This window comes from Pantoea sp. JZ29 (assembly GCF_035190385.1).
Lineage (GTDB): Bacteria > Pseudomonadota > Gammaproteobacteria > Enterobacterales > Enterobacteriaceae > Pantoea > Pantoea stewartii.
The window spans coordinates 2,939,793-3,170,478 of record NZ_CP045241.1 but is presented as its reverse complement, the minus strand read 5'-3'; the positions used below and the strand labels follow the sequence as shown (position 1 = coordinate 3,170,478).

The window sequence follows — 230,686 nt, the reverse complement described above, 5'->3', positions numbered from 1 at the left end:
CAGCATTATGAGTGCTGTGCTCTAACCAGCTGAGCTACGTAGCCAAATTGTATTGCCTTTCGATGATGGCTGGGATACCTGGATTCGAACCAGGGAATGCCGGTATCAAAAACCGGTGCCTTACCGCTTGGCGATATCCCATTCGTCCACTCGCAGCCGCGAGATACATCGAAATTGGCTGGGGTACCTGGATTCGAACCAGGGAATGCCGGTATCAAAAACCGGTGCCTTACCGCTTGGCGATACCCCATCCATGCTGCCGACTCGTGAAATGGTGCGGGAGGCGAGACTTGAACTCGCACACCTTGCGGCGCCAGAACCTAAATCTGGTGCGTCTACCAATTTCGCCACTCCCGCAAAAAAAAGATGGTGGCTACGACGGGAATCGAACCTGTGACCCCAGCATTATGAGTGCTGTGCTCTAACCAGCTGAGCTACGTAGCCATCTTTTTTCGCGCAACCTTCATCGGCGTTGCGGGGCGCATTATGCGGAGTTGACTACACAGCGTCAACAAGTTTTTTGCCGTTTTTTGCCTTCAAACGCCTGTTTGTCTGGCTTATAACCAGGGTGGTGCTTTATTCGGCAATTTTTCAGTGAATACAACGGCAACTCCACAAAAAATGGGCCATTACTGGCCCATCTGTTCACTCAGTATAGCACTTATTTGTAAGCGGACTGGTGCACGCCCACGGCACGTCCTGAAGGATCGTCCATGTTTTTGAAGGCTTCATCCCACTCAATCGCTTTTGCCGACGAACAGGCAACAGACGGCCCACCTGGCACGCACTCGGCAGCACTTGGCAGTGGGAACAGTTCTTCGAAAATTTCGCGATAGAGATACGCTTCTTTCGAACCCGGCGTGTTATACGGGAAGCGGAAATGCGCCGTCGCCAGTTGCTGATCGCTAATCTGCTTAGCCGCCACTTCTTTCAGCGTGTCAATCCAGCTGTAACCTACGCCGTCAGAGAACTGCTCTTTCTGACGCCAGGCAACGCTTTCAGGCAGATAGGAAGAGAAACATTCGCGCAGAATGTGTTTTTCCATTTTACCGTTGCTGCCGCACATCTTGTCCTGTGGGTTGATACGCATGGCGACATCCAGGAATTTCTTATCCAGGAACGGCACGCGCGCTTCTACGCCCCAGGCGGACATCGCTTTGTTGGCGCGAGCACAGTCAAACATGTGCAGAGCCAGCAGCTTACGCACGTTCTCTTCATGGAATTCTTTGGCATCAGGCGCTTTATGGAAATAGAGGTAGCCACCGAAGACTTCATCTGCGCCTTCGCCTGACAGCACCATTTTAATGCCCATCGCTTTGATCTTACGCGACATCAGGTACATCGGCGTGGAGGCACGAATGGTGGTCACATCGTAGGTTTCAATGTGGTAGATCACGTCACGAATAGCATCCAGACCTTCCTGCACCGTGAAGTGGATTTCATGGTGAACCGTACCCAGGTGCTCGGCAACCAGTTTGGCTGCTTTCAGATCCGGTGAGCCTTCCAGACCGACGGCAAAAGAGTGCAGCTGTGGCCACCAGGCATCGCTTTTGTCCTGATCTTCAACGCGCTTAGCGGCAAAACGCTTGGTCACGGCTGAAATAATAGAAGAATCCAGACCGCCAGACAGCAGCACGCCATAAGGAACGTCTGACATCAGATGACTTTTTACCGACTCTTCCAGCGCATGTTTCAGGCCAGCCGCGTCAGTCACGTTGTTTTCAACGTTTTTGTATTCCATCCAGTCACGCTGCCAGTAACGACGAATTTCACCGTCAGTACTGGAAAGGTAGCTTCCCGGTGGGAATTCTTTAATGGTGCGGCAAACCGGCACCAGTGCCTTCATTTCAGACGCCACAAACAGGTTGCCGTGCTCATCGTTGCCCATATACAGCGGAATGATACCGATATGGTCGCGACCAATCAGATACGTTTGCTTCACGGTGTCGTACAGGATAAAGGCAAACATGCCCTGCAACTCGTCCAGGAAATCGACGCCTTTTTCCTGATACAGCGCCAGAATGACTTCGCAGTCCGAACCGGTCTGGAAACTATAACGATCGCTTAACTCTGCGCGCAGGGCTTGATGGTTGTAGATTTCACCGTTGACGGCCAGAACGTGAGTGTGATCGGCGTTATACAGTGGCTGTGCACCGTTGTTGACGTCGACAATTGAGAGACGTTCGTGAGCAAGGATCGCGTGGTCGTCAGCATACACACCTGACCAGTCCGGCCCACGGTGACGCATTAAGCGTGAGCTTTCCAATGCTTTTTTACGTAACTCAACGGGATCGCTTTTCAGATCCAGCACACCAAAAATAGAACACATATCTGACTCCTGAACTCACCTGCGGCGATGTAATTTTACGTTTGTCCGGCAGCCGTTCGCTGCGTGATGTATAAGAAAATGCGTTATTTCAGGTGCACAATGCAAGAGGAATCGTGTTTCACTGATAAAAAGGTTGTTGAATAACCCTGGATATTGAATTTTATCTAATGAAATTGTCTTTTTATTGATGAATCGGCAATGAAAAGTGATTTTGGGGTGTTTTTTGAACGATCTCAAGCCAGCAGAGAGGGGCAAGGAAGGGGAATGCACTGCCTGAGGCGGCAGTGCGTCATAAGCTGAACGTTTAGAAGAGATCGATATCGGCCACGGAAGGGAAAATCCAGTCAGGACGGAAAGGCATCGCGTCAATATCGCTCAGGGTTGACACCCCAGACAGGACAAGAATGGTTTCCAGTCCGGCCTGAAAACCGGCCAGAATATCGGTGCGAAGGTTGTCACCCACGATCACCGTGTCCTCTGAGTGCGCCTGCATTTTATTCAGCGCGGCACGCATGATATACGGGCTGGGTTTGCCGACATAAAACGGCCTGCGACCGGAGATCTTTTCAATACCGGCACACAAGGCACCGCAGGCGGGCACGAATCCCCTGGCGTGCGTGTCGGGGTTGGTGGCAATGAAACGCGCCCCGTTTGCCACAAAGAAAGCCGCCTTATGCATCATGTCCCAGTTAAACGACCGGGTTTCGCCCACGATGACAAAGTCCGGGTTAACGTCAGTGATGGTAAAGCCCGCTTTGTAGAGTTCGTGCACCAGCGCACCCTCACCAATGACATAGGCTTTTTTGCCTTCCTGACGACGCAGAAAGTCAGCGGTCGCCATGGCTGAGGTGTAAAACACCGAATCCGGTATGTCGATGCCCGCGGAGGAGAAGCGATTGGCTAAGTCCCGCGCCGTCTGGGAAGGGTAGTTGGTCAGCACCACTAATGGCATATCTTTAGCCAGAATGCGCTGCAAAAACTCTTTTGCACCGGGCACCGCGGTATTGTCGTGCATCAGCACGCCATCAATGTCACAAATTACATTTTTAATCGTCATAAATGTGTTCCGATGCGCGCTGTCAGAAAACAGGCTGCGCTTAGTCTTCCAAAAGATGTTGCAGCAGGATGCCGTTTAACATCGCTCGTTTCGCCAGCGCAAAGGCGCCGATCGCCGAGCGATGATCGAGTTGTGAACGCACCACAGGCAGATTTTTACGAAAGGCCGCCAGTGTCTGCGTATTAATGCAACTTTCAATCGCGGGTAGCAAGACACGTTCTGCTTCGGTGATCTCGCCTGCCAGCACGATTTTTTGCGGGTTAAACAGGTTGATCGCAATCGCAATCGCCTTACCCAGATAACGCCCCACATGCTCGACAACTTCGCAGGCTAACGCATCGCCCTGATTGGCGGCCTGGCAGATATGCTGCATCTGGCACGCCGCCTGAGTCAGGATGCTCGGGTAGCCTTTATTCAGTAGCTCGCTTACACGATGTTCAATGGCGCTGTTTGCCGCAATGGTTTCAAGACAGCCAAAGTTGCCACAGTGGCAGCGTTCCCCCAGGGGATCGACCTGAATATGACCGATTTCACCGACATTGCCATTACTGCCCAAAAAAATCTGCCCGTTGGCGATAATGCCTGCGCCGGTTCCCCGATGCAGGCGCACTAATATCGAGTCGGCACAATCGCGCGTTGCGCCAAAATAGTGCTCAGCCAGCGCCAGGCTGCGAATATCATGGCCCACAAAACTGGTGACGTTAAACCGGTGCTTTAGATTAGCAACCAGCGGCCACTGATTCACATGAATATGCGGCATGTAGCGGATTACGCCATTAAGCGGATCAACGAGGCCGGGCAAAATCACGGAAATCGCGATTAGCTCGCGAATTTTCGCTTCACTCTGCTGGATAAAATGCGCAATGGCATCGAACAACGCCTGTTCGAGTGCTTCCTGCGTGCGCTGGGGCAGGGGATAATCCTGCTGAGCCAGGGATTTACCGCTTAAATCGAACAGGGTTAGCGTGGCATCATTGCGGCCAAGGCGCACACCGATGGTGTGAAAGTGGCGGGTTTCCGTCACGATAGAAATGGCGCGGCGACCGCCAGTGGACGCCTGCTGGTCCACTTCTTTAATCAAACCGCGCTCAATAAGCTGACGTGTAATTTTGGTGACACTGGCGGGAGCAAGTTGGCTTAAATCCGCAATCTGAATACGTGAAATCGGCCCTTGCTGGTCGATTAACCGGTAGACGGCCGCGCTATTCAGTTGTTTGACAAGATCGACATTTCCAATTTGAGTCTGGCCGCCAGTGGTCATTCAGTGCTTACTCGCTCAGGACGTTATCTCCATTGACTAACGTCTTAATAATTTTAAAGTCGCGTGTAAAAACCGTCAGGTTGGCGAGTTTCCCTGCCTGAATCGTACCTGACTGTTTTTCAACGCCCATTGCCTGTGCGGGATAAAGTGATGCCATGCGCAGGGCTTCATCCAACGCAATGCCCGCATGCTCAACGCAGTTTTGTACGGCTTCAATCATTGTCAGTGCTGAACCGCTTAGCGTGCCCTGCTCATCCACGCACAACCCGTTACGATAATAGATTGTTTTACCAGCAAAAATAAACTTATCGATAGCAGCGCCCGCCGGTGCTGTCGCGTCGGTGACCAACACCAGTTTGTCACCTTTGATGCGTTTAGCATTGCGGACGTTAGCGTAATGGACATGTAAACCATCTGCAATAATGCCGCAGTATACATCAGGCGCATCAAACAGCGCACCGATGAGGCCGGGCTCACGTCCGGCAAAGGCAGGCATCGCATTATAGAGGTGCGTGGCGAACGTAATGCCCGCCGCAAACCCCGCTTTTGCCTCTTCATAAGTGGCACTGGAATGTCCGGCTGAGACCACGATACCCGCTTCGCTCAGTTGGCGAATCACCGCGCTGCCCACCACTTCGGGTGCCAGCGTAACTTTGCTGATCACGTCTGCGTTGTCGCAAAGGAATTGCACCATCTGCGCATCGGGCTCACGGATCAGGGCAGGGTTATGTGTGCCCTTTTTCGCCACACTCAGCCAGGGGCCTTCCAGATGTAAGCCCAGCATAACGTGAGGATACTTCTGCAAAAAGGCGCGCATTGTTTCCACCGCGCGCACCATCAGTGCGTCACTGCTGGTAATCAGCGTAGGCAGAAAGCTGGTACAGCCCGATTTCACATTGGCGCGATGCATGGTTTCCAGCGTTTCCACGCTGATGGCGTCTATATCGTCATTAAACTGGACGCCGCCACAGCCGTTAAGCTGCAGGTCGATAAAGCCGGGCGCGATAATGGCGCCGCTTACGTCCTGCTGTTCAATGCCTGACGGCAAGGCAGTAACAGGGCAAACCCGTTCAATGCGTCCGTCAGCGATCACCACGGCATGGTGATCCAGAATTTCGTAGCCGCTGTAGATTCGGCCATTGACTAATGCGTACATCTTCTTCTCCCGGCTTACCTGCCGCTCGTGCATCTGACAGCAGGTGACGTAATAACGGTATTAAACGCCCTGCATATTTTCCGCTTCCATTTCACGGAAGTACTTCACCGTTTTAACTTTCAACTCCATGGTCGCGGGCTCGTCGCAGACCACCACGGATTTAGGATGGAGTTGCAGGCAACTGATTGTCCACATGTGGTTCACGTTTCCTTCCACGGCAGCCTGCAACGCCTGTGCTTTAACGTGACCAGTAACCAGAATCATCACTTCTTCAGCGTCCAGCAGCGTGCCCACGCCAACGGTCAGGGCATATTTCGGCACCTGATCAACATCACCGTTAAAAAAGCGTGAATTTGCCACACGTGTGTCGTGAGTCAGCGTTTTGATACGAGTGCGTGAAGATAATGACGACGCGGGTTCGTTAAAGGCGATATGGCCATCATTACCGACGCCGCCCATGAACAGGTGGATTTTGCCCAGAGACCGAATTTTATCTTCATAACGGCGACATTCTGCGTCAATATCGGGCGCATTACCATTCAGCAAATTGATGTTTTCGGGTTGAATATCAACGTGGTCAAAGAAATTACGATGCATAAAGCTGTGGTAGCTTTCCGGATGCTCTTTCGGCAGCCCGACATATTCATCCATGTTGAAGGTAATGACATGTCTGAAGCTAACCTGGCCCGCTTTGTGCATATCGATCAGGTGCTTGTACGCTTCCAGAGGCGTACCGCCCGTAGGCAGTCCCAGAATAAAGGGCTTGTCAGCGCTGGGATTAAACGCATTAATACGGTTCACAATATGGCGCGCTGCCCATTTGCCGACCTGAGTGGGAGTAGATAAAGGAATCAGTCTCATGTTGCACCTCAAATGTGAGTGAAGGATTCGACGCGCAGCAAAGCCATGCTGCCGGTGAGGACAGGCGAATGGGAAGGAAACGCGCGTCTTGATATTTCGCATCATAAAATAAGTGGGCGTTCATAGCCAGTCATGTCGACGTTAAAAATCAATTTTTGGTGATTTTTGTCACAAATGGCTGCTATTAATTTGTAGAGCGAATTAATTTGTTATTACACTCCTCAGCACTGAGTGTAATGCCGTCAGAAGCGGGCTGCTGACATAACAACATTAAGCGGCAGCCATGCAATAAGTCAGTTTCAATGGGGGAAAAGGTCAATGTTAAGTTACTTACAACGTGTGGGGCGGGCCCTGATGGTGCCGGTCGCTACGCTGCCCGCAGCAGCAATTTTAATGGGAATAGGGTACTGGATCGATCCTGACAGCTGGGGTGCAGGCAATGCCTTTGCCGCGTTGTTAATTAAATCCGGTGGCGCGATCATCGAAAATATGTCGGTGCTGTTCGCCATTGGCGTTGCATACGGCATGTCAAAAGATAAAGACGGTGCGGCTGCACTGACCGGCTTTGTGGGCTTCCTGGTCGTCACTACGCTGTGTTCACCGGCTGCTGTAGCCATGATCCAGAAAATCCCGGTGGCGGACGTGCCGGCAGCGTTTGGAAAAATCAGCAACCAGTTTGTCGGTATTCTGGTAGGCGTGCTGTCCGCAGAAGTCTATAACCGTTTTAGCCATGTAGAACTGCCCAAAGCGTTCTCATTCTTTAGCGGGCGTCGGCTGGTGCCTATTCTGGTGTCCTTCCTGATGATTCTGGTGGCATTTATCCTGATGTACATCTGGCCTGTCATCTTTAATGGTCTGGTGAGCTTCGGTGAGCATATTCAGAAACTGGGATCGGTTGGTGCGGGTGTTTACGCCTTCTTTAACCGTTTGCTTATTCCGGTTGGCTTACATCATGCGCTGAACTCCGTTTTCTGGTTCGACGTAGCAGGCATTAACGATATCCCTAAATTCCTCGGCGGTGCGCAGTCGCTGGCAAATGGCACTGCTATCCCGGGCATCACTGGCCGCTATCAGGCGGGTTTCTTCCCAATTATGATGTTCGGTTTGCCGGGTGCGGCGCTGGCAATTTACCATTGCGCTCGCCCTGAAAACCGGGCAAAAGTGGGCGGTATCATGCTGGCGGCCGCTTTCGCAGCATTCTTTACCGGTATCACCGAACCGCTGGAATTCTCCTTTATGTTCGTGGCACCGGTACTGTATGTCATCCATGCTGTACTGACCGGCATCTCGGTCTTTATCGCTGCCAGCATGCACTGGATTGCCGGCTTTGGCTTCAGTGCGGGATTAGTGGATATGGTGCTCTCTACCCGTAATCCCCTGGCGACGCACTGGTACATGCTGATTCCGCAGGGCCTGGTGTTCTTCGTGATTTATTATCTGGTCTTCCGCTTTACCATCAAAAAATTCAACCTGATGACCCCAGGTCGTGAACTGGCGGTAGCGGGGGATGAAGCGGACGGTTATGACGTGAACGTTGATACCACTGATAATGGTGAAAGCGCCACGGAGTCACTGGCACGCCGCTACATCGGCGCGGTGGGCGGTTCAGACAACCTTACCGCCATTGATGCCTGTATTACCCGTTTACGTCTGAACGTGAAAGATGCGGGCCAGGTTAACGAAGGTGTGGCAAAACGGCTGGGCGCGTCGGGTGTGATTCGCCTCAACAAGCAAAGTGTCCAGATTATCGTGGGTACCCAGGCGGAAAGTATCGCCACGGCCATGAAAAAAGTGCTGGTGAAAGGCCCGGTTGCTGGCGCAGCCAGCAGTGGCAGTGCGCCAGCCCCCGCTAACGAGGCCAAACCCCAGGCCGTCCTGAACAGTGAAAAACGCGTTATCGCAACGCTGGTGGCCCCAGTGAGCGGTGAGGTTATCGCACTGGATGCGGTGCCGGATGAGGCTTTCGCCAGTAAAGCCGTGGGTGATGGCGTGGCGATTAAGCCGAGCGACAAGCGCGTCGTTGCGCCTGTTGCCGGTACGGTGGTGAAAATTTTCAACACGAACCATGCTTTCTGTCTGGAAAGTGAAAACGGGATAGAGATCGTCGTGCACATGGGGCTGGATACCGTGGCGCTGGACGGTCAGGGCTTTACCCGTTTAGTGGAAGAGGGTGCACAGGTCACAGCAGGCCAGCCGGTGCTGGAGATGGATCTGGACTATCTTAACGCCCATGCCCGCTCAATGATCAGTCCGGTGGTGGTGAGCAATATTGAAGACTTCGCCGGTTTAACGCTGCTGACGCAGGGCCAGGTCATCGCCGGTGAAACCCCGCTGTATGAAGTAAAAGGCTAATTCCCTGTATCCTCAACAAAAGGCAGGAAGCGATTCCTGCCTTTTTTATTTTAATCGCCCAACAAACGGTTGTTTCTCTGCAACGCTTTGTGGATCATACCCGGATATTACGTGGTATAAACCACCCATTCTATGCGTTGAGGATTTTGAGATGAGTGAGGCTGAAGCCCGCCCAACGAACTTTATTCGTCAGATTATTGACGAGGATTTGGCGAGCGGTAAGCACAGCAGTGTGCATACCCGTTTTCCGCCAGAGCCAAATGGTTATCTGCATATCGGCCATGCTAAATCAATCTGCCTGAATTTCGGTATTGCACAAGATTATCAGGGCGAGTGCAATCTGCGTTTTGACGATACCAATCCGGTCAAAGAAGATATGGAGTTCGTCGAATCCATTAAGCGTGACGTGCAGTGGCTGGGTTTTACCTGGAGCGGCGAGGTTCGTTATTCATCTGACTATTTCGACCAGCTTTATCACTATGCCGTTGAACTGATCAACAAAGGCCTGGCCTACGTTGATGAACTGACGCCAGACGAAATTCGTGAATACCGCGGTACCTTAACGGCACCGGGTAAAAACAGCCCTTACCGCGACCGCAGTGTGGAAGAGAACCTCGCGCTGTTTGAAAAAATGCGCAATGGCGAGTTCGCAGAGGGCAAAGCCTGTCTGCGCGCGAAAATCGACATGGCTTCCAGCTTTATCGTCATGCGCGATCCGGTGCTGTACCGCATCAAGTTTGCCGAGCATCATCAAACCGGCAATAAGTGGTGCATCTACCCGATGTACGATTTCACCCACTGCATTTCGGATGCGCTGGAAGGCATTACGCACTCCCTTTGCACGCTGGAATTCCAGGACAACCGCCGCCTGTATGACTGGGTGCTGGATAACATTACTATTCCTGTTCATCCGCGTCAGTATGAGTTTTCGCGCCTGAATCTGGAGTATGCGGTGATGTCAAAACGCAAACTGACGCAGCTGGTCAGCGAGAAGCATGTTGAAGGCTGGGACGATCCGCGCATGTTAACCGTGTCGGGTTTGCGTCGTCGTGGTTACACCGCGGCCTCCATTCGTGAGTTCTGCCGCCGCATTGGTATCACGAAGCAGGACAACATCGTTGAAATGGCTTCGCTGGAATCCTGTATCCGCGACGATCTCAACGAAAATGCGCCGCGGGCGATGGCGGTGCTGGATCCGGTGAAAATTGTGCTGGAAAACCTGCCTGCCGGGCACAATGAAGTGCTCAGCATGCCAAATCATCCTAACAAACCGGAAATGGGCACACGCGATGTTCCCTTTAGCCGCGAGATCTGGATCGATCGTGCCGACTTCCGCGAAGAGGCGAATAAGCAATATAAGCGCCTGGTGCTGGGTAAAGAAGTGCGTCTGCGTAATGCCTATGTCATCCGTGCGGAACGGACCGCGAAAGATGAAGAAGGCAATATCACCTGCATCTACTGCACCTGTGACGTCGATACGCTGAGTAAAGATCCCGCTGATGGCCGTAAAGTCAAAGGGGTTATCCACTGGGTCTCAGCTGAACATGCACTACCGGCAGAATTCCGTCTGTATGACCGTCTGTTCAGCGTCCCGAATCCGGGTGCGGCGGATGATTTTCTGACGACAATCAATCCGGATTCGCTGGCGATTAAACACGGCTTCGTTGAACCCGGTCTGCGTGACGCAGAAGCCAGTGCGCCTTATCAGTTCGAACGTGAAGGCTATTTCTGCGCTGACAGTGTGTATTCAACACCGTCGCAGTTAGTGTTTAACCGTACTGTTGGTCTGCGCGATACCTGGGCGAAAAACGGCGAATAATTTACGCCGCATGGTCATCAGATGATCGGTAAAGGGCGAGCAATCGCCCTTTTTTATTGGGTGGATTTTTTTTAGCGCCGACATTTGTCCTGAACCCGTTTAATTCGATTAATTTTCCTTCTGTGGAATCGCTCTCAGTTTAATTTTTTTAATAACTTTCCCGGTGTGAATTATTTTTTTTCAGGTACGCTAACCCTCTGTAGTCTTTGTTTGCGGGTTAAAAAGGAAAAAAATGACAGTTTTCGCACAGGAAGCCAAACACAGCGTTGTCGTCCTACATCAACTCATTGAACATATTTTTAACCACAGCCGTGACAGTGGTGACAGCTTTCATCTGCTGCTTTCTCATTTTCATCCTGACTTCCAGATGGTCACGCCACAGGGCAAGATGCTGAACCTCAATGAGGTTGAAGAACTCTTTCGCCGCTTACAGGGCGCACGGGAAGGGATGCGCATCGCGACCAGCGAACATGTGATCCTGTCAGAGCACGCTAACGAGGTCACCATTCAGTATCGGGAAGTGCAGATGATGAATGGGGAAAATAAAAGCCGCATTTCCGTTGCGATTCTGGACTGCTCCACCTCGGTGCCCCGCTGGCGCTACCTGCAGGAAACGCTGGTGGCGTGACTGACAGGCACAAAAAAGCCGATGCAGGCATCGGCTTTTTCTTTACCGTCTGACAAACGTTACTTGTCGTGCAGTGTTTCGTCTTCGCGGCAATCGCCCAGGGCACAGTGACCATACAGGTACAGGCTGTGGTTGGTGAGCTTAATACCGTGACGGGTCGCGATATCACGCTGACGCGTTTCAATAGACTCATCACTAAATTCAATGACTTTACCGCAATCCAGACAGATCAGGTGATCGTGATGGTGCTGCTGCGTCAGCTCAAACACCGATTTACCGCCTTCAAAGTTGTGGCGGGTCACAATGCCGGCATCGTCGAACTGGTTCAGTACACGGTAAACCGTGGCCAGTCCAATCTCTTCGCCCATATCAATCAGGCGTTTATACAGATCTTCCGCGCTGACGTGATGGCATGCAGGTTCCTGAAGCACTTCCAGAATTTTGAGTCTGGGCAGGGTGACTTTCAGGCCAGCCTTCTTTAATGCGGTGTTGTTGTCAGTCATGCGGATATTGTCCTGTTACTTTGGTCACTCTTGTGGCATGTAGCCTGTATGTCGATCGACCGCCATTCTCATTTGCGTCTCATTATAGAACTGATGCGCTGAAATGAAAACCGATGCTGCCTGCGATGAAACCGTGGCGATGTTCGCGGTACAAAGCATGGAGGGCGGGCTGGCTACCATTTCGCGTTGTGTCATCTCAATTCCAGGGAAATAAGCAGATGATCGATGCGGGTATTCTACAGACTAAATGCGGAAAGTTACAAAAATGTAGCTATTATTTTTATAGGAAAAGCCATTGATGCAGTGTGGACCAGCGCCCACACTGCGCTCACGGCTATCAGGCTTCGATAATTTCTTTGAGTTGCAGTTCATCGAAGATCTGCTTAACCCACTTGTCGACGCGTTCGTTCGTCAGTTCTGGCTGGCGATCTTCATCAATCGCCAGGCCCAGGAAGTGGTTATCGTCTGCCAGACCTTTTGAGGCCTCGAAGTGGTAACCCTCGGTTGGCCAGTGGCCCACGATAATGGCACCGTTAGGTTCGATGATGTCACGAATGGTGCCCATCGCGTCACAGAAGTACTCGGCGTAGTCTTCCTGATCGCCACAACCGAACAGCGCCACCAGCTTACCGTTGAAGTCGATCTCTTCCAGCGTCGGGAAAAAGTCATCCCAGTCGCACTGTGCTTCACCATAGTACCAGGTCGGAATACCCAGCAGCAGGATGTCAAAGGCTTCCAGATCTTCTTTAGTGCTTTTCGCGATGTCGTGAACCTCTGCAACGTCTTTGCCCAGTTGTTTCTGGATCATTTTTGCAATGTTTTCGGTGTTACCGGTATCGCTGCCAAAGAAGATGCCTACGATTGCCATGGGTAAAATAACCTCTTAAATCCTGATGATAGAATGAATGCCTGAGCATATTCAGCAAATGATAGCAGACCACGCAAAAGGGCGGAACTTGTAAAGCCGCGACATTTGTTTCTGTGTGCGGTTTGCGTGCGTTAGTCCAGTTTGAGTTGCGCCAGCAGCATTTGTTCAATTAATTCACTGCGGCTGAGATTACGCTGTTCAGCCAGCGTATTAAGCGCTTCTACCGCCTGGCTGTTCATTTTGAGTTCGACACGGCGAAGCCCGCGCCCTTTGTCACGTTTCAGTTGATTGCGTTTATTGATACGCAGTTGTTCATCACGCGTAAGCGGACTGGTTTTAGGGCGACCAGGGCGACGCTCGTTAGCGAACAGATCGAGCGTCGTGCGGTCAGTGTTTTCTTTTGCCATGGCTTAGTACAACTGAATGGGCGCAAACGGATCGTGCCGCTGCGCAGATTAAATTACTGGCTTTTACCGTGGATACGCGCCCACGGCAAAAATTTAGCGCGCCATCATACTCCAGGCTAACCATGGACGCCAATCCTAAACTTTTACAGCCAGTTAAGCGGGTTTATTGTGCAAAAAACCGGCGAATGCTGCGTAAAACAGCATCAGGTTTTTCGGCGTGGACCCAGTGACCTGCACCGCCAATCACGTGCGCCTGCGCGGCGGGAAACTGTTGCAGTATCGCGTCACGGTACTGATTGTCCAGATAAGGGGAGTCACCACCGCGAATGAACAACGCCGGGTGCGGCCACGCGGGCACCGTTTCCCAGCCGGTGATATGCGCATAGTTGTCCCAGAGCGCTGGAACGTTAAAGCGCCATTCACCGCTACTGAACGATTTCAGGATGAACTGAATCACACCTTCTTCATTAAGATGCTGACGCATAATTTCGGCCGCCTCACTGCGCAGCGTCACGCCCGCGTCGGTGACAGCTCGGATCGCGGCAAAAATTTCGTCGTGGCGGCGCGTCTGATAGTCGACGGGCGCAATGTCGATCATCACCATCTGTTCTATCCGCTCAGGGGCCAGGGCGCTCATCGTCATGGCAATTTTACCGCCCATGGAGTGACCAATGACGGAAAGGCGCGCAATGCCCTGCGCATCAAGCGTGTCCAGCATATCCTGGGCCATAACCTGATAGGTCATCTCGTCAGCGCGCGGAGATAAGCCATGATTACGCACATCAACCTGGATAAGCGGATGGTCATCTTTCAGACCGCGCGCCAGAACGCCGAGGTTATCAAGACTGCCAAACAAACCGTGAATGAGCAGAACGGGTGTGGAATCAGCAGAAGATTGTTCAGTTTGCAGACGGGCATTCAAAATCATAGCAAAGTTCTTAAGTGTGAGACCTGCGCTTAGGTTATCATGGTTTCACCTTTTCAGGTGCGCTGCTTCCGGTGGCATTAGGACATATTCTGACTTTTGCCCCTAAACCGTTTGAATGCTATCAGCCTGTCTGAATTTAACTTTATAATCTTCATGTTAGAACCTGCACACGGCCTGAAACCCCGGTGTTTACCTCTGGATTTTCAGAAAATCGCGGGTTCTGTCGTGAGTCAAAACCGTACGGAATAAGATGAAAACGATCGAAGTTGACGAAGAGCTCTACCGTTATATTGCCAGCCACACGCAACATATTGGCGAAAGCGCATCCGATATTCTGCGCCGTATGCTGAAGTTTACTGCGGGTCAGACAGCCACCGCGACCGAAACACAGCCTGTTGCCGCCTCGCAGCCGTCTAAAACGGCACAGTCGGCAGGGAATGAGTCACGCCCTCAGGATCGTGTTCGTGCGGTGCGCGAGTTGCTGCTTTCTGATGAATATGCAGAGCAGAAGCGGGCGGTAAATCGCTTTATGCTAATCTTGTCAACGCTCTATCGTCTGGATACGGCCGCGTTTGCTGAGGCGACCACCTCCATGCAGGGCCGTACGCGCATCTATTTTGCAGGCGATGAGCACACGCTGCTGCAAAGCGGCACCCATACCAAGCCGAAGCATGTGCCCGGCACGCCGTACTGGGTCATTACGAATACCAATACCGGTCGTAAACGCAGCATGATCGAACACATTATGCTGTCGATGCAGTTCCCATCGGAACTGGCTGAGAAAGTTTGCGGCACCATTTAAACTGAAGCGTCAGGGAGAAGCGCCAATGGCCAATCACCCCCGTGCCGGGCAGCCTGCCCAGCAGAGCGATTTGATTAACGTTGCACAATTAACTTCACAATATTATGTCCTGCAGCCCGATGTGGCGAATCCAGAACATGCGGTGAAATTTGGCACATCAGGCCATCGCGGTAGCGCAGGACGTCACAGCTTTAACGAAAAGCACATTCTGGCGATTGCGCAGGCGATTGCGGAAGAGCGTAAAAAGAACGGTATTACCGGCCCGTGCTATGTGGGTAAAGATACGCACGCGCTGTCTGAGCCCGCGCTGCTGTCCGTGCTGTCCGTGCTGACCGCAAACGGGGTTGATGTGATCGTTCAGCAGGATAACGGTTATACGCCAACGCCTGCGATTTCGAACGCTATCCTTGAACACAACAAATCCGGCGGCCCACTGGCGGATGGCATTGTGATTACGCCGTCGCACAATCCCCCGGAAGATGGCGGCATTAAATACAATCCGCCAAACGGTGGGCCGGCAGATACCAACGTCACCAAAGTGGTGGAAGACCGCGCGAATCAGCTGTTGAAAGACGGCCTTAAAGACGTTAAACGTCTGTCACTGGATCAGGCCTGGGCCAGCGGCCACATCCATGAAAAAGATCTGATTCAGCCTTACGTGGAAGGTCTGTCACAGATCATCGACATTCCTGCGATTCAGAAAGCGGGCCTGAAGATTGGTGTCGATCCGCTTGGCGGTTCCGGGATCGCTTACTGGCAGCGTATCGCTGAGCACTACAAGCTGGATCTGACGCTGGTGAATGACGCTGTCGACCAGACTTTCCGCTTTATGCACCTGGATAAAGATGGTGTGGTGCGCATGGACTGTTCGTCCGAATGCGCCATGGCGGGGCTGCTGGCCTACAAAGATAAATTCGATCTGGCCTTCGGAAACGATCCAGATTATGACCGTCACGGCATTGTTACCCCTGCCGGGCTCATGAATCCAAACCATTATCTGGCCGTTGCGATCAACTATTTGTTCCAGCACCGTCCGCAGTGGGGTCAGGACGTTGCCGTGGGTAAAACCCTCGTGTCCAGTGCGATGATCGACCGGGTCGTAGACGATATTGGTCGCAAGCTGGTAGAAGTCCCGGTGGGCTTTAAATGGTTCGTGGATGGCCTGTTTGATGGCAGCTTTGGTTTTGGCGGCGAAGAAAGTGCGGGCGCGTCATTCCTGCGCTTCGACGGCACACCCTGGTCAACCGATAAAGACGGGATCATCCTGTGTCTGCTGGCGGCAGAAATTACGGCCGTAACGGGCAAGAACCCGCAGCAGCACTATGACGAACTGGCTGCACGCTTCGGTGCGCCAAGCTACAACCGTCTGCAGGCACCGGCAACATCGGCGCAGAAAGCCGCATTGTCGAAGCTGTCACCTGAAATGGTCAGTGCAGATACGCTGGCGGGCGATCCGATTACCGCGCGCTTAACGGCCGCTCCCGGTAACGGCGCGTCTATCGGTGGACTGAAAGTCATGACGGAAAACGGCTGGTTCGCCGCGCGTCCATCGGGCACCGAAGACGCGTATAAGATCTACTGTGAAAGCTTCCTGGGCGCAGAGCACCGTGCGCAGATCGAGAAAGAAGCCGTCGAGATTGTCAGTGAAGTGCTGAAAAACGCCTGATAAATCTGTTAAATAAAAAAAGCGCCGCTGGCGCTTTTTTTATGGCATGAACCGGTAGCCGATACCGGTTTCCGTCAGCAGGTGAACGGGTTGGGTCGGATTGGCTTCAAGCTTTTGACGCAGATGGCCCATATAAATGCGTAGATAATGGCTGTGTTCGACAGCGTTGGGTCCCCAGACCTGATTCAGCAGCTGACGCTGCGTCAGAACTTTCCCCGCGTTATTCAGTAATGTGGTCAGCAAACGAAACTCGATGGGCGTAAGGTGAACTTCTTCGCCCGCGCGCAGCACACGCCGTGCGGCAATATCGACGACCACGTCGGCGAAGCTGACCTTCGGATCGGGGTGCTTCCCGGCATGACGCCGCAGGGCGACCCGAACACGCGCCAGCAGTTCACCAATCCCAAAAGGTTTAGTCAGGTAATCATCGGCACCAGCATCCAGTGCGTCAATTTTGTCCTGCTCGTCAGTACGGGCAGAGAGAACAATAACCGGCAGCGTGCTCCACTGGCGGAGTTCACCAATAAACGTCTTGCCGTCGCCATCAGGTAAACCCAGATCAAGGATGACTAAATCGGGCTTTCGCGTGGCGGCTTCGATCAGTCCACGTTGCAGCGTCTCAGCATCGAAAACCTTCAGGCCTTCACTTTCCAGCGCGAGGCGCACGAAGCGGCGAATTTCTTTCTCATCTTCAATGATTAAAACCGTGGTCACACCAATCCTGCCATTGCCTGAAAAGGGAAAACACACTGTATCAACTTTTCTGGCGTTCGTCCGTGTTGCCATGAAATCCGTTGAAGGATCACCTCTGTAACTCATAATTAACCTGGGTATAACGGCCAGGTAAACTTACCCGTGCATAACAAAAAAGACGCAAATTTAGTGGTCAGATGAGTAGTAAAATCATCCAACCCGGCGTAATATTAGACACAGATCACATTTATGACGTTTTTTTACTCAGGAGGCTGCTATGTACCGCACCTATTCACTTCCCAAAATTATTTTGCGCCGTACACTGGTCATCCTGTCAGGTCTGCTCGCTCTGCCGGTTATGCTGTTTCGTCAGGATCGGGCGCGCTTCTACAGCTACCTGCATCGGATGTGGTGCAAAACCAGCGCCAAACCGGTCTGGCTGGCGCAGTCTGAAGCAGCGGCGGGTATTTTCTGGTAAGTCCCTGCTGTGCGGTTGATTTTACGCCGCGTAGGCCTGGGGACACATCCCTACAGCGGGGATTGCCAGCGTTTTCTCAGACGTGCTTATCTGTTTCCACCTGCAGTGTGCTGTGGCACGGTGTTAAGGGCGACACAGCGCCTCTTTTTTCCCTGTTCGTTCCGTCACGCAGCTTAGTTGCGCCTTAGCTTTGCGCCAGTGAAGCAGGAAACCTTCTCAGTGTCCGGGCAAGCCGCCCCGTCCGCCAGTGCCCGTTCACGGGCAACCCTTCCTTATTATCTGACCGGCGGCCCCGACGGGCAGCGCACTTTACGCGCTTCAGAACCCGCTGCAATATCGCCCACAGGCAGAAGCACTGACGGCAGACCGCTAGCGTTTAGGCACCGGTGGGGCAAACTGCAGCGCGCCTGCGATACGGTTCCAGGCATTGATCGCGGCAACAGCCGAGGTAAGAAACGCGATTTCCTGTTTATCGAAGACGCGGCTGACCTCAGCATACACCGCATCAGAAACCGGCTGCTGAGCCATTAAGGTCAGGGCCTCTGTCCAGGCCAGCGCAGCACATTCCCGCTCCGAATAGATACCGGTTTCGCGCCATACGGCGACCAGATCCATTTTTACCGGGCTCAAATCGGTCTTACGCGCCAGATTGAGATGGTACTGGAGGCAAAAAGCGCACGCATTCAGCTGTGAAGCGCGCAGTTTGATCAGCTCAGTGAGCGATTTTTCCAGCCCGGAATCGTCAACGGCTTTGCCCAGCATCGCTAAGGCTGCCACCACATCGGGTGCGGTATGTTCGAACGAAGACCAGTCGCTGCGACGGTGATTAAGCGATGTCACGATATACCTCATCTGCTAATATAAGAGTTCGAATAACAATATACGAACTCTTATATTATGCGCAAGTCAGATCTGCAGAGCACCACCATCCCTGAACCCGGTGAAGGAAAACGCGGTGAGTCAGGCCATATTGGTTATCTGCTGCGGCAGGCCCATGCGGCTCATAAAATCAGAATGGAAAATGCGCTGAAGGATAAAGGCGTCACGTTGCCGCAATTTTCGGTGCTGACCATGCTTGCGGCCTATCCCGGCGCATCGGGTGCCGACCTTGCGCGTCTGTCGCTGCTGACGCCACAGACGATGAGCGTCATTGTGGCGAATCTGGAGCGGGCCGGAATGATTCGTCGTCGTCCGCACGCGGTGCACGGCAGAATTCAGGTGATTGAGATTGCTGACGCCGGGCGTGACGTTCTCGCGCAGTGCAAAGTAGCGGTTCAGTCGGTTGAGGCCAGCCTGCTTTCGGGGGTCACGCCTGAGGATGAAAAGGTGATTCGGCGCTGGCTGGTCAGCGTGGCAGTGGGAGAATAAACCGTTAAAAAAGACCACGGGCTGGTCATCTGAAAGGCTTCGCGGCGTTCACTTTTGCTACACAGAATCTGTACCATCCCGGTCGTTTTACGCTACACTTAAACCTCTACAAGTTTTCGGAGGTTGTACAAGTATGAGCGAAAAAATTCCCGTTGGGATCAGCGCTTGCCTGCTTGGTGAGAGCGTCAGATTTGATGGCGGCCACAAGCGGCTCGCGTTCGCCACTGAGCAACTGACGCCTTTTGTTCGCTTCGAACCCGTTTGCCCTGAAATGGCGATTGGGCTGCCCACGCCGCGCCCGGCGCTGCGCTTAGTTAAGCAGAGCGACGACGATGAACTGCACCTTTGCTTCAGCAAAGAGGGCGGCGATGACATCACCGATAAGATGCGCGACTGGTCCGAAAAACGCGTGAAATCGCTGCATCACCTGTGCGGCTACATACTGTGTGCAAAATCACCCAGTTGCGGGATGGAGCGCGTGCGTATCTACGAGCCCGCCACCAATAATAACCGTAAAGCGGGAACCGGTATATTTACCCGTTTTCTGCAACGTGAAATGCCCTGGTTACCGCTCGAAGAAGACGGGCGTCTGAACGATCCGACATTACGTGAAAACTTTATCGGCCGGATTTGCGCGCTGCACGAGTTTCATGAAATGTGGAAAAAGGGGCTGACCCGTCATGGCCTGATTGCCTTCCACAGCCAGTATAAATTGTTACTGCTGGCGCATTCGCAAAAAAAATACCGTGAACTGGGCCCCTTTGTTGCCTCGATGAACCAGTGGGAGTCACTGGAGGCGTTTGCCTTCGAGTACCGCAACCGCCTTATGGATCTGATGTCACAACCGGCCTCGCGCACTAACCACACCAATGTGTTGATGCATGTTCAGGGTTATTTCCGCAGTCAACTGAGTTCGCCGCAACGTAGAGAACTGACGTCACTGATTGATTGTTACCGTCAGGGCACGCAACCGTTACTGGCGCCGATTACGATTCTTAAGCACTACATGGCTGAATATCCTCATCCGTGGCTGACGCAGCAGCGCTACTTCGATCCTTACCCGGAAGCGCTGCGCCTGCGCTACGGACAATGAGTCGGGAGCATGATGACGACCCATCTTGTCTGGTTCCGTAATGACCTGCGCATCAATGATAACCTTGCGCTGCATGCCGCCTGCAGCAAGTCAGATGCCCGTGTCATAGCACTGTTTATTGCCACGCCGGGACAGTGGCAGCAACACGATATGGCCCCCCGGCAGGCCGCGTTTATTCACCAGAATCTCTGCAGCCTGCAGGCATCACTGGCCGAAAAAGGCATCCCGCTGCATGTTCATCAGTGTGATGATTTCGCTGCCAGCGTGGATTTTCTCGTCACGTTTTGTGAACAGCAAAACGTTGATCAACTGTTTTATAACTACCAGTATGAATTTAACGAACGTCAGCGCGATGCGCAGGCGGAAAAGCGGTTAGATGAAGCGGACGTGATCTGTCAGGGGTTTGATGACAGCGTACTTTTCTCGCCCGGCAGTATCCAGACCGGCGATGGTGAGATGTACAAAGTGTTTACCCCGTTCAGCAAAGCCTTTATTCGTCGCCTGCAGCAGGGGTTGCCTGAGTGTGTCCCGGCGCCTAAAGCCCGGGATGGCGCGCCCCTGAACACACCAAAAGCGATTTCGCCGTTTGATTACGACCATGCTGAGGTTGATGATGCGCTGTTTCCGGCCGGTGAACAGGCGGCGATTAAGCGGCTACGTGCGTTTGCGCAGCATGCCGTGCTGGATTATCCAAAGCAGCGTGACCTGCCTGCGCGCGACAGCACCAGCCGGTTATCGGCTTACCTAACCATCGGCGTGCTTTCACCGCGCCAGTGTCTGCATCGGGTGTTGCATGAACATCCCGGGGCGCTGGAAGGCAGCCCGGCGGCCGTCTGGATCAATGAACTCATCTGGCGTGAGTTCTATCGCCATCTCATCGTTGCGTTTCCCCGACTGTGTAAGCATCAGCCTTTTGTCCACTGGACGCGTCATGTCGCGTGGCAACGAAACGAGGCGCATTTTGACGCCTGGAAAGCCGGGAAAACCGGTTATCCCATCGTCGATGCGGCCATGCGACAGATGTTGCAGACCGGCTGGATGCATAACCGGCTTCGCATGATCACGGCCAGTTTTCTGGTAAAGGATCTGTTAATCGACTGGCGCCAAGGCGAGCGCTATTTCATGCAGCAGCTTATCGATGGCGACCTGGCCGCCAATAACGGCGGCTGGCAGTGGGCGGCGTCCACGGGGACCGATGCCGCACCTTATTTCCGCATTTTTAACCCTACGACGCAAAGTGAGCGTTTCGATGAACAGGGTGATTTTATTCGTCACTACCTGCCCGAACTGAAAGACGTGCCGGACAGTGCGATTCATCAGCCGCACGAATGGGCGCGGAAAAACAACAAGACACTCGATTATCCAACACCGATCGTGGAACATAAGGACGCACGTAAAAAGACACTCGACGCCTTCGAGCGCGCAAAAAATGCGGCCTGAGGTGGCAAGGAGCAGAAATGAATCACTATGCGTTAGAAAAAATCGTTAACGATCAGCTGGCAACCCATACCTTCAGCGATTATGCGCCAAACGGGCTACAGGTCGAAGGCCGACCTGAAGTGAAAACGATCGTTACCGGCGTGACCGCCTGCCAGGCGCTGCTGGATGAAGCGGTGGCGCGCAAAGCCGATGCGGTGCTGGTACATCACGGTTATTTCTGGAAAAGTGAACCGGCGGTGATTAAAGGCATGAAACGCCAGCGTCTGCGCACGCTACTGGCAAACGATATTAACCTCTACGGCTGGCACCTGCCGCTGGATGCGCACCCTGAGCTGGGCAATAACGCGCAGTTGGCTAAGCTGCTGGGTATTAACGTGATGGGCGAGATTATGCCGCTGGTACCCTGGGGCGAACTGACTCAGCCTGTGAGCGGCCATGCGTTGGCACAGCGTATTACTGAGGTGCTGGGACGGGAGCCGCTTCACTGTGGTGATAATGCGCCAGCAGCGATCCGTCGTGTTGCCTGGTGCAGTGGCGGCGGTCAGGGATTTATTGATAATGCGGCCGCCTTTGGCGTAGATGCCTTTATTACGGGCGAGGTCTCTGAGCAAACCATTCACAGCGCCCGTGAACAAGGCCTGCACTTTTTCGCCGCAGGCCACCATGCCACCGAACGCGAGGGTATTCGGGCGTTGGGTGAATGGCTGGCGGAGCATCATGGCCTGGATGTCACGTTTATTGATATTCCCAATCCCGCCTGATCCCCCTGGGTTCTGCCATCTGCGCAGAACCCAAACCTGTTGACACATTACCGTCACTTTCGCATAACTACCTTCCTGGGTTGTAAAACACATTTGGCTTTTGCGCGCCAGAATCCTGTCTGAGTGCCGCAAAGCTGTTTACCAGGAGGTACGTGTTGCAAAAAACACGATGCTATATGCTCGGCGAGCGCGCGGTGGTACTGGAGTTGTCTCCGCCCGTTTCGCTGGCCAGTCAGCAGCGAATCTGGCATCTGTGCCAGCGTTTGCAGTCACACGACGCGACCCGGGAAGTGATTCCCGGCATGAACAACCTGACGCTGCTGTTACGGGAGCCGCCCAGAGATGCCCGACAGGCGACAGCGCAACTTGAACAGTGGTGGCAGGAAAGTGAGGCGCAGGACACAGAGTCGCGCCTTGTGACTATACCGGTCATCTATGGGGGCGAGGCGGGGCCGGACTTGCGTCAGGTGGCCGACCACGCCGGCATGACGGAAAAGCAGGTCGTCGCGTTACACAGCAGCACGGATTACGCGGTTTTCTTTATTGGTTTTCAGCCCGGCTTTCCTTACCTGGCCGGCCTGGATGCGCGCCTGCATATGCCGCGCCGCGCCGAACCGCGCGTTGCGGTTCCGGCTGGATCGGTGGGCATCGGCGGCAGCCAGACCGGTGTTTATCCGCTGGTCTCACCAGGCGGCTGGCAGTTGATTGGCAGGACGCAGGTCGCGCTTTTCACACCCAGCCAGCAGTCGCCAACCTTACTTCGTCCGGGTGACAATGTCCGGTTTGTGCCGCAAAAGGAAGGGATATGTTAAACATTCTTCGCGCGGGTCTGGCAACCAGCATTCAGGATTTCGGACGCTATCACTGGCGACAGTATGGCATCGGCGTCAGTGGTGTTCTGGATCAACCCGCCATGATCACAGCCAATCTGCTGGCAGGCAATCCGCCGGGCAGCGCCGTGCTGGAGATTGTCCTCGGACAGTTTAAAGCGGAATTCCGTCGGGATGGGTGGTTTGCACTAACGGGAGCGGGTTGTCAGGCCGAACTGGATGGCAAGCCTGTCTGGACAGGCTGGCGTTTACCGGTAAAAAAAGGGCAGCTCCTGGTGTTGAAGAAACCGATTCACGGCATGCGCAGCTACCTGGCTGTGCACGGTGGATTCGCTATTCCGCCAGTGCTGGGCTCATGCAGCACCGACATTAAGGCCGGTTTTGGCGGCTTTGAGGGGCGGACGCTGCAGGACGGCGACGTCATTCCGCTTGGCAAACCGCAACAGCACTTCACGAGCAAAAAAGGCGTGCGCCAGTTGCTCTGGGGTAACCGTATTCGGGCGTTACCCGGACCGGAATACCATGAATTCAGCGAAGCGTCACAACAGGCGTTCTGGCGAGCAGCCTGGAAGCTGAACCCTCAAAGTAATCGCATGGGCTACCGTTTGCAGGGCCCTGCTTTGCAACGCGACGTGCCGCGCGAGTTGTTATCGCATGGTCTGGTGCCCGGCGTCATTCAGGTGCCTGGAAACGGTCAGCCGATCGTCCTGCTGGCGGATGCACAGACCACCGGCGGCTATCCACGTATCGCCTGCGTCATTGAATGCGATCTTTATCATCTGGCGCAGATTCGTCTGGGCGAGCCGATTCATTTTATGCCCTGTACGCCCGAAGAGGCGCTGGCGGCAACGCGACAGCAGCAGCACGTATTGGGGCAAATGGCCTGGGGACTGGCAAATGAAAATTGATTTAAACGCCGATCTGGGCGAGGGGAGCAGCAGTGATCGTGCGCTGTTGCAGCTGGTGAGTTCCGCCAACATCGCCTGCGGCTTTCACGCAGGCGACGCGCAGATGATGTTGCAGGCCATTCGCTGGGCCAGCGAATTTGGCGTGGCGATTGGCGCGCATCCCAGCTTTCCCGATCGTGAAAACTTTGGCCGCAGTGCGATGCAACTGCCGCCGGAAACTGTCTATGCGCAAATCATCTATCAGGTTGGTGCGCTCAAAAGTCTGGCGGAGAGTGAAGGGCAGTCGCTTGTTCATGTTAAGCCTCACGGTATGTTGTATAACCAGGCGGCGGAGGATGCCACGCTGGCCGAGGCGATTGCGCGAGCCGTCAAAGCCGTCGATGCCCGGCTGATCATGGTGGGGCTGGCTAACAGTGAGTTGATTCGCGCGGCGGCCCATCACGGCCTGAAAACCCGGGAGGAGGTGTTTGCCGATCGCGGCTATCTCAGCAGCGGCGCGCTGGTGCCCCGTGGCCAGCCCGGCGCATTGATTGAAGAGGAAGACCAGGCGATTCAGCAAACCCTGATGATGGTGCGACAGGGGCAGGTCATCAGTGTGACCGGTGAGGCGGTTCAGGTGAACGCAGAAACCGTCTGCCTGCATGGTGACGGGGCGCATGCACTGACGTTTGCGCAACGTCTGCGTGCCAGCTTTGCCAGCCATGCTATCACCGTCACCAGTCAATAAAAAAACGGCATAACCAGCCTGAACGTCTCGGGCTTACTATTTCACGAGGGGAAAAGTATGGACAGCGTAGTAAATCTCTGGCCGCTGCTGGGCATTGCTGCCATCGTCGTTGGCTTCGTTTTGCGTTTTAACCCGGTGCTGGTGGTCATTGTTTCAGGCTTCGTCACCGGGATCGCTGCCCTGATGCCGCTGGGCGATATTTTACAAAAGCTGGGTGAGGGATTTCTGAATACCCGCAACCTGCCGTTGATCCTGCTGCTGCCGCTGGCGGTTATTGGCTTACTGGAACGCCATGGTCTGAAACAGCGCGCGCAGGCGTGGATTGCCCAGATCAAAACGGCGACGGCGGGACGGTTGCTCATTGTCTATCTGTTTGTGCGTGAGGTGACTGCGGCCCTCGGGCTGACCAGTCTCGGCGGTCATCCGCAAATGGTGCGCCCGCTACTTGCGCCGATGGCCGAGGGGGCCAGCGAAAACCGCTACGGGGCCCTACCGCCCGAGGTCCGTCATCGCCTGCGTGCCATGTCCGCTGCCACCGACAACGTCGGGCTGTTCTTTGGTGAGGATATCTTTGTCGCCTTTGGCGCCATTATTTTTATGCATAATTTTATGCAGGAGTCCGCCGGTATCCAGACTGAGCCACTGCATATTGCCCTGTGGGGCATTCCCACGGCGCTCTCAGCCTTTCTGATTCATTCCGCCCGCCTGATCAGGCTGGACCGCCAGCTGGCACGAGAACTGCGCGTCATCAACAGCGAGGCCATGAAAGCCAAAGGAGAGCCGTCATGATTCAGCAACAGTATCTGATGTGGCTGGCTGGCCTGATTCTGCTGGTTGTCGCGGTTTTATCCTGGCGCGACAGCGCAAATCCGCGCCGTTTCACCACTGGCTTATTTTGGGGACTCTATGGCCTGATTTTTCTGGTGGGTGACTGGACAACCGCTCTGATGACCCAAATGATGGGCTCTGCCGAAAGCGGCACACGTACGTTGCAAATTAGCGTGGGCGTAGCGGTGGTTATCATGGGGATCCTTGCCGGTTGTGGTGGGGTAAAAATGGGCCGCTATCACCAGCGCAGTGAGGCGGAAAAACAGGCCAGTGCCCAGCGTCTGGGCAACAAACTTTTCCTGCCAGCCCTGGCGATCCCCGTCGTGACAGTGATCGGTGTGTTAGCGTTTAATAACCTTCCCGGTCTGCAAACGTGGGTGTTCGGCGCGGGCAACCATTCCACCCTGATTACGCTGTTCTCCATGGCCACAGGCTGTCTGCTGGGCTGGCTGATCGCCATGAAAATGACGCGTGAAACCCCAGTGCAGTCGATGCAGGAAACCCGACGTTTGCTGGACTGCATCGGCTGGGCGTTTCTCCTGCCGCAAATCCTGGCAACCCTGGGGCTACTGTTTACGGCCGCGGGCGTCGGTGGTGCGATCTCCCATCTCACCGAACATTATCTTGCCGTGGATAACCGTTTCATTGCGGTCACGGTTTACGCGGCAGGGATGGCACTGCTCACCATGGTGATGGGGAATGCGTTCGCGGCGTTCCCGATTATTACCGCGGGCATCGGCATTCCCATTCTGGTGTTACAGCATGGCGGCAACCCGGCGGTCATGGCGGCAATCGGGATGTTTTCCGGCTACTGCGGTACGTTAATGACGCCGATGGCAGCAAACTTCAACATTGTGCCTGCTGCCTTGCTGGAGTTACCGGATCGCAACGCGGTCATCAAAGCTCAGGTGCCAACCGGTGTGCTACTGTTAATTGTTAACATTTTCTTACTCTACTTCCTGATGTTTTTGTGAGGCAGCATGAAAACGGTATTAATGACGGCATTTGAGCCCTTTGGCGGCGAATCCATTAATCCCTCCTGGCAGGCGGTCAGTGCCCTTGAAGGCCAGACTATTGCCGGCGCACGCATCGTGACGCGCCAGTTGCCCGTCGTATTCAGCGAGGTGCTGGACGTGCTGTATCAGGCGCTGGAAACGATCAGGCCCGATGCCGTTATCGCTGTCGGGCAGGCAGGCGGTCGCAGCGATATCACGGTAGAGCGAATTGGTATTAATGTGGATGATGCGCGCATCCCGGATAATGCGGGCAGGCAACCCGTGGACGAACCCATCGTTCAGGATGGCCCGGCCGGATATTTTTCACGCCTGCCGATCAAAGCCATTGTGGCCGCGGTGCGGGAAGCGGGCATTCCGGCATCGGTGTCGCAAACCGCAGGAACCTTTACCTGTAACCGGGTGATGTATGGTCTGTTGCACTGGCTTGAAAGCAACGGCAGCCCGGCATGGGGCGGTTTCATTCATATTCCCTACCTGCCTGAACAGGCGGTGCATCACCCGGGTGCACCCAGTATGCCCGCCGCAACCGTTATTGAGGCGCTGAAAATTGCCGTACAAACGACCCTGACCACCGCTCAGGATGTGAAGGAAGTGGGTGGCGCAACGCATTAAGAGGACGAGTGATGCCTGAAGGACCGGAGATTCGCCGCGTGGCGGATCAGCTTGAAGTGGCCATCGTCGGCCAGCCCCTGACCGACGTCTGGTTTGCGTTTCCCGAATTAAAAACCTATGAGCCCGCATTGCTGGGAGAACAGGTGGCGTCGATAGAGACGCGCGGTAAAGCGTTGCTGACCCATTTCAGTAACGGCCTGACGCTGTATTCGCACAATCAGCTGTACGGCGTCTGGCGCATCGTCCCGCCAGACATGCAGCCCGAGACAAAACGGCAGTTACGTGTGCGTCTCGCGACGGCTAATCAGGCGATATTGCTTTACAGCGCGTCGGATATTGAACTCCTGAATGCGGAAACGCTTGCCCGTCATCCGTTTCTCAATCGCATCGGGCCGGATGTACTGAATGCGGAGTTGACCGTAGAGGCGGTCAGGGAACGGCTGTGCTCGCCGCGTTTCTGTCGTCGCCGGTTCAGCGGACTGTTACTGGATCAGGCTTTTCTGGCCGGACTGGGCAACTATTTACGTGCTGAGATCCTCTGGCTGGCCCAGTTGCTTCCCCGGCATAACGCACAGTCGCTGAGTGAGGCGCAACTGACGGCTTTCTGCGAAGCGCTGTTGTCCGTGCCGCGTCATGCCTATCGCATGCGCGGCACCATGAAAAAATACCACAGCGAAGCGGCATTTCGGTTTGAAGTGTTCCACCGCCAGGGCAAGACATGTCGCCGCTGCGGCGAAGTGATCGAAAAGGGCGTCCTGTCCGCCCGACCGTTTTACTGGTGCCCTGGCTGTCAGAGATAAAAACGCTGGCCTGTCCCGCCGTTGCACGCGGGCAATGTCACTCGTCAGCGAAGGATATCGTCACCCGGTTTTCTTCACAGCATAAGGAATCATCATGACACCTGAGATTGTGACGGAAAGGCTGCGCTTAAAACCCCTGTCGCTGGAGGATGCCGATGCCATGCAGATCGCGTTTCCGCGCTGGGAAATTGTACGCTACCTGATCGATTCGGTGCCCTGGCCTTATCCCGAGGGCGGGGCACGAGACTATATTGCCAATGTCGCCTTACCGGCGGTCGCGGCCGGGACGGGCTGGTACTGGACATTGCGGCCTAAAACGGCGGAACAGCAACTGATTGGCGTTATTTGCCTGATGGAGACGCCGGATAATAACCGGGGCTTCTGGTTGGTACCGGAGTGGCAGGGGCAGGGCTATATGACAGAAGCCTGCCTGGCCGTGACGGATTACTGGTTTACCGATCTGAAAAAACCGCTGCTGAGAACGCCAAAAGCGGCACTGAATCAGCGATCTGTGAACATTTCTGTCAACAGTGGTATGCGCTGTATCCGCACAGAGAAAAAACAGTACGTTTCAGGCACACATGACTCGCAATTATGGGAAGTGACGCGAGAAGAATGGCAGGCCTTTCGGGCATCTCAAACGTCCGCCGTTCATCCTCTCACTAAGATTCGCTCACGCTGACCGGCGGCGTCAGTAAAAAAAAGCGGCGGTGCCCGTAAGGACACCACCGCTTTTCGCCTTACCGCCCGTTGCCGGACAGCTTATTTATCCAGCTTCGAGCTGAACTCGCGTTCGGTGTAACCGGTATACAGCTGACGCGGACGGGCAATTTTCATGCCTTCGTCGTGCATTTCTTTCCAGTGCGCGATCCAGCCAACGGTACGCGCCATGGCGAAAATCACGGTAAACATGGACGAAGGGATGCCCATGGCTTTCAGGATGATACCGGAGTAGAAATCCACGTTTGGATAGAGTTTGCGCTCGATGAAGTACGGGTCGTTCAGCGCAATGTGTTCCAGTTCCAGCGCCACTTCCAGCAGATCGTCTTTCATGCCCAGTTCGTTCAGCACTTCATGGCAGGTTTCACGCATAACGGTCGCGCGCGGGTCATAGTTTTTATAAACACGGTGACCAAAGCCCATCAGGCGGAAAGAGTCATTTTTGTCTTTGGCACGGCGCACAAACTCAGGAATGTGCTCGACGGTGCTGATCTCTTCAAGCATACGCAGACAGGCTTCGTTCGCGCCGCCGTGTGCGGGTCCCCACAGGGAGGCAATACCGGCCGCGATACAGGCAAACGGGTTAGCGCCTGACGAGCCAGCGGTACGTACGGTAGAGGTCGAGGCGTTCTGTTCATGATCGGCGTGCAGAATCAGAATGCGATCCATGGCGCGTTCAAGCACAGGGTTAACCTTGTATTCTTCACACGGTGTTGCAAACATCATGTGCAGGAAGTTACCGGCATAGGAGAGGTCGTTACGGGGATAGACGAACGGCTGACCGATTGAATACTTGTAACACATCGCTGCCATGGTAGGCATTTTCGACAGCAGACGGAAAGCGGCGATTTCACGGTGGCGCTCGATGTTTACATCCAGCGAATCGTGATAAAACGCAGCCAGTGCGCCGGTCACGCCGCACATCACCGCCATCGGGTGTGAATCACGACGGAAACCGTGGAACAGACGGGTAATCTGCTCATGAATCATCGTGTGGCGCGTAACCGTTTGTTTAAACTCTTCAAACTGGGCTTTCGTGGGGGCTTCACCATTTAACAGGATGTAGCACACTTCCAGGTAGTTAGAGTGGGTAGCCAGTTGGTCAATAGGGAAGCCGCGGTGAAGCAGAATGCCTTCATCACCATCGATAAAGGTGATTTTTGATTCGCAGGACGCTGTAGACGTGAAACCAGGATCGAAGGTAAACAGGCCGTTGGAACCCAGTTGACGGACATCGACGACATCCTGGCCCAGCGTGCCTTGCAGTACACCCAGTTCAATGGACGTTTCATCTGATAGGGTTAGCGTCACTTTTTTATCTGTCATTTTCGTCTCCATAGCGCCTTAGGCAGGTAAGGATCTTTCGACACCTGAAACGCGTGCATGTTGCAATTTGGCAGTACTTCACGGTGTCACTCTGCATTATAAGCAGTGAAGGGTACAGAGTGAGAGGCGCGTTCCACTGGAAATGTAAAGCCGTGACATGTGCATATCGCGGTTGTTAAAGATCCGGTCAGGACATAACTTCTTTGTAACCAATAACCTGATGGTATTTAAAGCGGTTACCGACAATGTTACATAACTTCAGCTTAGGAGAAAGTGTATCCCCATAACTTTTGTGCATCATAGGATTTTATCGGACTAGTTTGTAACTGAATTGTTGAACTATTGTCAAATCAGATAATTAAATTTGTATGAATTGTGAAAAACGTGAGTGGGATCACTGTTCCATCGAAAATTCTCCAAAGAGTTTGTAGGGGAATTGTAATCAGAATGTGATCGTCCTATACTTCCGGCCAGGTCTCCGGAACACCCTGACACCAGGAGCCACCCAGCGTTTGTACCACGTCATTTAACACTGGATGTTGCTATTTTGGTGACGGATTAAGACTGAACCTTTTTTTCGGGTTTGGGCCTGTCTTCCGGAGGAAGCAAAATAAAAAAGAGCTGTGTGGGCAAAACCGTGAAAAAACAAAGACCTGTCAACTTGGATCTCTCGACGATCCGGTTTCCCGTTACTGCAATATCGTCCATTCTCCACCGTGTCTCCGGCGTCATCACTCTGGTTGCTCTCGGCATCCTGTTGTGGCTTCTCGGTCTTTCTCTCTCCTCTCCTGAAGGTTTTCAGCACGCGGCATCTATCATGAGCGGCTTCTTTGTGAAGTTTATCATGTGGGGCATTCTGACCGCGTTGGCCTATCATACGGTGGGCGGGATACGTCATATGTTAATGGATTTTGGTTATCTGGCGGAAACGCTCGAAGCAGGTAAGCGTTCTGCGCAGGTGACATTTGGTATTACTGTCGTGCTTTCAATCTTAGCAGGAGTCCTCGTATGGTAAGCAATGCATCCGCGTTGGGTCGCAATGGCATTCAGGACTGGCTGTTGCTGCGCGCGTCGGCAATCCTTATTACGCTTTACATCATCTACATGCTCGGTTTCGTGGTGATGACAGACACGCTGACGTATGACATCTGGCGTGGCTTCTTTGCCTCAGCATTTACAAAAGTGTTCACGCTCCTGACGCTGTTTTCCATCCTGATCCACGGCTGGATTGGTATGTGGCAGGTCTTAACGGACTACGTGAAATCGCTGGCGGCGCGTTTGCTGTTACAGCTGGTTATCGTGGTGGCACTGTTGTCATATGCAATTTATGGGTTTGTTGTGGTGTGGGGTGTGTAAATGAAGTTACCAGTCAGAGAATTTGATGCCGTGGTGATCGGCGCAGGTGGCGCGGGTATGCGCGCGGCACTGCAAATCTCCCAGTCGGGCCAGACGTGCGCCCTGCTGTCCAAAGTGTTCCCAACCCGTTCTCATACGGTATCCGCGCAGGGCGGTATTACCGTTGCGCTAGGCAATACCCATGACGATAACTGGGAATGGCATATGTATGACACCGTCAAAGGCTCCGACTATATCGGCGACCAGGACGCGATTGAATACATGTGCCACGTCGGTCCGGAAGCGATTCTGGAACTGGAACACATGGGCTTACCTTTCTCCCGTCTTGATGACGGCCGCGTTTATCAGCGTCCGTTTGGTGGTCAGTCAAAAAACTTCGGTGGTGAGCAGGCGGCGCGTACTGCCGCGGCAGCTGACCGTACTGGCCACGCCCTGCTGCATACGCTGTATCAGCAGAACCTGAAAAACAAAACCACCATCTTCTCCGAATGGTATGCACTGGATCTGGTCAAGAATGACGACGATGCGATTGTGGGTTGTACTGCTATCTGCATGGAAACCGGTGAAACCGTCTACTTCAAAGCCAAGGCGACCATTCTGGCGACCGGTGGTGCAGGACGTATCTATCAGTCGACGACCAATGCCCACATTAACACTGGCGACGGTGTTGGCATGGCGCTGCGCGCAGGTGTACCGGTGCAGGACATGGAAATGTGGCAGTTCCACCCAACCGGTATCGCAGGTGCGGGTGTGCTGGTCACCGAGGGCTGTCGCGGTGAAGGCGGCTATCTGCTGAACAAACACGGTGAGCGCTTCATGGAGCGCTATGCGCCAAACGCCAAAGACCTGGCAGGTCGTGACGTGGTGGCCCGTTCTATGATGGTGGAAATTCGTGAAGGCCGGGGCTGTGATGGTCCATGGGGCCCGCACATCAAGTTGAAACTTGACCATCTGGGTGCCGAAGTGCTGGAGTCACGTCTGCCGGGAATCCTGGAACTGTCCCGTACCTTTGCGCACGTTGACCCGATTAAAGAGCCGATTCCTGTTATCCCAACCTGTCACTACATGATGGGCGGCGTACCGACCAAAGTGACCGGCCAGGCGCTGCGCGTCAATGCGCAGGGCGAAGATGAAGTGATTCCGGGCCTGTTCGCTGTGGGTGAAATCGCCTGCGTATCTGTTCACGGCGCGAACCGTCTGGGCGGAAACTCACTGCTGGACCTGGTGGTCTTTGGTCGCGCGGCGGGTGTTCATCTGCTTGAATGTCTGGAAGAGCAGGGCGAACTGCGCGAAGCCAGTCAGGAAAACATCGATGCTGCCATGGCGCGCTTCAATCGCTGGGAGAACAACACCACGGGTGAAGATCCGGTTGAAATCCGTAAAGCGTTGCAACGCTGCATGCAGAACAACTTCTCGGTTTTCCGCGAAGGTGATGCCATGCGTGAAGGTCTTGAAGAGCTGAAAGTGATTCGTGAGCGCCTGAAGTCTGCGCGTCTGGATGACCGTTCACCCGACTTCAATACACAGCGTATCGAGTGCCTTGAGCTGGATAACCTGATGGAAACCGCCTATGCCACAGCGGTTGCGGCTAACTTCCGTACAGAAAGCCGTGGTGCACACAGCCGCTTCGACTATCCGGAACGTGATGATGCGAACTGGCTGTGCCATAGCCTCTATGTTCCGCAAACGGAAAGCATGACGCGCCGTGAGGTGAACATGCAACCGAAACTGCGTGCGGCCTTCCCGCCAAAAGCGCGTACCTACTAATTGCGGAGATCATCATGAGACTAGAATTTTCGATCTATCGTTATAACCCGGACGTCGATGATAAACCGCGCATGCAGGATTACAGCCTGGAAGCGGAAGATGGCCGTGACATGATGCTGCTGGACGCGTTGATCCGTTTAAAAGAAAAGGATCCTACGCTGGCTTTCCGTCGCTCGTGCCGTGAAGGCGTGTGCGGATCAGATGGCCTGAACATGAACGGTAAAAACGGCCTGGCCTGCATTACGCCGGTTTCCGCCTTAGGCAACGGTAAGCAGAAGATTGTGATTCGTCCTCTGCCTGGCCTGCCTGTGGTGCGCGACCTCGTGGTAGACATGAGTCAGTTTTATACTCAGTATGAGAAAATTAAGCCTTTCTTGTTGAACAACGGTGAAAACCCACCTGCGCGTGAGCATCTGCAGACGCCGGGCGAGCGTGAGCATCTGGACGGCCTGTATGAGTGTATTCTCTGCGCCTGTTGCTCAACCTCATGCCCGTCGTTCTGGTGGAATCCCGATAAATTCATCGGGCCTGCGGGTCTGCTGGCGGCATACCGCTTCATTATTGACAGTCGCGACACCGAAACCGATGCGCGTCTGGATAATCTGAGCGATGCATTCAGCGTGTTCCGCTGCCACAGCATCATGAACTGTGTCAGCGTGTGTCCTAAAGGTCTTAACCCCACGCGCGCCATCGGCCATATCAAGTCGATGCTGCTGCAACGCGGGGCATAGTGATACAGCCGGGAACCTCAGGTTCCCGGTGTTTTACGGAAGCCTCTTTAAACGCGGTTTCGACCACGTTTACAAAGGTTCCCTTACGGGCCGGGCGCGCGCTGCGCACAGTGCTCGTATCGCTGAACTCACTACGGCAAACCGCGAAAGCGGCAACAAATGAAACCTCAATAAAGCATAACATTGCTTAAGGGATCACAATGCAGAACAGCGCGATGAAGCCCTGGCTGGACTCCTCCTGGCTGGCCGGCGCGAATCAGTCTTACATAGAGCAACTCTATGAGGATTTCCTGACCGATCCTGACTCTGTGGATGCAGTGTGGCGCTCGATGTTCCAACAGTTACCAGGCACGGGAGTGAAACCTGAGCAGTTCCACTCCGCGACCCGCGAATATTTCCGTCGCCTGGCGAAAGACGCATCTCGTTACACCTCCTCAGTCACCGATCCGGCAACCAACTCCAAGCAAGTGAAAGTGCTGCAACTGATCAACGCGTTTCGTTTTCGCGGCCATCAGGAAGCAAACCTGGATCCGCTTGGCCTGTGGAAACAGGACCGTGTTGCCGATCTCGACCCTGCTTTTCACGATCTGACCGACGCCGATTTTCAGGAAAGCTTTAACGTAGGTTCTTTTGCTATTGGCAAAGAAACCATGAAGCTGGCCGATCTGTTCGAGGCGCTGAAGCAGACTTACTGTGGTTCGATTGGTGCAGAGTACATGCACATCAACAACACCGAAGAGAAACGCTGGATTCAGCAGCGTCTCGAATCCGGTGCTGGCCACTGTTCGTTCAGCGGTGAAGAGAAAAAAGGTTTCCTGAAAGAGCTGACTGCGGCAGAAGGCCTTGAAAAATATCTGGGCGCAAAATTCCCGGGTGCCAAACGCTTCTCGCTGGAAGGCGGTGATGCACTGGTGCCTATGCTGCGTGAGATGATTCGTCATGCAGGTAAAAGCGGCACCCGCGAAGTGGTGCTGGGGATGGCGCACCGTGGCCGTCTCAACGTCCTGATTAACGTGCTGGGTAAAAAGCCACAGGATCTGTTCGACGAGTTCTCAGGCAAACATAAAGAACACCTGGGCACCGGTGATGTGAAATATCACATGGGCTTCTCATCGGATATCGAAACCGAAGGCGGTCTGGTACACCTGGCGCTGGCCTTTAACCCGTCTCACCTGGAAATTGTCAGCCCGGTGGTCATGGGGTCGGTGCGTGCCCGTCTGGATCGTCTGGCTGAGCCGGTCAGCAACAAAGTGCTGCCCATCACTATTCACGGTGATGCGGCGGTCATTGGTCAGGGCGTGGTGCAGGAAACCCTGAACATGTCTCAGGCCCGCGGCTATGAAGTCGGTGGCACCGTGCGTATCGTGATCAACAACCAGGTGGGTTTCACCACCTCGAATCCGAAAGACGCGCGTTCTACACCGTACTGTACTGACATTGGTAAAATGGTGCTGGCACCGATTTTCCACGTCAATGCGGACGATCCGGAAGCGGTGGCCTTTGTGACCCGACTGGCGCTGGACTATCGCAATACCTTTAAACGCGATGTGTTTATCGATTTGGTGTGCTATCGCCGCCATGGTCACAACGAAGCGGATGAGCCAAGCGCCACGCAGCCGTTGATGTACCAGAAAATCAAAAAGCATCCCACCCCGCGTAAAATCTACGCCGATCGTCTGGAAAGCGAAGGTGTCGCGTCACAGGAAGATGCCACCGAGATGGTCAATCTGTACCGTGATGCGCTGGATGCCGGCGAATGCGTGGTGCCAGAATGGCGTCCGATGAGCCTGCACTCCTTCACGTGGTCACCGTATCTGAATCACGAGTGGGATGAACCCTATCCGGCTCAGGTGGACATGAAGCGTCTGAAGGAGCTGGCGCTGCGTATCAGCCAGATCCCTGAAGAGATTGAAGTCCAGTCTCGCGTCGCCAAGATCTATAACGATCGTAAGCTGATGGCCGAAGGCGAGAAAGCGTTTGACTGGGGCGGCGCTGAAAACCTGGCGTACGCCACGCTGGTCGATGAAGGCATTCCGGTACGTTTGTCGGGTGAAGACTCCGGCCGTGGCACCTTCTTCCACCGTCATGCCGTGATCCACAATCAGACCAACGGTTCAACCTACACGCCACTACACCATATTCATAACAGTCAGGGTGAATTCAAAGTCTGGGACTCCGTCCTGTCTGAAGAAGCCGTGCTGGCCTTTGAATACGGTTATGCCACCGCAGAGCCGCGCGTGCTGACCATTTGGGAAGCGCAGTTCGGCGATTTTGCTAACGGTGCGCAGGTGGTGATTGACCAGTTCATCAGCTCCGGCGAGCAAAAATGGGGCCGTATGTGTGGCCTGGTGATGCTGCTGCCACACGGCTATGAAGGTCAGGGCCCTGAGCACTCCTCCGCCCGTCTGGAACGTTATCTGCAGCTCTGCGCTGAGCAGAACATGCAGGTCTGCGTACCCTCAACACCGGCTCAGGTTTACCACATGCTGCGTCGTCAGGCGCTGCGCGGTATGCGCCGTCCGCTGGTGGTGATGTCACCGAAGTCGCTGTTGCGTCATCCTCTGGCGATTTCCTCGCTGGATGAACTGGCAAACGGCAGCTTCCAGCCAGCGATCGGCGAAATTGACGATCTGGATCCGCAAGGCATCAAGCGCGTCGTGCTGTGCTCCGGTAAGGTCTACTACGATCTGCTGGAACAGCGTCGTAAAGACGAAAAAACCGATGTCGCTATCGTGCGTATCGAACAACTTTACCCGTTCCCGCATCAGGCGGTACAGGAAGCGTTAAAAGCGTATTCCCACGTACAGGATTTTGTCTGGTGTCAGGAAGAGCCACTGAACCAGGGTGCCTGGTACTGTAGCCAGCACCATTTCCGTGATGTGGTACCGTTTGGTGCAACGCTGCGTTATGCAGGTCGCCCGGCATCGGCTTCACCGGCCGTGGGTTATATGTCCGTACATCAACAACAGCAGCAAGACCTGGTTAATGACGCACTGAACGTCAATTAATTAAAAGGAAAGATAATGAGTAGCGTAGATATTCTCGTTCCCGACCTGCCTGAATCGGTTGCAGATGCCACAGTAGCAACCTGGCACAAGAAACCAGGCGATGCAGTCAGTCGCGATGAAGTCATCGTCGAAATTGAAACCGACAAAGTGGTTCTGGAAGTGCCGGCGTCTGCGGACGGCGTGCTGGAAGCCGTACTGGAAGAGGAAGGGGCAACCGTTACCTCTCGTCAGATTCTCGGCCGCCTGAAAGAAGGCAACAGCGCTGGCAAAGAAAGCAGTGCGAAAGTCGACAGCAACGAATCCACACCAGCCCAGCGTCAGACCGCTTCTCTGGAAGAAGAGAGCAACGATGCGCTGAGCCCGGCGATTCGTCGTCTGATTGCCGAACACAACCTTGATGCCTCACAGATCAAAGGCACCGGCGTGGGTGGACGTTTAACGCGCGAAGATGTTGAAAAACATCTGGCGAACAAACCGCAGGCAGACAAAGCCGCGGCACCGGCATCTGACGCGCAGCCTGCCCAGCAGCCTGTGGCTAACCGCAGCGAAAAACGTGTGCCAATGACGCGCCTGCGCAAGCGCGTCGCGGAACGTCTGCTGGAAGCCAAGAACAGCACCGCCATGTTGACAACCTTCAACGAAATCAACATGAAGCCGATTATGGATCTGCGTAAGCAGTACGGCGAAGCGTTCGAGAAGCGTCACGGTGTGCGTCTGGGCTTTATGTCGTTCTACATTAAAGCCGTGGTGGAAGCGCTGAAGCGTTACCCTGAAGTCAACGCCTCAATTGATGGCGAAGACGTGGTTTACCACAACTACTTTGATGTCAGCATCGCCGTTTCTACCCCACGCGGCCTGGTGACCCCTGTTCTGCGTGATGTGGATGCGCTGAGCATGGCTGACATCGAGAAGAAAATTAAAGAACTGGCAGTAAAAGGCCGTGACGGCAAGCTGACGGTTGACGATCTGACGGGCGGTAACTTCACCATCACCAACGGTGGTGTGTTTGGTTCACTGATGTCAACGCCAATCATCAACCCGCCACAGAGCGCAATCCTGGGCATGCACGCCATTAAAGATCGTCCTATGGCGGTGAATGGTCAGGTTGTGATCCTGCCAATGATGTACCTGGCGCTCTCTTATGATCACCGTTTGATCGATGGTCGTGAATCTGTCGGCTATCTGGTCGCAGTGAAAGAGATGCTGGAAGATCCGGCGCGTCTGCTGCTGGATGTCTGATTCATCACTGGGCACGCGTTGCGTGCCCAACCTCAATACTCTTTTCAGATCTGAATGGATAGAACATCATGAACTTACACGAATACCAGGCTAAACAGCTGTTTGCACGGTATGGCATGCCAGCACCGACCGGCTACGCCTGTACTACACCACGTGAAGCAGAAGAAGCGGCATCGAAAATCGGTGCAGGCCCGTGGGTAGTTAAATGTCAGGTTCATGCCGGTGGCCGCGGTAAAGCGGGCGGTGTGAAGGTAGTTAACAGTAAAGAAGACATCCGTGCTTTCGCTGAAAACTGGCTGGGTAAACGTCTGGTGACCTACCAAACTGACGCCAATGGCCAGCCGGTAAACCAGATTCTGGTTGAAGCGGCGACCGACATCGATCAGGAGCTGTATCTGGGTGCCGTGGTCGACCGTGCAACGCGTCGCGTGATCTTCATGGCGTCAACCGAAGGTGGCGTGGAAATCGAGAAAGTGGCGGAAGAAACTCCGCACCTGATCCACAAAATGGCGCTCGATCCGCTGACCGGTCCTCAGCCTTATCAGGGCCGTGAGTTGGCGTTCAAACTGGGCCTGACCGGCAAGCAAGTCAGCCAGTTCACCAAAATTTTCATGGGTCTGGCGACCATGTTCCTGGAACGTGACCTGGCGATGGTTGAGATCAACCCGCTGGTCATCACCAAACAGGGCGACCTGATCTGTCTGGATGGCAAACTGGGTGCCGATGGCAATGCCCTGTTCCGTCAGCCAGAGCTGCGTGAAATGCGCGATCCAAGCCAGGAAGACCCACGTGAAGCACACGCAACGCAGTGGGAACTGAACTATGTTGCGCTGGAAGGCAACATCGGTTGTATGGTTAACGGCGCAGGCCTGGCGATGGGCACCATGGACATCGTTAAGCACCACGGCGGTCAGCCAGCAAACTTCCTGGATGTCGGCGGTGGCGCGACCAAAGAGCGCGTAACGGAAGCCTTCAAAATCATCCTGTCTGACGACGCCGTGAAAGCGGTTTTCGTTAACATCTTCGGCGGCATCGTGCGTTGCGACCTGATCGCAGACGGCATCATCGGTGCAGTGGCAGAAGTGGGTGTGAACGTACCGGTTGTGGTACGTCTGGAAGGTAACAACGCTGAGCTGGGCGCTAAGAAACTGGCGGACAGTGGTCTGAACATCATTGCAGCAACCAGTCTGACAGACGCGGCACAGCGTGTTGTTGCTGCTGCGGAGGGTAAATAATGTCCATTTTGATCGACAAAAACACCAAAGTCATTTGCCAGGGTTTCACCGGCGGACAAGGGACGTTCCACTCTGAGCAGGCGCTGGCTTACGGCACGCAGCTGGTCGGCGGTGTGACGCCAGGCAAAGGCGGCACCACTCATCTGGGCCTGCCGGTGTTTAACACCGTGCGTGAAGCGGTTGAAGCCACTGGCGCAACGGCTACCGTCATCTACGTTCCGGCTCCGTTCTGTAAAGACGGTATCCTGGAAGCGATCGATGCCGGCATCAAGCTGATCATCACCATCACCGAAGGCATCCCGACGCTGGATATGCTGACCGTGAAAATGAAGCTGGATGAAGCGGGCGTTCGCATGATCGGGCCAAACTGCCCGGGTGTGATCACCCCAGGCGAATGTAAGATCGGTATCATGCCGGGCCACATTCATCAGCCAGGCCGCGTCGGTATCGTATCGCGTTCAGGTACGCTGACGTATGAAGCCGTTAAGCAGACTACCGATATCGGTTACGGCCAGTCTACCTGTGTTGGTATTGGTGGTGACCCGATCCCGGGTTCTAACTTCATCGACATCCTGAAAATGTTCCAGGACGATCCACAGACTGAAGCGATCGTCATGATCGGTGAAATCGGGGGCAGCGCGGAAGAAGAAGCGGCTGCCTTTATCAAAGATCACGTGACCAAGCCGGTTGTGGGCTACATCGCAGGCGTGACCGCGCCGAAAGGCAAACGTATGGGCCATGCAGGCGCCATCATCGCCGGCGGTAAAGGTACGGCAGACGAGAAGTTTGCTGCACTGGAAGCGGCGGGCGTGAAAACCGTACGCAGCCTGGCTGACATCGGTGATGCTGTTAAAGCCGTTCTGCCAGCGAAGTAATCGCATCCACTGAAAAAGCCACCTTCGGGTGGCTTTTTTTATGGCTGGCAAAACATTGCCGCACAGCCACAAGGCCGGTCACGAACGTGGGTAGTGAAAAAAGGGCGCTGGCCGGACGGGCAGGGCGAATTGCAGGCAGGATGATTGCCTGTCACTCACTTAAAAAATACGCTGCCCTCAGGCCCGTTTTTAGATATTGAATAAGAACGTGAAATAACCATTAAATTAATTTAAGTATTGCCCCGTTTATTTGCTATGATGAATTCAGCCCACCGCATCGTCGTCGCGGATCGTTAAGTTATTAAACAGGGATCAAAGTTAAATTTCTTTATAATTAAAAATTAATAAGAGACAATTTTTTAACAAAGAACGCTTAAGAACATATTTTTATCTTTGCTTCATTATTCCAGATCAACTTCCCCTTATATATAACAAACTTTACCGCTAGCAAAGCCTACCGTTAAGCGCTTAAATTGCGCTGCATCAATCCAGCCTTTTAAAAAAATAAACAAACGTTTGTTCAAATACGGGAAAGCATCAATTTTTATTTATCCCCCGTTAAGCGTTTGAACTACGCCGCTGCGTTGATGTTTAACCAGGTTAGATTAACCGCTACTCCCTCATCTCAGGCCGCACAGCGTTATGACCTGCCGATGATAAAACTGGAATCAATAATCAGTCGTTCCTGACGCTTATTCGGCCCACACGGCTCAGGCGTTCATGCGAGGAGCAAGGAGTTTTTATGCTAGATATCGTCGAACTGTCGCGTTTACAGTTTGCCTTAACGGCGATGTACCATTTTCTGTTTGTGCCATTAACGCTCGGTATGGCGTTTTTACTGGCCATCATGGAAACGGTATACGTCCTGAGTGGTAAACAAATCTATAAAGATATGACCAAGTTCTGGGGCAAGTTGTTTGGTATTAACTTTGCCCTGGGCGTGGCCACCGGACTGACAATGGAATTTCAGTTCGGCACCAACTGGTCTTATTATTCTCATTATGTTGGCGATATTTTTGGTGCGCCGCTCGCGATTGAAGGCTTAATGGCTTTCTTCCTGGAATCCACCTTTGTGGGCCTGTTCTTTTTCGGCTGGGATCGCCTGGGTAAAGTACAGCATCTGGCGGTGACCTGGCTGGTCGCAATCGGTTCGAATATGTCGGCACTGTGGATTCTGGTAGCGAATGGCTGGATGCAAAACCCCATCGCCTCTGAGTTTAACTTTGAAACCATGCGCATGGAGATGGTGAGCTTCTCTGAGCTGGTATTAAACCCGGTTGCGCAGGTGAAATTCGTGCATACCGTGGCGGCAGGCTATACCACAGGAGCCATGTTTATTTTAGGCATCAGCGCCTGGTATTTACTGAAAGGCCGTGACATGGCGTTTGCAAAACGCTCTTTTGCTATCGCGGCCAGTTTCGGCATGGCGGCGGTGCTGTCGGTGATTGTGCTGGGTGACGAATCCGGTTACGAGATGGGCGACGTACAGAAAACCAAGCTGGCCGCTATTGAAGCGGAATGGGAAACCCAACCGGCACCGGCCGCCTTTACGCTCTTTGGCGTGCCCGATCAGTCAGCACAGCACAACAAGTATGCGATCCAGATCCCTTATCTCTTAGGGCTCATTGCCACGCGGTCGACCGATACGCCGGTGACCGGACTAAAAGAACTGCTGGCGCAACACGAAGTGCGAATTCGTAACGGTATGAAGGCTTACGCGCTGCTGGATGAACTGCGACAGGGCAATACCGATCCGGCCGTCCGCGATGCCTTTAACCACAGCAAAAAAGACCTGGGTTATGGTCTGCTGTTAAAACGCTATACCGCGAACGTGTCGGATGCCAGTGAAGCGCAGATTAAACAGGCCACGCAGGATTCGATTCCTCGCGTCGCACCGCTCTACTTTGCGTTCCGTATCATGGTGCTTTGCGGCGTGCTGCTGCTCGGCGTCATTGCACTGTCATTCTGGAGTGTGATTCGAAATCGCATTGGTCAACAGCGCTGGTTACTCAAAGCCGCACTGTACGGCATTCCGCTGCCGTGGATTGCGGTAGAAGCGGGCTGGTTTGTGGCGGAGTACGGTCGTCAGCCCTGGGCGATTGGGGAAGTCCTGCCCACCGCGATTGCGAACTCCACGCTGACCGTGGGCGATGTCCTGTTCTCAATGATACTGATTTGCGGACTGTATACCCTGTTTCTGGTGGCCGAGATGTACCTGATGTTTAAGTTCGCGCGTCTGGGGCCCAGCAGCCTGAAAACAGGGCGCTATCACCATGAACAGATCGTTAAAAACGCTCAGCCGGTGCGTGGATAAGGAGAAGCCCCATGTTTGATTATGAAGTTCTGCGCTTTGTCTGGTGGCTGCTAATCGGCATTCTGCTGGTGGGCTTTGCCGTCACCGATGGTTTCGATATGGGCGTCGGGATGCTGACGCGCGTATTAGGCCGGACCGATACCGAGCGTCGTGTGATGATCAATTCTATCGCGCCGCACTGGGACGGCAATCAGGTCTGGTTGATCACCGCCGGTGGCGCACTGTTTGCCGCCTGGCCGATGGTGTACGCCGCCGCGTTTTCCGGCTTCTACGTGGCGATGATTCTGGTGCTGGCCTCGTTGTACTTCCGTCCGGTAGGCTTTGACTATCGCTCAAAAATCGAAGATGCACACTGGCGCGGTGCCTGGGACTGGGGCATTTTTATCGGCAGCTTTGTCCCGCCGCTGGTGATCGGCGTCGCCTTTGGCAATCTGCTGCAGGGCGTGCCTTTTCATGCCGACGAGTACATGCGGCTGTATTACACCGGAAACTTTTTCCAGCTGCTGAACCCCTTTGCACTGCTGGCCGGTGTGGTGAGCGTTGCCATGATACTGACGCAGGGTGCGACCTATCTGCAAATGCGCACCACGGGCGAACTGCACCTGCGTTCACGCATCACGGCGCAGATTGCCGCGCTGGTGATGATGGCGTGTTTCGCGCTGGCTGGCGTCTGGGTAAGGTACGGTATTGACGGCTATGTGGTGACCAGCACGCTTGATCACTTCGCTGCTTCTAATCCCCTGGGGAAAACCGTGGTGCGCGAAGCGGGGGCCTGGATGGTGAATTTCCAGCAGCATCCTGTGTTGTGTTTATTCCCGCTTCTGGGCGTGGTGTTGCCCTTACTGACCGTAATGTGTTCGCGCGGAGAGAAGGGCGGCTGGGCGTTTCTCTGCTCATCGCTGACGCTGGCCTGCGTCATCATGACCGCCGGCATCGCGATGTTTCCGTTCATTATGCCGTCCAGTACCGTTCCCGGCACCAGCCTGACCATGTGGGACGCCACCTCCAGTTTGCTGACGCTGGAAATAATGACCTTCGCGGCGATAATTTTTGTGCCGGTTATTCTGCTCTATACCAGTTGGTGTTACTGGAAAATGTTTGGTCGTATCACTAAAGAACATGTTGAGCGCAACAGTAACGCACTCTATTAATAAAGGAGACGACATATGTGGTATTTTGCCTGGATTCTCGGCACCCTGCTGGCCTGTGCCTTTGGCATCATCACCGCGCTGGCGATAGAACATATCGAAGACAGCGCCGACGCGGAACGCCAGTCGTAATGCGCACAGGCATTCAGACAGGTTATCGCCTGATGGATAAGGGCCCGCTCCGGGCCCTTTCTCTGATACTCGCCTTATGGCTGGCCGGCTGCCTGTTATGGGACCCCGCGCGCTATGCAACCCGCCCGGAAGGCATCCTGCTATGGCAGGGCATCGTACTGATTTGGGCGGTCTGCACGGGGGTTATTCACGGCAGCGGATTCCGTCCGCGCCGTTTACGCTGGCGTGCGTTCTTTGCGCCATTGCCCGCCTTACTGGTACTCTTCTGGGCGCTGAGTCACTTTTATCGCTGACGACCTGTCACCCTTCACCCCAGGCGCGTGAGTTTACTTCAGCGTCTGGTCAAGAAACCTCCATTAATGACGTCCGGTTGTAACCAACTGATAATTATTTTCTCCTGGCTCTGACAGCCCATTCCCAACCCTAATTGTCTTGCGTATAGTAGCAACGTTTAAAACGAGGCCGGGATGTAGAGTGAGTACAACGCTGTTTCGCTGGCCGGTTCGGGTCTACTATGAAGATACCGATGCCGGTGGTGTGGTTTATCACGCCAGCTATATCGCTTTTTATGAACGAGCACGTACCGAAATGCTGCGTCAGCACCATTTCAATCAGCAGGCGCTGTTAGAACAGCAGGTTGCTTTTGTGGTACGGCGCATGACGGTGGACTATCTTTCGGCGGCACGTCTTGATGACCTTCTGGAGATCCAGAGCGAAGTGACATCAATGACGCGGGCGACGATGACATTCTCCCAGCGTATCGTGAACGCAGAAGGCAAAGTGCTCAATGAGGCAGAGGTCCTGATTGCCTGCATCAACCCACACCTAATGAAGCCGATTGCGCTTCCCAAGTCTATTGTCGCGGAGTTCAAGCAGTGACTGACATGAACGTTCTTGATTTGTTCCTGAAGGCGAGCCTTCTGGTCAAACTTATCATGTTGATTTTGATCGGCTTTTCGATTGCTTCCTGGGCAATCATCATCCAGCGCACGCGAATTCTGAATGCGGCGGGAAGGGAAGCTGAAGCCTTTGAAGACAAATTCTGGTCCGGCGTTGAACTGTCTCGCCTCTATCAGGAAAGTCAGGGACGTCGTGAAGAGCTGGCGGGTGCCGAGCAAATCTTCTACGCCGGCTTCAAAGAGTTTGCCCGTTTACATCGCGCGAATAATCATGCGCCTGAAGCGGCTGTTGAAGGCGCGAGCAGGGCCATGCGCATTTCCATGAATCGCGAACTCGAAGCGCTGGAAACCCACATTCCTTTCCTGGGCACGGTTGGCTCAATCAGTCCTTATATCGGTCTGTTTGGTACGGTCTGGGGGATTATGCATGCGTTTATTGCCCTGGGGGCGGTCAAACAGGCCACCCTGCAGATGGTGGCACCGGGGATTGCAGAAGCATTGATCGCCACCGCGATCGGTCTGTTTGCTGCGATTCCTGCCGTAATGGCGTACAACCGACTGAACCAGCGCGTCAATAAACTGGAGCAGGGCTACGACAACTTTATGGAAGAGTTTACGGCTATCCTGCATCGTCAGGCTTTCTCCAGCGACAGCGCTAAGTAAACAGAGGTAAATGATGGCCCGAGTGCGTGGTCGCGGTCGCCGCGAGCTAAAGTCGGAAATTAACATCGTTCCACTGCTGGACGTTTTGCTGGTGCTGCTGCTGATCTTTATGGCAACGGCCCCCATCATCACGCAAAGCGTGGAAGTGGATTTGCCCGATGCAACAGATTCTAAGACGGTTTCCAGTGATGATAACCCACCCGTGATTGTTGAAGTTTCCGGCGTGGGACAATACAGCATGGTCGTCGATCACGATCGTTTGCCGCAGTTGCCGCCAGAACAGGTGATTAGCGAAGCGCAACGTCGTCTGGAAGCCAATCCGAAAACCGTCTTTTTGATCGGTGGTGCCAAAGAGGTACCTTATGATGAAATCATCAAGGCGCTGAACCTGCTGCATCAGGCAGGGGTTAAATCTGTCGGTTTGATGACGCAGCCGATTTAAAGTCGAACCGTTTTTGGGAACCGAGTGTGTCGAAGGCAACCGAGCAAAACGAAAAGTTAAAGCGCGCGATAATCATTTCGGTGATTCTGCATATCGTGCTGATCGCCCTGCTGATATGGAGCTCGTTTAATGAGCACATTGAGGCCAGCGGCGGCGGTGGCGGTAGCGATATAGAAGCGGTCATGGTCGATCCCGGTGCGGTGGTTGAACAGTATAACCGTCAGCAGAATCAGCAAAGCGACAGTCAGCGTGCGGAGCAGCAGCGCCAGAAACAGGCCCAGCAGCAGGCCGAAGAGCTTCAGCAGAAACAAGCGGCTGAACAGCAGCGGCTGAAAGAGCTGGAAAAAGAGCGACTGCAGGCACAGGAAGACGCGAAACAGCAGGCGAAAGCGCAGGCTGAACAGCAGAAGGCCGCCGAAGCCGCAGCGAAACAGGCCGAGGCGCAACAGAAAGCCGCCGAAGCGGCCGCGGCGAAAGCGAAAGCCGATGCGAAAGCGGAAGCGGATGCACAGGCGAAAGCCGCGGCAGACGCAAAGATGAAGGCGCAGGAAGAGGCGAAGAAGGCCGCAGCAGAGGCGAAGAAGCAGGCTGAGCAAGAGGCGAAAGCCGCAGCCGCAGAAGCGAAGAAGCAGGCCGAGCAGCAGGCGAAAGCTGAGGCTGCCGAAGCCGCAAAACAAGCTAAGGCCGAAGCGGCGAAACAGGCTAAAGCGGAAGCCGCGAAAGAAGCGAAAGCGGCTGAAGCCAAAGCCGCAGCGGAAGCGAAAGCCGCAGCCGCCCAGGAAGCGAAAGAGAAAGCGGCCGCCGCAGCGAAAGAAAAGGCCGCCAAAGAAAAAGCGGACGCCGCCGCCAAAGCGAAAGCGGAGGCTGCTGCCAAAGCAAAAGCGGATGCGAAGGCAAAAGCCGAGGCGAAAGCGAAAGCGGCCGCTGATGCCGCCAATGACAGCGACGTCGATGACCTGCTGGGCGGCTTAGCGTCCGGTAAGAATGCACCGAAAAGCGGCGCGTCGGGTGGAGCAGCAGGGCAGGGTAATCAGAAGAAGGCGGGTGCTTCTGGCGCAGATGTGAATGCGTATCTTGGGCAGATCACCAGCGCAATTCAGAGCCGTTTCTACGATGCGGACCTGTATAGCGGCAAAAGCTGTGACTTACGTATTAAACTTGCTCCTGATGGCATGCTGATTGATGTTAAATCAGAAGGCGGCGATCCGGCGCTGTGCCAGGCCGCTATCGCGGCGGCGAAGCAGGCACATATTCCGAAACCGCCTTCACAAGCGGTGTACGAAGTGTTTAAAAACGCCCCGATGCGTTTCAGACCGCAATAATGCAGTAACCTGCGGCAGGTTGATCTATGGTTAGCTTGCCGTACTCTAGTTGTACTCGTGGTTTTCAGGAACAGTGCCAATTATCGCGGACTCAGGTTCAGATAAGGGAGATAAAATGAAGCAAGCTCTTCGCGTAACGTTAGGCTTTTTTATCCTGCTGTGGGCAGCGGTGCTGCATGCAGAGGTTCGCATTGAAATCACCCAGGGCGTCAACAGCGCGCGCCCTATCGGTGTGGTTCCGTTTAAATGGTCTGGCCCAGGCGCGGCACCGGAAGATATCGGTGGTATCGTCGCAGCTGACCTGCGTAACAGCGGTAAATTTAACCCGCTTGATCGTTCACGTCTGCCGCAGCAGCCGACCAGTGCTCAGGAAGTGCAGCCAGCTGCATGGAGCGCACTGGGTATTGATGCCGTGGTTGTTGGACAGATTCAGCCGAATGCTGATGGCAGCTATCAGGTGTCCTACCAGCTGGTGGATACCGCAGGTGCGCCAGGTACCGTGCTGGCGCAAAACTCCTATAAAATTACGAAACAGTGGCTGCGCTATGCGGCGCACACCGTCAGTGATGAGGCGTTCCAGAAACTGACCGGCATTAAAGGGGCGTTCCGCACCCGTATCGCCTATGTGGTACAGACCAACGGCGGTCAGTTCCCGTATGAACTGCGCGTTGCCGATTACGACGGTTACAACCAGTTTGTCGTGCACCGTTCACCGCAACCGCTGATGTCGCCTGCCTGGTCGCCCGATGGCAGCAAACTGGCATATGTAACCTTTGAAAGCGGCAAGTCAGCGCTGGTGATTCAGACCTTGTCTAACGGCTCTGTCCGTCAGGTCGCTTCATTCCCGCGTCACAATGGTGCGCCAGCCTTCTCACCGGACGGCACCAAGCTGGCCTTCGCCCTGTCTAAAACCGGTAGTCTGAATCTCTATGTTATGGACCTGGCCTCCGGGCAGATTCGTCAGATTACAGATGGTCGCTATAACAGCACTGAACCAACCTGGTTCCCGGACAGCCAGACGCTGGCGTATACCTCTGACCAGGCCGGTGCGCCGCAGATCTACAAAATCAGCATCAATGGTGGTGCATCACAGCGCATTACCTGGGAAGGCGCTCAGAACCAGGATGCGGATGTAGCCAGTGATGGAAAATCAATGGTGATGATTAGCACCAGTGGCGGTGCTCAACACGTCGCCAAACAGGATCTGGTAACGGGAGCCGTTCAAACGTTAACGGACACGTTCCTGGATGAAACGCCGAGCCTGGCTCCAAACGGCACCATGGTAATCTACAGCTCGACTCAGGGCATGGGTTCTGTGTTGCAGTTGGTTTCAACCGACGGTCGTTTCAAAGCGCGTCTTCCGGCAACTGATGGACAGGTCAAATTTCCTGCCTGGTCGCCGTACCTGTAATGTCTGAGCTTTCTGACATTACAAAAAAATAAACAATAATGGGAATTTTCAAATGCAACTGAACAAAGTACTGAAGGGTTTAATGCTGGCTCTGCCAATCATGGCAGTTGCGGCGTGTAGCTCACACAAAAATAACAACAACGACCAGTCTGGCGCAGGTGCTGACGGCGCTTACGGTGCTAACTCTGGTATGAACAACGGCAACATGTCTTCTGATGAGCAGGCGCGTCTGCAGATGCAACAGCTGCAACAGAACAACATCGTTTACTTCGGTCTGGACAAATACGATGTTCAGCCTGACTACGCTCAGATGCTGGATCAGCACGCTAACTTCCTGCGTAGCAACCCGTCTTACAAAGTGACCATTGAAGGTCATGCGGATGAGCGCGGTACGCCAGAGTACAACATCGCCCTGGGCGAGCGTCGTGCTAACGCCGTTAAGATGTACCTGCAAGGTAAAGGCGTGTCTGCGGATCAGATGTCTATCGTATCTTACGGTAAAGAGAAACCAGCTGTTCTGGGCCACGACGAAGCGGCTTACGCTAAAAACCGTCGTGCCGTACTGGTCTACTAAGAGAATCACATGGTTAGTAACTTCAGACATCACCTGTTGAGTCTGTCGTTACTGATTGGCGTAGCGGCCCCCTGGGCCGCTCATGCCCAAGCGTCAATCAGTAGCGTTGGCTCCGGCTCGGTCGAAGACCGTGTCACCAGTCTCGAAAGAATCTCCAATGCCCAGGCACAGCTGATGCAGCAACTGCAGCAGCAGATGAGTGATAACCAGCGGGATATCGACTCATTGCGTGGGGAAATCCAGCAAAATACCTATCAGCTGAATCAGGTTATTGAGCGCCAGAAGCAGATCTATCAACAGATCGACAGTCTGAGCAGCAATAACAGCAGCAATGCCAGTCAGCCTGCCGCGGGTGCCGGTGACAATGCGGCTGCGGGCGCTGCGACAGCGGGCAACGATGCAGGTGCGGCCGCAGCCGGCAGCAGTGCGCCTGTTCAGAGTGGCGATGCTAACAGCGATTACAATGCTGCTGTTGCGCTCATTCTGGAGAAAAAACAGTACGATCAGGCCATCACTGCGCTGCAGGCGTGGGTGAAGCGTTACCCGGACTCGACGTATCAGCCGAATGCCAATTACTGGCTGGGGCAGCTGTTTTATAACAAAGGTAAAAAAGACGACGCAGCGTATTATTACGCCACGGTGGTGAAGCAGTATCCAAAATCCCCCAAGGCGGCTGAAGCGTTGTTTAAGGTTGGCGTGATCATGCAAGAGAAAAACGACACGGCAAAAGCCAAAGCCGTTTATCAGCAGGTGATCAAACTTTACCCGAACACCGAATCTGCTAAGCAGGCACAAAAACGCTTGTCTGGTATGTAATTTGTGCAGGTTTGACCGGATATCGATGGATTTCTGGTCTTGCCGCATGAAAGGTAGGCAATTGAACCCCTTAACAGAAAATAAGGGTTGCGCTACCTCGGTAAATCAGTAATATATGCCGCCGTTGCCGGGACACATTGCAAATGTGTCTGGCAAGCCTGAAGATGGGTCGTTAGCTCAGTTGGTAGAGCAGTTGACTTTTAATCAATTGGTCGCAGGTTCGAATCCTGCACGACCCACCATCTCCCGCAGGACGCTGTTCCCCAAGAGAACCTTCAGTATTGCTTCACAACCATTAAGATGGGTCGTTAGCTCAGTTGGTAGAGCAGTTGACTTTTAATCAATTGGTCGCAGGTTCGAATCCTGCACGACCCACCATCTTATTCTCAGGCAGCATGCAGACATGTGTTTGAGCGGTTGTAAGCCCCGAGCGGGTCGTTAGCTCAGTTGGTAGAGCAGTTGACTTTTAATCAATTGGTCGCAGGTTCGAATCCTGCACGACCCACCAATACAGAAAAGCGCGCCCACGGGCGCGCTTTTCGTTTATGGGGCATTACAGTCAAACGTGCATGATGAGAACCTGCAGCAGGTTCGACTGAATCGCGGTGCGATTAAGGCTGATGCGTCAGCATCACCCGCAGGGCGAGGCCCACGGGGCCGAAGGCCATCCTGCACGACCCACCAATACAGAAAAGCGCGCCCACGGGCGCGCTTTTCGTTTATGGAGCAGTACAGTCAAACGTGCATGATGAGAACCTGCAGCAGGTTCGACTGAATCGCGGTGCGATTCAGGCTGATGCGTCAGCATCCACCCGCAGGGCGAGGCCCACGGGGCCGAAGGCCATCCTGCACTACCCACCAATACAGAAAAGCGCGCCCACGGGCGCGCTTTTCGTTTATGGGGCATTACAGTCAAACGTGCATGATGAGAACCTGCAGCAGGTTCGACTGAATCGCGTTGCGATTCAGGCTGATGCGTCAGCATCACCCGCAGGGCGAGGCCCACGGGGCCGCAAAATCTGTCGTACTCCCGTCAGGGCACAACACCCCGCGTCCGCACTGTTCCTGTCCGGCAGCGTGCCGTCGAGCGGGCGTCACGCAGGCGGATCTAATCATCTGCCATAAAAAAAGCGCCCGACAGGCGCTTATAGGGCGTAATACGTCAGCCGGATTAGCGTGCGGCTGTCTGACCGGGTTCCAGGCTAAACTGTTTGACCAGCGTTTCAAGTCGGCGCGCCTGATCTTCCAGCGCGGTGGCTGAAAGGGCAGAGGCAGAGACCAGCGAGGCGTTTTGCTGGGTGGTGCTGTCCAGTTCTGAGACCGCACGCGCAATCTGCTCAATGCCACGGCTTTGCTCATCCGAGGCGGAAGAGATCTCACCCACGATGTCATTCACACGGGAAATCGCCTGAACTACCTGTCCCATTCTCTCGCCCGCGCGCGCAACGCGGTTATTGCCTTCCGCGATTTGACTGACCGATGCGCTGATCAGCTGATCGATATCCTTCGCCGCCTGCGCACTGCGCTGCGAAAGGTTACGTACTTCGCTGGCGACGACCGCAAACCCCCGGCCATGCTCGCCAGCGCGTGCCGCTTCCACGGCGGCATTCAGAGCCAGGATATTGGTCTGGAAAGCAATACTGTCGATAACGGCCGTGATCTCGGCGATTTTCTTCGAGCTGGCAGAAATATCGCCCATGGTTTGCACGACTTCCGTGACGGCGGCACCGCCTTGCTCCGCCGTTTTAGACGCTTCAGCAGCAATCTGGCTGGCGTGGCGCGCGTTATCTGCGTTGTGCTTCACCGTAACGGTTAACTGTTCCATGCTGGCAGCCGTCTGCACCACGGCGGCGGACTGCTGTTCTGTGCGGGACGAGAGCGTGTGGTTGTCGCTGTTAATACTGCTCGCCGCCTGCGACAGCGTGAGCACGCTGTCGCGGACCTCCAGAATCATTGTCCGCAGACGCTGATTCATCGCGCCCATCGCGCCAGCCAGTTTGCCCAGCTCATCACGGCCCGCCGGTTTGATATCGGCGCTTAAATCGCCCTTAGCAATGCGCTCCGCCAGCCATAAATTCTTTCTGACGGGATGAGTAATCTGTCGGCCAATCAGCCAGGCAATCAACATGCCCAGCAGCACAGCAAGGCCAACCGTCAACAGCGTCAGGTTAACAGAACTCCTGGTCAGGTCGCTGTTTTCTACCTTCATCTGCTGCAGAAGCGTTTTGAGGATAGCACTGCTCTTATCGCCATCGACCTTCACCGCGTTCTCCGCCTGACTGAGGGCCAGAAAGCCTTCCGCGTAACGTTCACTGAGTTGCTTAACCTCAAGGGTTGCATTCCACAGCGCGTTGAGCTGAGCCTGAGCATCGGGAGGTAATTGCGGTAGCAGGGTGGTGAGGGCGGTCTGGATGGCGTTGACCTGCGGTGTGAGCTGCGACTGAATCGCGCTGGCATGAGCGGGATCATAACGGAGTAACTGAAGCTGATCGCGCAGCTGGCTGATTGCAAGCAGTTGCTGAAACAGTGCACTGGCATCGGTCATCTGGGTTTTAATCAACGCTTCGTACAGCGTTGACTGGCTCTGCATGTTGCGCTGATCGAGCTGCTTACCCGTTTCTGCCAGAGACTGCATGGCCTGGGTCATTGCGCTGATGCTGGCCTGAAAGTGGCTGAGCTGGCTGGCGATATCCTGGAGCTGTGTTTCCTCCTCGGGCAGCCATTGGTACTGTTGGGCATCATGCGTCAGCTGAGCGGCATGGGCGATATAATCCGCCATCACTTTCCCCGCTTTCTCATCGCCATACAGCAGTTTCAGCCGGTTAACCTTAGCCTGAAACACGTCAATGTTAATGTCGTAAATCAGGTTGCTCTGTTCATAAACGTCATGGATAGTTTTAAAACGCGCGATGCTTACCGCGCCCGATCCCACCACCAACAGCAAAACGAGTCCAAATCCTAAACTGAGTTTGTGCGAAATTTTTGTATTTTCTAACCGCAACCCCATGACCTCTGCCTCCTGCCCATGTCAACGATGTTAAGCCAAATTGGTTATCGGTTGAGCAGGCCAGGAGTTTAGAGGCGAGGCGTGATATTTCTTTTCAGGACAACGGGCTGCTTACTTCGCACTGGCCGGTGACAGGCTTTTCCAGATATGCATCACGGCGTAGCTGCGCCAGGGACGCCATACCTGTGAGCGCGCGTCTGCCGCTTTGGGTGTTAATCCCCCCAGATTATTGCGCACGGCGATATCCTCTTTCGGGAAGGCATCCGGCCAGCGCAGCGCCCGCATGGCAATGTAGTGGGCGGTCCAGGGGCCAATGCCCGGTAAGGCCACCAGGCGCGCCATGATGTCGTCAGGCGAAAGCGTCGCATTGAAACGCAGGCTGCCCTCGTTACAGGCGGCCGCAAAGGCCAGAATCGCTCTGGCGCGCGCACTGACAATGCCCAGGCGGGCAATCTCATCGACCGTAGCCTGGGCAATGCGCTGGGGTTGCGCAGAATAGCGCGACAGATCAGGGAACGGCGTGGTGCAGGGTTCACCAAATGCCTGAGCAAAGCGGCTGCTGAGCGTCGTGGCGGCTTTAACGGTGACCTGCTGGCCCAGGATGGCGCGTACGCCCATTTCGACACTGTCAAATGCTCCGGGGACACGCAGGCCGGGGTAATCCTGAATACTTTGCGCCAGCAGGGGATCCTGTTGCAGGTGTTCGGCAATGCGCTGCGGCTGAGCATTCAGGTCAAACAGGTCGCGCAGCCGACGCAGCAGGGCAGGCAGCACAGGCGTGAGAGAGCGGGTGAATTCAACCTGAAGCGCCTGCTTTGCCGGGAGATGCGAAATGCTGACCCAACCCCGGTATTCGCCCAGCGCCACCGTCCGGCGGTAGGTTTCACCATCAACGGCTTCAATGTCGTTCATTAACCGCAGGCGTAAAAAGTCCAGCATCGCCTGCCAGTCGTAAGGCGGACGATAGCTGAGGCGTAACCGCATTGTGTCCGTTGCAGGTTGCGGCGACAGGTTGCCGCTTTTGCGCAGTGCGCCCGGCGTCATGCGATAGCGCGCCTGAAACACGTCATTGAAGCGCCGTAAGCTGCCAAATCCACTGGCGTAAGCGATCTCGGTTACCGGCAGCGTGGTTTCGGTCAGAAGCTGCTTAGCCAGCAGCATACGACGTGTCTGTTTAAGCTCCAGTGGCGTGACGCCCAGCTCCTGCTGCACAATGCGCCGCAGCTGACGGGCGCTGATGCCAAACTCTGCAGCAATCGCATCCAGGCCGCTGTGGGCTTCCAGCAAGCCCTCTTCAATGCGCTGCACCAGTCGGTCGGCCACGCGGTGGGCGTTGTCCACGGGGGCGTTGCCGGGTGCCAGCTCCGGACGACAGCGCAGACAAGGGCGAAAATGCGCTTTCTCTGCCGCCTCAGCGCTGTTGAAGAACAGACAGTTTTTCTGCATTGGCGCTTTCACCGGGCAAATCGGGCGACAGTAAATGCCGGTTGAGGTCACGCCGACAAAAAACACGCCATCGAAGCGCGTATCACGCGAGGTCAGTGCCTGGTAAGCGGTATCTGAATCAAACATGGTTTTTCTCCGGCAAAGAGCGACAGCGTAGCGCGGGCATTGGATATTGACTGGCTGTTTTCGGACAGCACAACAGTTTATTGTAATGACCGAAAACAGCCAGTTTCGCGTGGCGAAAATGCGATAATGCCAGACAGCAATGTGATGGAGGGAACAGCATGTATTACTGCAAACCTGTGATAACGCCGGTGGGCGAACTAACGCTGATCGCCAGCGATCGCGGTCTGGCGGCCATTTTATGGCAGGACGAAGTGCGCAGACATCCCCGGTTGTCGCCGCGTGAGCGCGACGATAATCATCCTGTTTTACGCGAAACCGAAACGCAGTTACGTGAGTACTTTGCCGGCACTCGCCGCGTTTTTGACTTACCGCTGGATATGGACGGCACAGCATTTCAGAAAAAAGTCTGGCAGGCGCTACTTTCTATTCCGTTTGGCGAAACCCGCAGTTACCGCCAGATCGCCGAGCAGATTGGGCATCCGGCAGCGGTACGTGCCGTCGGTGCTGCTAACGGCAGAAATCCGTTGTCCATTGTGGCACCGTGTCATCGGGTCATTGGGGCCAATGGAAAACTGACGGGATTTGCCGGTGGCCTGACGGTCAAAGCCTTTTTGCTTCAACTGGAAGCCCCTCAGCCCGGTCTGGTGGGGCTTTCTGCATCGTCATGACCAAATAAAACGCGACAGGCTGCTGCTTTTTCGCTATCGTGTTTAGCATATGAAACACGATGGCGGTATTTACGTCCTGTTAAGCCAGAAACGGCTATTTTCGTTAATTTTACAGAACGAGAGCGGTGTCATGAGCGCAATCTTTGATCCTGAACATGCGGTGTATCCTTTTCCTCCTAAACCCGCCCGGCTGAGTGACGAGCAAAAAACGCTTTACCGGGAAAAAATTAAAGCCCTGCTGAAAGCCCGTAACGCCGTGATGGTGGCGCACTATTACACGGATCCTGACATCCAGGCCTTAGCCGAAGAAACCGGCGGTTGCGTCTCTGACTCGCTCGAAATGGCGCGTTTTGGCAGCCAGCATCCCGCCACTACGCTGCTGGTGGCCGGCGTGCGCTTTATGGGCGAAACCGCCAAAATTCTCAGCCCGGAGAAAACCGTGTTGATGCCGACGCTGGAGGCCGAATGCTCGCTGGATCTGGGCTGCCCGATTGAGGCGTTTACGGCCTTCTGTGATGCGCATCCTGACCGGACGGTGGTGGTATACGCCAATACTTCTGCAGCGGTAAAAGCGCGCGCCGACTGGGTTGTCACCTCCAGCATTGCCGTCGAACTGATTGAACATCTGGACAGCCTGGGGGAAAAAATCATCTGGGCACCGGATCGGCATCTCGGGCGCTATGTTACGCAAAAAAGCGGGGCCGACGTGTTATGCTGGCAGGGCGCCTGCATCGTCCACGACGAATTCAAAACTCAGGCGCTGCAGCGGATGAAAGCGCTGTATCCGGATGCGGCAGTGCTGGTTCATCCCGAATCGCCGCAGGCGATTGTGGATCTGGCCGATGCGGTAGGCTCAACCAGCCAGCTGATTCAGGCGGCAAAAACCTTGCCACATCCGCAGATGATCGTCGCCACCGATCGCGGCATCTTTTACAAGATGCAGCAGGCGGTTCCTGACAAAATATTGCTGGAAGCGCCCACCGCCGGTGAGGGCGCAACCTGCCGAAGCTGTGCGCACTGTCCCTGGATGGCGATGAACGGACTGCAGGCCATTGCCGAGGCGCTGACGTCGGGTGGGCGTGCTCATGAGATCCACGTAGACGCGGCGCTGCGCGAGGCCGCGCTGGGGCCGCTAAACCGTATGCTATCCTTTGCAGCAGACCTCAAACATAACGTGAAAGGAAACGCGTAATCCGCGTCGTTGACAGGTGCCTGATATGGATTTTTTTAGCACGCAAAACATTTTAGTTCACATCCCGTTGGGCGCGACCGGGTACGATCTGTCCTGGATTGAAGCCGTTGGCACCCTGGCGGGCCTGTTATGTATCTGGCTGGCCAGCCTGGAGAAAATCGCTAACTACGCGTTCGGCCTGATAAACGTGACGCTGTTTGCGGTGATATTTTTTCAGATTCAGCTCTATGCCAGCCTGCTGTTACAGCTGTTCTTTTTTGCGGCTAACGTTTATGGCTGGTACGCCTGGAGCCGACAAACCATTGATAACCAGGCGGCGTTAACGATTCGCTGGCTCCCGCTGCCCAAGGCCATTGGCTGGGCGGCGGTTTGCGTTATAGCGGTGGGGCTGATGACGATCTACATCGATCCGGTGTTTGCCTTTCTCACCCGTACCGCGGTGGCCCTGATGAATGCACTGGGTTTTACGGTGGCGATGCCGACGTTGCAGCCGGACGCCTTCCCTTTCTGGGATGCCTGCCTGATGGTGCTGTCGATTGTGGCAATGGTGCTGATGACGCGGAAGTATGTTGAAAACTGGCTTTTGTGGGTGGTCATCAACGTGATCAGTGTGATGGTGTTTGCCCGTCAGGGGGTGTATGCGATGTCGCTGGAGTACGCCATTCTGACGTTAATTGCGCTGAACGGCTCACGCATGTGGATCATCAGCGCACGCAAACAGGGTTCGCGTGCGCTCTCGGCTTAGTGATGATGGCTGTGATGATGAACGTGGTCACTGTGGTGAGGTGAATGATCACTGTGCTGATGGGACGTTTCAGCAGCATGATCCGAATGCCCGCCATGATGATGGCCCTCTTCAATGACCTGTCCGTTCAGCTCACAGTCAGGGCCCACGCAGGGCTGAAACTCCATCTGTACCGTAGCATGCTCAATCTGATAATGGTCATGCAGGTACGTGTGGATGCGGCGCAGCAGGCCATCATGATCGCGCGGTGGAATGACCTGGACGTGCAGCGTTAAGATCGGTTGCTCGCCCACCTGCCAGACATGTACATGATGGACATCGCGCACCTCGGGAATGTTCCGCTTCAGATCGCGCCGCAGTTTCTTCACATCCAGCGACGCAGGCGCGCCTTCCAGCAACTCATGTAAACTTTCCCGCAGCAGCGACCAGGCGCTACGCAGCACCAGCATCGACACGACGATGGATAAGATGGGGTCAATGGGCGTCCAGTTGGTAAACAGAATAATCACCGCGGCGACAATCGCGCCCACCGAGCCAAGCAAATCCCCCATGACGTGCAGCGCAGCCGCCCGCACATTCAGGTTCTTTTCTTCACTGCCGTGATGCAGCAACCAGAAAGACAGAATATTCGCCAGCAAGCCGGCAATCGCAATGCCGAGCATCAGGCCGCCTGTGACGGGTTGCGGATGGGTAAACCGTTCCACCGCTTCCCAGACAATCAAAATGGTGATGCCGATTAAGGCGAGGGCGTTTACAAACGCGGCCAGCGTGGTCAGACGTAGCAGGCCAAAGGTATGACGTTCATTGGGTTTGCGTTTGGCAAACTGAACCGCCAGTAAGGCCATTAACAGGGCGGCGGTATCGGTCAGCATGTGACCGGCATCGGCCAGCAGCGCCAGCGAGCCCGACAGCCAGCCGCCAATCACTTCTGCCACCATAAAGAGTGCCGTCACGGCAAACGCGGCCATCAGCCGCGTACGGTTAGTGTCCTGACCGCTATGAGAGTGGGTGTGTGCCATACGTGTCCAGTTTATGTAGTAATCTTTCGGTCAATGATATCAGCAATTGCCACTCTGCTGAGATGTTGTGATGCTGTCTGGCGCGATCGGTCAACTTCTGACAAAGCGCTACGCCCTCATCAATGCCAATCAGCAGCCAGCTTCCTTTCAGGCGATGCGCGGACTCGGCTAACTGTCTTTCGTCACCGCTGGCAATGGCCGCGCGCAGTTGTGCCATGTCTTTCTCCACGGTATCACGTAAGGTTTTGCCCAGTCGGCTAAGATAGTTCTCGTTTTGCTGCGCCAGTGTCCACAGGTTGTTATCCAGCGCGGCCAGCGGATCGTCATGGAAGGCGGTCAGCAGGTCGCTGATATCCTGTAGCTGTACCGGTTTAATCAGCACCCGTTCATGCGGCTCAGTCTGTACATTCAGTAACTGCGCATCAGCAGAGCACAGCACCCGCAACGGCCTTCCGCCTCGCTGACGCTGGCGACGACGCAACACGCGCAGCAGGAGCATACCGTCCGGGCGCGGCATCATCTGATCGATAAACAGCAGGTCGTAAGGGCGCCGGGCATCGGCCAGCAACAGGTCGCGGCCCTGCTCAAAACAGTCCGCCTGAATCGCAAAGCGCGCCAGCTGCTGCTGCATCACGATCAGGTTTGTCGGATGATCATCCACTACGGCCACGCGCAGTTGCGGAAAACCTGGCAGCGTGGCCGGATCACCCTCAGTGACGCTATCGCAGGGAATCAGCGGCAGGATAAGTGTGACCTCGGTGCCTTTGCCGGGCTGAGAATGCAGGTGAATCTCACCGCCCATGCGCTGCACCATTTCCCGACAAATAAACAGCCCCAGGCCACTGCCCTGAACGGAAAGCGCTTTGCCCGACGGGGCCTGGTACCAGGGATCGAACAGTCTGGGCTGTTCTTCAGGGGGAATCCCGCTGCCGTTGTCGCTGACGGTTAACTGCAATTTGTCTGTAGCCGACAGCGTCAGGCGGATCAGGCCGTGCCGGGTGAATTTAAAGGCATTGGTCACTAAGTTGTTGACGATCTGCTGCAGGCGGTCCGCATCCAGCATCACCGCGTCAGGCAGCGGCGTCAGGGCCTCTACCTGTAAATGCGGGCCATCCGGCCGCATCAGCGGATGATAGAAATGGCGCTGCTGCGCCAGCCAGGGTGCCAGTGCCAGTGAGCGGGGCGACAGGGTGAAACTGTTGTTTTCAATGCGCGCGTGATCCTGCAAATCATTCAGCAACGTCATCAGGGACTGCGCGCTCTGGTACAGAAGCTGCAGGTTTTCACGGCTGCTTTGCTGTTTTTCCAGCTCCAGTAGCCCCAGGATCGCCTGCATCGGCGTTCGCAGCTCATGGCTGACCGTCGCTAAAAACTGGCTCTTCATGGCATTCGCGTGTTCCGCCTGTTCGCGCTGTTGGCGATCCCGCCGTTGCTGCCAGTAACGCCGGGCCAGTAACAGCAGTAACACGACAATAGCAACGCCTGCCGCCGCCAACACCGCGACGGGCAGCACGCGCATCGCGCCCACGCTGCCGGGCTGGGGCGGCATTGACCAGCGATCGCGCATCTGGTTTTGCGTATCGACGGGAATCTGCTGTAACGCGCGATCCAGCAGCCCACGCAGAACAGGCTCATCAGGTGCCACTCCGATGGCCACAGGCCAGGCGATATCGCTGGCCGCGAAAGCCAGATGAATGTGGGGATCGTTACGGCTGGCAATGCGCCAGCGCGCAGACAGGACGTTATCGACCAGCGCGTCAATCTGACCGGTAGCCAGCGCGTCGTACAGGCTGTTGCGATCCGCAAAGCGCTGAACCGGGATGGTGTCAGGGACGAGGCGCTGGGCCAGATCATCCTGCAGGATACCAATACGTTTGCCTGCCAGATCGCTCCAGTGAGAGCCGGCTGCGGGCTGGCGGCTGTAAATACCCCAGAGTGCCCGCCAGACGGGCAGGCTGGTGCTTTGGGTTTCACCGTTGAGCGGTTGCATCAGCTGTAACATCACCTGATGCTGTGCCAGCAGCGTGGCCGCCTGTTGCGGATTACTGACCCAGTGCGGCGTAAAACGTAAACCGGTGCTCTGTGCGACCGCATTGAGCAGATCGATACCGTAACCGCGGGGCGTGCCGTTGCTGTCGCGATAGCTCCAGGGATAGTTATCGGCTTCAGCGGCGTAGGTAACCTGGGGATGGGCTGCTATCCATTCCCGCTCGCTGGCGCTCAGCATCAGCGTTTGTGTGTCCTGATACCGCGGCAGGCTGCTGCTCCAGCGCGCCTGTAACGTGCTCATCAACTCTGCGGGTAACTGGCGCAGGCTCTGATTCAGCCACGCAATCAGCGCGGGATCGCGGGAAACCGCGCGCAGAGTCAGTTGCCCGGCATCAATCCCCGACGCGATTTGGTAAATTTGTCCCTGCTGTAGCTGACTCAGCAAAAAGCCCGCGCTGGTTTCATCGGCGACCACATAGTCGTTTTGCTGATTGAGCAGCGTGTAGAGCGCCTGAAGATCGCTGCCGTAGGTGCGCCAGTGGTGGCGGGCAGCCAGCGCAGGCGGAAGCTGTGCCAGGGTTTGCTCGCTGATCGCCAGTTGTGCATTATCACTGTTAAACATGACGGCACGCTGGTTCTGCTGATTACGGTAAATACGTAACGGGCTGCTAAACCAGCTGTCGCTGGCAACGGCGCCCGCAGGAAAGGGCGGGGCCAGCATGCCTAACGCAAAATCAATCTGCCCCGCCTGCAGGGCGCTCAGCAGAGCCGGCTGGGTGGCATAGAGGTGAAGGGAGAACTGCGCCCCGGTTAACTGGTGCAGCGCCGCCAGATAATCGGCGTCAATCCCGTACAGATCGTTGCCCACATGCATGGCCCAGGGCGCCGTATTCTCATCCAGCAGGCCCACACGCACCACTTTGCCCTGCATCAGCTCTGCACCTTTTACCGGCATCATCATAGGCAGATTGATACTGCTGACCGGACGCACGTCGGCCTGGGCCAGCGGCGCCAGCAGGAGCAGGAGAAGTAACCAGCGTATCACTGCTGTGCTTTCCACAGATCGGCCAGCTCGACAACAGAACGCGCGCCGGTTTTTTCCAGAATATTCTTTTTATGCGTACTGACGGTTTTATTACTGATATGCAACTGTTCGGCAATTTGCAGGTTGGACAGGCCGCTGGCCAGCAACGCCAGCACCTGGCGCTCTTTACTGGTTAACGGTAATTCGGGTTCGCTGCTGTGGCCTTCAGGAAAGGCTGACTGGCCGCCCAGTACGGCAAGAATGGCACTGAGTAAATGCGCCATCCGCTGGCTTTTCACCACATAACCCGCCGCCCCCAGCGCCTGCGCACGCCGGATGTAGTGGCTGCTTTGCTGGGCAGAATAGATCAGTACAGGACAATCGGGTAAGTGCACTTTCAGGCGGCGCAGAATCTCCAGTCCGTCGCCATCGGGCAGGCCGATATCCAGCACAATGATATCCGGAGGAAGCTGGAGATAAGGGCGAGCGGCGTGCTCGCTGCTGGCCGAAATAAGCTGAATGGGGACAGGCGATTGCGAGAGTGCCGCGTCCAGCGCCACTTCAACCAGTGGATGATCGTCAATCAGAAGCAGTGAGGCCATGAACATTTCCCTGTAAATTTCACAGGCTCAGCATAGCGGAAGTCGCAGCGGGATAAAATAAAGGAGAGCCGCGGCTCTCCTCATTCCTCATAATGCACACAGTATACTTTACTGCGTCGTGCCGTCAGTTTTGGTATTGACGTGGCCGCCACCTTTTTTGGTGTGCACTTTTTTGTTGATATCAGGACATTTGCCATCTTTACACTGGCTGTTCTGATCAATTTCGTTCGCGGTCATATGCTTGCTGCTGGAGGTGCTGTCTCGGGTTGGAGACGACATCTCAGTACCGGTATTGTTAATTTTGCTGTTATCGACTTTATTCGGTGGCAGGTTCTCATTCGCCCCGCCCGCAACGGCACCTGCTGCTGCAGCCTGGTTAGAGTTTCCGTTGGCAGCCATTGCTGCGCCGCTGCCCAGAGTCATCGCTGCCGTCAGAAAAATTAGTGCAAACTTATTCATCATTATGCTCCCGTTAATCAATGATATTTGCTGTCTCTAACCCGCTGTCAGGTTTCAGACAAAAAGCGACCTGAGCGAAATAAAATTTCGCTGGTTAGCTTAAAGACAGGTATTAATAAACGTAAGCCACCGATCCTCAGTAGTTACCCTTAAAAGTCTAGACGCATAACCCATTTATGCAAATTTTACACATGCATTTTACATGGATTCAGAATTTACACCCTGTGCGCTTCCGGCTACATTGGCTGGGTTGAGCCCGGCGCGCGCCGGGCCAGAAATTATATGGAATCAGTATGAATTACCAGAATGATGATTTACGCATTAAAGAGATAAAAGAGCTGTTGCCCCCCGTTGCCCTGCTGGAAAAATTTCCTGCAACCGAACGTGCCGCGCAAACCGTTTCTCAGGCACGTCAGGCCATTCACCAGATCCTGAACGGGGCCGATGATCGGCTGCTGGTGGTAATTGGACCCTGCTCTATCCACGATACCGAGGCCGCAAAAGAGTATGCCGCACGTCTGTTAAACCTGCGTGAGCAACTGAAGGGCGAGCTGGAAGTGGTAATGCGCGTTTACTTTGAAAAACCGCGTACCACCGTTGGCTGGAAAGGGCTGATCAACGATCCCTATATGGATGGCACCTTCCAGCTAAATGATGGCCTGCGCCTGGCGCGTAAGCTGCTGCTGGAGATTAACGATTCTGGCCTGCCTGCGGCGGGTGAGTTCCTGGACATGATTACCCCGCAGTATGTCGCTGACCTGATGAGCTGGGGCGCTATTGGTGCCAGGACGACAGAGTCGCAGGTGCACCGTGAACTGGCTTCCGGTCTTTCCTGCCCGGTCGGTTTTAAAAACGGGACCGATGGCACCATTAAAGTGGCGATTGATGCGATCAACGCAGCCGGTTCACCGCACTGTTTCTTGTCCGTGACCAAATATGGTCACTCTGCAATTGTGGAAACGCGCGGCAACTGCGACTGTCATATCATCCTGCGCGGCGGAAAAGAACCTAACTACAGCGCCAGCCACGTCAGTGCCGTGAAGGCCGGACTGGAGAAGGCTGGCTTACCGCAGCAGGTGATGATCGATTTCAGTCACGCAAACAGCAGCAAGCAGTTCCAGAAGCAGATGCAGGTGGCTGATGATGTGGCACAGCAGATGATCAATGGCGAGCGCGGCATCATTGGCGTGATGATTGAAAGCCATCTGGTGGAAGGCAATCAGAGCCTGGAAAGCGGTGAACCGCTGGTTTACGGTAAGAGCGTGACCGATGCCTGTATCGGCTGGGAAGATACCGAAAAGGTATTACGTCAGCTGGCCGATGCGGTCAAACAGCGTCGCGGTTAACCGTGAGGCCATAAAAAAGGGCCAGACATCGCAGTCTGGCCCTTTTTACAGGTCAGTACATTACTTCGCTTTACCCTGATTTGCCACGGCCGCCGCTTTCGCTGCGATCTCATCGGCGTCCCCCAGGTAGTAGTGTTTGACGGGCTTGAAGTTCTCGTCGAATTCGTAAACCAGCGGAACGCCGGTTGGGATATTCAGCTCAAGAATTTCGTCTTCGCTCATGTTATCCAGGTATTTCACCAGCGCGCGCAGTGAGTTGCCGTGTGCGGCGATAATCACTTTCTCACCACTTTTAATGCGTGGCAGGATGCTTTCGTTCCAGTAAGGAATAACGCGATCGATGGTCAGTGCCAGACTTTCCGTGGTGGGCAGTTGCTCAGGGGACAATGACGCATAGCGCGGATCGTGTCCCGGGAAACGCTCATCACTGCGATCCAGCTCCGGCGGGGTCACGGCGAAGCCACGACGCCACTGTTTGACCTGCTCGTCACCATATTTAGCGGCGGTTTCAGCTTTATCCAGCCCCTGTAACGCACCATAGTGACGCTCGTTCAGACGCCAGGATTTTTCAACGGGCAGCCAGGCCTGATCCAGCTCATCCAGAATATTCCACAGGGTATGGATGGCGCGTTTCAGCACGGAGGTGTAGGCGAAATCGAACACGAAACCTTCTTTCTTCAGCAGCTGTCCGGCTGCTTTAGCTTCGGTACGGCCTTTGTCAGAAAGGTCTACATCATACCATCCGGTGAAGCGGTTTTCGTTGTTCCACTGGCTTTCGCCGTGTCGCACCAGAACCAGCTTAGTTACAGCCATAGCTTAACTCCTTAATACTTGATGTTTCTGAGATAATGGAAACCTGTTGTCGCCAGCCCGCTGGCCGACCATTGCGCTCTACCATAGCGGAAAACAGCGCACTGCGTAAGTCTGTCTGTGACGCACTGCGCGTTTTTCACCCGGCGGCTCAGTGTGAGGTAAAACGATAGCGCGTAACGGATTCCCAACGATCCCCCGGCTGCAGCCAGCAATCATCCTGTGGCCACTCGGGATGATTGGGCGAATCCGGTAAAAACTCACTCTCCAGCGCAATCCCCTGGTAAGCAGTATAGCTTTCCTGCTCCCGGGCGCGCGTGCCAGCCAGATAGTTGCCGCTGTACAGCTGCAGGGCAGGGGCCGACGTCGTTACACTTAACTGCAGCTTGCCGTCCTGCGACCATAACGCTGCTGCGGGCTGGCTTGCATCGCCCGCGCTGTTAAGTAGAAAGGCATGATCGTAGCCTTTAACCGCCTGTTGATCGGCATCGGCAAGGAAATCCTGTGCCAGGCTTTTGGCCTGACGGAAGTCAAAGCTGGTGCCGTCCACGGCTTTCAGCGGGCCGTTGGGAATACCCTCGCTATCGACGGGCAGATAACGATCGGCGTGCAGTTGTAAGCGATGCTGGCGCGCATCGCCATGATGCGCATCAAGATTAAAGTAAGCATGGTTAGTGAGATTCACCGGACAGGGTTGATCGCACCGGGCTTCATAGTGGATGGACAGGCAGTTATCGTCATCCAGCACATAGCGCAAATCCGCGATCAGATTTCCCGGATAGCCCTGATCGCCGTCAGGCGAATCCAGACGATAATGCACTTCGTTTTCTGACTGGCTGATAATCTGCCAGCGGCGTTTATCGAACCCGTCCGGACCACCGTGTAACTGATGCTCACCCTGGTTGGCGAGCAGTTGTCGGTTGAGGGTATTGAGTTTTGCCCCGGCGATACGGTTAGCATAACGGCCAACGGTCGCCCCCAGATAGGCGTCCTGATGCAGATAATCGGACGGCGTGGCACAGCCTAAGAGGGCCTCGCGCACGCTGCCGTCCTGAAGTGGCACGCGCGCCGACAGCCAGGTTGCTCCCCAGTCCATAAAGGTGGCCACCATTCCGTGCGCATTACGCAGCACGGTGATGCGCCATGGTTGACCATCCGGCGCATGGGAATTGACATCGCTTAACATTGACCTGCTCCTTCTGAAGCTTTACACACGTAGAAGGTCTCCTTGATGCCCGTTTTAGCTTCGTACTGGCTGGCGACGGCGGCCTGCACCTGATCAACCAGCTCAAGCGGCATCAGCGCAACGATACAGCCCCCGAAGCCGCCACCGGTCATACGGACACCACCACGATTGCCGATCTCGGCTTTAACAATTTCAACCAGCGTGTCGACAGGCGGCACGGTGATTTCAAAGTCATCACGCATTGAGGCATGCGATTCCGCCATCAGTTCCCCCATGCGCGTTAAATCGCCACGCGAAAGCACCTCTGCGGCTTCCAGCGTACGGGCATTTTCGGTAATGACATGGCGCACGCGCTTCGCGACGTCAGGATCTAACTGCGCGACCGCCGCCTCAAATTCCGCCAGGCCGACATCGCGTAGTGCTTTCTTATTAAAGAAGCGCGCACCGGTTTCACACTGCTGGCGGCGGGTATTGTATTCGCTGCCCACCAGGTTTCGGCGGAAATTAGAGTTAATGATCACCACGGCCACGTCTTCCGGCAGGGAAACCGGTTTGGTGCCGAGTGAGCGGCAATCCAGCAGCATGGCATGATCTTTTTGCCCCAGCGCGGAAATCAGCTGATCCATAATGCCGCAGTTACAGCCCACGAACTGGTTCTCCGCCTCCTGACCGTTTACCGCAATGGCGGCGCCATCCAGCGGCAGGTTGAACAACTGCTGAAAAACGGTCCCGACGGCCACTTCCAGCGAGGCAGAGGAGCTGAGGCCCGCGCCCTGAGGCACGTTACCGCTAATCACCATATCCACGCCGTTAAAATCAGGCGCGCGCTTCTGCAAATGCTTCACCACGCCGCGCACATAGTTTGCCCACATCGGTTCGCTCACGCTGGTAATGGGATCGTCCAGTGAGAAGCTGTCCTGCGCCTGATCGTAATCCACGGCCACAACGCGTACCTGACGATCGTCGCGTCTGGCACAGGCGATAACGGTTTGGTAGTCAATGGCACAAGGCAAAACGAAACCATCGTTATAATCCGTATGCTCGCCAATCAGGTTGACGCGGCCGGGTGCCTGAATCGTGTGAGTGGGCGCATAGCCAAAGGTGTCGGTAAAGACCTGCTGCGTGATGGTTTTTAAGCTCATTGTTGTGCCTCACGGAAATGAATGTCACTCACGGCGCGCAGACGTTCTGCTGCCTGCTCCGCGGTTAAATCGCGTTGGGTTTCAGCCAGCATCTCGTAGCCGACCATAAATTTGCGCACCGTGGCTGAACGCAGCAGCGGCGGATAAAAATGGGCATGAAGTTGCCAGTGGGCGTTTTCCTCGCCGTTAAACGGCGCACCGTGCCAGCCCATGGAGTAAGGGAAGGCGCACTGGAACAGGTTGTCATAGCGGCTGGTCAGCAGCTTAAGGGCTTTCGCCAGATCGTTGCGTTGCGCCTCGCTCAAATCGGTCATGCGTTTCACGTGCGCTTTGGGCAGTAGCAGGGTTTCAAAGGGCCAGGCGGCCCACCACGGCACCACGGCGATCCAGTGCTCGGTTTCCACTACGGTGCGGCTGCCGTCTTGTTGTTCACGCGCACAGTAATCCACCAGCAGTGGCGAGCCGGTTTTTGCAAAGTACTGACGTTGATGGTCATCTTCGCGCTGGGCCTCGTTAGGCAGGAAGCTGTTGGCCCAGACCTGGCCATGCGGATGCGGATTCGAACAGCCCATGGCAGCGCCTTTGTTCTCAAACACCTGCACCCACGGATAATGCTGACCCAGCTCTGCGGTCTGTTCCTGCCAGGTGCGCACGACCTCTTCCAGCGCGCTCAGGGACATTTCAGGCAACGTTTTACTGTGATCGGGCGAAAAGCAAATCACGCGGCTGGTGCCGCGCGCGCTTTCGCAACGCATCAGGAGATCATCGCTTTCGGGCGCATCCGGCGTATCCGTCATCAGCGCAGCAAAGTCATTGGTGAAAACGTACGTACCTTTGTAATCCGGGTTCACATCGCCGGTAATGCGCGTATTTCCTGCACACAGAAAACAGTCTGGATCGTGTGACGGCAGGGCATTTACCGCGGGCGTTTCCTGCGCACCCTGCCAGGGACGTTTGGCCCGGTGAGGTGAAACCAGAATCCATTGGTCGGTCAGGGGATTGTAACGGCGATGGGGATGATCGGCCGGGTTAAATTTTTGCATGTCGCATCCTGGTCAGCGTCAAAATAAAAAAATCATCGCTAAAAAATAGCACATCAAACGGCATGAAAGCGTGATCGAGTCTGAATAAATGGTATCGTTTACACAAGATGACTATTCTTATTTAAAGGCGAAAAGGCACATTATGGTCATGGAATGGGGTTTTAAATGGTAACGTTTACATTGCAGGTGATATCCCCGCCGTTTGCACGGCAGGGTTGTGTCAGATCACATCTTGCTGATAACGGTAGCCGCCTGTGCCATCAGGGAGAAAATGCAGGCGATGCGTAATACAGTGCGGGGCATCTTCGGCATGATGCGAAACAAACAGCAGCTGGGTCCGGCCTTCCCCAATCAAAATATCCACAAAGCGGCGCACCAGTTGCCGGTTAAGCGGATCCAGCCCCTGCAAGGGCTCGTCAAGGATCAATAACGTGGGATGCTTAACCAGCGCGCGGGCGATTAAGACCAGCCGTTGTTGCCCCCAGGACAAACTGTGGAACGGCGCATTCGCCATCGCATTATCCATCCCTGTCAGCGCCAGCCACTGTTGCGCCAGCGCCATCTGGCGGTCAGATACAGCCTGATAGAGACCAATCGAATCGAAAAAGCCCGATAAAATCACGGTGCGCACATTCACGCTGACCCGGTAGTCCAGATGCAGGCTGCTGCTGACATAGCCGATATGCTGCTTGATGTCCCAGATGGTCTCGCCGCTGCCGCGGCGAATGCCGAACAGGGTCAAATCATTGCTGTAACCCTGCGGATGCTCGCCCGTCACCAGGCTCAGTAAGGTGGATTTACCCGCGCCATTGGGGCCAATGATGTGCCAGTGCTCACCGGGATTCACCTGCCAGTTCAGGCCGTTGATCACGGGCTGATCGTTATAGGACACCATCGCGTTGCGCAGGATCACGCGCGGCGCATCATCCGCCAACGCGGGCAACTGATCGGGCACATCGGCCTCCGGCAACGCCATACCGTCCAGCTGTTCACTGCGAGCCAGCTGGGCGACCAGGGTCTGGGCCAGAATGGTCTCGCGTGGCCCGACCTGCGTCAGGCTGCATTCGGCCAGAACGCCCACCTGATCGACATAATCCGGAATATCGTCAAAGCGGTTCAGCACCAGCACCAGCGTGACGTCAGCCTCATGCAGCGTTGCTAAGGTAGCCGTCAGATTCGCGCGGGAATCCACATCCAGGCCGTCAAAAGGTTCATCCAGAATCAGCAGATCAGGCTGTGCCATCAGCGCCTGGCACAGCAGCGTTTTTCGCGTCTCGCCTGTCGACAGGTATTTAAAGCGGCGACTGAGCAGACTACTGATGCCAAACTGCGCCGCCAGACGTTCACAGCGTGCGGCATCTTTCACCGCATCCTGAATAATTTCCGCCGTGGTGCGGCCGCTGTCGTCCTCACCTTCGCTGAGTAAATCGGTATTGTTACGTTGCCATTCCTCGGCGACCAGCTTCTGTAGCTGCTCCAGCGACAGGCGCCACGGGCGCTGAAAATCGTGCGTCACCTTACCCGATAACGCGTGAAGCTCACCTGAAAGCGCGCGTGCCAGCGAGGACTTGCCGCTGCCGTTTGCGCCAACAAACGCCCAGCGCTCACCCCGGCGAAGATGCACATCGGCCAGGGACAGCACCCGGGTATCATTAAGGTGAAATATGCCTTGCGAAATTTGCAATGAAGCCATGATTTGTTCCATTTTATGCAGCGTTAACTGACGTTTTAGCGACTGCAAACAGGGATGTCAAACCGGCCGGTGAAAATCACCGCAGTGAGGCAACAATCGCATGACTGGCGCTGAAGCTGGCGATAACATTCATGCCGATGTGAAGCTGACGCTGTTCCGTTTCACGGTTATCCAGCGTGGCACACAACGTTTCGCCACTGGGTAAGGTCATCAGCACTTCACTCACCTGCTGGCCTTTTTCGATAGCGGTCAGCGTTGCGGCAAGCTGATTCTCGGCATCAGTGGGCGCGGTATGCACACTGACCCACGGGGCCTTGATTAATACCAGCACCTCTTTTCCGGCGTGCAAATTCAGCCGTTCTGCGCTGCGCTCGGTCAGGGCAATGTTGAGCCGCGTCACGCCATCGGCAAGCAGAATCGTCAGATGCTGTATCACCTGCTGAGCATCATTGTGCACGACGGTACCAAACAGTTGATTACGTGCACTGGTTTGCAGGGAGGAGCGGGCGATAGCCGCGAGTAAGCTGTCGAGCGGCAGGGTATCCTGCTGCAGCGCATCGAAGGCATGTTGCTGAATCTTTTCCATCAGGCCAAACAGCTGTACCAGTCGTTCACCGTAGCGGGTTAACTGCGCGCCGCCACCACCTTTGCCCCCGGTCGCGCGTGCCACGACTTCCTGCCCGGCCAGGTGGTTCATGTCGCTGATGGCATCCCAGGCGCTTTTGTAACTGATGCCCGCCAGTTTAGCGCCCTGACTGATGGAGCCGGTTTGCTGCACGCGTTGCAGCAAGGCAATGCGGCGGGGATCGGCAAACAGTTTCTGCTGCAGGCGAATATGAAGGGTGAGGTCGGCTTGCATGGTGGCTCCTGCAAAGGGTAAGTCGCGTGATCGGGCTGATGATAACGAGCTTTGCGCCTCAAAGTAAAAGCACGAAAAGGTCTGCGCAAATTTTTACTGAGCCGTTACAATCTCTTTTTTATCCGCAAAGTGGGACTTTCCATGCTGGAACTCATTAAAAGCCTCGCCGTGGCAGTGATTATGGTACCTGTGGTTATGGCGATTATGTTAGGCCTGATTTACGGTCTGGGTGAAGTGTTTAACCTCATCTCTAAAACGGGTCGCCGCGACAACACTAACGCCCGCTCTCAGCATTAATCCTCCTGCAACGTCCGTCTCAGCACGGACGTTGCTGTTTTACGTCCACGCTTTTCTTCCTCTTTTAATCATTTTGTCTGGCTGTCAGGCCGTTCGCTGTATTATTTTATATATAACGATCACTGGAGAAAAATCATGCGTTTAACCTTACTACGTTCCGCAACTGCCGCCGTAATTGCCCTGTCACTGACCGTCCCGGCGCTGGCAGCCGATAAAATCACCGTCTTTGCGGCGGCCTCACTGACCAATGCGCTTAACGAGATTGCGGCACACTATAAGAAAACACATGGGACAGAGGTGGTGTCGTCATTTGCCTCGTCGTCAGTCCTGGCCCGTCAGATTGAGCAGGGCGCGCCCGCCGATCTGTTTATCTCAGCCGATCAGCAGTGGATGGATGATGCGGTCGCGAAAAAAAGCATGATCGACACAACCCGCTATACCCTGTTGGGCAACGATCTGGTTCTGATAGCGCCACGCAGTGAGAACGCCAGGCCGGTAACGATTAACGATAAAACCGACTGGAAACGTCTGTTGAAAGGCGAACGTCTGGCGGTCGGCGATCCCGATCATGTGCCGGCGGGCATCTATGCCAAAGAGGCACTTGAGAAGCTGGGTGCCTGGTCTTCACTGTCACCTGTGCTGGCGCGCGCCAACAATGTGCGTGCCGCCCTGGCCCTGGTGGAACGTAATGAAACGCCTTACGGCATTGTGTACGGCTCTGATGCGGTCGCCAGCCAAAAAGTCCAGGTGGTCGGCACCTTTCCGGAAGACAGCCATAAACCGGTCGAATATCCTGTCGCGATTGTTAAAGATCACGACAACGCGGCCGTTAAGGCTTTTTATAACTACCTGAAAGGGCCGGAAGCGGCCGCAGTGTTTACCCAATACGGATTCACGCCTAAAAAATGATACTCAGTGATGTTGAATGGCAGGCCGTGATGCTCAGCCTGCAGGTCTCCGGCATTGCCGTCCTGTGCAGTCTGCCCTTCGGCATCCTTATGGCATGGGTTCTGGTCCGCTGCCAGTTTCCGGGTAAAGCGCTTCTGGACGGTGTGATTCACCTGCCGCTGGTGCTGCCGCCGGTGGTGGTCGGTTATCTGTTACTGATTGGCTTGGGCCGACGCGGCTTTATTGGTGAAAAGCTGTATGAATGGTTCGGCTTTAGCTTCGCGTTTAGCTGGCGCGGTGCGGCACTGGCGTCGGCGGTGATTGCCTTTCCGCTCATGGTGCGGGCCATTCGCCTGGCGCTGGACGCCGTGGATATCCGGCTGGAACAGGCGGCCCGGACGCTGGGCGCGGGCCGCTGGCGGGTCTTTTTTACCATTACGCTGCCGTTAACGCTGCCCGGTATTATCGTCGGTACGGTGCTGGCCTTTGCCCGCTCGCTGGGGGAATTCGGTGCCACTATTACATTTGTTTCCAACATTCCTGGCGAAACGCGCACGCTGCCGCTGGCGATGTATACGCTGATTGAAACGCCCGGGGCCGAAGGGGCCGCTGCGCGTCTGTGCGTTATCGCGGTGGTGCTGGCACTGGCCTCCTTGCTGGTGTCTGAATGGCTGGCGCAATGGGGCCGGAAACGGATGGGGGCCGGATGCTGACGCTCGATTTCACACAACGGCTGGGCGAACACGAGCTGGAAATCAACGTGACGGTTCCCGCCAACGGCATCACGGCAATATTTGGCGTGTCGGGTGCGGGTAAAACCTCGTTAATCAACGCGATTGGCGGGCTGACCCGGCCGCAGCGCGGGCGCATTCAGCTGCATGACCGTGTGTTGTTTGACGCCGAACAGCAGATTGCCTTGCCGCCTGAAAAGCGCAACGTGGGTTACGTTTTCCAGGAGGCGCGACTGTTTCCGCACTATCGTGTCCGGGGTAACTTACGCTATGGCCTGGCAGCCAGTATGAAAGGGCAGTTTGACACGCTGGTGGACTTACTGGGACTCGAACCCTTACTGGACCGCTTTCCGCTTTCACTCTCGGGCGGCGAAAAGCAGCGGGTGGCCATCGGGCGGGCGTTGCTCAGCGCCCCTGATATCCTGTTAATGGATGAACCCCTGGCCTCGCTGGATTTGCCGCGCAAGCGTGAGCTGATGCCATATCTGCAAAAACTGGCAAAGCAGGTGGATATCCCGGTGCTGTACGTTTCTCACAGCCTCGACGAAATTCTGCAACTGGCCGAGATGGTGCTGGTTCTGGATCACGGCAAGGTGAAGGCCTTTGGCCCGCTGGAGCGGGTCTGGAGCAGCAGTGCGATGCGCCCCTGGCTGCCGGTCAGCGACCTGACCAGCGTACTGCGCGTTCAGGTGCTAGAGCATCATCCAGATTACCCGATGACGGCGTTATCGTTGGGCGATCAGCATATCTGGGTCAGTCGGGTAAATCAGCCGGTCAAAACGCCATTACGGATACGGATTGCGTCGGCCGATGTTTCGCTGACGCTGCAACCGGCAAAACACAGCTCTGTTCGCAATGTGCTGCCGGCACAGGTGGTGGAGTTAATTGAGGTGGGCGATCAGGTGGAGGTTAAGCTGCGCATCGGTATCAGCGAACTCTGGGCGCGCATTTCTCCCTGGGCCCGGGACGAACTTAACATTCGCCCGGAGCAGTGGCTGTACGCACAGATTAAAAGCGTCTCTGTCACACCGGAATGACCCGCTGAAACCGTGCTCATTGGGTCAGTGAAACTTACAGAACGAGCTGATAAAGCGTCTCGGCAATGCCGGTTTCCAGATTCGTACCGATGACCCTCTTCGCCCGGGCTTTAATGGCGTCATCCGCATTGCCCATGGCCACGCCCAGCCCCACCGTTTCCAGCATACTCAGATCGTTGTAGTTGTCGCCGAAGGCAATGACGTCCTGCATTGTCAGCCCGACAGATTCGACCCACTGCGCCAGGCGCTTGCCTTTGCTGTTGCCGCCGCGGGCAACGTCGACCTGATCGTGCCAGGACCATTCGCAGGCCAGACCCAGCTCGTCTTGCGCACGCTGCGCAAACTGCTGCAACGCTGCTGTGTTGTCGTGAGACAGGGCAAACTTCCAGATCGACTGCGCCTCTCTGGCGGCCTGCGCCAGGCTGTCCACCTGTCTGAACACCGGACGCTGATGTGGAGGTAATGACTCACTCCATTTCAGCGTACGAATCACATGGCCGGTCGGCGTTTGATAGAGCATCGCATCGTCCACATACAGCAGACCGTGAATATGATGTTCATCCAGCATCTCGATCACACGTACCGCAACGTCGGTATCCAGCGGATCGGCAGCCAGGACTTTTTTCGCCGGATAATCGTACAGGTAGGTCCCGTTACAACAGATGGCGGGCGTATCCAGATTGAGCGTCTGGTAGAAAGGATGAATGGCACAGTGATGGCGTCCGGTCACGATAATCACCTTGATGCCCGCTTTGCGCGCCTGGGTAATCGCTTCTGTGGATTGGGGCAGAATGGTTTTCGTCGGGGTCAACAGCGTGCCGTCAAGGTCGAGGGCGATTACACGATAGCTCATTAATCCTCTCATCTGGATAGGTTAGCGAAACAGCAAGTCTACACCTGACTGTGGCCCGGAAACAAAAATCAGGGCACAAATCATTCCAGCGAGACAGAAAAAAACGCGCTACAGTGACCTGCAGAACAACATGAGTCAGCGAAAAAGGAGAATACATGAAGCAGGTTGTCTACACCGCCAGTCCCGAGAGTCAACAAATCCATGTCTGGCAGTTGAACGATGAGGGCACCTTGACGCTACTGCAGGTAACGGATATCGCCGGTCAGGTTCAGCCTATGGTGGTCAGTCCGAAAAAAGATTTCTTGTATGTGGGCGTGCGTCCGGATTTCCGCGTGCTGGCCTTTCGTATTGCGCAGGATGGCACCTTAACGGAAGCGGGTCAGGCGCCGTTGCCGGGCAGCCCCACCCACATCTCCACCGATCACGCTGGCCGTTTCCTGTTTTGTGGCTCCTACAATGATGCCTGCGTCAGCATCAGCCCCATCGGCGCTGACGGTGTGCCCCAGGCTCCGAGCCAGGTGATCGACGGTCTGGCAGGTTGTCACTCTGCGAACATCGATAATGCCGACAGCACGTTATATGTGCCCGCGCTCAAACAGGATCGCATCTGCCTGTTTAACCTCGGGGCGGACGGTCAGTTAACGCCGCATTCCCAGCAACAGGTCACTACGGCAGAGGGCGCAGGCCCGCGTCATATGGCGTTTCATGCCAACGGCCAGTACGCCTACAGCGTTAATGAACTTAACAGCACGGTCGAAGTCTGGTCACTGAAGAATGCACACGGCAAAATGGAATCGGTGCAAACGCTCGATATGATGCCGCCTGATTTTACCGGCACGCGCTGGGCCGCCGATATTCACCTGACGCCGGACGGACGTTTCCTGTACGCCTGCGATCGCACCAGCAGCACCATTACGGTGTTCAGCGTGAGTAAAGATGGCGCGCTACTGACGGTGGAGGGCTTCCAGCCGACCGAAACGCAGCCGCGGGGCTTCAATATCGACCACACGGGCCAGTATCTGGTGGCGGCAGGACAGAAGTCGCATCACATTGAGGTATACCGCATTACTCAACCGCAAGGGCAACTTGAACCTGTCGGCCGTTATGCCGTTGGACAGGGCCCAATGTGGGTTGTGGTACATCAGCTGGCTTAACGTTCAGCGTTGCCGCTCCCGGGCGGGAGCGGCAGAAGAGCACGCGCAATCAGACGTAATGAACGGTCAATGACGCGCTGGCTAATACGTGAAAATGCACGTTGAAGCCCACCATCGCGCCGCTGGCGCCTGCATCGACCTCAATGCTCTCCACATCCAGCGCATGGACGCTAAAAATGTAGCGGTGCGTTTCACCCGCCGGTGGCGCGGCCCCGCCGTACCCGGCCTGGCCGAAATCTGTGCGGGTTTGCACGGCACCTGCAGGTAAGGCGGCTTTACCGGAACCCGCACCCTGCGGCAGCGATGTGGTATCGGCCGGAAGATTGGCGACCACCCAGTGCCACCAGCCTGAGCCGGTCGGGGCATCAGGATCGAAACAGGTCACGACAAAACTTTTTGTGCCTTCCGGCGCGTCTTCCCAGGCAAGATGCGGTGACACATTTTCGCCCTGATAGCCCATCCCGTTGAAAACATGCTTTTCCGGCATTTTGTCGCCGTCGTGTAAATCCTGACTATAAACTCGCATCACATCTCCTTGGGTTTATGGTGACTGCGTCTTCATCTTAACCAAAACCGCCTGGACGTCCAGCCTTCAGGGCTCAACGCAGAAAATGGCCGGGGTTCGCCAGGGCTGCGGCCATGGCCTGGATCAGCGTATCCAGTGCTTCAGGCGTGATGATATAGGGCGGCATCAGGTAGATCAGACGACCAAAGGGCCGAATCCAGACGCCCTGACTGACGAAAAACTGCTGCAGGGCGGCCATATTCACTGGACGGTGAGTTTCTACCACGCCAATCGCGCCCAGCACACGAACATCGGCTACCGCTGGCGACTGGCGCAGTGGCGTCAGTCCCGCCTGAAGCTGACGCTCGATAGCGCTGACCTGCCCGCGCCAGTGGCCTTCCTGTACCATTTTCAGGCTCTCCGTCGCGACGGCGCACGCCAGCGGATTGCCCATAAAGGTTGGGCCATGCATAAAGCAGCCCGCCGGACTGCGGCTGATGGTATCGGCGACATCACGTGTGGTCAGCGTGGCGGCCAGGCTCATCGTGCCGCCGGTCAGGGCTTTGCCGACGCACAGGATGTCCGGTGTGATCGCCGCATGTTCGCAGGCAAACAGCGTGCCGGTGCGGCCAAAGCCCGTGGCGATTTCATCAGCGATCAGCAGGATGCCGTAACGATCGCACCACTCGCGCACCTTCTGCAGGTAGCGCGGATGGTAAAAACGCATGCCGCCCGCGCCCTGTACGATGGGCTCCAGAATCACCGCGGCCAACTGATGCTGATGCTGTTCGATCCGCCGGGCGAAATCCTGAAAATCTTCTTCATTCCAGGCCGCGTCAAAACCACATTGCGGCGCCTCGGCAAAGTGGTGCTCGGGCAGATAGCCGCGCCACAGGCTGTGCATGGAATTATCCGGATCGCACACCGACATCGCCGCAAACGTATCACCGTGATAGCCACGCTTGAGGGTTAAGAACTGCTGACGCGTTTCTCCCCGACCCAGCCAGTACTGCAACGCCATCTTCATTGCCACTTCGACGGCAACGGAGCCGGAGTCTGCAAGGAATACGCACGCCAGCGCGTCAGGTGTCATCGCCACTAACTGACGACACAGCGCCACCGCGGCGGGATGCGTAATCCCGCCGAACATCACGTGGGACATCTGGGCCATCTGCTGCTGCAGGGCCTGGTTCAGGCGTGGATGGTTGTAACCATGAATCGCCGCCCACCAGGAGGACATCCCGTCTACCAGTGTGCGCCCATCCGCCAGCTGCAGCGTGTAACCCTGTGCCGCGACGACCGGGTAACAGGGCAACGGTTGCTGCATGGAGGTGTAAGGATGCCAGATATGCTGGCGATCGAATTCGGCGTCCTGAAGCGTAAACATCGTAGTTGTAAACCAAAATAAAAAGATTTAGTTTACAAGTATAACCACGTTAACTGTCGGGATGACACCTTTTTTGGAGTACGTAATGTCACAACGTTGGACGCTAGCCCAGGCACAGGCCCTGTTTGAACGCCCGTTTCTTGAACTGATGTTTGAAGCACAGCAGGTACATCGCCAGCACTTCGATCCGCGTCAGGTTCAGGTCAGCACGCTGCTGTCGATTAAAACGGGTGCCTGCCCGGAAGACTGCAAATACTGTCCACAAAGTGCCCGCTACAAGACCGGGCTGGAATCAGAGCGCCTGATGGAGGTGGATGAGGTCCTGCGTTCGGCGCAAAAAGCGAAAGCGGCCGGATCCAGCCGCTTCTGCATGGGCGCGGCGTGGAAAAACCCCAGCGATCGCGATATGCCTTATCTGGAAAAAATGGTCGAAGGCGTGAAAGCAATGGGCATGGAAACCTGCATGACGCTGGGAACGCTGAGCGACAGCCAGGCCCAGCGTTTAGGTCGCGCCGGGCTGGACTTTTATAACCACAATCTGGATACCTCGCCCGAGTTTTACGGCAACATCATTACCACGCGCAGCTATCAGGAACGACTGGATACGCTGGGCAAGGTGCGCGAGGCTGGTATCAAGGTCTGCTCGGGCGGGATTGTTGGCCTGGGCGAAACGGTTAATGATCGCGCCGGGTTGCTGGTGCAGCTGGCCAACTTACCGACGCCGCCGGAAAGCGTGCCGATCAACATGCTGGTCAAGGTGAAAGGCACCCCGCTGGCAGACAATGACGATGTCGAACCTTTCGATTTTATCCGCACGATCGCCGTCGCCCGCATCATGATGCCTGCCTCGCACGTGCGTCTGTCGGCGGGCCGCGAACAGATGAATGAACAAACCCAGGCGATGTGTTTTATGGCCGGGGCTAACTCGATTTTTTACGGCTGCAAGCTGCTGACCACGCCAAACCCGGAAGAAGACAAAGATATGCTGCTGTTCCGCAAGCTCGGACTGAATCCGGAACATACCCAGACCGCCCATGGCGATAATGCGCAACAGCAGCAGCTCAGTGAGCAACTGCTCAATGCCGACACAGAAAAATTCTATAACGCGGCGCTGTAATGGGCTGGCCGCAACGCATACAGCAGGCGCTCGCGCAGCGCCGTGCTGAAGAGGGCTGGCGCGAACGGCGCGTAGTTGACGCCAGTCAGACGCGCCTGATCCGCTATGCAGGCCGGGATTATCGTCACTTTTCCAGTAATGATTATCTTGGGTTAAGCCAGCACCCGGCGGTGATTGCCGGATGGCAACAGGGCGCGGCACTGGCCGGGGCGGGGGCAGGCGCATCCAGCCATGTCACCGGTTTCCAGGCTCTTCATGCCACCCTGGAAGCGCAACTGGCCGGGTGGCTGGGTTATCCCCGGGCATTACTGTTTATTTCCGGCTTTGCCGCCAACCAGGCGGTCATTCACCTGCTCGCCGGGAAAAACGATCGCATTCTTGCTGACAAGCTGAGCCATGCCTCGTTGCTGGATGCTGCAAGTCACAGCCCTGCGCAACTGCGTCGTTTCGCCCATAACGATCCGGACAGTCTGGCTGTGCGGCTGAGTGCGCCCTGTGAAGGGCAAACGCTGGTGGTCACGGAAGGGATTTTCAGCATGGATGGTGACAGCGCGCCGTTACAGACGCTGGCGGCGCAGTCGCGTGAGGCCGGGGCCTGGTTACTGGTTGACGATGCGCACGGCATTGGCGTCACAGGTGAGCAGGGGCGCGGCAGCTGTTGGCAACAGGGCATTAAGCCCGAACTGCTGGTGGTCACCTTCGGTAAAGCCTTTGGCGTCAGCGGCGCGGCATTGCTGTGTGATGACGCGACGGCCGACTATTTTGTGCAGTTTTCGCGCCACCTCATCTACTCAACCGCCATGCCGCCAGCACAGGCCAGCGCGTTACTGGCCGCCCTGAAACAGGTGCAGGCAGGCGATGGACTGCGCCAGCGCCTGAGCCGCAACATTGCCCATTTCCGCCGGGGCGCCTCCTCCTTGCCCTGGTCGCTTATGCCGTCATCCAGCGCCATCCAACCGTTACTTGTTGGCGATAACGCCCAGGCGATGGCCTTGTCGGCCCGTTTAGCCGAAGCCGGTTGCTGGGTCAGCGCGATTCGTCCGCCTACCGTACCGCCGGGCACGGCACGTTTGCGCATCACGCTGACCGCCGCGCATCAGCCAGACGATATTGATGTCCTGCTGGAGGCACTTCATGACGCTGCACATTGATAAACGTGCCGTAGCCAGAGCCTTTGGGCGCGCGGCGTCGTGTTACGACAGGCATGCCGAACTGCAACGGATCAGCGGGGATGCGCTGCTGGCATGGGTGCCTGCTCAAACCGGTCCACAGGTGCTGGATGCGGGCTGTGGCACCGGCTGGTACAGCCGGCTATGGCGCGACCGGGGGAAACAGGTCATGGCGCTGGATCTGTCGCCGCAGATGTTGCATCAGGCCCGGCAAAACGCGGTGGCGCATCATTATCTGGCGGGCGACATCGACGCACTGCCGTTAGCCGATCAGAGCATTGACCTGTTATGGAGCAATCTGGTGGTGCAATGGAGCGACGATTTGCCGGCCGCGCTCAGGCAGTTTACGCGGGTACTAAAACCCGGCGGCTGTATGCTGTTTTCAACGCTGAGCGCGGGATCGCTGCATGAGGTTCACGAGGCCTGGTCGCATCTTGACGCGCATGTGCACGCCAATCGCTTTCTGCCGGCGCAGGCGATCGCCGCAGCCTGTGCCGCACAACGGCTGCGCTGTCACGCGCAAACCGTCACCCTGCATTTTCCCGATGCGCTCAGCGCCATGCGCTCTCTGAAGGGCATTGGCGCAACGCATCTGCATGCCGGACGGGCCGATTATGTGCTGACGCGTCGCCGTCTGGCACAGCTTGAAGCCCACTGGCCACGGGACGAACAGGGTTTCCGCCTCAGTTATCATTTGATGTATGGAGTAAGTGAATCATGACACGCTGGTTTATCACCGGTACCGATACAGAAGTCGGTAAAACCGTTGCCAGTAGCGCCCTGCTGCAGGCGGCGAGCGCAGCAGGCTACCGCTGTGCGGGCTACAAACCGGTGGCCTCGGGCTGTACGTTAACCGCAGAAGGCATCCGTAACAGCGATGCGCTGGCGCTGCAACGTTACAGCAATGTGCCGCTCTGCTATGAGCAGGTGAATCCGCTGGCCTTTATGGAGCCGACATCGCCGCATATCGTCAGCGCAGAGGAGGGCAGGCCAATTACCTTTTCAACGCTATCGGCAGGGCTTCGCGAGCTGGAGCCGCTGGCTGACTGGATTCTGATTGAAGGCGCGGGCGGCTGGTATACGCCGCTGTCTGAGACGCAAACCTATGCCGACTGGGTTGAGACTGAACGGCTACCGGTGATTTTGGTGGTGGGTGTAAAACTGGGCTGTATTAATCATGCCATGCTGACCGCCGAGGCGGTAAGGGCGCGTGGACTGCGACTGGCTGGCTGGATTGCCAACACGGTTCAGCCGCCCGGCCAGCGTTATCAGGCATACCTTACGGCCCTGAAGGAGCGCCTGCCCGCGCCTTGTCTGGGTGTCATTCCCTGGTTAGCGGATGACAGCCAGCAGGCGGACTGTGGTCACTATCTGACGCTACCGGATTAATCACGCCATCGTCAGCCATTTATCGAGCGTACCGTCATCCAGCAGGGTGACGTTACCCTGCGCCACATTACGCCCGCGATGCAACAGCAAAAAGCTGTCAGCGACGCGCCGAATCAGGGAAACCCGCTGCTCCAGCAGCAGAATCGTCAGGCCGTAATCCCGGTTAAGACGCCGAATCAGGTTACCCATCTCTTCTTCCAGCCAGGGCGCCATGCCATCGGCGGGCTCATCCAGAATCAGCAGGCGTGGCTGTAATACCAGCGCGCGGGCAAGGGCCAGTTGCTGCTGCTGATAAACCGGTAAATCCCCGCTGCGCTGTTGACGCAGTGAATAGAGAGCCGGCAGAAGATCAAAAATCATTTCCGGAATAGGCCGGTGATTTTCGCGCGATTCAGCGCCTGCCAGCAGGGCAATCAGTAAGTTATCTTCTACGCTCATCTGCGTGAAAATATGTCGTCCCTGTGGCACGTAACCAATGCCCTGGCGTGCACGTTGATCGGCAGGCTGCGACAGCAGGTCCTCTGGCGGCGAGCCATCCTGCTGCCAGCTAATCGTGCCGCTGTTGATGGGAAGCTTACCCATGATGCAGTTCACCAGCGTGGTTTTTCCCATGCCGGGACGTCCCAGTATGCCGGTACAGGTGCCGGGGGGCAGGTCAAGGTCCACATTCCAGAGAATATGATTTTTTCCGTAAAACTGATTCACCGACCGTAAACTTAGCATCTGACGCGCTCCTTCCAGATAATTAACCTGAATGTTTTGCTGCTCATAACGGGTAAATCGCACTACCAGAATAGCAGGGCTATGACTGCTGCTGTGGCGCATGACATCCTGATCACAAAGCATGCAATTACCGGGCCAGAGTCGGAGTGAACGAAGTTTGCGCGCTTAACATGCGGAATTTTGACGGTTTAAATATAAGTAAAAGTGAACAATTGACGGGCGGGACGACTGTGCAGCGCGATGAGGGTGCAGGAAAAATGAGCGTCAGGTGCAGTTGCCCATAAATGGCGCAGGCAGTCTGCTGTAAAAAACAGCAACCTGAAAAGCCAGACGATCAACGTTGAATGCGCGCCATGCATCGCGCTAAAACAACGCTATTGGCGTTAAAAATTTCGCTAAAAAAAATTTTTTTTCATCAAAACGCGGCGGCAGAAAAAATTATGCACAGCCGATATTCCAAGGCCTCTCATCAGTTATCCACTATTCCTGTGGATAACCTTGTGCATTAGATAATGAAAACAGGTTAGAAGCGAGGAAATACGCGGCCTGGTCACGTAATGATGACAATCTGGGCTTTTTTTACTTACTATTAAAAATCAGTGTGTTAGTAAAAAACAAGCCTGCCGGATTGGACGCGATTCATCAAACTGCAATTTTATGACACAGGCTTGACAAATGTTAAATCAATACGTGGCTTGGGGATAACCTTGCGCAACAAAAACGGGTGTTTGCCTGGGCAAAAGTGCCAGAGTCAAGTAAAACCTGGCGACAATACTGTGCATCATTACTGGTATTATATCCAGTATTTTTTTCTGGCAAAATTGCCATAGCAGAGTAAAATAATGGGCTGCCCGCCGTCTTTCTTCTGCAGGAACCGCATTCATGAGTAAAGATTTTAAACTGAACTCCGCTTTCAAGCCTTCTGGCGATCAGCCGGAAGCGATCCGCCGTCTGGAAGCCGGACTGGAAGACGGCCTGGCGCACCAGACGCTGTTAGGCGTAACCGGATCGGGTAAAACCTTTACCGTTGCTAACGTTATTGCCGACCTGAATCGTCCTACCATGGTGCTGGCTCCTAATAAGACGCTGGCGGCGCAACTGTATGGCGAGATGAAGGAGTTCTTTCCCGAAAACGCCGTAGAGTTTTTTGTCTCGTACTATGACTACTACCAGCCCGAAGCTTACGTGCCCAGTTCGGATACCTTTATCGAAAAGGATGCGTCGGTGAACGAACATATCGAGCAAATGCGCCTCTCCGCGACGAAAGCGTTGCTGGAACGGCGCGACGTGATTGTCGTGGCCTCCGTGTCTGCCATCTACGGCCTGGGCGATCCCGATCTGTATCTGAAAATGATGCTGCACTTAACGCGCGGCATGATCATCGATCAGCGCAGCATCCTGCGTCGCCTGTCGGAGTTGCAGTACACGCGTAACGATCAGGCGTTTCAGCGCGGGACGTTCCGGGTCCGGGGCGAAGTCATTGATATCTTCCCGGCCGAATCTGACGATATGGCCCTGCGGGTTGAATTATTCGATGAAGAGGTGGAGCGGCTGTCCCTGTTTGACCCGCTTACCGGTCAGGTCGAATCGGTGGTGCCGCGCTTTACCATTTACCCTAAAACGCACTACGTCACGCCGCGTGAGCGTATCCTGCAGGCCATGGAAGACATCAAGGTTGAACTGGCCGAACGGCGCAAGATCCTGCTGGAAAACAACAAACTGCTGGAAGAGCAGCGTATTACCCAACGGACGCAGTTTGACCTCGAAATGATGGGGGAGCTGGGATACTGCTCAGGTATCGAAAACTACTCCCGCTATCTGTCTGGCCGCGGACCGGGGGAAGCGCCGCCGACCTTATTTGACTATCTGCCGGCGGATGGCCTGCTGGTCGTCGATGAGTCGCACGTAACCATTCCGCAGATTGGCGGCATGTACCGCGGGGACAGGGCGCGTAAAGAGACGTTAGTCGAATATGGCTTCCGCCTGCCTTCGGCGCTGGATAACCGCCCCATGAAGTTTGAAGAGTTCGAGGCGCTGGCCCCTCAGACCATTTATGTCTCCGCCACGCCAGGCAAATACGAGCTGGAAAAATCGGGCGATGAGGTGATCGATCAGGTGGTGCGTCCGACGGGGCTGCTGGATCCGATCCTTGAGGTGCGGCCCGTGGCGACTCAGGTGGACGATTTGCTGTCAGAGATCCGCCAGCGCGTTAACGTCAATGAACGCGTACTGGTCACGGTACTCACCAAACGTATGGCCGAAGACCTGACGGAGTACCTGGAAGAACACGGTGAAAAGGTGCGCTATCTGCACTCTGACATCGATACCGTCGAGCGCATGGAAATTATTCGCGACCTGCGCCTGGGCAAATTTGATGTGCTGGTGGGCATCAACCTGCTGCGTGAAGGGCTGGATATGCCGGAAGTCTCGCTGGTGGCCATTCTGGATGCCGATAAAGAGGGCTTCCTGCGTTCCGAGCGCTCCCTGATCCAGACCATCGGGCGCGCTGCACGTAACATCAATGGTAAAGCGATCCTCTACGGCGATAAGATCACGCCTTCCATGGCGCGCGCCATTGAAGAAACTGAGCGCCGTCGTGAGAAGCAGCAGCGCTACAACGAAGAGAATGGCATCGTACCGCAGGGCCTGAATAAGAAAATCACCGATATTCTGGAACTGGGCAATAACGTGGTGAAAACGCGGGGTAAAGCCAAACCCGGCAAGCGCAACGCCGCCGAGACAGAGACGGATTACCTGGCGTTGTCACCGCAGGCGTTGCAGAAAAAGATTCACGAACTGGAAGGGCAGATGCAGCAGCATGCGCAAAACCTGGAGTTCGAACAGGCTGCTGGCCTGCGCGATCAGCTCCAGGAACTGCGCACCTTGTTTATCGCGGTGTCCTGAGTCAGTTAAACCGCTGGATGGCGTGCTCCAGCGCGCCGCGCAGCAGCTGGCGGTCGTGACGATATTTAATATCTGCGGCCTCCAGCGGCTCCTGGATGATCAGGCGGTTGTCGATCAGACTGACGTCCGTGGCCGGTCCGACAACCACGGCGTCGATGACCCGTTTACCAATCGCCTCTTCCATTATTCTCAGCTTATCCGCCACGGTCAGCGCCGCCGCCGCCGGACTGAGTTCACGGCCCAGGTTGCCGATAAACACCATGTTCGCGGGCGTGCGGCGCAGCGCCTGCGCCATCTCTTTCATTAACAGAATGGGCATCAGGCTGGTGTAGAAGCTGCCTGGCCCAATCAGAATCAAATCGGCTTCTGCAACGGCATCGAGCGCTTCGCGCGTCGGTTGCACCACAGGATGCAGCATTAACGCCTGTGGTGGTGCGCGCATCTCATCAATGGCGGTTTCACCATAAACGGCATTGCCTTCGTCATCTGTTGCCATCAAATCCACCGGATGTTCGGACATCGGGATTAAAAACGCGTCAACTTTTAGCAGATTTCGGATGATATTGACCACTTCCAGCGGACGCACGCTCAGATGATCCAGCGCTTTCAGTATTAAATTGCCCAGATTGTGCCCGGCCAGTTCGCCATTGCCGGTAAAGCGGTATTCGAACATCGCGGACGCGACGCTGGGCTCGGTAATCAACTGGTTAATGCAGTTGCGCAAATCGCCCCAGGCGATACCGCCTTCAGCCCGACGGATGCGGCCGGTGGAGCCACCGTTATCAGTGGTGGTAACGATGCCGGTCAGGCGCGAACCCAGTGGTGACAAGGCCGACATCACGCGACCTAATCCATGTCCGCCGCCCAGTGCCACGACGCGATCCAGGTCCGCCAGTGTTCGATTCATATTTCTCCTTTTTCGCGTCTGCAGAGGCGTGAAACGCGCAGGGTGCAGACGAGGATGATGTGTGTCAGTTTATGACCGGCAGTTTACCGTATCCCGGGCGCGAAATACGGTGAAAGTTAACGTTACTGCGCACACAGAGTAAAAGCCGTGGATGGCGCATTTACCCTAATCGCGCTACCATCTGTATACCGCGTTAATCAGCCGGTTAACGTACACTCAAGCCTGAATGCCTACGTCTGCGGATAGGGGATTCAGGCCGTAGCCTACGCGCTGCCAGGGTGCAGGAAGAAATGACTGCATCTCCCGAACTGGAAAGGTGTTCTCTGGTGTCACAATTTACTGATGCATTTGCGCGTAAGTTTTATTACTTGCGCCTCTCGGTCACGGATGTCTGTAATTTCCGTTGTACCTATTGCCTGCCGGAGGGTTATCAGCCAAACGGTATCCGCAATAAAAGCTTTCTCTCACTGGATGAAATTCGCCGTGTCACGCGCGCCTTTGCGGCGGCGGGCACTGAAAAAGTGCGTCTGACCGGCGGTGAGCCCTCTTTACGTCGTGATTTCACCGACATTATCGCCGCGGTTAACGAAAATGCTGCGATTCGCCAGATTGCGGTCACCACCAACGGCTACCGACTGGCGCGCGATGTTAAGCAGTGGCGCGACGCGGGACTGACCGCGCTGAACGTCAGCGTGGACAGCCTTGATGCACGTCAGTTTCATGCGATTACCGGTCAGGACAAGTTCCACCAGGTGATGGCCGGGATTGACGCGGCTTTTGAGGCGGGTTTTAGCCAGGTCAAAGTCAACAGCGTGCTGATGCGCGATGTCAACAGCCACCATCTGGCGACCTTTCTTGACTGGATCCGTACGCGTCCCATCCAGCTGCGTTTTATCGAACTGATGGAAACCGGCGAGGGCGGTGCGCTGTTTCGCCAGCAGCATGTCTCGGGCGAAGTTATCCGCGATCAACTGATTGCTCAGGGCTGGCAGCGTCGTATCAGCGGCCGCAGTGATGGCCCGGCCCAGGTGTTTTATCATCCGGATTACGTCGGTGAAATCGGGCTTATCATGCCGTATTCCAAAGATTTCTGCGCCAGCTGCAACCGTCTGCGGGTTTCCGCACAGGGAAATTTGCATCTCTGCCTGTTTGGCGATGGCGGGATTCCTTTACGCGATCTGCTGGCCTCTGACGACCAGCAAGATGAACTTCAGGCACGCATTGCCAGCAGCCTGGGCCAGAAGAAGCAGACGCATTTCCTGTTACAGGGAAATACCGGTATTACACAAAATCTTTCTTATATTGGCGGTTAACTGCAGGAGCAGACATGGGCAAATCAGCCAGCACGTTTCAACCGTTACAGCTCGCTATGCTGACGGTCTCTGACAGCCGTGATGTCAGCAGCGATACCTCCGGCGATTATCTGCGTGAAGCGGCAGCCGAGGCGGGCCACAGCGTGATCGATCACGCCATTGTTCCCGACAATGTTTACCGTATTCGCGCGATTGTGTCGCGCTGGATCGCCAGTGAAGATGTCCAGGTGGTCATTATTAATGGCGGCACCGGCTTCAATGCGAAAAACAGCACGCCTGAGGCGCTGCTGCCGTTGTTCGATCGGGAGATTGACGGCTTTGGCGAGCTGTTCCGCATGGTGTCTTACGAAGACATTGGCGGCTCGACATTGCAGTCCCGTGCGGTGGCCGGTCTGGCTAACCAGACGTTGATCTTTGCGGTCCCGGGCTCAACGTCAGCCTGTACCACCGCGTGGGAACGCATCATCGCTGACCAACTGGATGCGCGTACGCGTCCCTGCAATTTTGTCACTCATTTAAAGAAGCTTTAAGCATGTCACAACTTACCCACATCAACGCCGCGGGCGAAGCCCATATGGTGGATGTTTCCACCAAAGACGATACGGTACGCGAAGCGCAGGCCGACGTGCTGGTACTGATGAAGCCAGAAACGTTACAGATGATCATGGAAGGCCGTCACCACAAGGGTGATGTGTTCGCCACAGCGCGCATTGCCGGTATTCAGGCGGCAAAACGCACCTGGGAACTGATCCCACTCTGTCATCCGCTTATGCTGAGCAAAGTGGAGATCAACCTGGTCGCGGAACCCGCATTGAACCGGGTTCGCATCACCTCGCTGTGTCGGCTGACGGGGAAAACCGGGGTAGAAATGGAAGCCCTGACGGCGGCTTCCGTGGCGGCGCTGACCATCTATGACATGTGCAAAGCCGTCCAGAAAGATATCGTGATTGATCGGCTGCGCCTGCTGCATAAAAGCGGCGGCAAAAGCGGCGATTTTCAGGCGGCAGCCCATGATTAAGGTGCTGTTTTTTGCGCAGGTGCGGGAGCTGGTGGGCACGGACTCGCTGACGCTGGCCGCCGACTATCCCGACGTCGCGGCGCTGCGGACAGCGTTGTCTCAGCAGGGCGAACGCTGGGCGCTGGCGCTCGACAGCGAACGATTACTGGCGGCGGTTAACCAGACACTACGCCCCATGACGCACCCTTTACGGGACGGCGATGAAGTCGCCTTTTTCCCACCCGTTACCGGAGGATAAATGGACACGCAAATTCGGGTCGGTCCCGCGCCCTTTGCGATGGCGCAGGAATACCAGTGGCTGGCAGGGTGCAACGAAGACGGCGCGGTTGTCACGTTCACGGGCAAAGTGCGCAATCACAACCTGGGCGATGATGTTGCGGCCCTGACGCTGGAACATTATCCCGGTATGACCGAGAAGGCGCTGCAGGAAATTACTGACGAGGCGCGCCAGCGCTGGCCGCTTCAGCGCGTCTCTGTCATCCACCGCATTGGTGAACTGTTTCCCGGCGATGAGATTGTCTTTGTCGGCGTCACCAGTGCGCACCGCAGCAGCGCCTTTGCCGCTGCGGAATTCATCATGGATTACCTGAAAAACCGCGCCCCGTTCTGGAAACGGGAAACCACCGGGCAGGGCGATCGCTGGGTCGATGCACGCAGCAGCGATCACGAGGCTGCGCAGCGCTGGGATTAAGGCGTACCACGCTGTTCGGCGGGAGCAAACTGCGTGTTGCCGTGCGCGTGTTCACCGCCGCCTTGTCCTCGCCGAAGCTGAATAACGTCACCGTCCTGCCAGGCATTGGCGCCGGGCACTACGGGATGTGCGACGATATCCGCCCGTTCAGCACGAATTTTTTGACTGTCGATGTCAAAACGGCGGTCGCGATCGGCCAGCAAGCGCGCATCCATTTGCCCGTCGGCGGTAAAGCCCATCATCAGCGCCGGAATGCCAATGGGCAGTTGCTTGTCGCGGTCGGTGTGCCAGGTATGCCAGGTTTTCCCGTACGTGTTGACGATGCGCGTCATCAGCGCTTTTTCTGCGACGGCCGGCAGGCCGGGCGCGACCAGTGAACCGGATTTCACCTCGTACTGATGACTGTGCCACAGTTTTTTCTCTTCGGCGGGCAGGGTGCGGTACAGGCGCTCACTGATAATATATTCCACGCCCATCAGGCGCGCATCGCGCGTATTACCGTCATAAATCACCGCCTGCATCACATCATCATTCAGGACCGTCACATAGTGATGGGCTTCCATCTGGCCGTTCTTGTCGCCGTTATAGAAATGAAAACCATCCAGATAGGCATTGATCGCATCAATGGGCGGCCGGGACTGCAGCACGGCCGCGCCGCTGTCCAGCGCTTTTAGCGTCGGTGAAGTGGGGGCGCCTGGCGAACTGACCTGAGCCGGTGTGTTATTGCCACCGCAGCCGGCCAGCAGCAGGCTCAGTGCGATAAGTGTCCAGCGTTTTGACATAAAACATCCCTTTTTCGTGAAAAGAGATAACCTTAGTTCATATCATCGCATCTGCCCTGCGAAGCGGCGCAGTGTTAAGCTACTCTTTTTGCCTCAGAGGACAGGTATGTCATTCATTTCATTCCCCAAACGCCTGACGTTGCTCGCTATCCTGATACTGGCGGGCTGTAGCAGCAAAAAAACACCAGAAGCGCCCGCCAGGCAACCTGAGGATGTCAAAGCGCAGATTCAGCGCCTGCTGCCCGCCGGTGTCAGCGATAAATCAGGCTGGGCTGACGATATCTATACGTCGTTCCGTACCCAGGGCCTGACCGCCAGCGACAGTAATTTGTGCGCAGTTATTGCGGTGGCGGGCCAGGAGTCAGGATTTGACGCCAACGGCACCGTACCCGGTATGGCAAAGATCGCCTGGGAGGAGATCGACCGCCGGGCGGCGAAGGTGCATGTTCCGGCGTTTTTAGTGCGCACCGCGCTGTTAATCAAGTCCAGTAATGGCGAAAGCTACGCTGCGCGGCTGGATAAGGCGAAAAGTGAAAAAGATCTGAGCGCCATTTTCGACGACTTTATTGAGATGGTGCCCATGGGGCAGAAGCTGTTTGGCAACCTCAATCCTGTTCATACCGGCGGACCGATGCAGGTGAGTATTGCGTTTGCAGAAGCCCATGCCAAAGGCTATCCATGGCCGGTTGACGGTTCCATTCGCCGTGAAGTTTTCACGCGTCATGGCGGCGTCTATTTCGGCACAATGCACCTGCTGGGCTATCCGGCTGACTACAGCAAGCCGCTTTACCGGTTCGCGGACTACAATGCGGGCTGGTACGCCAGCCGCAATGCGGCGTTCCAGGCGGCGGTAGCCCGCGCGACAGGGATGAAGCTGGCGCTGGATGGCGATCTGATTCAGTATGGTTCGGACACGCCAGGATCGACGGAGCTGGCGGTGCGGACGCTGGCGAAACGCATTGATATGAGCAACCGCGAAATCCGCCACGATCTGGAGCGGGGCGAAAAGGCGGACTTCAGCGACAGCGATCTGTGGAAGCAGGTTTTTACGCTGGCAGACAAGATGGCCGGAAAGCCATTGCCACGGGAAATGTTGCCGGGCATCAGACTTGAAAGTCCTAAAATTACCCGCAATTTAACCACGGCGTGGTTTGCTCAACGCGTCGACAGTCGTTATCAGCAGTGCCTGTCACGTCGATAAGTACGGCGTTGTGGCACAGTTGAACAGAGCTGTGCCACACTTACTCAGACAGCCCGTTTTGGGGCACAACACATTTGTTTAACAAGAGGTGCATCATGGACCGATATCCACAGAATGATTCAATAGTTCAGCCTGCATCTCGTGGGTTGCAGGCTTATATGGCGCAGGTTTATGGCTGGATGACCTGTGGTTTGTTACTCACTGCCTTCGTCTCCTGGTTTGCCGCGCGCACACCGGCGGTGATGGAGCTGGTGTTTGCAAATCGCATCACCTTCTTCGGCCTGATCATTGTGCAACTGGCGCTGGTGTTCTTCCTCTCGGGTATGGTGCATCGCCTGAGCGGGGCCGTGGCGACGGGGTTATTCATGCTCTATTCGGCCCTGACCGGGCTGACCATGGCCAGTATCTTTCTGGTGTACACCTATTCGTCCATTGCCAGCACGTTCTTCGTCACGGCCGGGATGTTTGGTGCCATGACGTTCTACGGCTACACCACAAAACGTGATTTAAGCCGCCTGGGCAGTCTGCTGTTTATGGCGCTGATTGGTATTCTGCTGGCCTCGCTGGTGAACTTCTGGCTGAAAAGCCCGGCATTGATGTGGGCCATTACCTACATCGGTGTGGTGGTGTTTGTTGGCCTGACCGCGTATGACACGCAGAAGCTGAAAAATATCGGTGAGCAGATTGATGCGCGTGACACGGAAAACCTGCGCCGCTACTCAATCATGGGCGCGCTGACGCTCTATCTTGATTTCATCAACCTGTTCCTGATGCTGCTGCGTATTTTGGGTAACCGCCGTTAAAAAACAGGCTGCTCTGGTGAACCAGAGCAGCCGTTTACTACGATTTTTGTAGCTTCTGCTCGTTCTTATGGCGCATATGTTTCGCACGGCTCTCCAGCCCCAGATACAGCACCAGTGCCAGGAGCAACGGCAAAATAAAGTACAGCACGCGGTAAGCCAGCAGCGCGGCGATGATGGTCCCGTGTGAAAGGTTCTGGCCGCCCAGCAGCGCCACGAATACCGCTTCAAGCACCCCAATCCCCGCCGGAATATGAATAATTACGCCTGCGATACTACTGATTAACAGTACGCCCAGCACCATGGGATAACCGGCATCCCGGCCCAGCAACAGCCAGATAATCGTGCCCATAACCAGCCAGTTGGCGCAGGAGACGGCAAACTGAAACAGCGCCATGCGCAGGGAAGGCAACTGCAGGGTTTGCCCTTTCACTTTCCAGCGACGACGTTTAGAAAACGCGCAGGCCCAGAGATAAAACACAACGAGCACCAGCAGCGCGGCACCAATAAGCCGTAGTGTGGTTTCGCCGATAAACCAGCCGCCGGGAATCGGAACCAGGCCTGCACTGAAGATCACGCCCGCCAGCAGGATGTAGCCCAGCCAGTTAGTGGCGATGCTGAGGGAGAAAATGCGCGTAATCGTCGCACTGTCCAGGCCGAGCCGCGAATAGAGCCGGTAGCGCATAGCGACACCGCCAACCCAGGTACTCAGCGTCAGATTAAAGGCGTAGCAGATAAATGACACCAGCATCACCTGACGTTTGGCCAGCTTATGACCACAGTAGGCCCGACCAATCAGGTCGTAGCAGCCGTAAACCAGATAACTGACGATAACCAGTGCCGCCGCGGTCAGCACCACAAAGCGGTTGTAGTTAACAATGACCTTATAGACGTCATCCCAGTTCACTTTGCGTGCATAGATCACCAGCAGCACAATGACGGCGACGAAGAAGAGCCCGGTCAGGATTTTTTTTGCCAGTTTCCAGCGTGGGTGCGTGTTTGCCATCAGGAATTGGCTCCTTCATTGTTGGCTTCGACGCGATCTTGCGTCTCCATTTCGGGCTGAACCGGCGGATCCACCTGAGCCAGCTTTGGCGTATGCGCCGGTAACCAGCCGGCGATAGCCGGGAAGTGACGCAGAAAGTGGAACACGACAACGCCTTTCGTCAGCTGCCACCAGGTGCGTGGTGGCAACTTATCCTCTTCCACGCGCTGACAGTCTTCAGCCAGTAAATGCTCAAGATTATCGCGTAATGTCTGGTTAAAGTTGCGATCGTGAATGATCAGGTTGGCTTCAAGATTGAGGGACAAACTCAAGGGGTCGAGATTGCTTGAGCCAACGGTAGCCCACTGCTGATCTTTCACCGCCACTTTGCCATGCAGCGGTCGGCGGCAATATTCATAGACTTCCACGCCCGCATCCACCAGATAGTTATAAAGCAGCTCAGCGCCCACTTTCACAATCGGCATATCCGGCTCACCCTGCACGATCAGTCGCACGCGTACGCCGCGCTGTGCCGCATTGCGCATCTCCTTAAGCAAACGGTAGCCAGGGAAAAAGTAGGCGTTGGCGATAATGACGTCCTGTTTGGCGGTGCGCAGCATGTCCAGATAATGCTGCTCAATATCATCCCGGTGCTGATCGTTGTCGCGATAGACAAACAGGACCTGCGCGTCGCCGGGCAGGGTGTTTTTGGCCGGACGATGTGAACGCTGTCCCCACCAGCGGCGAGTGGTGGCCTGACTGCCAATCGCCTCTTGCAGGTAGCGGGTAATGTCGGCGACCACCGGACCTTTGACCTCCACGGTATAATCCTGTTTGGCTTCCGGGCCAAAATCCGTGTAGTGCTCGGCGGAAAAGTTGATGCCGCCGACAAAGGCGATAACGCCGTCCACGACCACGGTTTTACGGTGCAGACGGCGAAAGACGTTAGTCCGCATGCCCATGATCAGCGGACGCGGATCGTAATAGATAAAGCGCACGCCCGCCTGCGTCAGACTGTTGACATAACTCTGGGACAGCTCGGAGGAGCCGTAGCCATCGACCATCATTTCGACCTTGACGCCGCGCTGCGCCGCCGCCAGAAGCACCTTGTGCAGGGCGTTGCCCACATCGTCTTCGAACAGGATGAAGGTTTCCAGCAGTACGCTGTGTTCGGCACGTGCAATCGCGCCAAACACCCGGGGGAAAAATGCGTCCCCGTTTTCCAGCAGGCGCAGTTTGTTGCCGTCTTGCCACTCAAAATTCATAGATGGATCTCCACCGCCAGCGGCGCGTGATCGGAAAGGTGTGACCAGGGTTTACGCGGCAATGCCCAGGGTTGACTGATCGTCGCATTGCGCACGTAAATACGATCCAGTCGCAGAAGGGGAAAGCGTGCCGGAAACGTCCGCGCAGGTCGTCCGCTTTTCAGGCTAAAGACCTCTTTTAGTCCCGCCCCTTTTTGCAGTATGTTGTTGGCTCGCCCCTGCCAGTCGTTAAAGTCACCGGCGACGACGACAGGTGCGTCAGCGGGTAACGCCATCACCATGTCGTTTAACATCGCCAACTGGGCACGACGGTGCGCCTCTTTCAGCCCCAGGTGCACACAGATGACATGCAGCGTGCCCCGGCCATCGGGCAGGGTAAGCTGGCAATGCAACATGCCGCGATTTTCGCTCCCGGCAATTGAAACATCGCGATTGTCGTACTCAGCAATGGGAAAACGCGACAGCACGGCGTTGCCATGATGTCCTTCCGGGTAAACCGCATTGCGCCCATAGGCAAAATCGTTCCACATCGTGTCGGCCAGAAACTCGTAGTGGGAGGTATCAGGCCAGTTTTCATGTTGCAGAGGGTGAATGTCATGGGTTCCCATCACCTCCTGCAAAAAGACGATATCTGCTGACGTTGCGCGCACCGCTTCACGCAATTCGGGCAAGATGAAGCGTCGGTTAAACGGGGCAAAACCTTTATGGGTATTAATCGTCAGGACTTTAAATGAAAATCCTTGCTTGATTTGTGGCATACTCGCGACGCGCTCCTTTTCATCTTCATCAACAACAAAGTGTAGTCTTTGTCACAAATGGAGGGTGAAGAAGAGGAATAATTAGGGCGTTATCTGAAATTTGCTTTACATTGAGAAACCGTCCCTGGCCGGTTACGGTTGCATTTGTGCAACGTGCCAGGTCTGCAGGAGAGAGAAATGAAATTGTCGAATCGCTTTCAAATTATTACCGGTCAAACCTGGGCCCACATCGCGATGCACCTGCTGGTGATTGCCGCACTGGTCTGGGGCTGGAAACATAAAGCACTGGTCGAAGTGTGCAGTACCCTGGTGGTGGCCTATGCAGCGGTGTTTATCGCCATGCTGATCACGCAGCGTAGTGCCCGTTTACGTACCCTGGGTGATTACCTGGAAGAAGCGACCACCACGTACTATTTCGGTGCCGCGATGATGACGCTGTTCCTGGTGTCGCGCATTTTCCACAACAACTTACTGTTAGCCAGCCTTGGCGTGGTGATGTTGTTGGGGCCCGCGCTGGTGTCGTTGCTGGCGAAAGAGCCGGCAGGACGCATTGAGAAAAAACGCAGCTGAATCAGGCTGTCGCGCTAAAAAAGCCACCGCAAGGTGGCTTTTGTCGTTGGGAGATATGTAATCAATTGTGAGCTATCTCGCACAGGGGCGGTAAAGCTGTTACACTCCGCCGCTTATGCATCGTAGTTTGCACCCTTTTCACGCGTCAGCCTCAGCTGGCGTCACTATCCCTCTGAAAACTACACCGCCAAACGCGGTCAGAGTGGACCGGAGTAATACTCGTCATGTCTTTTGACTCTCTCGGCCTGAGTGCCGATATTCTGCGTGCGGTAGCTGAGCAGGGCTACAGCGAACCGACGCCTGTTCAGCGCCAGGCGATTCCTGTTGTGCTGTCCGGCCGCGATCTGCTGGCAAGCGCCCAGACCGGCACCGGCAAAACCGCCGGGTTTACCTTACCTTTATTACAGAAACTGTCCGCGAATACCGGAACAGTGCGCGGCCGTCGTCCGGTGCGCGCGCTGATTCTGACACCGACCCGTGAACTGGCCGCTCAGGTCGGTGAAAACGTCAGCGACTACAGCAAATATCTTCCGCTGCGTTCGCTGGTGGTGTTTGGCGGCGTCAGCATCAACCCACAGATGATGAAGCTGCGCGGCGGCGTCGATATTCTGGTGGCCACGCCGGGCCGTTTACTGGATCTGGCTCATCAAAACGCCGTTGACCTGTCTCAGGTTGAAGTGCTGGTACTGGATGAAGCGGATCGCATGCTCGATATGGGCTTTATCCACGATATCCGCCGCGTACTGGCCAAACTGCCAGCTAAACGTCAGAACCTGCTGTTCTCGGCGACGTTCTCAGATGAGATCAAAACCCTGGCAGAAAAACTGCTGCACAACCCGGAGCAGGTTGAAGTCGCGCGCCGCAATACCGCGTCTGAGCAGGTTTCTCAGCAGGTGCATTTTGTTGACAAAAAGCGCAAGCGGGAACTGCTGTCTCAGCTGATTGGCGAAGGTAACTGGCAGCAGGTGCTGGTCTTTACCCGCACCAAGCACGGTGCCAATCACCTTGCCGAACAACTGGGCAAAGACGGCATTACGGCCGCCGCCATCCACGGTAACAAGAGTCAGGGCGCACGTACCCGTGCACTGGCCGACTTCAAATCCGGCGCGATTCGTGTGCTGGTTGCGACGGATATCGCGGCCCGCGGTCTGGATATCGAAGAACTGCCGCACGTCGTGAACTATGAATTGCCAAACGTGCCTGAAGACTATGTACACCGCATTGGGCGTACCGGTCGTGCCGCCGCAACGGGTGCGGCGCTGTCGCTGGTTTGCGTCGACGAACACAAACTGTTGCGTGATATTGAGCGCTTGCTGAAGCGTGAAATTCCACGACTGGCTGTGCCGGGCTATGAGCCGGATCCCAGCATCAAAGCGGAACCGATTGTGAACGGCCGCCAGTCACCGTCTTCACGCGGCCGTGGTCGGGGGCAGGGCGGACAAGGTGCCGGCGCGGCGCGTCCTCAAGGGGACAAGCGTGCGCAGCCGCGTCGTCAGGGACCCGCAGCGGGCCAGTCTGACAAGCCTGCGTCTCGTCCACGTCGGCCCGCGCCTAAACGCAGCGGAAACGTCTGATCATGCGGGTTTTACTGGCACCCATGGAGGGCGTACTGGATTCTCTGGTGCGCCAGCTGTTGACGGACGTCAACGACTACGATTTGTGCATCACGGAATTTTTGCGCGTCGTTGACCAACTGCTGCCGGTAAAATCCTTCTATCGCCTTTGTCCCGAACTGCATCATGCCAGCCGGACGCCGTCGGGTACGCTGGTTCGTCTGCAACTGCTGGGGCAGCATCCCGAGTGGCTGGCGGAAAACGCGGCCCGCGCGGTTGAGCTGGGCTCGTGGGGCGTGGATCTGAACTGCGGTTGCCCGTCGAAGCTGGTCAACGGCAGCGGCGGTGGGGCGACGCTGTTAAAAGATCCCGACTTAATCTACCGCGCGGCCAAAGCCATGCGGGCAGCCGTACCTGACTCCTTGCCCGTTACGGTTAAGGTGCGCCTGGGCTGGGATTCCAGCGCCCGCAGCATGGAAATTGCGGATGCGGTAGCGCAGGCCGGTGCCAGCGAACTGGTCGTGCACGGCCGTACCAAAGAAGACGGCTACCGTGCTGAGGCTATTAACTGGCAGGCGATTGGCGAGATTCGTCGGCGACTGTCTATTCCGGTTATCGCGAATGGCGAAATCTGGGACTGGCAAAGCGCCCAGGATTGTCTGCGAATCACAGGCTGTGATGCGGTGATGATTGGGCGTGGTGCGCTTAACGTGCCTAACCTGAGCCGGGTCGTCAAATACAATGATGCGCCCATGGCCTGGCCGGAGGTGGTGGTGCTCCTGCAACAATATACCCGGCTTGAAAAACAGGGTGATACGGGCATGTACCATGTCGCACGTATCAAACAGTGGCTGGGCTATTTGCGTAAAGCCTACGTCGAAGCGGGTGAGCTGTTCGCTGAGATTCGCGTCTTAAAAACCTCAGCCGATATTGCTACGGCGATTGACCGCTATGCGGCATTACAGCGGCAGACCTGTCAGTTCTCTTCAGCCTCACCGGAAGTGAGAGCGTGACAGCGCGGCGCTTAGCCGCGCACGCGATCAATACTTTTCTGGCACGATCATATTTTCCGGCACCTCGTTGCGGTGGTAGTCCTGTGAGCGTTCACGCGGCGGCAGAATGATTTCGTCGTGTGGGGCGGCTTCATAAGGCACCTGCTGCAAAAGGTGGCTGATGCAGTTAAGGCGCGCCCGTTTCTTGTCTACGCCCTGAACAACCCACCAGGGGGCTTCCTGAATATGGGTGCGGCTCAGCATCTCTTCTTTTGCTTCCGTGTAATCTTCCCAACGGCGGCGGCTTTCCAGATCCATTGGGCTGAGCTTCCACTGCTTGAGGGGATCGTGGATACGGCTCATGAAGCGCAGTTCCTGCTCCTCGTCCGTGATCGAAAACCAGTACTTAATGATTTGAATCCCGCTGCGGGTCAGCATTTTTTCAAACTCGGGCACGCTGCGATAAAACTCCGCCACGTCGGCATCACTGCAAAATCCCATGACGCGCTCCACGCCTGCCCGGTTGTACCAGCTGCGGTCGAACAGCACCATCTCGCCCGCGGCGGGGAGATGCGCGATATAACGCTGAAAGTACCACTGGGTTTTTTCACGATCGTTGGGCGCGGGCAGCGCAGCCACCCGGCAGGTGCGCGGATTAAGGCGTTGCGTAATGCGCTTAATCACGCCTCCTTTACCGGCCGCATCGCGGCCCTCAAACAGAATGACCAGCCGATGGCCGGTGCGCATTACCCAGTCCTGTAGCTTCACCAGCTCACCCTGCAACTGCAGCAGCTCGCGAAAATAACGACGGCGCCAGGCTTTTTCATCGCTGCCCGTGGGCGCGGCCTCGCTAAAGCGCAGATCGTCGAGCTCCAGCTCCAGCTCTTCGTCGTAGCTGTCATAGAACTCCTGCATTAAACGCTGATTAAAAGCGTCGCGATTGAAACTGTTGTCGTGTGTTGCCATGACAATTCACCTGGTCAGATATGAATGAACAGCCCGTAGAGCAGGGCAGAAAGTAAAATCGAGACCGGCAGCGTCAATATCCAGGCGACGGCAAGATTGCGCAGGGTGGACATCTGCAGGCCAGAGCGGTTCGCCGCCATGGTGCCCGCCACGCCGGATGAGAGCACATGCGTCGTGGAGACCGGCAGACCAAAGGCATCGGCCGCGCCGATGGTCGCCATCGCCACCAGTTCGGCGCTGGCCCCTTGCGCATAGGTCAGATGGGTTTTGCCGATGCGCTCACCCACGGTGACCACAATACGTCGCCAGCCCACCATGGTGCCCAGCCCCAACGCGATTGCCACCACCACCTTCACCCACATCGGAATAAAGCGTGTGGCGCTGTCCAGCTCTGTTTTCACCGCCTTCAGGTTACGTGCCGTCTCATCGGGGAGCGAGACATGGGCGGTTTGCAGGTGCTTGATCGATTCTGCGGCCAGGTACATTTGATTGCGGGTATTGGTCACGGACTGGGCCGGAATATTGTCCATCGAGCCGTAGCGGCGAATCTGGTCGCTGATATCCCGTAACGTCATGCCAAGCGCGGGCAAGACGTTCGGATTGACCGTGTCAGTGCTGACAAAGGCCGTCAACACATTGCGTGAATCCGGGGCGGGCGTGGCGGCCGGTTGAATATGCAGTAACTGGCGCGCCGTCACGTCACTCAGTGCGGCAACGCGCGGGATTTGCTCGGGCGGAAGTGAACGGTTCAGTGCATAGGCGATGGGCATGGTGCCGACCAGGATCAGCATGATGAGTCCCATCCCTTTCTGCCCGTCATTCGACCCGTGAGCAAAGGAGACGCCGGTGCAGGTCAGAATCAGCAGGCCACGAATCCAGACCGGCGGCGGCTCGTTGCTGTGCGGGGCTTCGTACAACTGGCGGTTACGAATCAACAGCTTCATGGCCCACAGCAGCAGGGCGGCGCAGACGAAGCCCACGACGGGCGAGAGCAGTAAGGCATAGCCGACCTTCAGCGCCTGATCCCAGTCAACGCCACTCAGGCCACTGCGACCATGCAACATCGCATTCGCCACACCCACGCCAATAATCGAGCCAATTAAAGTATGTGACGACGACGAGGGCAGGCCAAAGTACCAGGTGCCCAGATTCCAGATAATCGCCGAGAACAGCAGGGCGTAAATCATGGCAAAGCCGTTGCCGCTGCTGGCCTGCAGGATGAGTTCGACGGGCAGAAGCGAAATAATGCCAAACGCGACCACGCCGCTGGAAAGCATCACGCCAAGAAAGTTGCACAGCCCTGACCAGACGACGGCCGCACCGGGCGTCAGCGAATGCGTGTAGATCACCGTAGCGACCGCGTTGGCGGTATCGTGAAACCCGTTAACGAATTCAAAGCCCAGCGCAATCAGCAGCGCCAGGCCGAGCAGAAAGAAAGGCACATAACTGGTGACGGGCGTGTTAGTTTTTTCCACATCGTGAAACAGATTAAATCCGGCAAAGGCCAGACCGGCTATTAACAGGACATAAAAAGCCGTTTTGGTTGCGCGGCTGCCTTTGCCGTTGAAATCGGGACGTCCCTGCGTCGTGCCTGAAGAGGATAAACTGTTTTCGCTCATGCCGTACCTCTTAGCGGATGCAGATGCGGAGTTACATCTGGTTAACGCTGTGTGATACCCGCTTTTTATGACAAAAAAATGATCCAGGCGGCACAGGTCATTTTGCTGTAACAAAACTTCAGCAGGCTGTGGATCTTAATTGATGATGCTGACAGGATTGCCATGGCGACAGACGTTGTTCTCACCCCACAAAAACGTGATTTTGATGATGATGTGGCCGGACTCATCCATGGTTATCGCTTTTCTCCTGATGCCCTCCCTCAACGCCTGAATGCCCGTGAAGCGGTAAAACTCGGTGAACACCCTCCTGAAGAAGGCTTTCTCTGGTTACATATCAATCTGAATCACGCGCGGGCACAGCACTGGGTGCAGGGCCACTTTCAGGTTGATGATGATTTTTTTGACGAGATCCATTCCGCCTCGCCGCGCACCCGGTTAGCGGAACAAAGCAATGCCCTGCTGGCGGTACTGAACGACGTCACGCTGAGCCAGGAAAATCGCAGTACGCAAAATGCGACCCTGTGGATCTGGTGCCGTCATAATCTGGTCGTGAGCGCACGTTATCGCTCGTCAGTGATGATCGAAAAGATGCAGCAGGGGCTGGCGAAGCATAATTTTCCCAGTGCGGAGGCCCTGTTACTTTACCTGCTCGGTGAACAGGAGTTGCAGCTGGAACTGGTGGTGCGTCGCATCAGCCAGGTAGTCGATAACATTGAAGAGCGTTTATTAAGTCCGGCAATCAAGGCCAACCGCAGTGAGCTGGGGCATTACCGGCGCATGCTGCTGCGCATTCAGCGCCTGCTGGCACCCGAACCGGCGGCGCTGTTCCGGTTGCTTAACCGCCCTCCCGCCTGGCTCAACCGCGACACGCTCCGCGAGCTGCGGGCGTTCACGGAAGAATTTAGCGTGGTGCTGAACGACCTGGCCAGCCTGATGGAGCGCATCCGTCTGCTGCAGGAGGAAATTGCAGCACGGTTGATGGAGCAGAGTAACCGGACACTTTATCTGCTGACCGTGATTACGGTGCTTGCACTGCCGATTAACATTGTGGCGGGATTTTTTGGTATGAACGTGGGCGGCATTCCGCTGGCGTCGAACCCGCACGGGTTTTTACTGCTGGTTCTGATCGTCCTGGCCTTCACGCTGCTGGCCGGCTGGCTGAGTTTTCGCCGTCCGTCCAGATAGTGGTGTTGACAGTGGAGCCCGTGACCAATAAAAAAGCCAGCGTGGCTATCGCCAACGCTGGCTTTTCACTGACCTGACGACCGGGCCTGAATGGCTGGCCCGTAACAGGCGAATGTTACTGCGCCGGCTGTGGCTGGGCAGGTTGCGACTGCTGTGGTTGCTCTGGCTGCGGCTGCGAAGGCTGCACAGGTTGAGCCTGTTGCGGCGCGGGCTCTGACTGGACCGCGACCGGGTTAGCAGGCTGCGACATCACTGGCGTCATGGGCTCTTCTTTCGGCTCAGCATCTTCACCTTCGTTGAAGGGAACAGGCGCAGGGGCCACGCTGTTTTCTGGCGCATTAACCTGTACAGGCATACCAGAGCGGTTCTGGATGGCCTTATCAACCTGAGACTGATTCACGCTACCGTCTACCAGTACTTTGCCAACCGCCTGAGTCAGCGTAATCGGCACCAGTTCACGAGAGTTAAACTGCTCTTCCGTGGTCGACAGCGGATTATGCACTTCCATCCAGCGTGAACCGTCTGGCTCAACAGACGCTTTCACCGGCTGGTTGATAAACTGCACGCGCGTGCCAACTGGCACGTGATCGAACAGCCATTTGATATCATCGGCACGCAGGCGGACACAGCCGTGGCTGACGCGCAGGCCGATACCAAAGTTGGCGTTGGTGCCGTGAATGGCGTACAGACGCCCGATGTAGAGCGCATACAGCCCCATTGGGTTATCCGGGCCTGCCGGGAACACAGCCGGCAGATTTTCGCCACGTGATGCATATTCAGCGTGCATCGCTTTGGTGGGCGTCCAGGTCGGGCCATCTTTTTTACGTTGGACGGTTGTGGTCCAGTTCAGCGGCGTATCTTTACCCAGCTCACCAATACCGATAGGCAGAACGACTACGGTTTTCGTGCCTTTCGGGTAGTAATAAAGACGCATTTCAGCACTGTTAATCACGATGCCTTCACGCGGGGCGTCAGGCAGGAGTAACTGCTGAGGGATAATCAGTTTGCTGCCAGGCTTAGGCAGATAAACGTCAACACCCGGATTGGCTTCCAGCATATTGCTGAGGCCCATCTGGAACTGTGCTGCAAAAGCTTCCAGAGGCAGTTTACTGTCCTGAGGAATCGTAATCTCAATGTTTTGCCCGGTCAGACGGCTGTTCGCCGGCGGTAAGGGATAAACAACCGCAAGGGCTGACTGACTGAATGCCGCCAAAGCCAATGCAAGTGAAGCGAACGCGCGAATGCTTTTTTTCATATTTTACAAGTCTTTATCGCCATGTTTCAGGCTTGTCAATGTATCGAACCCATGCTGGTCACTATGACCTGCTGCGCATTATATGTTCATTAAACTGATGTTGTGAATCAGGATTTTTACCGCATCGAAATACTTTACCTGACTTACCTGCGTTATCCGCCTTTGTTCATTAACATTTTGGGCGAAAACCGCCCTCTACGGCTGCCATAACGTGACATCTCCGTTTAGCTTGCGGTTCAGGAAAAAGGCGGCGCTAATCAGGGCGAGATGCGTCAGCGCCTGCGGCATATTGCCTAGTGCCTGGCCGTGGCTGTCGAACTCTTCGGCATATAACCCCAACGGATTAGCGTAGCTCAGTAATTTCTCGAACTCAAAATGGGCTTCGCGTACGCGTCCGGCACGTGCCAGACATTCGACGTACCAGAACGAGCAGGCACCAAATGAACCTTCTCCGCCAGTGAGCCCGTCCGCCGGGGTTTCATGGATGTTATAGCGGCGCACCATCCCATCGCTGACCAGATTCGCCTTGATGGCATCCAGCGTGGCAATCCAGTCAGGATCGGTTGCGCCGACAAAACGCACCAGTGGCATCAGCAGCATGGAGGCATCCAGGTAGTCGCCATGGCGGGTCGAAACAAAATGGCCGCGTTCGCTGTTCCAGAAGTTTTTCCAGATATCGTCGCGAATCTCGCGCCGGGTACGGTCCCACCGCTCATAAGGCATCGGCAGGGAACGTTTCATGCCAAGACGCAGCCCGCGATCCATGGCCACCCAGCACATCAAACGGGAATGCAGGAAGTGCTCCGGTTCACCGCGCATTTCCCAGATGCCCGCATCCGGCTGATGCCAGTTATCACAGAGCCAGTCCAGCATCTCTGAGACATGGTTCCAGCCCCGTTGAGAGATGGCTTCACCATATTTATTGGCAAGGTAAATGGCGTCCATCAGTTCGCCATAGATATCCAGTTGTTTCTGTTGCCAGGCATCGTTGCCTATCCTGACCGGGCAGGAATCGGCATAGCCGGACAGGTTGAGCAGCGACATTTCCTGCAGTTCCGTGCTGCTGTCCAGGCGATACATCACCTGTAAACGCATCTCGTCATGATGGCTGTTTTCCACACAGCGACCAACCCATTCGGTGAAGTGCTTGGCCTCATCCACGTAGCCCAGGCGCATCAGCGCGTACATGCTGAAGGACGCATCGCGTATCCAGGAGGCACGGTAATCCCAGTTACGTTCGCCCCCCAGCTCCTCCGGCAGGCCAAAGGTTGCGGCGGCGGCAATGGAGCCGTGCTGCCAGGAAGTCAGCAGCTTCAGCACCAACGCTGAGCGCTGGACCATTTCCTGCCAGCGGCCACGATAGGTGCTGTGGCAACTCCACTCACGCCAGTAGCTCAGCGTCTCTTCGAAACAGTTCGCGGTCGCCAGTTTTTCAACGTGTGCGTCATTTACGCTGCCGAATTCAAATTCGGCGTGTTCACCCGCTTTTAACTCGAAACTGGCGGTGGCGTTATTACCTTCCAGGGTCATCACGACCGTGGCGGCCAGCCGAAGCGAGGGCTGATCCGTCGCATGAAAATCGATACAACCGCGCTGAATCTCGGCGCGGGTTTCCGCGCGGGCGTAATCATGGCGAGGCGAACAGACCATGTTAAACCGGGCCTGACCCCGCACCATTTTCACCCGGCGGATAATGCGTGGCAGTTTGTCCTGACGATCGCAGATGGGCATGTAGTCAGTAATTTCGGCCACGCCTTCTTCGGCCAGCCAGCGCGTTTGCAGAATATTGGTATCCGGCAGGTAAATTTGTTGCCGACGGGCGTTTTGCCACTCGGGTGCGATTGAAAACAGGCCCGCTTCGTCACTGTCCAGTAAAGCCGAAAACACCGACGGGCTGTCCAGCTCCGGCCAGCAGAGATAGTCGATCGTGCCATCGTTTGCGACCAGTGCACAGGTGCGGAGATCACCTATGACACCATGATCGTCGATCTTGCGTTTAACCTTACTCATCGCGTTCTCCCTGTCAGTGTCTGACTTAACTATAGCCAGGTACCTGCATACCGCTTCGTTCGGGCACAGATCGTTAACCTGGCGAGCCCGTTGTCTGCGTCCGGCACAATTTTCAGCCCGGTATATACTTTTCATACACTTCCAGAGGAGACCGTTATGACAGCACCCCAACGAAAAGTGGCCATTGTGACCGCATCGGATTCGGGCATCGGCAGCCGTTGTGCTGAGATGTTAGCCGAACAGGGCTTTGATATTGGCATCACCTGGCGTTCAGACGAGGAAGGCGCACAGCGGACCGCCCGTCGGGTAGAAGAGACCGGACAACGGGCAGAGACGATTCAGCTCGATCTGGCCGATCCGCCAGAAGGCGGCAAGGTATTGCAGCAGTTGATCGACAAACTGGGCCGTATCGATGTGCTGGTCAACAATGCCGGGGCAAATTTTAAAGCCGACTTTATGGACGTGACCTGGGAAGACTGGCGTAAAACCTTCAGCGTGGATGTCGATGGCGTCTTTATCTGTGGGCAGGTGGCGGCACGTAACATGATCAAACAAGGGCAGGGCGGACGCATCATCAACATCACCTCTGTGCACGAGCATACGCCCCTGCCGGGCTCAGTGGCCTATACCGCGGCAAAACATGCGGCAGGCGGCCTGACCAAATCGATGGCGCTGAGTCTGCTGCCCCACAATATTCTGGTCAATGCGGTCGCCCCGGGGGCGATTGCGACGCCGATGAACAAGATGTCCGACGCGGATGCGCACAACGTAAAAATGCCGGAAATTCCTGCCGGCCGCCCTGGCGATACGCACGAAATTGCCAGTATGGTAGCCTGGCTAAGTTCCGAGTGGGCGACCTATACCACCGGTCAGTCGTTTATTATCGACGGCGGCTTTATGCTGGCCAACCCGCAGTTTAAAGGCTACTGATCGGCCCGGTGATGATTCCAGCGGCGAATCGCCCAGCGCAGCACAAACGCAAAGACCACCGCCGCGCCCAGCCATAGCAGGTGTTTAAAGTGTTGGTCGAGTTTATGCAGCCAGGGGGCGATAATGCCGCCTGCAAAATAGCCGAGCGTAACAAACAGCAGTGCCCAGACAGCCGCCCCGGTGACGTTGAGGAGAAAAAACTTCAGCGGCTTCAGGCGGCTTGCGCCAATAATGATCGGCCCAATAATACGAAAGCCATACATAAAACGTGCGCCAATCACGAACAGGCTGGGACGACGCTTAATCAGGCGGTTCGCCTTCACCACTTTATCCTGATGTTTTTTAAAGCGTCGCAAAATGCGGGTACCAAAACGCCGGCCAATCCAGTAGAGCATCTGATCGCCCACCACGCCGCCCGCCATCGCCGCCAGTACGACGCCACTGTAGTGCAGTAGCCCTTCGTGAGCGGCAACCCCGCCCAGCAGCAAAAACGTTTCGCCCTCGGCAATACAGCCAATAAACAGCGCAAGATAGCCGTACTGCGTAATTAACCCATTGATATCCAAATGCAAGGCTGAACTCCCTGTGTGAAGATTTTTCTTTCAGTCTATACCCGATTTGCCAGGACAGCGGATTAAGACCCCGTAAGCGATCTTTTTTGCCGTTTTTTTGCGCAGAGGCCCCAGAAATTATCCTGCCGATTATACTCAAATGACTGCTGCCCCCTTGTGGAAATGTTAACAGATCGGGTGGCCCAATCGGTCAGAGGAGTAAGCGTATGAACCATGTCTGGGGTTTGTTAGCGCATCCGAACCAGGAAATGCGCACTATCAAGCAAGAGAACGAAACGGTTTCGCACCATTACACTCACCACGTGCTGCTGATGGCCGCTGTGCCGGTGATCTGCGCCATGATTGGCACCACTCAGTCAGGCTGGAACCTGGGAGAAGGGCAATATGTGCAGCTTAATTTGCTGACGGCGTTGGGCCTGGGGATTCTGTTCTATCTGGTGATCCTGGGCGGCGTCGCCGTTATGGGGCGGGTGATTCACTGGATGGCGCGTGACTATCCCCATCGTCCCAGCATGGGGCGCTGCACCGTATTTGCGGGCTATGTCGCTACGCCCCTGTTTTTGAGCGGCCTTGTCGCGCTTTATCCGCTGGTCTGGCTATGTGTGCTGGCGGCAGCGCTGGCGCTCCTGTATACCGGGTATCTGCTGTATGTCGGCATTCCGCTGTTTCTGAATATCGACCGTGACGAAAGTCTGCGTTTTTCCAGTTCAACACTCGCTATTGGTGTGCTGGTCTTCGAAGTGCTACTGGCTCTGACCGTGGTGTTATGGGGCTATGGCCCGCGTCTGTTTTAACCTGCCGTTGCCGCCTACAGGGCGGCAACCTTTTTTTAACGCTCAGAAACAATCTCACCAGGAAAATTCCCTGACTTCAGCGTATGATGCTGCGGCCAGCCCGCGCTCTGCCTGTTCAGGCGTTGGCGGCCTGTGTTTACACAGCGCACAATCTTAACCGGGTCTTTTTTCCACGATGCCTGCAAAAATTCGCTTTTCACTGTTGTCGCTGGCGCTGCTCGTTTCCGGGCAGGTTTTTACCCTTCCAGCACAGGCGACCACCACGTTGTCGCAGATGGCCCCGATTGCTCAGCCGCAAATCGCCTCAGGGAGCGCCCTGATTGTCGATCTGACCAATGGTAAAGTCCTGTTCTCCAGTCACCCGGATCGGGTGCGCCCCATCGCGTCCATCACGAAGTTAATGACGGCCATGGTGGTACTGGATGCGCACCAGCCGATGAACGAGATGGTGAAGGTCGATATCAGCCAGACCCCCGAAATGCGTGGTGTGTTTTCGCGCGTCAAACTGAACAGCGAAATTAGTCGCCGCAGTATGCTGATGCTGGCGCTGATGTCCTCGGAAAACCGCGCGGCAGCCAGTCTGGCTCACGCTTATCCGGGCGGGTACGATGCTTTTATCCGGGCAATGAATGCCAAGGCGCGCGCGCTCGGCATGATGCACACGCATTACGTTGAACCCACGGGCCTCTCTATCAAAAACGTGTCCAGCGCCCAGGATCTGGTGAAGCTGCTGAAAGCGACGCGTGAATATCCGCTTCTGGGTGAGCTCAGCACGACCAAAGAAGAAACCGCCGTGTTTGCCCATCCGAGTTATGCGCTGCCGTTCCGCAATACCAATCACCTGGTGTATAAAAATGGCTGGCATATCCAGTTAACGAAAACGGGTTACACCGATCAGGCGGGGCACTGTCTGGTCATGCGGACGATGATTAAGAACCGCCCGGTCGCGCTGGTGGTACTCGATGCGTTTGGCAAATATACCCATTTCGCTGATGCGAATCGTCTGCGCGACTGGCTTGAAACCGGCAAGGCTGCGCCGGTTCCGGCGGCTGCACTGGCCTATAAAAAACAAAAAGCGGATGAGGTTGCCAGCAACGCAGCCAGTGGGGCCGCTGTAGAGTAATCCTCTGCCGGGGCGCTACGGTTCCCCGGCTGAGATTGATCTGTATTCCTATAGTTTCATGGCAGACGAAAATCTAAACTACCCGCAAATGGCGAGGGTGATTCGCCTGATTACTGTGCCGGAATCTCATTGATATGCTCAAGTTACGTTCATTTAGTGTTCTGATTTTTTTCGCGTTGATGACGCTCGCACCTGCGCTGAGTTTTGCCGACGATGCGACGCAAGCCACGCAGCAAACCGACGACAAACCCAAGGTGGATGCCTCTGTCGAGCTGCCGAAAATGCAGAAGATCCTCGATAAAATTAAAAGCCAGGTCTCCGTTGAAAGCGACGAAAATAAGCTCAGTCGTCTGAATGAGATGGCGCTGGAGTTATCAGGCAATACGGATACGCTTGCGCAGGCGTTACAGCCCGATCGTCAACAACTGGAAGCGCAGCTGGCCGTGCTCGGTCCGGCACCCAAACCGGAAAGCGGCGTCAAAGAGACACCGGACGTGACGCGCAAACGCAGCGCGCTGGAAAGTCAGAAGAGCAAGCTTGACGATCAAATCAAGCAGGCGGAAGGCATTAAAAACAGTGCACTGATGCTCTCCTCACAAATCGTCAATCTGCGCCGCGACCAGCTAAAAAATAAACTCGCCCTGAATTCAGGCAGTATTCTGGGGCCGCGCTTCTGGGCGCCCGTGTTAAGTAGTCAGGATCTGGACGCGGAAAAAATTGGCGATTTTCTCAATGAGCTGAAAGACACGGCCGCACTCTCCTGGGAGCCGGGCTGGCGCATTGGCACGGTTGGCTGGTTGCTGGCCGCGGTGCTGGTGATGACGCTCGGTCGTCGCTATGGTGAAGAGTTCCTGGCCTGGGTCAGTATCAATAAATTGCCTGAAGGGCGTTTGCGCCGTAGTTTTCTGGCAACTGCCGTGGCGCTGACCAGCCTGGCGGCCGTTGTCCTGACCTTCGTCTTTATTTCGCAGGCCTTTACGCGCCGCGATGAAGTCTCCAGCGATGTGCAGGACTTTATTTACCGTCTGGTCGAACTCAGCGTCTACTGCGGCCTGATTGCCGGGCTGGGTCGTGCCTTTTTATCTACGCGTCGTCCCAGCTGGCGTCTGCCGACGATTTCGAACGAAGTCGCCATCGCGCTTAAACCGTTCCCGCCGATTACGGCCCTGCTGGTGTTTATCTTTCAGATGGTCGAGTCCTTTAACTACACCGTCGGCACCAGCCTGAATACCAGTATTTTTGCCAACGGCCTGACGGCATTACTTATCGGCACTACGGCACTGGCGATCAGCATGCGCACCAAGCGCGTTCGTCGTCGCCTGGCGCAGTCGGGTACGCCGCCGGAAGCGCGTTCTACCCTGGTTGGATTGATTCAGATGGCGCTGACGATCACCGCGCTGACCATCCTGGCCTCGCTGGTGATCGGCTACGTCACGCTGGCGCGTTTTCTCAGCTATGAGCTGGTGTGGTGCGGCATTTTGTTTGGCTCATTTTATATTCTCAGTCATCTGGTCAACGACGGCTGTGAGAGTCTGTTCTCGATCAGTAACACGACAGGTAAACGCATCCAGAGTTCACTGAACATTGATGAACGTCATCTGCAGCAGGTGGCGACCATTCTGGCGGCGATAGGTAAAACGTTCCTGGTGCTGTTTGTGGCGCTGGCGCTGCTCAACGGCACCTTTGCCTCGTCCACGCCGATTGAGTTGTTGCAGAAGGCCATCGAATTCTGGGGCGGTAAAGGCCTGGAGTCGCTGAATATCGTTCCGGCGCACCTGGTTAATGCATTGCTGTGCCTGATTGTCGGGATTTACGTCTTGCGTTCAGTGCGGCGCTGGCTGGACAACGACTTCCTGCCCAAAACCACCATGGACAGCGGGATGCGGGTGTCCCTGGTGACGCTGTTCAGTAACGTGGGCTATGTGCTGATTATCCTGCTGACCCTGTCGATTATGGGGCTGCAATGGAACAAGCTGGCCTGGATCGTCAGTGCATTATCCGTCGGTATCGGTTTCGGCTTACAGGAGATCGTTAAGAACTTTATTTCGGGTCTGATTCTGCTGACTGAGCGCCCGGTGAAAGTGGGCGATCTGGTAACGATCAGCGGCGTGGAAGGGGATATTCGTCGTATCAACGTGCGTGCGACGGAAATTCAGCTGGGCGATAAATCTACGGTGATCGTGCCTAACTCGCAGTTTATTTCTCAGAACGTCCGTAACGCGACCATGGGTAACGCGCAGGGCGTGGTGACGATTACCCTGACGTTCCCGCTCAATATTGACCCCGTGCAGGTACGTGAAATTCTGCTTAAGGTGTATGAAGAGAATGAGCGCATTCTGGAGACGCCGGAACCGTCAGTGTCGTTTAAAGATCTTACCGCGCAGGGCATAGTACTCAGCGTAACCGGTAACGTGGCCAGCCAGCGCCAGATTGCAGGCGCAAAAAGCGATCTGCTGTTTGATATTCTGACGCGATTACGTAAAGAAGGGATCGTCCTGTCGACGCCGCAGACCATGATTATCGAACGTCGCCAGCTGCTGGCCTCGGATGTCAGCGATGACGTAACGGTCACAGAGCAACCGCGTTAATGAAACAGGCAGCCCTATGGCTGCCTGTTTTTTCATGGCCTTTTGAGGCGTCAGGGCTGCCTGACCGCCCAGCCTTTCAGCTTACTGGTTTTGCCAATACCCGGGTTAAAGCTGTTGGTCGGATCGAGCTGACGATAGAACGCGGCCAGCTGCGGCTGGGCCTGATAGAGATGGCCGACGTTATGCTCTGCCGGATACTCCGCGCCGCGCGTCTTCAGAATCGCCAGCATTTGCGCTTTCAGGGCATGGACATCCACCCCTTTTTTAACGATGTAGTCCTGATGGAAGACATGGCAGAAAAAATGGCCGTAATACAGCTGATGACTGAGTGACTGCGTTATCCCGGCAGGCAGGGTTTCGAACCAGTCTCTGTCATTGCGGCGCAGCGCAATATCCAGCGCCAGAATATCTTCCACCTCTGTGGCGTGAACGGCGTGATAACGCACTGCCGCACCGGCAGCGGCAAAGCGGTGCAGGAAAGCGTGCGCGCCTTCTTTGCCTTCGCACTCAAAAAACTCTCCGCCACCTTCACGGAAAAACTCCCGCAGGTAGTTGCGCGCCTCTTCGACGCCGTCACCCGACATTTTCAGCATTAAATGATGCTGGTATTTATCGCGATACTGCTTCATGCGTTTCGGCAGATGCGCCGGAAACAGGCGACTCAGCCGTTGCAGCAGCCGGTCAGTCAGATGCGGTTTTATGAAAGACAGTTTATTAAGCCAGCCGTCAACCCGACCTTTAAGCGTAAAAAACAGGGGCATCTTGTCGGTGCCCAGCTTGTCAATCATCAGGAATGTATCTTTGCCGTACACTTCGGCGATATCGTAGATATCCCGGTGCATATATTCCGCGGCAACGGGCAGGTTTTTAAAATGGGCCAGCATATGGCAGCGCAGGTCGCTGAGCACGGCGGCATCGTTAGTGCCGATATAGAACACCTGCTGCTGCGGTTCCTGCTCAAATGTGTCCAGGCGTACCGCGAAAACCGCCAGCTTGCCTGCGCAGCCGGACGCTTCAAACAGACGACGGGCATCCGCGTTAAAACGGGCGGGCGTATCGGCATTCACATCGCGCACGCGGTCAGCATAATCATGATCGGACGCGTGACGGCCATCATGCAGGACATCGTCCGGCTGCCAGCGATCGTCATCCAGGCGTCCCAGAATCTCTTCCGGCGAGGTGCCCAGGTCAATGCCCAGATGATTGACCAGCTTCAGTTGCCCCTGGGCATCAATCTGAGCAAACAGCGCCATTTCACTGTAGGCCGGGCCGCGTTTGATCAGCGAGCCGCCAGAGTTATTACAGATGCCACCCAGCACCGACGCACCAATACAGGAAGATCCAATCACCGAGTGCGGCTCACGGCCCAGCGGCTTCAGGACCTTTTCCAGTTGATACAGGGTACTGCCCGGAAAGGCCAGGACCTGTCGGCCCTTATCGATGAGCTGTAGCTTATCCAGCTTCAGTGTGCTGATAATCACCAACGGACGATCGTAGTCGTCGCCCTGTGGCGTCGAGCCTTCGGTCAGGCCGGTATTGGCCGCCTGCATCAAAATGATTGCATCCGCAGCGACCAGCGTTTGCAGTACGCGCCACAGCTCCAGCAGCGTAGCCGGAAACACCACGGCCAGCGCCTCGCCTTCACCAGAACGAAAGCCTTTACGATAGCGAGCCGTGTGCGCGGCCTCAGTCAGAACGTTACTTGTGCCAACCAGACGGCGCAGATCGGCAATCAGGACAGACGATGTCATCATGGGCAATTCCCTTGTCGTATGCATGCGTCCTTACTGTAGCACGTCAGTTGCGTCGGGCGCAGTGTGATAGCCGCAGGCGACATGCTATGCTCTGATGATGCCATCCTGCATTTAGTCGATATTGCGCAGTTACTTAAGAGAACCCAACCCGATGAAATGGATTTGCGCTGTTAGCCTCGCTGTTTCCCTTGCGCTGCAACCTGCACTGGCCGGGGAGCCCACCGTTCAGCATCCGATGACCGAAAAGGCGCGTGATGCCTACGTCAATAATCTGCTTAAAAAGATGACGCTGGATGAGAAAATTGGCCAGTTGCGTTTAATTAGCGTGGGACCGGATACGCCAAAAGAAGCCGTGCGTGAGATGATCCACAAGGGGCAGGTGGGCGCGATTTTTAATACAGTTACGCGCCCGGATATCCGGGCGATGCAGGATCAGGTGATGCAGCTCAGCCGGCTGAAAATTCCGCTGTTTTTCGCCTATGACGTCGTGCACGGTCAGCGGACGATTTTCCCGATTCCGCTGGCGTTAGCCTCCAGCTGGGATCTGGATGCCGTTAAAGAGGTTGGGCGCATTTCAGCTTATGAAGCGGCAGACGATGGGTTAAATATGACCTGGGCGCCGATGGTTGACGTCAGCCGGGAGCCGCGCTGGGGACGCGTGTCCGAAGGCTTCGGCGAGGACACCTATTTAACGTCCGAAATGGGGCGCACCATGGTGAAGGCGATGCAGGGCAAAAGCCCGGCAGACCGCTACAACATTATGACCAGCGTAAAGCACTTTGCGCTGTACGGCGCGGTTGAAGGCGGACGGGATTACAACACCGTGGACATGAGTCCGCAACGCATGTTCCAGGACTATCTGCCGCCGTATAAAGCCTCTCTGGATGCCGGCAGCGGCGGCGTCATGGTGGCACTCAACTCCATTAATGGTGTGCCCGCCACGGCCGACAGCTGGCTGCTGAAAGATCTGCTGCGTCGTGACTGGAAATTTAAAGGGATCACCATCAGCGACCACGGTGCGATCAAAGAGTTGATTAAACATGGCGTGGCGAGCGATCCTCAGGATGCGGTGCGTATTGCCCTCAAATCCGGTGTCGATATGAGTATGAGCGATGAATATTACAGCAAATACTTACCGGACCTGGTGAAACGCGGCATTGTCAGTCGGGCGGAAATCGACGATGCGGCGCGCCACGTGCTTAACGTGAAATACGACATGGGGCTGTTTAACGATCCCTATAGTCATCTGGGGCCGAAAGAGAGCGATCCCCAGGACACCAATGCGGAAAGCCGCCTGCATCGTCCCGAAGCCCGGGATGTGGCACGCAAAAGTATGGTGCTGCTGAAAAACCGCCTGAATACGTTACCGCTGAAAAAATCCGGCACCATTGCCTTGATCGGGCCGCTGGCAGACAGCCAGCGCGATATCATGGGCAGCTGGTCAGCGGCAGGTGTCGCGAAACAGTCTGTTTCGCTGTTGCAGGGGATGCAAAATGCGACGCAGGGTAAAGCGACGCTGCTGTATGCCAAAGGATCCAATGTGTCAGACAACAAAGGTATTCAGGACTTCCTGAATATGTATGAACCTGCCATCGTCGTCGATCCGCGCTCCGCACAGGCCATGATCGATGAGGCGGTAGAGAAGGCAAAACAGGCAGATGTCGTCGTGGCCGCCGTGGGGGAAGCGCAGGGCATGGCGCACGAAGCGTCCAGCCGTAGCGATCTGATGATTCCACCTGCGCAGCAAAAATTACTGGCTGCGCTGAAGGCAACAGGCAAGCCGCTGGTCATCGTACTGATGAACGGTCGTCCATTGGCGCTGGTCAACGAAGATCGTATGGCCGATGCCATGCTGGAAACCTGGTTCAGCGGGACAGAAGGGGGCAATGCCATTGCGGATGTGCTGTTTGGCGATTACAACCCGTCCGGCAAGCTGCCGATGTCCTTCCCGCGTTCCGTGGGACAAATTCCCATCTATTACAACCATCTGCCGACCGGCCGGCCTTATAACTTTGCCAAGCCAAACAAGTACACGTCCCATTATTACGATGCGGAAAATGGCCCGCTCTATCCGTTTGGTTACGGCCTGAGCTATACCACGTTTACCGTGTCGCCGGTGACGCTGTCCGCTGAAACCATGCCGCATAACGGCAGTGTTGAAGCCAGCGTGACCGTAACAAACAGCGGTAAAGTTGACGGGGCCACGGTCGTCCAGCTGTACCTGAACGATCCGGTAGCCAGCATGAGCCGGCCGGTAAAAGAGCTGCACGGGTTCAAACGGATCATGCTTAAAGCCGGGGAGTCGCAGAAAGTGACCTTCAGGATTGACGTTGATGCACTGAAATTCTGGAATCAGCAGATGAAACACGTTGCTGAACCGGGCAAATTTAACGTCATGATTGGTCTGGACTCAGTACGCACCCAGAACGCCCAGTTTACCTATCAGTAAGCCCCGGCACGAACCGCGCGTCCGGTTCGTGCTGATTAACGCTTCCCCGTTCCGGGGAAGCGCATCCCGTTTCTGCTTCAGCCATCCTGCCCGGACCTCACCACTTTGAGAGTTTTACCCTTGTCTGACATGGCGACAGGCATGATCCTGCTCTATCCTCGGGGAAAATGGATTCCTCAAGCACGAATGAGGCGCTATGACGTACCAAACACTGATTGCCGAAGCCCACAATCAGCAGCGCACCCTGACGGCCATTGTCGAACAGGATGCGCGTACTGCTTATTTCTATATCTGGCCCACTGACCTGTTTCGTAGCCAGTTTGCGGTGCGGGGCTGCTGGTTACGTAACCTCCTGCCCGCGCCGGTTGAGGACGATCACCAGGCGATGGCGCAGGGCATTGCCCCCCTGTTAAGTGCCGAATACTGTCGTAACCTGGAAGCGGAGCCGCCGCTGGATCCGGCCGGGCTGCAAATACTCTGGGAACCGGGCGACGCGGGCGCAGCACTCTGGTACTACGGTCAGCTTCTTGCCGTGATCCCGGGCTGGAGTCTTTATCAGGATAAGCAGGTCAGTTTTTCTGCAGGCTGTATTAAAAAGAACCGGCTGACCGCACCCCTGGGTTCGGCGTCCACTAACCATTATTACGCCCTGGCCGAACAGCAACGGCAGTTCTGGCGTGAATGGCATGACGGCAGCGAATGGGACAAGGTACAGCAGGATCTGATGACCTGTTATCAGGCGCAGTTTGGCGAGTCGGTAAAATACTACGCGATCGATCAAGGCAACTGGCCGCCAATGGCGCTGTCGCAGCATTATCACAACGGCATCTGGTATTTTCTGACGCTGGGGATGAGTATTCGTCCCATGCCGCAGGTGGATTTTCTGTTTGATGAACTGGCACCGCACTATCGCCGGGCAGAGCTGGGGATGGCTGTTGATGGCGAGGTGATGACGGAGAGCAATGCGGTGCAAATGGCCAGTGCGCTGGCAGAATTTGTGCATTTACCATGGGCGCGCCTCACCTGGCTCGGCGAAGGCCATACGCTGGCTTCGGAAGTGGCTCCTGTGGGATTTGAAAGCTATCTGTTAGCCAACGAGCTGGCACCGGAAAGCGCGCAGTTTGTCCTGCCGAGGCGCGATGGCGACAGGCCAACGTTACTGTGGGCCACGCCGGTAACCGAAGCGGAGCGTCAGTTTGCACAGGGTGAACCCCAGGGCGGGCAACAACTGCGTGAACGCCTTTCCGCTGGCGGAAATACCCATATTTTCCGGCCACGCGAGCAGGTCGTCGAGGCGGGATAAGCCGCGCAATCGGGTGCGCCTGCCGCCAGGGGTAAGAAAGTTACGCACCTGGCGCAATTAAATATCTTTGTTGTTAAATGACTTGTTAAATTTGTGATCTAGTCTACTCAAGTTCCCCTTTGCTGTGCCGTTAACCCGGATCAGGCAATGGCGCCACAAAAGGTCAGGGGAACAATGATGTTAAAGACCACGCAATCCCGCTTCACCGCAACACTTATCGGCTTCTTTGTTGCGTTAATGTTGGTCACTATCTGGGTAATTAATCAGTTTGTTGCGCCTCAACTGGTGGAAAATGAAAGCCGCCTGATTCGTTATCAGGTGGATTCACTGGCTACCGGCATTGTTGAGCAAATGAACCGTGTGCAGGCACAGCAACGCGCCATCACCGAGGCTGCGGCCGTCATCGACAGCGCGGCGATCGACACCTTATTACCGGCGCTGGTCAACCAGTATCAGGACAGCAACGTCTTTGGCGGCGGTATCTGGCCCTTACCTAATCGTCGCGAAGCCGGAAAAGAGAAAGACAGCAGCTTTTTCGCGCGCGATGCCAGCAATAAGCTGCAGGTGAATACCTACTGGAACTCTGAGGCGGCTGACAAATACTGGGAGCAGCCCTGGTACAAAGACGGGATGGCTGCACCAAAAGGGCAGTGCGCCTGGGCTAAGGCTTATCAGGATGCCGCCAGCCCACAGCCGCGTACCAACTGTGCGATGGCCATCTACCGCGACGGTTCCATCTGGGGCGTCTCAACCATCGACGTTACGTTGGGTTTTTTCAACCAACTGGCTAAAAAAATGGGCGAGGCGATTCATGGAGACGTACTGATCGTTGAGTCTGACGGCAAAGTGGTCGGCAACGCAGCGCTGGCGAACGGTACGCCGAAACTTGAGAACCTGAGCGATCTGCAGAATCCAATGGCTGGGCCATTGAAAACCCTGCTGGCTCACGCAGGCACCCAGCCGACAGAAACCACTTACAATAGTCATGACGGTGAACAGACGCTGTTTTTACAGGCTATTCCGGGCAGCCCGTGGTATCTGGCCAGTAGCGTTCCGAGCAGCCTCCTGAAAGCACAGTCCCACAACATGCTGATGCGTCTGGGCCTGGTACAGATCCCGCTGGCAGTTATTCTGTTACTGGTGCTGTTAGGCTTTGTCCGCGCGATGATGAAGCGCCTGAGAATGCTGAATCAAAATATTGAAGCCTTGTCGACAGGCGGTGCGGATTTGACCCAGCGCCTGCCGGCCAGCAACAGCCCGGAATTCAACGCGGTGGCACAGAGCTTCAATAATTTTATCAGCTACCTGCAAGGGTTAATGCAGCAGGTTGGCAGCAGCGCCCTGGCCATTTCAGCCGCATCACGTGAAATTGCCAGCGGTAATACGAATCTGTCGTCACGGACGGAAGATCAGGCCAGCTCGATTGTTGAGACGGCGGCCTCAATGGAACAGCTGACCGGCACCGTGCGTCAGAACGCCGATAACGCCACACATGCGAACCAGCTGGCCGGTGAGGCGTCACAGGTGGCGGCACGTGGCACAGAGGTGGTTCGGCAGGTCGTCAGCACCATGGGTGAAATCCATCACTCTTCACGTAAAGTCGTGGATATCATTAGCGTGATCGACAGCATTGCCTTCCAGACCAATATCCTGGCGCTGAACGCCGCCGTTGAAGCGGCGCGTGCCGGAGAACAGGGCCGGGGCTTTGCCGTGGTGGCATCAGAAGTCCGTAACCTGGCGCAACGTTCCGCTAACTCCGCCCGTGAGATCAAAAAACTCATCGAAGAGTCCGTAGCCAATATCGATGCGGGTAGCCAGTTGGTCGAGCAGGCCGGGCAGACGATGGACGAACTGGTGCAGGGCGTCAGCAGCGTGACCACCCTGATGAGCGAGATTATGGCGGCCAGCCGTGAGCAGAGCATGGGCATTGAGCAGGTTAATGTGGCCATCAACCAGCTAGACAGCACCACACAGCAAAACGCCGTGCTGGTTGAAGAAGTCTCTTCAGCCGCCCAGGCGATGGAAGCGCAAAGTCTGCAACTGGAACAGGTTGTGAAAAGCTTTAAACTGTAACGCCCATCGGGCCAGCCTCCGCTGGCCCGATATTTTTGCCGATCGGCTTCACCCTCTGACAGATTTGTGCATAAACAGCACAATTTTATCCCCTCAACCTCGCCGATCTTGTGCCAGAATGATGAGGAACACATTCAAGGAATCCTCATGTCTGCTATTGAAGTCATCCTCGTCGACCATCTTGATCGCCCCACTGGCAAAATGGAAAAGCTGGAAGTACATGAAAAAGGATTACTGCACCGTGCCGTGACGGTGTATGTTTTTAACGCCCGTCAGGAATTGCTGCTTCAGCGTCGCGCCAGCGATAAATACCATTGCGGCGGCCTCTGGAGTAATACCTGCTGCGGCCATCCTTATCCTCATGAGTCGACTAAAGACGCGGCTGAACGTCGGTTACGTGAAGAAATGGGCATGACCTTGTCGCTGACGCCGATCTTCGAACTGAGCTACAACCTGCCCCTGAGTAATGGTCTGACAGAGCATGAATACGGCCATGTGTTTTTTGCGGTCAGCGATGAGCTGCCTCAGCTTAATCCGCAGGAGGCCGACGCTTTCGACTACCGTTCGATGCAGGATATCGCCCGGCAAATGCAGCAGCAGCCGCAGCAGTTTACGCCCTGGTTTCTTCATACGTTCCCGCGTATTCCTGCCTACCTTGAGCATTTCACTGTCCCGGCATAACGATCTCGCCCTGGCTGATGTGGTCAGGGCCGGTTTCGTCACAAAACCCATCGCGCAACGCTGTTGCCAGGCTACGCTTTTATTGCAATGAATAAAAACGGTGGGGTGCCCGTGCGCGTTTCGCAGTGCTGACAACCAACGGCGACTCCAGGTGAATAACGTGATAAGGAAAGCAACATGGCAACTATTCGCGGTTGGGCGGGCATCGGTGCAGTAGTGTTTAGTCTCGGGATGGCGCATGCGGCCGAACCGGTTCGTGTCGGTTCCAAGATTGATACCGAAGGCTCACTGTTGGGAAATGTGATTCTGCTGGTGCTGGAAAAGCATGGTGTCAAAACCGTGAATAAAATCCAGTTGGGCGCCACCCAGGTGGTACGCGGTGCCATTACGGCGGGGGAACTGGATATCTACCCGGAATACACCGGTAATGGCGCGTTCTTTTTTAACGACGAAAAAGACAGTGCCTGGAAGAATGCCCGTCAGGGTTATGAGAAGGTCAAAAAGCTGGATGCAGAGAAAAATCACCTGATCTGGCTGACGCCCGCGCCCGCCAATAACACCTGGACCATTGCGGTGCGCAATGATGTGGCCGAAAAAAATCAGCTTAATTCACTACAGGACCTGAGCGCTTACCTCAAAAAAGGCGGTACGTTTAAGCTGGCTGCCTCGGCGGAATTTATTGAACGCAGCGATGCGTTGCCGGCCTTTGAAAAAGCCTATGACTTTACGCTTAAGCAGGATCAACTGTTGTCGCTGGCAGGCGGCGATACGGCGGTAACTATCGGTGCGGCCGCCCAGCAAACCTCCGGGGTAAATGCGGCCATGGCCTACGGCACGGATGGCCCGGTTGCCGCGCTGGGCCTGAAAACCCTGAGCGATCCCAAAGGCGTGCAGCCCATCTATGCGCCCACACCCGTTGTACGTGAAGCGGTGCTCAAAGCCTATCCGCAAATGGATGCCTGGCTAAAACCGGCGTTCAGTGCACTTGACGAAAAAACATTGCAACAGCTCAACGCCAAAATTGCTGTGGAAGGGCAGGATGCCAGCAGTGTGGCAAAAGCGTGGCTGCAACAGCAAAAGCTGCTGTAACGGTGTCGCTTACGCGGTCGGTCATCAACTGGCCCTGGCGACAGCCTGTGGCTCTGGTCCTTGTTTTGCTCCTGAGTCTGGTGCTGGGCGGGCTGCCGTTTGTCATTGTGGCGGCCAACCGGCTGGTCAGCGGCCAGTCCCTGATGCTCTGGCAAACCGCACACGGCAGCCTGGTGCTCCCGCTGTGGCTGATGCTGGTGGCACTGTTATGGATACGATCGTCTTCCCTGCGCAGCGCCCTGCAATTCCTCACCGCCGCCCTGCTGTTGGCGGCGCTGACTGGCGTGTGCGGCGATCAGGCAACATGGGTGGCGGAGCAGGGTAGCCGGCTCGCGCGTACCCGGTTTGCCAGCGGCATGTGGTGTGCAAGTGCCATTACGCTACTGCTCATCACGGATACGGTGCGTCAGTTAACCAAACATAAGCGCTGGCAGCTCGTGCTGAATCTGTCGGTCTGGATCATCCCTCTGTTTCTGCTGTTCAGCGGTCAACTTTCACAGCTGTCTCTGCTTAAAGAATATGCCAGTCGTGAGGCGGTGTTCGATGCCGCTTTACTGCGCCATCTGACGTTATTAGTCGGCACCGTTCTGCCTGCCTTACTCATCGCGTTGCCGCTTGGCATAGCGCTCTACCGACGGCCTGGCTGGCAAAGCAGTGTGTTTGGCGTACTGAATGTCGTTCAGACAGTGCCCTCAGTGGCGTTGTTTGGTTTACTGATTGCCCCGCTGGCGGCGCTGGCAAAACGTGTTCCCCTGGCAGGTGAATGGGGCATCAGCGGCATTGGGATGGCGCCCGCGATCATCGCCCTGGTGCTCTATGCGCTGTTGCCGCTTGTGCGCAATGTGGTGACCGGTCTGCAACAGGTGCCTCCGGACGTGCGCGAAACTGCGCGCGGCATGGGACTGAGTCGCCGCCAGCAGTTCCTTGCCGTTGACGTCCCCCTGGCGTTGCCAGTGTGGCTGGCAGGATTACGTGTGGTGGTGGTGCAGACGCTGGGCATGGCGGTGATCGCGGCGCTGATTGGCGCAGGCGGATTCGGCGCCATTATTTTCCAGGGATTGCTGAGCAATGCGCTGGATCTGGTGCTGTTAGGCGTGATCCCGGTCATTGCGCTGGCGGTCATGCTGGATGCGTTATTTCGGGTAGTGATAGCCCTGCTGGAGCGAAGCGATGATTGAGTTTGAGCGCGTCACAAAATACTTTGCGGGCCAGGCGGCGGTGAAAAATCTTTCTCTGACGCTTGCCGAGGGAAGCTTTAGCGTTCTGTTGGGTACGTCGGGTTCCGGCAAGTCGACCACGCTGAAAATGATTAACCGCCTGGTGGAGTACGATCAGGGCGATATTCGCTTTCGGGGGACGTCGATTCGTCAGCTGGATGCGCAGGCCCTGCGCCGACAAATGGGCTATGCGATTCAGTCGACGGGGTTATTTCCCCACTGGACGATCGAAAAGAATATTGCCACCGTGCCCGCCTTGCTTGGCTGGCCGAATGCACGCCGCCAGGCACGAATTGCGGAACTCATGACGCTACTGAATCTGGATCCGGCCTTATTGCGTCGCTATCCGCATCAGCTTTCCGGCGGGCAGCAGCAGCGCGTCGGGGTTGCCCGGGCGCTGGCAGCCGATCCCCAGGTGTTACTGATGGATGAACCGTTTGGTGCACTGGATCCGGTAACGCGCAGCGCGCTACAACAGGAAATGTTACGTATCCATCAGGTCTCCGGCTGCACGATTGTGTTGGTGACGCATGATATTGATGAAGCCCTGACGCTGGCCGACAACATCGTGCTGCTCCATGACGGTGAGATCGTTCAGCAGGGGAAACCGCTGACGTTGCTGACCCGGCCAGGCAACGATTTTGTCCGGGATTTTTTTGGCCGCAGTGAAAGAGGACTGCGGCTACTGGCGCTCGGCCAGGTCGGCAGCGTGGTGCGTCATGGCGAATGGCTGGAAGCTGAACCGCTCAGGGCAGATCTGACGTTACGTGAGGCGCTGTCGCAGTTTATCAGTCGCGGCACCGATAAATTGCCGGTAGTCGATGGCGATCACCGCCCGCTTGGTGTGCTTCACTTCGCTGACCTGCTGCATCATGCGGAGACGGGCCGATGCGACGGTTAGCCGATCCGCTGCTGTGGCTGGTGCTGCTCTATCTGGGACTGCTCTGGGCGATGCCCTACAGTGGCCCGCTGTTTGCCGCCTGGTTTCCTGAACTTGCGCGCCCACTCTACCAGCAGGACAGTTTCTGGCAACTCACCCTGGCGCACCTGTTTTTAGTGGTCGTAGCCAGTCTGCTGGCAACCGTTATCGGCGTCGGCTGTGGCGTACTGGCGACGCGTCGCAGTGGTCGCGCTTTCCGCCCTCTGCTGGAAACCATTGCGGCAGCCGGTCAGACCAGCCCGCCTGTGGCCGTGCTGGCCATTGCGATACCGGTGATGGGATTTGGCGCCTGGCCCGCGATCGTGGCATTACTGCTCTATGGTTTGCTGCCCATCCTTCAGGGCACCTTAGCAGGGCTGGACAACGTGCCTGCCAGCAGCCGGGAGATTGCCGTAGGGGTGGGAATGAGCCGTTGGCAGCGCTTATGGCAGGTGGAGCTCGCCCTGGCCGCGCCGGTGATTATTGCGGGAATGCGCACGTCGGTGATTATCAATATCGGTACGGCAGCCATCGCCTCTACCGTAGGGGCAAAAAGCCTGGGATCGCCCATCATTATTGGATTAAGCGGCTTTAATACCGCCTATGTGCTGCAGGGCGCTTTACTGGTCGCACTGTTGGCGATTGTCTGCGATCGCCTGTTTGAACGGCTACAGCGCAGATTTAGCGTGAATGGACGATGAGCGAATAGCCAACCAGCATCAGCCCACTGGTTCCGCCAAGCGCCAGAATAGCAAACAGCGTGGCGAAAAAGGTTTTTTTCCAGTTCATAAATAACCTGAAGGTGTTGATGTGAAGGCGGGGATGATAGCGCGCGCAAGGCAGCCGTCATAGTGCCGAGCGTGCGTTTTTGTGTCAGTGAGCCTCATGCAAAAGAACAGAGAATCCCTGCTCCTGCCAGTGCGACAGTTGTTCCTGCTGACGACGCGTCAGTTTTTTCCCCGTAAAAACAAACATATTCAGCCCGGGAAACAGCTCCGGTCGCGGAACATCCAGCGGTTCTGACAGCACATCAATCCGCCAGCCGTGCTGGGATAACCGCCAGCCTTCCAGCCAGATGCGGGTTCGATCCTCAATGCCCCAGCCAATGATCAGCGCTTCCTTGCCTGCCTTTTTGCGATTACTGGCAAGACAGAACGCCACATAGTCGATCAGAATGCCGTCCAGCAGGCTGCACATCGTGCGGGCCGTATTCTGATCAAGGCTGAGTTTTTGCCTTACGGGCATAAAAACATGATCGATCAACGAATCGACTGCATATTCGCGGCCAATTAAGGCGATTTTATTGCGTAGCTTTGCCGGTCTTACATGGCGCAGTATGCTGATAAGCTCGTCCTGCATGGTCGTCCAGCCATCATGCGTATCAACATCGCCGCCTTCCAGTAGGGCTTTTACCTTGCCTACCGGGACTCCACTCTCAATCCAGCGCATAATTTCCTGGATGCGCTGAACATCTTCTTCATCGAACTGTCGATGACCGCCTTCAGTACGTTGTGGTTTCAATAATCCATAACGTCGTTGCCAGGCGCGTAAGGTAACCGGATTTATGCCACAGCGCTCGGCGACGTCGCCGATACTGTATAAGGTCATATTTACCTCTTTCACTGACCTGAATGAAACCACCATAGCGAAGCCTGTTAAGTTGTACAACCAATTTTTAAATGTACAACTTGACGGCTGCGCTTAAATGGTGTCCTATCTCAATTGTGAGAATTAAATTTCATAATAGAGATAAAAATGGCTGCTGATAATACTGAACAACGCCTCGCGGCTCGCCTGGCAGAACTGCGCATAAAACAGGGCTGGTCACTGGATGAGTTATCCACCGCAACAGGCATTAGCCGGGCAACATTATCGCGTATTGAGCGCGCTGAAACCAGTCCAACGGCTGCTCTCCTGAACCGCTTATGCGTCGCTTACAGTTTAACAATGTCACGCCTGTTGAGCGAAGTTGAAGAAGGTAACGATCTGCTGATTCCACGCGATCGCCAACCGGTCTGGCAGGACGAAGCCAGCGGTTTTATTCGCCGTAACGTATCGCCGCCTGCGGCCACCTTCCGATGTGAGCTTATTGAGGGAACGCTGCGACCGGGTGCCCGTATTGATTATAATGCGCCGCCCGTGCAGGGCATGGAGCAGCATATCTGGCTGCGACAAGGGCAACTGACGGTAACGATGGGCGCGCAGAGCTGGACACTCGGTGCGGGCGACAGCCTGCGTTTCCATCTTACGGGCGCATCCGGCTTTCAGGCGCATCTGACTGAGGGTGCGCGTTACCTGCTGGTGGTATGTAAACCATGACACTCTATGAATCACTCAGCGCCGGTGCGGCGCACCAGGCGTTAAGCGAGCTGGTCGAGGTTTTACAGGCCTGTGTCGCCGACGGGGCCAGCGTCGGGTTTATCGATCCCGATGACCGGGCGGCCATTCATCAGTTCTGGCAACGTCAGCTTGCCGGACTGGAACAGGGCCAAAGTGAGCTGCTGGTCGCCCGTCAGCATGGCACGGTTGTCGCGACGGTTATGCTGAACGCGAGCGCAATGCCGAATGGCCGACACCGGGCCGAGATCAGTAAATTATTAGTGCATCCCCGCGCGCGGCGGCAGGGCATTGCACGCCAGTTAATGCAGCAGGCAGAGCAGCGGGCACGCCAGCAGGGGAAACGCTTACTGGTGCTGGACACGCGGCGTGGCGATGTCGCCAGCGAGCTTTACCTGGCGCTGAACTGGCAGGTGGCCGGATTTATTCCTCTCTATGCGGAATCCATTCACGGTGAGATGGACGCGACCACGGTGATGTTTAAGCTGCTGACGTAGCGGATGTGCTGCGAGAGTGCGCCGGGTCAACGGGATCGGCAATCAAACATGCACTGCGCCGCGCGGTTTGTCCGGTGCTCAGCCCGCTCGCCTCGCCGCCCGTTTCTGAAGCGGGCACGAAAAAACAGACCTGAAAGCTGACGACACCGCAATACTGTGTAAAAATACAGGCCAATGAGTAACACGGTAATCTGAACATGGCCCTGACAGCAGCAATAAAAAGCCAGATAGCACAGTGGTACAAAGCGCTGCAGCAACAGGTGCCCGATTTTATTCCTCGCCCGGCCCAGCGTCAGATGATTGCTGAGGTGGCAAAATGCCTGTCGGGTGATGACGGTCGTCACCTGGCCGTGGAAGCGCCTACGGGCGTGGGCAAAACTCTTTCTTATCTGATCCCCGGTATCGCCGTCAGCCGTGCCGAAGAGAAACGGCTGGTGATCAGCACGGCCAACGTGGCCTTGCAGGATCAAATCTTCAGCAAAGACTTGCCGTTGCTGAAAAAAATCATTCCGGATTTAACCTTTACGGCGGCCTTTGGGCGGGGACGTTACGTCTGCCCGCGTAACCTGGCTGCGCTGGTGGCGGATGATCATCAGCAGGCTGATTTGCTGTTCTACCTGGATGATGACGCGGTCAGCAGCACCAAAGACGAGCAGATCCTGTGCGGACGGCTGCAAAAGTCACTCGATCGCCATCAGTGGGATGGCCTGCGCGATCATAGCGATGAAAACGTCAGCGACAGCCTGTGGCAGCGCCTGTCGACGGATAAAGCCAGTTGTCTGGGCGTGCATTGTCGCTGGTATCGGGAGTGTCCGTTTTTTATCGCGCGACGTGAAATCGAGCAGGTCGATGTGGTGGTCGCCAACCACGCGCTGGTGATGGCGGCAATGGAAAATGAATCGGTATTGCCGCCCGCCAAAAACCTGATGCTGGTGGTGGATGAAGGCCACCATCTGCCCGACGTGGCGCGGGATGCGCTGGAGATGAGCGCGGATATCACGCCGGGCTGGACCAGCCTGCAGCTCGATCTGTTTGTCAAACTGGTCGAGGCGATAATGAGCCAGATGCGGCCCAAATCGCCGCCTCCGCTGGCCAGTTCTGAACGCCTGAAAGCGCACTGTGATGAACTGCGCGAGTTACTGACCGTGATAAGCGATGCATTGAGCCCGCTGTTACCCGCGCATAATCAGCCCGGCGAGTTTCGCTTTGTACTGGGCGCGTTGCCTGAGGATGTGCTGGCGCTGTGCGCGCGTCTGTTTAAGCTGAGCGATGCGCTGCGCGGGCTGGCAGAGGGACTGATCAACGCGCTGAGTGAACAAACCGGCAGCGTTGATCTGGTCCGTCTGCATCGCAATTTATTGCAGCTTAACCGCCACTTTGGCTGGTTTGAATCGGTCAGCAAACTGTGGCGGCTGGCCGCGATGGAGAAAGCCTCTGGCGCACCCGTCTCCAAATGGATTACCCGCGAGCTGCGTGAGGGGCAGGCACATCTCTTGTTTCACTGCGCAGGCATTCGCGTCTGCGATCAACTGGAAAAAATGCTGTGGCGAAAGATCCCGCATGTGGTGGTGACCTCTGCGACGCTGCGCTCATTAAACAGTTTTACCCGCCTGCAGGAGATGTCCGGGCTGAATGAAAAGGCCGGGGACCGCTTCGTGGCGCTGGACTCGCCGTTCAGCCACGTCGACCAGGGTAAGCTCGTCATCCCGCAGATGCGCTACGAGCCGCTGATGGCGAATGAAGCAGCCCATATCGCCGAGATGGCGGCCTTTTTTCGCCAGCAAATGCAGACCGATAAACACAAAGGCATTCTGGTCCTCTTTGCCAGCGGTCGGGCCATGCAGCAATTTGTCGAGGCGTTGCCCGAGTTGCGCCTGATGATGCTGGTGCAGGGCGATCAACCGCGTAGCCGGCTGATCGCCCTGCACCGTAAGCGGATAGAACAGGGCGAAACCAGCATTCTGATTGGTTTACAGTCCTTTGCCGAGGGGCTGGATTTAAAAGGCGAGCTGCTCAGCCAGGTGCACATTCATAAAATCGCTTTCCCGCCCATAGACAGTCCGGTAATTTTAACCGAGGGAGAGTGGCTAAAAAGTCTCAAACGCTATCCGTTTGAAGTGCAAAGCCTGCCCAGCGCCTCCTTTACGTTAATTCAGCAGGTCGGGCGCTTAATTCGCAGCCACCAGTGCTATGGCGAAATCGTGATTTACGATCGCCGTCTGCTGAGCAAAGCTTACGGTGCCCGGCTGTTAGCCGCGTTGCCCGTGTTCGCCATTGAACAACCGGTGACGCCTGAGCCTGAAGCCCTGAAGGCCCGATCCAAACCTGGCGCGCGCAAACCGCGTGCGACGCGGCGTTAAGTCGGTACCACTGAACGGAAACGAGTGATGGAACTGAATAAAATTATCAAAGAAGTCGGGCGTGGTAAGAACCATGCACGTGATATTGATTTCGACAGTGCCGTTGCACTTTACGGCGCTATGCTGGACGGCAGCGTACCGGATCTTGAAATGGGCAGTATTTTAATTGCCCTGCGTATCAAGGGCGAGGGCGAGGCGGAGATGCGCGGATTTTATCAGGCGATGCAGGCGCGTATGCTGCGCCTGCAGGCACCCGCAGGCCGTCCGATGCCCGTGGTCATTCCCAGCTATAACGGTGCGCGTCGTCAGGGCAATCTGACGCCCCTGCTGGCGCTGGTGCTGAACCGGCTGGGTTTGCCGGTGCTGGTTCACGGCGTCAGCGACGATGCGACGCGCATCACCAGCGAAGCGGTGTTTGCGGCGCTGGGCATCATGCCGGTCACCACTGCAGAGCAGGCACAGACGTTGCTCGACAAGGGCGAACTGGTGTTTATCACCATTGATCACCTCTGTCCGGCAATGGCAAAACAGCTGTCGCTGCGCTGGCGCATGGGCGTCCGCAACAGCGCCCATACGCTGGCAAAACTGGCCACCCCGTTTGGCGAACGCGAGGCGCTACGCCTGTCGAGCGTCTCGCATCCCGAATATGTGCCGCGGGTGGCAACGTTTTTTAATGATATCGATGCCCCGGCTATTTTGCTGAATGGTACAGAGGGCGAGGTTTACGCCAATCCGCAGCGCTGCCCGTCCATCAGCTACGTGGGCGGTGCTGGACAGCAGGCCGAGGTCTGGGTGGAGAGGCAGCCGGAAATCAGTGTAGCGCTGCCCGCGGACAAATCGGCAGAGGAGACCGCGCGCTGGACGCAGGAGGTGCTGAATCAGCAACGTCCACTGCCCGCCTCGCTGCGTCTGCAGATTGCCTGCTGCCTGCGTGCCAGCGGTGAGGCGGCGACGCTGCAGGCCGGTCTGGACAGGCTCGCGGCAGCGGGTTTTTAAGCGCGCGTCTGTGGCAGAGCCTGTTCCACCAGGTTCTGCCAGAACTGGATTCCGGTCGGAATCAGCGCATCATTGAAGTCATAATGGGCATTGTGCAGCGGTGCGGAGGGCGTTGCGCCATCGGCACCCAGCCAGAAGTAGGCGCCAGGGCAGGCTTCCAGCATACAGGCAAAGTCTTCCGAGGCCATGGACGGATTCACCTGCCAGCGCACCTGGCCTTCGCCGAAGGTACTAACGGCAACGTCATGCACCTGCTGAGCCGGGCCAGCATGATTCGCCGTTACCGGATAGCCGGGCAGCCAGTGAATGGCCCCACATACGCCAAAAGGTTTCGGCAGCGTCGTCACAAAATCATCAACAAGGGCATGAACCCGTTTGCGCACGTCGTCCTGCAGACAGCGCACCGTTCCGCGCAGAACAATCTGTTCCGGAATCACGTTAATCGCCTCACCGCCCTGAATCTGGGTGACGCTGACAACCGCAGATGACAGCGGCGACAGGCGACGTGAGGGAATAGTTTGCAGCGCCAGGATCAGTTCGGCGGCGACCACCATCGGATCGGCACCGCTCTCCGGCATGGCCGCATGGCAACTCTTACCGCTCAGGGTGATTTCAAAGGCGTCCAGCGAGGCCATCATTGCGCCGGGATTGACGGCCAGCGATCCCAGCGGTAAGCCCGGCCAGTTATGCATCGCGTAAACGGCATCCATCGGGAAGCGCGTAAATAAGCCCTCTTCAACCATTTTGCGTGCACCGCCCAGATTCTCTTCCGCCGGCTGAAAAATGAAATGCACAGTGCCGCTGAAGCGACGCGTAGCCGCCAGATGTTTTGCTGCCGCCAGCAAAATTGCCGTGTGACCATCATGGCCGCAGGCATGCATCACGCCGGGCCTGGCAGAGCGCCAGGCCGCATCACCTTTCTCGTTGATCGGCAGCGCATCCATATCCGCGCGCAGGCCGATAACCGGTCCGGCGCCATTTTCCAGCGTGCCCACCACGCCGGTGCCAGCCAGACCGCGAAACACCTGCAGGCCTGCAAGTTCCAGCTCCTGAGCGACCTTATCGCTGGTCTGATGTTCCTGATAACCCAGTTCAGGTTCGCGATGAAACTGATGGCGCCAGCGCAGCGCTTCGTCAAGCAGGGCAGGGGAAAGAGTCATGCAGTATCGCGCTCCATATCATTCAGGAAGCTTCACTTTAGAGATCTGACAGCGGTACGTCTATTACCGAAAAGGCGAAATGGGATGACAGGCTAAATCAAAATGGAATAAGTAATAAGCAAGTGTACAAAAATGCAGTCGTTTATGCCGGTTCTCGTTTCACGCACAGAAAGCCAATACCGATAAGGCTGTCTTCGCAGGACGGATCGGCCAGCAGGGGCACGGCACAGGCTCCCGGTAAGATCCATCGTACTCTGGCATTCGATGACGCCGTGGGTTCAACACGGTTTATGGGCGTATCATCCGGATTGTCCTAGGTTCATTACCGTCTGACGTGGCTCGATGTGACAGCAGGCTGGGGCTGTGCGGTTCCGGCATGGTGCTCGCCGGAACCGCGCGTTTTGATACCGTTATTGCATCGGTAAGTTCAGTCCGTGCTTTTGGGCACAGGTCTGCGCCAGTTCATAGCCGGCATCGGCATGGCGCATCACGCCAGTGGCGGGATCGTTCCACAGCACGCGGCCCAGACGCGCATCTGCCGCTTCACTGCCGTCACACACAATCACCACGCCGGCGTGCTGAGAGAAGCCCATGCCCACACCGCCGCCGTGGTGCAGACTGACCCAGGTCGCACCGCCCGCCGTGTTAAGCAGGGCGTTCAGTAATGGCCAGTCAGAGACCGCGTCCGAACCGTCTTTCATCGCTTCGGTTTCACGGTTGGGCGAAGCGACGGAACCGCAGTCGAGATGATCGCGGCCAATGACTATCGGCGCTTTCAACTCGCCGGTGCGCACCATGTCATTAAAGGCCAGCGCCGCAAGATGGCGTTCGCCCAGCCCCAGCCAGCAGATACGTGCCGGTAACCCCTGGAAAGCGATGCGTTCCTGCGCCATATCCAGCCAGCGATGCAGCGTTTTATGTTCAGGGAAGAGCGCTTTGAGTTTAGCGTCCGTTTTATAGATATCCTCCGGATCGCCAGACAGGGCCACCCAGCGAAACGGTCCTTTGCCCTCGCAAAACAGGGGACGGATATAGGCGGGCACAAAACCGGGGAAATCAAACGCGTTGCTGACACCTTCATCCAGCGCGACCTGGCGGATATTGTTGCCATAATCCACAGTAGGGATGCCCATGTGACAAAAGTCGAGCATCGCCTGCACATGCACCGCCATGGAGGCGCGGGCGGCTTTTTCTACGGCTTTAGGATTCGCCTTACGTTCCTGCTCCCAGCGCGACACATCCCAGTCAATCGGCAGATAGCCGTTGACGGGATCGTGCGCCGAGGTTTGATCGGTCACGATGTCCGGCTTCGGCCCACCGGCTTTGGCGCGTTTCACCAGCTCCGGCAGGATTTCTGCCGCGTTGCCTAACAGACCCACGGAGATTGCCTTTTTCGCCTGCGTGGCCGTGTGGATTAACGTCAGGGCTTCATCCAGCGAGGTGGCTTTGTGATCGACATAGCGGGTGCGTAAACGGAAATCGATACGCGATTCCTGACATTCAATGGCCAGCACGCAGGCCCCGGCCAGCACGCCGGCCAGCGGTTGGGCACCGCCCATGCCGCCTAATCCGGCCGTCAGGATCCAGCGTCCACTTAAATCATTGTTGTAATGCTGACGTCCGGCCTCGACAAACGTCTCGTAGGTGCCCTGTACAATCCCCTGCGCACCGATGTAAATCCAGGAACCGGCGGTCATCTGGCCGTACATCATCAGCCCGGCCTTATCGAGTTCATGGAAGTGATCCCAGTTGGCCCAGTGCGGCACCAGATTGGAATTAGCCAGCAGTACGCGTGGCGCATCCGCATGGGTGCGAAACACGCCAACCGGCTTGCCCGACTGGATCAGCAGGGTTTCGTCGGGTTGCAGCACCTGTAGCGAACGTAAAATTTGCTCAAAGCATGCCCAGTTCCGCGCGGCTTTACCAATCCCGCCATAGACCACCAGATCCTCCGGGCGCTCTGCCACATCGGGATCGAGGTTGTTCTGAATCATGCGGTAGGCCGCTTCAATCAACCAGTTTGCGCAGTGCAGTGTATTTCCACGCGGCGCACGAATCTCGCGTGCTACCACTTTTGCCAGGGTTTCGCTCATGACGGATTCCTTATTCAACTGAATGGGTGCCTATGCTGGGTAACAATGCGGTGAGTGCCTGCGGCCAGTCGCAGCGGCTTGCCCACTGGCGCATCGCTTCGATGTCCGGTGCCAGCAGGCGGTCTTCCTCAAGGAAGGCGACGCGTTCGCGGATCGTGCCAATGGCCTGTTCTATCAGTGCAGAACTTTGCAGGGGACGATGAAACTCAATGCCCTGGGCCGCTGCCATGGCTTCAATGCCGACTACCGCCGCGCTGTTAAAGCACATGTCGCCCAGTCGGCGGGCGGCATAGGTGGCCATCGACACGTGATCTTCCTGGTTAGCCGAGGTAGGTAAACTGTCGACGCTGCCGGGATGCGCCAGCGATTTATTTTCGGAGGCGAGCGCCGCCGCGGTGACCTGAGCAATCATAAAACCGGAGTTCACGCCGCCGTCGCGGACCAGGAAAGGGGGCAGACCGGACAAACCGGTATCCAGCAGCAGGGCCAGTCGACGTTCAGAGATGGCGCCCACTTCGGCGACGGCCAGGGCAATAATGTCTGCGGCAAAAGCCACGGGTTCAGCATGGAAGTTGCCACCGGAGATCACATCACCGGTTTCGGTGAACACCAGCGGGTTATCGGACGCGGCGTTGGCTTCAATCTGCAGGATGCGGGCGGCATGGCTGAGGTTATCCAGACACGCTCCCATGACCTGGGGGACGCAGCGGACAGAGTAGGGGTCCTGCACGCGCCCACAATGGGTATGAGAACCCAGGATCTCGCTGCCTTCAATCAGGGCGGTGACGGCGGCCGCCACGGCAATCTGGCCATGCTGGCCACGCGCCTGATGAATACGCGCGTCGAACGGTTTTAATGAGCCTTTAATCGCTTCCAGCGACAGCGCGCCCGCCATTAAGCCTGCGGCAAACAGATTTTCCGCTTCGAACAGGCCGCGCAGGGCCAGCGCAGTCGATACCTGGGTACCGTTGAGTAAGGCCAGCCCTTCTTTGGGACCCAGCACAAACGGCGTCAGGCCCACTTTTGCCAGACCTTCCGTCGCCGGAATGCGTTCACCGTTGACCCGTACTTCACCTTCACCCAGCAGCATCAGCGACATGTGCGCCAGTGGGGCCAGATCGCCAGAGGCCCCCACCGATCCTTTGGCGGGAATGCACGGCATCACGCCCGCATTGAACAGGGCCAGCAACGCCTCCACCAGTTCAATCCGCACGCCAGAATGACCACGGGAAAGGCTGATGATTTTGCTGGCGACCACCAGGCGCGTCACGTTATCGGGCAGAAGTTCCCCCAGGCCGACGCTGTGAGACAGCACCAGGTTTCGCTGTAGATCGGCAAGACGGCTGGCGGGGATTTGAGTCTGCGCCAGTTTACCGAAACCGGTATTGATGCCGTACACCACGCTACCGGAGGCCACAATCGCTTCAACGGTTTGTTGCGCTTCAGTGATGGCGCGGCGAGCGCCGTCATCAAGGCTGAGTGTGACGTTACCTTGATATATTGCGCGCAACATCGCGAGATCGACCTTGCCTGGCACCAGACGTAATCCCTGAGACGAACCTGACATACTTTGCTCCTGTCTATACAAGGGTTGGCTTATTCGCTGGCCGTTCTGTTGACCCGAATAGCGGAATAACGCGAGTGAAACATAACTGTCTATTCTTGTCTATACAAGTTGCAATCAGCATGCCAGACCGATCACAAAATTGATCAGGCATTAACAGAGGGCTAACGCGGGCAGCAGGCGGGTTTCCTGCACCGCTGTAAGGCAGCAGGTGCACGGTTTACGTGCCGATCTCAGGCTGGAATGTATATACATCCAGCCCGTCAGGCAGTAAACTTTGGGCATTATCAGCTTAAGGAATACGATATGGCCGAGCACACGGCAATTGCACAACTGGCAGCGGCCATGAGTGACGAACCCGCACCCATCTATCAACGGGTTAAACAGGCGATCATCAGCCAGATTCGTGAAGGCCACTGGAAAGCTAACCAACGGGTGCCTTCAGAAAGCGAGCTGGTGAATGAGCTTGGCGTAAGTCGTATGACGATTAACCGGGCATTGCGGGAATTAACCAGCGAAGGATTTCTGGTACGTATGCAAGGGGTTGGTACGTTTGTCGCGGAGATGAAAGGCTACACAGCCATGCTTGAGGTGCACAACATCGCGGATGAAATTGCGCAGCGGGGTCATCAGCACAGCTGCAAAATTCTCACCATTGGTCAGAATAAAGCCGATCCGGAACAGGCTTCCGTTCTGGGCCTGACAACCGGACAAACGCTGTTTCATTCTCTGATTGTGCATTATGAAAATGACATGCCGGTGCAACTGGAAGATCGGCTGGTGAATCCACAACTGGCCCCGGATTACCTGGCCCAGGATTACCACACGCTCACGCCTTATACGTACCTGATGCGCGCGGCACCGTTGACGGCAGGTGAACATATCGTTGAGGCGGTGATGCCGGATGCGCGACAGCGTAAACATCTGGCGATTGATGAGCACGAACCTTGTCTGCTTATCCGTCGCCAGACCTGGAGCGATAGCAAGATTGTGACCTATGCGCGTTTACTCTATCCCGGCTCGCGTTACAAGCTGCTGGGGCGCTTTAAAGGGCACGGGTAAGACGAATAAACAGTAACCTCGCATCCTGGCTGTCCGGCTGCAGTCGGGTGGGATGATCGACCCACCAGACGCCCTGCTGCTCCGCTAATGGCGCATCGTGAACGATGCGCCATTCTCCTGCCAGCACCCATGCCACACCGTGCTCGCTGCTGACGGCGTCGGTGACGACGTCAGCCTGTGCCCGCCATTCGCCTCGTCGTGTCATGATGTTAAAATCCTGACTGGGCGCTTTACCCTGCAACTGAGCCTCAAGTGCCTGCTCCCCCGCAAAAGCCCAGGGCTTTTCCGGCAACAGGCGATGCGCGACGTTCTCGCCACGCAGCAGAACAGGGCTGCCGTTTAGCAGAGTGATAATGCGATCGACACCGGTAAACGCCGAGAAGGGGCCGTCGCTGGCGATGGTGGCAATACTGGCGCGCCAGGCGAAGTCGTTTGCCCCGGGCGGATAGCCGATAATTACACGTGTTTCGCCACCGCCGTTGCGCCAGCGACTGACGGGTAAGCTGTCTAAAGAAAAAACGCTTCTCATCGCAACGCTGCCATTGCCTGCGCGAAACGGGCTGCACAGGCTTCTTCTTCTGCATGATGGCCATCGCTGATCACCCGGTTACCCGCCACATACACGTCGCGAATCTGCTCGCGCTGGCCAGCAAACAGCCAGCGATTGAGCAGGGCAGACTCATCCACACTGCCCAGCCAGGCGTCATCGCGTAATACCAGCCAGTCGGCGCGTTGCCCGACGGCCAGCGCCCCACTCTTTATTCCGCAGGCCTGGGCACCGCCCGCCGCGGCCTGTTGCCACAGCAGATCGCCGACTGAGGGCTGGTCGGGCAGCGTGATGCGATTGCGACGACGGTCGCGCAGGCGTTGGGCATATTCAAGCCAGCGCAACTCCTCCTGAACACTGAGCGAGACATGACTGTCAGAGCCAATGCCCCAGCGTCCGCCCTGGGCGATATAGTCCACGGCGGGAAAAATACCGTCACCGAGGTTGGCTTCCGTGGTCGGGCAGAGCCCGGCAACCGCACCGCTGGCGGCAAGGCGCGTCACTTCGCTGTCATCAAGATGCGTTGCATGAATCAGGCACCAGCGTGCATCGACATCGAAACGCGTCATCAGCCAGCTCACCGGACGCTCGCCGCTCCAGGCCAGACTGTCATTGACTTCCTTCTCCTGCTCGGCGATGTGAATATGGATGGGTAACGTGGTCTCGCTGGCGCTGAGCACGGCATGCATTTGCGCTTCACTGACGGCGCGCAGTGAGTGAAAGCAGAGGCCTGCGTTGTGCAGGGGTTTATCTTTTATCCATGTCTGAAGACGTACCTGCTGTTGCAGATAGCTGTCGGTCTGCTGAATAAAGCGCTTTTGTCCCGGCACCGGCGGCTGAGCGCCAAAACCGCTGTAGCTGTAAAGCACCGGTAGCAACGTCTGACCTATGCCTGCCGTCTCTGCCGCCGCAATAAGCTGGCGCAGCATGGCATCGTCCGCATAAGGTTTACCGTCAATATCGTGATGCAGATAATGAAATTCTGCGACCTGGCAATAGCCGCCTTTTAGCATATCGATATACAGCAGGGCGGCGATATCACCTACCTGCCCGGGCGTCAGACGCTGCACCATGCGATACATCCGATCGCGCCAGGTCCAGAAGCTGTCCTGCGGATCGCCCGCCACTTCAGCCAGACCGGCCATGGCACGTTGAAAAGCATGTGAATGCAAATTCGCAATAGCGGGAATCACGTTACCGGCTAAACGTGTCGCTTCCCTGTCATCACCGTCGGGCGTAATCGCATCAATCATGCCCGCCGCGTTGACGCTGATACGCACCTGTTTATGCCAGCCTCCGGCCAGCCATGCGCGTGGCGCAAAAAAAGTTGCCATGGTTGATCCTCAAGGGATGTGGTTGTATATACATATACATACTTTAAAGTTTGCTGTAAACGGCAAGCGCATTGTGAGGCGGGAATGGCAGAAAAACTCCAGGTAGACAGCGTGTGGAGCGGGGCAGATGTGGTAACCATGCAAAGCGGCCACTATCATCTTATCGAACAGGGTGCGCTGGCAGTAAAGGCGGGCAGGCTGGTATGGGTTGGGCCCGCCGCCGCGATGCCGGCTTTTGAGGCGCGTGAACATCATCGTCTGCCGGGCGGGATCATCACGCCGGGTTTAGTGGACTGCCACACGCATCTGGTTTTTGGTGGCGATCGCAGTCAGGAGTTTGAGCAGCGCCTCAACGGCGTGAGCTATGCCGATATTGCGGCCCAGGGCGGCGGCATCCTTTCTACCGTTCGGGCCACCCGTGACGCCAGTGAACAAACGTTAGTGGAGACAGCCCGCTGGCGGTTGAATCGCTTGCTGGCCGAGGGCGTGACCACCGTCGAGATTAAATCCGGCTACGGTCTGGATGAAGAAAGTGAATTACGTATGCTGCGTGCAATTCGACAGCTCAGTCAGGAGGTGGCTGCGGATGTGCAGGCCACCTGCCTGGCCGCTCATGCGGTTCCGCCCGAATTTAAACAGGATCCCGATGGCTGGATCACGATCATCTGTGACCGCCTGTTACCTCAGATCAGCGCCGAAGGCCTGGCGGATGCGGTGGATGCATTTTGCGAACATCTGGCGTTTACCCCGCAGCAGGTCGCCCGGGTATTTGACCGGGCAACGGCGCTGGGCATGCCGGTGAAACTGCATGCCGAGCAGCTTTCCTCTTTGGGCGGAGCGGCGCTGGCCGCCCGTTATGGCGCGCTGTCCGCCGATCATCTGGAATATGCAACGGAAACGGATGTTCAGGCAATGGCAGAACAGGGTACGGTAGCCGTGTTATTGCCCGGCGCGTTTTATCTGCTGCGGGAAACGCAGCGCCCGCCGGTAGCGTTGTTCCGACGCTATGGTGTGCCCATGGCACTGGCGAGTGATGCCAACCCCGGCACATCGCCCGCGCTGTCGCTGCGCCTGATGCTGAATATGGGCTGCACCCTGTTCGGCATGACACCGGAAGAAGCGCTGGCAGGCGTGACCCTGTGGGGGGCAAAGGCGCTGGGGCTGGAGGCAAGTCACGGTTCGCTGGAGGCGGGAAAAGTGGCCAGTTTTGTTCACTGGCCGCTGGCCCGCCCGGCGGAACTGGTTTACTGGCTGGGCGGTGAACTGCCCTGTACCGTTATCTACCGCGGAGAAGTACAATGACACCTTTTCATTTTACCCAAGGGACTATCCCGCTGCTGGTCAGTATTCCCCATGCCGGCACGATGTTAACACCGGAAGTTGAAGCCGGGCTCAGCGATGCCGCCCGTGACTTACCGGATACGGACTGGCACATTCCACAACTATATGATTTTGTGCGTGATATGGGAGCCAGTCTGGTCATTGGCCGCTACTCACGCTTTGTTGTCGATCTCAATCGTCCCTCAGACAATCAACCGCTTTATACGACCTCCACCACCGGCCTGTTTCCGGAAACCCTGTTTGACGGCACGCCGACGTTTGTTGCGGGCAAAGCCCCCACGGATGCACAGCGACAGGGATATATTCAGACAATCTGGCAGCCTTATCATCAGCAGATCCAGCAGACGCTGGCGCAGATGAAAGCGGAATTTGGCTATGCGCTGCTGTTTGACGCCCATTCGATTGCCAGTGAAATTCCACGACTGTTTGACGGTCGCCTGCCGGATCTCAATATTGGTACCAATGACGGGGCCAGTTGCAGCAAACGCGTCATCGACGGGCTGACATCGGTATGCAGCGCGCAGGATCGCTATAGCTGGGTCGTCAATGGCCGTTTCAAAGGCGGCTACATTACGCGCGCTTACGGTCAACCCGACCGGCAGATCCAGGCGGTGCAACTGGAGCTGTCACAAATCAATTATATGGACGAGACACCGCCCTTTACCTGGCATGAAGCCCGCGCGGCAGAACTGAAAAAAGTCCTGAAGCCGCTGTTACACAGCTTTGTGGCGCAGGGCAAGGGCTGACGGCGACGTTCGTGATGCGTAGCGCCCGCCTGTCAGACGCAGGAATGTCACAGTAAAGCGCACTGGTCCGCGACGCGCCTGGCGGCAACGGCGCGAAGTCGTTACCCGCTGGCAGGACGATCGCTGGCTGGCACCTGAGATCGCCCGTGCGGTCAAAACGTTACGAACGCATTCGGCAGAACTGCTCTGACTTAGCTGCGGCGCGCATCGGGCCGCACCAGGTCAAAGCGCTGTGCTTCACTAATGCCGTAATACGCGCTGGGCCCACCGGCGCGTAAAATCGGTTCCGCTTTCGCCGTCTGATAAATACCGTTTTCCAGCAGGCTTTCGTCAATATGGATGGCAACGGCTTCGCCCAGCACCAGCCAGCTGTCGATGGCGCGCCCGCCGGCATCCTGTAACTGAATCAGTTGTGTCAGCCTGCATTCAAAATTCACCGGACTTTCCTGTACCAGACAGGCCTTGACCTGCGAGGCGGCCAGAGGGGTCAAGCCTGCCAGGGCAAACTCGTCCTGATCGGCTGGGGCAGAAATTGAGCTTTCATTCATGGCCTCCGCCAGCGGTCGGGTCGCCAGATTCCAGACAAATTCTTTTGTTTCAGCGATGTTTTGCACACTGTCTTTCCAGCCGCTGCTGGCGAAGCCAATAATGGGCGGCTGGTAATTGAAACAGTTAAAAAAACTGTAGGGCGCAAGGTTGCGCACGCCTTTTGCGCTGGTGCTGCTGATCCAGCCTATTGGACGTGGGCCAATGATGGCATTCAGTGGATCGTGAGGCAAACCGTGTCCGGCGCGGGGCTGATAGGAATAGCGTTTATGCATCGTCATCTCCTGGATAAAAACAGAGTCTAGCCTGGCCTGTCCGCCATGCGTTAAACCGTCAGAGCCGCACCGCTTTTTTGCGCATTGTTAACCAGATTAGTCTGGTTCAGCGACAGGAGGGAATGTTCTGTACTACAGCGTTAATAACTTTAAATATCAATATCTTAATTATTTATTTGATGAGCAATCCGCGAAAAGATGTGTTTAAAAAGTAAACGAAAGTTAAACGGAATCATTTTATACATTTTGTGCTAATGAAAGTTTCGTATTTGTTTAACGAAACTGAGGCATTATGCAATCTCATCAATTGTTCTCGTGGTCGAATATGAAAAAAATTCTTGTTACAGGATCTTCTGGATTCGTTGGTGGTGCAGTCGTGGCAGAATTGCTGATGCGCCAGGATGTTGAGTTATTGCTGCTCGTCAGAGCCAGCGATGCTAACCAGGGACTGGAGAGGGTTAAAGATAATTTAACCAAGTTTTCATGTTCGGCGCAGGCGATTGCGCGCCTGACAGCAGATCAAATTCTGGTCGGCGATTTGCTGGCCCCGGAGCTTTTCCTGGATGATGCGCGCATCGATCAGATCAGCCACGTTATCAACTGCGCAGCGATTGCGTCATTTGGTGAGAATAACGATATCTGGCGCGTCAACGTGGAAGGGACGTTTAAACTGGCCGCCAGAATGGCAGCCTTGCCTGAGTTTGTTAAATTCGTCCACGTCGGCACGGCGATGTCGTCTGCCCCGGATCACGGTGAGATTGTAAAAGAAGATCTGGTGCTGTCTTCACGCGAAGATCACATTGTCGATTACACCTATTCCAAGTCGTATATCGAAAATAAGATCAAACAGGAATTGCCGCATCTGCCACTGGTCATCGCGCGTCCGTCCATTGTGGTGGGCCACTCTCAGGAAGGGTGCACGCCGTCAGGCAGCATCTTCTGGGTGTTTAAAATGGTCATGAAGCTGGAGAAATTCCTCTGCTCACTCGATGACCGTGTTGATGTCATCCCGGTAGACTACTGTGCCAAATCGCTGGTGTTCCTGATGGATCATGGCTGCACCGAGGAGATGGTTTATCACATCTCTGCCGGCGAGCGCAGCAGTAATACCTTCTCTGAAATTGATTCGGCTTTTGCCAGTGCAGAAAAAAGTGCCCCGTTGGCACCGAATTATCTGCAGGTTGATTTCAGCGAAATCGTTAAAGAGCGTAAGAACTTTAAAAAGATCTACGGACCCTGCAACGAACGTCTAATGTTGCGCGCAATGCGTCTTTACGGCGAGTTCGCCCGTCTGAATGTAGTGTTCTCTAACGACAAATTACTGCGTCTGGGCATGAGCTCACCGCCAGGATTCACCAGCTATATTGACCGCTGTGTTGAAACCACCCGGGGCATGCCGATTCAGGATTTAATGCGCGTCGATTTTAAATAATCCCGCAGACTTAACGCCCCGCCAGCATTGTTGCTGGCGGGGCGCATTTTGCTTTTTTGCTCACCTCGCTTTCCTGCAACGACGCCGTACCCTCGCGATTTCGCACGTCCGCAACGTCGGCCTGCTGGCCGCTCTGTCCGAGAATGCGGTTTATTTTCTGCCCGCCACAGCGTATTGTACGCGCGCCTGAAAATATGAGAGAACGTATGAAAAAGTCTGCCAGCCCGTCCCCTTTCCATGCCCGTAACCGCCACCAGGGTGAATATGATTTTGCCGCGCTGACGGCAGCGCACCCGCTGCTGGCAGAAAAAGTCCGGCCCAACGGCTATGGCGTCATGTCGGTGGACTTTGCCGATCCTGAAGCGGTCATGCTGTTGAATCAGGCGCTGCTTAAACGGTTCTACGGCCTTGACTGGCAACTGGCGCCTGGTTCGTTGTGCCCGCCCGTGCCGGGGCGCGCTGACTATCTTCACTACCTGGCCGATTTACTGGCACTGGACAACCAGGGCAGGATCCCGCCGGCGGACATCCTGGATATTGGCTGCGGGGCGAACTGTATTTATCCCCTGATCGGCGCGGCGGAATATGGCTGGCGTTTTACCGGCACGGATATTGATGACGCGGCACTAAAAACGGCGACAAAAATTGTCGCGGCGAACCCGGGCATGCAACGCCTGATCCGCCTGCGTCGGCAAAAAAATCCCGCCGTGGTGCTGAATGGCGTGGTGAATAAGAATGAAAACTTCCATGCGGTCATCTGCAATCCGCCTTTTCACGCTTCTGCGGCAGAGGCGGCGGCCGGTTCACAGCGCAAAACGCGCAACCTGGGACTGGCACCGGCTGCACCGCTGAACTTTGGCGGCCAGCACAATGAATTGTGGTGCGAAGGGGGAGAAAAGGGCTTTGTCGGGAAAATGATCGCTGAAAGCGCCAGTCTGGCTCAGCAGGTCGTCTGGTTTACATCGCTGGTATCGCGCAAAGAGCATTTACCCGCGCTGGAGAAACAGCTGAAGGCGCTGGATACCCAGGTGGTACGTGTGGTCAATATGGCGCAGGGGCAGAAGCAGAGCCGGTTCCTGGCTTGGAGCTTTATGTCCGCCGCCCAACGCGCGCAGCGATTGTCCCGCTAACGCAGGCGCTTACGTCAGTTCGCCGCATCATCGTGTGGCGTCGCCAGAGAAAAACGGGCCGCCTGACGGCCCGTTCGCACTCAGGAAACGTGCTGTAAAAATTCGCGCAGACGCTCGCTGGGCGGATCACTGATCAGACGGTCCGGATCGCCGTCTTCGGCAATACGGCCTTTATCAATAAAGATCAGGCGCGACGCCACTTTCCGGGCAAAACCCACTTCGTGTGTGACGATAACCATTGTCATACCTTCTTCAGCCAGATCCTGCATGACTTTCAGCACTTCGTGACGCAGTTCTGGGTCCAGCGCGGAGGTGGGCTCATCAAACAGCATCATTTTGGGTTTCACCGCCAGTGCCCGGGCAATCGCCACGCGCTGTTGCTGCCCACCCGAAAGCTCAGAAGGGAAATGGTTGGCGCGCTCGGCCAGGCCCACTTTCGCCAGCAGGCTATGGGCCAGTTTTCGTGCGTCTTCTTTGCTGGCACCGCGAACGCGAATCGGGCCAAAAGCCACGTTATCCAGCGCACTCATCTGCGGGAAAAGGTGGAACTGCTGAAACACCATGCCGGCTTCCTGACGAATAAGGCGATCGTCTACTTTGGGATCGTTAACGTTCAGGCCATCGACGATCAGTTCGCCGCTGGTGATCTCTTCCAGCTTGTTGATGCAACGCAGCAGCGTCGATTTACCCGAACCGGAGGGGCCGATAATCACGACGACTTCACCCTGATTAATCTTCAGGTCGATATTGTGCAGCACCTGGGTTTGGCCAAAATGCTTTGAGACGTTTTTAAATTCAATCACAGGATTTTCACCCTTTTCTCAATACGGCGCAGCACAAAGCTCAACACCAACGTAATCACAAGATAAATAACGGCCACTGCGCTCCAGATTTCCAGCGCGCGGAAGTTACCGGCAATAATTTCCTGTCCCTGGCGGGTCAGTTCGGCCACACCGATCACAATAAACAGCGAGGTGTCCTTAATGCTGACAATCCACTGATTGCCCAGCGGGGGCAGCATACGACGCAGCGCCAGCGGCATGATGACGTAGCGCAGGGTTTCGCGGCCTGACAGGCCCAAAGCCAGCCCGGCCTCGCGAAAGCCTTTGTTAATGGACAGGACCGCACCGCGGGTAATTTCCGCAATATAGGCACCCGAGTTAATCATAATGGTTACCACCGCGGCGGTGAACGGATCGATGCGTAAATCCGGGAACGCCATAGGCAGGGCAAAATAGATGAACATAACCTGCACGACGATGGGCGTACCGCGAATGATTTCAATAAAAACCAGGGCGATATTATTGCTCAGCCAGCCACCGTATGCGCGGGCAAAACCCGCGACCAGGCCGATGATCAATCCACCGACCAGGCCAATAATGGAAATAATTAAGGTCAGTTTTGCGCCTTCGAGTAGCGCGGGCATGGCTGGCCAGATGACGCTCCAGTCAAAATCCATGGTGAAACTCCGCTGTTGTTGCGATGGAAAAAAGCAGGGACAGGGTCCCTGCTGAAAAATAAAAAACGGGCTCAGTGATTATTTCGGTTCAGTTCCGAACCACTTTTTATAGAGTTGATTGTAGGTACCGTTCTCTTTAAGCGTTTTCAGCGCCCCGTTCACTTTTTCACGCAGTTCATCACTGCCTTTCGGGAACGCAATGCCGTACTGCTGGGCTTCAATAGAATCACCTACAGCTTTGAAACGGCCTTTACCTGCGGTGTTGATGAAATAGAGGATATTGGGCGTATCGTGCAGCACTGCGTCAGCGCGGTTGGTGCCCAGTTCCATGTAAGCGTTATCGATATTCGGGAACTGACGCAGATCTTTCGTTTTGATGTGCGTCTTCGCATAATCTACGGAACCTGTGCCGCTCTTCACCGCCACCACTTTGCCGTTCAGATCGTCAATGCCTTTGATGTCTTTCTCGTTGTTACGCACCATGACCAGCAGACCGCTTTTGTAGTAGCCATCAGAGAACTCAATGGCTTTCTTGCGCTCGTCAGTAATGGTAATGCCGGCCAGTGCCACATCGACGTTGTGCGTCTGAAGGGCAGGGATGATGCCGCTGAAGTCCATCGGCTTCAGGGTGTAATCCAGTTTCAGTTCCTTCGCAATGGCATCCCATAAATCCACGTCAAAGCCGACATATTTGTCACCTTGTTTGAATTCAAACGGGACAAAAGCCGTATCGGTGGCGACGATCAGTTTCTTTTCTGCTGCGGGAGTGGAGAGAGAGAAGGCCAGCGCCAACGCGGCCACAGAGATGTTAAATAGCGATTTCATCATTTTTCCTTATTGCGACCAGGCACAGGGCCCGGGTTTGCGAGCTATCATTTGCGGGCTATCATATGAAAAAAGTATGCCAACTTTTCAAAATGTAAAAAATATAATGATCAGGAGATCATCGCTGACACGATTCTGCAACCTGTCGCGCCGATGCACCATTATGGTGGTCCGTTATGGTGCGAAGCGCTAAAGTGGTGCAGGAGTAGTGTGCATCAGAAGGCGAAAACGGGAAGGGCGCAGCGTCAGAAATGTTAACAAAGTCATAAATTATAGTAACACAGACGTAAAAAAGGCGGGTTTCCCCGCCTGGTAATAGCCTGTAAGACCGTTATTCGATATTAGACTCAATGAACCACAGGAATTTATCCAGGTCACGAGAAGCCGCGGTAAAAATATCGGCGGTATCTTCATCTTTCACTTCAGAAATCGCTTTGCGTGTATCGTTAGCCACCACAGCATAACGGTCGGCCAGCGCTTTCAGATGATCCTGTACGCTGTGGATATTCAGCGGATAGCTTTTCAGTGGCGTTTTATCGTTGACGACCTGAGTGGTACCCAGTGCTACACCACCCAGTTGCACCACGCGTTCCGCGATAGTGTCCTGATGGTCGGTGATGGTGGTACGGAAACCGTCCAGCATTTCGTGCACACCGATGAAGTTCGCGCCGCGCATGTTCCAGTGCGCTTGCTTAGTGATCAGGGACAGATCGATGAACTCCACGACCAGGCGATTGAGCACCTCAATGGTGGCGCGCTTTTCGTCATCTGCCACGTCATTACGGGTATAAAGTAGATCAGAAGATTTTGTTTTAACCAGTTTAGCGGTACTCATTGTTTCAGTCCTCTCTTTCAATGGTTGTCCTAATCAAGTACGAAACTAAGTATAGCAGCGATTTGTCGCCTTGCAGGATTGGCTTAATCAATGGATGAAATAGCATTCACCTTAGCGTGCGTGGGTGCGCGGGTGAAATAGTTAATAAATTGTTAAACTTAAAATTTCATAAAGCACTTTAAATACATAAGGTTAAATAAAAATTCAATCGAATGATTTTTACCTGTATTAAATATTAACTTTCTATTACACATTAACTGAAATAATTATCAGCATGAGAGTTATTGTTATTTAGCCTGCCTTTCAGCAGGCGGAAACCTGTTATGTCTTTTTATTATCAGATAATTCTATTGCATTTAACTGGCGCTTTCTGGGACGCATGGTCAGAGTAGCGCCGGACGAGGCCAGGATAATCGCCAGCAGCGCCAGACACTGCACGCCAGAAAGGCTCTCATTCAGATAAAGCATGCCAGACAGCGCCGCCACCGCAGGCTCAAGGCTCATCAGCGTACCAAAAATGCGCGCAGGTAAACGGGTCAGTGCCATCATTTCCAGTGAATAGGGAAGCGCCGTTGAAAGAAAGGCCACTAAAATGGCAACCGGCACGACGCTCCATTGCCAGATGCCGCTTGCGGCAAACGTCAGCCCTACGGGAACAAAAATCAGCGAAGCGATCAGAGAGCCGATGGCGACCGTTGCCGCGCCGTGCTCTGCGCCCGCGCGCTGCCCTGACAGAATATAGACTGCCCAACAGACACCGGCACCGAGCGCAAATAGTGCACCTATCGGATCGACGGAGGTAATACCGGTACTGAACGGCAGTAAAAACCACAGCCCAATGACCGCCAGTATGACCCAAAGAAAATCGAGTGGCCGACGTGAGCCGAGCAGCGCAAGCGTAAGCGGGCCAACAAACTCCAGCCCGACCGCGATGCCAAGCGGTACCGTCCGAATAGACAGGTAAAATAAAAAGTTCATCGTACCCAATGCTAAGCCATAAATAATCAGCGGCATGCGCTGTTCAGGACGAAAACGCAGTCGCCAGGGCTTGAAGATGAGGCAAAGGATGACGGTGCCAAAGCCAAGGCGCAATGCGGTGATGCCGGTGGCACCCACGGTGGGAAAAAGTGTTTTTGCCAGTGAGGCGCCGCCCTGAAGCGACAACATCGAGATAAGTAACACGACGACAGGGAGTAAAGCTGGCGTGAGCGATTTGAGTGGCGAAACTGACATCCTGTTGATACTTCCCAATCAATGAGCTAACAAGATGACCAGTGTAAAGGAAATGTTGGTCAAAAAGGGGACGTAAACTGATTTTAATTTTGTCTGTTTGCCTGCTTTTTAAGCAGTTTTTCCGGCTGGAAAGTAAATTAATGTCAGGTTTTTTTAGGAATTTACTTAAAGAATGAAAATTTGTTTGGGGTCATTATTGCAAGGATATGACGGTTTTTATAAGAAAAATGAATGACATAGGAAACTCCATTAACTTTCTGTTACACCAAACACTGTGTTAGACAACAAAATGCGGGCAGAGTTTCTCGCTATTTTTTGTTATATTTTTAGCGTTGTCAGGAGAGAAGTACTTTCACATTTGAGGTGGTTATGAAAAAAATTGCATGTCTTTCAGCATTAGCCTGTGTGTTAGCAGTCGCAACAGGTTCCGCCATGGCACAGAGCACCGTAACCGGTGGCTACGCACAGAGCGACTACCAGGGCGTTGCTAACAAAGCAAACGGCTTCAACCTGAAATATCGCTATGAAGACGGTTCTAACCCACTGGGTTGGATCGGCTCATTCACTTACACCGAGAAAGATCGTACCGAAGACGGCATTTACAATAAAGGCCAGTACTACGGTATCACCGGTGGTCCAGCATTCCGTCTGAATGACTGGGCAAGCATCTATGGTGTGGTTGGTGTTGGCTACGGCAAATACCAGGCTAACGACACCACTTCACGCGACAAAGCTGACACCAGCGACTACGGTTTCTCTTACGGCGCAGGTATGCAGTTCAACCCAATGGAAAACGTTGCACTGGACGTTGGCTATGAGCAGAGCCGCATCCGTAGCGTTGACGTTGGCACCTGGATTGCTGGCGTAGGCTACAGCTTCTAAGCGAGCTTAGTCGAGATTAAAAAAACGGCCCTCTTCAGGGCCGTTTTTATTGGTAACAAAAACCCGCGCTAATAACCTGCCTTTGTCTTTGTCTTTGTCTTTGTCTTTGTCTTTGTCTTTGCCACCGCGACTGTCCCTGTATCTGTCTTCTCCGCGCCGCATTACGTTCTGACATTAACCCGCGCCCCGGACTTCCCTGGCAGGAAGCCTTTTTTCCAGGCCCGCACAGAACAAAAGAAGGGCGCCTTACACAGCGGCTGTATTTTGACGCTTACCTTTACAGGAACAGCGCTAAGCGCAGGGCACAGAAGCGTGGATCAATGCAGGCGCGCGGCGAGGAAAGGAAAACAGGCCGCGCGTGGGTAATGAATCTGAATGTGAAAACGGATTCAGCCGCGCCAGATCAGTTTTTGGCAGTAGCGTGTTTCCGGCTGCTGGCCCAGCAGACGCTCAATAAGCATGAGGCGCAGCGTAAAAGGGGAGCGCGTCAGCAGGCACCACCAGGATTTTCCTGATGTTATTTTTTCGGCCTGGAAGCATTTGCTGCAGTCGATACAGCTTTTCAGAGTGCTCATAGCATCACCTCCCATAAAATTTAACGCAACGGTAAGCAGAGATCGTGCTTTAATGCATCACTCTGTTTACATTATCGACAAATATAGCACTGGCTATACCGTTTAGCCAAGGCTAACGACGAAAAATTTGAGCTTATTTGCGCCTGGTTTACAATGAGCGCAGCTAAATCCACACGGAAGGGCTGGTGTGGAAAAAATAAAGAGGAAGCTGAATGAGTCGTCGTGCCAAAAGCGTGGTTTCTGCCCCGCAAGGACCACTAAAAGATATTGAAGAGCATGTCGAAGGTTTTCGGCAGGTGCGCGAAGCGCATCGTCGTGAACTGATTGATGACTATGTTGAGCTAATCTCTGATTTGATTGGTGAGTTTGGCGAGGCGCGCCAGGTCGACATGGCCGCGCGTTTGGGGGTTTCGCAACCGACCGTCGCCAAAATGTTAAAGCGGTTAGGAACTGCCGGCCTGGTCGAGCAGGTGCCTTATCGCGGCGTCTTTTTGACGCGTGAAGGGGAAAAGCTGGCTGAAGAGAGCCGCGCCCGCCATCACATCGTTGAAACCTTCCTGTTAGCGCTTGGCATTAGTCCGGAAACGGCACGCCGCGATTCTGAAGGCATCGAACATCACGTCAGTGATGAAACCCTGGCCGTATTCCAGAAATTTTACCAAAACAATTAATCCTCAGTTAAGGCGCCGGACATCATGCCCATTGTGCTTCGCTCATTTCTGCATGACCATATATTGCACTTGTTAGTCGTTGTTGGGGTTGTTCTGCTGTTTCTTGCTCATTACCACTGGGCGGATCTGCCTGCCGCAGTGGACTGGCACACCATCATCACCCTGAGTGGACTGCTTATCCTCACCAAGGGGTTAGAAACCAGTGGGTATTTTGATGTTCTGGGCGGTCGGTTAATTGCGGGGTTTAAGCATGAGCGCACGCTGGCCCTGTTTATGGTGCTGGCGGCGGCGGTGCTCTCGACCTTCTTAACCAACGATGTGGCCCTGTTTATTCTGGTGCCGCTGACGCTGACATTGCGCAAGTTTTCCCATTTACCGATTTCCCGCTTAATCATCTTCGAAGCGCTGGCCGTAAATGCCGGTTCGTTGCTGACGCCGGTGGGCAATCCGCAGAATATTTTGCTGTGGAGCCACGGCTCGCTGAGTGTAGTCGGTTTTATCTGGCAAATGACGCCGCTGGCCGTCTGGCTGCTGTTAAGCCTGCTGGTCGTCACCTGGTTTAGTTTTGCCAAACGCGCGATTGAAAAACATGAGAACGCAGAACAGCACAGCTGGCAGAAGCCACTGTTTGCCGTCAGTCTGGCGCTTTACGTCTTGTTTATCGCCGCGCTGGAGTGGCACCTGACCGGCTGGGCGCTACTGCTGATTCTTGTCTGCTTTTTTATTATGGCGCGCCAGGTATTGCTGAATATCGACTGGAGCCTGCTGGTGGTCTTCATTGTCATGTTCCTGGACGTGTTCTTGCTGACACGCTTGCCTGTTGTGCAGGCCCATTTTGATGCGATTGCCCATCTTGCCAAAGGGGAGCTTTACCTGTTGGCGATTGGCTTGTCACAGGTGATCAGTAATGTGCCTGCCACGATCCTGCTTTTGCAGAAAGTGCCGCCTTCAGACGTCCTTGCCTGGGCGGTCAATATCGGTGGGTTTGGCCTGCTACCGGGTTCGCTTGCCAACCTGATTGCGCTGCGCATGGCGAAAGATCGTGCCATCTGGTGGCGCTTCCATCTGTTCTCCGTTCCCTTACTCGCATGGTCAATGCTGACCGGCTGGCTGTTGCTCAAACTGGTTGCCTGACGCGAACCTGTCCTGCCCTCGTGGCAGGACGTGCGAACTTTCTCAAGTTAAGTAAAGTTGTACTGGATTTTGTCAGTTTTCGATCTAATGTTTAGTTGACTTTCTACGCCCAGGACTGAGGGCCTTAGCCAGCGACGGACACTATGAGCGAGAACAACAACAACCGCGACCCACACCAGAAAGACACAGAAAACGCGCCCGATAAAAACAGCCCAGAACACGATAGCCAAAGCGATAACGACGAGAAACCGCGTAAGCGTCCCGGCAAAAAGCCGTTAATTATTTTGGCGGTCGTCGTGGTGGTGATGTTGATCGTGGCGTTCTTCTTCTGGTTTACCACCCGTAATGAAGAAACGACTGACGATGCGTTTACCGAAGGCAACGCAGTGACTATCGCAGCGAAAGCCTCGGGTTACGTCGTAAAATTGCTGGTGAAAGACAACCAGCGCGTGAAGAAGGGCGATCTGCTGGTGGAAATCGATCCCAGCGATAACGAAGCCCAGCGCGCGCAGGCAAAAGCACAGCTTGGCCTGGCCATGGCACAGTTGCATCAGGCTCAGGCGCAACTGGCACTGTCGCGCGTACAGTACCCGGCGCAACGCGACCAGGCGCTGGCCGATCAGGCCAAAGCCGAGGCCAACTACCTGAATGCGCAGGCGGATTACCGTCGTCAGCGCGGCGTCGATCCCCGCGCCACCAGTCAACGCAATATTGATTCAGCCTCGGCGCAGTTACGCTCCGCGCAGGCACAACTGCAAAGCGCCAAAGCTCAGGTGGAAGTCGCCTCGCAGGTGGCCCTGCAAATCCGTCAGCAGGAAACCAATGTTGAAGCGCGTCAGGAACAGGTCGAGCAGGCAAAAGCCCAACTGAATGTGGCCGAGCTGAATCTGTCTTACACCCAGGTTCGTGCTCCTTACGACGGGTTTGTGACTAAGCGAAACGTCCAGTTGGGGACGTTGGTTCAGGCAGGCAGCGCCTTGTTCTCACTGGTTTCCCCGGATATCTGGATCACCGCCAACTTTAAAGAGTCACAGCTGGAGCGAATGAATCCCGGCGACAAGGTAACCATCAGCGTGGATGCCTGGCCTGATATGAAACTTGAAGGCCACGTCGACAGCATCCAGATGGGCACCGGTTCGCGCTTTTCGGCCTTCCCGGCGGAGAATGCCACGGGCAACTACGTGAAAATCGTTCAGCGCGTGCCGGTCAAGATTGTGATTGATAAAGGACTGGATCCTAACCGTCCACTGCCACTGGGCTTATCGGTTGAACCGAAGGTAACCGTGGAATGAGTGAATCGCAGAGCTGGAAACCCGCCAGTAATCCGTGGCTCGTAGCCATTACGGTAACGCTGGCGGTATTTATGGAAATCCTGGATACCACCATCGTGAACGTGGCCCTGCCACATATCGCCGGTTCGCTCTCATCCAGTTACGATGAATCCACCTGGGTGCTGACCTCGTACCTCGTGGCGAACGGCATTGTGCTGCCCATCTCTGCCTTCTTCAGTCGTTTATTTGGCCGTAAACAGTTTTTCTTAATCTGTATCGTCATGTTCACGATCTGCTCATTTCTGTGTGGTATTGCCACCGAACTCTGGCAGATCATTCTGTTCCGCGTCCTGCAAGGGTTTTTCGGCGGCGGCCTGCAGCCTGTGCAGCAGTCGGTGCTGCTCGACTACTTTAAACCTGAGGATCGGGGCAAAGCGTTTGGCCTTTCCTCGATTGCGATTATCGTGGCGCCTGTTATCGGCCCGACGCTGGGCGGCTGGATTACGGATAACTATAGCTGGCGCTGGGTGTTCTTTATCAATATCCCGGTCGGTATCCTGACGATCATGGCCATTTTGCCGCTGCTGGAAGATCCGCCATGGGAGCGCAAGTGGGCCAAGGGCAAACTGAAAATTGACTACATCGGTATCGGTTTAATTACTCTGGGCCTGGGCTGCCTGCAGGTGATGCTGGATCGGGGTGAAGATGAGGACTGGTTTGCGTCGCACTTTATTGTGTTATTCGCGGTACTGGCGCTGGTCGGCATTGTCGGAGCCGTCTACTGGCTAATGTATGCCCGCAAACCGGTAGTCGACATTCTGGTAATGAAAGACCGTAACTTCTGGGTTGCGGGCCTGCTCATGGCCGGGATGGCGATGATTCTGTATGGTAGTTCCGTCGTGCTGCCTCAACTGGCCCAGCAGGATCTGGGTTATACGGCGACCTGGTCAGGGCTGGTGCTTTCACCCGGAGCCGTGCTGATTGTGCTGACGATTCCGCTGGTGCTTAAGCTGATGCCGGTCGTGCAAACCCGCTATATCATCGCATTTGGTTTTAGCTGCCTGGCCCTGGCGTTTTTCTACTCGTCCACGTTAACGCCCAATGTCGATTTCTCCACGCTGGTCATGATGCGCAGTGCGCAGTCTATTGGCCTGGGCTTCCTGTTTGTGCCGCTGACCACCATTGCCTTCATTACCATCCCACAACGCCTGAACGCGGATGCATCAGCATTATTTACGATGTTCCGTAACGTTGCGGGTTCGATTGGCATCTCATTATCCACGGCGGCAATTACGGAGCGGGAGCAGGCGCGTTCGGCCCACATGGTGCATAACATGACGCCGTTAAATGAACAATTTAACATTACCGTTCAGCACTGGGCGCAGGCGATTCGCGACTTTACGTCGGCGGTGGGCGATCCCGTGACGCTGGCAACCGGCCAGCTCTATAAAGAGATGATTGTCCAGTCACGCATTCTGGCTTATATCGACGTCTTTTCAGGCTTAAGTATTGTCGCCCTGATTTTGATTCCATTTTGTTGGCTGCTGTCGCCCGTCAAAAGCGAAGGCAGTGCAGGAGCACACTGACATGAAGGTTATGACTACGTATCGCCTGAATCCCTTTACCTTGTTGCTGACGTTATCGCTGGCAGGTTGCAGCGTGGGCCCGGACTACCAGGCGCCAAAACCTCAGCTGCCGGGCAGCTACCACGCGCTGGATTCTCAGGAGCGCTCGAAACCGCAGACGTCGGCCGTGGATACGCGCTGGTGGCGTAACTTCAACGATCCCCAACTGGACAGCCTGATTGCCCGCGCAATCGCGGGTAATCTGTCGTTGCAGCAGACCGTCCTGCGCATTGCGGGCGCGCGCGAGCAGTTATCTCAGGCGCAGGGCGGCTTATTTCCCAGCCTGAACGGTTCGGCAAAAGTCACGCGTCAGCAACTGGGGCTGGAAGGTTTGCTGAAAGCGAATGGGGTCAATGACCAGGTGGACAGCACTGTCGCCAGCCAGTTGAACGGGCTGACGCAGCCCGTCACCTTATATCAGGGCAGCTTCGATGCCAGTTGGGAACTGGATCTGTGGGGCAAGGTACGACGTCAGATCGAATCAGCCAATGCACAGCAACAGGCGGCCATTGAGCAACGTAACGATGCGCTGGTGTCGCTGGAAGCGGAAGTTGTCCGTGCCTGGTTACAACTGCGTGGGGCGCAGGCAACCGTCAACACGCTGCAACAGCAAATCGCGGTGGCGGATCAGACCTGGCAACTGACACAAAGCCAGCAGCGCAATGGCCTGGCGCCGTTAACCGATGTGGAAAATGCCCGGGCGCAGTTGAGCAGTTTACAGGCGCAGCTACCGCAGTATCAGGCGCAAACGCGTCAGGCGATGAACGGTCTGGCTGTGCTTATCGGTAAAACCCCCGGCGCGCTGGATGCAGAACTGCAGACGCCGAAAGCGCTGCCAGCCTTGCCGAATGCGGTCGCGGTCGGCATTCCCTCAACCTTAGCGCGTCGACGCCCGGATATTCGCCAGGCAGAGGCGAAACTCCATGCGCAAACCGCCGGGATCGGCGTTTCTGTCGCACAGCTGTTCCCCAGCCTCTCTCTTACCGGACAGTTGGGCGTGCGCAATACCGATGCCAGTTATCTGGACGACTGGAGCAGCCACTTCTATAGCGTGGGGCCTTCGCTGTCGATTCCCCTTTTTCAGGGAGGCCGGCTGGTTTCCAGCGTGAAGCTTGCACGTGCTCAGCAGGCCAGCGCGGCGCTGGATTATCGCCAGACGGTGCTGACGGCTTTGCAGGATGTCGAAAACGCCCTTGTGAGTTACCGGGCCGATCAGCAGCGCGTCACGGCGCTGGACGAAACGACCGGTGCACTGCAACGGACCTTTGATTTGGCGAGCGACAGCTATCGTCAGGGATTATCGACCTTCCTTGAGGTGCTTGATGCGCAGCGCCAGCTCGCCCAGGCCGAGGAGCAGGCAACACAGGCGCGCATGCAAAGCGGGCTGGATCTCGTGGCGCTCTACAAAGCGCTGGGCGGCGGCTGGGAAACCTATCAAAACGTTCAGCTCCCTCAGTATGACGTGTTTGGACCTGCGACCCAGGTAAATTAATCCTTCAGGCCGTGGCCTTGCGGCAGACCACGGCCTGTTATCAGACAGTGTAATACCTGCGCTTTATTATTTATCTGTTATATCGTTCAGTAAACTCATTTAATCACCCTTAAAGCTGGTGATTTAAAAGGGTTGCTGGCTATTTAGCCGGCGCACTTACTGTGAAGCATAAATTGTCTGTAAATGTATTCAACCTTATAACGGCTGTGAAACGCGGTCGCCTTGCCTGTGCCGATGCAGCATTTTTGTCGGGGAGTGAAGGGGGACAAAGGCAATATCCCCACATTTTATTCGCCATAAAGCCGATATTATTGTGGCGAAGCGCGATAAACCTCGTACCCGACGTCAGCTATTTTGTTCACAGACCGCGTGTTCCGGGCGGAGAACGTCTGAGTCAGGACAGGCAAATTAATCCAAATTCTTCACCGGTGTTAAAAAATATTCAGCGTTAAAATTTAAAAGCGCATAGCGAATTCATACAGTAAGTGTAATCAATGAAATCGTTTACATTGTGCAAGGATAGCAGGCATTTAGTGTTAATTTGAGGTTAATTATCTCTCCACATAAGCATTCTGAATACTTCACTGACATTTAAAAAACCTATCGGAATTATCTGTAGTAATAAATTAATTTATTTTTTTATTTGAATTAGGTAATCTTGACGCTACAGTTTAATTAAACCCCTTAATCAAGGATATTGTGATGAGTGACGCATTTAAAGTTCTAAACAACATTCGCACATTACGTGCCCAGGCTCGTGAACTGCCACTGAGCGATTTGGAAGAAATTCTTGAGAAATTGACCGTTGTAGTAACGGAACGTCGTGAAGAAGCGCACGCTGAAGAACAACAGAATCGTGAAAAAGAAGAGAAGTTATCGAAATATCGCGAAATGCTGTTGGCTGATGGCATCGATCCTAATGAATTATTAGGTGCGCTGGAGCAGGGTAAAAAACGCACTAAGCGTGCGCCACGTCCGGCTAAATATTCTTACACCGACGAAAATGGCGAGAAAAAATCATGGACCGGCCAGGGCCGCACGCCAGCAGCAATTAAAAAAGCGCTGGACGAAGGTAAAAGCCTGGACAGCTTCCTGATCGATTAATCGACACAATCCTTGTAAGTGGTAGCCGGCGACATTTATGTCGCCGGCTTTTTTTATTTAAAAAACCCTGCTCTTTGCTTTATTACTCTCGCTGTCATGCACCCGGTGTGGCGTGCGCAGGTAGGGCTTCCCCTCTGCGCAGCGTCCGGTACGTTTAGCCAGCGGCTGGGTTAAGCGGCAAACGTACGGGCAGTGAAAATAAAAAGTCATGCGTTTTCAACAGACACTCATGCAAGGGTAGCCGGAGACTGGCGTGCGCTACGTCACATCTGGCATAATAGCCGCCGTTTTCCATCCACTCTCTTCACTAAGGTCAATGCCGTGTTAGTTAGCAGCAATATCACCATGCAGTTTGGCAGCAAGCCACTGTTCGAAAATATCTCCGTTAAATTTGGCGGCGGTAATCGGTACGGTTTAATCGGTGCGAACGGCAGCGGAAAATCCACCTTCATGAAGATTTTGGGTGGCGATTTGGTGCCGTCGGGCGGCAATGTTTCCTACGATCCCAATGAACGTATTGGTAAATTACGCCAGGACCAGTTCGCCTTTGAACAATATAGTGTGATTGATACGGTAATCATGGGGCACCATGAATTATGGGAAGTGAAACAGGAACGTGACCGTATTTATTCCCTGCCCGAAATGAGCGAAGAGGAAGGCTACAAAGTCGCAGACCTGGAAGTACAGTATGGCGAAATGGATGGTTACAGCGCGGAATCGCGCGCCGGTGAATTATTACTTGGCGTGGGCATCCCGGTTGAACAGCATTACGGGCCGATGAGCGAAATTGCGCCAGGCTTTAAATTACGCGTTCTTTTAGCCCAGGCCTTGTTTTCTAATCCGGATATTTTGTTGCTGGACGAACCGACCAACAACCTGGATATCGATACCATCCGTTGGCTGGAGCAGGTGTTAAACGAACGCGACAGCACCATGATTATCATTTCGCACGACCGTCACTTCCTCAATATGGTCTGCACGCACATGGCCGATCTGGACTATGGCGAGCTGCGCGTTTATTCCGGTAATTATGATGAATATATGACCGCGGCCACCCAGGCGCGTGAACGTCTGTTAGCGGATAACGCCAAGAAAAAAGCGCAAATTGCCGATCTGCAGTCGTTTGTCAGCCGCTTTAGTGCCAACGCTTCTAAATCGCGTCAGGCCACCTCGCGCGCTAAACAAATGGATAAAATAAAACTGGAAGAAGTGAAAGCCTCCAGCCGTCAGAATCCATATATCCGTTTTGAACAGGATAAGAAACTGTTCCGTAATGCGCTGGAAGTGGAAGGCCTGACGAAAGGCTTTGATAACGGTCCTCTGTTCAAAAATCTTAATCTGCTGCTGGAAGTCGGTGAAAAACTGGCAATATTAGGGGCTAACGGTATTGGTAAATCCACGCTGTTAAAAACCCTGGTTGGCGAACTGACGCCAGAAAGCGGCAGCGTTAAATGGTCCGAGAATGCCAAAATTGGCTATTACGCGCAGGACCACGCAGACGATTTTGCTGACGATCTGACGGTTTTTGACTGGATGAGTCAGTGGAAGCAGCCGGGCGATGATGAGCAGGCCGTACGCGGTATTCTTGGCCGCCTGTTGTTCTCTCAGGACGACATTAAAAAGCCCGCGAAGGTGCTGTCAGGTGGTGAGAAAGGGCGCATGCTGTTCGGCAAGCTGATGATGCAGAAGCCTAACATTCTGATTATGGATGAACCCACCAACCACCTGGATATGGAATCCATCGAGTCATTAAACATGGCGCTGGAAATGTATGAAGGCACGCTGATTTTCGTTTCCCATGACCGTGAATTCGTCAGCTCACTAGCGACGCGTGTAATGGAAATCAAGGCAGATCGCATCGTCGATTTCACCGGGAATTACGAAGACTACCTGCGCAGTCAGGGCATCGTTTAAGGCCTGCGGGGTAGCGCTGGCTACCCCATTTTCTTTCGTGCATTGCCCCGCCTTTTGTAATCGCTCACGCTCAGCGTTCAATCAGACCGGCTTTTAGTCTCTGCACTCAGAATGGCCACAGACTTCACAATTCGGATCCTGTGCGACATGCATCGTGCGAAACTCTGCGCGCATGGCATCATACATGAGCAAACGTGAGCGCGCGGGCGTGCCAAACCGGGTCAGCAGTTTTATCGCTTCCATCGCCTGCATGGCACCGACAACGCCCACCAGCGGCGCCATTACACCGGCTTCCACGCAGCTGAGCACCTGAGCGCCAAACAAACGGCTGATACAGCGGTAGCAGGGCGCACCAGGCTGCCAGTCAAACACACTCAACTGACCTTCCATGCGAATCGCCGCGCCCGAAACCAGAGGCACCTTCAGTTCATAACAAAGCCGGTTAAGCTGTTCACGCACGCTGACATTATCCGTGCAGTCGACCACAACCTGCTGCCTGGCGATGAGCGCCCGCAACGCGTTATCGTCCAACTGGCCGTGGACAGGATATAACTGACAGTGGGGATTGATCTCCGCCAGGCGTGCCCGGGCGGATTCGACCTTGGCCCGACCAATATCCGCATCATGATGCAGAATCTGTCGCTGCAGGTTTGAGAGCGAAACCGTATCAAAATCCAGCAGAGACAGGTGACCGACGCCTGCTGCCGCCAGATAAGGTGCGGCTGCACAGCCTAAACCGCCCAGGCCCACGACCAACACATGGCTGGCCTTCAGGGCTTCCTGTCCGTCAAAGTCAAACCCCCGCAGGACAATTTGCCGGTTATAGCGCAGCATTTCCTCGTGGCTGAGTTCGGGCAGCATTTATCCCTCCAGCAGGGCGTTGAAGGGCTCAACATCTACCCATTCTCCCGCCTCGACATAGCCGCGCTCACGCTCCAGTACGATAAAGCAGTTAGCCTGTGAAAACGAGCTGTACACATGCGAACCCTGGGCACCCGTGCTGACGACTTCTGTTTCACCCTCAGCATTTCGCCGCAGCACACCGCGCTGAAAATCCAGACGGCCCGGCGATTTTTTCAGTGCGCTTGCTGTACGCACGCGCTGACGTGGCGGTAAAGCCGAAGCTGACTGTCCGGTCAGACGGGCCAGCAGGGGCTGCACCAGTTGATAAAAGGTCACGACGGCCGAGACCGGATTGCCGGGCAGGCCGCAGAACCAGCTGTTTGCCAGGCGGCCAAAGGCGAAAGGTTTGCCCGGTTTAATGGCCAGCTTCCAGAAGCGAATACTGCCCAGTTCCTCCAGCATCGCCTTAGTAAAGTCGGCTTCACCGACAGAGACACCGCCGGTGCTGATGACCACATCGGCCTGGCGATCGGCGTCCATAAAGGCAGCCCGAAGGGCGACCGGATCGTCGCGAACAATGCCAAGATCGATCACCTCGCAGCCCAGCTTATGCAGCATGAGGGAGATGGCAAACCGGTTGGTGTCATAGATTTGCCCGTCAGACAGCGGCTGGCCCACGGGTTGCAGCTCATCCCCGGTGGAGAAAATTGCCACGCGCAATTTGCGCAGCACCTTCACCGTGGCGATGCCTAATGAGGCCAGCAACGGCAGTTCCGCAGCGCCCAGGCGCACGCCAGGCGCAAGGACCTGATGGCCTGCCCGGATATCATCGCCGATCAGGCGGATGTTTTGTCCGGCTTTTACGGGCGCATCAATAACAATCTGTTCGCCCTGCAGATGGGTTTGCTCCTGCATGACGACGGCATCGCAGCCGTCCGGTACCGGCGCGCCCGTCATGATTCTGATGACGCTGCCCGCAGGCCAGTCACCCGAAAACGGCCCACCGGCAAAGGTTTTACCGGCAACCGTTAAGGGCTGACCCTCTTGCAAATCAGCAAGCCTGACGGCATAACCGTCCATGGCTGAGTTGTTAAAAGGCGGTACATCAATGGGGGAGGTCACGCTGCAGGCGGTGATGCGCCCGGCCGCGTCGGTCAGGGGCACATCCAGGGATTCGGTGATGGGCGTCAGTTGCGCCAGCATCTTCTGTTGCGCGTCTTCAAGGGAAATCAGTCCGGCAGTAAAGCTTTCCATTATTGTCTCAGTCTGTCTGTTGCAATTGCTGACTATTATGGTGGCTTTTATCCTCAGAGTCACATCGGTATAAGCCACAACGAAAGGTTATTAGCGCGGGACCAGTTTCCGCTTTACAAGCTATGGCGGGCTTTCTATATTCAAAAATACGCTAACAAGACGTAAAACCATTCAAAATCAGTGTTTTTCCTTCTGATGCAACCACAGGGTAACGCAGTATGGCTAAAGCAGTGATCGCCATTCATGGCGGCGCAGGCGCAATTACGCGTGCTGCCATGAGCGCAGAGAAAGAACAGGCTTATCGTCAGGCGCTTCACGATATTGTGACACATGGCCAAACCCTGCTGGCGCAGGGCGCATCCGCGCTGGATGTGGTGACTGAAGCGGTGCGCAGGCTGGAAGAGTGCCCGCTGTTTAATGCGGGTAAAGGTGCTGTGTTTACCCATCAGGGCACGCATGAGCTGGATGCCAGCATCATGGATGGCAGAACGCTGCAGGCTGGGGCAGTGGCGGGCGTCTCCCGGCTGCGCAACCCGGTACTGGCAGCGCGTGCGCTGTTAGACCACAGCCCGCATGTCCTGTTGATTGGGGAAGGGGCCGAAGCCTTTGCGTTTGCGCAGGGGCTTGAGCAGGTTGAACCGGATTTCTTTTCCACGCCTGAACGCCTGGAGCAACTGCAACGGGCGCTGCGCAGCGATGCCGCTGTGCTTGACCACGATGGCGCCGCCCAGGGCGGCGATCCTCTTGACCCGGATCGTAAGTTTGGCACGGTCGGTGCCGTGGCGCTGGATTTGGCGGGAAACCTGGCGGCGGCGACATCGACCGGCGGCATGACCAATAAACAGCAGGGGCGCGTAGGCGACTCACCGTTGCCTGGCGCAGGCTGCTATGCCAGTAACGACAGCGCGGCGGTGTCCTGCACCGGCACTGGCGAAGTGTTTATCCGCACCCTGGCGGCCTACGATGTGGCGGCACAAATGCGTTACGCCGGGCGGACATTACAACAGGCCAGCGTCAATGTGATTCATGACAGCGTGCTGGAGCTGGGCGGCAGCGGTGGGCTGATTGCGGTTGATCGGGAGGGCAATGTGGCACTGCCGTTCAACAGCGAAGGCATGTACCGGGCTGTTGCCCGGGTGGATGACGTCGCAGAGGTCGCAATTTACCGTGAAAGCTAACAGCCAGCCTGACAGGCTCCCTCTGTCTCCCGAACAGGTGTTGGCGGTGCGCGACCTGAACGTACGTTTTCACCATGACGGCCAGGTGACCGAAGCCGTGCGTCATCTTTCACTTGATGTGTTTCGCGGCGAAACGCTGGCTTTAGTGGGCGAGTCCGGCTCGGGCAAATCCGTCACCTCACTGGCGATCATGCGCCTGTTGGCGCAGGACAGCGCAGAGGTCAGTGGCGAGATACGGCTGCGTCGGCGCAGTGGTGAGGCACTGGATCTGATGCGGATGCCGCGCGGTCAGATGCGCAGGGTGCGCGGCGCGGATATGGCCATGATTTTCCAGGAACCGATGACCTCGCTGAATCCGGTGTTTACGGTAGGCGATCAGATCGCAGAATCCATTCGACTGCATCAGGGTAAAAGCCAGTCCGAAGCCCTGACGGAAGCGCGTCGTATGCTGGATCGGGTACGCATTCCTGACGCACAAAGTATGCTGCGCCGTTATCCTCACCAGCTTTCCGGCGGTATGCGGCAGCGCGTGATGATTGCGATGGCCCTGTCGTGCAAGCCTGCGCTGCTGATTGCCGACGAGCCGACCACTGCCCTGGACGTCACGATTCAGGCCCAGATCCTGCAACTGATCCGTGAGCTGCAGAAAGAGATGCAGATGGGCGTGATTTTTATCACTCACGATATGGGCGTGGTGGCGGAAATGGCGGACCGCGTCCAGGTGATGTATCGCGGTGAGGTGCTGGAAAACGCCCCTACCGCCGAGCTGTTCAGCGCACCGCAGCAGCCTTACACCCGGGCGTTGCTGGCCGCTGTCCCGACCCTGGGTGCGATGCAGGACCAGCCGCTGCCCGCGAAATTTCCTCTCCTGCTCAACGATGCGGCACCCGACGTACCGCAAAACACCGTACGTCACGATCGCCCGCCCATCCTGCAGGTGCGCAATCTGGTCACGCGCTTCGATATTCGCTCAGGATTACTGAATCGCGTAACGAGCCGGGTGCACGCGGTCGAGAACATCAGCTTTGATCTGTATGCAGGCGAAACGCTGGCGCTGGTGGGGGAGTCCGGGTGCGGTAAATCGACCACCGGACGTTCACTGCTAAAACTGGTCGCCAGTCAGGGAGGCAGTATTACCTTTGACGGGCAGCGTATTAACGATCTTTCGGGAGCGGCGCTGGCCCATCTGCGGCGCGATATTCAGTTTATCTTCCAGGACCCTTATGCATCGCTCGATCCGCGCCTGACGGTGGGATTTTCGATTATGGAGCCGCTGCTGGTTCACAAGGTGATGCCACGACGCGAAGCGGAACAGCGCGTGGCCTGGTTACTGGAAAAGGTTGGCTTACTGCCGGAACACGCAAAGCGTTATCCGCATGAGTTTTCGGGTGGCCAGCGTCAGCGTATCTGCATCGCGCGGGCACTGGCGCTGAACCCCAAAGTGGTGATTGCCGATGAGTCGGTGTCCGCGCTTGATGTCTCCATTCAGGCACAAATCATCAACCTGATGCTCGACCTTCAGCGTGAATTTGGTATCGCCTTTTTGTTTATTTCCCATGATATGGCGGTGGTTGAGCGCATCAGCCACCGCGTAGCGGTGATGTATCTTGGACAGATTGTGGAAATCGGCCCACGTCAGTCGGTATTCGGGCAGCCACATCATCCGTATACCCAAAAATTAATGGCCGCCGTGCCGGTTGCCGACCCGACACGTCGGCAACGCGAGCGCAGTCTGCTGGTCGATGAGATCCCCAGCCCGATTCGTGCACTGGGCGATGAACCCGAACGGGTTTCGCTGATGGAAGTGGCCCCCGGTCATTTTGTGGCTCGCTCTGCCACCAGCGCGATCTGAAATAATACGCTATCGCCACGGCGATAAATCAGACAGGGATTACAGGAGAAAACAATGCAGATAACGATGCGTAGAAGCTTACTGGCAGCAGGGATATTAAGTAGCGTCATGACGCTGCCCGCCTGGGCCGCGGGTGATGCGGTGATCGCCGTCGCCTCCAATTTCACCACGCTTGATCCCTATGACGCTAACGACACCTTGTCCCAGGCGGTCGCGAAATCATTTTATCAGGGGCTGTTTGGCTTTGATAAAGATATGAAACTGACCAATGTGCTGGCGGACAGTTACACGGTGAGCGGCGATGGCCTGACCTACACCATTAAGCTGCACTCAGGCGTGAAGTTTCAGGATGGCACCGACTTTAATGCCGAGGCGGTCAAGGTCAACCTGGATCGGGCCAGTAATCCCGACAACCATCTCAAACGTTATAACCTGTTTAAATACATCGCCAGCACGGAAGCGGTCGATCCCACGACGGTGAAAATTACGCTGAAGCAGCCGTTCTCGGCCTTTATTAATATTCTGGCGCACCCTGCGGCGGTGATGATTTCCCCTGCCGCCCTGAAAAAATACGGTAAGGACATCGGTTTTCATCCGGTGGGCACCGGGCCGTTCGAATTTGTGACCTGGAATCAGACCGATTTTGTGAAGGTGAAGAAATGGGACGGCTACTGGAAAAAAGGCTATCCCAAACTCGACAGCATTACGTGGCGCCCGGTCGTGGATAACAATACGCGTGCGGCCATGCTGCAGACCGGTGAAGCGAACTTTGCCTTCCCGGTGCCTTATGAGCAGGCCAAATTGCTGGAGAAGGACAGCAAGCTGGACGTGGTGGTATCGCCCTCCATCATGCAGCGCTACATCAGCCTGAATGTGACACAAAAACCGTTTGATAATCCAAAAGTGCGTGAGGCGCTGGAGTACGCGATCAACCGCCAGGCACTGGTTAAAGTTGCGTTCGCCGGTTATGCCACACCTGCCACCGGCATAGTGCCTCCCTCTATTGCCTATGCGCAAACGTATCCGCCCATTCCTTACGATCCCGCTAAAGCAAAAGCGTTGCTGAAAGAAGCGGGTTATCCGAACGGTTTCGACACCACGCTCTGGTCGTCGCATAACCACAGCACGGCACAGAAAGTGTTGCAGTTTGTTCAGCAGCAACTGGCACAGGTCGGCGTGAAGGTGAAAGTGACCGCGATGGATGCGGGACAGCGCGCAGCGGAAGTGGAAGGCAAGGGCCAGAAAGAGAGCGGCGTGCGCATGTTCTACACTGGCTGGTCAGCCTCAACGGGTGAAGCCGACTGGGCGCTGACGCCGTTGTTCGCAACCGCAGCCTGGCCACCGGCGATCTTCAACACGGCGTTTTACAGCAATCCGAAGGTGGATAAAGACCTGGCCGACGCGCTGAAAACGACCGATCAGGCGGAAAAAGCCAAACTGTATAAAGATGCGCAGGACACCATCTGGAACGATCATCCGTGGATCCCGCTGGTGGTGGAGCAACTGGTGTCCGCACACAGCAAAAACCTGAGCGGTTTTTACATGATGCCGGACACGTCATTCAGTTTTGATGACGCCGAGATGAAGTAAGTCGCCGGACCTGTTCTGTCCTGAACAGGATGTGTGATGCCCGGTGCCTCGTCAGCAATGAGGCACCGGGCAGGTCAGCTGCGCTGCTGACTGTTGTGTGGGATGTCACATGGTTAACTATTTTCTTAAACGCCTGCTGGGCCTGATTCCCACGCTGTTTATCGTGGCAGTGCTGATGTTTCTGTTTGTCCATCTGCTGCCGGGCGATCCGGCGCGGCTGATTGCCGGACAGGAAGCCGATGCGTCTGTTGTGGCATTGGTCCGTCAGGAGCTGGGCCTGGATAAACCCCTGCCGGTGCAGTTCGTGCACTTTATCGTCAATGCGCTGCAGGGGGATTTTGGTCAGTCGCTGGTTTCCCGGCGTCCGGTTTCGGCGGAAATCGCTACGCGTTTTATGCCAACCCTGTGGCTGACGCTCACCAGCATGGTGTGGGCGGTGATCCTGGGCATGGCGATCGGCATTGTTTCGGCCGTATGGCGCAATCGCTGGCCGGATCGCCTCGGCATGACGCTCGCGGTTTCGGGTATCTCTTTTCCGGCTTTTGCCCTGGGCATGTTACTGATGGACGTGTTTTCCGTCCAGTTGGGCTGGTTGCCTACGGTGGGCGCAGACAGCTGGCAGCACTATATTTTGCCCTCTCTCACGCTGGGCGCGGCGGTAGCGGCTGTGATGGCCCGTTTCACCCGGGCATCCTTTGTGGAGGTGATGCAGGAAGATTACATGCGCACCGCGCGTGCCAAAGGCGTCAGTGAGTACCGCGTGGTGATTAAGCACGGTCTGCGGAATGCCATGATACCGGTGGTCACCATGATGGGCCTGCAGTTTGGTTTCCTGCTGGGTGGCTCGATTGTGGTTGAGGTCGTGTTCAACTGGCCGGGGCTGGGACGCCTGCTGGTGGATTCGGTACAGATGCGTGACTATCCGGTGATTCAGGCAGAGGTATTGCTGTTTTCGCTGGAGTTTATTTTGATCAATCTGATTGTCGATATGCTGTATGCCGTCATTAACCCGGCGATTCGCTTTAAGGACACCTGATGAAAAACTGGCGACGGGAAGCGGCACTCAAACACATGCCACTGCTGGACAGCAACCGGGTAAGAACGCCCTGGCGGGAATTCTGGCGACGCTTTCGTCGTCAGCCGGTCGCTCTGCTGGCGGGCCTGTTTGTCCTGGTGCTGATCGTACTGGCGTTTACGGCACCGTATGTTGCGCCATTCGATGCAGAAAATTACTTTGATTACGACCGACTCAACGACGGCCCCTCACTGGTGCACTGGTTTGGCGTGGATTCACTGGGACGCGATATCTTTAGCCGCGTGCTGGTGGGAACCCGAATTTCGCTTCTCGCCGGCTTCGTTTCCGTCGCGATAGGGGCGATAGTGGGGACGCTGGCAGGACTGCTGGCGGGCTACTATGAAGGCTGGTGGGACAGGATCACCATGCGCATCTGCGACGTGCTGTTTGCGTTTCCCGGCATTTTGCTGGCCATTGCCGTCGTGGCCATCATGGGCAGTGGCATCAGTAACGTCATTATCGCCGTGGCGATATTCAGTATTCCCGCCTTTGCCCGCCTGGTGCGCGGCAATACGCTGGTACTGAAACGGCAAACCTACATCGAATCAGCCCGCAGTATCGGAGCGTCAGACTGGACGATCATGATACGTCACCTGCTGCCCGGCACGGTATCCTCTATTGTGGTGTACTTCACCATGCGCATCGGGACCTCGATTATCACCGCCGCAAGCCTGTCATTTCTGGGGCTGGGCGCGCAGCCACCGACGCCAGAGTGGGGCGCGATGCTCAACGAAGCGCGCGCGGATATGGTTATCGCGCCGCACGTGGCGATTTTTCCGGCACTGGCTATTTTTTTCACGGTTTTAGCCTTTAATTTGCTTGGCGACGGGCTACGTGACGCACTTGATCCTAAACTGAAGACATGAAACCTTTTGACTATGAACAAGACTTCAGCACTATCGACTTCCGCAAACATCCTGAACGTTATCAGGTCGGGCGCGGTGAGCAGGGCGTGCTGATGGTCCAGCCCTATAAAGGCGAAATCCTGCCGCACTGGCGTTTTCGTACCGTTGAGGTTGCGAAAGCCTCGGCAGAAGAAATCATGCGGCTGTTCGAAGCCTATCGTCAGCAGGATGACTTTGTGGGCATGGACATGGCGCGCAAATTTATTCAAATGGGCTACACCCGTGCGCGCCGCTACAGCAACCATAAGGGCGGACGAAAATACGATGCGGAGGGCAAGGAGTTGCCCCGGGGCAGGGACGAAGAAAAGGCCGCTGCGGCGGCCATTTTCAAAGCGTACTGGGATAAGCTACGGGCAGATGACGACTATCTGGCGCGCAAAAAAGCGCACCAGCAGAAGTATGGTTAGACGCGGCTCGCCCACAAATCGTATTCGTCAGCATGTTCCACTTTGACTCGCAGAACATCGCCCGGCTTAACGTTGCTCTCGCCATTCAGATAGACGGCACCATCGATCTCTGGCGCGTCAGCCATGCTGCGACCAATCGCGCCTTCTTCATCGACTTCATCGATGATGACCATAATTTCACGGCCGATTTTTTCCTGCAGGCGCTCGGCAGAGATCTGCTGCTGCAACTGCATAAAGCGGTCATAACGTTCCTGTTTCACTGCGTCATCGACCGGATCGGGTAACTGGTTTGCCGTTGCGCCTTCAACCGGGCTGTACTGGAAGCAACCCACACGATCCAGACGCGCTTCTTTAATAAAGTCGAGCAGCATCTGGAAGTCTTCTTCGGTTTCGCCGGGGAAGCCTACAATAAACGTTGAGCGCAGCGTCAGCGTCGGGCAGATCTCACGCCAGCGCTTAATGCGCTCCAGCGTGCGTTCCACGGCACCCGGACGCTTCATCAGCTTCAGAATGCGTGGGCTGGCGTGCTGAAGCGGGATATCCAGATACGGCAGAATCTTGCCTTCTGCCATCAGTGGAATCACGTCGTCCACGTGAGGATAAGGATAAACATAATGCAGGCGAACCCACACGCCGAGTTTCGCTAACTGCTCGCACAGGCTCACCATGCTGGTTTTCACCGGCGCGCCGTTCCAGAACCCTGTGCGGTGTTTCACGTCCACGCCGTAAGCCGAGGTATCCTGCGAAATGACCAGCAACTCTTTCACGCCCGCTTCAACCAGCCGTTTTGCTTCGTCCAGCACTTCGCCAATGGCACGACTGTCGAGATCGCCGCGCATAGACGGGATGATACAGAAGGTGCAGCGATGGTTGCAGCCTTCAGAAATTTTCAGGTAAGCGTAATGACGCGGCGTCAGCTTCACGCCCTGTTGCGGCACCAGGCTCAGGAACGGATTATGTTGGGGCTTCGGCACGTAGCGGTGCACGTGCGACAGCACTTGTTCATAGCTGTGCGGACCGGTGATTTCCAGTACCTTCGGGTGCACTTCGCGAATCTGGTCGACTTTCGCTCCCAGGCAGCCGGTCACAATCACCTTGCCGTTTTCGTTCAGGGCTTCACCGATCGCTTCCAGCGATTCCTGGACGGCGCTGTCGATGAATCCGCAGGTGTTGACGATAACGATTTCCGCATCGTCATAGCGTGGGACCACCTCATAGCCCTCGGTGCGCAGTTCCGTCAGAATGCGCTCAGAGTCGACAAGGTTTTTGGGGCAGCCAAGCGAGACAAATCCCACGCGCGGCGGCAGTGTAGTAGTAGTGGACATAAGGTGGTTTCCGGTTCAGCACAGCAATGGCGCGCGATTTTACCTGTGTTGCGATGAAAATTGTAGCGTTATCTGACCTCAGGCATAACAGTGTAAAGTCACGCAAAAAACCGTAAAGGGTTCCCGAGAGTGACAGGCGTTTAAGCCGATGATCGGAAAGGAAGAAAACCGCAGTAACCCGCCGTTTTGCAAAAGGATTTCTAATAAATAGCTAAAAATTAATTCGTTAATTTTCTTATCAACGCAGGTGATAACGCCATTTGACGGTCATATTGTTGGTTGATATTTGCTTGTTTTCATTAATAATGATTCGCTTAACAAGTGCTGAGAGCCTGGCCTTTCAGACAATGACGTGGATAATGTGAGAGCAAAATAATGAAAGAGATCATTAACGGGTTTCTGAGTTTTCAGCAGACTGTCTTTCCTGAAAGAGAGGCGCTGTTCAAAAGTCTGGCCTCAAATCAGAACCCGAAAGCCCTGTTTATCTCTTGCTCAGACAGCCGTCTGGTGCCGGAGCTGGTCACGCAGCAGGAACCCGGGCAGCTATTCGTTATCCGTAATGCGGGCAACATTGTGCCGTCTTTTGGGCCGGAGCCGGGTGGCGTGTCAGCCACTATTGAGTATGCGGTGATGGTGCTGGGCGTTTCTGACATCATCATCTGTGGTCACTCTAACTGCGGTGCGATGAACGCGATTTCGTCCTGTGCCTGCATGGACAGCATGCCAGCCGTCGAGCACTGGCTGCGCTTTGCCGATGCGGCCAAAGCGGTGGTGGAGCAGCGTGACTATGAATCACCCGAGAAAAAGCTCAACGCTATGGTGCAGGAGAACGTGATTGCGCAGCTAAACAACATGAAAACCCATCCTTCGGTGTCGGTAGGGTTACGTCAGGGCAAGCTGCGTCTGCATGGCTGGGTTTACGACATTGAGTCGGGCACCATTCTGGCGCTCACGCCGGGCGGTAAAGAGTTCATCTCACTGGCGGATAATCCCGAGACCTTTTTCGAGTAAGTTCCGTTTGCCCGCGCCGTTCAGGTCGCGGGCCCCTTACCGCCTGTTTTTTCATCCCGTCTTTATCACGCCCACGCTGTTTAATCTTTTGTAAATCCTCAACATCATGCCGGACAGGCTGACTACGCTTAAACACACTGCCTCTGTCTGGAGAATGCTATGACCCGTGTTTCCACCCTACTGTTACTGAATGGCGCGTTACTCGTTTCCAGCCCGTTATGGGCGGATGATCTGACGGTGAAGGTGCTTCAGGATAAGCTGGACCATCCCTGGTCGGTGGCCTTTTTACCGGATAACCAGACGTTACTCATCACTGAACGCGCCGGCCAGTTGCGTAGCTGGCGACCTGATACCGGTTTATCTGAGCCGATTAAGGGCGTGCCCGCGGTGTGGGCGCAGCGACAGAGCGGCCTGCTGGATGTGGTGCTGGCCCCGGATTTTGCCCAGAGCCGTCGGGTGTGGCTCAGCTATACCAAAGCGGACAGCGACGGCAAGGCGGGGGCCGTCGTGGGTTATGGCACACTCAGCGACGATCATCGCCAGCTGACCGATTTTCATGAAGTCATCAGCCAAACGCCCCGGCTCTCAAGCGGCAACAATATTGGAACCCGGCTGGCCTTTGACCGTCAGGGGTTTGTGTGGATTGCCTTCGGGGATAATTTTGTCAGCAGCGCCGCCCAGGATCTCGACAAGCTCCAGGGAAAACTGCTGCGCCTGAACGGCGACGGTAGCGTTCCCAGGGATAATCCTTTCGTGGGCAGGCAGGGTGCCCGGCCTGAAATCTGGGCCTACGGTTTACGTAACCCACAAGGCCTGGCGCTTAATCCCTGGACACAGGTCATGTGGGAAAGCGAGCACGGCCCACGCGGTGGCGATGAGGTCAACGTGATCGAAAAAGGGAAAAATTATGGTTGGCCGCTGGCGACCTACGGCATTGATTACAACGGCAGCAAGGTTCCTGAATCGAAAGGCACGCACGTGGCGGGCACGGAACAGCCGGTATTTTACTGGAAAGTTTCACCAGCGCTAAGCGGCATGGCCTTTTATAACAGTGCCCGTTTCCCCCAATGGAAAAATTCACTCTTTATCGGGGCGCTGAAAGAGAAGCAACTGATTCGACTGCGTGTCAACGGTGAAAAAGTCGTTGAGGCGCAACGCCTGCTGGGTGAGCGAAACGAACGCATTCGCGATGTCCGCCAGGGGCCGGATGGGTATCTGTATGTGTTGACGGATGAAGCTAACGGCAAGCTCCTGAAGGTAGGGCTGGCGCAGGACGCCAGCGCCTCCCGCGGTTAACTTAACGCGCCCAGTGGTAAACCGGCCAGCCGCGTTTTTCGGCTTCCTGGCGTAACGGTTCCGCAGGGTTAATCACGTGAGCATAATCGGCCTGCACCAGCATCGGCAGGTCGTTCAGAGAATCACTGTAAGCCCAGGTATGTGAGTAGTGTTCATCCGGCCGCTGGGCTTTCCATTCTTCCACCCGCGTCACTTTGCCCTGCTGAAAGGTCATCGTTCCGTAGGTGTTGCCGCTGTAGCGCTCATCCACCACTTCCACACCGATGGCGAGGGCACCGCAGGCCCCTAACTGGCGGGCAATCGGCGTCACCAGATGTTCACCGCTGGCGGAGATAACAATGATTCTGTCGCCACGTGACTGATGCCATTTGAGACGTTCCCGGGCTTCAGGATAGACGCGCGGCATAATGTCGCGATGAATAAAGCGGCGGATCCAGCCCTCAACCGTCAGGGTCGCCATGCCGCTTAACGGGGACAGCGTTTTATGCATATAGTCTTCAATGGACAGCGTCCCGGCGTAATACTGACGCATAAGCGCCTGCTCTTCCTCAATCAGCTCACTGGACGCAAAGCCTTGTGAAACCAGCCAGCGCAGCCACAGGCCGGTGCTGTCTTCACTAATCAGCGTTTCATCCAGATCAAACAGTGCCAGGTCCATACGGGTTCTCCTCGAGTGAATAGCGTCAGGTTAACCCAGTTTTGTGACGGCCTTAACTTTCTGATGAAAATTTCGGAATTTAACGCATTTTTATGGACGACACTGTTGCCGGAAAATGGCACGCGCGCGGCGGTCATGCCAGGGTTAATCTACTAAAATCTATAAAACTTTACGATTAAGCGGTTTTTTTCAGTCACGCCAGCGGGTAGCGTTCTGACAGAGGGTTTCACGCCTTTGACTTTCCGTTTTAACAAGGACAATCCGGTCAAGCTCATGACAAAAACTAGCTTCTCATCTCACCTGCGGCGCGTCGCTGCCACCTCTTTGCTACTGATTGCACCGATGACTGTATTGGCAGTACAGGCACCGGATGCCCCTCAAATTGATGCCAAAGCCTGGATCTTAATCGACTATGCCAGCGGCAAGGTCCTGACCGAGTCCAATGCGGACCAGCGGCTTGATCCAGCCAGCCTGACCAAAATGATGACCAGCTATGTGGTTGGGCAGGCAATTAAAGCCGGCAAAATTAAGCCAGATGACATGGTGACCGTAGGACAGGATGCCTGGGCGACCGGCAACCCCAAACTGCGCGGATCGTCGCTGATGTTTCTTAAACCGGGCGATCGTATTCCGGTGCATGAGCTGAATAAAGGCATTGTGATCCAGTCAGGCAATGATGCCTGTATCGCGCTGGCCGACTATGTGGCAGGCAGTCAGGACGCGTTTATCGGGCTGATGAATAACTACGTTAAAGCGCTGGGGCTGACCAATACACATTTCATGACGGTACACGGTCTGGATGCGGAAGGGCAGTACAGCACCGCACGGGATATGGCGCTGCTTGGTCAGGCGTTGATCCGCGATGTGCCGGAAGAGTACGCACTGAATAAAGAGAAAGAGTTCACCTTCAATCATATTCGCCAGATGAACCGCAACCGTCTGCTCTGGAGCACCAACCTTCACGTTGACGGCATCAAGACGGGCCATACGTCAGGCGCAGGTAATAATCTGGTCGCTTCGGCAACCGAGGGCGATATGCGACTGATTTCGGTGGTGCTGGGCACCGCCAGCGATGCCATTCGCTTCCGCGAAAGCGAAAAGCTACTGACCTGGGGTTTCCGCTTCTTTGAAACGGTTACGCCAGTAAAAGCGGATGCCCCGTTCGCCCAGCAGCGCGTCTGGTTTGGTGATCAGAGTCAGGTCAGTCTGGGCGTGGCGAAGGATGCCGCGCTGACCATTCCAAAAGGTCAGATGAAAAACCTGAAAGCCAGCTATACGCTGTCATCGCCCCAGTTAGAAGCGCCGCTGAAGAAGAATCAGGTCGTCGGCACCATTAATTTCCAATTGGATGGCAAAACCATTGAACAGCGGCCACTGGTCGTGCTGCAGGATGTGCCGGAGGGCGGCTTCTTCAGCCGGATGATCGATTTTGTGATGATGAAGTTCAACGGCTGGTTCGGGAAGTGGTTCAGCTAATAATCAGGGACGCGATGGCGTCCCTTTTTTACGGCAGGCGGCCCGTTCGGCCCTGAAATCCACGTACGTTTGCGCCGACATCAGCAAAAGATTAACTCTGCGTCCAGCCTTTACGAATCGGTAGCGCAAACAGCAGTCGGTAAGCGGGGTTAAGAACATTCAACAGGCGTTCACCATAAAGCTGCCAGGCAAGATGCGACGCCAGACAACCCAGCATACCTACCAGCAAGCCGCCCAGCATATCCATTGGCCAGTGCACGCCCAAATAAATACGTGACCAGGCGATTGCGGTACCTACGACCATCAGGATGACGCCTGACCAGAGGCGGTGCCAGAAGAGAAAGGCCAGCGCAAAAGTAAAAATGGTGGTGCCATGATCGCTCGGATACGAGTCGTCAGGTGCGTGATGAAGAAACTGATAACCGAAACCAATGGCGAAAGGCCGCGGATGCGGTAACAGTTGACCAACGCACCAGGATATTGCCAGTGCGTAAAGCAGCGCGATGCCGGTTTTCAGCACCAGCACACGCTGTGACGCAACCTGATCGCGCGGGCCCCATAACCACAACGCCACAATCAAAAGTGGCACGATGGCAATGACGTCTCTGGCAATAAACGTGGCAAGCTGCAGTAACCAGTGAGGTGAGTCGGGCGTCGCGTTAATCGCCGTGAACAGGGTACGGTTTAATTCTTCCATTACGTGAACGGTTCCTCGTTTTACTGATGTTCAGATTTTCTCAATCCAAAAAAAGCCTGACAAGCAGGTCAAACCGGATGGAGTCTGTCGCATCTGCCAGCACACATTGCTAACAAATTAAGTCAGCTATCCTGAATCCAGATGCCCGGCGAGTCCATCACAAGGTTCTTAATCTGCACAGAGGTTGCAACGCGGTTTAACTTTTATGACTTTTTTGTGTTAAATAGGACGGGAGAAAAGCAGGCATAAAAAAACCCGCCGGGAAAAAGACCAGCGGGCTCCACAATTTGGGGATTTCAAAGAAAAGCAGTGGCACTTATTCAGACTGTGATCAAAATAAAAAGTTCTGGACGTCAGTAAAAAATTTTATAAGGGCAATAACGGCCAGATAATGACGATTAGCGTGCCGGCCAGCGTCAGCAGGACGTTGGCAATAGCATAGGTGCCGGCATAGCCTAAAGCCGGAATATTGCTGCGCGCGGTATCACTGATAATTTCCATGGCTGGCGCGCAGGTGCGGGCACCCATAATCGCCCCAAACAGCAGTGCCCGGTTCATGCGCAGTATATAGGCACCAAACAGGTAGCAAATCACCACCGGCAGCAGGCTGACCAGCAGGCCGCACAACAGCATCAGCGCCCCGTTACTGGAAATACCGTGATCGATTCCACTGCCTGCACTCAGGCCAACCCCTGCCATAAACACCATCAGACCAAACTCTTTGACCATCGTCAGCGCACCCTGCGGAATATAGCCAAAGGTAGGATGATTAGCCCGCAGGAAGCCCAGCATGATACCGGCAAATAACAGCCCGGCCGCGTTACCGATGCCAAAACTGAAGTTGCTGAACTGGAACGTGATCAGTCCTGTCATCAGGCCGATGATAAAGAAGGCGCAGAAAGCCAGTAAGTCGGTCATCTGGCTGTGAATAGCAATAAAGCCGATGCGATCGGCGACGCTTTTCACCCGGCGGGCTTCCCCGCTGACCTGCAACACATCGCCTTTGTTCAGCATAATATTGTCGTCGATAGGCATTTCTATCTGACTGCGAATGACGCGGTTTAAAAAGCAGCCGTGATCGGTCAGGTTAAGTTTGCTCAGCCGCTTGTTCACGGCATTGTGATTTTTAACCACAATCTCCTCGGTCACGATTCGCATGTCGAGCAAATCGCGATCAAAGACTTCTTTCCCGTTGCGGAAACTGGGATCCAGGCGCGCGTGCGCATCCGGGTAGCCCACCAGCGAAATGTCATCGCCCAGCTGGAGCACAGCATCGCCATCGGGGCTGGCGAGAATACCGTTGCGTCGGATACGTTCGATATAGCAGCCCGTCTGGCGATAGATGCCCAGCTCGCGCAGATTCTTACCGCCGCTCCATTCCACCAGCTCCGGCCCCACGCGATAGGCGCGGATAACGGGCAGAAAAACCTTACGCTGACTGTCGGCATCAAGACCGCGCTCACGCGCAATCTGTTGAGCACAGGTGGACAGATCCTGATGCTGCAGACGCGGCAGGTAACGTGCACCGAAAATCAGGCTGACCAGCCCCACCAGATAGGTAACCGCATAGCCCAGACTGAGTTGATCCTGCATGATGCCTAACTGCCTGGGGTCGCTAATGCTCTGACGCAGCGTATCGCCCGCGCCCACCAGGACTGGCGTCGACGTCATCGAACCCGCCAGAACACCGGCGGTGAGGCCGATGTCCCAGCCGAAAAGCTTGCCAAAGCCCAGCACCAGCAGCAGAGCACTGGCGACCATGACAATGGCCAGCATGAAATAATTTTTCCCGTCCCGAAAGAAAATAGAGAAAAAGTTAGGGCCGGCTTCAATGCCGACACAAAAAATAAACAGCATAAAGCCCAGGCTCAGGGCATCGGTATTCATCGAGAAGTGTTGCTGGCCTAATAATAACGAAACGACTAATACGCCAATGGAATTTCCGAGCTGGACGGAGCCAAAACGTAATTTTCCTAAGCAAAGTCCCAACGCCAGTACGAAAAATAATAACAAAATGTCATTACTTCTTAACAATTCTGCGATGTTAACATTCAACATTTTAACTTCTTGTTTACGTGTAACGTATTGAAGAGTGGTCTGTTTTTCGCTATCTTGTCCAGACCGTAAGCGTGCCGTTACGTCATCCATAATGACTGAGCGGATAACGCGGGTAATATTCTAATCAGAAAATACTTTCTCAGCCATTGGCGACTTTCATTTGTACACAAAACGACTGTTTATTTTTATTTCCACCAGGCTCATCAAGGTCAAAAGCGATGTTTTGGCGTGTTTTAAATGAGTGGGGAGTTATGCCGCAGCGTTATTATTTTTGGGCGACCTGTCTGTCAGGAGGTCTGCTTTATTGTCTGGTGTTTATTTTTGCCCAGGATTTTTGTGCCCTGGATAAACATGCGTTGCACAGTCAGCCTGCATTGTTGCTTTTTTTACTGCCGGGTGGATTGATGGCGTTTATGCAGCACTCGGCACCGCTGAAAAGTACGTTGATCATGGCTTCTGTTGGCACCTTGCTGGCGGCGCTGTTGCTGCACGGTATTTTCGCTGTGCCGGCACGCTGGGACTATATCATGGTCTGGAGCCTGAGCGGGATGTTCTGGGCAGGATGCGGCGCATTGCTGGTCAGACTGATGAAGCTGATTGTGGCAATCAGACAGTAAGGCCGGAACGGCCTGCATCAGAGACCCGGCACTCTGCGAACGGTATCTGATGCAGGCAACGAAGAACTCACCCGTGAGGTCAGCGCGCTGACCGGGTGTGCGAAATCAGGCCACGAAGCCCAGATTCTCTTTCGTCCATGCGGCAAACTCGGTATAACCACCAATATGCTGCTCATCCAGGAAAATTTGCGGCACGGTGCTGACCGGTTTCCCCGCACTGGCCTCTAAATCCGCTTTAGTAATGCCTTCCGCCTGAATATCTACGTATTGATAGTTGAAATCATCACGCTCAGCTTGCAGTTTATCAGCCAGTTCTTTTGCGCGAACGCAGTACGGGCAGCCGGGACGACCAAAAATAACAGCAATCATCGAAAACTCCTTGCAAGGGACGTCGTGTGAGTGACACGGAATCACGTCAGAAAAGCCGCTTATGATGCCCGCTCGTTGCGCTTAAAGAAAGCAGGAATTACCTGTTAGTCTAATGCCCGTCCCCGATGAATCCGTCGCACGTCGGCAGAGCGGAACAATCCCGACACCTCTGATGTGCAAATTTGCGGATGTTAACCATAATTGGGGGGCGATTGGCCTTGAGGCAGGAGAAACGCATGCAAAACGTCGCTAAATTGCCGAAAGCACTGCTGGTGATGGAAGCGCTGGGTGGGTTACTGATTGCCAGTGCATTGCTGGTTGTGAATCACTGGTTCCCTGGCCTGCCGGGCCGCCTGGCTACACCCGGGCTGGCTACCGCGCTGTTTATCATCGGCATTCTGCTAATGTTGCCTGCCGCCTGGCTCCTGATGTGGCGCAGTGCGAAAGCGCTTGCGCCGCAGTTGTTCAACCTTTCCGACAAAAAAAGATAAATCAGCTGGAGACTTTATGACACCGACAATCGATTTACTGTGCAGCCACCGTTCAATTCGCGCGTTCACTGACCAGCCGGTAAGCGCTGAACAGCGCGAAGCGATTATTGCTGCGGCGCAATCGGCGTCCACGTCCAGCTTTTTGCAGTGCTCATCCATCATCCGTATCACCGATCCGGCCATGCGTGAGCAGCTGGTGACATTAACAGGCGGACAGACATGGGTAGGGGAAGCCGCTGAGTTTTGGGTATTTTGTGCTGACTTTAATCGTCATCTGCAAATTTGTCCTGATGCGCAGCTGGGCCGCGCAGAACAACTGCTGCTGGGCTGTGTTGATACGGCGCTGATGGCGCAAAATGCCATGGTTGCAGCAGAGTCGCTGGGGTTGGGCGGCGTTTTTATTGGTGGCATCCGTAACAATATCGCTCAGGTAACAGAACTGCTGGGGCTGCCAAAATTTGTCCTGCCGCTGTTTGGTTTTTGTCTGGGCTATCCCGAATCGGTGCCGGATGTGAAGCCGCGTATTCCCCAGGCCATGTTAGTGCATGAAAATCGCTATCAACCAGTGGATCCGGCCGTGCTGGCTGATTACGATAACCGGACGGCGATCTATTACGAACAACGCGACAGCAACCAGCGCAGCGAAACCTGGAGTCAGTTGATTCAGCGCCTGATTATTAAAGAAACGCGCCCGTTTATGCTGGACTACCTGCATCAGCAAGGCTGGGCAACACGCTAATACAACCCAAGGATTTTAATTGATGAAAATGGCTATTCTGTCGCGCGATGGATCGCTCTATTCCTGCCGCCGTTTACGTGAAGTCGCCGAACAGCGTGGTCATTTTGTACAAATCATTGATCCTCTTTCCTGCTACATGAACATCAATTCTGCCTCGCCCGGTATCCATTACCGTGGCGAGTTGCTGGGTCACTTCGATGCCGTGATTCCCCGTATCGGTACCGGAATCACCTTCTATGGCACGGCGGTGCTGCGCCAGTTTGAGATGTGCGGCAGCTATCCACTCAATGAGTCCGCTGCGGTCACGCGTGCCCGGGACAAACTGCGTTCCCTGCAACTGCTCGCCCGTGATGGCATCGACATGCCGGTGACCGGATTCGCCTCGTCGCCCGATGATACACAGGACCTGATCGCCATGGTGGGCGGTGCGCCGCTGGTGGTAAAGCTCGTCGAGGGCACGCAGGGCATCGGCGTGGTTCTGGCGGAAACCCGCCAGGCGGCTGAAAGTGTCATCGATGCGTTTCGTGGACTGAATGCGCATATTTTGGTGCAGGAGTTTATTCAGGAAGCGCGCGGATGCGATGTACGCTGTCTGGTGATTGGCGACCGGGTCGTGGCGGCCATTGAGCGTCAGGCAAAAGAGGGCGATTTTCGTTCGAATTTGCACCGGGGCGGTAAAGCCCGCATCGTTGACATCAGTGAGCAGGAACGTCTGATGGCCGTTAAAGCGGCGGCGGTGTTGGGGCTGGATGTCGCGGGTGTAGATATTCTGCGTTCAAATCGCGGTCCACTGGTGATGGAAGTGAATGCCTCACCCGGTCTGGAAGGTATTGAAACTACAAGTGGTCTTAACATTGCAGGTATGATGATCGATCATATTGAGCGGTACGCTACCCCCGGGCACCGTCCTAAAACCGCAGGTTGACCCGCGCTTTTCAGTGGTTTTCGTGGAAACTCACCACATTTTTCCGTAAGCTAAGTCGCTTATTTATCACCCCATGGGATTTTACAATGGATTCTCTTGTCGTTCCGGATATCGACCTGCTGCGTCGTTGGCTGGATCAGCAAAATATCACTTGGTTTGAATGTGATGCTTGTCAGGCGCTGCATTTGCCGCATATGCAAAACTTCGACGGGGTGTTTGACGCTAAAATCGACCTGGTAGACAACGTCATTCTGTTTTCAGCACTGGCGGAAGTGAAGCCGACGGCGTTAATTCCGCTGGTGGGTGACCTGTCGCAAATTAACGCCAGTTCGTTAACGGTGAAAGCGTTTATCGATATTCAGAATGACAATCTGCCGAAGCTGATTGTGTGCCAGTCGATGATGATCACAGCCGGATTAACCTTCGGCCAGTTTTCGCATTTCATGAAGCAGAGCGAAGAAGAAATTTCCATGGTCATCATGGAAGCCTTCGCCAACAACCTGCTGATGATGGGTGAAGATGAAGAGCATGTTGCCACCAGCAGCATGCATTCCGTTCTTCACTGATCCTCACCGCCGTGATTAAGCCGTCTGCCAGGACGGCTTTTTTATGCCTGTCCCTGGCACAGGCTTTCCTGCCGCACACGTCATAAGCGTTTTTTCCCTTCAGCGTCAAATATTCTCAATGTTATCAATTGTGAAGGAGGTAGATTATTTTGTAACCGTAATGTTTTATTCTGCATTAAGCCCTTAATTGCCAGATTTATGACGTTCTTTATGCCGTAAAAGCCGAACCTCATAGCTTAAACATGCATAAAATATTACGTTCAGGCGTTTTTTACGCTGAGGTATGGTTAACCCCGAACGGGGCGGCTATGCTTGCGGTGCGGCACTAACCGCAGGAATACCGTGCTGGTATAGGTTTTTACTATTAAACGTCCACTGAATAATGATTCATTGTGTCACTGATTTTTAAATCATAAAAACGCAATGTCGGATCACTGATGTGCAGCGTTGTTATAACCCGCTCAGGAGGATTAAAAACATGTTCAACCAACGTAAAAAATGGTTGTCAGGTGTGGTTGCTGGGGTGCTGATGGCTGCTTCAGCCAGTACCATGGCGGAAGATAAAACGCTGCACGTTTATAACTGGTCGGATTATATTTCGCCCGATACCGTGCCGAACTTTGAAAAGCAGACCGGCATTAAAGTGGTTTATGACGTGTTTGATTCCAACGAAGTGCTGGAAGGCAAACTGATGGCCGGCAGCACCGGCTACGATGTGGTGGTGCCTTCGTCCAGCTTCCTGGCGCGTCAGCTGCAGTCTGGCGTGTTCCAGCCGCTGGATAAAAGCAAACTGCCCAACTATAAAAATCTTGATCCGGCGTTGATGGAGAAGGTTGCCCAGCACGATCCGGGTAATAAATATGCCATTCCGTATTTGTGGGGCACCACCGGCATCGGCTACAACGTTGAAAAAGTCAAAGCCGCACTGGGTGCGGATGCGCCGGTCAACAGCTGGGATCTGGTGCTGAAACCTGAGAACCTGGAAAAACTGAAAAGCTGTGGCGTCTCGTTCCTGGATGCACCTGAAGAAATTTTCGCGACCGTGCTGAACTACCTCGGCAAAGATCCGAACAGCAGCGATCCTAAGGATTATTCCGGCGCCGCGACCGATCTGCTGCTGAAGCTGCGTCCAAATATTCGTTACTTCCACTCGTCGCAATACATTAACGATCTGGCCAACGGCAACATCTGTGTGGCGATCGGCTGGTCCGGCGATATTCTTCAGGCAAAAAATCGCGCGGAAAAAGCGAAGAACGGCGTCAACATTGGCTACAGCGTACCGAAAGAGGGCGCACTGGCGTTCTTTGATATGATGGCGATTCCTAAAGATGCCAAAGATGTGGACGCGGCTTACACCTGGCTGAACTACATCATGGATCCGAAAGTTATTGCTGACGTGTCCAACAAAATGAATTATGCCAACGGCAATAAAGCGTCTCTGCCGCTGATTAATGCCGATATCCGCAACAATCCGGGCATTTACCCTACGCCGGATGCCATGGCCAAATTGTTTGTACTGAAGGTACAGGATCCGAAACTGGATCGTGTGCGCACGCGTGCATGGACTAAGGTTAAAAGCGGTAAGTAACGAAACGGCATGTCCTGCTACAGCAACAGAGGCGCAGTCCCGGCCTCTGTTGTGCCATTTTTAGCGGCACTGTTTGCCGCGTTGTTCCGCCTGGCTCCGGAGAGATATGAGTGAACGATGCCATCCCACGCCCGCAGACTAAAACGGCAAAAGCGTTAACGCCGTTACTGGAAATTCGTAATCTGACAAAATCCTTTGACGGCCAGCATGCCGTGGACGATGTCAGCCTGACTATTTATAAAGGCGAAATTTTTGCCCTGCTCGGCGCATCCGGCTGCGGTAAATCGACCTTACTCCGCATGCTGGCAGGCTTTGAACAGCCCACCAGCGGGCAGATTGTGCTGGATGGACACGATCTGTCGCATGTCGCGCCCTATCAGCGTCCCATTAATATGATGTTTCAGAGTTACGCGCTGTTTCCCCACATGACGGTGGAGCAGAACATTGCGTTCGGGCTGAAACAGGACAAGCTGGCTAAAGGCGAAATTACCAGCCGTGTCGAAGAAATGTTATCGCTGGTACATATGCAGGAGTTTGCTAAGCGCAAACCCCATCAACTTTCGGGCGGTCAGCGTCAGCGCGTGGCGCTGGCGCGCAGCCTGGCAAAACGGCCAAAACTGCTGCTGCTGGATGAGCCAATGGGCGCGCTCGATAAAAAGCTGCGCGATCGGATGCAGCTGGAAGTGGTGGATATCCTGGAACGGGTGGGGGCAACCTGCGTGATGGTGACGCATGATCAGGAAGAAGCCATGACGATGGCGGGGCGCATCGCTATCATGAACCGGGGCAAATTTGTGCAGATCGGCGAGCCGGAGGAGATTTATGAGCATCCGACCAGCCGCTACAGCGCGGAATTTATCGGTTCGGTCAATGTGTTTGAAGGTCTGCTGCGTGAGCGTCAGGCAGATGGCCTGGTGATTGACAGCCCGGGCCTGAAACATCCGCTTAAAGTCGATTCGGACGTGTCGGTGGTCGATAACGTGCCGGTACATGTTGCGCTGCGCCCGGAAAAAGTGATGCTGTGCGAAACGGTGCCGGCGGATGGCTGTAACTTTGCCGTCGGTGAAGTGGTCCATATTGCCTACCTGGGCGATCTGTCCATTTATCACGTGCGCCTGCACAGCGGTCAGATGCTGAGCGCCCAGTTGCAAAATGAACATCGCTACCGCAAAGGGCTACCGACATGGGGCGATGAAGTCCGCCTGTGCTGGGACAGCGACAGCTGCGTGGTGTTGACGGTTTAAGGAGGCGGGATGAGCCAGATTTTTCAACGCACTAAAGCCCCTGCCAAACTGCTGGGCACGCCGCTGCAGCGCTGGGCAACGCGCGTCAAAATGCAGCACGGGCGCAAGCTGGTCATTGCCTTACCTTACATATGGCTGACGCTGTTCTTTCTGCTGCCTTTCCTGATCGTGCTTAAGATCAGTTTTGCCGACATTGCGCGCGCCATTCCGCCCTATACCGAACTGGTTAACTGGGCTGACGATCAGCTGAGCCTGGTGCTCAATCTGGGCAACTACGTCACGCTCAGCGACGATCCGCTCTACATTGACGCCTATCTGCAGTCATTAAAAGTGGCCGCTATCTCGACGGTGATTTGCCTGCTGATAGGTTATCCGCTGGCGTGGGCGGTCGCGCACAGTAAGCCTTCAATGCGATCCATCCTGCTGCTGCTGGTGATTCTGCCCTCATGGACATCGTTTCTGGTGCGGGTTTATGCGTGGATGGGGCTGCTGAACAATAACGGTATTCTTAATCGTTTCCTGCTGTGGCTGGGGGTGATCGATCATCCGCTGATCATCCTGTATACCAACACGGCGGTGTACATTGGCATCGTCTACTGCTATCTGCCGTTTATGGTGCTGCCGATCTATACCGCGCTGACGCGCATTGATTATTCGCTGGTGGAAGCCTCGCTGGACCTGGGCGCGCGTCCGCTGAAAACCTTCTTTAGCGTGATTGTGCCGCTGACCAAAGGCGGCATCATTGCCGGATCCATGCTGGTGTTTATTCCGGCGGTCGGCGAGTACGTGATCCCTGAGCTGCTGGGCGGCCCGGACAGTATCATGATTGGCCGCATTCTGTGGCAGGAGTTCTTTAACAACCGTGACTGGCCGGTGGCGTCGGCACTGGCGGTGATCATCTTACTGATTTTGATTTTGCCGATTATCTGGTTCCACAAACACCAAAACCGCGAAATGGGAGAGAAGGGATGAACAATCTGCCAACGATCCGCTCTCCCTGGCGCACAGTCATCCTGGCCTGCTGCTTTTTATTTCTCTACGCGCCGATGCTGCTGCTGGTGATTTACTCCTTCAACAGCTCGCAGCTGGTGACGGTGTGGGAAGGTTTCTCCTTCCACTGGTATCAGGTGTTGTTCCAGGACGATGCCATGATCGATGCGGTGGTGCTGAGCCTGACCATCGCCGCGCTTTCTGCCACCATGGCGGTGGTGCTGGGCACCATGGCGGCGGTAATTATCGTGCGCTTTGGGCGTTTTCGTGGGTATAACGGCTTTGCCTTTATGCTGACCGCACCGCTGGTGATGCCGGATGTGATTACCGGTCTGTCGCTGTTACTGCTCTTTGTGGGGCTCGGTAATGCGCTGGGCTGGCCAACCGAACGCGGCACGCTGACCATCTGGCTGGCGCACGTGACCTTCTGTACAGCCTACGTGGCGGTGGTGATTAACTCGCGCCTGCGTGAGCTGGACCGTTCCATTGAAGAGGCGGCGATGGATCTGGGCGCGACGCCGTTGAAGGTGTTTTTCGTGATTACGGTGCCGATGATTGCACCCGCTATCGTCACCGGCTGGCTGCTGGCCTTTACCTTATCGCTGGACGATCTGGTGATTGCCAGCTTTGTCACCGGGCCGGGCGCGACAACGTTGCCGATGGCGATTTTTGCCACGGTGCGTCGTGGGGTCAATCCGGAGATTAACGCCCTGGCGTCACTCATCCTGTTTGTCGTGGGCATTGTCGGTTTTATCGCCTGGCGCGTGATGGCGCATGAAGAAAAACAGCGTTTAAGCGATATTCAGAAAGCTAAACGTGGCTGAAATGCCTGACGTTTGCCAATATAGATAAAGGCTGGTTTATCCAGCCTTTTTATCGCGTGGCGGAGTCGAGGACATGTCGGAAACCCTGAAGCACAGTTCTGTTTTACCGGATGCGCCGGTGCCCGTTACGGTGGCCGGCATCGCCATTATTGCCACGCGCTGCCTCAGCGTGCTGATGCTGGTGAACGCGCTGGGCTATACCGAAATCATCAACTTTCTCCATCGCAGTGCGCAGTCCTGGGATTCCACGTTGATTTTCATTGCCAGTCAGATCATTTTTTTATTTGAGCTGCGCTGTGCCTTTACCCTGATGCGCGGGAGCAATCGCGGGCGCTGGGGATTTGTCGTGGTGCAGATTGTGGTGTTGTGCTACATGCTGATGGCCTCCACGGGCGGGATCTATCCGGAAATTTTCAGTATTGACGGCGAAAGTAATCTGCAGATCATTCACCACACCTTGCAGCAAAAACTGCCCGACCTGGCGGTATTCCTGCTGTTGTTTCTGCCCGCCAGTAGCCGCGCATTTTTTCGCAAGCGGTGATACAATCGCGCTCCGCTCACCCTCCCGACAGGCAATACAGGCTTTACCATGCAATGCGCGCTCTATGACGCTAACCGCTGCCGCTCATGCCAGTGGCTCGAAAAACCCTATTCACAGCAGCTTGATGAAAAACAGTCTCTGCTGGCCCAACTGCTGGCTGATGTTCCGGTTGCAACCTGGCTGCCGCCGGTCGCCTCGGCCCAGGAAGGGTTTCGTAATAAAGCGAAGATGGTGGTCAGTGGAAGTGTAGAGCGGCCTGTTTTTGGCATCGTGCAGCGCAACGGCGAGGCCGTCGATCTGTCGGACTGTCCGCTTTACCCTGACCGTTTTTCACCAGTGCTGGCAACCTTAAAACCGTTTATCGCGCGCGCGGGGTTAACGCCATACAACATTGAACGCCAGCGCGGTGAGCTGAAGTATCTGCTGCTGACGGAAAGCACGCAGGGCGGCATGATGCTGCGCTTTGTTCTGCGCTCGCACACGAAGCTGGCACAACTGCGAGCTGCGCTGCCCTGGCTTCAGCAACAGCTGCCGCAACTGACGGTGATCTCCGCCAATATCCAGCCGGTTCATATGGCCATTCTGGAAGGAGAGGAGGAGATTCCGTTAACGCCGACCCAGTCGCTGGCAGAAACGTTCAATGGGGTGCCCTTGTGGATCCGCCCTCAGAGTTTTTTCCAGACCAATCCTCAGGTCGCCAGTGCGCTGTATGCCACGGCGCGCGACTGGGTCCGTGCGCTCCCGGTAACCAGCATGTGGGATCTGTTCTGCGGGGTGGGCGGATTTGGCCTGCATTGCGCGTCGCCGTCCCTGCAGCTTACCGGGATTGAAATCAGCGCCGAAGCGATTCGCTGTGCAGAACGCTCTGCCGCTATGCTGGGCCTGGATAATGTCAGTTTTGCCGCGCTGGATTCCACCGCGTTTGCATTGGGACGCGAAGCGGTGCCGCAGCTGGTGCTGGTCAATCCACCGCGTCGGGGGATTGGCCGTGAGTTGTGTGAGTATCTCCGTGCGATGGCACCGGATTATGTACTTTATTCAAGCTGTAATGCACAGACCATGGCGCAGGATATCGCCCGGCTCAGTGACTACAGGGTAACGCAGGTCCAGCTGTTTGATATGTTCCCGCACACCGCGCATTATGAGGTGCTGACGCTGTTGACGCATCAACGTCAGGGCGGGCCAGCCAGGTAAGCTGCTGAACTGAGGACAGTGCAGAACCGGTCAGCAGAGCACGCGGCTGGCCCATAAACCTTATTCAGGAAACCATTGCTGGTTGATTTTCTGCCAGGTGCCGTTGGCTTTAAGTGCCGCCAGTGCCTGGTTAAGTTTCTCACGCAGGCCGTCGTTACCTTTGCGTACCGCAATGCCTAAGCCGGTCCCAAAATAATCGGCGTCCGTTACATGCTCACCCACACTGGCCAGATCGCTGTTGGTTTTTAACCACTGATTGACTACCGCGCTGTCGCCAAACACGCCGTCAAGACGGCCGCTTTTCATATCCAGAATGGCATTCTGATAGCTGTCATAAGCCACCACCTTGATGTCCGGATGTTTGTCCTGTAGGTATTTCTGGTGCGTGGTGCCGTTTTCGACGCCTACACGTTGACCGTTCAGGTCACTTATCGCGCTGAATTTGCCTTTCGGGGCAATCACAATCGCCGAGTTGGCATAATAAGGCTGGGTGAAATCGACCTGTTTGCTGCGCTCGGCCGTGATGTCCATGCCGGCAATCACGGCATCATATCGGCGAAACTTCAGCGAGGGGATCAGGCTGTCAAATGCCGTATTGGTAAACGAGCATTCCGCTTTCATCTGCTGGCAAAGGGCCTTTGCCAGATCAATATCAAAGCCGACAATCTGGTTATCGCTGTTCAGCGATTCAAAAGGGGGATAGGTAGCAGAGGTGGCGAAACGAATTTTCTCAGCGGCCTGCGCGCTTACCGCCAGGCTTACCAGTACTGCAGCAATCATCCATTTTTTCATTACAGGCTCCCTGGCCATCAGTCACATAACATACAGGGCAGTAAGATGCCAGATAATGAATTTTTATGCAATAAATGTGACTGAAAAATTACTCAGGCAGGTTTCCCTGCCTGAAGATCAGTCGCGACGCTCGAAGGTCAGAGCGCGTTTTTCGATCAGGCGCATCAGAAGGGTAAGCAGGCCGTTAACGCACAGGTAAATCAGTCCCGCAGCCGCATAAACCGTGACATCGTAGGTCCGGCCATACAGTAACTGACCGTGTCCCATGACTTCCATCAGCGTAATCGTAAACGCCAGCGAGGTGCCCTTAAAGACCAACACGACTTCATTGGAGTAAGAGGAGAGTGCACGCTTAAACGCATAAGGCAGCAAAATGCGCAGGCTTTGTCTGGGCGTCATACCCAGCGCCTCGCAGGACTGCCACTGACCGGCAGGTATCGCCCGCACCGCACCGTAAAACAGCTGCGTGGTATAGGCAGCACTGTTCAGCGACAACGCCAGCATGGCACACAACCAGGGTTGTGACAGCAGATGCCACAGCCACGGCAGTTTTTGCAGGCTGGGAAACTGACCGGGCCCGTAGTAGATCAGGAAAATCTGCACCAGCAGCGGGGTGCCGGTAAACAGGGTGATAAATCCTTTAATCAGGGGCGAAAACAGCGGTGTTTTCAGGGTCAGTGCAATGGTAAACATCAGCGACAGACACAGCGCGAACACCAGCGATGCCGCAGTCAGTGTCAGGCTGGTATGAAGCCCTTTCAACAGTTCGGGTAAATATTGCAGCATCAGCTGTTCCCCCGTTCAAAACGGGTCGTACGGTGTTCAATACGACGCAGCACTGCCTGGCTAAACAGCGTAATCACCAGGTAAATGGCCGCCGCAATCAGGAACCAGGTAAAGGGTTCCTGCGTACGCGTAGCGATGCTTTTGGTTTGCAACATCAGGTCGTTAACGCTGATAAGCGACACCAGCGCAGTGTCCTTCAGCAAGACCAGCCACTGGTTACCCAGACCGGGCAGCGCATGACGCCACATCTGCGGCATGATGAGGCGGAAAAAGATCGCCGACCTCCTCATGCCCAGCGCCTGGCCCGATTCCCATTGACCGACCGGCACGGCTTTTAACGCACCACGCAGCGTTTGTGACGCATAGGCGGCGTAAAGCATAGCCAGTGCAATCACGCCACACAGGAACGGGCTGACATCAAAATTTTCGATCTGCATCTTAACCGGTACGCTGAACAGACCGAAATGTAGCGTAAAACCGTCAGACAGCGTCAAAAGCAGTTGCGAGGCACCAAAGTAGATAAACAGCACCACCAGAATCTCTGGCAGGCCGCGAATCAGGGTGACCAGTGCGGTGCCTGCCCAGGCGAGCGGACGCAGCCGCATTGACTCCCAGCCAGCAAAAATCATCGCCAGCACAAGGCCAGCGATGAGGGCACAAACAGCAAGGCCGACGGTCATGCCGGCGGCGCTTGCAAGCGGAATTATTTCATTCATCAGAGATTACTGCTGAAACCATTTGTTGTAGATGGTTTTGTAAGTACCATTGGCCTTGATTTTATCAAGCGCGGTGTTGAACTTGCCTTGCAGCTCGGTATTGCCCTGACGAACGGCGATGCCCAGACCGGTGCCAAAGTAGGCTTTATCCGTGACTTTCTCACCCACCGGGGCCAGATTCGCGTTTTGTTTCAGCCACTCGTTTACCACGGCGCTGTCGCCAAAGACCGCATCGATACGGCCATTTTTCAGGTCAAGCACGGCATTCTGATAGCTGTCATAAGGGACAACGGTGATGTCGCTGTGTTTGTCGGCCAGGTATTTCTGATGTGTAGTGCCGTTTTGCACGCCTACACGTTTACCTTTCAGCGCGTCAACACTGGCCACTTTGCCTTTCTGCGCCACGAAAATTGCAGAGTTATCGTAGTAAGGCTTGCTGAACAGCACCTGCTTTTCGCGCTCAGGCGTAATGTCCATACCGGCCATAACGGCATCGAAACGGCGGAATTTCAGGCTTGGGATCAGGCTGTCAAAAGACTGGTTGGTAAAGGTACAGGTTGCATCCATCTCTTTACACAGCGCATTCGCCAGATCGACGTCGAAGCCCTGAATTTTGTTGTTGGCATCGACAAATTCAAACGGAGGATAGGAGGCCTCGGTGGCAATACGAATAGTTTCAGCGGCGGAGGCGCTTAAACTCAATCCGGCAAGCAGTGCAGCAAGTACGACTTTTTTCATTTTTAGCATCCTGACTTAGTGCGAAAGATAATGTGCAAACGCCTCGGTTTGCGGCTGTGTAAAGCGGCTGGCATCACCCTGTTCCACGATATGCCCGTTTTCCATATAAACCACACGGCTGGCCGTTTTACGGGCCACGTCCACTTCGTGCGTCACGATAACCTGTGTAATCTGCGTCTGAGCCAGTTCGCGGATAATACTGACGATCTGGGCGGTGATTTCAGGGTCGAGCGCGGCAGTGGGTTCATCAAATAACAGCACCTGCGGCTCCATCATCAGCGCACGGGCAATGGCTACGCGTTGCTGTTGCCCGCCAGAAAGGTGCAGGGGGAAACGGTCGCTATAGCTGGTCAGGCGCAGACGATCGAGGAGCTTGTCGGCTCTGGCGCGTGCGTCGGCCTTGCTCAGGCCCAGTACACGGCAGGGGGCTTCCATCAGGTTTTGCAGCACCGTCAGGTGCGGCCAGAGATTATATTGCTGGAAGACCATTCCGACATTTTGACGAAGCTCGCGTATCGCGGCCTCTGAAGGGGTTTTGCTGAAGTCGAAATCATTACCTGCAATGTGCAACTGGCCTGAGCGTGGGCGCTCAAGCAGATTCAGCACGCGCAACAGCGAACTTTTTCCTGCGCCGCTTGGGCCAAGCAGCACCAGCGTTTCGCCCTGCGGACATTCCAGGTTAATGTCAAACAGCGCCTGGTGAGCACCGTAGAAACAATTAATCGCGTTTAGTTGAATACTCATGCGCCAATTTTGAATAGCTATTAGTTTTGCGGATTTTAACGTCACCAAAATAGTTATGCAATTAAGGTGGCTTAAAATTTACGAATAAGCGGTAAACACACAAAAGATTAGCACAAGATATCGCGAGACAAGGCGGTGAGAAGACGGGGAACCGGAGGTGGCACGGGATAAAAACGCACGGCCTGGCAGCCGGCGTTTTTATCTGCTGATGTCAAAAAGCGTTTATTTCTTTGTTTTTTCAAGCAGCTGGCTAAGCGATCCTCCGCCAGGATGCGGGACATCTGCCACATAGCGGACATCATCGACGACCCAGCAACTGCCCTGATGAATCATCAGCACTTCGTCCTGCCACTGTTTGTCACCGCGGCTCATTTTCACGCGCAGGGGAATGTTACGGGCATCCCGGTTAGGAATCGTGGAAGCATCGGCAACGTCAACCCCGGTTGGCCCCTGAGCCAGGCTGGAGAAGAGATCGCCGTTGCGCCACGTCGCCGCATCCGGACGTTGACTGGCTTGCAGCAGCGCCTGATAAAGTTCATCGCTCAGGTAAGGGCGATACTGTGCCAGCGTCGCGGTATCAGGCAGGCCGGATGAAGGATGCTCAATACGCATGTCGTAAAAACGCTGGGCGACGGTGTCCGGGCCACCTTCCACGCAGGGGGCCATGCGCGGGCCATTATCCTTAATTACCGGCTCGACCGTCGTACAGGCACTCAGCAGCAGCGCAGCCGGGAGCAAAAGCGCAAAACCTTTGTTTCTCATCTCGATTTCCTTATTGTTCTCTGGCAAGGTGCTTTTTTAACATAGAGTATAGCCCTGCTTTTAGGTGAAAGAGCCTTTGACCCGTTTCGGTAACAGGAGAGTACGATGAAATTGTCAACAACCCCGACGCTGGAAGGACACAGCATCACGGAATACTGCGGCGTAGTCACTGGTGAAGCGATTCTGGGGGCCAATATATTCCGCGATTTTTTCGCCGGGATTCGCGATATTGTGGGCGGCCGCTCGGGCGCTTATGAGAAAGAACTGCGTAAAGCGCGCGAGATCGCGTTTAAAGAGCTGGAAGACCAGGCCAGATCGCTAGGAGCGAACGCGGTGGTGGGCATTGATATTGACTATGAAACCGTAGGGAAAGACAGCAGCATGCTGATGGTTAGCGTCAGCGGCACGGCGGTTGTTATTCGTTGAAACGCCTCCTGTGCTGTCTGATGGCGCTGCTGCTGGCGGGCTGCCACTCAGGCATTGAATCACGATCGGGCTACTGGGTTGATTTGCGCCATCCCGCACAGGGCGCGCGTCCGCGCGTGAAGGTGGTGGTGATTCACTATACCGCCGAGGACTTCTCCTCCTCGCTGGCTACGCTGACTGACCGTGACGTCAGCGTGCATTATCTTATTCCCCGCCAGCCACCGCAGCGCAACGGTAAAGGCATTATCTGGCAACTGGTACCGGAGCAGGATCTGGCCTGGCATGCCGGCGCCAGCTTCTGGCGCGGCGCAACCCGTATTAACGACACCTCGGTGGGCATCGAACTGGTGAACAACGGCTACCGCCGGACGCCGGCCGGAGTGACGTGGCAACCGTTCCCCCCTGCGCAGATTCGCACCCTGGCGGCGCTGGTACGTGATATAACGCAGCGCTATGGCATCGCACCGGAAAATATTGTGGGCCACAGCGATATCGCGCCGCAGCGTAAGCAGGATCCCGGCCCGCTGTTTCCCTGGCAGCAACTGGCCGCTGAGGGCATTGGCGCGTGGCCCGATCCACAACGCGTGGCGTTTTATCTGGCCGGACGCGATCGTTACGCCGCTGTGCCAGCCGTAACCCTGCTGGAGTGCTTGCAGCGTTATGGTTATCAGGTAACGGAAGGAATGAGCGCGGACGAGCAACAGAAACTGATTGCCGCCTTTCAGATGCATTTTCGTTCTGCAAATATTCAGGGCTTCGCGGATGCCGAAACCCTGGCGATAGCGCAGGCCCTGCTGGAGAAATACGGCACAGCGCAATAATCCCTCGATCACGGCGCTGTGGCGAGGTCAGCGGCCTGCGTAAGGCGAGGCGGGCAGGTTCACCGCATCCGTTGCCGCATCAGGACGGTGCTGTGCCAGGAAGGCCCGCCAGTGACCGAGCACCGTTTCAAGCGCGGGACGCTCAGCATCCAGATGGGTCACAATCCGTGTTACCGGGCCCACACTCATCAGGACGTTGTGCGCATGCATCCACTGGCCCAGCGCCGTAACCTGATCGTCCGGGATGCGCACGAACAGCATATTCGTCTGCTGCTCAGCGACGTCAATCCCCATCTTTCGCAGTTCCTGTCCCAGCCAGGCGGCGTTGTCGTGGTCCGTTTGCAAACGCGTAACGTTGTGTTGCAGCGCATAGAGGCCCGCCGCCGCCAGAATACCGGCCTGGCGCATGCCTCCGCCCGCCATTTTGCGCCAGCGGCGTGCACGTTCGATATAGGCTGCCTCGCCGCAAAGTAGCGAGCCTACCGGCGCGCCCAGGCCCTTCGACAGACAAATGGTCAAGGTATCGCAATAGCGGGCAATGTTTTCCAGCGTGGTTTGCTGTGCGACGACCGCATTGAAAATGCGAGCGCCGTCGATATGCAGCGCCAGTTTATGTGCTCGGGTAAAATGCCAGGCCTGCTCCAGGTAGGCAGCGGGTAACACTTTACCATGATGGGTATTTTCCAGGCTCAGCAGCCGGGTGCGGGCAAAATGGATGTCGTCGGGTTTAATAACGTCTGCCACGACATCCAGCGGCAAACTGCCGTCTGCTGCTGCGAGAATGGGTTGGGGCTGGATACTGCCCATCACCGCCGCGCCGCCGGCTTCATATTTATAATTGTGCGCCTGCTGGCCCACAATATACTCTTCGCCGCGTTCGCAGTGGCTGAGCAGGGCCACCAGGTTCGCCTGCGTGCCGGTAGGGAAAAACAGCGCTGCCGCTTTACCACTCAGACGTGCGGCTTCGGCTTCCAGTGCATTGACGGTGGGATCATCGCGATAGACGTCATCGCCGGTTTCAGCGGCCATCATCGCCTGTAACATCGCGCTGCCGGGACGGGTGACGGTATCACTGCGTAAATCGATCATCGGGCGCTCCTGGTCTGCGGAAAACAGGCGGGCAGAGAACCCGCCCGCAAGAGCACTCTGTTTTACCGTAGCCAGTTGGTTTTTGCCAGCTCCAGCACTTCGTCACCCCGCCCATTGATGATGGCACGGAGCATATAGAGGCTGAATCCTTTGGCCTGTTCCAGCTTGATCTCCGGCGGCATAGCCAGCTCTTCCTTCGCGGTGATGACATCCACCAGCACCGGGCCGTCATGGGCAAAGGCCTGTTCCAGTGCGCCATTGAGTTCTGACGCTTTTTCAACCCGAATACCTTTCACGCCGCAGGCCTCGGCAATGGCCGCAAAGTCAGGATTATGCAGATCCGTCCCGTCAGTCAGGTAGCCGCCCGCTTTCATTTCCATGGCGACAAACCCCAGCGAACTGTTGTTAAAAATGACCAGTTTGACAGGCAATTTCAGCTGTGCGACGGTCAGAAAATCACCCATCAGCATGCTGAATCCACCATCGCCACAGAGCGCCACGACCTGACGGTCCCGGTTAAGCGACTGTGCACCCATCGCCTGTGGCATGGCGTTCGCCATCGAACCGTGATTAAACGATCCGAGCAGGCGACGCTTGCCGTTCATCTTCAGATAACGCGCCGCCCACACGGTCGGCGTGCCCACATCGCAGGTAAAAATAGCATCTTCGTCAGCCAGTTCACTGATTTGCTGAGCCAGATACTGCGGGTGAATGGGCTGCCTGTCGTTCGCGGTGGCCAGCGCATCCAAATCCTTACGCGCTTCCGCGTAGTGTTTCAGCGCACTGTCGAGATGATGCTGATCGGTTTTCACCTGCAGCTTCGGCAGCAACGCGCGCAGCGTCGTTTTGACATCACCGACGTACGCCTGGTCGACATGACAGTGCGATCCCAGACTGCCGGGATTAATATCGATTTGAATGATGTTGGCTTTCTCAGGGTAGAAGGCGCGATAGGGGAACTGAGTACCCAACAGCACCAGCGTATCCGCATTCATCATGGCATGATAACCCGAGGAGAAACCGATTAGCCCGGTCATGCCCACATCGTACGGGTTGTCATATTCGATATGCTCTTTGCCGCGCAACGCATGCACAACAGGGGCTTTCAGCGTTGCCGCCAGTTGCACCACTTCCTCATGCGCACCGGCACAGCCGCTGCCGCACATCAGCGTAATATTGCGGGCGTCATTCAGTGTTTGTGTCAGGGTCGCCAGTTCATCGGCAGACGGCAACACGACGGGTAGCTGCGGTGGATACCACTCTGCACGCGCAGCATCGGGAGCGGGTTGCAGCGCCACATCGCCCGGCAGCACCACCACGGAAACCCCACGGTTCAGAATCGCTTTGCGCATGGCAATGCCCAATACCTGGGGCAACTGCTCGGGATTGGAGACCAGTTCGCAATAGTGACTGCACTCGCGAAACAACTCTTGTGGATGCGTTTCCTGGAAGTAACCGCTGCCGATCTCACTGGAGGGGATGTGGGCGGCAATGGCCAGTACCGGAACGCGATTGCGGTGGCAGTCGAACAGCCCGTTAATCAGATGCAGGTTACCTGGCCCACAGGAACCCGCGCAGACCGCAAGCGTGCCACTGGCATGCGCTTCCGCACCCGCAGCAAAAGCTGCCACTTCTTCATGGCGGGTAGGCATCCACTCAATGGTGCCCATTTTGTTCAGACTGTCAGTGAGTCCGTTTAACGAGTCACCTGTGACGCCCCAAATACGTTTTACACCGGCGTTTTCCAGCGTTTTGGCCACCAGCGCCGCGACGGTTTGTTTCATCTTCATCTCCTTGGTCATTCGTTGCCATCCCGGGGAGGGCAGAATTAAACAGCTACCAAGAAGCGTAGACGAGAGTCATTCAACTCTACCGTAAAAAATTGCATCAAAAGTTGAATTTCGCGCTCAGGCTGAGAACAGCGCAATAAGCACGGGCGCGGCCAGGCTCATAATAAATCCATGCACGATCGCCGCCGGCACAATATCGGTACCGCCTGCACGTTGTAAAACGGGCAGGGTAAAATCCATTGACGTCGCGCCGCACAAGCCCAGCGCGCTGCTGCGGTGGCGGGCGATCAGCGCGGGAATCAGCATAATGGCGATAAGCTCTCGCAGCAGGTCATTAAAAAACGCGGCACTGCCGATCACTGGCCCAAAGGCTTCTGTCATCAGAATGCCGGAAAGGGAATACCAGCCAAAGCCACTGGCGAGTGCCAGGCCGGTTTTAAGGGGGAGCCCCAGTATCAGCGCCGCTATAATGCCGCCCAGTAAGCCACTCAGCAGGACGACACAGGCAATCGTCATCCCCCGGCGATTCAGGATAATCTGACGCAGCGTCATGCCGCTGCCGCGCAGTTGAATACCGACCAGCAAGAGCAGGAAGATCAAGGCATATTCACTGGCTGCGGATGCATGGTGCAGCCAGGGCCATTGCGTAAGGCCCAGCGCAAAGCCGAGGACTACGACGCCGCACAACGTCAGCGATTCCAGCGCCATATGTAAACGTGACGGCAGTTTTTGCTGTTTATGATGATGTTGCCAGGGCATCCGCTGTTCCAGCCAGCGCAATGCCAGCAGGTTGCACAGTAAAATACAGCCCGCAGCGACGGATGCCGTATAAAAAACGGTGATCAGATTGCTGCTGAGGTTGTCCAGAAAAGCCAGGCTGATGCCCATAAAAAACAGAATGACGTAGACCATCCAGCCCAGCAGACGATTTACCGCCTTAAGAAACCTGGCCTGCCGGACGGGTAACAGCCAGCCAGCGAAGAGCGGGAGGAGAATCAGTAACAGTCCTGAATACATAATGAAAAGATCGTCCATGTTAAAATTGACGCTACGCTAACGAAAAAGCACAGGGGAGTAAACCCTGACGGTAAAGTCACCTGACCGCCAGAGCAACGCGTTCCCTTCTTCGGTCAGCTCAGAGGATAAAGCGCTATGAATCTGGAACATATCGATATCCGGGGATTTCGCGGCATTAATCAGCTTTCTCTTCCGTTAACGCGCATTAACCTGTTGATCGGCGAAAATGCCTGGGGGAAATCCAGTCTGCTGGATGCACTGAGTCTGCTGCTGTCACCGCACACGCGCGAGTATGTTTTTACGTCTGACGATTTTCATTTTACGCCTGGCGACAGGGACGACCAGGTGCATCGCCTGTCTGTGGTTTTTCATTTTCGTGAGGATGAGGCAGAAACCAGCGGACCACTTGCGCCTTTCTGGCTAGGCGCGATACCCGGACAACGCTATCTGCGTTACAGCATCCAGGCCAGACGACACGCTGGCCAGATTCGATCCTCGCGACGCTTTATCGACAGCGAGGGCCAGGTGTTGCCTGAAGCGGGAACGGCTGAGGCGATCGATGTTCTCCTGCGTATGAATCCGGTATTACGCCTGCGCGATGCGCGTTTTAGCCGCCGCCTGCGTCCCGTTGCCAGCCGGGTGGATGAACGTCTGACGACATTAAATCAGCTGACGCAGGAGCTGGATAACCTGACGCGCGATCTGGACCGTCATCCCCAACAGTTGAGCGATGCGGTCCTGCGTCAGGGCGTGCAAACGCTACAGCAACTGATGGAGCACTATTTTCTGGTGCAGCATCCGGATCACGGGAGCCAGGCGTTCCGCGTCGATCCACAGTCACGGGATGGCGTTGAGGGCTGGCGTTCGCTGGATCAGCTTAATCATCTGATTGCTGCGACCGATGTGCGCAGCCGTCAGCTGATTTTGCTGCGGATGTTTAGCTTACTGATGCAGGCAAGGGGCAATGAGCCGTTGCTCCCGGGTGCGCGACCGCTGTTGTTAATTGAAGATCCGGAAACACGACTGCACCCCATCATGCTTTCGGTGGCCTGGAACTTGCTTGCGCTGCTGCCGTTGCAGAAGATTGCCACGACCAACTCGGGCGAGTTATTGTCGCAGGTGGCGGTAGAGGATGTGTGTCGACTGGTACGCGAACCCACGCGCGTGGCGGCGTGGCGCATCGGCCCTGAAGGATTGAGTGCAGAAGACAGCCGTCGCATCGGCTTTCATATTCGTGTTAACCGCCCCTCAGCGTTGTTTGCCCGTTGCTGGTTGCTGGTGGAAGGTGAAACCGAAGTCTGGATTATCAATCAGATGGCACGACAATGCGGTTATCACTTCGCGGCAGAAGGGATAAAAGTCATTGAATATGCGCAGTCAGGTCTGAAGCCGTTGCTGAAATTTGCCCGACGCATGGGCATCGCCTGGCATGTCCTGACGGATGGCGACATGGCAGGAAAAAAATATGCCGCCACGGCGCGCAGCCAGCTTCAGCCGCATGATAATGAAAAGCATCATCTGACCCAGCTTCCGGCGGCCGATATGGAACAGTTCCTCTACAACAACGGCTTTAGCGAGGTTTACCATGCGGCAGCGCATCTGCCGTTAAACGTGCCTGTTAATTCCAGGCGTATTATTACCAAAGCGATTCATCGCGCATCAAAACCGGAACTGGCCATCACGGTCGCTATGGCGGCCGCAGAACACGGAACCGCGTCTGTTCCGACCTGTCTGCAAGAGATGTTTGTTCGCGTCATCCAACTGGCGCAGGGGAAGGCGGGTTAAGGCATAAAGTAAAAATGCCAGCGCATCAGGCTGGCATTTTTGACGGAGCGGTCCAACGTTGGGGATGTCAGGCCACGGCCTGCTGCGCTTCTACGGGTACAATAAGACTGGCATGGTTGCCCTTCGGGCCTTGATGAACGTCAAAATGGACCTGCTGGCCCGCTTTTAACGTCCTGTAACCATCCATCTGTATTGTTGAGTAGTGTGCGAAGATATCTTCGCCGCCCCCGATTGGACAGATAAAGCCGAAACCTTTGGCGTTATTGAACCATTTAACGGTACCTGTCTCCATGCTTTTACTTCCCTCGCAAGACATTTTATAAGTAGGTGAGGTGACGTAAGCTGTGAGTCGGGTTTGATTAAAACTCAATCAGCTTGTGAAGCTAGAATGTAGAAAAATCGCCGCGATCGTCAAGCAAACCACCGGGCCAGGTGGGGAGAAAATCATCAAAATTTGAGGTAGTTAACGCTATTTGAAATTTTGTGATACAGGTCGCGTAACGAATTTTTGACTGACCGATTCATTAGCGGCAGTGCACTTGACACACGTGTTAAACTCTACAGATGACACCGGGTTTGATGATGACGTACTGACTCACAACGGAACACTATGGCAAACACTAAAGACTGGCTAAATTTCGAACACTTAGCCGAAGGTAAAGTACGCGAAGAGTTAAAGCCACCTTCGATGTATAAAGTCATTCTGAATAATGACGATTATACACCTATGGAATTTGTTATTGACGTTCTGCAAAAGTTCTTTTCTTATGATATTGAACGTGCAACGCAACTGATGCTGAAAGTTCACTACCACGGTAAAGCCATCTGTGGTGTATTTACCGCAGAAGTCGCTGAGACGAAAGCGGCACAGGTGAACAATTACGCGCGGGACAATCATCATCCGTTGCTGTGTACGCTTGAAAAAGCCTGAGCCTCTCTCCATACAGGAAGCAGGTCAGAGCGATTAACTGGAGGAGGTGCCTAATGCTCAATCAAGAACTGGAACTCAGTTTAAACATGGCTTTCGCCAGAGCGCGTGAGCACCGTCATGAGTTTATGACCGTCGAGCATTTGTTACTGGCATTGCTCAGTAACCCGTCGGCAAGAGAGGCACTGGAAGCCTGTACGGTGGACATTGTGGCTCTGCGGCAGGAGCTTGAAGCCTTCATTGAACAAACCACGCCTGTGCTGCCCGCTAGTGAAGAGGAGCGCGATACGCAACCGACGCTCAGCTTCCAGCGCGTGTTGCAACGCGCCGTGTTCCACGTTCAGTCATCCGGACGCAGCGAAGTCAATGGCGCGAATGTTTTGGTCGCCATCTTCAGCGAACAAGAATCCCAGGCAGCGTATCTGCTGCGCAAACACGAAGTCAGCCGCCTCGATGTGGTGAACTTCATCTCTCACGGTACGCGCAAAGACGAACCGGGCCAGGCACCTGGTGCTGAAAATCCGGTTAACGAAGAGCAAGCAGGCGGGGAGGAACGTATGGAAAACTTCACCACCAATCTTAATCAGCTTGCTCGCGTTGGCGGCATTGATCCGCTGATTGGCCGCGACAAAGAGCTGGAACGTACGATTCAGGTCCTGTGTCGTCGCCGTAAAAATAACCCCCTGCTGGTGGGTGAGTCGGGCGTCGGTAAAACCGCGATTGCGGAAGGATTAGCCTGGCGAATCGTTCAGGGCGACGTGCCAGAGGTGATGAAGGACTGCACCATTTACTCGCTTGACATTGGTTCGCTGCTGGCGGGCACCAAGTACCGTGGTGATTTTGAGAAACGTTTTAAAGCGTTGCTGAAACAGCTTGAGCAAGATAACTCCAGCATCCTGTTTATTGATGAAATTCACACCATTATCGGCGCGGGTGCCGCATCGGGTGGACAGGTGGATGCCGCTAACCTGATTAAGCCGCTGCTCTCCAGTGGCAAAATCCGCGTGATGGGATCAACCACGTATCAGGAATTCAGCAATATTTTTGAGAAAGATCGTGCCCTGGCGCGTCGTTTCCAGAAAATTGACATTACCGAGCCCTCTGTTGAAGAGACGGTGCAGATTCTTAATGGTCTGAAAACCAAATACGAAGCGCACCATGATGTACGTTACACTGCGAAAGCCGTGCGCGCGGCGGTGGAGCTGGCGGTGAAATACATCAACGATCGTCATTTGCCGGATAAGGCTATCGATGTCATTGATGAAGCCGGTGCCCGTGCGCGCCTGATGCCTGCCAGCAAACGTAAGAAAACGGTGAATGTGGCGGACATTGAAACGGTGGTGGCGCGTATTGCCCGTATTCCGGAGCAAAGTGTGTCAGCAACCGATCGCGATACGCTGAAAAATCTGGGCGACCGTCTGAAAATGCTGGTCTTCGGTCAGGATAATGCCATTGAGGCATTGACTGAAGCCATCAAGATGAGCCGCGCAGGTCTGGGTCAGGATCGCAAGCCGGTAGGGTCGTTCCTGTTTGCCGGTCCTACCGGTGTGGGTAAAACCGAAGTGACCGTCCAGTTAGCTAAAGCGCTGGGCATCGAACTGCTGCGCTTCGACATGTCCGAATATATGGAACGTCACACCGTCAGCCGTCTGATTGGTGCGCCTCCCGGCTATGTCGGTTTCGATCAGGGCGGCTTGCTGACCGATGCGGTGATCAAACATCCTCACGCCGTTGTGCTGCTGGATGAAATTGAGAAAGCGCATCCGGACGTGTTCAACCTGTTGTTGCAGGTCATGGACAACGGCATGCTGACTGATAACAACGGTCGCAAAGCGGACTTCCGTAACGTGGTGCTGGTGATGACCACCAACGCCGGCGTGCGTGAAACTGAGCGTAAATCTATTGGCCTGATTCATCAGGACAACAGTACGGATGCAATGGAAGAGATTAAGAAAATCTTTACGCCTGAATTCCGTAACCGTCTGGACAACATTATCTGGTTCAGCCACCTGTCAACGGACGTCATTCACCAGGTGGTCGACAAGTTTATTGTTGAACTGCAGGCGCAGCTGGATGCGAAAGGCGTTTCGCTGGAAGTCAGTGACGAAGCGCGTGACTGGCTGGCAGAGAAGGGCTATGACAAAGCGATGGGTGCCCGTCCAATGGCACGTACCGTGCAGGAAAGCCTGAAGAAACCGCTGGCGAACGAACTGCTGTTTGGTTCTCTGGTCGACGGGGGATCGGTTTCCGTTGCGCTGGATAAAGAGAAGGGGCAACTGACCTACCACTTCCTCAGCGCGCAAAAACGCAAAACGGAAGGGACGGTGCACTAAGCACCGTTTCACAGAACGAGAAAAGGCCGGATAAAATCCGGCCTTTTTTTGTCCGCCTGCGCGCACGCAGGCAGCAGCATCAACGCAACTCAGCGACTACGGAAGACAATGCGGCCTTTGCTCAGGTCGTACGGGGTCAGCTCGACAGTCACTTTGTCGCCCGTCAGGATGCGGATGTAGTTTTTACGCATTTTACCGGAGATATGAGCGGTAACCACGTGTCCGTTCTCAAGTTCTACGCGGAACATGGTGTTAGGTAACGTATCCAGTACGGTACCTTGCATTTCAATATTGTCTTCTTTGGCCATCGAATCCTCTGGGTGTACTACCTTTCAGTTGAATCGGCAAGATAATGCCCAATTCAACAAGTTATGTAAAGAACCGTCGGCAATAAAGCCAACGCATCGCCGTGCTTCGCGTGTCAACGCGAGCATGTCGGTTAAATTCGGGTGTTTATGTGACGTCTGCGGGGGATTAGCGGGCTAAGAATCTGAATCAACCGGTAACACGCGCACGATTGAAACAGTTCCGAGAGTGCGATGAGATTCCCAGCCTGGCAATTCCGGCTTGAAAACCAAGCGCGGACGACATACCAAACCTGGCTATTATATCACTTAACCGACTTTATGTGTGCAAAACATCTACGCAACTTTTAAAAAAGGGTTTGATTACGCCAGCAGCCGCTGTCAACGGCCAGGGATGCCAGGTTTTTTACCTGCTCAAGATAACGATCGCGTGCAATCTCAACCGCTCCCAGCGAAGCGGTATGGGGGTTAAGTATCTGACAATCCACTAACTGGCCCCCGTGCTTAATAAAATGCTGACAGAATACCAGTAAGGCCGTTTTTGACGCATTGGGTTGCAGGCTGAACATCGATTCGCCGCAAAAGATTTGTCCCAACGCCAGACCGTACATGCCACCTGCAAGGGTTTGATCGCGCCAGACTTCAATCGAATGCGCGTGGCCCAGTTCATAGAGCTTCTGCCAGGCGCGTTTCACTTCAAACGTAATCCATGTACCTTCTTCGCGGCCCAGGGCACAGCCGTCAACGACATCGCCAAAGGCCTCATTCATCGTCACCCGATAAGGTGACTGCTGATGAAACCGCTTCATACTGCGACTGAGATGGAACTGCGTCGGGAATAACACCGCTCGCGGATCGGGTGACCACCACAAAATCGGATCGCCGGGCGAGAACCAGGGAAAAATACCCTGCTGATAGGCACTCAGCAGGCGTGCAGGGGAGAGATCGCCGCCCATCGCCAGCAGGCCGTTCGGCTCGCGCAGCGCGGTTTCCGGTGGCGGAAAGCGCAACGACTCTTGTGACAGTTGAACCAGTCTCATCGCGGTAATGTACCCCTCAGCGTTTGCTCAGCACTATAGCGCAAAGCGCTGCTGGAAACGCCAGTAACGTCCACCTTTTGCGACTAATTCAGAATGATTTCCCTGCTCGACGATCTTACCGCTGTCCATAAGGCAAATTCGGTCCATTTGCGCCAGGCCGCGCAGACGATGCGTTACCATAATGACCGTTTTACCCGTGGTGATCTGTTGCAGGAGGGCGAGAATCTGCTGCTCGGTGGTGGCATCAAGTCCTTCAGTCGGCTCGTCCAGAAGCCATAAGTCGCCGTTGTGTAACATCGCCCGGGCGATGGCCAGGCGGCGTAGCTCTCCACCCGACAGCGGACGGCCGCCTTCACCCAGCCAGGCATTAAGCCCTTCCTCATTTTCCAGCAGGCCCTGAAGCCCGGTTTGCACCAGTGCATTTTCAAGCATTGCATCACTGGCGGTGGGGCAGGCTAGCAACAAATTGTCCCGTAGCGTCTGACTAAACACATGGACGCGCTGGGTGACTACGCTGATGCGCTGGCGAAGTTGGGCTTCATCCCAGTCCGCAAGCGGTACACTGTTCAATACGATTTCGCCCTGTTGCGCCTCCCAGGCGCGGGTGAGCAGCCCAAGCAAGGTGGAGTTGCCGCAGCCTGTGGGGCCGAGAAGGGCAATACGTTCACCGGCTTTCATCGTCAGTGAAAACTGACCCAACACCTTTTCAGGTCGTCCCGGATAACGGAAATCCAGCGCGTCAATCCTGATTTGCAGCGCACCGGCGGGAACCGTGCTTGTGGATGGAAAGAGGATGGCAGGCGACTGATCGATAACGTCATTGACGCGTTGTGCTGCCGTGATTACCTGAGACAGGGGCAAAAAGGCGCTCGCGATCGGCGCCAGTGCTTCAAAAGCTGCCAGGGCACAAAACACCACCAGGGCAATGAGCGGTCCGGGCAGTTGCTGCTGCGCAATGCTTGTTGCGCTCAGCCAGAGCAGGGCAGTAACAGTGAGGCCATTGCATAACAGCAGCAGACTTTGCGCCAGCGCCTGTAAACGCTCCTGCTGACGTTGTGCGTCCTGCCACTGCTGCTCATCTTCGTCCAGCCTGGCCCGCCAGCGGGTAGCGTTACCATACAGTGTCAGTTCTGCCTGTCCCGCCAGCCAGTGCATTAACTGCTCTCGCCAGCGCGATCGCTGCCGGGCAATCGCGATGCCGGTGGGCGCGCCCAGACGGTAGAACAGCGGGGGAAAAAGGCAGAGCAGCGTAAGCAGAATGCCGCCCAGCACCAGCGCCAGGTGCAGATCAATCAGGCTGAGGCCGGCTGTTACCACGACGATAACGATAAACGCGCCCAGCAGCGGCGAGAGGACCCGCAAATAGAGATGATCCAGCGTATCCACATCACCAACAAAACGATTAAGCAGATCGGCCTGACGAAAAAGCGCGAGCTGGCCGGGAGAAAGCGCAATCAGGCGGCTAAACGTGAAGACGCGCAGATGCTGTAAAACCCGAAACGTTGCGTCGTGACTTACTAACCGCTCAAAATACCGGGCGGCGGTACGGGTAATCGCTGCGCCGCGCACGCCAGCGGCGGGAAGCATATAGTTGAAACTATACAGGCCAGCCACACCGGCTACAGAAGAGGCGGCCAGAAACCAGCCCGACAACGTGAGCAAGCCGATACTGGCTAACAGCGTGACAATCGCCAGCACGATCCCTGACGTCAGGCGGAAGGGATGACGCAGCCATAGCCGCAGAAAGGGACGCAGAGCCGTCATCAGAAAATCTCCTGTTGCCGGTGTTGTAATAAATCACTGAACGGACCGGACGCAGTCAGCGTCTGCCAGTCGCCCTGCTGTACGATCTGACCGGCCTGCATTACCCAGATCGCATCCCATGTCTGAAGCAGATCAATTTGGTGGGTGATCATTAGTGTCGTCTGGCGCGTGGCCGCCTGATTTAATGCCTGCATCACATGATGTTCACTTTGACTGTCCAGGCTGGCAGCGGGCTCATCCAGTAACAATAACTGGGCGGGTTTATACAGCGCGCGGGCTACGGCAATGCGCTGTGCCTGACCGACCGATAAGTGATGACTGGCATCCCCCGGTTCGGTATCCAGTCCGGCAGGCAGTCGGGAAAGAAATTCATCGATCCCACATGATGCGGTTAAGGCACTTAGCCGTGCGGGATCGTGCGGCGCATCCATGATGATATTGTCCCGTAACGTTGCGGCGGGTAGCTGGGGATTCTGGCCGACCCAGGCAAGATGCCGATGCCAGTCATGGCGTGCGATACGGTGAAGTTCAATGCCGTTAACTTTCAGCGATCCCTTATAGGGTAAAAAGCCCAGCAAGGCATTTAACAGTGCGGTTTTGCCTGCACCGCTTTTGCCCACCAGCGCGACGCGTGTGCCTGCGCGCAGGGTGAAGGTGAGCGGGCCGCAGAGCCGATGGCCATTGGGCGCGTGCACCGTCAGATTTTCTGCCACCAGCTCTACTGGCGCCGTTGCGCTAAAGGCGTCGCTGGCGGATGTGTTTTCGGCCTCTGGCGTTTCCTGCATAAAGCGTTCAAGCGCATCGGCACCGCCGATTGCCTGCGCTTTAGCATGGTAGAACGTGCCCAGATCGCGCAGAGGCTGAAAAAATTCCGGGGCCAGAATCAGTACCAGGAAGCCGGCAAACAGCGTCACGCCGCGGCCATAATCACCAAAGTGCAGTTCGCCCAAATAGGAAAAGCCAAAATAAACGGCGACAACGGCGATGGACAGCGACGCAAAAAATTCCAGTACTGACGAAGAAAGAAAGGCCAGACGCAGAACCTCCATCGTCCGTTGACGGAAATCCGTCGTGGCGTCAGCAATCGCCTGTTTTTCGGCGTCTGCCCGATGAAACAGACGCAGGGTTTCCCGGCCACGCAAGCGATCCAGAAAGTTGCCACTCAGGCGTGCGAGCGCCACAAAGTTGCGGCGATTAGCCTCGGCCGCGCCCATGCCGACCAGGGCCATAAAAAGCGGGATCAACGGCGCGGTCGCGAACAGGATCAGACCTGCCGCCCAGTTTAACGGAAACAGGGTGAGCAATATGCAACAGGGAATGACCGCCGCCAGCGTCATCTGTGGCAAATAACGCGCGTAATAGGCCTGCATATCCTCGGTTTGCTCAAGCAGTAACGTTGCCCAGCTGCCGGCGGGCTTGCCCTGTATCCAGGCCGGACCCAACGCTGCCAGACGATCCAGCACCTGTTTACGCAAAGCCTGACGGATGGCCTGCCCGGCACGGAATCCAGCCTGCTCCCGGGCATAATTCAGCGCGGCGCGCAGAACAAAGCACAGGATCAGAAGTGAAAATGAGGACAAAAGGGAGGCTGGAGAATGCCTGTCAATAATCAGCGCCTGCAGGAGCGACGCTAAAAGCCATGCCTGCATGATAATCAGAAGCGCGCCAGCGCAGCCCAGCAACGACGTAACGCGCAACCAGGGGCCAGCATGATGACACTGTTGACGAAGCCAACGAGTAAGATGCTGCTGACGCGATTTATTCATGCGAAACCCAATGTGGCAAAGACAAATGAAATGAGGCTGGTCCTCACACCCGGCGCCTGAATTTAGCATGGTGATAATAAAAAAGGCGACTGAAAAACAGTCGCCTCAAACAATTAAGATCAGGTTATTAACAACTTACTTATCGTTCTTAACCAATCCGTCAAGATAACGCTCTGCATCTAACGCAGCCATACAACCGGTACCGGCAGAGGTAATGGCCTGACGGTAGATATGGTCCATGACGTCACCTGCGGCAAACACGCCAGGGATACTGGTTTGCGTGGCATTACCATGCAGGCCGGACTGTACCTTGATGTAGCCGTTTTCCAGCGCCAGCTGACCATCGAAAATCGCCGTATTCGGGCTGTGTCCGATAGCAACAAACAGGCCGGCAACGTCCAGCGTTTCGGTCTCTTCGGTATTCAGCGTTGAACGCAGCGTCAGCCCCGTCACGCCCATCTGATCGCCGACCACTTCTTCCAGCGTTCTGTGTGTATGCAACACGATATTGCCGTTGCTGACTTTTTCCATCAGACGATCAATAAGGATTTTCTCTGCGCGGAAGCTGTCGCGGCGGTGAATTAAATGCACTTCAGAGGCGATATTCGCCAGATAAAGTGCTTCTTCAACCGCGGTGTTTCCGCCACCGATAACGGCGACTTTTTGGTTGCGGTAGAAGAAACCATCACAGGTCGCACAGGCCGAAACGCCTTTGCCTTTAAAAGCGTCTTCCGACGGTAAGCCCAGATAGCGTGCTGATGCACCCGTGGCAATAATCAGCGCATCGGCAGTATATTCGCCACTGTCACCGGTCAGACGGAAGGGACGGTTCTGCAGATCGACCGTATGAATATGATCGAAAATAATTTCCGTGTTAAATTTCTCGGCATGCTCATGCATACGTTCCATCAGCGAGGGACCTGTCAGATCATGCGGGTCGCCCGGCCAGTTTTCCACTTCCGTCGTGGTGGTCAGCTGACCGCCTTTTTCCAGCCCGGTAATCAGTACTGGATTCAAATTGGCGCGTGCAGCATAGACGGCCGCGGTATAACCTGCCGGACCAGAGCCCAAAATGAGCAACTTACTGTGTTTAGCCGTACTCATGCGTTCCTCAGTTTTATTCACCTGACATAACCTGCGATTGTAGGGAATATGCCGTAGCAATGACAACACTTGCGCACTTTTGTTAGCGATTGCTGCAAACGGCGTAGACGATGAATGGCTTTTTCGCCTGCCTCCTGTGCCAAAAGGGGGCAAAAATTCAGTTTACAGACCACCATCGCACGAAAATACTCATTTAAAAACAGTGACCCAGCGAAGTGTCTGGCATCTTGTCCTGAATTTAGACATTTTACTTTGACAATCGCCTGCGCATTTGCGAAAACAGTGTGAGAAGCGAATAACTTAGTCTGAACAAAACGGGTGTTGCCGCCGGGTTTTGGGCAGAGTACCGAACGAATTTTATCGTCTGATATTGGTCATGACGCATGCGGTGGACAGACAGCATGCGTCATACAAATAGGTACGAATGCGCTCAGACGCCGTTATTTCACTTCAAAAATGCCCCGAACAATGACCGTTTTCAGGGGATGGCAGGTAAAGGGAAGGAATGAAGAGAGACAATAATAATGGTAGATAATAAGAAACGCCCCGGTAAGGATCTCGACAGGATCGACAGAAACATTCTCAATGAATTGCAGAAAGACGGTCGCATCTCAAACGTGGAACTTTCCAAACGTGTAGGATTATCTCCTACACCTTGTCTTGAGCGTGTACGCCGTCTTGAACGCCAGGGATTCATCCTTGGCTATACTGCGCAACTCAACCCTCACTACCTGGATGCTTCATTACTGGTATTTGTTGAGATTACTCTGAATCGTGGCGCACCTGATGTGTTTGAGCAATTTAACGCCGCTGTGCAAAAACTTGAAGAAACTCAAGAGTGTCACCTGGTTTCTGGTGATTTCGACTACCTGCTTAAAACGCGCGTGCCTGATATGTCCGCTTACCGCAAGCTGCTGGGTGAAACCTTGCTGCGCCTGCCAGGCGTAAACGACACGCGTACTTATGTGGTGATGGAAGAGGTCAAACAGAGCAATCGTCTGGTGATCAAAACGCGCTGATGCGTGGCAGGTGCAAAGCCTGAGAAATTTCGGTACACTCCTGTGAATACATACAGGACCAGCGTCGGGTGAGCCCGACGCTGTTGTTTCTTACTTTACAGGCACCTGGAGAGATCTCTTGAGCCAGGAATACACAGAAGATAAAGACGTTTCGTTACAGTCGCTGAGCAGCGGACGCCGTCTGCTGGAAGCGTTACTTATTTTGGTGGCATTGTTCGCCATCTACCTGATGGTTTCCCTGGTCAGCTTTAATCCTTCCGATCCGAGCTGGTCGCAAACGGCCTGGCATGAACCTATCCATAACATGGGTGGCACAGTCGGCGCATGGCTGGCTGATACGTTGCTTTTCATCTTTGGTGTGATGGCCTATGCCATTCCGCCGGTCATACTGGGGCTGTGCTGGATAGCGTTTCGCCAGCGGGATAACCAGGATTATGTGGACTACTTTGCCATTGGTTTACGCTTAATCGGTGTCCTGGCCCTGGTCGTCACCACCTGTGGGATGGCCGCGCTCAACGCGGACGACATCTGGTATTTCGCTTCCGGAGGCGTCATTGGCAGCCTCGTCAGTAATGCCATTTCACCCTGGTTCAGTCCGGCAGGTGGCACACTGACTTTGCTCTGCATCTGGGCCGCAGGGATCACGCTGTATACGGGCTGGTCATGGTTAACCATTGCGGAAAGAATCGGTGGCGTGGTCATGGGCGTGCTGACATTCGCCAGCAACCGCTCACGTCATGATGAACCCTGGCATGAAGAGGACGAAGCAGACGATTATCACGAGAGCGCACCCGTCCTTCATGCTCAGACGGACGACGACGATGACGTATTGCTAACCGCGCCGCGTAAGGCGCAGCCCGATCTGGATGCGCATGATCCACTGTTAGCCAGGGCCGCCACCGCCACCCGCGCCGCTGTTGCGGCCACAGCCGAAGTATCTGCGACCACGACACCGACGGCAAGCGCTCAGGCTACTGCCACAGCACCTGCGCAGCCTGCTGCCGCAACAATGGCGGCAACGCCTGTCAGTGCGCCATCAGCTTCACCTGAGCCTGAACAGGTTGCAGCGACGCCTGAACCTGTTTCGCCTGTTGCGGCATCGCCTCATCCTTCCCCGGTGACGCACACTGCACCGCGCGAGCCGATGTCACAGGAGAAGCCTCTCACTGAACCGCCGCGCTACCGCTTTGAGTTACCGGACGATGCACCGGCGGCTGCCCCGCACTTTACCGCTTATGAGGATGACGAACCCAAAATGGGTAACTGGCGTGAAGCCACGTCGGCAGCCTCGCTGAACAGCGCTGCCGTTGCCGGTGCTGCGGCAACCGCAGCATCATCAGCATCCTCACCGCTGTTTGAACCTGTCCCTGAAACGGTGTCGAATCCACAGGTGAAACAGGGGATTGGTCCGGCGCTGCCGCGGCCTAATCCGGTTAAACTGCCTACCCGACGTGAGCTGGCCTCGTATGGTATTAAACTGCCTTCACAGCGTATGGCGGAAGAAAAAGCCAAACGTGCTGAACTGCCGTCATCACAACCTACGAAAGAAGATACGTCACTCACTGACTGGTCAGCAGAGGAGCAGGATGCGCTGCAACAGGCAGAGTTGCGTCAGGCGTTCCAGTCAGAGCAGCAGCAACGCTATGGCGAAAGCTGGCAGCAGGACGACGCGCACGAGGACGATGAGCTGGCATTGCAGCAGGCCTCGCTGGCGCGTCAGTTCGCACAGCAACAGCAACAGCGCTATGAAACGGTGCCTGAAGACAATGCACCCGTTTTCAATCTGGATACGTCAGCGGCCTTCGATTTCTCCCCAATGAAGGACCTGGTCGACGATGGCCCTGTCGAGCCGCTGTTCACCATTGCAGCATCGCCGGACGTCAGCGAGGTCGCGCCACAACATGAGCCCTGGCAGCACGTTCAGGCTGCACCAGAACAGCCTGCGGCTCAGCGTGTAGAATCGGCCCAGACCTTTGCGGCCGATCATTTTGCCGCGCCTGCGCAGCAGCCGGAGCCGGTCACGGAGGCGAAGCCATCCGTGCATGACAGCCTGATTCACCCCTTCCTGATGCGTCACGAGCAGCCACTGGAAAAACCTTCTACACCCTTACCGTCACTCGATCTCCTGACCGCGCCGCCGGAAGAGGAAGAACCGGTTGATATGTTTGCCCTTGAGCAGACAGCAAGACTGGTTGAAGCGCGTCTGGGTGACTACCGCGTCAAGGCCGAGGTGGTGGGCATTTCGCCAGGACCTGTGATTACCCGTTTTGAACTGGATCTCGCGCCGGGCGTGAAAGCGGCGCGTATCTCTAACCTGTCACGCGATTTGGCCCGCTCCCTGTCGACTACGGCAGTGCGTGTGGTTGAAGTGATCCCTGGCAAACCCTATGTTGGTCTGGAATTACCCAACCGACATCGCCAGACCGTTTACCTGCGTGAAGTGCTGGATTGTCCAAAATTCCGTGACAATCCCTCGCCGCTGTCTGTGGTGCTGGGTAAAGATATTGCCGGCCAGCCGGTCGTCGCCGATCTGGCTAAAATGCCACACTTACTGGTAGCGGGTACAACCGGTTCCGGTAAGTCCGTCGGCGTGAATGCGATGATCCTCAGCATGCTGTATAAAGCCACGCCGGAAGACGTGCGCTTTATTATGATTGACCCCAAGATGCTCGAGCTTTCCGTTTACGAAGGCATTCCGCATCTGCTGACCGAAGTCGTGACCGATATGAAAGATGCGGCGAACGCGCTGCGCTGGAGTGTCGGTGAGATGGAGCGTCGCTATAAGCTGATGTCGGCGCTGGGTGTACGTAATCTGGCTGGCTACAACGAAAAAGTGGCGCAGGCGGATGCAATGGGGCGGCCGATTCCCGATCCGTTCTGGAAGCCAGGCGACAGCATGGATATGACGCCGCCAGTGCTGGAAAAACTGCCTTACATCGTGGTGATGGTGGATGAGTTCGCCGATTTGATGATGGCTGTCGGTAAGAAAGTGGAAGAACTGATTGCACGTCTTGCACAGAAAGCGCGTGCGGCGGGAATCCACCTTGTTCTGGCAACCCAGCGTCCGTCAGTTGACGTCATTACCGGCCTCATCAAAGCCAACATTCCTACCCGTATCGCGTTTACTGTCTCAAGTAAAATTGACTCGCGAACCATCCTTGATCAGGGCGGTGCAGAATCGTTACTGGGGATGGGCGATATGCTTTACATGCCGCCCAACTCATCAATGCCGGTGCGTGTTCACGGTGCCTTTGTGCGCGATCAGGAAGTACATGCTGTCGTGCAGGACTGGAAAGCGCGCGGGCGTCCGCAATATATTGAAAGCATTACGGCGGGCGAAGAAAGTGAAGGCGGGGGCGGCATTGACAGCGATGAAGAACTCGATCCGTTGTTCGATCAGGCTGTTGCCTTTGTGGTGGATAAGCGACGCGCCTCGATTTCGGGCGTACAGCGTCAGTTCCGTATCGGTTATAACCGTGCTGCGCGCATCATTGAACAGATGGAAGCACAGGGCATCGTCTCGTCACCGGGCCACAACGGTAACCGTGAAGTGCTCTCTCCACCACCCCATGATATGTAAAGCCTGAACGATAAGCTTTGAAACACAAAACAATGAGCCAGTTTCCACTGGCTCATTGTTTTTTAGCGGTTAACCCCCATAGTTGATTAGTGTTTCGGTTTTTTCTCCTGTATTAAACGCAGGACAGCGACCAGGCTTAGTCACGTGATCAACGGGAAACGATTTAATAAGGATTTAAGCAGATGAAATTACGCGTAATCGCCTTAGGCCTGCTGGCCGCTTTGGGGTCAGCCAACGTTCTCGCCGATGCGTCGAGCGACCTGCAACAGCGGCTTAATAAAGTTAACAGCTTCCACGCCAGCTTTACTCAAAAGGTGACCGATGGAAGCGGTGCCAACGTGCAGGAGGGTGAAGGCGAGCTCTGGGTTAAGCGCCCCAGTCTGTTCAACTGGCATATGACCGCACCCGACGAGAGCATCATTATTTCTGACGGGAAATCGTTATGGTTCTATAACCCGTTTGTTGAACAAGCTACGGTCAGCCTGTTGAAGAATGCGACCAGCAATACACCGTTTATGTTGATTGCCCGTAATCAGGCCAGTGACTGGCAGCAATACAACGTAAAACAGCAGGGTGACAAATTTGAACTGACGCCGAAGAAAAGCGATGGCAACCTCAAGCAGTTCACGATTGACGTGACGCCAGATGGCACCATTAATCAGTTTAGCACCATCGAGCAGGATGGGCAGCGCAGTAACTACCAGCTAAAGAGCCAGAAAAACGGCCCGATTAGCCCGGATAAATTCACATTCACCCCGCCAAAAGGCGTCACGGTGGATGACCAACGTCAGTGAGGTGGTAGTGGGTAACCTGTCCCTGGATTTTTCCAGTGAAGATTTTAAACCGCTGGCCGCGCGTATGCGGCCAGCAACCCTGAAGCAATACATTGGACAGCAGCACCTGCTGGCTGCGGGTAAACCGTTGCCGCGCGCGATCGAAGCGGGGCACCTGCACTCCATGATTCTCTGGGGACCGCCAGGGACAGGAAAAACAACGCTGGCCGAGATTATCGCTCACTATGGCAATGCGGACGTTGAGCGTATTTCTGCGGTCACCTCTGGTGTCAAAGAGATTCGTGAAGCCATTGAACGCGCAAGGCTGAGCAAGCAGGCGGGCCGCCGCACTATCCTGTTTGTAGATGAAGTCCATCGCTTCAACAAAAGTCAGCAGGATGCGTTTCTTCCCCATATTGAAGACGGCACTATCACGTTTATCGGTGCCACGACAGAAAATCCCAGCTTTGAGCTGAACTCCGCACTGCTGTCACGTGCTCGTGTCTATTTACTTAAATCCCTGACCACAGAAGATATTGAGCAGGTGCTTGACCAGGCGATGCAGGATGCCAGTCGGGGTTATGGCAACAGCGATATCCTGTTACCTGACAATACGCGGCGTATGATTGCGGAACTGGTCAACGGCGATGCACGACGTGCTCTGAATACGCTGGAAATGATGGCCGATATGGCCGAAACCAACGGCACAGGCAAACGTGAGCTGACGCCCCAGTTGCTGACCGAAGTGGCGGGGGAACGGTCTGCCCGGTTCGATAATAAAGGCGATCGCTTTTATGACCTGATTTCTGCCTTGCATAAATCCGTCCGGGGATCGGCGCCGGATGCCGCCCTGTACTGGTACGCCCGTATTATTACCGCCGGTGGCGATCCGCTGTATGTCGCGCGTCGGCTACTGGCCATTGCGTCTGAAGACGTCGGCAATGCCGATCCACGAGGCATGCAGGTGGCTATTGCGGCCTGGGACTGTTTCACCCGGGTTGGTCCGGCAGAAGGGGAGCGAGCGATTGCGCAGGCCATTGTCTATCTCGCCTGTGCGCCAAAAAGTAACGCCGTCTATAACGCGTTTAAGGCGGCGATGCGTGATGCACGCGACCATCCAGATTTCGATGTTCCCGATCATTTGCGCAATGCCCCCACGAAGCTAATGAAAGAGATGGGGCTGGGCGAAAGCTATCGCTATGCGCATGACGAAGCCAATGCCTATGCTGCGGGTGAAGTCTATTTCCCACCCGAAATGGCGCAAACGCGTTACTATCATCCCACTCAACGCGGTCTTGAAGGCAAAATTGGCGAAAAGCTGGCCTGGCTGACCGAACTCGATCAAAATAGCCCGACAAAACGCTACCGCTGAAACAGACGTTGCGGTAATGTGGTCAATGTTTTCAACGCATTCCAGCGGGAGTGCGTCCCCTTCTTTTAACTCATAAATACACAGGATAAGCATGCTCGATCCCAATCTGCTGCGTAATGAGCCAGACGCAGTCGCAGAAAAACTGGCACGCCGAGGATTTAAACTGGATGTGGAAATGCTGCGTTCGCTCGAAGAGCGTCGCAAAGTCTTGCAGGTTGAAACGGAAAACCTGCAGGCCGAGCGCAACTCCCGCTCCAAATCCATCGGTCAGGCCAAAGCACGTGGGGAAGACATCGAGCCACTGCGTCAGGAAGTGAACAGCCTGGGCGAACGCCTGGATGCGGCTAAAGCAGAACTGGACGAGCTGCAAAATCAGATCCGCGATTTCAGCCTGGCGCTGCCGAATCTTCCTGCGGATGAAGTGCCGCTGGGGAAAGACGACACGGAAAACCTGGAAATCAGTCGCTGGGGTGAACCCCGCCAGTTTGATTTTGAGGTGAAAGATCACGTTGAGCTGGGCGAAGCGGCTAAAGGGCTGGACTTTGCTGCGGCAGTGAAACTCACCGGCTCACGCTTCGTGGTTATGCAAGGCCAGATTGCTCGCCTGCACCGTGCGCTCAGCCAGTTCATGATTGACCTGCACACGGAACAACATGGTTATCTGGAAACTTACGTCCCTTACCTGGTCAACCATGCGACCTTATACGGTACAGGCCAGTTACCTAAGTTTGGTGAAGATCTGTTCCATACCCGCCCGCTGGAAGAAGAATCCGAAAGCAGCCATTACGCGCTCATTCCGACCGCTGAAGTGCCGCTGACTAACCTTGTGCGGGATGAAATTGTTGAAGAAGAGAGCCTGCCGCTGAAGCTTACGGCACATACACCCTGCTTCCGCTCTGAAGCAGGCTCCTATGGCCGTGATACGCGTGGGCTCATCCGTATGCACCAGTTCGACAAAGTTGAAATGGTACAAATCGTCGCGCCTGAAACCTCTATGGATGCGCTGGAAGAGCTGGTTGGCCATGCTGAAAAAGTGTTGCAACTGCTGAACCTGCCGTATCGCAAGGTCTTGCTGTGCAGCGGTGATATGGGCTTTGGTGCGACAAAAACCTACGATTTAGAAGTATGGTTACCGGCGCAAAATACCTACCGTGAAATCTCTTCTTGCTCAAACATGGGGGATTTCCAGGCTCGCCGTATGCAGGCGCGAACCCGCAATAAGCAGGATAAAAAACCGCGTCTGGTGCATACCCTGAATGGCTCGGGCCTGGCCGTAGGACGTACACTGGTTGCCGTGCTGGAAAATTACCAGCAGCAGGACGGCCGCATCGCCGTGCCAGAGGTATTACGTCCTTATATGAACGGCCTGGAATTTATTGGCTAAGCGTTCACCCTGTCTTAAATAACCCAGCTCAGGCTGGGTTTTTTTATCTTTACCGCAAGGCATCCTTCAACACGTTTAAAATTTATCACAAATAAACATTATCGATGACGACGCGGGCAGAAAGCGTAAAAATTCAGATTATCATAGAGATAGCGCAAAGTTATCTGATGCCTGACAGATGGCTAACTTACTGAAGATAAATAATTTAAATGGTCACGCAGCAAAATGTGCTGCACCCTCATTCCTCCCGTTGACTTTACAACGCGCGATGGCAAACTGCGCGCAATTTCCTTCATTTCTTTTGGTTTTTATCCCCTATGTCGACCTGGTCACGTCCTGTGATATTGCTGCTCTGCGGCCTGTTATTAATGACCGTTTCCATTGCGGTACTGAATACGTTAGTGCCCCTTTGGCTGACGCATGATGCGCTGGCAACATGGCAGGTAGGCGTGGTGAGTTCGTCGTATTACACCGGTAACCTGCTGGGCACTTTAGTGGCTGGCTGGCTGATCAAGCGATACGGTTTTAACCGAAGCTATTATCTGGCGACCGGCCTTTTTGCGCTGTCGACACTGTGCATGCTGGCGCTGGAAGGATTCTGGGCATGGACATTGCTGCGCTTCACGGCCGGTATCGGCTGCGCGTTAGTCTGGGTCGTGGTGGAAAGCGCATTGTTATGCAGTGGAACAGTACGTAACCGTGGGCAGTTGCTCGCTGCCTATATGATCGTCTATTACCTGGGTACGGTTGCCGGACAACTGCTGGTGAGCAAACTGTCTACCGAATTACTGAGTGTGATTCCCTGGGTAACCGCCACGGTCATCAGCGCCATCTTACCGTTAATCTTCACGCAGGTTTCTGCCAACAGCGATACCGTAGAAGCTACGCCAGGCGGACGAATTTTACCTATGCTGCGTCGTCGCAGTTCTCGTCTCGGCATTAACGGCTGTATTATTTCTGGCATTGTTCTGGGATCGCTGTACGGCTTGATGCCGCTCTATCTTTCTCATCAGGGTATGAGTGATGCCAACGTGGGTTACTGGATGGCCTTGCTGGTGAGTGCCGGCATTGTCGGGCAGTGGCCGATTGGTCGGCTTGCTGACCGCTTTGGCCGCATGATGGTACTGCGAGTGCAGGTATTTGTGGTGATCCTCGGCGCGATTGCGATGCTGACAAATGCCGCAATGGCCCCAGCCCTGTTTGTGCTGGGGCTGGCAGGTTTTACGCTTTATCCGGTCGCTATGTCATGGGCCTGCGAAACCGTGGCGCACCATGAACTGGTGGCAATGAATCAGGCGCTGTTACTGAGCTACACCGTGGGCAGCCTGGCCGGACCAAGCATGACGGCCATGCTGATGCAAAGTTATTCCGACCGTCTGCTGTTCGTTATGATCGCGGCGGTAGCGCTGGTTTACCTAGTCATGTTACTGCGTAAAGCCGATCACCATGCCACGCCAGTGGCACATGCCTGATCATAACGATAACCAGGCGGTGACACTTAACCTTCGCCGTCTGGCTGCGCTGACTGTCAGACGGTTATCGTTTACTGACTGCGGTGACGTGGCCTGTCAATACATCACTTCATGTCCGTAGCTGGCAAGAATATGCTTGACCCGTTCCATGGTCGCTTTACTGGGCGGTTTTACACCGTCGAGCTTGTACTCTTCACCCATCGCAATCCATTTATGCTTACCCAGCTCGTGATAAGGCAGAAGCTCAATCTTCTCCACATTTGCCATATCCTGCGTAAATGCACCTAAGCGATGGACACTGTCATCATCATCAGAATAGCCGGGCACGACGACGAAACGAATCCACGTCCGTTTTCCTTTCTTCTGAAGATAGCGCGCAAAATCGAGTGTGCGATGATTCGACACACCGACAAGAATCTGGTGGATGTCATCGTTCATCTGCTTGAGGTCAAGCATCACCAAATCTGTTGCATCCAGTAATTCATCAATAACGGGATCGTAGCGGCGGACAAAGCCGTTGGTGTCAAGGCAGGTATGAATGCCCTCAGCTTGACATGCGCGAAACCAGTCGCGCACAAACTCCGCCTGCAAAATGGCCTCACCGCCTGAAGCCGTCACCCCGCCACCGGACGCATTCATGAAATGGCGATAAGACAGAACGTCCGCCATGAGCGCGTCGACGGTAATTTCTTTGCCGCAATGCGTGTCCCATGTATCACGGTTGTGGCAGTACAGGCAGCGCATCAGGCAGCCCTGAAAAAAGGTGATAAAACGGATGCCGGGACCGTCTACGGTTCCGCATGATTCAAATGAGTGGATGCGACCAATGGCAGACATTGCGATGTATTCTCCTGATGAGCCTGCGAAGCAGGTGGCGCACTCTCCGGTGCGCTCTGAACGGGAAATCAATTTTGGTGGTTATCCGTCATACAGACAGCGACCAAACCTGACTCGAAAGAAGAGGCTCCATGAAGGAGCCTCAAGGGTGAACTAGAGTGACTGGGTAAAGGTACGGGTAATCACGTCCTGCTGCTGCTCTTTGGTGAGCGAGTTAAAGCGAACGGCATAGCCCGAAACGCGGATGGTTAACTGAGGATATTTCTCAGGGTTATCCATTGCGTCCATCAACATTTCCCGGTTCATCACGTTAACATTCAGATGCTGGCCGCCTTCAATACTGGCCTCATGATGGAAGTAACCATCCATTAGTCCTGCCAGATTGGTTTTACGTACATTATCATCTTTGCCAAGCGCATTAGGCACGATGGAGAAAGTATAAGAGATACCGTCTTTAGCGTACGCAAAGGGTAATTTCGCTACCGAGGTCAGCGATGCTACCGCTCCTTTCTGGTCGCGACCGTGCATGGGGTTAGCGCCGGGGCCAAAGGGGGCGCCTGCACGGCGGCCGTCTGGCGTATTACCGGTTTTCTTGCCATAAACGACGTTAGAGGTAATGGTCAGAACGGACTGCGTTGGCACCGCGTTGCGATATGTTTCCAGTTTCTGAATTTTCTTCATAAACCGTTCAACCAGGTCGCATGCTAGGTCGTCCACGCGCGGATCGTTGTTACCGAACTGGGGATAGTCGCCTTCGATGTCGAAATCAATTGCCAGGCCATCTTCATCACGTACGGGTTTCACTTTGGCATATTTAATGGCTGAGAGTGAATCCGCAGCTACAGACAGTCCGGCGATACCGCAGGCCATGGTGCGGTAAACATCACGATCGTGCAGCGCCATGAGTGACGCTTCATAGCTGTATTTATCATGCATGAAGTGGATGATGTTCAGTGCGGTGACATACTGTTTTGCCAGCCAGTCCATGAAGTGATCCAGACGGGCCATCACGACGTCGAAATCGAGCACTTCATCCATGATTTTGGCTTCTTTCGGCCCCACCTGCATTTTCAGTTTTTCGTCCATGCCGCCGTTGATCGCGTACAGCAAGGTTTTTGCCAGGTTGGCGCGGGCACCAAAGAACTGCATTTGCTTGCCGACGATCATAGGGCTGACACAGCAGGCAATGGCGTAATCATCGTTGTTAAAGTCAGGACGCATCAGGTCGTCATTTTCATACTGCAGTGACGAGGTGTCGATTGAAACTTTAGCCGCATATTTTTTGAAGTTAACGGGCAGTTTTTCAGACCACAGAATGGTCATGTTTGGTTCAGGGGAGGGGCCCATGGTGTACAGCGTGTTCAGGAAACGGAACGTGGTTTTACTGACCAGCGTGCGACCATCAACGCCCATCCCCGCCAGCGATTCGGTGGCCCAGATAGGGTCGCCAGAAAACAGCTCATCGTATTCCGGTGTACGCAGGAAGCGGACCATGCGCAGTTTCATGACCAGATGGTCAATCAGTTCCTGTGCCTGCTCTTCGTTCAGTTTACCTGCCTGGAGGTCGCGTTCGATGTAGATATCGAGGAAAGTCGACACCCGGCCAAAAGACATGGCCGCGCCGTTCTGTGATTTAACTGCAGCCAGATAGCCATAATAGGTCCACTGAACGGCTTCAGCCGCGTTGGTGGCCGGGCCAGAAATATCATGACCGTATTTGGCTGCCATCGCTTTAATTTGTTCAAGCGCACGGTGCTGATCAGCAATTTCTTCCCGCAGGCGAATCGTGGCTTCCAGGTTTACGCCGTTTTCAAGATCGTTTTGCAGTGAGGTGAACTGAGCAAACTTATCCGTCATCAGATAATCAATGCCGTATAGGGCAACACGACGATAATCACCAATGATGCGTCCACGACCATAAGCATCAGGCAGGCCGGTCAATACGCCAGATTTACGGCAGCGTAAAATGTCAGGTGTATAAACATCAAAAACACCCTGGTTATGCGTTTTGCGGTATTCCGTGAAAATCTTTTTCAGAGACGCGTCGAGTTCACGACCATAGACCTTGCATGAGCCTTCAACCATTTTGATACCGCCAAAAGGAATAATGGCGCGTTTCAACGGGGCTTCGGTTTGCAGGCCAACAATTTTTTCCAGTGATTTATTGATGTAACCGGCATCGTGGGAAGTGATGGTTGAGGCAAGATCGGTATCAAAATCGACTGGTGCATGGGTGCGGTTTTCAATTTTGATGCCTTCCAGCACGCTCTCCCACAGTGTTGTGGTGGCCTCGGTGGCACCGGCCAGAAAGGACTCGTCGCCTTCATAAGGCGTATAGTTTTTCTGAATAAAGTCGCGTACGTTGACGCTGTTCTGCCATTCGCCTTCAGTAAATCCCTGCCAGGCTGAAGCGAGTTTTGCATTACGTTCGGTCATAATATACCTGCCTTATTTAAGGAGACTTTTGCTCTCGGGCGTACCAGGCTGCGATATGCCGTTGAGACAGGATTAGTGCGTTTCTTTACCACCGCGTAAGTAAATTACCCAGTAGGTCAATCCGACTAGCAGGCCGCCGCCAATGATGTTACCGAGCGTGACCGGAATCAGATTGTCGAAAATAAAGTTTTTAACGGTGAGGGCCGGGAACTGTGCTGTTGTGGCCCCTGCGGCCTGCCAAAACTCAGGCCCGGAAAAGTCGCGTATCACGATCGCGAAAGGAATCAAAAACATATTGGCGATACTGTGTTCAAAACCACAGGCGACAAACATGGCCACCGGCAAAATCATAATCAGGCTTTTATCGGTCAATGTCCGTCCTGAATAGCTCATCCAGACCGCCAGGCAGACCATCAAATTGGCCAATGTGCCGAGGCAAACGGCTTCGATAAAAGTATGATGCATTTTATGGTCGGCTGTTTGCAGGACGTTTAATCCCCACGCGCCGTTTGCCACCATCTGTTCACCGGAGAACCACATGAGCGTGACGAAAAATAACGCGCCAGCCAGGTTACCGATATAAACGGTTATCCAGTTTCGTGCCAGTTGCCCCCAGGTGATGCGTCCACTGGCTTTGGCGACCACAATGAGGACGGTAGATGTGAACAGATCGGCACCGCATACCACGACCAGTATGAGTCCCAGTGAAAAACAGATGCCGCCGATCAGTTTTGCCAGGCCATAAGGCACAGCACCGCTGCCCGTGGTAGCCGTGATGTAAAACACGAAAGCAATCGAGATGAACATGCCCGCAGTAAAGGCCAGAAAGGTCGTGGTGAGGGGATGTTTAGTGGCTTTATAAACGCCAGCATCTTCAGCCACTTTCGCCATCGCGGCGGGTAATAACAGATTAAAAGGATTGTCAGCTTTCACACTAACTCACTCCAAAAGTTGTCTGAAAAAATGATAACAAAGGCAACAGTTACAGAAGTTGATTTGGATCATGATCAGCCATGCAAGGACGGAGCGTGTTTCACTGAAAGACGGGATTTTTGCGGTTAATTTATTGAAATATAATGATTAAAAATATTTTAAATTATGCAGTTTTTGTTTAATGGAGGGCGAAGTGCCGTCAAGACGATCTCTGCGGAGTTAACGAAATGCATCTGTTATGTTGCTTTAAATAATGATGATAAAAACGCTGAACAATACATCCCTTAAATACTTATTCTCAAAAAAAGAAAGGCACCCATTAAATAAGGTGCCTGTGAGATTATTATCGCTTTATCCTGAAACAGAGCCGCGAAAGATTAGGCGTTTTTCCAGTAAAGACGTTTCGCCTTTTGCAGCTTTTCATAGGCAGCAAGCAAAGCCTGATGAGCAGGGAAAGCCTTAAGATCGCTGTCTACCGGCTGGAGGCCATTGAAGGCCGCCTCACCGCTGATTGCGGCCGAGGCGGCGTCGACAGCGTCAGCACCATACATACGCACAAAGGCTGCGTGATACTCAAGCGGATTCCGCTCATCTTCCATCGCCAGCAGCAGCAGAGTTTGCAGACAGCGGTAATAATTTGCACGCTCCGGGCTGAATACGGAGCCATTAAATTCCATTGTCCATTCCGTCCAGATCAGCGCCTGATCGAGATCACCGCCAGCCAGGGCCAGCATGGCTTTGAGTTCGCCAATGCGCAGCGTGTACCAGCCGTTATCTTTGCCTGTCGCCAGTCCCAGCAACTCGCGGACACGCGTGAAGTCATCAAAACCTTCTTCGTCCAGCTGAGAAATTAAATCCAGGTACTCTTCCGGATTCCAGTTGCTGCCGGGCAGGGCCAGAAGCGTTTCACGAATACCTGCACCCATGCTGTTATTCGCCAGCAACAAGTCTTCAGCCGGATAAATATCTGACATACCGGGCACAATAATGCGGCAGGCATACACACCGAGGTGCTCATAATCAGCGATGTAAACGTCCTGACCTTCGGCTTTGAAAATCGCCATGAGCGTACTGAATTCCTGCTCGGTGGTGTCATCAAATTTCCAGTCAACGAAGGGATAATCCGCTGTTTCTTTAAACAGATCCCAGGAGATCAGGCCGCTTGAATCGATAAAGTGGGTTTCCAGGTTGGCGTGCTCTGCCACTTCTTCATCATCAAACGTGGGCGGCGTGAACACATCCAGATCTTTCAGGCTGCGGCCCTGAAGCAGTTCGGTAACGGTACGCTCCAGCGCGACACCAAAATCAGGGTGCGCGCCAAAAGAGGCGAAACAGGTGCCGTTGGCAGGATTAAACAGCACAACGCAGATAACCGGATATTTCCCACCCAGTGACGCGTCATAGGCAAAAATCGGGAACCCTTCGGCTTCCAGACGGGCGATGGCCTCAACCACATCGGGGTAACGCGCCATCACGGATTCAGGAATGGCAGGCAGGCTGATGGACTCGGCGATGATACGATTTTTAATATAGCGCTCGAAAACTTCTGACAGCCCCTGTACCCGTGCCTCGTTGGCCGTGTTGCCGGCGGACATGCCGTTCGACACATACAGGTTACCGATAATATTCATCGGAATATAAACGGTCTGCTGATCGGACTGACGGGTAAAGGGCAGGGCGCAGATGCCGCGTGCGCTATTACCCGACTGGAGATCGATTAAATCTGAAGCGGAGAGGGCGTTTTCAGGATCGTAAAAGGCGCGCAGGCGCGCATCCAGGATGCCTTCAGGCAGGCTGTCGTCTTCAGGCAGAGCAAACCATTTTTCATTGGGATAGTGAACAAAATCCCCCTGGGCGATACTGTTGCCAAGCCAGAAATCAGCAAAAAAGTAATTCGTGGACAGGCGTTCAAAATATTCCCCCAGCGCCGAGGCCAGAGCGGCTTTTTTGCTGGCGCCCTTACCATTGGTGAAGCAGAGGGGGCAGTCGCGATCACGAATGTGGACAGACCAGACGTGTGGCACAGGATTCAGCCAGGAGGCTTCTTCAATATTAAAACCCAGATCCTGTAATTTGGTCTGGAAGCGTGAAATGGAGTCTTCCAGGGCGGCATCTTTGCCCGGGATAAAAGTTTGCGTCATGGTGCCGCTCTCTCTGTAAATGGGGAGACATAAAGCGCGCAATGATACGTTTTTTACCGTCTGTTCGCTATCAAGACGCCGCAATTTTACCGTCGTTTTTCTCATGCTTTGTCATCTGAGCCAAAGCCGGGACTGCATGAAAGGAAGCCGCCTCACAATATTTCGTGCCGGATTACATTGGTAATATAACCTTCGGTGCGTCATGCCGAAAAAATGTGACCGCAGTTCGATTTATGATTGCAGCCACCAGAAGGCAGTGATAAAACCGAATCGTTATTCATAACCGTTCGATATGACAGTGGTGAGGGAAATGACGCAAATTTATAATTTTAGCTCTGGGCCAGCGATGCTGCCGAGCGAAGTACTCCGCCGTGCAGAACAAGAACTGACAAACTGGCATGGTCTGGGAACTTCAGTAATGGAGATCAGCCACCGCAGTAAAGAATTTATTCAGGTGGCAGAAGAGGCTGAAGCGGACTTCCGCGATCTGCTGAAAATTCCTTCCAATTACAAAGTATTATTCTGTCATGGCGGCGCACGTGCGCAGTTTGCTGCTGTACCGGGCAATTTACTCGGCAGTGCGACCAGTGCGGACTATGCAGATGGAGGCTACTGGGCTCACAGTGCCATTAAAGAAGCGGAAAAATATTGCTCACCGCGGACGCTGGATGTCAAAACGACCCAAGAAGGTAAGCGCGCCATCCTGCCGATGCGCGAATGGGATGTCAGCGACACGGCCGCCTATTTGCATTTTTGCCCAAATGAAACCATTGACGGTCTGGCTATTGACGAAGAGCCTGACTTTGGTGACAAGGTTGTGGTCGCCGATCTTTCCTCCACCATTCTGTCACGCCCAATTGATATCAAGCGCTATGGTGTGATTTACGCAGGTGCGCAGAAAAATATTGGTCCGGCTGGCCTTACCCTGGTTATCGTACGGGACGATCTTCTCGGCAACGCGCATCAAAGCGTGCCTTCCATCCTTGACTACACCGTTCTGGCTGAAAATGATTCCATGTTTAACACGCCACCTACGTTTGCCTGGTATCTGAGTGGCCTGGTCTTTAAGTGGCTGAAGCAGAAGGGTGGTGTCGCTGAGATGGAAAAAATTAATCAGGCAAAAGCCGGATTACTCTATGGTCTCATCGATAACAGCGATTTTTACCGTAACGATGTGGCACTGCAAAACCGTTCCCGAATGAACATTCCTTTCCAACTGGCTGATGCCTCGCTGGACAGCCTCTTCCTGGAAGAGTCATTTAAGGCAGGTCTGCACGCATTAAAAGGTCACCGTGTTGTGGGCGGCATGCGTGCCTCAATCTACAATGCGATGCCATTGGAAGGCGTTAAAGCGCTGACCGATTTCATGATTGATTTCGAACGCCGCCACGGCTAAGTCTTTCACTGTCAGTGGAATGACTGACACCCGACTCCGCCCTCTGGCGGAGTCATCGTTTTTTAAGGATTACGTTTCACATGCAAGATTCCCTGACCCTTCAGCCCATCGCTCGCGTTAATGGTACGGTTAATTTGCCCGGTTCCAAAAGCGTGTCAAACCGTGCGCTTCTGCTTGCTGCACTGGCGAAAGGTAAAACCCGATTAACTAATCTGCTGGACAGCGACGATGTTAAGCACATGCTTAATGCGCTTGATGCACTGGGTGTTGAGTTCACGCTTTCCAGCGATCGTACGGTGTGCGAGGTGACAGGAAAGGGTGGGCCGCTGCATGCATCACAGCCCACAGAGCTGTTTCTGGGCAACGCCGGCACCGCTATGCGGCCCCTTGCGGCAGCGCTTTGCCTGGGTGAGCAGGATGTCGTCCTGACGGGCGAACCACGCATGAAAGAACGCCCTATCGGGCACCTGGTCGATGCACTACGGCAAGGTGGGGCTACTATAGACTATCTCGAAAATACAGATTATCCCCCAGTCCGCCTGCGGGGTGGGTTTACTGGCGGCGACGTTACAGTAGATGGCAGCGTATCCAGCCAGTTTTTGACTGCGCTTCTGATGATGGCTCCGTTAGCTGAAAATCCTACCCGTATCAGCATTAAAGGTGAGCTGGTTTCCAAACCTTACATCGATATTACTCTGCACCTGATGCGCTGCTTTGGTGTCGAGGTTGAGAATCAGCAGTATCAACACTTCCTGATTAAGGGTAAACAGCACTACCAGTCACCAGGTGAATATCTGGTGGAGGGGGATGCGTCTTCTGCCTCCTATTTTCTTGCCGCAGCCGCAATCAAAGGCGGTACCGTGCGTGTCACCGGCATTGGTCGCAACAGCGTACAAGGCGATATTCGCTTTGCGGATGTACTCGAAAAGATGGGTGCATCAATTGAGTGGGGCGATGACTATATTGCCTGCACGGCCGGGACATTACGCGCTATTGATATGGATATGAACCATATTCCTGATGCTGCCATGACCATTGCCACTGCGGCATTGTTTGCAGAAGGTACGACGCAACTGCGCAATATTTATAACTGGCGAGTTAAAGAAACGGATCGTCTGACGGCTATGGCAACCGAGTTGCGTAAAGTCGGTGCCGAGGTGGAAGAAGGGCACGATTTTATTCGCATCACGCCGCCTGAGACGTTGAAGCATGCCGACATCGGCACGTATAACGATCACCGTATGGCGATGTGTTTCTCGCTGGTTGCGCTGTCCGATACGCCCGTTACCATTCTTGATCCAGGCTGTACGGCAAAAACCTTCCCTGATTATTTTAAACAGCTGCAAAAAATTAGCGAAAACGCCTAATCCCCTCGCCCGATGTCGTGCATCGGGCTCATCATCTTCAGGACGCTTTTCCACGCCAGAGGCCTTTTTCCTGGCTAAATTTCTCATTGCCTCTTCTCAAAAGGTAACTAAGCGTCGCCGGGCAGCGTATAATGCCCGACATTTGTGACGGCCAACCGGCCAAAATGCGCGCAGCAACAGGAGGGAATGATGACAGCAACTGCCCCGGTCATAACAATTGATGGGCCAAGTGGCGCGGGAAAGGGCACCCTGTGCAAGGCGATGGCGGAAGCATTACAGTGGCATTTACTGGATTCCGGCGCAATTTATCGTGTACTGGCCTTAGCCGCATTACATCATCAGGTCGATATTGAGTCTGAAGAGGCGTTAGTGCCTATCGCCGCCCATCTGGATGTGCGTTTCCTTTCTCATCATGGCGAAATGCAGGTCATCCTGGAAGGGGAAGACGTCACCAGCGAAATTCGTACCCAGGAAGTCAGTAATACCGCCTCACGCGTCGCGGCTTTCCCTCGCGTTCGGGAAGCGCTGTTACGTCGTCAACGCGCGTTTCGCGAGGAACCCGGTTTGATTGCAGACGGGCGGGATATGGGCACCGTCGTTTTCCCCGATGCGCCTGTAAAGATTTTCCTTGATGCCAGCCCGGAAGAACGTGCTCAGCGACGTATGCTACAGTTGCAGGAGAATGGCTTTAATGTTAACTTTGATCGCCTTTTAGCCGAGATAAAAGAACGCGACGACCGCGATCGCAACCGCGCTATCGCACCGTTAGTCCCTGCCGCTGATGCTTTGGTGTTGGATTCAACCCAGATGTCCATCGAGCAGGTTATTGATAACGCGTTAAATTATGCCCGCAAAACGCTTGGTGTGTAATCTTCCGGCTTAAACGAATGTATTAACCCTGTGCCACGGATCCGGTGCAGGGCATGTGAAACAACCCCATCCGACATGATGTCAGATGGACGTTAAATTGAAGAATCCTAAGATTATCAATATGACTGAATCTTTTGCTCAACTATTTGAAGAATCCCTGAAAGAAATCGAAACCCGCCCGGGTTCCATCGTTCGTGGCGTTGTTGTCTCTATCGACAAAGACGTTGTTCTGGTTGATGCGGGCCTGAAATCTGAATCTGCAATCCCTGCAGAGCAGTTCAAAAACGCAGCCGGCGAACTGGAAATCCAGGTTGGTGACGAAGTTGACGTTGCTCTGGACGCAGTGGAAGATGGCTTCGGTGAAACTCTGCTGTCACGTGAGAAAGCTAAGCGTCACGAAGCTTGGATCACGCTGGAAAAAGCTTACGAAGAAGCTGAAACTGTTACCGGTATTATCAACGGCAAAGTCAAAGGTGGCTTCACAGTTGAGCTGAACGGTATCCGTGCGTTCCTGCCAGGTTCACTGGTTGATGTGCGTCCAGTACGCGACACACTGCACCTGGAAGGCAAAGAGCTTGAATTCAAAGTGATCAAGCTTGATCAGAAACGCAACAACGTCGTGGTTTCACGTCGTGCGGTTATCGAATCTGAGAACAGCGCAGAGCGCGATCAGCTGCTGGAAAACCTGCAGGAAGGCATGGAAGTTAAAGGTATCGTTAAGAACCTCACTGACTACGGCGCATTCGTTGATCTGGGCGGTGTTGACGGCCTGCTGCACATCACTGACATGGCCTGGAAGCGCGTTAAGCATCCAAGCGAGATCGTGAATGTTGGCGATGAAATCAACGTTAAAGTCCTGAAATTCGACCGCGAGCGTACCCGTGTATCTCTGGGTCTGAAGCAGCTGGGCGAAGATCCATGGGTGGCTATCGCTAAGCGCTATCCAGAAGGCACCAAGCTGACTGGTCGTGTAACCAACCTGACTGACTACGGCTGCTTCGTTGAAATCGAAGAAGGCGTTGAAGGCCTGGTACACGTTTCAGAAATGGACTGGACCAACAAAAACATCCATCCGTCTAAAGTTGTAAACGTAGGCGATGTGGTTGAAGTGATGGTTCTGGACATCGATGAAGAGCGTCGTCGTATCTCCCTGGGTCTGAAGCAGTGCAAATCTAACCCATGGCAGCAGTTCGCTGAGACCCACAACAAAGGCGATCGCGTTGAAGGTAAAATTAAGTCAATCACTGACTTCGGTATCTTCATCGGCCTGGACGGTGGCATCGACGGTCTGGTTCACCTGTCTGACATCTCCTGGAACGCGACTGGCGAAGAAGCCGTTCGTGAGTACAAAAAAGGCGACGAAATCGCTGCCGTTGTACTGCAGGTTGATGCAGAGCGCGAGCGTATCTCTCTGGGCGTGAAACAGCTGGCAGAAGATCCGTTCAACAACTACATCACTTTGAACAAGAAAGGTGCTATCGTCACCGGTAAAGTGACTGCAGTTGATGCGAAAGGTGCTACAGTTGAATTGGCAGACGGCGTTGAGGGTTACCTGCGCGCTTCTGAAGCTTCAATGGACCGTATCGAAGACGCTACACTGGTTCTGAACGTCGGTGACGACGTTGAAGCTAAATTTACCGGCGTTGACCGTAAAAACCGCGTAGTGAGCCTGTCTGTTCGTGCGAAAGACCAGGCTGACGAGAAAGAAGCTATCAACACTGTTAACACCAAACAGGAAGAAGGCAACTTCTCAAGCGCAATGGCTGAAGCGTTCAAAGCGGCTAAAGGCGAGTAATCGACCTTGCACCGGGCGGATTTATCCGCCCGGTTTCGGTAAAGGCTGTCATACATTCCTGTAGGGATTAACCGGAGGTTACATGACCAAGTCAGAATTGATTGAAAGGCTGGCGGGACAGCATACTCATATACCGGCGAAAGTCGTTGAGGATGCAGTCAAAGAGATGCTTGAGCACATGGCCACAACGCTGGCACAGGGCGAACGCATTGAAATCCGGGGATTCGGCAGCTTTTCGTTGCACTATCGCGCACCGCGCACTGGCCGTAACCCGAAAACGGGTGACAAAGTGGATCTGGAAGGTAAATACGTTCCCCACTTCAAGCCGGGCAAAGAACTGCGTGACCGTGCTAACATCTACGGCTAAGCCGATACCGAAACGCCTAAACGACATCTCCGGATGTCGTTTTTTTTTGCCCGCGTGATTATGTTCGCTCTCCCGCAAAAAAATGCGTCTGCGCTGCAACGAATTATCCTCTCTGGAAACCCTTTCTTAATTCACTCTTTACGCGCTTTACCCTGAAAGTCTGAAGGACATACTTACGCCAGTTCATCAGCGGGATACGGTATGTTGACATGGATTGGACTGGCGAGACTGGCCTCGCTGACCGCGTTACCCTTACTGATCGTGCCTCAGCTCCCTTCGCGAACGTTTATTGTCGTGATGCTGCTGTGTGGCACTTGTCTGGTGGCGATGTCCGTACGTTATGTCCGCATCGCAGGCTGTGCGCTTTTGCTGGCCGCCTGGGGGCTGGTTAATGCGCAATCCCTGGTCAACGACACGGAATGGATGAGTACCCGACCCGCCTGGTTTGTCGTGCAAATTAAAGAGGTAAAACAAGACGCGTCACGTATTCGGGTCAGAATGTTGAAAGCGGGAAACCGGATTTTCTTTCCTCCCCGTTTTGCCTGGCTGTCACTGCAGGATAACGCTACAGCCTATTGTCCGGGGCAGCGCTGGCAAATGCGGCTCAGGTTACGCGCTGTTCATGCCAGACTCAATGAGGGAGAATTCGACGCACAACGCTTTGCCATGGCGAATCATACCCCGGTGCAGGGGCGCATTATCAAGCAACATCCTGTGCAGTCTGAATGCAGCTGGCGTTGGCAGCATATTCGTGGCCACAGGCAACATTACGAACATTTACCCGCTTCGGCTACGCTGGAGGCACTGGCTTTTGGCATTCGCGACAATCTGAGTGAGGCAACCCGTCAGCTGTTACGTGATACCGGAACGGCGCATCTTATGGCCATTTCAGGTATGCACATTGGCCTGGCCGCGGGCACCGGATGGCTACTGGCGCGGGGCAGCCAGTTTTTGTTACCGGCACGCTGCATTAGCTATCTGTATCCGCTCATTGTCAGTTGGCTCTGTGCCGCACTCTATACGTGGCTTTCAGGGGCCCAGGCGCCAGCGCAGCGGGCATTACTGGCACTGACGCTATGGGCAATAACACGTATAACAGGTATACAGCTCAGCCCCTGGCAAATCTGGACGCTCTGCGTAGGGTTGTTGCTGGCACTGGATCCGCTTACCGTTCTCTCGGACAGCTTCTGGCTGTCGGTGCTGGCGGTGGGGATGTTGCTGACCTGGTATCGCTGGTTTCCTCTGGCCGAGCGCTTTCGTGACAGGCGGCGCTGGTTTTTACTGCAACTCCTTCATCTGCAACTGGGAATGATGATCCTGATGGTGCCGCTTCAGGCCGCATTATTTAATGGCATCAGCCTGACCGCGCTGTTCGCTAATCTGTTTGCGATTCCTGTCGTGTCGTTTATTACGGTGCCATTGATACTCATCACCCTGTTGCTACCTTTCCCGGCATTATCAGTGTGGGGGTGGCAGGCGGCCGATCTGTCCCTGCGGTTTCTGTTCTCCGGCCTTGCCCTGCTACCGGCAGGCTGGTGGCCGCTGCAAGGCGCACCTTTCCTGATAATAGCCATATGGGGAGGGCTACTCCTGTGGCGTTCCGGCGTACTGTTCTCCATGCCGTTCAGTTGTAGCGCTGTCGCACTGGCAATCCTGTTTTCCCGCCATGCTAAGCCGGAAGCGCTATGGCGCATTGATATGCTGGACGTGGGGCATGGATTGAGCGTCGTCGTCAGTCAGGGCGGTGAAGCGGTGCTCTACGATACCGGTCCACGCTGGAAATACAGCGATGCAGGGAGCCGCGTTATTCTGCCCTGGCTTGAACGTAAAGGACTCAGACTGCGGGAGGTTATTCTCAGCCATCGGCATCTTGACCATACCGGCGGGCTGTCGGCTATTTTGCAACATGTCCCTACTGTACGGGTGCGCAGCGGACTTACAGAAAGCGGGCATTTACCCTGTGTACGCGGTACCACATGGCGCTGGAAACGGCTACATTTCCGGGTGCTCTGGCCAGCAACGTCTCCCAACCAGGGGGAAAACAACGATTCATGCGTGGTGAGTGTGGATGATGGAAGCGTCCGTTTGTTACTCATAGGCGATCTGGAAACCGAGGCGGAGCGGCAGTTAGTGCGGCTGGAAAAGCAGCAGTTAAAGGCGGATATTCTGCAGGTACCTCATCATGGCAGCCGGACATCCTCATCGCGCATACTGCTGCGCAGCATCGCCGGCCATACCGCAATCGCCTCTGTAGCACGCTATAATGCGTGGCGAATGCCCGCGAAGTCCGTGCTGCGAAATTACCGTGAACACGCTTATGACTGGCGTGATACTGGTCAGTCCGGACAAATAAGTATCAAAATAGAGGCAAACACCGTGCAGGTTTTTTCCTTCAGAGAACAATTAGTGCCCCGTTGGTATCATCAGTGGTTTGGCGTCAAACGCGAATCCAGGTAGAATGACCGGCTATTTCCAACAACGTGAATAAATAATGCATCAAGATAAAGATCTCTCAACGTGGCAGACATTTCGTCGACTCTGGCCGATGATCGCACCCAACAAAGCTGGCTTAATTGTGGCGGCTACTGCCCTGATTATTAATGCCGCAGGCGATACGTTAATGCTCTCCCTGTTGAAGCCTTTGCTGGATGACGGCTTTGGTAAAGCGGACAGATCCGTGATGCTGTGGATGCCGTTGGCAGTCATCGGCTTGATGCTGGTTCGTGGCGTAAGCAGCTATATCTCCAGCTACTGCATCTCATGGGTGTCAGGCAATGTGGTGATGAATATGCGCCGTCGTCTGTTCAGCCATATGATGGGCATGCCGGTTGCGTTCTTCGATCAGCAATCCACGGGTACGTTACTCTCTCGCATCACCTATGATTCGGAACAGGTCGCCTCGTCGTCATCGGGGGCGCTGGTCACCGTGGTGCGTGAGGGCGCTTCGATAATTGGCCTGTTTATCATGATGTTTTATTACAGCTGGCAGCTGTCGTTGATTCTGATTGTTCTGGCTCCAATCGTATCCTTCGCGATTCGTACCGTATCAAAGCGCTTCCGCAACATCAGCAAATCGATGCAAAACACCATGGGACAGGTGACGACCAGTGCCGAGCAGATGCTGAAAGGGCACAAAGAAGTGCTGATTTTTGGTGGCCAGGACATTGAATCCGAGCGTTTTGCCAAGGTCAGTAACCGCATGCGTCAGCAGGGGATGAAGCTCGTTTCAGCCTCTTCAATCTCCGATCCGGTTATTCAGCTCATTGCTTCTCTGGCTCTGGCATTCGTTCTGTACGCCGCCAGTTTCCCCAGCGTGATGGATACGCTGACTGCGGGGACCATTACGGTGGTCTTCTCATCTATGATCGCTCTGATGCGCCCGCTGAAATCGCTGACAAACGTGAATGCGCAGTTTCAGCGTGGTATGGCGGCCTGTCAGACGCTGTTCTCCATTCTCGACAGTGAGCAGGAGAACGACACCGGTACGCGTGAAATCACGCGCGCAAAAGGTGATGTCGAATTCCGAGGTGTGACCTTCACCTATCCCGGCCGTGAAACACCTGCGTTGAAAAACATTAACCTGATGCTGCCTGCCGGAAAAACCGTTGCCTTAGTCGGGCGCTCCGGCTCAGGTAAATCGACTATCGCCAGTTTGCTGACGCGTTTTTATGATATTCAGCAGGGCGAGATTTTACTGGATGGTCATGACCTGCGTGAATACACCTTAGCGTCGTTGCGTAATCAGGTCGCACTTGTGTCGCAAAATGTGCATCTGTTCAACGATACCGTTGCCAATAACATTGCCTATGCGCGCAGTGAACAGTATAGCCGCGAGGAAATCGAAAAGGCGGCGACGATGGCACACGCGATGGACTTTATTAATAAAATGGACAAGGGGCTGGATACCGTCATCGGGGAAAATGGTGTGCTGCTATCAGGCGGTCAACGCCAGCGTATCGCCATCGCCCGCGCTCTGCTGCGTGACTGTCCTATCCTGATTCTCGATGAAGCCACCTCTGCGCTGGACACCGAGTCCGAGCGTGC

206 protein-coding genes, 8 tRNA genes, 2 other RNA genes, 1 pseudogene and 1 riboswitch (2 of these 218 only partly in view) are annotated in these 230,686 nt (G+C 55.1%); of the genes and pseudogenes, 134 read left to right on the top strand and 83 right to left on the bottom strand.

The window, feature by feature from the left end; translation table 11 throughout:
* The 10 genes from GC090_RS14775 to nagB form a co-directional block, all read right to left on the bottom strand.
* Positions 1-44: transfer RNA gene (locus GC090_RS14775), tRNA-Met, on the bottom strand (it extends 33 nt beyond the left edge of the window).
* Positions 45-66: 22 nt separating this feature from the next.
* Positions 67-141: transfer RNA gene (locus GC090_RS14770), tRNA-Gln, on the bottom strand.
* A 34-nt stretch (positions 142-175) separates the two neighbouring features.
* Positions 176-250, bottom strand: a tRNA-Gln gene (locus tag GC090_RS14765).
* Positions 251-272: 22 nt separating this feature from the next.
* Positions 273-357 (bottom strand) — tRNA-Leu (locus GC090_RS14760).
* 10 nt (positions 358-367) lie between these two features.
* A tRNA-Met gene (locus tag GC090_RS14755) sits at positions 368-444 on the bottom strand.
* A 217-nt stretch (positions 445-661) separates the two neighbouring features.
* Positions 662-2,329: an asparagine synthase B gene (gene asnB, locus GC090_RS14750; RefSeq protein ID WP_006118422.1), complete on the bottom strand. Its 1,668-nt coding sequence runs from the start codon at positions 2,327-2,329 to the stop codon at positions 662-664.
* A gap of 304 nt (positions 2,330-2,633) precedes the next feature.
* Positions 2,634-3,386 (bottom strand): HAD-IIA family hydrolase, encoded by a 753-nt coding sequence (locus GC090_RS14745; protein ID WP_033739305.1) that lies wholly within the window; start codon positions 3,384-3,386, stop codon positions 2,634-2,636.
* Between the two features lie 40 nt (positions 3,387-3,426).
* Positions 3,427-4,647, bottom strand: a complete 1,221-nt coding sequence (gene nagC / locus GC090_RS14740; protein WP_033739308.1) for a DNA-binding transcriptional regulator NagC — start codon at positions 4,645-4,647, stop codon at positions 3,427-3,429.
* Between the two features lie 7 nt (positions 4,648-4,654).
* Positions 4,655-5,803 (bottom strand): N-acetylglucosamine-6-phosphate deacetylase, encoded by a 1,149-nt coding sequence (gene nagA / locus GC090_RS14735; RefSeq protein ID WP_033739310.1) that lies wholly within the window; start codon positions 5,801-5,803, stop codon positions 4,655-4,657.
* A gap of 60 nt (positions 5,804-5,863) precedes the next feature.
* Positions 5,864-6,664: a glucosamine-6-phosphate deaminase gene (gene nagB / locus GC090_RS14730; protein ID WP_006118426.1), complete on the bottom strand. Its 801-nt coding sequence runs from the start codon at positions 6,662-6,664 to the stop codon at positions 5,864-5,866.
* Positions 6,665-6,982: 318 nt separating this feature from the next.
* Between nagB and nagE the strand changes: the two genes are divergently transcribed.
* The 3 genes from nagE to GC090_RS14715 all read left to right on the top strand — a co-directional run bounded on the left by nagE (position 6,983) and on the right by GC090_RS14715 (position 11,463).
* Positions 6,983-9,016: an N-acetylglucosamine-specific PTS transporter subunit IIBC gene (gene nagE / locus GC090_RS14725; protein ID WP_324020224.1), complete on the top strand. Its 2,034-nt coding sequence runs from the start codon at positions 6,983-6,985 to the stop codon at positions 9,014-9,016.
* Between the two features lie 151 nt (positions 9,017-9,167).
* Positions 9,168-10,835 carry a glutamine--tRNA ligase gene (gene glnS, locus GC090_RS14720; protein WP_006118428.1) on the top strand — a complete coding sequence of 556 codons (1,668 nt, stop codon included), beginning with the start codon at positions 9,168-9,170 and terminating at the stop codon, positions 10,833-10,835.
* A gap of 232 nt (positions 10,836-11,067) precedes the next feature.
* Complete coding sequence (locus GC090_RS14715; protein WP_033739315.1) at positions 11,068-11,463, top strand: hypothetical protein; 396 nt, start codon at positions 11,068-11,070, stop codon at positions 11,461-11,463.
* Positions 11,464-11,522: 59 nt separating this feature from the next.
* Here GC090_RS14715 and fur read toward each other — a convergent pair whose 3' ends face one another.
* The 4 genes from fur to ybfF form a co-directional block, all read right to left on the bottom strand.
* Complete coding sequence (fur, locus tag GC090_RS14710; RefSeq protein WP_033739317.1) at positions 11,523-11,966, bottom strand: ferric iron uptake transcriptional regulator; 444 nt, start codon at positions 11,964-11,966, stop codon at positions 11,523-11,525.
* 337 nt (positions 11,967-12,303) lie between these two features.
* Positions 12,304-12,834 carry a flavodoxin FldA gene (gene fldA / locus GC090_RS14705; protein ID WP_006118431.1) on the bottom strand — a complete coding sequence of 177 codons (531 nt, stop codon included), beginning with the start codon at positions 12,832-12,834 and terminating at the stop codon, positions 12,304-12,306.
* A gap of 131 nt (positions 12,835-12,965) precedes the next feature.
* On the bottom strand, positions 12,966-13,241 hold the full coding sequence (gene ybfE, locus GC090_RS14700) for a LexA regulated protein (RefSeq protein ID WP_006118432.1): 276 nt from the start codon (positions 13,239-13,241) through the stop codon (positions 12,966-12,968).
* A 163-nt stretch (positions 13,242-13,404) separates the two neighbouring features.
* Positions 13,405-14,169: an esterase gene (ybfF, locus tag GC090_RS14695; protein ID WP_324020220.1), complete on the bottom strand. Its 765-nt coding sequence runs from the start codon at positions 14,167-14,169 to the stop codon at positions 13,405-13,407.
* Between the two features lie 250 nt (positions 14,170-14,419).
* On the opposite strand from ybfF, the gene seqA reads away from it, so the two are divergent.
* On the top strand, positions 14,420-14,971 hold the full coding sequence (gene seqA / locus GC090_RS14690) for a replication initiation negative regulator SeqA (protein ID WP_006118434.1): 552 nt from the start codon (positions 14,420-14,422) through the stop codon (positions 14,969-14,971).
* A 25-nt stretch (positions 14,972-14,996) separates the two neighbouring features.
* Entirely contained in the window at positions 14,997-16,637 is a 1,641-nt protein-coding gene (pgm, locus tag GC090_RS14685) for a phosphoglucomutase (alpha-D-glucose-1,6-bisphosphate-dependent) (RefSeq protein WP_033739321.1), read from the top strand.
* A 39-nt stretch (positions 16,638-16,676) separates the two neighbouring features.
* On the opposite strand, the gene kdpE is transcribed toward pgm, so the two are convergent.
* The gene (gene kdpE, locus GC090_RS14680; protein WP_006118436.1) at positions 16,677-17,351 is read right to left on the bottom strand and encodes a two-component system response regulator KdpE; all 675 of its coding nucleotides are present in this window, start codon (positions 17,349-17,351) and stop codon (positions 16,677-16,679) included.
* A gap of 256 nt (positions 17,352-17,607) precedes the next feature.
* On the opposite strand from kdpE, the gene GC090_RS14675 reads away from it, so the two are divergent.
* Positions 17,608-17,808, top strand: a complete 201-nt coding sequence (locus GC090_RS14675; protein ID WP_033739322.1) for a YbfA family protein — start codon at positions 17,608-17,610, stop codon at positions 17,806-17,808.
* Between the two features lie 369 nt (positions 17,809-18,177).
* On the opposite strand, the gene GC090_RS14670 is transcribed toward GC090_RS14675, so the two are convergent.
* Positions 18,178-18,648, bottom strand: a complete 471-nt coding sequence (locus GC090_RS14670; RefSeq protein WP_277281665.1) for a carboxymuconolactone decarboxylase family protein — start codon at positions 18,646-18,648, stop codon at positions 18,178-18,180.
* A gap of 57 nt (positions 18,649-18,705) precedes the next feature.
* On the opposite strand from GC090_RS14670, the gene GC090_RS14665 reads away from it, so the two are divergent.
* The 12 genes from GC090_RS14665 (at position 18,706) to GC090_RS14610 (ending at position 28,873) form a co-directional block, all read left to right on the top strand.
* Positions 18,706-19,176: a MarR family winged helix-turn-helix transcriptional regulator gene (locus GC090_RS14665; RefSeq protein ID WP_054634316.1), complete on the top strand. Its 471-nt coding sequence runs from the start codon at positions 18,706-18,708 to the stop codon at positions 19,174-19,176.
* Positions 19,177-19,309: 133 nt separating this feature from the next.
* Complete coding sequence (locus tag GC090_RS14660; protein WP_006118440.1) at positions 19,310-20,269, top strand: YbgA family protein; 960 nt, start codon at positions 19,310-19,312, stop codon at positions 20,267-20,269.
* Between the two features lie 12 nt (positions 20,270-20,281).
* On the top strand, positions 20,282-21,709 hold the full coding sequence (gene phrB, locus GC090_RS14655; protein WP_324021604.1) for a deoxyribodipyrimidine photo-lyase: 1,428 nt from the start codon (positions 20,282-20,284) through the stop codon (positions 21,707-21,709).
* A gap of 17 nt (positions 21,710-21,726) precedes the next feature.
* Positions 21,727-22,470: a type 2 GTP cyclohydrolase I gene (locus GC090_RS14650; RefSeq protein ID WP_324020215.1), complete on the top strand. Its 744-nt coding sequence runs from the start codon at positions 21,727-21,729 to the stop codon at positions 22,468-22,470.
* Positions 22,471-22,625: 155 nt separating this feature from the next.
* Positions 22,626-23,282 carry a 5-oxoprolinase subunit PxpB gene (pxpB, locus tag GC090_RS14645; protein WP_172912279.1) on the top strand — a complete coding sequence of 219 codons (657 nt, stop codon included), beginning with the start codon at positions 22,626-22,628 and terminating at the stop codon, positions 23,280-23,282.
* Entirely contained in the window at positions 23,276-24,208 is a 933-nt protein-coding gene (gene pxpC / locus GC090_RS14640; RefSeq protein ID WP_324020214.1) for a 5-oxoprolinase subunit PxpC, read from the top strand. Before pxpB ends, pxpC begins: the two co-directional genes overlap by 7 nt.
* Positions 24,198-24,935: a 5-oxoprolinase subunit PxpA gene (gene pxpA, locus GC090_RS14635; protein ID WP_324020212.1), complete on the top strand. Its 738-nt coding sequence runs from the start codon at positions 24,198-24,200 to the stop codon at positions 24,933-24,935. The genes pxpC and pxpA overlap by 11 nt, the downstream gene beginning before the upstream one ends.
* Before the next feature lie 57 nt (positions 24,936-24,992).
* A complete protein-coding gene (locus tag GC090_RS14630) occupies positions 24,993-25,724 on the top strand; it encodes a DUF969 domain-containing protein (protein WP_006118446.1) in 732 nt (243 codons plus the stop codon).
* Positions 25,721-26,737, top strand: a complete 1,017-nt coding sequence (locus GC090_RS14625; protein ID WP_324020211.1) for a DUF979 domain-containing protein — start codon at positions 25,721-25,723, stop codon at positions 26,735-26,737. The genes GC090_RS14630 and GC090_RS14625 overlap by 4 nt, the downstream gene beginning before the upstream one ends.
* A gap of 6 nt (positions 26,738-26,743) precedes the next feature.
* A complete protein-coding gene (gene pcp / locus GC090_RS14620; protein ID WP_324020210.1) occupies positions 26,744-27,391 on the top strand; it encodes a pyroglutamyl-peptidase I in 648 nt (215 codons plus the stop codon).
* Between the two features lie 11 nt (positions 27,392-27,402).
* The gene (nei, locus tag GC090_RS14615; protein WP_039337980.1) at positions 27,403-28,191 is read left to right on the top strand and encodes an endonuclease VIII; all 789 of its coding nucleotides are present in this window, start codon (positions 27,403-27,405) and stop codon (positions 28,189-28,191) included.
* A gap of 94 nt (positions 28,192-28,285) precedes the next feature.
* Entirely contained in the window at positions 28,286-28,873 is a 588-nt protein-coding gene (locus GC090_RS14610; protein WP_110267774.1) for a GNAT family N-acetyltransferase, read from the top strand.
* Between the two features lie 80 nt (positions 28,874-28,953).
* Here the strand turns inward: GC090_RS14610 and GC090_RS14605 are convergent, their stop codons facing one another.
* The gene (locus GC090_RS14605; RefSeq protein WP_006118451.1) at positions 28,954-30,237 is read right to left on the bottom strand and encodes a citrate synthase; all 1,284 of its coding nucleotides are present in this window, start codon (positions 30,235-30,237) and stop codon (positions 28,954-28,956) included.
* Between the two features lie 625 nt (positions 30,238-30,862).
* On the opposite strand from GC090_RS14605, the gene sdhC reads away from it, so the two are divergent.
* From sdhC to GC090_RS14485, 24 genes are all read left to right on the top strand, one after another.
* On the top strand, positions 30,863-31,252 hold the full coding sequence (gene sdhC, locus GC090_RS14600) for a succinate dehydrogenase cytochrome b556 subunit (RefSeq protein ID WP_033739345.1): 390 nt from the start codon (positions 30,863-30,865) through the stop codon (positions 31,250-31,252).
* Complete coding sequence (gene sdhD, locus GC090_RS14595; RefSeq protein ID WP_006118453.1) at positions 31,246-31,593, top strand: succinate dehydrogenase membrane anchor subunit; 348 nt, start codon at positions 31,246-31,248, stop codon at positions 31,591-31,593. The genes sdhC and sdhD overlap by 7 nt, the downstream gene beginning before the upstream one ends.
* Positions 31,594-33,360, top strand: coding sequence for a succinate dehydrogenase flavoprotein subunit (gene sdhA, locus GC090_RS14590; RefSeq protein WP_006118454.1), 1,767 nt, complete (start codon positions 31,594-31,596; stop codon positions 33,358-33,360). It abuts the gene before it with no gap.
* A 14-nt stretch (positions 33,361-33,374) separates the two neighbouring features.
* Positions 33,375-34,091, top strand: a complete 717-nt coding sequence (locus tag GC090_RS14585) for a succinate dehydrogenase iron-sulfur subunit (protein ID WP_006118455.1) — start codon at positions 33,375-33,377, stop codon at positions 34,089-34,091.
* Positions 34,092-34,291: 200 nt separating this feature from the next.
* A complete protein-coding gene (gene sucA, locus GC090_RS14580) occupies positions 34,292-37,099 on the top strand; it encodes a 2-oxoglutarate dehydrogenase E1 component (protein ID WP_006118456.1) in 2,808 nt (935 codons plus the stop codon).
* A gap of 15 nt (positions 37,100-37,114) precedes the next feature.
* The gene (gene odhB, locus GC090_RS14575; RefSeq protein WP_006118457.1) at positions 37,115-38,338 is read left to right on the top strand and encodes a 2-oxoglutarate dehydrogenase complex dihydrolipoyllysine-residue succinyltransferase; all 1,224 of its coding nucleotides are present in this window, start codon (positions 37,115-37,117) and stop codon (positions 38,336-38,338) included.
* 68 nt (positions 38,339-38,406) lie between these two features.
* The gene (gene sucC, locus GC090_RS14570; RefSeq protein ID WP_006118458.1) at positions 38,407-39,573 is read left to right on the top strand and encodes an ADP-forming succinate--CoA ligase subunit beta; all 1,167 of its coding nucleotides are present in this window, start codon (positions 38,407-38,409) and stop codon (positions 39,571-39,573) included.
* Positions 39,573-40,448 (top strand): succinate--CoA ligase subunit alpha, encoded by an 876-nt coding sequence (sucD, locus tag GC090_RS14565; protein WP_006118459.1) that lies wholly within the window; start codon positions 39,573-39,575, stop codon positions 40,446-40,448. The genes sucC and sucD overlap by 1 nt, the downstream gene beginning before the upstream one ends.
* Positions 40,449-41,190: 742 nt before the next feature.
* Positions 41,191-42,762: a cytochrome ubiquinol oxidase subunit I gene (cydA, locus tag GC090_RS14560; protein ID WP_006118460.1), complete on the top strand. Its 1,572-nt coding sequence runs from the start codon at positions 41,191-41,193 to the stop codon at positions 42,760-42,762.
* Positions 42,763-42,773: 11 nt separating this feature from the next.
* Positions 42,774-43,913, top strand: a complete 1,140-nt coding sequence (gene cydB, locus GC090_RS14555) for a cytochrome d ubiquinol oxidase subunit II (protein WP_324020200.1) — start codon at positions 42,774-42,776, stop codon at positions 43,911-43,913.
* Between the two features lie 15 nt (positions 43,914-43,928).
* Entirely contained in the window at positions 43,929-44,042 is a 114-nt protein-coding gene (cydX, locus tag GC090_RS14550) for a cytochrome bd-I oxidase subunit CydX (RefSeq protein ID WP_006118462.1), read from the top strand.
* Positions 44,042-44,335 carry a cyd operon protein YbgE gene (gene ybgE / locus GC090_RS14545; protein ID WP_006118463.1) on the top strand — a complete coding sequence of 98 codons (294 nt, stop codon included), beginning with the start codon at positions 44,042-44,044 and terminating at the stop codon, positions 44,333-44,335. The genes cydX and ybgE overlap by 1 nt, the downstream gene beginning before the upstream one ends.
* 181 nt (positions 44,336-44,516) lie before the next feature.
* Positions 44,517-44,921 (top strand): tol-pal system-associated acyl-CoA thioesterase, encoded by a 405-nt coding sequence (gene ybgC, locus GC090_RS14540; protein WP_006118464.1) that lies wholly within the window; start codon positions 44,517-44,519, stop codon positions 44,919-44,921.
* A complete protein-coding gene (gene tolQ, locus GC090_RS14535; protein WP_033739349.1) occupies positions 44,918-45,604 on the top strand; it encodes a Tol-Pal system protein TolQ in 687 nt (228 codons plus the stop codon). The genes ybgC and tolQ overlap by 4 nt, the downstream gene beginning before the upstream one ends.
* Positions 45,605-45,617: 13 nt before the next feature.
* Complete coding sequence (gene tolR, locus GC090_RS14530) at positions 45,618-46,046, top strand: colicin uptake protein TolR (protein WP_006118466.1); 429 nt, start codon at positions 45,618-45,620, stop codon at positions 46,044-46,046.
* Positions 46,047-46,072: 26 nt separating this feature from the next.
* A complete protein-coding gene (gene tolA / locus GC090_RS14525; protein ID WP_006118467.1) occupies positions 46,073-47,368 on the top strand; it encodes a cell envelope integrity protein TolA in 1,296 nt (431 codons plus the stop codon).
* Between the two features lie 115 nt (positions 47,369-47,483).
* Complete coding sequence (tolB, locus tag GC090_RS14520) at positions 47,484-48,779, top strand: Tol-Pal system beta propeller repeat protein TolB (RefSeq protein WP_033739351.1); 1,296 nt, start codon at positions 47,484-47,486, stop codon at positions 48,777-48,779.
* 52 nt (positions 48,780-48,831) lie between these two features.
* A complete protein-coding gene (gene pal, locus GC090_RS14515; RefSeq protein ID WP_006118469.1) occupies positions 48,832-49,353 on the top strand; it encodes a peptidoglycan-associated lipoprotein Pal in 522 nt (173 codons plus the stop codon).
* A gap of 9 nt (positions 49,354-49,362) precedes the next feature.
* On the top strand, positions 49,363-50,169 hold the full coding sequence (gene cpoB / locus GC090_RS14510) for a cell division protein CpoB (protein ID WP_033739354.1): 807 nt from the start codon (positions 49,363-49,365) through the stop codon (positions 50,167-50,169).
* A 166-nt stretch (positions 50,170-50,335) separates the two neighbouring features.
* Positions 50,336-50,411 (top strand) — tRNA-Lys (locus tag GC090_RS14505).
* Positions 50,412-50,471: 60 nt separating this feature from the next.
* Positions 50,472-50,547: transfer RNA gene (locus GC090_RS14500), tRNA-Lys, on the top strand.
* A gap of 54 nt (positions 50,548-50,601) precedes the next feature.
* Positions 50,602-50,677 (top strand) — tRNA-Lys (locus GC090_RS14495).
* A 43-nt stretch (positions 50,678-50,720) separates the two neighbouring features.
* Positions 50,721-50,853: non-coding RNA, RtT sRNA (locus tag GC090_RS14490), on the top strand.
* 43 nt (positions 50,854-50,896) lie between these two features.
* A non-coding RNA gene (locus tag GC090_RS14485) (RtT sRNA) lies at positions 50,897-51,030 on the top strand.
* A gap of 310 nt (positions 51,031-51,340) precedes the next feature.
* Here the strand turns inward: GC090_RS14485 and GC090_RS14480 are convergent.
* Together GC090_RS14480 and GC090_RS14475 are read right to left on the bottom strand one after the other, a co-directional pair.
* The gene (locus GC090_RS14480; protein WP_324020196.1) at positions 51,341-53,176 is read right to left on the bottom strand and encodes a methyl-accepting chemotaxis protein; all 1,836 of its coding nucleotides are present in this window, start codon (positions 53,174-53,176) and stop codon (positions 51,341-51,343) included.
* 111 nt (positions 53,177-53,287) lie between these two features.
* A complete protein-coding gene (locus tag GC090_RS14475) occupies positions 53,288-54,748 on the bottom strand; it encodes an AlkA N-terminal domain-containing protein (protein WP_033737750.1) in 1,461 nt (486 codons plus the stop codon).
* A gap of 158 nt (positions 54,749-54,906) precedes the next feature.
* Between GC090_RS14475 and GC090_RS14470 the strand changes: the two genes are divergently transcribed.
* The 3 genes from GC090_RS14470 to pnuC all read left to right on the top strand — a co-directional run bounded on the left by GC090_RS14470 (position 54,907) and on the right by pnuC (position 57,353).
* A complete protein-coding gene (locus GC090_RS14470) occupies positions 54,907-55,416 on the top strand; it encodes a methylated-DNA--[protein]-cysteine S-methyltransferase (RefSeq protein WP_006118472.1) in 510 nt (169 codons plus the stop codon).
* Positions 55,417-55,546: 130 nt separating this feature from the next.
* Complete coding sequence (gene nadA / locus GC090_RS14465) at positions 55,547-56,608, top strand: quinolinate synthase NadA (RefSeq protein WP_324020194.1); 1,062 nt, start codon at positions 55,547-55,549, stop codon at positions 56,606-56,608.
* Positions 56,609-56,633: 25 nt separating this feature from the next.
* Complete coding sequence (pnuC, locus tag GC090_RS14460; RefSeq protein WP_324020192.1) at positions 56,634-57,353, top strand: nicotinamide riboside transporter PnuC; 720 nt, start codon at positions 56,634-56,636, stop codon at positions 57,351-57,353.
* Here pnuC and zitB read toward each other — a convergent pair.
* From zitB to GC090_RS14440, 4 genes are all read right to left on the bottom strand, one after another.
* Positions 57,350-58,372, bottom strand: a complete 1,023-nt coding sequence (gene zitB / locus GC090_RS14455) for a CDF family zinc transporter ZitB (RefSeq protein WP_033737748.1) — start codon at positions 58,370-58,372, stop codon at positions 57,350-57,352. The genes pnuC and zitB overlap by 4 nt on opposite strands.
* A complete protein-coding gene (locus tag GC090_RS14450; RefSeq protein WP_324020191.1) occupies positions 58,350-61,421 on the bottom strand; it encodes a hybrid sensor histidine kinase/response regulator in 3,072 nt (1,023 codons plus the stop codon). Before GC090_RS14450 ends, zitB begins: the two co-directional genes overlap by 23 nt.
* Entirely contained in the window at positions 61,403-61,987 is a 585-nt protein-coding gene (locus GC090_RS14445; RefSeq protein WP_006118477.1) for a LuxR C-terminal-related transcriptional regulator, read from the bottom strand. The genes GC090_RS14450 and GC090_RS14445 overlap by 19 nt, the downstream gene beginning before the upstream one ends.
* A gap of 108 nt (positions 61,988-62,095) precedes the next feature.
* Positions 62,096-62,449 carry a YbgS-like family protein gene (locus GC090_RS14440; protein WP_006118479.1) on the bottom strand — a complete coding sequence of 118 codons (354 nt, stop codon included), beginning with the start codon at positions 62,447-62,449 and terminating at the stop codon, positions 62,096-62,098.
* Between the two features lie 290 nt (positions 62,450-62,739).
* Here GC090_RS14440 and aroG point away from each other — a divergent pair, with 290 nt between their 5' ends.
* A complete protein-coding gene (gene aroG, locus GC090_RS14435; RefSeq protein ID WP_324020189.1) occupies positions 62,740-63,792 on the top strand; it encodes a 3-deoxy-7-phosphoheptulonate synthase AroG in 1,053 nt (350 codons plus the stop codon).
* A 60-nt stretch (positions 63,793-63,852) separates the two neighbouring features.
* On the opposite strand, the gene gpmA is transcribed toward aroG, so the two are convergent.
* From gpmA to modE, 6 genes are all read right to left on the bottom strand, one after another.
* Positions 63,853-64,605 (bottom strand): 2,3-diphosphoglycerate-dependent phosphoglycerate mutase, encoded by a 753-nt coding sequence (gene gpmA / locus GC090_RS14430; RefSeq protein WP_006118488.1) that lies wholly within the window; start codon positions 64,603-64,605, stop codon positions 63,853-63,855.
* A gap of 148 nt (positions 64,606-64,753) precedes the next feature.
* Positions 64,754-65,788 carry a galactose-1-epimerase gene (galM, locus tag GC090_RS14425; protein ID WP_006118489.1) on the bottom strand — a complete coding sequence of 345 codons (1,035 nt, stop codon included), beginning with the start codon at positions 65,786-65,788 and terminating at the stop codon, positions 64,754-64,756.
* Positions 65,782-66,930: a galactokinase gene (gene galK / locus GC090_RS14420; protein ID WP_006118490.1), complete on the bottom strand. Its 1,149-nt coding sequence runs from the start codon at positions 66,928-66,930 to the stop codon at positions 65,782-65,784. The genes galM and galK overlap by 7 nt, the downstream gene beginning before the upstream one ends.
* Positions 66,927-67,973, bottom strand: a complete 1,047-nt coding sequence (gene galT / locus GC090_RS14415) for a galactose-1-phosphate uridylyltransferase (RefSeq protein WP_039341534.1) — start codon at positions 67,971-67,973, stop codon at positions 66,927-66,929. The genes galK and galT overlap by 4 nt, the downstream gene beginning before the upstream one ends.
* Before the next feature lie 220 nt (positions 67,974-68,193).
* Positions 68,194-69,666 (bottom strand): molybdate ABC transporter ATP-binding protein ModF, encoded by a 1,473-nt coding sequence (gene modF, locus GC090_RS14410; protein WP_324020184.1) that lies wholly within the window; start codon positions 69,664-69,666, stop codon positions 68,194-68,196.
* Between the two features lie 76 nt (positions 69,667-69,742).
* Complete coding sequence (gene modE, locus GC090_RS14405) at positions 69,743-70,525, bottom strand: molybdenum-dependent transcriptional regulator ModE (RefSeq protein ID WP_006118493.1); 783 nt, start codon at positions 70,523-70,525, stop codon at positions 69,743-69,745.
* A 141-nt stretch (positions 70,526-70,666) separates the two neighbouring features.
* On the opposite strand from modE, the gene GC090_RS14400 reads away from it, so the two are divergent.
* The 4 genes from GC090_RS14400 (at position 70,667) to modC (ending at position 73,478) form a co-directional block, all read left to right on the top strand.
* Positions 70,667-70,822, top strand: coding sequence for an AcrZ family multidrug efflux pump-associated protein (locus tag GC090_RS14400; protein ID WP_006118494.1), 156 nt, complete (start codon positions 70,667-70,669; stop codon positions 70,820-70,822).
* 135 nt (positions 70,823-70,957) lie between these two features.
* Positions 70,958-71,731: a molybdate ABC transporter substrate-binding protein gene (gene modA, locus GC090_RS14395; protein WP_205959377.1), complete on the top strand. Its 774-nt coding sequence runs from the start codon at positions 70,958-70,960 to the stop codon at positions 71,729-71,731.
* Positions 71,728-72,423 carry a molybdate ABC transporter permease subunit gene (modB, locus tag GC090_RS14390; RefSeq protein ID WP_006118496.1) on the top strand — a complete coding sequence of 232 codons (696 nt, stop codon included), beginning with the start codon at positions 71,728-71,730 and terminating at the stop codon, positions 72,421-72,423. Before modA ends, modB begins: the two co-directional genes overlap by 4 nt.
* Positions 72,417-73,478 (top strand): molybdenum ABC transporter ATP-binding protein ModC, encoded by a 1,062-nt coding sequence (gene modC / locus GC090_RS14385; protein ID WP_263759097.1) that lies wholly within the window; start codon positions 72,417-72,419, stop codon positions 73,476-73,478. Before modB ends, modC begins: the two co-directional genes overlap by 7 nt.
* Before the next feature lie 34 nt (positions 73,479-73,512).
* Here modC and GC090_RS14380 read toward each other — a convergent pair whose 3' ends face one another.
* Positions 73,513-74,331, bottom strand: a complete 819-nt coding sequence (locus tag GC090_RS14380; protein WP_205949943.1) for a pyridoxal phosphatase — start codon at positions 74,329-74,331, stop codon at positions 73,513-73,515.
* Positions 74,332-74,486: 155 nt separating this feature from the next.
* Between GC090_RS14380 and pgl the strand changes: the two genes are divergently transcribed.
* Positions 74,487-75,485 carry a 6-phosphogluconolactonase gene (gene pgl / locus GC090_RS14375; RefSeq protein WP_324020181.1) on the top strand — a complete coding sequence of 333 codons (999 nt, stop codon included), beginning with the start codon at positions 74,487-74,489 and terminating at the stop codon, positions 75,483-75,485.
* A gap of 49 nt (positions 75,486-75,534) precedes the next feature.
* Here the strand turns inward: pgl and GC090_RS14370 are convergent, their stop codons facing one another.
* Positions 75,535-76,011: a kinase inhibitor gene (locus GC090_RS14370; RefSeq protein ID WP_033737738.1), complete on the bottom strand. Its 477-nt coding sequence runs from the start codon at positions 76,009-76,011 to the stop codon at positions 75,535-75,537.
* Between the two features lie 73 nt (positions 76,012-76,084).
* Complete coding sequence (gene bioA, locus GC090_RS14365) at positions 76,085-77,377, bottom strand: adenosylmethionine--8-amino-7-oxononanoate transaminase (RefSeq protein WP_324020179.1); 1,293 nt, start codon at positions 77,375-77,377, stop codon at positions 76,085-76,087.
* An 85-nt stretch (positions 77,378-77,462) separates the two neighbouring features.
* Here bioA and bioB point away from each other — a divergent pair, with 85 nt between their 5' ends.
* From bioB to bioD, 4 genes are read left to right on the top strand one after another with little or no spacing between them, the layout of a single operon-like run.
* A complete protein-coding gene (gene bioB / locus GC090_RS14360) occupies positions 77,463-78,494 on the top strand; it encodes a biotin synthase BioB (protein ID WP_006118502.1) in 1,032 nt (343 codons plus the stop codon).
* Positions 78,494-79,645: an 8-amino-7-oxononanoate synthase gene (gene bioF / locus GC090_RS14355; RefSeq protein ID WP_033737737.1), complete on the top strand. Its 1,152-nt coding sequence runs from the start codon at positions 78,494-78,496 to the stop codon at positions 79,643-79,645. The genes bioB and bioF overlap by 1 nt, the downstream gene beginning before the upstream one ends.
* Positions 79,629-80,384, top strand: a complete 756-nt coding sequence (gene bioC, locus GC090_RS14350; RefSeq protein ID WP_205957378.1) for a malonyl-ACP O-methyltransferase BioC — start codon at positions 79,629-79,631, stop codon at positions 80,382-80,384. The genes bioF and bioC overlap by 17 nt, the downstream gene beginning before the upstream one ends.
* Positions 80,381-81,052 (top strand): dethiobiotin synthase, encoded by a 672-nt coding sequence (bioD, locus tag GC090_RS14345; RefSeq protein WP_033737735.1) that lies wholly within the window; start codon positions 80,381-80,383, stop codon positions 81,050-81,052. The genes bioC and bioD overlap by 4 nt, the downstream gene beginning before the upstream one ends.
* On the opposite strand, the gene GC090_RS14340 is transcribed toward bioD, so the two are convergent.
* Positions 81,053-81,775 (bottom strand): ABC transporter ATP-binding protein, encoded by a 723-nt coding sequence (locus tag GC090_RS14340; RefSeq protein ID WP_033737785.1) that lies wholly within the window; start codon positions 81,773-81,775, stop codon positions 81,053-81,055.
* An 882-nt stretch (positions 81,776-82,657) separates the two neighbouring features.
* Between GC090_RS14340 and uvrB the strand changes: the two genes are divergently transcribed.
* Positions 82,658-84,679, top strand: coding sequence for an excinuclease ABC subunit UvrB (gene uvrB, locus GC090_RS14335; protein ID WP_033737734.1), 2,022 nt, complete (start codon positions 82,658-82,660; stop codon positions 84,677-84,679).
* 1 nt (position 84,680) lies between these two features.
* Here uvrB and GC090_RS14330 read toward each other — a convergent pair whose 3' ends face one another.
* On the bottom strand, positions 84,681-85,586 hold the full coding sequence (locus GC090_RS14330; RefSeq protein ID WP_006118508.1) for a gluconeogenesis factor YvcK family protein: 906 nt from the start codon (positions 85,584-85,586) through the stop codon (positions 84,681-84,683).
* A gap of 201 nt (positions 85,587-85,787) precedes the next feature.
* Positions 85,788-85,921: riboswitch (molybdenum cofactor riboswitch) on the top strand.
* Between GC090_RS14330 and moaA the strand changes: the two genes are divergently transcribed.
* From moaA to moaE, 5 genes are all read left to right on the top strand, one after another.
* Positions 85,910-86,899: a GTP 3',8-cyclase MoaA gene (gene moaA, locus GC090_RS14325; protein ID WP_172912616.1), complete on the top strand. Its 990-nt coding sequence runs from the start codon at positions 85,910-85,912 to the stop codon at positions 86,897-86,899. Its footprint overlaps the riboswitch before it by 12 nt.
* A 14-nt stretch (positions 86,900-86,913) precedes the next feature.
* Positions 86,914-87,429 carry a molybdenum cofactor biosynthesis protein B gene (moaB, locus tag GC090_RS14320; RefSeq protein WP_324020177.1) on the top strand — a complete coding sequence of 172 codons (516 nt, stop codon included), beginning with the start codon at positions 86,914-86,916 and terminating at the stop codon, positions 87,427-87,429.
* A 2-nt stretch (positions 87,430-87,431) separates the two neighbouring features.
* Positions 87,432-87,917, top strand: a complete 486-nt coding sequence (gene moaC, locus GC090_RS14315) for a cyclic pyranopterin monophosphate synthase MoaC (RefSeq protein WP_058707646.1) — start codon at positions 87,432-87,434, stop codon at positions 87,915-87,917.
* Positions 87,910-88,155, top strand: coding sequence for a molybdopterin synthase sulfur carrier subunit (gene moaD / locus GC090_RS14310; RefSeq protein WP_205955015.1), 246 nt, complete (start codon positions 87,910-87,912; stop codon positions 88,153-88,155). The genes moaC and moaD overlap by 8 nt, the downstream gene beginning before the upstream one ends.
* Positions 88,156-88,608 carry a molybdopterin synthase catalytic subunit MoaE gene (moaE, locus tag GC090_RS14305; RefSeq protein ID WP_324020175.1) on the top strand — a complete coding sequence of 151 codons (453 nt, stop codon included), beginning with the start codon at positions 88,156-88,158 and terminating at the stop codon, positions 88,606-88,608.
* Here moaE and GC090_RS14300 read toward each other — a convergent pair.
* Positions 88,605-89,390, bottom strand: a complete 786-nt coding sequence (locus GC090_RS14300; protein ID WP_006118514.1) for an OBAP family protein — start codon at positions 89,388-89,390, stop codon at positions 88,605-88,607. The genes moaE and GC090_RS14300 overlap by 4 nt on opposite strands.
* A gap of 106 nt (positions 89,391-89,496) precedes the next feature.
* Here GC090_RS14300 and GC090_RS14295 point away from each other — a divergent pair, with 106 nt between their 5' ends.
* Together GC090_RS14295 and GC090_RS14290 are read left to right on the top strand one after the other, a co-directional pair.
* Complete coding sequence (locus GC090_RS14295; RefSeq protein WP_205949949.1) at positions 89,497-90,591, top strand: DUF1615 domain-containing protein; 1,095 nt, start codon at positions 89,497-89,499, stop codon at positions 90,589-90,591.
* 95 nt (positions 90,592-90,686) lie between these two features.
* Positions 90,687-91,394 (top strand): Bax inhibitor-1/YccA family protein, encoded by a 708-nt coding sequence (locus GC090_RS14290; RefSeq protein ID WP_058707643.1) that lies wholly within the window; start codon positions 90,687-90,689, stop codon positions 91,392-91,394.
* A 37-nt stretch (positions 91,395-91,431) separates the two neighbouring features.
* Here the strand turns inward: GC090_RS14290 and GC090_RS14285 are convergent, their stop codons facing one another.
* Genes GC090_RS14285 through GC090_RS14275 form a run of 3 tightly spaced genes read right to left on the bottom strand, consistent with a single transcriptional unit; the run spans position 91,432 to position 94,399 of the window.
* Positions 91,432-92,397, bottom strand: coding sequence for a lysylphosphatidylglycerol synthase domain-containing protein (locus tag GC090_RS14285; RefSeq protein WP_324020172.1), 966 nt, complete (start codon positions 92,395-92,397; stop codon positions 91,432-91,434).
* Positions 92,397-93,641 carry a cardiolipin synthase ClsB gene (gene clsB, locus GC090_RS14280; RefSeq protein ID WP_033737726.1) on the bottom strand — a complete coding sequence of 415 codons (1,245 nt, stop codon included), beginning with the start codon at positions 93,639-93,641 and terminating at the stop codon, positions 92,397-92,399. Before clsB ends, GC090_RS14285 begins: the two co-directional genes overlap by 1 nt.
* Positions 93,638-94,399, bottom strand: a complete 762-nt coding sequence (locus tag GC090_RS14275) for an endonuclease/exonuclease/phosphatase family protein (RefSeq protein ID WP_006118519.1) — start codon at positions 94,397-94,399, stop codon at positions 93,638-93,640. Before GC090_RS14275 ends, clsB begins: the two co-directional genes overlap by 4 nt.
* A 177-nt stretch (positions 94,400-94,576) precedes the next feature.
* Here GC090_RS14275 and GC090_RS14270 point away from each other — a divergent pair, with 177 nt between their 5' ends.
* From GC090_RS14270 to dusC, 3 genes are all read left to right on the top strand, one after another.
* The gene (locus tag GC090_RS14270; protein ID WP_033737724.1) at positions 94,577-94,969 is read left to right on the top strand and encodes a YbhQ family protein; all 393 of its coding nucleotides are present in this window, start codon (positions 94,577-94,579) and stop codon (positions 94,967-94,969) included.
* A gap of 224 nt (positions 94,970-95,193) precedes the next feature.
* Complete coding sequence (gene rhlE / locus GC090_RS14265) at positions 95,194-96,543, top strand: ATP-dependent RNA helicase RhlE (RefSeq protein ID WP_006118521.1); 1,350 nt, start codon at positions 95,194-95,196, stop codon at positions 96,541-96,543.
* Between the two features lie 2 nt (positions 96,544-96,545).
* On the top strand, positions 96,546-97,535 hold the full coding sequence (dusC, locus tag GC090_RS14260; protein WP_205957381.1) for a tRNA dihydrouridine(16) synthase DusC: 990 nt from the start codon (positions 96,546-96,548) through the stop codon (positions 97,533-97,535).
* 27 nt (positions 97,536-97,562) lie between these two features.
* Here the strand turns inward: dusC and ppk2 are convergent, their stop codons facing one another.
* Both ppk2 and GC090_RS14250 read right to left on the bottom strand, forming a co-directional pair.
* Positions 97,563-98,480, bottom strand: a complete 918-nt coding sequence (gene ppk2 / locus GC090_RS14255) for a polyphosphate kinase 2 (RefSeq protein ID WP_039341492.1) — start codon at positions 98,478-98,480, stop codon at positions 97,563-97,565.
* A 14-nt stretch (positions 98,481-98,494) separates the two neighbouring features.
* A complete protein-coding gene (locus GC090_RS14250; protein ID WP_006118524.1) occupies positions 98,495-100,099 on the bottom strand; it encodes an inorganic phosphate transporter in 1,605 nt (534 codons plus the stop codon).
* Positions 100,100-100,261: 162 nt separating this feature from the next.
* On the opposite strand from GC090_RS14250, the gene GC090_RS14245 reads away from it, so the two are divergent.
* Positions 100,262-101,284 (top strand): transporter, encoded by a 1,023-nt coding sequence (locus tag GC090_RS14245; RefSeq protein ID WP_033737718.1) that lies wholly within the window; start codon positions 100,262-100,264, stop codon positions 101,282-101,284.
* Between the two features lie 115 nt (positions 101,285-101,399).
* On the opposite strand, the gene GC090_RS14240 is transcribed toward GC090_RS14245, so the two are convergent.
* Both GC090_RS14240 and GC090_RS14235 read right to left on the bottom strand, forming a co-directional pair.
* Positions 101,400-102,539, bottom strand: coding sequence for a L,D-transpeptidase family protein (locus GC090_RS14240; RefSeq protein ID WP_033737717.1), 1,140 nt, complete (start codon positions 102,537-102,539; stop codon positions 101,400-101,402).
* A 195-nt stretch (positions 102,540-102,734) separates the two neighbouring features.
* Positions 102,735-104,549, bottom strand: coding sequence for a glycoside hydrolase family 15 protein (locus tag GC090_RS14235; protein ID WP_164483077.1), 1,815 nt, complete (start codon positions 104,547-104,549; stop codon positions 102,735-102,737).
* 156 nt (positions 104,550-104,705) lie between these two features.
* Here GC090_RS14235 and GC090_RS14230 point away from each other — a divergent pair, with 156 nt between their 5' ends.
* Entirely contained in the window at positions 104,706-105,479 is a 774-nt protein-coding gene (locus GC090_RS14230) for an SDR family oxidoreductase (RefSeq protein ID WP_033737715.1), read from the top strand.
* Here GC090_RS14230 and GC090_RS14225 read toward each other — a convergent pair.
* On the bottom strand, positions 105,473-106,051 hold the full coding sequence (locus GC090_RS14225; RefSeq protein WP_033737714.1) for a DedA family protein: 579 nt from the start codon (positions 106,049-106,051) through the stop codon (positions 105,473-105,475). The two genes, GC090_RS14230 and GC090_RS14225, sit on opposite strands and share 7 nt — an antisense overlap.
* Positions 106,052-106,257: 206 nt before the next feature.
* On the opposite strand from GC090_RS14225, the gene GC090_RS14220 reads away from it, so the two are divergent.
* The 3 genes from GC090_RS14220 to GC090_RS14210 all read left to right on the top strand — a co-directional run bounded on the left by GC090_RS14220 (position 106,258) and on the right by GC090_RS14210 (position 110,556).
* The gene (locus tag GC090_RS14220; RefSeq protein ID WP_033737713.1) at positions 106,258-106,845 is read left to right on the top strand and encodes a Yip1 family protein; all 588 of its coding nucleotides are present in this window, start codon (positions 106,258-106,260) and stop codon (positions 106,843-106,845) included.
* Between the two features lie 175 nt (positions 106,846-107,020).
* Positions 107,021-107,968 carry a D-alanyl-D-alanine endopeptidase gene (gene pbpG / locus GC090_RS14215; protein ID WP_033737712.1) on the top strand — a complete coding sequence of 316 codons (948 nt, stop codon included), beginning with the start codon at positions 107,021-107,023 and terminating at the stop codon, positions 107,966-107,968.
* Positions 107,969-108,102: 134 nt separating this feature from the next.
* On the top strand, positions 108,103-110,556 hold the full coding sequence (locus tag GC090_RS14210) for a DUF3772 domain-containing protein (RefSeq protein WP_033737711.1): 2,454 nt from the start codon (positions 108,103-108,105) through the stop codon (positions 110,554-110,556).
* A gap of 50 nt (positions 110,557-110,606) precedes the next feature.
* Here GC090_RS14210 and dld read toward each other — a convergent pair whose 3' ends face one another.
* A complete protein-coding gene (gene dld, locus GC090_RS14205; protein ID WP_324020166.1) occupies positions 110,607-112,310 on the bottom strand; it encodes a D-lactate dehydrogenase in 1,704 nt (567 codons plus the stop codon).
* Positions 112,311-112,461: 151 nt separating this feature from the next.
* Here dld and bglX point away from each other — a divergent pair, with 151 nt between their 5' ends.
* From bglX to GC090_RS14165, 8 genes are all read left to right on the top strand, one after another.
* Positions 112,462-114,759, top strand: a complete 2,298-nt coding sequence (gene bglX / locus GC090_RS14200; RefSeq protein WP_033737709.1) for a beta-glucosidase BglX — start codon at positions 112,462-112,464, stop codon at positions 114,757-114,759.
* A gap of 196 nt (positions 114,760-114,955) precedes the next feature.
* Positions 114,956-116,062 carry a suppressor of fused domain protein gene (locus GC090_RS14195; RefSeq protein WP_324020164.1) on the top strand — a complete coding sequence of 369 codons (1,107 nt, stop codon included), beginning with the start codon at positions 114,956-114,958 and terminating at the stop codon, positions 116,060-116,062.
* A 177-nt stretch (positions 116,063-116,239) separates the two neighbouring features.
* Complete coding sequence (locus GC090_RS14190) at positions 116,240-118,135, top strand: methyl-accepting chemotaxis protein (protein ID WP_185199878.1); 1,896 nt, start codon at positions 116,240-116,242, stop codon at positions 118,133-118,135.
* A gap of 147 nt (positions 118,136-118,282) precedes the next feature.
* Positions 118,283-118,816: an isopentenyl-diphosphate Delta-isomerase gene (idi, locus tag GC090_RS14185; protein WP_185199725.1), complete on the top strand. Its 534-nt coding sequence runs from the start codon at positions 118,283-118,285 to the stop codon at positions 118,814-118,816.
* 231 nt (positions 118,817-119,047) lie between these two features.
* Positions 119,048-119,905, top strand: coding sequence for a glycine betaine ABC transporter substrate-binding protein OsmF (locus GC090_RS14180; protein WP_050504735.1), 858 nt, complete (start codon positions 119,048-119,050; stop codon positions 119,903-119,905).
* Between the two features lie 2 nt (positions 119,906-119,907).
* Positions 119,908-121,083, top strand: a complete 1,176-nt coding sequence (locus GC090_RS14175; RefSeq protein WP_205949953.1) for an ABC transporter permease — start codon at positions 119,908-119,910, stop codon at positions 121,081-121,083.
* Positions 121,076-122,023 carry an ABC transporter ATP-binding protein gene (locus GC090_RS14170; protein WP_054687967.1) on the top strand — a complete coding sequence of 316 codons (948 nt, stop codon included), beginning with the start codon at positions 121,076-121,078 and terminating at the stop codon, positions 122,021-122,023. The genes GC090_RS14175 and GC090_RS14170 overlap by 8 nt, the downstream gene beginning before the upstream one ends.
* A complete protein-coding gene (locus tag GC090_RS14165) occupies positions 122,011-122,742 on the top strand; it encodes an ABC transporter permease (protein ID WP_324020161.1) in 732 nt (243 codons plus the stop codon). Before GC090_RS14170 ends, GC090_RS14165 begins: the two co-directional genes overlap by 13 nt.
* Positions 122,743-122,914: 172 nt before the next feature.
* Here the strand turns inward: GC090_RS14165 and GC090_RS14155 are convergent, their stop codons facing one another.
* Positions 122,915-123,649: a MerR family transcriptional regulator gene (locus GC090_RS14155; protein ID WP_324020159.1), complete on the bottom strand. Its 735-nt coding sequence runs from the start codon at positions 123,647-123,649 to the stop codon at positions 122,915-122,917.
* Positions 123,650-123,796: 147 nt separating this feature from the next.
* On the opposite strand from GC090_RS14155, the gene GC090_RS14150 reads away from it, so the two are divergent.
* From GC090_RS14150 to ybiB, 4 genes are all read left to right on the top strand, one after another.
* Complete coding sequence (locus GC090_RS14150; protein WP_058701062.1) at positions 123,797-124,360, top strand: helix-turn-helix domain-containing protein; 564 nt, start codon at positions 123,797-123,799, stop codon at positions 124,358-124,360.
* Positions 124,357-124,875, top strand: coding sequence for a GNAT family N-acetyltransferase (locus GC090_RS14145; RefSeq protein ID WP_039341460.1), 519 nt, complete (start codon positions 124,357-124,359; stop codon positions 124,873-124,875). The genes GC090_RS14150 and GC090_RS14145 overlap by 4 nt, the downstream gene beginning before the upstream one ends.
* A 197-nt stretch (positions 124,876-125,072) precedes the next feature.
* Positions 125,073-127,235, top strand: a complete 2,163-nt coding sequence (gene dinG, locus GC090_RS14140; protein WP_058707633.1) for an ATP-dependent DNA helicase DinG — start codon at positions 125,073-125,075, stop codon at positions 127,233-127,235.
* 27 nt (positions 127,236-127,262) lie between these two features.
* Positions 127,263-128,231, top strand: a complete 969-nt coding sequence (gene ybiB, locus GC090_RS14135) for a DNA-binding protein YbiB (RefSeq protein ID WP_324020157.1) — start codon at positions 127,263-127,265, stop codon at positions 128,229-128,231.
* On the opposite strand, the gene GC090_RS14130 is transcribed toward ybiB, so the two are convergent.
* The 3 genes from GC090_RS14130 to hutH all read right to left on the bottom strand — a co-directional run bounded on the left by GC090_RS14130 (position 128,228) and on the right by hutH (position 133,051).
* Positions 128,228-129,391: a M20 aminoacylase family protein gene (locus tag GC090_RS14130; RefSeq protein ID WP_033737697.1), complete on the bottom strand. Its 1,164-nt coding sequence runs from the start codon at positions 129,389-129,391 to the stop codon at positions 128,228-128,230. The two genes, ybiB and GC090_RS14130, sit on opposite strands and share 4 nt — an antisense overlap.
* Before the next feature lie 410 nt (positions 129,392-129,801).
* Positions 129,802-131,484, bottom strand: a complete 1,683-nt coding sequence (gene hutU / locus GC090_RS14125) for a urocanate hydratase (protein ID WP_039341453.1) — start codon at positions 131,482-131,484, stop codon at positions 129,802-129,804.
* A 10-nt stretch (positions 131,485-131,494) separates the two neighbouring features.
* A complete protein-coding gene (hutH, locus tag GC090_RS14120) occupies positions 131,495-133,051 on the bottom strand; it encodes a histidine ammonia-lyase (RefSeq protein ID WP_324020154.1) in 1,557 nt (518 codons plus the stop codon).
* Positions 133,052-133,354: 303 nt separating this feature from the next.
* Between hutH and hutC the strand changes: the two genes are divergently transcribed.
* Positions 133,355-134,110, top strand: a complete 756-nt coding sequence (gene hutC, locus GC090_RS14115; RefSeq protein ID WP_324020152.1) for a histidine utilization transcriptional repressor HutC — start codon at positions 133,355-133,357, stop codon at positions 134,108-134,110.
* Here the strand turns inward: hutC and GC090_RS14110 are convergent.
* Both GC090_RS14110 and GC090_RS14105 read right to left on the bottom strand, forming a co-directional pair.
* Positions 134,094-134,639: a HutD/Ves family protein gene (locus GC090_RS14110; protein WP_110267751.1), complete on the bottom strand. Its 546-nt coding sequence runs from the start codon at positions 134,637-134,639 to the stop codon at positions 134,094-134,096. The two genes, hutC and GC090_RS14110, sit on opposite strands and share 17 nt — an antisense overlap.
* Positions 134,636-135,991, bottom strand: coding sequence for a formimidoylglutamate deiminase (locus GC090_RS14105; RefSeq protein WP_058701054.1), 1,356 nt, complete (start codon positions 135,989-135,991; stop codon positions 134,636-134,638). The genes GC090_RS14110 and GC090_RS14105 overlap by 4 nt, the downstream gene beginning before the upstream one ends.
* 84 nt (positions 135,992-136,075) lie before the next feature.
* On the opposite strand from GC090_RS14105, the gene hutI reads away from it, so the two are divergent.
* Complete coding sequence (gene hutI / locus GC090_RS14100; RefSeq protein WP_110267749.1) at positions 136,076-137,293, top strand: imidazolonepropionase; 1,218 nt, start codon at positions 136,076-136,078, stop codon at positions 137,291-137,293.
* On the top strand, positions 137,290-138,078 hold the full coding sequence (gene hutG / locus GC090_RS14095) for an N-formylglutamate deformylase (protein ID WP_324020149.1): 789 nt from the start codon (positions 137,290-137,292) through the stop codon (positions 138,076-138,078). Before hutI ends, hutG begins: the two co-directional genes overlap by 4 nt.
* Positions 138,079-138,269: 191 nt before the next feature.
* Here the strand turns inward: hutG and GC090_RS14090 are convergent, their stop codons facing one another.
* Positions 138,270-138,899, bottom strand: a complete 630-nt coding sequence (locus GC090_RS14090; protein ID WP_375093134.1) for a flavin reductase family protein — start codon at positions 138,897-138,899, stop codon at positions 138,270-138,272.
* Positions 138,900-139,224: 325 nt separating this feature from the next.
* Here GC090_RS14090 and GC090_RS14085 point away from each other — a divergent pair, with 325 nt between their 5' ends.
* Positions 139,225-140,331, top strand: a complete 1,107-nt coding sequence (locus GC090_RS14085; protein WP_033737689.1) for an SDR family oxidoreductase — start codon at positions 139,225-139,227, stop codon at positions 140,329-140,331.
* A 206-nt stretch (positions 140,332-140,537) separates the two neighbouring features.
* Positions 140,538-141,461, top strand: a complete 924-nt coding sequence (gene rlmF, locus GC090_RS14080; RefSeq protein WP_324020147.1) for a 23S rRNA (adenine(1618)-N(6))-methyltransferase RlmF — start codon at positions 140,538-140,540, stop codon at positions 141,459-141,461.
* 80 nt (positions 141,462-141,541) lie between these two features.
* On the opposite strand, the gene glnQ is transcribed toward rlmF, so the two are convergent.
* The 5 genes from glnQ to rhtA form a co-directional block, all read right to left on the bottom strand.
* Positions 141,542-142,264, bottom strand: coding sequence for a glutamine ABC transporter ATP-binding protein GlnQ (gene glnQ, locus GC090_RS14075; RefSeq protein WP_039341430.1), 723 nt, complete (start codon positions 142,262-142,264; stop codon positions 141,542-141,544).
* Positions 142,261-142,920 (bottom strand): glutamine ABC transporter permease GlnP, encoded by a 660-nt coding sequence (gene glnP / locus GC090_RS14070; RefSeq protein ID WP_033737688.1) that lies wholly within the window; start codon positions 142,918-142,920, stop codon positions 142,261-142,263. The genes glnQ and glnP overlap by 4 nt, the downstream gene beginning before the upstream one ends.
* 78 nt (positions 142,921-142,998) lie before the next feature.
* Entirely contained in the window at positions 142,999-143,745 is a 747-nt protein-coding gene (glnH, locus tag GC090_RS14065) for a glutamine ABC transporter substrate-binding protein GlnH (RefSeq protein ID WP_033737687.1), read from the bottom strand.
* Positions 143,746-144,076: 331 nt separating this feature from the next.
* The gene (gene dps / locus GC090_RS14060; protein ID WP_033737686.1) at positions 144,077-144,580 is read right to left on the bottom strand and encodes a DNA starvation/stationary phase protection protein Dps; all 504 of its coding nucleotides are present in this window, start codon (positions 144,578-144,580) and stop codon (positions 144,077-144,079) included.
* A 321-nt stretch (positions 144,581-144,901) separates the two neighbouring features.
* Positions 144,902-145,813 (bottom strand): threonine/homoserine exporter RhtA, encoded by a 912-nt coding sequence (rhtA, locus tag GC090_RS14055; protein ID WP_133745103.1) that lies wholly within the window; start codon positions 145,811-145,813, stop codon positions 144,902-144,904.
* Positions 145,814-146,182: 369 nt separating this feature from the next.
* Here rhtA and ompX point away from each other — a divergent pair, with 369 nt between their 5' ends.
* On the top strand, positions 146,183-146,695 hold the full coding sequence (gene ompX, locus GC090_RS14050) for an outer membrane protein OmpX (protein WP_033737684.1): 513 nt from the start codon (positions 146,183-146,185) through the stop codon (positions 146,693-146,695).
* Positions 146,696-147,084: 389 nt separating this feature from the next.
* Here ompX and GC090_RS14045 read toward each other — a convergent pair whose 3' ends face one another.
* Positions 147,085-147,270: a hypothetical protein gene (locus tag GC090_RS14045; RefSeq protein ID WP_133745104.1), complete on the bottom strand. Its 186-nt coding sequence runs from the start codon at positions 147,268-147,270 to the stop codon at positions 147,085-147,087.
* A 212-nt stretch (positions 147,271-147,482) separates the two neighbouring features.
* Here GC090_RS14045 and mntR point away from each other — a divergent pair, with 212 nt between their 5' ends.
* The 7 genes from mntR (at position 147,483) to GC090_RS14010 (ending at position 156,481) form a co-directional block, all read left to right on the top strand.
* Complete coding sequence (gene mntR / locus GC090_RS14040) at positions 147,483-147,941, top strand: manganese-binding transcriptional regulator MntR (RefSeq protein ID WP_033737682.1); 459 nt, start codon at positions 147,483-147,485, stop codon at positions 147,939-147,941.
* A 24-nt stretch (positions 147,942-147,965) separates the two neighbouring features.
* A complete protein-coding gene (locus tag GC090_RS14035) occupies positions 147,966-149,075 on the top strand; it encodes an SLC13 family permease (RefSeq protein ID WP_054634256.1) in 1,110 nt (369 codons plus the stop codon).
* Positions 149,076-149,218: 143 nt separating this feature from the next.
* The gene (locus GC090_RS14030; RefSeq protein ID WP_324020144.1) at positions 149,219-150,367 is read left to right on the top strand and encodes an HlyD family secretion protein; all 1,149 of its coding nucleotides are present in this window, start codon (positions 149,219-149,221) and stop codon (positions 150,365-150,367) included.
* On the top strand, positions 150,364-151,932 hold the full coding sequence (locus GC090_RS14025; RefSeq protein WP_033737679.1) for a DHA2 family efflux MFS transporter permease subunit: 1,569 nt from the start codon (positions 150,364-150,366) through the stop codon (positions 151,930-151,932). The genes GC090_RS14030 and GC090_RS14025 overlap by 4 nt, the downstream gene beginning before the upstream one ends.
* A gap of 1 nt (position 151,933) precedes the next feature.
* On the top strand, positions 151,934-153,463 hold the full coding sequence (locus GC090_RS14020) for an efflux transporter outer membrane subunit (RefSeq protein ID WP_058701048.1): 1,530 nt from the start codon (positions 151,934-151,936) through the stop codon (positions 153,461-153,463).
* 702 nt (positions 153,464-154,165) lie between these two features.
* Positions 154,166-154,567: an H-NS family histone-like protein gene (locus GC090_RS14015; protein ID WP_014606234.1), complete on the top strand. Its 402-nt coding sequence runs from the start codon at positions 154,166-154,168 to the stop codon at positions 154,565-154,567.
* 321 nt (positions 154,568-154,888) lie between these two features.
* A complete protein-coding gene (locus tag GC090_RS14010; protein WP_039341417.1) occupies positions 154,889-156,481 on the top strand; it encodes an ABC-F family ATPase in 1,593 nt (530 codons plus the stop codon).
* Positions 156,482-156,574: 93 nt separating this feature from the next.
* Here GC090_RS14010 and moeB read toward each other — a convergent pair whose 3' ends face one another.
* Together moeB and moeA are read right to left on the bottom strand one after the other, a co-directional pair.
* Positions 156,575-157,342, bottom strand: a complete 768-nt coding sequence (moeB, locus tag GC090_RS14005) for a molybdopterin-synthase adenylyltransferase MoeB (RefSeq protein WP_039341414.1) — start codon at positions 157,340-157,342, stop codon at positions 156,575-156,577.
* Complete coding sequence (gene moeA, locus GC090_RS14000; protein WP_324020139.1) at positions 157,343-158,578, bottom strand: molybdopterin molybdotransferase MoeA; 1,236 nt, start codon at positions 158,576-158,578, stop codon at positions 157,343-157,345. It lies immediately after the preceding gene.
* A 218-nt stretch (positions 158,579-158,796) separates the two neighbouring features.
* Between moeA and GC090_RS13995 the strand changes: the two genes are divergently transcribed.
* The 6 genes from GC090_RS13995 (at position 158,797) to GC090_RS13970 (ending at position 165,585) form a co-directional block, all read left to right on the top strand.
* Positions 158,797-159,756 (top strand): isoaspartyl peptidase/L-asparaginase family protein, encoded by a 960-nt coding sequence (locus tag GC090_RS13995; protein WP_033737675.1) that lies wholly within the window; start codon positions 158,797-158,799, stop codon positions 159,754-159,756.
* A complete protein-coding gene (locus GC090_RS13990) occupies positions 159,719-161,608 on the top strand; it encodes a dipeptide ABC transporter ATP-binding protein (RefSeq protein ID WP_164483087.1) in 1,890 nt (629 codons plus the stop codon). The genes GC090_RS13995 and GC090_RS13990 overlap by 38 nt, the downstream gene beginning before the upstream one ends.
* A gap of 54 nt (positions 161,609-161,662) precedes the next feature.
* Positions 161,663-163,198 carry a glutathione ABC transporter substrate-binding protein GsiB gene (gsiB, locus tag GC090_RS13985; protein WP_082999195.1) on the top strand — a complete coding sequence of 512 codons (1,536 nt, stop codon included), beginning with the start codon at positions 161,663-161,665 and terminating at the stop codon, positions 163,196-163,198.
* Positions 163,199-163,307: 109 nt separating this feature from the next.
* Positions 163,308-164,234: a glutathione ABC transporter permease GsiC gene (gene gsiC / locus GC090_RS13980; RefSeq protein ID WP_324020138.1), complete on the top strand. Its 927-nt coding sequence runs from the start codon at positions 163,308-163,310 to the stop codon at positions 164,232-164,234.
* Entirely contained in the window at positions 164,234-165,139 is a 906-nt protein-coding gene (gene gsiD, locus GC090_RS13975) for a glutathione ABC transporter permease GsiD (protein WP_039341402.1), read from the top strand. The genes gsiC and gsiD overlap by 1 nt, the downstream gene beginning before the upstream one ends.
* On the top strand, positions 165,136-165,585 hold the full coding sequence (locus GC090_RS13970) for a DUF4385 domain-containing protein (protein ID WP_033737673.1): 450 nt from the start codon (positions 165,136-165,138) through the stop codon (positions 165,583-165,585). The genes gsiD and GC090_RS13970 overlap by 4 nt, the downstream gene beginning before the upstream one ends.
* Here GC090_RS13970 and rimO read toward each other — a convergent pair.
* Complete coding sequence (gene rimO / locus GC090_RS13965) at positions 165,582-166,910, bottom strand: 30S ribosomal protein S12 methylthiotransferase RimO (protein ID WP_039341398.1); 1,329 nt, start codon at positions 166,908-166,910, stop codon at positions 165,582-165,584. The genes GC090_RS13970 and rimO overlap by 4 nt on opposite strands.
* Before the next feature lie 375 nt (positions 166,911-167,285).
* On the opposite strand from rimO, the gene GC090_RS13960 reads away from it, so the two are divergent.
* Together GC090_RS13960 and GC090_RS13955 are read left to right on the top strand one after the other, a co-directional pair.
* On the top strand, positions 167,286-167,921 hold the full coding sequence (locus GC090_RS13960) for a carbonic anhydrase (protein WP_033737671.1): 636 nt from the start codon (positions 167,286-167,288) through the stop codon (positions 167,919-167,921).
* Positions 167,922-168,080: 159 nt separating this feature from the next.
* A complete protein-coding gene (locus GC090_RS13955; RefSeq protein ID WP_058707616.1) occupies positions 168,081-169,217 on the top strand; it encodes a PQQ-dependent sugar dehydrogenase in 1,137 nt (378 codons plus the stop codon).
* 1 nt (position 169,218) lies between these two features.
* On the opposite strand, the gene GC090_RS13950 is transcribed toward GC090_RS13955, so the two are convergent.
* On the bottom strand, positions 169,219-169,875 hold the full coding sequence (locus GC090_RS13950; RefSeq protein WP_039341391.1) for an HAD family hydrolase: 657 nt from the start codon (positions 169,873-169,875) through the stop codon (positions 169,219-169,221).
* Positions 169,876-170,148: 273 nt separating this feature from the next.
* Between GC090_RS13950 and GC090_RS13945 the strand changes: the two genes are divergently transcribed.
* The gene (locus tag GC090_RS13945; RefSeq protein WP_058701041.1) at positions 170,149-171,351 is read left to right on the top strand and encodes a serine hydrolase; all 1,203 of its coding nucleotides are present in this window, start codon (positions 170,149-170,151) and stop codon (positions 171,349-171,351) included.
* A 91-nt stretch (positions 171,352-171,442) separates the two neighbouring features.
* Here the strand turns inward: GC090_RS13945 and ybjG are convergent, their stop codons facing one another.
* Positions 171,443-172,048 carry an undecaprenyl-diphosphate phosphatase gene (ybjG, locus tag GC090_RS13940; RefSeq protein ID WP_033737669.1) on the bottom strand — a complete coding sequence of 202 codons (606 nt, stop codon included), beginning with the start codon at positions 172,046-172,048 and terminating at the stop codon, positions 171,443-171,445.
* A gap of 366 nt (positions 172,049-172,414) precedes the next feature.
* Positions 172,415-174,103, bottom strand: coding sequence for an aspartate:alanine antiporter (locus GC090_RS13935; protein WP_324021601.1), 1,689 nt, complete (start codon positions 174,101-174,103; stop codon positions 172,415-172,417).
* Positions 174,104-174,357: 254 nt separating this feature from the next.
* Here GC090_RS13935 and ybjM point away from each other — a divergent pair, with 254 nt between their 5' ends.
* Positions 174,358-174,723 (top strand): inner membrane protein YbjM, encoded by a 366-nt coding sequence (ybjM, locus tag GC090_RS13930; RefSeq protein WP_039341385.1) that lies wholly within the window; start codon positions 174,358-174,360, stop codon positions 174,721-174,723.
* 105 nt (positions 174,724-174,828) lie between these two features.
* Here ybjM and GC090_RS13925 read toward each other — a convergent pair whose 3' ends face one another.
* Positions 174,829-175,092 carry a GrxA family glutaredoxin gene (locus tag GC090_RS13925; RefSeq protein ID WP_033737667.1) on the bottom strand — a complete coding sequence of 88 codons (264 nt, stop codon included), beginning with the start codon at positions 175,090-175,092 and terminating at the stop codon, positions 174,829-174,831.
* 236 nt (positions 175,093-175,328) lie between these two features.
* Between GC090_RS13925 and GC090_RS13920 the strand changes: the two genes are divergently transcribed.
* The 10 genes from GC090_RS13920 (at position 175,329) to rlmC (ending at position 184,194) form a co-directional block, all read left to right on the top strand.
* Entirely contained in the window at positions 175,329-175,583 is a 255-nt protein-coding gene (locus tag GC090_RS13920) for a DUF1418 family protein (protein WP_054687954.1), read from the top strand.
* 16 nt (positions 175,584-175,599) lie between these two features.
* Positions 175,600-176,322 (top strand): oxygen-insensitive NADPH nitroreductase, encoded by a 723-nt coding sequence (nfsA, locus tag GC090_RS13915; protein WP_033737665.1) that lies wholly within the window; start codon positions 175,600-175,602, stop codon positions 176,320-176,322.
* A gap of 22 nt (positions 176,323-176,344) precedes the next feature.
* The gene (rimK, locus tag GC090_RS13910; RefSeq protein ID WP_033737664.1) at positions 176,345-177,247 is read left to right on the top strand and encodes a 30S ribosomal protein S6--L-glutamate ligase; all 903 of its coding nucleotides are present in this window, start codon (positions 176,345-176,347) and stop codon (positions 177,245-177,247) included.
* Between the two features lie 86 nt (positions 177,248-177,333).
* Complete coding sequence (locus GC090_RS13905) at positions 177,334-177,813, top strand: YbjN domain-containing protein (protein ID WP_324020132.1); 480 nt, start codon at positions 177,334-177,336, stop codon at positions 177,811-177,813.
* Positions 177,814-178,291: 478 nt separating this feature from the next.
* A complete protein-coding gene (gene potF, locus GC090_RS13900; RefSeq protein ID WP_033737662.1) occupies positions 178,292-179,401 on the top strand; it encodes a spermidine/putrescine ABC transporter substrate-binding protein PotF in 1,110 nt (369 codons plus the stop codon).
* Positions 179,402-179,511: 110 nt separating this feature from the next.
* Positions 179,512-180,645, top strand: coding sequence for a putrescine ABC transporter ATP-binding subunit PotG (potG, locus tag GC090_RS13895; RefSeq protein ID WP_033737661.1), 1,134 nt, complete (start codon positions 179,512-179,514; stop codon positions 180,643-180,645).
* Positions 180,646-180,654: 9 nt separating this feature from the next.
* Positions 180,655-181,617 (top strand): putrescine ABC transporter permease PotH, encoded by a 963-nt coding sequence (gene potH, locus GC090_RS13890; RefSeq protein ID WP_039341374.1) that lies wholly within the window; start codon positions 180,655-180,657, stop codon positions 181,615-181,617.
* Positions 181,614-182,459: a putrescine ABC transporter permease PotI gene (gene potI, locus GC090_RS13885; protein WP_324020130.1), complete on the top strand. Its 846-nt coding sequence runs from the start codon at positions 181,614-181,616 to the stop codon at positions 182,457-182,459. The genes potH and potI overlap by 4 nt, the downstream gene beginning before the upstream one ends.
* 73 nt (positions 182,460-182,532) lie before the next feature.
* On the top strand, positions 182,533-183,000 hold the full coding sequence (locus tag GC090_RS13880) for a YbjO family protein (RefSeq protein ID WP_033737659.1): 468 nt from the start codon (positions 182,533-182,535) through the stop codon (positions 182,998-183,000).
* A gap of 48 nt (positions 183,001-183,048) precedes the next feature.
* Entirely contained in the window at positions 183,049-184,194 is a 1,146-nt protein-coding gene (gene rlmC / locus GC090_RS13875) for a 23S rRNA (uracil(747)-C(5))-methyltransferase RlmC (RefSeq protein WP_033737658.1), read from the top strand.
* Positions 184,195-184,254: 60 nt separating this feature from the next.
* Here rlmC and GC090_RS13870 read toward each other — a convergent pair whose 3' ends face one another.
* From GC090_RS13870 to GC090_RS13845, 6 genes are all read right to left on the bottom strand, one after another.
* Positions 184,255-184,986 (bottom strand): arginine ABC transporter substrate-binding protein, encoded by a 732-nt coding sequence (locus GC090_RS13870; protein WP_324020127.1) that lies wholly within the window; start codon positions 184,984-184,986, stop codon positions 184,255-184,257.
* A 117-nt stretch (positions 184,987-185,103) separates the two neighbouring features.
* Positions 185,104-185,772: an arginine ABC transporter permease ArtM gene (gene artM / locus GC090_RS13865; protein ID WP_324020125.1), complete on the bottom strand. Its 669-nt coding sequence runs from the start codon at positions 185,770-185,772 to the stop codon at positions 185,104-185,106.
* On the bottom strand, positions 185,772-186,488 hold the full coding sequence (gene artQ / locus GC090_RS13860) for an arginine ABC transporter permease ArtQ (protein ID WP_033737656.1): 717 nt from the start codon (positions 186,486-186,488) through the stop codon (positions 185,772-185,774). Before artQ ends, artM begins: the two co-directional genes overlap by 1 nt.
* Positions 186,489-186,494: 6 nt before the next feature.
* Positions 186,495-187,226 (bottom strand): arginine ABC transporter substrate-binding protein, encoded by a 732-nt coding sequence (artJ, locus tag GC090_RS13855; RefSeq protein ID WP_033737655.1) that lies wholly within the window; start codon positions 187,224-187,226, stop codon positions 186,495-186,497.
* A 15-nt stretch (positions 187,227-187,241) separates the two neighbouring features.
* Complete coding sequence (gene artP / locus GC090_RS13850) at positions 187,242-187,970, bottom strand: arginine ABC transporter ATP-binding protein ArtP (RefSeq protein WP_110267732.1); 729 nt, start codon at positions 187,968-187,970, stop codon at positions 187,242-187,244.
* Positions 187,971-188,192: 222 nt separating this feature from the next.
* The gene (locus GC090_RS13845) at positions 188,193-188,732 is read right to left on the bottom strand and encodes a lipoprotein (RefSeq protein WP_054634240.1); all 540 of its coding nucleotides are present in this window, start codon (positions 188,730-188,732) and stop codon (positions 188,193-188,195) included.
* Between the two features lie 105 nt (positions 188,733-188,837).
* Here GC090_RS13845 and GC090_RS13840 point away from each other — a divergent pair, with 105 nt between their 5' ends.
* Together GC090_RS13840 and GC090_RS13835 are read left to right on the top strand one after the other, a co-directional pair.
* Positions 188,838-189,158: a heavy metal-binding domain-containing protein gene (locus GC090_RS13840; protein ID WP_082999207.1), complete on the top strand. Its 321-nt coding sequence runs from the start codon at positions 188,838-188,840 to the stop codon at positions 189,156-189,158.
* 20 nt (positions 189,159-189,178) lie between these two features.
* Positions 189,179-189,979, top strand: coding sequence for an N-acetylmuramoyl-L-alanine amidase (locus GC090_RS13835; protein WP_172912617.1), 801 nt, complete (start codon positions 189,179-189,181; stop codon positions 189,977-189,979).
* A gap of 90 nt (positions 189,980-190,069) precedes the next feature.
* On the opposite strand, the pseudogene ltaE reads toward GC090_RS13835, so the two are convergent.
* From ltaE to GC090_RS13820, 3 genes and pseudogenes are all read right to left on the bottom strand, one after another.
* A pseudogene (gene ltaE / locus GC090_RS13830) lies at positions 190,070-191,068 on the bottom strand (low-specificity L-threonine aldolase); the annotation flags it as partial.
* A gap of 62 nt (positions 191,069-191,130) precedes the next feature.
* Positions 191,131-192,852, bottom strand: a complete 1,722-nt coding sequence (gene poxB / locus GC090_RS13825; RefSeq protein WP_033737651.1) for a ubiquinone-dependent pyruvate dehydrogenase — start codon at positions 192,850-192,852, stop codon at positions 191,131-191,133.
* Between the two features lie 123 nt (positions 192,853-192,975).
* Positions 192,976-193,875, bottom strand: coding sequence for a LysO family transporter (locus GC090_RS13820; protein WP_033737650.1), 900 nt, complete (start codon positions 193,873-193,875; stop codon positions 192,976-192,978).
* 135 nt (positions 193,876-194,010) lie between these two features.
* Between GC090_RS13820 and GC090_RS13815 the strand changes: the two genes are divergently transcribed.
* Entirely contained in the window at positions 194,011-195,660 is a 1,650-nt protein-coding gene (locus GC090_RS13815) for a DUF2813 domain-containing protein (protein ID WP_324020120.1), read from the top strand.
* A gap of 67 nt (positions 195,661-195,727) precedes the next feature.
* On the opposite strand, the gene cspD is transcribed toward GC090_RS13815, so the two are convergent.
* Complete coding sequence (gene cspD, locus GC090_RS13810) at positions 195,728-195,952, bottom strand: cold shock-like protein CspD (RefSeq protein ID WP_006118603.1); 225 nt, start codon at positions 195,950-195,952, stop codon at positions 195,728-195,730.
* 318 nt (positions 195,953-196,270) lie between these two features.
* On the opposite strand from cspD, the gene clpS reads away from it, so the two are divergent.
* Positions 196,271-196,591, top strand: a complete 321-nt coding sequence (clpS, locus tag GC090_RS13805; protein ID WP_006118604.1) for an ATP-dependent Clp protease adapter ClpS — start codon at positions 196,271-196,273, stop codon at positions 196,589-196,591.
* A gap of 53 nt (positions 196,592-196,644) precedes the next feature.
* Positions 196,645-198,921, top strand: a complete 2,277-nt coding sequence (clpA, locus tag GC090_RS13800) for an ATP-dependent Clp protease ATP-binding subunit ClpA (RefSeq protein WP_006118605.1) — start codon at positions 196,645-196,647, stop codon at positions 198,919-198,921.
* A gap of 89 nt (positions 198,922-199,010) precedes the next feature.
* Here the strand turns inward: clpA and infA are convergent, their stop codons facing one another.
* From infA to trxB, 5 genes are all read right to left on the bottom strand, one after another.
* A complete protein-coding gene (gene infA, locus GC090_RS13795; RefSeq protein WP_002211347.1) occupies positions 199,011-199,229 on the bottom strand; it encodes a translation initiation factor IF-1 in 219 nt (72 codons plus the stop codon).
* A gap of 344 nt (positions 199,230-199,573) precedes the next feature.
* Positions 199,574-200,266 (bottom strand): leucyl/phenylalanyl-tRNA--protein transferase, encoded by a 693-nt coding sequence (gene aat / locus GC090_RS13790; RefSeq protein ID WP_006118606.1) that lies wholly within the window; start codon positions 200,264-200,266, stop codon positions 199,574-199,576.
* Between the two features lie 33 nt (positions 200,267-200,299).
* Positions 200,300-202,030, bottom strand: coding sequence for a heme ABC transporter ATP-binding protein/permease CydC (gene cydC / locus GC090_RS13785; RefSeq protein ID WP_324020119.1), 1,731 nt, complete (start codon positions 202,028-202,030; stop codon positions 200,300-200,302).
* Entirely contained in the window at positions 202,030-203,796 is a 1,767-nt protein-coding gene (cydD, locus tag GC090_RS13780) for a heme ABC transporter permease/ATP-binding protein CydD (RefSeq protein WP_324020118.1), read from the bottom strand. Before cydD ends, cydC begins: the two co-directional genes overlap by 1 nt.
* Positions 203,797-203,931: 135 nt before the next feature.
* Positions 203,932-204,900 (bottom strand): thioredoxin-disulfide reductase, encoded by a 969-nt coding sequence (gene trxB, locus GC090_RS13775; RefSeq protein ID WP_033737645.1) that lies wholly within the window; start codon positions 204,898-204,900, stop codon positions 203,932-203,934.
* 524 nt (positions 204,901-205,424) lie between these two features.
* Here trxB and lrp point away from each other — a divergent pair.
* The 6 genes from lrp (at position 205,425) to GC090_RS13745 (ending at position 214,500) form a co-directional block, all read left to right on the top strand.
* The gene (gene lrp, locus GC090_RS13770) at positions 205,425-205,919 is read left to right on the top strand and encodes a leucine-responsive transcriptional regulator Lrp (protein WP_006118610.1); all 495 of its coding nucleotides are present in this window, start codon (positions 205,425-205,427) and stop codon (positions 205,917-205,919) included.
* Between the two features lie 118 nt (positions 205,920-206,037).
* Positions 206,038-209,499, top strand: a complete 3,462-nt coding sequence (locus GC090_RS13765) for a DNA translocase FtsK 4TM domain-containing protein (RefSeq protein ID WP_324020116.1) — start codon at positions 206,038-206,040, stop codon at positions 209,497-209,499.
* A gap of 182 nt (positions 209,500-209,681) precedes the next feature.
* On the top strand, positions 209,682-210,293 hold the full coding sequence (gene lolA / locus GC090_RS13760) for an outer membrane lipoprotein periplasmic chaperone LolA (protein ID WP_324020114.1): 612 nt from the start codon (positions 209,682-209,684) through the stop codon (positions 210,291-210,293).
* Between the two features lie 7 nt (positions 210,294-210,300).
* Positions 210,301-211,644, top strand: a complete 1,344-nt coding sequence (locus tag GC090_RS13755) for a replication-associated recombination protein A (RefSeq protein WP_133745304.1) — start codon at positions 210,301-210,303, stop codon at positions 211,642-211,644.
* A gap of 91 nt (positions 211,645-211,735) precedes the next feature.
* Complete coding sequence (serS, locus tag GC090_RS13750; RefSeq protein WP_039341327.1) at positions 211,736-213,028, top strand: serine--tRNA ligase; 1,293 nt, start codon at positions 211,736-211,738, stop codon at positions 213,026-213,028.
* Between the two features lie 317 nt (positions 213,029-213,345).
* Positions 213,346-214,500 carry an MFS transporter gene (locus tag GC090_RS13745; protein WP_006118615.1) on the top strand — a complete coding sequence of 385 codons (1,155 nt, stop codon included), beginning with the start codon at positions 213,346-213,348 and terminating at the stop codon, positions 214,498-214,500.
* Positions 214,501-214,596: 96 nt separating this feature from the next.
* On the opposite strand, the gene pflA is transcribed toward GC090_RS13745, so the two are convergent.
* From pflA to ycaO, 4 genes are all read right to left on the bottom strand, one after another.
* A complete protein-coding gene (gene pflA, locus GC090_RS13740; RefSeq protein ID WP_039341323.1) occupies positions 214,597-215,337 on the bottom strand; it encodes a pyruvate formate lyase 1-activating protein in 741 nt (246 codons plus the stop codon).
* 153 nt (positions 215,338-215,490) lie between these two features.
* Positions 215,491-217,773 (bottom strand): formate C-acetyltransferase, encoded by a 2,283-nt coding sequence (pflB, locus tag GC090_RS13735; RefSeq protein WP_324020110.1) that lies wholly within the window; start codon positions 217,771-217,773, stop codon positions 215,491-215,493.
* A gap of 72 nt (positions 217,774-217,845) precedes the next feature.
* Positions 217,846-218,706, bottom strand: coding sequence for a formate transporter FocA (focA, locus tag GC090_RS13730; RefSeq protein ID WP_324020108.1), 861 nt, complete (start codon positions 218,704-218,706; stop codon positions 217,846-217,848).
* Positions 218,707-219,083: 377 nt separating this feature from the next.
* A complete protein-coding gene (gene ycaO / locus GC090_RS13725; protein ID WP_324020105.1) occupies positions 219,084-220,847 on the bottom strand; it encodes a 30S ribosomal protein S12 methylthiotransferase accessory factor YcaO in 1,764 nt (587 codons plus the stop codon).
* A gap of 310 nt (positions 220,848-221,157) precedes the next feature.
* Here ycaO and serC point away from each other — a divergent pair, with 310 nt between their 5' ends.
* The 7 genes from serC to msbA all read left to right on the top strand — a co-directional run.
* Positions 221,158-222,243, top strand: a complete 1,086-nt coding sequence (serC, locus tag GC090_RS13720; RefSeq protein WP_006118621.1) for a 3-phosphoserine/phosphohydroxythreonine transaminase — start codon at positions 221,158-221,160, stop codon at positions 222,241-222,243.
* An 80-nt stretch (positions 222,244-222,323) separates the two neighbouring features.
* A complete protein-coding gene (gene aroA, locus GC090_RS13715; RefSeq protein ID WP_324020103.1) occupies positions 222,324-223,610 on the top strand; it encodes a 3-phosphoshikimate 1-carboxyvinyltransferase in 1,287 nt (428 codons plus the stop codon).
* 189 nt (positions 223,611-223,799) lie between these two features.
* Complete coding sequence (gene cmk, locus GC090_RS13710; protein WP_006118623.1) at positions 223,800-224,480, top strand: (d)CMP kinase; 681 nt, start codon at positions 223,800-223,802, stop codon at positions 224,478-224,480.
* A 121-nt stretch (positions 224,481-224,601) separates the two neighbouring features.
* Complete coding sequence (gene rpsA / locus GC090_RS13705; RefSeq protein WP_033737767.1) at positions 224,602-226,275, top strand: 30S ribosomal protein S1; 1,674 nt, start codon at positions 224,602-224,604, stop codon at positions 226,273-226,275.
* Between the two features lie 82 nt (positions 226,276-226,357).
* Entirely contained in the window at positions 226,358-226,642 is a 285-nt protein-coding gene (ihfB, locus tag GC090_RS13700; RefSeq protein ID WP_003849360.1) for an integration host factor subunit beta, read from the top strand.
* A 201-nt stretch (positions 226,643-226,843) separates the two neighbouring features.
* Complete coding sequence (locus tag GC090_RS13695; protein WP_324020100.1) at positions 226,844-229,099, top strand: DNA internalization-related competence protein ComEC/Rec2; 2,256 nt, start codon at positions 226,844-226,846, stop codon at positions 229,097-229,099.
* Between the two features lie 34 nt (positions 229,100-229,133).
* Positions 229,134-230,686, top strand: partial view of a lipid A ABC transporter ATP-binding protein/permease MsbA gene (msbA, locus tag GC090_RS13690; protein WP_033737638.1) — the 5' portion only. The gene runs 196 nt beyond the window's last position; 1,553 of the gene's 1,749 nt are visible here — the first part of the coding sequence; it begins with the start codon at positions 229,134-229,136; its stop codon lies off the right edge, out of view.

Coding starts and splice junctions, on each gene's coding strand:
- odhB (WP_006118457.1), top strand. CDS start 37,115: ATGAGTAGCGTAGATATTCTCGTTCCCGACCTGCCTGAATCGGTTGCA.
- bioB (WP_006118502.1), top strand. CDS start 77,463: ATGTCACAACGTTGGACGCTAGCCCAGGCACAGGCCCTGTTTGAACGC.
- uvrB (WP_033737734.1), top strand. CDS start 82,658: ATGAGTAAAGATTTTAAACTGAACTCCGCTTTCAAGCCTTCTGGCGAT.
- GC090_RS14480 (WP_324020196.1), bottom strand. CDS start 53,176: ATGGGGTTGCGGTTAGAAAATACAAAAATTTCGCACAAACTCAGTTTA.
- GC090_RS14165 (WP_324020161.1), top strand. CDS start 122,011: ATGCGACGGTTAGCCGATCCGCTGCTGTGGCTGGTGCTGCTCTATCTG.
- galT (WP_039341534.1), bottom strand. CDS start 67,973: ATGCAAAAATTTAACCCGGCCGATCATCCCCATCGCCGTTACAATCCC.
- rhtA (WP_133745103.1), bottom strand. CDS start 145,813: ATGTCAGTTTCGCCACTCAAATCGCTCACGCCAGCTTTACTCCCTGTC.
- GC090_RS13695 (WP_324020100.1), top strand. CDS start 226,844: ATGTTGACATGGATTGGACTGGCGAGACTGGCCTCGCTGACCGCGTTA.
- pcp (WP_324020210.1), top strand. CDS start 26,744: ATGAAAACGGTATTAATGACGGCATTTGAGCCCTTTGGCGGCGAATCC.
- moeB (WP_039341414.1), bottom strand. CDS start 157,342: ATGCTGCCCGAACTCAGCCACGAGGAAATGCTGCGCTATAACCGGCAA.
- modC (WP_263759097.1), top strand. CDS start 72,417: ATGCTGACGCTCGATTTCACACAACGGCTGGGCGAACACGAGCTGGAA.
- GC090_RS14210 (WP_033737711.1), top strand. CDS start 108,103: ATGCTCAAGTTACGTTCATTTAGTGTTCTGATTTTTTTCGCGTTGATG.
- GC090_RS14610 (WP_110267774.1), top strand. CDS start 28,286: ATGACACCTGAGATTGTGACGGAAAGGCTGCGCTTAAAACCCCTGTCG.
- GC090_RS13845 (WP_054634240.1), bottom strand. CDS start 188,732: ATGAGAAACAAAGGTTTTGCGCTTTTGCTCCCGGCTGCGCTGCTGCTG.
- GC090_RS14085 (WP_033737689.1), top strand. CDS start 139,225: ATGAAAAAAATTCTTGTTACAGGATCTTCTGGATTCGTTGGTGGTGCA.
- GC090_RS14235 (WP_164483077.1), bottom strand. CDS start 104,549: ATGAGTAAGGTTAAACGCAAGATCGACGATCATGGTGTCATAGGTGAT.
- GC090_RS13745 (WP_006118615.1), top strand. CDS start 213,346: ATGTCGACCTGGTCACGTCCTGTGATATTGCTGCTCTGCGGCCTGTTA.
- GC090_RS14660 (WP_006118440.1), top strand. CDS start 19,310: ATGAGCGAAAAAATTCCCGTTGGGATCAGCGCTTGCCTGCTTGGTGAG.
- nei (WP_039337980.1), top strand. CDS start 27,403: ATGCCTGAAGGACCGGAGATTCGCCGCGTGGCGGATCAGCTTGAAGTG.
- pnuC (WP_324020192.1), top strand. CDS start 56,634: ATGGATTTTTTTAGCACGCAAAACATTTTAGTTCACATCCCGTTGGGC.
- gsiB (WP_082999195.1), top strand. CDS start 161,663: ATGCAGATAACGATGCGTAGAAGCTTACTGGCAGCAGGGATATTAAGT.
- pxpA (WP_324020212.1), top strand. CDS start 24,198: ATGAAAATTGATTTAAACGCCGATCTGGGCGAGGGGAGCAGCAGTGAT.
- GC090_RS14195 (WP_324020164.1), top strand. CDS start 114,956: ATGACGTACCAAACACTGATTGCCGAAGCCCACAATCAGCAGCGCACC.
- GC090_RS13995 (WP_033737675.1), top strand. CDS start 158,797: ATGGCTAAAGCAGTGATCGCCATTCATGGCGGCGCAGGCGCAATTACG.
- GC090_RS14230 (WP_033737715.1), top strand. CDS start 104,706: ATGACAGCACCCCAACGAAAAGTGGCCATTGTGACCGCATCGGATTCG.
- moaD (WP_205955015.1), top strand. CDS start 87,910: ATGATTAAGGTGCTGTTTTTTGCGCAGGTGCGGGAGCTGGTGGGCACG.
- GC090_RS14445 (WP_006118477.1), bottom strand. CDS start 61,987: ATGGCCTCACTGCTTCTGATTGACGATCATCCACTGGTTGAAGTGGCG.
- cydD (WP_324020118.1), bottom strand. CDS start 203,796: ATGAATAAATCGCGTCAGCAGCATCTTACTCGTTGGCTTCGTCAACAG.
- modA (WP_205959377.1), top strand. CDS start 70,958: ATGCGTTTAACCTTACTACGTTCCGCAACTGCCGCCGTAATTGCCCTG.
- GC090_RS13960 (WP_033737671.1), top strand. CDS start 167,286: ATGAAAGAGATCATTAACGGGTTTCTGAGTTTTCAGCAGACTGTCTTT.
- sucC (WP_006118458.1), top strand. CDS start 38,407: ATGAACTTACACGAATACCAGGCTAAACAGCTGTTTGCACGGTATGGC.
- poxB (WP_033737651.1), bottom strand. CDS start 192,852: ATGAAACAAACCGTCGCGGCGCTGGTGGCCAAAACGCTGGAAAACGCC.
- rpsA (WP_033737767.1), top strand. CDS start 224,602: ATGACTGAATCTTTTGCTCAACTATTTGAAGAATCCCTGAAAGAAATC.
- serC (WP_006118621.1), top strand. CDS start 221,158: ATGACGCAAATTTATAATTTTAGCTCTGGGCCAGCGATGCTGCCGAGC.
- GC090_RS14665 (WP_054634316.1), top strand. CDS start 18,706: ATGCGCAAGTCAGATCTGCAGAGCACCACCATCCCTGAACCCGGTGAA.
- hutG (WP_324020149.1), top strand. CDS start 137,290: ATGACACCTTTTCATTTTACCCAAGGGACTATCCCGCTGCTGGTCAGT.
- GC090_RS14155 (WP_324020159.1), bottom strand. CDS start 123,649: ATGACCTTATACAGTATCGGCGACGTCGCCGAGCGCTGTGGCATAAAT.
- rlmF (WP_324020147.1), top strand. CDS start 140,538: ATGAAAAAGTCTGCCAGCCCGTCCCCTTTCCATGCCCGTAACCGCCAC.
- gsiC (WP_324020138.1), top strand. CDS start 163,308: ATGGTTAACTATTTTCTTAAACGCCTGCTGGGCCTGATTCCCACGCTG.
- GC090_RS14245 (WP_033737718.1), top strand. CDS start 100,262: ATGGCGACAGACGTTGTTCTCACCCCACAAAAACGTGATTTTGATGAT.
- clpS (WP_006118604.1), top strand. CDS start 196,271: ATGGCAAACACTAAAGACTGGCTAAATTTCGAACACTTAGCCGAAGGT.
- GC090_RS14715 (WP_033739315.1), top strand. CDS start 11,068: ATGACAGTTTTCGCACAGGAAGCCAAACACAGCGTTGTCGTCCTACAT.
- nadA (WP_324020194.1), top strand. CDS start 55,547: ATGAGCGCAATCTTTGATCCTGAACATGCGGTGTATCCTTTTCCTCCT.
- GC090_RS14110 (WP_110267751.1), bottom strand. CDS start 134,639: ATGAGAAGCGTTTTTTCTTTAGACAGCTTACCCGTCAGTCGCTGGCGC.
- moeA (WP_324020139.1), bottom strand. CDS start 158,578: ATGGAAAGCTTTACTGCCGGACTGATTTCCCTTGAAGACGCGCAACAG.
- hutU (WP_039341453.1), bottom strand. CDS start 131,484: ATGAGCGAAACCCTGGCAAAAGTGGTAGCACGCGAGATTCGTGCGCCG.
- ppk2 (WP_039341492.1), bottom strand. CDS start 98,480: ATGGCAACACACGACAACAGTTTCAATCGCGACGCTTTTAATCAGCGT.
- rimO (WP_039341398.1), bottom strand. CDS start 166,910: ATGTCCACTACTACTACACTGCCGCCGCGCGTGGGATTTGTCTCGCTT.
- GC090_RS13835 (WP_172912617.1), top strand. CDS start 189,179: ATGGCGCTGCTGCTGGCGGGCTGCCACTCAGGCATTGAATCACGATCG.
- GC090_RS14020 (WP_058701048.1), top strand. CDS start 151,934: ATGAAGGTTATGACTACGTATCGCCTGAATCCCTTTACCTTGTTGCTG.
- rhlE (WP_006118521.1), top strand. CDS start 95,194: ATGTCTTTTGACTCTCTCGGCCTGAGTGCCGATATTCTGCGTGCGGTA.
- ompX (WP_033737684.1), top strand. CDS start 146,183: ATGAAAAAAATTGCATGTCTTTCAGCATTAGCCTGTGTGTTAGCAGTC.
- moaB (WP_324020177.1), top strand. CDS start 86,914: ATGGGCAAATCAGCCAGCACGTTTCAACCGTTACAGCTCGCTATGCTG.
- phrB (WP_324021604.1), top strand. CDS start 20,282: ATGACGACCCATCTTGTCTGGTTCCGTAATGACCTGCGCATCAATGAT.
- GC090_RS14650 (WP_324020215.1), top strand. CDS start 21,727: ATGAATCACTATGCGTTAGAAAAAATCGTTAACGATCAGCTGGCAACC.
- GC090_RS14025 (WP_033737679.1), top strand. CDS start 150,364: ATGAGTGAATCGCAGAGCTGGAAACCCGCCAGTAATCCGTGGCTCGTA.
- trxB (WP_033737645.1), bottom strand. CDS start 204,900: ATGAGTACGGCTAAACACAGTAAGTTGCTCATTTTGGGCTCTGGTCCG.
- aat (WP_006118606.1), bottom strand. CDS start 200,266: ATGAGACTGGTTCAACTGTCACAAGAGTCGTTGCGCTTTCCGCCACCG.
- GC090_RS14130 (WP_033737697.1), bottom strand. CDS start 129,391: ATGACTCTTTCCCCTGCCCTGCTTGACGAAGCGCTGCGCTGGCGCCAT.
- aroA (WP_324020103.1), top strand. CDS start 222,324: ATGCAAGATTCCCTGACCCTTCAGCCCATCGCTCGCGTTAATGGTACG.
- ybgE (WP_006118463.1), top strand. CDS start 44,042: ATGCGCACAGGCATTCAGACAGGTTATCGCCTGATGGATAAGGGCCCG.
- potF (WP_033737662.1), top strand. CDS start 178,292: ATGTTCAACCAACGTAAAAAATGGTTGTCAGGTGTGGTTGCTGGGGTG.
- rlmC (WP_033737658.1), top strand. CDS start 183,049: ATGCAATGCGCGCTCTATGACGCTAACCGCTGCCGCTCATGCCAGTGG.
- GC090_RS13925 (WP_033737667.1), bottom strand. CDS start 175,092: ATGATTGCTGTTATTTTTGGTCGTCCCGGCTGCCCGTACTGCGTTCGC.
- pflB (WP_324020110.1), bottom strand. CDS start 217,773: ATGACCGAACGTAATGCAAAACTCGCTTCAGCCTGGCAGGGATTTACT.
- infA (WP_002211347.1), bottom strand. CDS start 199,229: ATGGCCAAAGAAGACAATATTGAAATGCAAGGTACCGTACTGGATACG.
- GC090_RS13950 (WP_039341391.1), bottom strand. CDS start 169,875: ATGGACCTGGCACTGTTTGATCTGGATGAAACGCTGATTAGTGAAGAC.
- aroG (WP_324020189.1), top strand. CDS start 62,740: ATGAATTACCAGAATGATGATTTACGCATTAAAGAGATAAAAGAGCTG.
- moaE (WP_324020175.1), top strand. CDS start 88,156: ATGGACACGCAAATTCGGGTCGGTCCCGCGCCCTTTGCGATGGCGCAG.
- GC090_RS14270 (WP_033737724.1), top strand. CDS start 94,577: ATGAAATTGTCGAATCGCTTTCAAATTATTACCGGTCAAACCTGGGCC.
- cmk (WP_006118623.1), top strand. CDS start 223,800: ATGACAGCAACTGCCCCGGTCATAACAATTGATGGGCCAAGTGGCGCG.
- GC090_RS14585 (WP_006118455.1), top strand. CDS start 33,375: ATGAGACTAGAATTTTCGATCTATCGTTATAACCCGGACGTCGATGAT.
- glnH (WP_033737687.1), bottom strand. CDS start 143,745: ATGAAATCGCTATTTAACATCTCTGTGGCCGCGTTGGCGCTGGCCTTC.
- galM (WP_006118489.1), bottom strand. CDS start 65,788: ATGTTAAGCGATGTCAATTCCCATGCGCCGGATGGTCAACCATGGCGC.
- nagC (WP_033739308.1), bottom strand. CDS start 4,647: ATGACCACTGGCGGCCAGACTCAAATTGGAAATGTCGATCTTGTCAAA.
- moaC (WP_058707646.1), top strand. CDS start 87,432: ATGTCACAACTTACCCACATCAACGCCGCGGGCGAAGCCCATATGGTG.
- dld (WP_324020166.1), bottom strand. CDS start 112,310: ATGATGACATCGTCTGTCCTGATTGCCGATCTGCGCCGTCTGGTTGGC.
- GC090_RS14045 (WP_133745104.1), bottom strand. CDS start 147,270: ATGAGCACTCTGAAAAGCTGTATCGACTGCAGCAAATGCTTCCAGGCC.
- bglX (WP_033737709.1), top strand. CDS start 112,462: ATGAAATGGATTTGCGCTGTTAGCCTCGCTGTTTCCCTTGCGCTGCAA.
- galK (WP_006118490.1), bottom strand. CDS start 66,930: ATGAGCTTAAAAACCATCACGCAGCAGGTCTTTACCGACACCTTTGGC.
- GC090_RS14015 (WP_014606234.1), top strand. CDS start 154,166: ATGAGTGACGCATTTAAAGTTCTAAACAACATTCGCACATTACGTGCC.
- GC090_RS14330 (WP_006118508.1), bottom strand. CDS start 85,586: ATGAATCGAACACTGGCGGACCTGGATCGCGTCGTGGCACTGGGCGGC.
- GC090_RS14170 (WP_054687967.1), top strand. CDS start 121,076: ATGATTGAGTTTGAGCGCGTCACAAAATACTTTGCGGGCCAGGCGGCG.
- GC090_RS14180 (WP_050504735.1), top strand. CDS start 119,048: ATGGCGCATGCGGCCGAACCGGTTCGTGTCGGTTCCAAGATTGATACC.
- gpmA (WP_006118488.1), bottom strand. CDS start 64,605: ATGGCTGTAACTAAGCTGGTTCTGGTGCGACACGGCGAAAGCCAGTGG.
- sucA (WP_006118456.1), top strand. CDS start 34,292: ATGCAGAACAGCGCGATGAAGCCCTGGCTGGACTCCTCCTGGCTGGCC.
- bioD (WP_033737735.1), top strand. CDS start 80,381: ATGACACGCTGGTTTATCACCGGTACCGATACAGAAGTCGGTAAAACC.
- GC090_RS14275 (WP_006118519.1), bottom strand. CDS start 94,399: ATGCCACAAATCAAGCAAGGATTTTCATTTAAAGTCCTGACGATTAAT.
- pflA (WP_039341323.1), bottom strand. CDS start 215,337: ATGTCTGCCATTGGTCGCATCCACTCATTTGAATCATGCGGAACCGTA.
- pal (WP_006118469.1), top strand. CDS start 48,832: ATGCAACTGAACAAAGTACTGAAGGGTTTAATGCTGGCTCTGCCAATC.
- GC090_RS14250 (WP_006118524.1), bottom strand. CDS start 100,099: ATGAGCGAAAACAGTTTATCCTCTTCAGGCACGACGCAGGGACGTCCC.
- modB (WP_006118496.1), top strand. CDS start 71,728: ATGATACTCAGTGATGTTGAATGGCAGGCCGTGATGCTCAGCCTGCAG.
- lolA (WP_324020114.1), top strand. CDS start 209,682: ATGAAATTACGCGTAATCGCCTTAGGCCTGCTGGCCGCTTTGGGGTCA.
- mntR (WP_033737682.1), top strand. CDS start 147,483: ATGAGTCGTCGTGCCAAAAGCGTGGTTTCTGCCCCGCAAGGACCACTA.
- ihfB (WP_003849360.1), top strand. CDS start 226,358: ATGACCAAGTCAGAATTGATTGAAAGGCTGGCGGGACAGCATACTCAT.
- GC090_RS13945 (WP_058701041.1), top strand. CDS start 170,149: ATGACAAAAACTAGCTTCTCATCTCACCTGCGGCGCGTCGCTGCCACC.
- hutC (WP_324020152.1), top strand. CDS start 133,355: ATGGCCGAGCACACGGCAATTGCACAACTGGCAGCGGCCATGAGTGAC.
- dps (WP_033737686.1), bottom strand. CDS start 144,580: ATGAGTACCGCTAAACTGGTTAAAACAAAATCTTCTGATCTACTTTAT.
- modE (WP_006118493.1), bottom strand. CDS start 70,525: ATGCAAGCCGACCTCACCCTTCATATTCGCCTGCAGCAGAAACTGTTT.
- bioA (WP_324020179.1), bottom strand. CDS start 77,377: ATGTTTACGCTTCAGGACGCCGAATTCGATCGCCAGCATATCTGGCAT.
- cspD (WP_006118603.1), bottom strand. CDS start 195,952: ATGGAGACAGGTACCGTTAAATGGTTCAATAACGCCAAAGGTTTCGGC.
- ybiB (WP_324020157.1), top strand. CDS start 127,263: ATGGAACTGAATAAAATTATCAAAGAAGTCGGGCGTGGTAAGAACCAT.
- clpA (WP_006118605.1), top strand. CDS start 196,645: ATGCTCAATCAAGAACTGGAACTCAGTTTAAACATGGCTTTCGCCAGA.
- GC090_RS14380 (WP_205949943.1), bottom strand. CDS start 74,331: ATGAGCTATCGTGTAATCGCCCTCGACCTTGACGGCACGCTGTTGACC.
- modF (WP_324020184.1), bottom strand. CDS start 69,666: ATGGCTTCATTGCAAATTTCGCAAGGCATATTTCACCTTAATGATACC.
- pgm (WP_033739321.1), top strand. CDS start 14,997: ATGGCCAATCACCCCCGTGCCGGGCAGCCTGCCCAGCAGAGCGATTTG.
- cydB (WP_324020200.1), top strand. CDS start 42,774: ATGTTTGATTATGAAGTTCTGCGCTTTGTCTGGTGGCTGCTAATCGGC.
- GC090_RS14475 (WP_033737750.1), bottom strand. CDS start 54,748: ATGTTTGATTCAGATACCGCTTACCAGGCACTGACCTCGCGTGATACG.
- hutI (WP_110267749.1), top strand. CDS start 136,076: ATGGCAGAAAAACTCCAGGTAGACAGCGTGTGGAGCGGGGCAGATGTG.
- ybfF (WP_324020220.1), bottom strand. CDS start 14,169: ATGATTTTGAATGCCCGTCTGCAAACTGAACAATCTTCTGCTGATTCC.
- cydC (WP_324020119.1), bottom strand. CDS start 202,030: ATGACGGCTCTGCGTCCCTTTCTGCGGCTATGGCTGCGTCATCCCTTC.
- clsB (WP_033737726.1), bottom strand. CDS start 93,641: ATGAATTTTGAGTGGCAAGACGGCAACAAACTGCGCCTGCTGGAAAAC.
- fldA (WP_006118431.1), bottom strand. CDS start 12,834: ATGGCAATCGTAGGCATCTTCTTTGGCAGCGATACCGGTAACACCGAA.
- dinG (WP_058707633.1), top strand. CDS start 125,073: ATGGCCCTGACAGCAGCAATAAAAAGCCAGATAGCACAGTGGTACAAA.
- serS (WP_039341327.1), top strand. CDS start 211,736: ATGCTCGATCCCAATCTGCTGCGTAATGAGCCAGACGCAGTCGCAGAA.
- GC090_RS14400 (WP_006118494.1), top strand. CDS start 70,667: ATGCTGGAACTCATTAAAAGCCTCGCCGTGGCAGTGATTATGGTACCT.
- ybjM (WP_039341385.1), top strand. CDS start 174,358: ATGCCGCAGCGTTATTATTTTTGGGCGACCTGTCTGTCAGGAGGTCTG.
- GC090_RS14285 (WP_324020172.1), bottom strand. CDS start 92,397: ATGGCAAACACGCACCCACGCTGGAAACTGGCAAAAAAAATCCTGACC.
- GC090_RS14630 (WP_006118446.1), top strand. CDS start 24,993: ATGGACAGCGTAGTAAATCTCTGGCCGCTGCTGGGCATTGCTGCCATC.
- cydA (WP_006118460.1), top strand. CDS start 41,191: ATGCTAGATATCGTCGAACTGTCGCGTTTACAGTTTGCCTTAACGGCG.
- cydX (WP_006118462.1), top strand. CDS start 43,929: ATGTGGTATTTTGCCTGGATTCTCGGCACCCTGCTGGCCTGTGCCTTT.
- idi (WP_185199725.1), top strand. CDS start 118,283: ATGTCTGCTATTGAAGTCATCCTCGTCGACCATCTTGATCGCCCCACT.
- potH (WP_039341374.1), top strand. CDS start 180,655: ATGAGCCAGATTTTTCAACGCACTAAAGCCCCTGCCAAACTGCTGGGC.
- GC090_RS14340 (WP_033737785.1), bottom strand. CDS start 81,775: ATGCTAAGTTTACGGTCGGTGAATCAGTTTTACGGAAAAAATCATATT.
- tolB (WP_033739351.1), top strand. CDS start 47,484: ATGAAGCAAGCTCTTCGCGTAACGTTAGGCTTTTTTATCCTGCTGTGG.
- asnB (WP_006118422.1), bottom strand. CDS start 2,329: ATGTGTTCTATTTTTGGTGTGCTGGATCTGAAAAGCGATCCCGTTGAG.
- artJ (WP_033737655.1), bottom strand. CDS start 187,226: ATGAAAAAAGTCGTACTTGCTGCACTGCTTGCCGGATTGAGTTTAAGC.
- pgl (WP_324020181.1), top strand. CDS start 74,487: ATGAAGCAGGTTGTCTACACCGCCAGTCCCGAGAGTCAACAAATCCAT.
- GC090_RS14295 (WP_205949949.1), top strand. CDS start 89,497: ATGTCATTCATTTCATTCCCCAAACGCCTGACGTTGCTCGCTATCCTG.
- GC090_RS14625 (WP_324020211.1), top strand. CDS start 25,721: ATGATTCAGCAACAGTATCTGATGTGGCTGGCTGGCCTGATTCTGCTG.
- nagA (WP_033739310.1), bottom strand. CDS start 5,803: ATGTACGCATTAGTCAATGGCCGAATCTACAGCGGCTACGAAATTCTG.
- GC090_RS14190 (WP_185199878.1), top strand. CDS start 116,240: ATGTTAAAGACCACGCAATCCCGCTTCACCGCAACACTTATCGGCTTC.
- GC090_RS13870 (WP_324020127.1), bottom strand. CDS start 184,986: ATGAAAAAATGGATGATTGCTGCAGTACTGGTAAGCCTGGCGGTAAGC.
- glnS (WP_006118428.1), top strand. CDS start 9,168: ATGAGTGAGGCTGAAGCCCGCCCAACGAACTTTATTCGTCAGATTATT.
- artP (WP_110267732.1), bottom strand. CDS start 187,970: ATGAGTATTCAACTAAACGCGATTAATTGTTTCTACGGTGCTCACCAG.
- GC090_RS14105 (WP_058701054.1), bottom strand. CDS start 135,991: ATGGCAACTTTTTTTGCGCCACGCGCATGGCTGGCCGGAGGCTGGCAT.
- GC090_RS13970 (WP_033737673.1), top strand. CDS start 165,136: ATGAAACCTTTTGACTATGAACAAGACTTCAGCACTATCGACTTCCGC.
- zitB (WP_033737748.1), bottom strand. CDS start 58,372: ATGGCACACACCCACTCTCATAGCGGTCAGGACACTAACCGTACGCGG.
- hutH (WP_324020154.1), bottom strand. CDS start 133,051: ATGTCAGGTTCGTCTCAGGGATTACGTCTGGTGCCAGGCAAGGTCGAT.
- GC090_RS14090 (WP_375093134.1), bottom strand. CDS start 138,899: ATGCATAAACGCTATTCCTATCAGCCCCGCGCCGGACACGGTTTGCCT.
- bioC (WP_205957378.1), top strand. CDS start 79,629: ATGACGCTGCACATTGATAAACGTGCCGTAGCCAGAGCCTTTGGGCGC.
- nagE (WP_324020224.1), top strand. CDS start 6,983: ATGTTAAGTTACTTACAACGTGTGGGGCGGGCCCTGATGGTGCCGGTC.
- pbpG (WP_033737712.1), top strand. CDS start 107,021: ATGCCTGCAAAAATTCGCTTTTCACTGTTGTCGCTGGCGCTGCTCGTT.
- GC090_RS14220 (WP_033737713.1), top strand. CDS start 106,258: ATGAACCATGTCTGGGGTTTGTTAGCGCATCCGAACCAGGAAATGCGC.
- nagB (WP_006118426.1), bottom strand. CDS start 6,664: ATGAGACTGATTCCTTTATCTACTCCCACTCAGGTCGGCAAATGGGCA.
- dusC (WP_205957381.1), top strand. CDS start 96,546: ATGCGGGTTTTACTGGCACCCATGGAGGGCGTACTGGATTCTCTGGTG.
- GC090_RS14240 (WP_033737717.1), bottom strand. CDS start 102,539: ATGAAAAAAAGCATTCGCGCGTTCGCTTCACTTGCATTGGCTTTGGCG.
- artM (WP_324020125.1), bottom strand. CDS start 185,772: ATGCTGCAATATTTACCCGAACTGTTGAAAGGGCTTCATACCAGCCTG.
- GC090_RS14150 (WP_058701062.1), top strand. CDS start 123,797: ATGGCTGCTGATAATACTGAACAACGCCTCGCGGCTCGCCTGGCAGAA.
- GC090_RS14605 (WP_006118451.1), bottom strand. CDS start 30,237: ATGACAGATAAAAAAGTGACGCTAACCCTATCAGATGAAACGTCCATT.
- GC090_RS13820 (WP_033737650.1), bottom strand. CDS start 193,875: ATGTATTCAGGACTGTTACTGATTCTCCTCCCGCTCTTCGCTGGCTGG.
- gsiD (WP_039341402.1), top strand. CDS start 164,234: ATGAAAAACTGGCGACGGGAAGCGGCACTCAAACACATGCCACTGCTG.
- potI (WP_324020130.1), top strand. CDS start 181,614: ATGAACAATCTGCCAACGATCCGCTCTCCCTGGCGCACAGTCATCCTG.
- GC090_RS13905 (WP_324020132.1), top strand. CDS start 177,334: ATGGATTCTCTTGTCGTTCCGGATATCGACCTGCTGCGTCGTTGGCTG.
- nfsA (WP_033737665.1), top strand. CDS start 175,600: ATGACACCGACAATCGATTTACTGTGCAGCCACCGTTCAATTCGCGCG.
- pxpC (WP_324020214.1), top strand. CDS start 23,276: ATGTTAAACATTCTTCGCGCGGGTCTGGCAACCAGCATTCAGGATTTC.
- GC090_RS14035 (WP_054634256.1), top strand. CDS start 147,966: ATGCCCATTGTGCTTCGCTCATTTCTGCATGACCATATATTGCACTTG.
- GC090_RS14745 (WP_033739305.1), bottom strand. CDS start 3,386: ATGACGATTAAAAATGTAATTTGTGACATTGATGGCGTGCTGATGCAC.
- GC090_RS14145 (WP_039341460.1), top strand. CDS start 124,357: ATGACACTCTATGAATCACTCAGCGCCGGTGCGGCGCACCAGGCGTTA.
- sdhA (WP_006118454.1), top strand. CDS start 31,594: ATGAAGTTACCAGTCAGAGAATTTGATGCCGTGGTGATCGGCGCAGGT.
- GC090_RS13840 (WP_082999207.1), top strand. CDS start 188,838: ATGAAATTGTCAACAACCCCGACGCTGGAAGGACACAGCATCACGGAA.
- tolR (WP_006118466.1), top strand. CDS start 45,618: ATGGCCCGAGTGCGTGGTCGCGGTCGCCGCGAGCTAAAGTCGGAAATT.
- GC090_RS14030 (WP_324020144.1), top strand. CDS start 149,219: ATGAGCGAGAACAACAACAACCGCGACCCACACCAGAAAGACACAGAA.
- GC090_RS14300 (WP_006118514.1), bottom strand. CDS start 89,390: ATGTCAAAACGCTGGACACTTATCGCACTGAGCCTGCTGCTGGCCGGC.
- GC090_RS13920 (WP_054687954.1), top strand. CDS start 175,329: ATGCAAAACGTCGCTAAATTGCCGAAAGCACTGCTGGTGATGGAAGCG.
- ybfE (WP_006118432.1), bottom strand. CDS start 13,241: ATGGCAAAAGAAAACACTGACCGCACGACGCTCGATCTGTTCGCTAAC.
- GC090_RS14290 (WP_058707643.1), top strand. CDS start 90,687: ATGGACCGATATCCACAGAATGATTCAATAGTTCAGCCTGCATCTCGT.
- GC090_RS14440 (WP_006118479.1), bottom strand. CDS start 62,449: ATGATGAATAAGTTTGCACTAATTTTTCTGACGGCAGCGATGACTCTG.
- GC090_RS13955 (WP_058707616.1), top strand. CDS start 168,081: ATGACCCGTGTTTCCACCCTACTGTTACTGAATGGCGCGTTACTCGTT.
- glnP (WP_033737688.1), bottom strand. CDS start 142,920: ATGGATTTTGACTGGAGCGTCATCTGGCCAGCCATGCCCGCGCTACTC.
- seqA (WP_006118434.1), top strand. CDS start 14,420: ATGAAAACGATCGAAGTTGACGAAGAGCTCTACCGTTATATTGCCAGC.
- GC090_RS13880 (WP_033737659.1), top strand. CDS start 182,533: ATGTCGGAAACCCTGAAGCACAGTTCTGTTTTACCGGATGCGCCGGTG.
- GC090_RS14370 (WP_033737738.1), bottom strand. CDS start 76,011: ATGCGAGTTTATAGTCAGGATTTACACGACGGCGACAAAATGCCGGAA.
- lrp (WP_006118610.1), top strand. CDS start 205,425: ATGGTAGATAATAAGAAACGCCCCGGTAAGGATCTCGACAGGATCGAC.
- ycaO (WP_324020105.1), bottom strand. CDS start 220,847: ATGACGCAAACTTTTATCCCGGGCAAAGATGCCGCCCTGGAAGACTCC.
- artQ (WP_033737656.1), bottom strand. CDS start 186,488: ATGAATGAAATAATTCCGCTTGCAAGCGCCGCCGGCATGACCGTCGGC.
- GC090_RS13815 (WP_324020120.1), top strand. CDS start 194,011: ATGAATCTGGAACATATCGATATCCGGGGATTTCGCGGCATTAATCAG.
- GC090_RS14470 (WP_006118472.1), top strand. CDS start 54,907: ATGTATTACTGCAAACCTGTGATAACGCCGGTGGGCGAACTAACGCTG.
- cpoB (WP_033739354.1), top strand. CDS start 49,363: ATGGTTAGTAACTTCAGACATCACCTGTTGAGTCTGTCGTTACTGATT.
- ybjG (WP_033737669.1), bottom strand. CDS start 172,048: ATGGAAGAATTAAACCGTACCCTGTTCACGGCGATTAACGCGACGCCC.
- sucD (WP_006118459.1), top strand. CDS start 39,573: ATGTCCATTTTGATCGACAAAAACACCAAAGTCATTTGCCAGGGTTTC.
- bioF (WP_033737737.1), top strand. CDS start 78,494: ATGGGCTGGCCGCAACGCATACAGCAGGCGCTCGCGCAGCGCCGTGCT.
- fur (WP_033739317.1), bottom strand. CDS start 11,966: ATGACTGACAACAACACCGCATTAAAGAAGGCTGGCCTGAAAGTCACC.
- GC090_RS14675 (WP_033739322.1), top strand. CDS start 17,608: ATGTACCGCACCTATTCACTTCCCAAAATTATTTTGCGCCGTACACTG.
- sdhD (WP_006118453.1), top strand. CDS start 31,246: ATGGTAAGCAATGCATCCGCGTTGGGTCGCAATGGCATTCAGGACTGG.
- rimK (WP_033737664.1), top strand. CDS start 176,345: ATGAAAATGGCTATTCTGTCGCGCGATGGATCGCTCTATTCCTGCCGC.
- GC090_RS13990 (WP_164483087.1), top strand. CDS start 159,719: ATGACGTCGCAGAGGTCGCAATTTACCGTGAAAGCTAACAGCCAGCCT.